This window comes from Mucilaginibacter sp. P4_C11, assembly GCF_056402115.1.
This window is the reverse complement of record NZ_JBFUIA010000005.1, coordinates 1-230,686: the sequence shown is the minus strand read 5'-3', so window position 1 is coordinate 230,686 and position 230,686 is coordinate 1. Positions and strand designations below refer to the sequence as shown.

The following is a 230,686-nucleotide window of genomic DNA, read 5'->3' as shown; positions in this document are numbered from 1 at the left end:
GATGTCAGAATAATAAAAGATAGCATAAATATTTAAATAGCCAATTCTAATCCGTTATTATGTATATGTTTGAAAGTTCAAAAAGAGACCGATCATTTTTTTAGATGCAAGTTCTCATGACGGAAGTGTAAAATGGCTGACGAGAATACTTTTATTATATTGATCCCGTCCCCGCGGGGTCTCTCGGAGAGGACCCAGCGGTTGTACAAAGCCAATCGTAATCCTAAAGTCGCGTTTATGCGTGGCGGCAGGGGCCTCTGCGGTAGACCATTATCGGACTGCGTTAAAATTAGATTAAAAGCCAATCGGTTTCACCCAATCTGTATCTACCCAAAAATCGCGGTAATCGGTTATCTCTACAAACTCAAGCGGTTTTTCGAAGTAGTAGAATGCAGCGCTACTGTGCAGGTAATCTGTAAAATCGGCACATAAATTCCACTTGCCGCTTACAGGGTTGTGGTGAATGTAATCTATTTTCTGATACAAAAAGGCTGTAGTAAAAATTGGCTTTGCATCAAACGAAGGCTCAAATGCTTTGTGCAGTTGCCCTTTCGCTTTTTCGCGGTCTGTACAACCGGAAGAAAGTTGGTTAAGGACAATGATGTTATTTGCTGAGGTCAGCCTGGCCACAAGCTCGTAAGCCATAAAACGTTTGCCGTTGCTCATAACCTTGTTAAGATTGACTCCCGCATCAGGTGTTCGCAGGATGATATGCATATGGTTGGGCATTATCACAAAGGCATGGGGTTTTATCTGGTATTTGTCGGCAATGAGTTTAATCCATTTGTATATTATATCGTACGACTGTGTGATTTCAAACAGTGGTATCCAATTGAAGCAGGTAAATGAAATAAACCAGGTGTCGTGCTCCTGTTCGTGTTTAGTTCTGACGGCCATACGTAAATATACGAACATTTGGGAACCTCAGGGTCCTCTACCGAGAGACCCTGAGGGGACAGAATTTTCACCTCCACCGGTGTGTCCTCGCATGCAAACCACGTTTTTTTGTTGTAAACCCTAACTCCCAATTCCCCCATCCCCTGTTAGCGATTGAAACGGATACCGGCCTGCGCCTAATGCCATGTGTGCGTATGAGTGTAAAGCGCGGGCCGCAGGCAACGGCCGGAAAAGAATCAAGAGTCAAGAATTAAGAACCAAGACAGGACTGCCTGGCTGTTAGGTACGTAAGGGTGCAATAATTCCCTTCGTTTTTAGATGGTAAAAAGTTCATTAATAGATGTTTCCTTCGTCAGCATGACAAGTCATATTTTCGAGGTGTGTAGGTCTGCCAACCTTGAGCCTGTCGAAGGGTCGCGCAGCGAGGCCTTTGCCCGCTATGGTTCGACAAGCTCACCATGACAGCCCTTTTTACGATTTAATTTCCTATTGCCCCGCCTTCTTCAAACTATCCTCTTTAGCCTTCTTCGCTTTGTCCTTAAAAAAACCTTTCAGGAAAAAGTTGTGTTGGGCGGCTTCCAGGTCGTCGTTTAGTTTTATGGAGCTTTGCTGCAGGTTATCAAGGGTGGTTTGTACTTTTACGGCCGCCTTGGGGTCGTTTAGCAGTACGCCGAGGGCGTTGTCGGTGCGGTTCAGTTTGTCGCTGGCCTTGTTCAGGTTGTTGGTGAGGGTGCTGGCGTTGTTGGCGGCTTGTTGCAGCTGGTTTACGGCCAGGCGGATGTGGTTAAAGGTGGCGGTATCGGTCAGCATTTTATCTGCTAAACCGCCTTTGGTGTTTAGCTTATTGCTAAATGCGTTTAGCTGGCCCGCCATTAGCGCAGCGCTTTGGGTGGCCATTTGCAGGTTTTTCATGGCGGCGCGAAGTTGCAGGGCCATGGTATTATCGGCCATGAGCGCGCCAACGGTACCTTTGCCCTGTAAAATTTGGTGGCTAAGGGTTTTAAAGTCGCTGGTTATGGCCAGCAGGTTTTGGTTGTTATCCTGCAGGGTTTTCAGGATATCATCTGTCGAGAGTAGTTTTTCGGCCTGTAGTACGTCGCCATCCTGTACTTCGGGGGCCTGCGGGCTGCCGCCGTCAATCACGATGATCTTGTTGCCTATCAATCCGTCGCTGCTTATTTTGGCCTGCGCGTTGCGGTGGATGTATTGCTGGGTAGCCTGGTCTACACTCATGGATACCCGCACCTGCGATGGCCCTTCAAAGCGCACGGCGCTGATGGTGCCCACCTTTACGCCCGAAAACCAAACGTTGTTGCCCTTTTTAAGCCCGGCCACATCGCCGAAGACCGAACTGAGGTGAATGTTTTTTACAAACGCTTTTTGCTGGCCGCCAAGCGTGAAGATGCCAAGGATGAACAGTATAAGACCGAGGCCCAGGAACAGGCCTACGATGATTGCTCTTTTATTTTCTGATGCGTCCATAATAATGGTATAATGTCTTTTTTTGTTATTGGATAAAGTTATAGTCGTAAAATGGTTTAACGCGACTGTCGTTGGTATCAAATACCTCGTCGAAACTGCCGGTGCGCTGAAACTGACCATCTAAGAGCATAGCAATACGGTCGCCGGTTTGTTTGGCGCAGGTTAAATCATGTGTAATAATGATAGATGAAGTGTTGAAGCGTTGCTGTACCTCGTTAATCAGGTCGTTAATTTCGATGCAGGTAATAGGGTCGAGGCCGGCGGTTGGCTCATCGTACAGCATAATTTCGGGGTTCAGGATAAGCGTGCGGGCAATACCAATGCGCTTGCGCTGCCCACCCGAAAGCTCGGATGGCATTTGGTTAATGGTTTGCGACAGGCCAACGGCATCAAGTACGGTTTCAACCGCGGTGTCAATTTCCTGGCGGCTAATGCCCTTGCGGTTGCGCACTAGCGGGAATTCAAGGTTTTTGCGCACGGTCATGCTATCATACAACGCACTGTTCTGGAACGAGAAACCGATGCGGATGCGCAGCTCCTGCAATTCCTTTTCGCTGATGTTGGCATAGTTGTGGCCCAAAACGGTAATCTCGCCTTTATCGGGCGTGAGCAAACCGGATATAATTTTTATTAATACAGATTTGCCGGTACCCGAGCGGCCCAATACCACCAGGTTTTCGCCCTGGTACAGGTCCAGGTCGATACCGCGGAGTACGTGGTAATCTTCAAAGGCTTTTTCGAGCCCCCGGATGGTGATAACAGGGTTGTTATGGTCGGCCTTTACAATTTTCTTTTCCATGCTAAATCGATTAACGGAACCAGCTGGTTATCTGTACAATAATTACTTCTTCAATAAACACCAGGAACATGGCGGTAACTACCGCGCCATTGGCGGCTTTGCCCACGCCCTCGGTACCTTTGCTGCTGTTATAGCCCTGGTAGCAGCCCACAATGCCTATGGTAAAGCCAAATACAACGGATTTGATGAGCGAGGCCACAAAATCGGTATAAGTTAAGGGATCAAAAAACTCCTGTATAAAGGTGGTCCAGGTGGTGCCCTCGTTTTGGGCCACGTTTAAATAGCCGCCAAACATGGCAATAAAGCCGGTGTAGGTAGATAGGATGGGGATGGTAAGCGTGGTGGCCAGTACCCGGGTACACACCAGGTATTTAAAAGGCTTGGTGCCCGATACCTCCATGGCATCAATTTGCTCGGTTACCCGCATGGAGCCCAGCTCGGCCCCAATGCCCGAGCCTACCTTGCCCGACGCAATAAGCGCCGTTACCAGTGGTGCCAGCGCCCGCATAATGGCTATAGATACCAGCGAGGGAAGCCACGATGTAGCCCCAAACTGCGATAACGAGGGGCGCGATTGCTTGGTAAATATAAGCCCCACAATAAAGCCTGTTACGGTAATAAGGGTAAAGGAGCGCACGCCAACTTCATAACACTGGCGCATAACCTCTTTAAACTCAAAAGGGGGCATAAAGGCCTCCCTGAAGAAGCGCAGGATAAACTGGTTTATGCGGTACAGGCTTATCAGGAAGTCGGTAATGCTTTGCTTAAACTTGTTTACCCTTTTGCGTATGGTAGGTTTGGTGCTTTGTGCGGTATCCATTAATTATGTAATGTTTTGATCCATCTTTGTTTATATCGTGTTCTACAACAAATATCCGGTAATTGTTTTGATAGTTGTGCGTATTGAGTTTTGAGTGTTGAGTTCTGAGTCTTGTGTTTTAAGTCCGAAGTTTTGAGTCAAAGGTTCTAAGTCCTGAACAATTATCAAAACACTGCAAGTTTCGGGCGCGAGACTTCGGAGTTAAAACCTTGAATTTAAAACTTCGGACTCAAAACTCAGAACTCAAGACTTCGGACTTAAAACTCAGTGCTAAACAAACTGACCCAAAAGGTTAAAAGTTAAAAAATTAACCCGGTTGCAAACCTAAAAGTTAAAATTTATACCATTGTAAGGTAGGCTTAAAAAAAGCGTTATTTTTTTGTAATTTTTTGTAGCTTTTGTAGCAACTAATTACGCATTTGTATGAATTAATGAAACATTTGTAAGTGGTTTTTGATGCATGGCGGGCCATTTAATCTGGTTTTTGAGTTGATTTGTTAACCGGTAACAAACTTTTGTTGCTGCCCCGGCTGGCGTAAATCCCCGCCAAATAAGGACTAAAAACTTATAAAAATGTAAAATATTTGATATGTTGATGTTAAATATGTATCATTGAACGCCTTTTTATAACCGGTTCAAATTATGATCACCAATAATGTAATGCGCGAGATTACGCCGCTAACCCCCAGCGATTGTTTTACCATTTTTTCGAGGGTTAAAAAGAAGTTTGATTTTCCGCTGCATTACCATGATGAGTATGAGTTAAACCTGATTATCAATGCCAAAGGCGCCAAGCGCGTTGTAGGCGGCCATATTGAGATGATAGACGAGCTGGAGCTGGCGCTGATAGGCCCCAACCTGTACCATGCCTGGTTTACCCACCAATGCCAAAGCGAGGAGATTACCGAGGTAACCATCCAGTTTCATAAGGATTTGTTTGATGAAAAATTGCTGAAACGCAACCAGTTAAGTTTTGTGAAAAGTATGCTGGAGCGTTCGCAGCGTGGAATTATATTTTCGCCCGAAACCATTATAGCTCTACGCGACCGGATCCAGGGCCTTGATAAAAAAAGCGGCTTTGATTCGGTGCTGGAGCTGATGTCGATACTGCATGATCTGTCTATCTCGCGCAATATGAAGATGTTATCTGATCCCAGCTTTGCCAACGATAAATTTTATTACAACAGCCGCCGTATTGAAAAGGTGTTTGAGCACATGAACGTAAACTACAACAAGCAGGTAACCCTTGCCGAGGTAGCCAAAATAGCCAATATGCCCGAGGCATCGTTCAGCAGGTTTATAAAAAAACGCACCGGTAAAACCTTCATTGACAGCCTGAACGAGATTCGCCTGGGCCACGCCTCCCGCATGCTGATAGATTCGACAGCCACCGTGGCCGAGATTGCTTACAAATGCGGGTTCAACAATATCTCCAACTTTAACCGCATTTTTAAACGCAAAAAGCTGTGCATCCCCAAAGAGTTCAGGGAAACTTATACCGGGAACAGGGTGTTTATTTGATTTGAGGATTAACTCCGTTGAGGGCTTCACCGTTTGAGGATTTGAAAATGTCCTGAAAGTCACTTGGATAGAATTTGTAATTTTGGTATATTTGTCTATATCCTAAGGTGATTCTTCTTCGCCGGTTTGTCGTAACCCTTTTTGAAAAACAACATTTGCGCTGTCATAGCACAGATTACTCGGTGTTTCTGTCTTGGTACAGGTGTGATTAAATGTTGTTATTATCGATAAGTAAAAGATTAGGTTAAAAAAGTATTATAAAAATAGCTTTTATAAACCCACTTTTGAATACACCAATTATGATCAGGATTTACAGGATTTTAGAATTTGCAGAATTTCAAAAAGCGGATTAATATTTCAGATGGTCCGGAATTCTGAAATCTTCAAATTTTCAAATCCTCAAATTTTCAAATTAGAAAAATGAAGCTACACTTAGTAGATATCGCCATCATCGTTCTGTACCTGCTGAGCACCATTTTTATTGGGTTATGGTACCGTAAAAAAGCCCGCGAAAACAAGGAAAGCTACATGCTTGGCGGTAAGTCGCTGCCCTGGTACAAGCTGGGTTTAAGCGATGCCTCGGATATGTTTGATATCAGCGGCACCATGTGGATGGTAAGCCTGTGCTTTGTATACGGCATGAAAAGCATCTGGATCCCCTGGCTGTGGCCCGTATTTAACCAGGTATTTTTGATGATGTACCTGTCGCGCTGGCTGCGCCGCTCCAACGCTGCAACCGGTGCTGAATGGCTGGCCACCCGCTTTGGTAAAACGGGCACCTGGGTTGGCGCTTCACACATGGTAGTTATTGCTTTTGCTTTGTTAAGCTGCTTCGGCTTCCTGGCTTACGGGTTCATCGGGCTGGGTAAATTCATCGAGATATTTATTCCCTGGGACCTGGTGAAAAGCTATGTGCCGTTTAACGTTGCCCCACAATATGTGCCGCATGTTTATGGTATTATATTCACGTTGTTTGCCATGTTTTATTCCATTTTAGGCGGAATGCACAGTATCGTTTTGGGCGACATGGTTAAGTATGGCGTGATGACAGTTGCCTGTATCTGGATAGGGTTCATCGCTGCCCATAAACTGGCCGATCATAGCCTTAATGTACCAGATGGTTGGTTTAGTCCGTTTTTTGGCACCCACTTGAACATGAACTGGTCGGGTATTATTACCGAGGTAAACAAAAAGATAAAAGACGATGGCTACTCGCTGTTCGGGTTGTTTTTTATGATGATGACCTTTAAGGGCTTTTTCGCGGCCCTGGCGGGGCCTGCACCCAATTATGATATGCAGAAGATCCTGTCAACCCGCTCGCCCGAAGATGCCAGTAAAATGAGCGGCTTTGTTAACATTGTTTTGCTGCCCATCAGGTATTCGCTTATTGTAAGCCTCACCATTTTAGGTTTAATCTACTATCACCAAATGAACCTGAAGGATGCCACCGGCGACATCGATTTTGAACGGATATTACCGGCAGTTATCAATAATTTTTTACCCGTTGGCCTTGTAGGCTTGTTGCTGGCCGGTTTATTAGGCGCCTTTATGAGCACCTTTAGTGGTACCATGAACGCGGCCCAGGCTTATATTGTTAATGATATATACCTCAAGTACGTTAACCCTGCAGCATCCAACAAAAATATCATCACCATGAATTACCTGGTGGGCATCATTGTGGTAGCTATTGGGGTTATCCTTGGCTTTTTTGCACATAACGTAAATACTGTGCTGCAATGGATCGTTTCAGCATTATATGGCGGCTATGTGGCATCAAATGTATTGAAGTGGCATTGGTGGCGCTTTAATGCCGGCGGCTTTTTCTGGGGAATGCTTTCGGGCATTTTGTCGGCAATGGTTTTCTCGTTGTACGTCTCAAATAACGAGTTGTTGTACTGGTTTCCGGTATTGTTCCTTATCTCGCTGGTTGGCTCGGTTATAGGATCGCTTGCAACAGAGCCTACAGATATTGGGGTGTTAAAAGCCTTCTATAGCAATGTACGCCCATGGGGTTTTTGGGAGCCGGTAAAAAAACTGGTAATGGCAGATGATGAAAGTTTTGCACCCAACAAAAACTTTAAGCTTAACATGTTCAACGTAGTTATAGGTACAATCACCCAACTATGCCTCACCATATTGCCCATGTACCTCATCCTCAACCAAAAGTTGCCTTTGGCAGTTACCATAGGCTTACTGGCAATTACGATGCTGATACTGAAAAAAACCTGGTGGAATAAACTAAAAGAATATTGATAAACTAACCCCTATGACCCCTGAATTTAAACAAAGGCTGGCCCTGCTACAACAGGAGCAGCAACAACTCATAAACAAGCCAAACCAGGTAGCCGGTACCGGCAATGGTATTTTTAACCGCTATAAAAACCCGGTGCTTACCGCTGCACATACCCCCATTAACTGGCGGTATGATTTGAATCCCGAAACCAATCCGTACCTGATGGAGCGCTTTGGCATTAACGCCGCTTTTAATGCCGGGGCTATTAAATTCAATAACAAATACCTGATGGTAGTTAGGGTAGAGGGGGTAGACCGCAAATCGTTTTTCGCCGTAGCCGAAAGTCCTGATGGCATCAGCAATTTTACCTTTTGGGATTACCCCATCAACCTGCCGCAAACCCAGGAGCTAGATACCAATGTGTATGATATGCGCCTTACCCTGCACCAGGATGGCTACATATATGGCTTGTTTTGTACCGAAAGACGCGACCCGGCAGCTCCCCCCTATGATCAATCTATGGCCATAGCGGCCTGCGGTATAGCCCGTACAAAGGATATGGTGAAATGGGAGCGCCTGCCCGATTTGAAAACCAATTCGCCCCAGCAACGTAATGTGGTATTGCACCCCGAGTTTGTGGATGGCAAATATGCCCTGTATACCCGCCCGCAGGATGGTTTTATCAGCGCGGGTACCGGTGGCGGCATCGGCTTTGGCTTAGCCGAAACCATGGAAAATGCCGTAATTGACCAGGAAACCATCATCGATAATAAAAACTACCATACCGTTTACGAAGCCAAAAACGGGCAAGGCCCCACACCAATTAAGACCGATAGGGGCTGGCTGCACCTTGCCCATGGTGTGCGCAACACGGCTGCCGGCCTGCGTTATGTACTGTATATGTTTATGACCGATTTAGATGACCTGACCAAAGTTTTGCACAAACCAGGAGGTTATTTTTTGGCACCCGAGGGCGGGGAGCGTATTGGCGATGTATCAAACGTAGTTTTTTGCAACGGTTGGATTGCCGATGAAGATGGTTCGGTGTATATTTACTATGCATCGTCAGATACCCGCATGCATGTTGCTACCACTACGGTTAATAAGTTGATTGACTACGTGGTGAATACACCAGCAGATGGCTTTAAGTCGTCAACTTCGGTAGATGCGATTTATGGGATTATTGATAGGAATAAGGAGATCGCTTAGAAACCTGGGCTTTAGCCTCAGTAACTTAGTGGTAGATTACAATCGATGAAAATGCATATATACAGGGAAGGCCCCGAAATACTATTGCCTATTCTCCAGGCCGAGCTCATCGCCGAGTTGGATAACATTATTGCCTACTGGCAAAAATATACGCCCGACGAAACTCACGGCGGTTTTTTAGGCCAAATAGATAACGACAATAATGCTACTCCCGATGCACCTAAAGGCTCTGTATTAAACGCAAGGATACTATGGAGCTTTTCGGCCGCTTATAACCAGCAACCCAATGATGCAGCGTTGCAAATGGCGCACCGGGCTTATGAGTACATCTGCCGGTATTTTATTGATCCGGAATTTGGTGGGGTATACTGGTCTGTTGACTATCGGGGCGAAAAACTGGATACCAGAAAACAGGTTTATGCCAGCGCCTTTACCATTTACGCGCTGAGTGAATACTATAAGGCCTCGGGCTTAAAGGAAGCCAGGGATCTGGCTATCAGCTTATATCATTTATTGGTTGATAAAAGCTATGATGCTGACAAAACGGGCTATATGGAAGCCTTTACCCGCGACTGGCAGCCCATTGGCGACTTGCGACTGAGCGCTAAGGATGCCAACGAAAAAAAGACCATGAACACCCATTTGCATGTATTGGAAGCTTATACCAACCTATACCGCATTTGGCCGGATAAGAAGCTGAGGATTCAAATACAAACCTTGATAGGCAATTTTTTCGATCATTTTATTGACCCGAAAACCAATCACCTGGTATTGTTTTTTGATGAAGACTGGAACCGTAAATCAGACACTGTATCATACGGGCATGATATTGAGGCCACTTGGCTTTTGCTGGAAGCTGCCGAGATAATAAATGACATTGTATGGGAAGAGGATATTGAAGAAATGTGCATACAGGTGGCCGATGCCACTATAGCCGGTTTAGATACAGACGGCGGCTTATGGTATGAATATGAACCAACCGAAGGTCACCTTGTCAAAGAAAAACATTGGTGGGTGCAGGCCGAAGCGATGGTAGGTTTTTTTAACGCCTGGCAAATAAGCCGCGATCAAAAATATCTCGATATAGTTGTAAAAAACTGGACTTTTGTAAAAGATAAAATCCTCGATCGTGAAAAAGGCGAATGGTTTTGGGGGATAAAAGCCGACGGCAGTATAATGCCCGGCGAAGATAAAGTTGGCCTGTGGAAGTGCCCCTATCACAATAGCCGGGCTTGTATAGAGCTTATTAAACGAGTTAACCATAGTACCATCATATGAAAATATATAAACAATTAACGGCTGTTGTACTGCTAAGTATTGGAGCTTACGGAAATGCGATAGCCCAAACTACAGATGCCGCGGCCCCTGTCGCGATAGCAAAAGATGCCTCGGCAAATAAGGCCGGTAATTTGGCGCCAACGCCCCCTATGGGCTGGAATACGTGGAACACTTTCCAGACCAATATTGACGAACCCTTGCTGAAAGGCATGGTTGATGCCTATGTATCAACGGGCATGCGCGACGCAGGCTATAAATATTTTGTACTGGATGATGGCTGGATGACCATGGAACGCGATAAAAATGGCGACCTGGTGGCCGACCCTAAAAAATTCCCTAACGGAATGAAGGCCTTTGCCGATTATGTACACTCCAAGGGGCTTAAGTTTGGTATTTACAACTGTGCAGGCAGCAAAACCTGCGCGGGTTATCCCGGCAGCCGCGGGCATGAATACCAGGATGCCCGTTTATACGCATCCTACGGCGTCGATTTTTTAAAGTACGACTGGTGTAATACCGATAGCCTGAATGCACGTGAAGCTTATATCACGATGAGCCAGGCGCTAAAAGCATCGGGCCGGGAAATTACCTTTAGTCTTTGCGAATGGGGCAACCACCAGCCATGGCTCTGGGCAGGCGGCGTGGGCGAGCTTTACCGCACCACCGGCGATATTACCGCCAGTTTTGATAAAGACAAGCACAACGCCACCTGGACAGCGCTTAGTGTTATGTCAATAGTTGATAAACAACCCGCCATTGCCAAATATAATGGCCCCAACCACTGGAATGACCCCGATATGCTGGAAGTAGGCAACGGTATGAGTTTTAACGAGGATAAAGCACATTTCTCGCTTTGGTGTATGCTGGCCGCCCCCTTGGCCGCCGGTAACGATCTGCGGAAAATGTCCCCTCAGACACAGTCAATCCTGACTAATAAAGCAGCCATAGCTATTGACCAGGATGCATTGGGTATTGCTGCATCGCGCATTTACCAGGCCGATAGTTTAGAGGTTTGGGCAAAGCCGCTGGCTAATAATGAGGTTGCCGTTTGTTTTTTAAACAGATCGACATCTGTAAAACAGGTGACCTACAACTGGAACGATCATGCTGTAAAGAACGAGGCCAATCATATCGATATAGATTTTACAAAAGCATCATACAAGTTGCACGATATCTGGGCGAATAAGGATCTGGCCAATACTAAAAAGGAATTTAAGCAAACCTTAGCAGGACATAGTGTAATTGTGGTGAGGCTGGCGAAGTTGTAGATGTGCAGATTTCAGATTATAGATGTGCAGATCAATGTGTGAACAGGGATTGGCATATCGTACGCCTGCAATATGCCACGAGCCAACTGGATTGTAATAGCCGTTAGAATAAGGTTGCCCCGTAGTGTTACATCCCAGACTTTTATCCCTGGTGTTGGTTGACTTTGCTATAACGGGGAATAGGAAATACAGAGTTATCGGGGTATACGTTTACCCTTAAGATGGTTTTTTATAACAAAACAATGCTTTATCTTTGACTATGCCTGAAGATAAACCGCCTGTCACCGGAAAATATATTGACCCTTTAGTTGACTTTGCTTTTAAGAAGATATTTGGCAGTGAGCCTAATAAAGATTTGCTGATCGCTTTTTTAAATGAAGTGTTCAGGGGGCGCAAGCATATTGTCGACTTGGTTTATAACAAAAATGAGCACCCCGGGGATTTAAGGGATGAAGGGTCAGCCATATTCGATTTGCTCTGTACAGGAGATAAGGGCGAACGTTTTATAATAGAAATACAACGGGGCAGACAAGGCTACTTTAAAGAGAGGGCATTGTTTTATACCAGCCGGCTCATAAGCGACCAGGCGCCCAAAGGAAAGCGCAGCGAATGGGCTTATAACCTTACGGAGGTGTACCTGGTTGCCTTGCTGGAAGATTTTACCCTGGCAGCAAGCCCTACACATGAATATCTGCATGATATTTGCCTGTGTAACAGGCATACGGGTGAAATATTTTACGATAAATTAGGCTACACTTATATTGAATTGATTAATTTTGTAAAGACGGAGGCCGAACTGGAAACCGATCTTGACAGATGGCTGTATGTTTTAAAGCACCTTAGCCAAATGAATAAGATCCCGGCTTACCTGCGGAAACCCATATTTGAAAAATTATTCAGTATTGCAGAATATACTAATCTGACAAAGGAGGAAAAAGCGATGTACGATAGCAGCTTAAAATACAAATGGGATAATAAAAACGTGTTGGATTATGCCGTGAATGAAGGTATAGCTCAAGGCATAGCACAAGGTATAGAAAAAGGTAAACTTGAAGAAGCTATAGCCATTGCACGTGAACTTAAAAAAGAAGGCTTAGCCATTGAATTTATTGCAAAAACCACTAAACTTTCTATCGAAGAAATAGAAAAACTCTAACGTGCTATCTAAATAGTTGCTCAAATACAAGTGAGGTGTAAGGGAAATTAAGTGCCAATCTTGTAGAAACCATAAATCGTGTTAAGATCTACGATCTCTTCAACACAATTACGCCCAGGATACCCGCTAATAACGAAGCCAGTAAAATGCCATATTTAGCCTGATCAACCATCTCAGCATGGCTAAATGCCAGGCCCGATATAAAAAGCGACATGGTAAAACCAACACCGGCCAGTAACGCTACGCCAGTTATTTGTTTCCAGGTGGAGTTTGCAGGGAGTTGGGCGCCAAACTTTACCATGAGCCAGGTGGCCGATAGTACGCCTATGAATTTGCCTGCTACCAGGCCAATCATCACACCCAGGCTTACGGGGTTTAGTAACGACGAAAAAAAATCTGCCCCGATAATGATACCCGCGTTTGCCAGCGCGAACAGTGGCATCACCACAAAAGCTACCCAGGGGTGCAGCCCATACTCTACTTTTTGCAGTGGGGTTTCGGCATCGGTAGTCATTTTCTTTATTTTTTCAATGGTATGATGTTGTTCGGGCGTGGTAAGGGTGCTGTTATTGGGGATCTGCGCCTCAAAATCAAACAAAAGCTTGCGCAGGCTTTCGGCATAGTTTTTCTCGTTGATGCGGGTTCGCGCGGGGATGGTAAAGGCAACTAATACACCAGCAATAGTAGCATGTACTCCCGAAAGTAAAAAGGCTACCCATACCGCAAAACCTATCACCAGGTAAAATATAATACTGCGAATGCCCAGTTTATTACCAATGAGCAGTATCGTTAACAGGCATACGCCAATGGTTAAAGGCGCAAAATCAATATGCGAACTGTAAAAAATGGCTATCACCAGTACGGCACCCAAATCATCGGCCACTGCCAAAGCAGATAAAAACACTTTTACAGATGATGGGATGTGCTTGCCTGCAATAGACAATAATGCCAGTGCGAAGGCTATATCAGTAGCCATAGGGATGCCCCAGCCATGTTCGGATGCTGTGCCTTTATTGATGAAAAAGTATATCAGGGCGGGCACTACCATTCCGCCCAAAGCGGCTACCATGGGCAGGGAAGCTTTTTTTATAGTTGATAACTCGCCTGCCATAAACTCGCGTTTCAACTCCAGGCCAATCACAAAAAAGAACACGGCCATCAGCCCATCATTAATCCACAAGTGCAGCGGGTGATTAAGTGCGTGATTGCCAAAGCCCAATGATACTTTAATATCCCAAAGCTGATGGTACGAATGTGCAAACGGCGAGTTCACCCATATTATAGCTGCCAAAACACCTATAAAAAGCACAATACCGCTGGTATGCTCCTGGTGTATGAACTTACTTGCCGGCTCGGTAATTTTGTCAATGGGTAGTTTTGCTCTCATTTAGTTTTACAGTATCAAGTAGTTAGTATCAAGTATCAAGACTTTGATGAAGTGTAATGTTAGAAATAATCGCTCCGAACCTATTTTTCGGCAACCCATATGTTAAGGAAGACACGTGTTGCTAATCTATCCTGCGGTGTCGAAGCAATTTAAAAGTATAATCCCCAGTATCTTATAAAAAAGTCTTGATACTTGATACTAACTACTTGATACTCTCTTTCACGGTTTCCAAACATTATTACTCTTATCCGAATCTACATCGTAAGTAGTACCTAATGTTATTTGCTTAATAACGCCTTTGGCTACAAAGTTAAGCGTTGTTGTTTTGTTTCCCTTTGCCCAGGCAGCTATGCTGGTTCCCACTGGCTGTTTGCTGCCATCGGTATACAATATGGTTAAGTGTACCGGCACCGCCTTGTTCCCGATGCTGGTAATGGTAACCGTATATTTTTTTGCTACATGCGCTACTTTGCTAATGGCCAGGTCGGGGATGCCGTTATCAAAGAACCAGTTTTTCCAAAACCAGTTCATGTTAATACCCGCACCGGTGTTCATGCAATTAAAAAAATCATAAGGCATGGGGTGTTTACCATGCCAAAGGTTAATATAGTTGTGCAGTGCTTTGGTAAAAAGTGCATCGCCAAGCATTTCCTTTATGTACAGATAGCCAAAGCCCGGTTTAGGGTAATTGTCGGTAAAGCCTGCAATGCCTGTAAGCGCAGGGGTAAGCGTCATGATAGGTACATCCTGTTCGCTGCCTGCCGAGTTTTCGACGGCTGTGATGCCATACAGATCGGTTATTTTAGGATCAATATCAGGGCTGATAAGCCATTCGCCAATGGTGGCCCAGCCTTCATCCATAAAAGCGTACTTGGTTTCGTTTATACCCATGTAAAAGGGGAACATGGTATGGAAAATCTCATGGTCGGTTAATTCTATCGCGTCTTCGCTATTTTCCAGCGGGTTGTCATTCACCATCATAGGGTATTCCATTTGGGCAAGGCCGTCAAAAACGGTTTCGTGCGGGTAGGGGAAAGGCCATTTGGGGAATTTATAGCTCATGCTCTCTACCGTTTTGCGGGCGTAATCTACCACCGCGTAATAATCCTTATGTGCCGGGTTAAATACGGCATCTACGCGGGTACGCCTTTGGGTTTTAGGATCAACCACCAGGCTGCTTGCTTTCCATAGGTAATGGTTGCTGGTGGCAAAAGCCAGGTCGGTAACGCTGTCGGCTTCAAATTTCCAGGTGTTGGTAGCGTTCCTTTTGGTGATATCGCCTGCAGCTACATCAGCTTCGGTAACAATATCCGTTACCTTATCGGCGCTGGCTGCAGCGGCTATCAGTTTTACATATTTGGGGTTGTAAACTTCATTCGCATTTTTAAGGTTACCGGTAGCCCAAACCTGGTAATCGCCGGGAACTGTAATTTCGGCATTAAAGTGGCAAAAATCGTTGTAAAACTCCTGCGAACCGGTGTATGGAAACTCGTTCCAGCCATCTATATCATCATAAACAGCCACCCTTGGAAAAAAATAAGCAATAAAGAAAGCACCGGGATCAACCTGCCCGCCGCGGATGTGCGAAGTTTTGTTGAGAATAAAAGAGTAAGTAATATCTAAATGTACTTTTTGTTTTGGGCTGATAGGTTTAACCCTTAACGATATATTGGTAGCATTAACGCGACGTTTGGTACTATCAACAGGCTGATCATCCAAAGTGATCGATTTTATTTTAACGCCATCACTTACATCATTTGGCGAAATAGCAGCATCCCGCGGTGCTCCTTTTTGGTACACATTGGGATATAGCTTGAAACCGAGTTTTTTAAGTGTGTCGGGACTGTTATTGATATAATCGATGCCAACCGTGCCGCTAACTTCCAGGCTTTTAGGGTCGAAGTTTACTTTTATGTTGTAATCGGCTGTGTTTTGCCAGTAATTTTTGCCGGGTGCGCCGCCCCGGGTACGTGTACCTTTGGTATATGTTTTTTGCAGCGTAGTGTTTATGGGTAAAGTTACTTGTGCCGATGCCATTGCGCTACCGAGAAGCAAAGTAACCGGAAGTAATTTTTTGAGGTTGATCATGAAGGTAGTTTATATCTATATTTGACGTAAATATAATAAACAGGAATATAAACCGGTTGGCGTAGTAGCTTTAACGTATAAATATCAGATAACTTAAAACTATTTGCGCCCGTTTAAGTAGTACCAATTATAATAAACACATGACCGCAGAAAAAATGATTATCATAACAGGGAAGCAATACCTGGCGCTAAAACAAAGTTTGGAGAGCGGCGAAGGCCTTACCTATAATATAGGGACCGATAAGCACCCCGAAATAGTAAAAATCACCAACATGTACATGGATACCGATCCTGATTTTACGCGCAACTCGGGCCAGTTTGCCAAAATGAGCGAAAGCTTGAATGTGCAGGTGAAAATGGAGTACGTGGCAGAGTAGCGTGTTTTACGAATTCCTGCAAGCCATAAAACTTGTTTCAAATTTCACAATACTAGTGAGTTGCATTTAGTATTTAATGCGTACGGGGTGCAGAAATAAAATCAGGCATGACTTCGAATAGGAATCTTCCCTAAGACCCAATTCACTAAATCATCAATTCAGTAATTCAATAATTAAAAACTACCAGCCTCCTTTAAATCCCTCTGTCAGCGCGTGTTTATAGCCTTCCAGATCAAACGAATAGAGGTAGGGTGCTTTATGGGCGCCTCCTTTACGGGGCTGTTCTGCCCGGTTAAGGATACCGAAACCCAAAATCCGGCGCTGAAAGTTGCGGCGGTCAAGCTTTTTATCAAGGATGGTTTCGTATAGTTTTTGCAGTTCGGGCATAGTAAACTCCTTTGGCATCAGGTTATAACCAATAGGCTGATAGTTTAATTGCAATCGCAGGGTATCTAAAGCGGTTTTAAATATCAACTCGTGGTCAAGTTCAAGTTTGGGCATATCATCCATATCCCGCCAGCCGCATAATTCCGAAAAACGATCGGCCTGCGGTGTTACCTCAAAAAAATCAACCAGCGCGTAATACCCTATAGTTAAAAAGCGGCCCGAAAACCAGTTTTTCTCGGCTGGCAGCATGCCATCATACATATCATTGTGAACTTTTGACCTGTCGGGATCGCCAAACACGTGAAATTGTTGCAGAAATATCTGGTCGAGACCGGTACGTTCTTTTAATATCCGGTTGGCAGCCATTTCAATAGGTTCGCGCTTAAGCACAAAGCCACCGGGGAGGTACCATTTTTCTTCGCCAATATTTTTTAGCAACAGTACTTTCATTTGGCCTTCGTGAAAGCCAAAAACAACACAATCAATAGAAATATGCTCAAGGTAGTTTTTACGGGCCTCGTCGCTATACTCAATAAGTTCTTCTCTGGTCAACATTTTTGCTATTCTACAAAAATACTTTGATTATTTAATTATAATAATTACAATTGTGTACTTTATACACAATCATTTTGTTGTTGTGTTATAGCCAATTATAAGCGATGATCTTTAATTAATTAGTTTAGTAAGGGCTTAATCACGCTTTTACCTATCCAAATTTGGTTAATCAGTATCCTTACAACGTAAATTTAAAAAATGAACAAATATTTTTCAACTCAACTTATAGCCAGGGTTATTCCGCTTTGCGTAGCGTTGTTACCTTTTAACAAGGTGTTGGCTCAAAACAAAACCGAGGATGCCAAAATGGATGTTTTTGTGAGCGGTTTGATGAAAAAAATGACCCTCGACGAAAAGATAGGACAGTTAAACCTGGTAACCATTGGTGCACCAACCACCGGATCGGTAGTTAATAAAGGTGTAGAGGATAAAATAAAAAAGGGCGCTATTGGCGGCGTTTTTGGAATTTGGGGAGTCGATCATACGAAAGAAGTGCAGGAAGCAGCCGTTAAAAATTCCCGGTTACACATTCCGCTAATTTTTGGGTTGGATGTTATCCACGGCCATCGCACTATTTTCCCAATTCCTTTGGGCATGTCGGCAACGTGGGATCTTGATCTGATCAAACAATCGGCACATATTGCAGCAAAAGAGGCAACCGCCGAAGGCTTAAGCTGGGTGTTTTCGCCCATGGTTGATATAGCGCGCGATGCACGCTGGGGCCGCATATCCGAAGGTGCCGGCGAAGATCCGTGGTACGGCGGGCAGGTGGCAAAGGCTATGGTACAGGGTTACCAGGGCGCCAGCCTGAAAAATGCCGATGCGGTTATGGCCTGCGTAAAGCACTTTGCTTTATACGGCGGTGCCGAAGCAGGCCGCGAGTACAATACTGTTGACATGAGCCGAATTAAAATGTACCAGGATTACCTGCCGCCTTACAAAGCGGCCGTTGATGCGGGTGCAGGTAGCTTCATGAGTTCATTTAATACGGTTGATGGTGTGCCGGCAACGGCTAACCAATGGTTGCTTACCGACTTGTTGCGCAACCAATGGGGCTTTAAGGGCTTTGTAGTATCAGACTATACCGCCGTTAACGAAATGGAAGCCCACGGCCTTGGAAATTTGCAAACGGTATCGGCCCTTGCGTTAAAAGCAGGGCTGGATATGGATATGGTTGGCGAGGGATTTTTAACCACATTGAAAAAATCATTACAGCAAAAAAAGATATCCCAGTTTGAAATTGACCAGGCTTGCCGCCGGGTTTTGGAGGCCAAGTATAAATTGGGTTTGTTTGATAACCCGTACAAATCAATGGATGCTGCGCGCGAAAAAACGGATGTAATGTCTGAGGCGAATCTTTCTGCTGCCAGGGAAATTACCAAACGTTCATTTGTATTGTTAAAGAACGACAAGCAAACCCTGCCGCTTAAAAAAACGGGCAGCATAGCGCTTGTGGGCCCGTTGGCCAATAACCAGCGTGATATGCTTGGCACCTGGATTTTGGCCGGCGAATGGCAAAAATCAATCAGTGTAATGCAAGGGATTAAGAACGTTGTTGGTGATGGTGTAACTATCAATTACGCCAAAGGATCAAACATTACCGAGGACGCCGAATTTATAAAACGCCTTAATTTTGGCCCTGGAATGGTTACTGTTGATCCTAAACCTGCCGATGAACTTTTGAAGGAAGCTATTGATGCCGCTAATAAATCAGATGTGATTGTGGCGGTGGTAGGGGAGTCCCAAAGTATGTCGGGCGAGTCATCCAGCCGGTCGGACATTGATATCCCGGAGCCGCAAAAAAACATGCTGAAGGCGTTGTCTAAATTAGGTAAGCCAATGGTTATTGTGCTGTTTAACGGCCGTCCGCTTACTTTAACCTGGGAAAACGACCATGCAAGCGCTATACTTGATGTTTGGGCACCGGGCACCGAAGCAGGGAACGCCATTGCTGATGTTTTATTTGGCCAGTATAACCCATCGGGAAAAATTACGGCTACCTTTCCGCGCAGCGTTGGGCAGATACCTATATATTATAACCACAAAAACACCGGTCGACCATACAGCAGCGGGCCAACCAAGTTTAAATCAAACTACCTGGATATTTCTAATGATCCGCTTTATCCTTTTGGGTATGGCTTAAGTTACACAACTTTTGGCTACAGCGATGTTAAGTTGAGTAAAGCCACGCTTAAAGGCAACGAAACGCTAACCGCAACTGTTACAGTTACCAATACCGGCAAATATACAGGCGAAGAAGTTGTACAATTGTACATCAGCGACCCTGTTGCAAGTATCAGCCGTTCGGTTAAAGAGTTGAAAAACTTTAAAAAGATCAGCCTGCAGCCGGGCGAAGTTAAAGAGGTAAGTTTTACGATTACACCCGAGCAACTAAAGTTTTACAACAGCCAGCTTAAGTACGATTGGGAACCAGGCAAATTTGTAGTTGAGGTAGGTACAAACTCAAGCGATACCCATTCGGCATCGGTTTGGTGGAACAAATAGCAGCTACAAGTTTTAATATAAATTATAAAAAATAATATATAAGGCTGAAGCTACAGGTAGTTTAGAAAACTAATTCTACCCTATAAAAGGCACTGTGCATTTTTAATGCACGGTGCTTTTTTGCTTAGGGAACGAGTTTTTGATCGATTTTTCCAATGTTTTATAATTCGATAAATGTTGGCAGAACATTTATTATATTATTTATAAATGTTTGTATTACAGTTGTAAGTCGGTAAAATAATAAATGTTGTAGTGACATTATTACAAAATCATGATGATATTTTAACACTAAGCCAGCTTTACTATTGTAACATTCGTATAGCATCATTCCGATAAAAAAAATGAGGTTTAGCCCTTGCAACATTAAACATATACCCATAAAGTGTGGTATCGATTGCATTTTACCAGGGGCGCTGCTATTTTGGCTTTGCAAAATTTATAAACAAGCCCATGGTTTATTAATGATTTATTAATAAAATATTCACAATTTGTAATTTTAACGCCATTTGGGTTCTATAAATAATTAATTTGTAAATCTGCATTTTTCACTTGTGTAAACAATACACTCTCTTTACATTAGTTGCATAGCCAATATAAATTTCTGGAACGCCAGAAACCATACAAATTCTGATAGTATTATAACATAGTTCACGTACACTTAGTTTTTAAGCAGCGTGAAACCAGGGTAACGGGGATAAATTAAATTTGTTACAGGAAGTTCATATATGATAAGACTTTTACATTCCAACATTTTAAAATCTTCAAATTTTACCGGTAAGCATTATGCTGCCAAGCCTCATGATTTTTTTGTTCTCACCAAAAAAATCATAACGAGGCATGTTATAGTTCAACTGCAAACTTAAATAAACACCAAAAACCGCCCAAGATCTTAAATCAAATATATTAATCAACTAAATCTCAATCTCATGTTTAAAAGTTTACTCCTAAAGGGAAGATTCCTTGGCGTGCTACTATGCTGCCTCGTATCTTCATTGGTAGTTACAGCCCAAACAAAGTACAAAGGTAAAGTTATCGGCAGCGATGACAAATTACCGATCATCGGAGCGTCAGTACGCATCCAGGGATCTACTACAGGCGCAGTAACTGATGTTAACGGTGAATTCACCCTTACATTAAGCCCGGGCCAAACGCTTGTGGTTTCGTACATTGGCTATCAAAGCCAGGAAGTTAAAGTTGGTGCAAGCACTACTTTAACTGTTACACTTGTTGCAGGCAGCAATGCACTAAACGAGGTGGTGGTAACGGGTTACGGTTCGCAACGTAAAAAAGACATCACCGGTTCGGTGGCTGTTGTTAACGTTGCCAACTTAAAAACAGTACCAGGCGGCCAGGCAGCAGCATTATTGCAAGGCCAGGCAGCGGGTGTTACCGTAATCAACAACGGTCAGCCAGGTAGCGGAAGCTCGGTGCGTGTACGTGGTATTACATCAACAGGTAACTCCGATCCATTGTATATTATTGATGGTGTGCAAGGCAATTTTAATGATGTTAACGCAAACGACATTGAATCTATCCAGGTACTGAAAGATGCTGGTTCTGCTGCCATCTATGGTGTTCAGGGTTCAAATGGTGTTGTTGTAATCACCACTAAAAAAGGTAAATCAGGCCGCGCTGTTATCAGCTATGATATGTATTACGGAAGCCAAAAACCACTTAAAAATGGCTTTAACCTTGCGGGTACCCAGGAATATGCAGAAGCTCTTCAAAAATCAGTAGGTAGTGTTCAATTCCCAGGTACTTCGGTTACAATTCCTGATTATATTACGCCAACGGCAACAGCATCTGGTGGTGCTAATACCGATCCTGCTACTTATAACATCAATAGTAACCAGATCACCAAAGCCAACAAAACAGGTACCGATTGGTTTCATGAGGTATTTAAATCTGCCCCTCAAACTTTCCACAACATTACGGCAAGCGGCGGTAGCGATAAATCAAGCTATTTGATGTCTGTTAATTACCTTAATCAACAAGGTACTTTGCTTAACACTTACTTAAAACGTTATGCATTGCGTGTTAATACAAATTTTGCTATTGGTGATCACATTCGTGTAGGCGAAAACGCTTATATGTTCTTTAAAAGCAACCCAACAATTGGTAACCAAAACGAGGGTAATGCTATATCATATACTTACCGTGAGCCGCCTATTATCCCGGTGTATGACATTAAAGGCAATTTTGCAGGTACAAAATCAGCGGGTTTAGGTAACTCGTCAAATCCTGTTGCGGTACAAACCCGCGCTAAAGTAAATCAAGGTAATGACTGGCAGATGGCTGGTAACGTGTTTGGAGAAGTAGACTTCCTGAAGCACTTTACTGCCCGCACGCAATTTGGCGGTACTTTTGATAATTACTACTTCCACTCTTTTAACTATACTGCTTACGAAAACGCAGAAGGTAACACTAACCCCAATAACTACACCGAAGGTGCAGGCTACAACAGCACATACTTGTGGACTAATACGTTAAATTATAACCAAAAATTTGGCAAACACGATGTTAAAGTGTTAGTAGGTTCAGAATCAAACAAGGTGTATAATCGTGGTTTACAGGCAGGAAGATCAAATTATAGTGTATCAACCGATCCTAACTATGTGGATTTGGATACTGGTTCGCCGTCTGGTCCAAGTAACCAGAATATCAACATCTATTATAGAACCATTTATTCAGTATTTGGAAAAGTGGACTACGCTTTCAATGACAGGTACCTGTTAAGTGGTACTTTGCGTCGTGATGGTGCTTCTGTATTCTCTTCTGCCCACCGTTATGGTGTGTTCCCGTCGATAACTGCTGGTTGGAGGATTTCGCAAGAATCGTTCATGAAAAATATCAGCTGGTTAAACGATTTAAAATTACGTGGTGGTTGGGGTAAATTAGGATCATTGAACAACGTAAGTATCACCAACATTACTAACCTTTATGCAGCAGGCCCGCAAAACTCTTATTATGATATTACAGGTTCTGGTAACAGTGCTGTGTTAGGTACTTACGCAGCTTCATTAGGTAACACTAACACTACCTGGGAAGAAGATAAAGTAACCAACTTAGGCTTTGATGCAACTTTGTTAAACAATAAATTAGAGATTGGTTTCGAGGTTTACAAAAAAGAAATCAGCGGCTTACTTTTCCAGAACCCAGCTTACAACCCGCTTGGTGGTGCAGCTCCAGCTTATAGCAACTCCGGTAATATCAGCAACAAGGGTTTTGACTTTAATATCACCTACCACGGTAACGTTGGCAGCGATTTTAAATATGACATAACAGGTAATATTACTTCATACAAAAGCCGTGTTGTTGCCTTGCCTCCAGGTTTAAAATATCAGGACAGAAATAGTTCTGGTTCAACCCGTATTGGTAACTTCACCAGGTTACAGCCAGGCCAGCCATTAGGCGAGTTCTTTGGTTATGAGGTTTTAGGTTTATTCAGGGACGCTGCAGATGTAACTGCTTCTCCAACCCAGGAGAGTGCTGCACCGGGTTTCTTCAAATATAAAGATGTAAATGGTGATGGTAAAATAACTTCGGATGACAGAACTTTCTTTGGTAACCCAAATCCGAATTTCACTTATAGCTTTACTTTAAACACCAACTACAAGAATTTTGATTTGAATGCATTCTTCTACGGTTCACAAGGTAACAAAAACATTAACTACATTAAATACTGGACAGATTTTCCACAAGTATTTAAAGGAAACGTTTCTAAAGGAATCATAGCTAATTCATGGACACCAACTAACCAGAATGCTACAATCCCTGTGTTAACTGCCGCTGCAAACTTTAGTAACACAGCTGTATTTAACTCTTACTACATGGAAAGTGGTTCATACCTGAGATTAAAAACTTTAACATTGGGTTATAGTATTCCAGGTGTACAGCTTAAAAAAGTTGGCCTTTCAAGATTGAGAGTGTATGTACAGGCAGTTAACTTGTTTACCATTACTAAATACAAAGGTTTAGATCCTGAAATTCAGCCATCTGCGTTGGGAGATAATAGTAACTTTGGTATCGATTTTGGTAACTACCCAGCTAACCAAAAAACTTATTTATTAGGTGTACAGGCTACATTTTAACAATATTTTAATAGATTAAAATCATGAAAAAATTTCAATTAAAATTAATCATCCCACTGTGTTTGCTGCTGATATGTGCAGTATACGCGTGCCAGAAAAAAGGCTTTTTAGATAAGCCAGCGCTGGGTAGAATTGATCCGGTACTTCTTGCAAATAAGGCGGGTGTCGAAAGCTTATTGATAGGTGCTTATTCAGAATTGGATGGTTACGGCGGTGCCGGTGGTGGTCAATCAGCAGCCCCTTCAAACTGGATGTTTGGAAGTATTACCGGTGGAGATGCCTACAAAGGTTCAGATCCATCAGATGGTGCGGCCGATCAAACTCCGGTAGCAACATTTAACCTGCCCGCTACAAATAGCTTTATAACAGGTAAATTTGCGGCTCTTTACGATGGTGTACAGCGTTCAAATGATGTTTTGCGTGGTATTCCTAACGCAAAGGATCTTACTGCTGATGACATAAAAAGAATAAGTGGCGAAGCCAGGTTTTTAAGAGGCTATTTTTACTTCGAGTTACGTCGTAACTTCTTTATGGTTCCTTATGTAGATGAAACCACTACAAGCGATGCGGTTTATACCACTAAAAACGATAAGGATATTTACCCGATGATTGAAGCTGACTTTAAATTTGCARCCGACAATCTTCCGGAAACTCAGCCTCAAAAAGCCCGTGCAAATAAATATGCTGCAATGGCATACCAGGCAAAGGTTTTTATGGCCGAAGCTAAATATACTTCTGCATTGCCTTTATTGACTACTTTAATGGCAAGCGGCGAAACTGCAAGTGGCGCAAAATACGCTTTGAACGACCACTTCCAGCAAAACTTTAGCCCGGAAGCAGGCCAAAAAAACAGCGCCGAATCAGTATTTGCTGTTCAGGCGTCTGTGAATGATGGATCATTGGGTAATAATAGTAACCAGGGTGATAACCTTAACTTCCCTTACAACGGTGGTCCTGGTGGTTGCTGCGGTTTCTTTAACCCATCGCAATGGCTGGCTAACTCTTACAAAACAGATGCTGTAACCGGTTTACCGCTGTTAGATGATTTCAACTCGGCACCTGCTGTAACTGATGTAACCTACACTGGTACATTAGATCCACGTATTGATGTTACTATGGGCCGTAAAGGTATTCCTTATCTTGACTGGGGTCCACACCCTGGTGATGCATGGATTCGTAACCCAGGGTCTGATGGTCACTTCAGCCCTAAAAAGAACGTGTATTCAAAAAGCGAAGTTGGTACTAACACAAGTACAGAAAATACCTGGACTTCTGCTTTGAGTACTTCGAACAACGTGAATTTAATCCGTTACTCAGATATCCTGTTGTGGGCTGCTGAATGCCAGGTTGAAGCAAACAATCTTCCTGCTGCAATGGCACTTGTTAACCAGGTACGTACCCGTGCCGGCATCAAAAGCGGATGGGTTTATTTGAACTCGCCTTACGATGCTTCAAAATCAATTTATACCGTTCAAACTACGGCGGCAGCTAATTATAAAGTTGGCCTTTACACTGTGTTTGCCGATCAGGCTTATGCACGCAAAGCCGTACGTTTTGAGCGCAAAATTGAGTTAGCTATGGAAGGCCACCGTTTCTTCGACTTACAACGTTGGGGCAGCGCTTACCAGACTGCTGAGATGAATACTTTCTTTGCGAGCGACAAATCAATTGATATTACCCTGAAAGATGCTAAATTCACTCCTAACAAGAGCGAGTACCGCCCAATCCCTCAGGCACAAATTGATATTGCTAACGCAAAGGGCCCAATCATTTTAAAACAAAATCCTGGTTATTAATTTTTGATAACCGGTTCGATTATTCTAATTTAGGTGGAGATAATTGTCTCCACCTTTTTTTATAGCCTACTGTCCAAAATTCATGAAGTATACCTACATATTTATCAGCCTGCTTGTGTCTTTATCAGCTTGTAAAAAGTCGGCGCTTTTTCAACAGATACCCTCGTCGGCATCGGGTATTACTTTTAGTAATACCATTGTTGAAGATGATAAAATAAACCCCCTTACCAAGCTTAACCTTTACAATGGGGGCGGGGTAGGTATAGGAGATTTTAACAACGATGGCTTGCAGGATATTTATTTTGTTGCCAATACACTTTCAAACAGGCTGTATCTTAATAAAGGAGATATGAAGTTTGAGGATGTAACCGCAAAGGCGGGGGTTGGTGGCAAAGGAGGTTGGGGCAGGGGAGTTGCTGTTGTTGATATTAATAACGATGGCCTTGCCGATATTTACGTTTGTAACACCTTGCTCGACGATTCTGTTAAGCGTACTAACTTGCTATACGTAAACCAGGGTGTTGGTAAGGATGGTGTACCCGTTTTTAAAGAAATGGGCAAAGAGTACGGCCTGGATATTAAAGTGCACTCGACCATGGCGTCGTTTTTTGATTATGACAACGATGGCGATCTGGATATGTATGTTACCGTAAATGAAGCTTTAGCCAGCGATAATCAAAGCACTTTTAGACCTACCATAAAAGATGGCAGTCACAAAAGTACAGGCAGGCTTTACCGTAATGATTGGAATGCTGCGCTTAAACATCCTGTATTTACCAATGTATCGAAACAGGCGGGAATAACGATTGAAGGCTACGGGCATGCCACAACTATTGTTGATATAAATAAAGACGGCTGGAAAGATATTTATGTTACCAACGACTTTCTACCGGATAATATACTGTACATCAACAACGGGGATGGTACTTTTACAGACAGATCAAAGGAATATTTTAAGCATACTTCATTTAGTGCCATGGGGCAGGATTTTGAAGATGTTAACAACGATGGGTTGGTTGATGCATTTGAGGTTGATATGAACCCCGAAGATAATTTTCGTAAAAAGATGTTTATGCCGGGCAATAATTACCAGGTATTTCAAAATTTTGACCGCTATAACCAACAATACCAGTATACACGCAATACCTTACAAATAAATAAGGGCCCGCGCCTGGGCCAAAATGATTCAATAGGCGCACCAATTTTTAGCGAAGTCGCTTTTTTAAGTGGCGTTGGCCAAACCGACTGGAGTTGGGGCCCAATGCTTACCGATTTTGATAACGATGGCCTACGCGATCTGATCGTTACTAATGGTTATCCGCGCGATGTAACCGATCATGATTTTATTACTTTCAGGAACCGGGCTTTTGCAATCGCGTCAAACAAACAGATCCTTGATCAGATTCCGATTGTAAAAATACCAAACTATGCATTTAAAAATACCGACGGGTTGCAATTTACCGATGTAACTAAAGAGTGGGGCCTTGGCGCACCATCATTTTCAAACGGGGCGGCTTATGCCGACCTGGATAATGACGGAGCTATGGACATGATTATCAATAACATTGATGACGAAGCCTTTGTTTACAGGAATACAGCCCGTGACAAAAATAAAACCGGCAACAACTATTTACACATACAATTTAAAGGCGGCCCGCAAAACCTTGGCGGTATTGGGGCATTTGCCAATATTTATTACAACCACGGCCAGCAGCAGGTATATGAAAACACGCCGTATCGTGGCTACCTGTCTACCATCCAAAATATAGCCCATTTTGGCTTGGGTAATGTATCCCAGGTAGATTCTGTTGTAATCAGTTGGGACAACGGAAAAAAACAGGTACTAAAAAATGTAACGGCCAACCAAACCCTTAAAGTAAGCATGGCCGATGCAAGGGAGCCTTATTCATTTAAACTTCCTGTCCAAAACACAGGCGCGCTATTCCGCGAGATAACAAAATCGGCCGGCATTACCTATAAGCACCAGGAAAAAGATTATATCGATTTTAACGTTCAAAAATTAATACCTCATAAATTATCGCAATATACCCCTGCAGTGGCAGTTGGCGATGTAGATGGCAATGGTTTTGATGACATGGTAATTGGCGGTACAACTTTATACCCGGCACAATTATTATTGCAGCAAGCCAATGGTAAGTTTATCCAGCGCAATTTGCTGCCACAATCAAAAACAAAGCTCCCTGCTTTAAACCCAATGGATATGGGTTCATATTTGGCCCAGGTAGCGGGTAATAAAGATGAAGGCATACTATTGTTTGATGCCAATGGCGATGGCCATCCTGATTTATATATTGCCAGTGGCGGGTTTGAAACCCAGCCAGGGTCGACCAATTACCAGGATAGGTTTTACCTGAATGATGGCAAGGGGAATTTTATACTACAGCCAGATGCATTGCCCAAAAACCTCACCAGTAAATTGTGTGTAAAGGCGGTTGATTTTGACCATGATGGCAAGCTCGATCTTTTTGTATCTGGCCGTGTTGATCCGTGGAATTATCCTAAACCGGTATCCAGCTTTATTTTGCGTAACGACAGTAAAAATGGTGCTATCAAATTTACCGATGTGTCCGCAGCAGTGGCCCCTGCGTTGAAAAATATCGGACTGGTATGCGATGCTACCTTCACCGATTTTAATAATGACGGCTGGCCCGATTTAATACTTACCGGCGAATGGATGCCTATTACCTTTTTGAAGAATGACAAAGGTGTATTTAAAAACGTCACAAGCAACACAGGAGTAGCCGATAAATTAGGGTGGTGGAATACCATTGCCGCCGGCGATTTTGATCATGATGGTGATATTGACTACATTGTAGGTAATACGGGATTGAATACTTTTTACAAAGCATCAGACCAATACCCTATTTATATAACGGCTAAAGACTTTGATAACAATGATAGCTATGACGCTTTCCCATCTGTGTTTTTAAAAGATCAGGATGGTGTGAAGCGGGAGTTTCCGGCATTTGGGCGCGATGATATTGTAAAGCAGATGATTAGCATGCGTATCAAATTCCAAAATTACCACTCTCTTGCTGTAGCGCCCATGGATTCTGTAATCACCCCAAAAATGCGTGAAGGTGCAATCCGGTTAAAAGTAAACTACCTGCAATCGTGCTATTTGCGCAATGATGGCGGTGGTAAATTCACCATAATACCGTTACCAATTGACGCCCAGCAATCCGAACTTTGCGGCATCACCGTTGATGATTTTGACGGTGACGGTAACCTTGATGTAGCCCTGAGCGGCAATGATTACGGTACCGAGGTTGCAACAGGGCGGTACGATGCATTTAACGGGCTGTTGCTTAAAGGCGATGGTAAAGGAGGTTTTAAGCCTTTAAGTATTTTGCAAAGCGGCTTGTTTATACCTGGCGATGGCAAAGGCCTTGTTAAGTTAAGAAGCGCAAAGGGTAGCTATCTGCTGGCGGCAACACAGAACCGCGATGCACTGAAGTTATTTGAACTTAACCGCAGTGTTAAAACGGTTGCTTTACAACCATTAGACGCTTTTGCGACCATCAAATATAAAAATGGAAAAATGACCAGGCAGGAGTTTTATAATGGAAGTTCTTTCTTGTCGCAGTCAGGCAGATTCTTTAATATTGAAAGCAATATGGCATCAGTAACCATAACTGATAGCTATGGCCACCAACGAACCGTTCAGCTTAATTAATTACTTGTTTATGAGATGTTTTAAAATATTTTTAGCCGTTACATGTTTATTTTTGATTTATAGTTGCGGGCAAAAAAAAACAACGCCCTTGTTAAAAGATGCTGATGTGCTACATAATAACGTTGACCAGTTAACGCAGGTGATTATTTATGATGTCTTTACACCTCCGGTTGCAAGCCGTATTTACGGCTATACCACATTGGCGGCTTACGAAGCTGAGCGTTACGCTGATACCAGTTATAACTCAATAGCAGCCCAGTTAAAAGGCTTTGGCAAACCGCCTAAGCCCAATAAAGATTTTAAATACAATTTTACACTGGCCGCAACCAAAGCTTTTTTTACGGTGGCCCACAAGATCACTTTCTCGGTAGATACGTTGCAAAAATATGAGGATAAGGTTTATGCTATGTACAAGGATAATCTTGATGATTCTACTTATTCCCGCTCAATAGCTTTTGGCGCCCAGGTAGGTAAATTCATCCTGAAACGTGCATCGGTTGATAATTATCCGCAAACCCGTGGCAAACCTCGCTTTTTGGGTAACGATGGCCCTGGTCAATGGCGCCCAACTGCGCCAGATTATCTTGACGGCGTTGAGTTTTGTTGGGGTACTATGCATACATTTGCCGTTGATACTTCAACACAATTTAAATTGCCGCCGCCGCCTGCCTTTAGCGACGACAAAAATAGCCCTTATTTTAAGCAGGTTGTTGAGGTGTATGAATTAAGCAAACACATAACACCCGAGCAAACTACCATTGCCCGTTTTTGGGATGATAACCCCTTTGTAATTCAGCACAACGGGCACATGATGTTTGCCAATAAAAAGATAACACCCGGTGGCCACTGGATTGGCATTACGGCTATCGCCTGTAAACAAACCCATTCCGATGTTATAAAAACCGCGCAGGCTTATGCGCTTACTTCTATTGCCTTATTTGACGCATTTATAAGCGGGTGGCAGGTTAAATACCAAACCAACTACATCAGGCCGGTTACGGTTATTAATGATAAAATTGACCATGATTGGCTGCCCATGCTGCAAACGCCACCGTTTCCTGAATATCCAAGCGGGCATAGCGATATCAGCGCTGCATCGGCGGTGATGCTTACTCACTTATTTGGAGATAATTTTGCTTACCAGGATACCAGCGATTTAAAATATATAGGGATGCAGCGCCATTTTGATTCGTTTTTAAAAGCATCTGACGAAACATCGATAAGCCGTTTTTACGGCGGTATCCACTATCGGAACAGTGTTGACCAGGGGGCTGTGCAAGGCCGACAGGTTGGCGAATACATCTGGAAGAAACTTAAACTTAAAAAATAACGGTACTTAACGCTTTATATGCATTTTAAACCAAAATACCTGGCTACTACTTACCTGCTTTTATTTACAGTTTTATTATCATTTGCTACGTTGATTTATGGTTGCAAACCCAAAACAAATCAGCCTTATAAGTTAACCGGTAATGTAAAGTTAGATGGCGAAAACCTGGTACAATTAAAGTGTACAAGATGCCATGCATTAACACCCATAAATACTTTGCCAAAGGATGTTTGGATAAATCACGTGTTGGTAAGTATGGCGCCTATGCTAAAAATTTCCACCTACGGAGGTCAGTTTTTTAAGCAGGATGCTAAAGACACTACCGGCGCAAGTATACTGGAGTGGCTGGCTATTGTTAATTATTACAAAAAGCTTGCGCCTGATACGCTGTTGCCCGCTAAAAAACCTGCACCGCTGGTTGAAGACTGGGCCGGGTTTACTTTAAAAAAGCCTTCGCCTTTTAATTCAACCAGTTTTACCACCGCCATAAACTATAACACGGCCACCAAAAAGTTGTACAGTGCCGATGCCGTTAACGAAAAATTATATGGTTGGGATAGTAATTTAAAAGCCGATTCGCTGGCATCGCTGCCCTCGGCCGGGGTTGATATTAGTTTTGATAAAGAAGCAGGCAGTAATATAGGTTTTGTATCGGCCATTGGTCGTATGGCACCAATTGATTTCCCTAACGGGAAAATTGTGAAGCTTGATTTTGACGCTAAGGACGTTAACGCCTCCGAAACTTACATAGCATCAGATTTACCCCGACCGGTGCAAACCATTGTAGGCGATTTTAACAAAGATGGCCTGAACGACGTAGTAGTATGCGGGCAGGGCGATAAGAAGGGCGGTGTTTATCTGTTGGTTCAAAATAAGGACAAAACTTATACCCAACAACCTATTTTGAATAAAGCAGGATCGGTACAGGCTTTAAAAGGTGATTTTAATAAGGATGGATGGCCCGATGTGATGGTTTTAACGGGCACAGGCGACGAAGGCCTATGGTTGTTATTAAATGACCACAAAGGCGGATTTACGACGAGAAAACTGCTTACTTTCCCGCCAACGAACAGTTCGACCAGTTTTCAGTTGGTTGATATGGATCACGACGGTAACCTTGACCTGGTTTATACCTGCGGTTATAATTACCATGATTCGCGCATTTTAAAGCCATACCATGGCCTGTATATTTTTACCAACGCGGGTAATTGGAGTTTTAAACAGCAGTATTTTTACCCGATAAATGGGTGTACCAAAGCAATTGCCACTGATTTTGATGGAGATGGCGACGTTGATATTGCAACAATAGCATTTTTTGCAGATATGCAAAATACACCACAGGAGGAGTTTATTTATTTTGAACAAAGTAAGCCCTTTGATTTTAAACCACACGCCGTACCAGTAAGTAAGTACGGCCGCTGGATGTGTATGGAAACAGCCGATTTAAATAACGATGGTAAGCTTGATATTATATTGGGTAATTACGCTGATGGGTTTAAATTCATCCATGGCCTGCAACCGCAATGGGATAGGAATTTGCCGCTGATTGTGCTTGAAAACCATACAAAAAAATAGGGTTTACTATAATAAATTATATAATAAGCGTCTATCTTCAAAGCTTTGAAAACTGCTTCGGAAAAAGGGATAAGTGTAAATGATTAATAAACAAAAGTTTTTTTTCCATTCATTAATCATAGTACTATTTGCTGCGCTCACGCTGTGTGGCGGTTGCAATAGGGATAATGGGCAGGCAGACGATGAAAGGTACATTGAGGAGGGCAAGCAATTGGCTCAAAAACGTTGTTCCACCTGTCACCAGGCACCAGATGCATCTTTGCTTGATAAAGCAACATGGGATAAAGGTATTTTGCCCGCCATGGCGCCTAAGTTTGGTGTAAGGCCCTTTATGGGCGACTACCTGGTATACTCATCCTCGGCCATATCAAACGCCGATTGGCATAAGATTGTAATGTATTACAAAAGCGCGGCGCCCGATAAATTGGTTATCCCTAAACCCAATGCAGTGAAAGATTGGGCTATTTTTAGCTTAAAGCGGCCGGCAAAGGCAGATACTACCGATGGTATGGCCATGACAACCATGGTTACTTTTAACCCCAATGATAAAAGTTTTTATACCGGCGGAGCAGGTGATAAGCTATATAAATGGGATAGCGACCTCAACGCCACAGTTGTGAAAAAATTCCAGTCGCCGGTAGTTGATGCGGACTTTTTTAAAACGGCTGCAAATCCTAATGGCGCTATTATTACCAGTATTGGAGTATTACCCCCTAATGATCAGCTTAAAGGGAAACTGATCAGTCTTAACCTTAACAGTAGGCGGAATAGCAAAGATTCGGTTTTAATCACCGATAGCTTGCCCAGGCCGGTAAAAAGCGCTTACGCAGATTTTAATAAAGACGGTTTGATGGATTATGTATCCTGCGGATTTGGCCACAATAAAGGCGGTTTATTCCTGGTTCAGCAGCAACAGGCTCATCAATTCACAAAAAAAATCATCAGGGCAATACCGGGGCCAAGCCAGCTTTATATTGATGATTACAACCATGACGGCTGGCCCGATATTGTATGCCTGTTTGCCCAGGCTGATGAGGGTGTGTGGTTGTTCCTGAATGACAAAAAAGGAGGGTTTACTACTCAAAATCTACTGCGTTTTCCATCTGTGTATGGATCAAGCAGTTTCCAGTTCATCGATTTTAATAACGATGGTATACCCGACATTTTGTATACCTGTGGCGATAACAATGATTACTCGCCTATATTTAAACCCTATCATGGGGTATATATTTTCACCAACCAGGGCAACTGGAAGTTTAAGCAAACTTATTTTTATCATATCAATGGCTGCTCGAAAGCGATAGCCACAGATTTTGATCATGACGGCGATCTTGACCTGGCCGTTATCGCTTTCTTCCCCGATTTTAAATACCATCCCACTGAAGGTTTTACCTACCATGAACAAGTAAGTCCTGGCAAATTTAAAGTGCACGAGATCCCGGTTAACCCTTATGGCCGCTGGCTTGCAATGGACGTTAACGATATTGATGGCGATGGCAACATGGATATCGTTTTAGGTAATTTTTCGGTAGGTGCAAAAGGGCTTATCAACCAAAAAGATTACAATCCAAACTGGGACATGTATTCTCCAATCACTGTATTGCACAATACCACTAAAAAGAGACCTTGAAAGTTGTATTTGTATCATTTGTATGATAAAATGATAAATAAGTACAATATCATCCTGCCGATTGTTAATTAGTTTTACCGTTGTTATTTATTGCCCAACGGGTGTTTCGATGCCTATTTATTGAATGGCTGGTGGGCATTCCTGTTAAAAAATCATTATGATGAAAAAAACTATTAATGCGGTATTTGGTGTTTTAGCAGCCTGCGTTTTGCCCGCCTTTTTGTCGGCCCAAACGGCCCCCGTAAAGCAGGTTAAACTTGTTAACTTTGATTTGCAATCTTCGGCGTTGATTAACGCCGGCGGTGCCGAGTTGTCAAGTATTCAATACCATTCGCCGGTTTACTGGTTCCCGGTTAAAGTGCCTTCAACCGTGTTAACGGGGTTGGTAGCTAATAAAATATATCCCGATCCTTACCAGGGGTTAAATAATATGCTGATACCGGATGCATCAGATCAGTTTAATAAAGAGTACAACCTGGAGCAATACAGTCATTTACCCAATGATCCTAATCCATGGAAAAAGCCCTACTGGTACCGTACCACATTTAAAGTTTCAGCGGCAGATAAGGGCAAACAATTTCAGTTAATATTTAAGGGCATTAACTACCGTGCAGCAGTGTATTTAAACGGTAAACAAATTGCCGATAGCACCCAAATGGCAGGCATGTTTGCCGAGCACAACCTGGATGTAAGTAAAGCCATCAATGCAGGTGGCGAAAATGCTTTAGCAGTAAAGATATATCCCTTAGACTATGCAGGTTATCCTGCAAAGGAACAGTTAAAAGCCCTTGGCCCATTCTACGAAAATGGAGGCCCTACCGGTGATATTGGCAAAAACGTAACCATGCTTTGCTCTGCCGGCTGGGATTGGATTCCCCCGGTTCGGGATCGTAATATGGGTATCTGGCAGCCGGTTTTTTTGCGTACCACGGGCGCAGTTACTATAGGAAGGCCAAAATTGGTAACCGATTTACCAAACCTGCCCGATACAGGTATTGCTAAGCTGTCTTTAAAACTTACTTTATCAAACAATACATCAGTTGCTAATGCTGGTAAGCTAACCATCAGCATAAGCCCCGAAAACTTTGCGGGTTTGCCGGTGCAGTTTACACAAACGGTTTCCGTTCCTGCAAACTCGGGGAAAGCAGTTGATCTGAACGCAGGCCAGATTAATCAGCTGGTTATTCACCAGCCTAAATTATGGTGGCCCAATGGCTATGGTAAGGCCAACTTATACCGCATTCGCCTGCAATATGCCGATGCTAAAGGTATAAGCGATGATACTACTTTTGTTTTTGGGGTGCGCACGGTATCGTCAAAAGCAGAAAAAGTGAATGGCTTTGTACGGCGGCAATTTTATGTAAATGGAAAGCTGGTACATTTAGTAGGCGGTGCATGGGTACCCGATATGATGGTAAACCGCGATTCAGCCCGGTATGATTACGAGATGCACCTGTGCCGAAATGCCAACGTTAACCTGGTGCGTATTTGGGGCGGTGGAGTTACCGAACCTGATGCGTTTTGGAACGCAGCCGACAAATATGGCCAGATGGTATGGTCGGATTTTTGGATCACCGGCGACACACAGGGCGAGTTTAAAGGTTCGCCGGATTGGCCTTTGGAAGGCAACGTATTTACCAAAAATGTTCAGAGTACTATTTATCGTATCCGCAACCACCCAAGCTTATTAGTTTGGACTGGGGGTAACGAAGGCCATGCCCGTAAGGAATTGTACGATAAAATGCGTAACGATATTATTGAGCTGGATGGCACCCGTCCGTTTATACCAAGTTCATCGGGCTTTGCAAAGCTGCCCGAAGGCTGGAAAGGCTCATGGCCGGACGATATGCCATCGGGTGTATACAGCGGTGGCCCGTATGCCTGGAAAGATCCTAAAGACTATTACAAGCTGGCCAACCTGGCTCATGATTGGGTATTTAAAGACGAAACCGGTTTGCCGTCGCAGCCGCCTTATACCACGCTGCCAAAAATAATTCCCAACCTTACCTGGGACAAAACTTTGCCTTTCCCCTTAAATAATACCTGGGGGTATCATGATGCTGCCACTGGCGCGGGGCAGTACGATAAGTACTACGACGAAATGGTAAAGCGCTATGGCGCACCCAGCAGCATTGTCAACTTTTCGGATAAGATGCAATTTCTGAACTACATTGGCTACCAGGGGATTTTTGAGGCCGATGGCCACAAGTTGAACGAAACCGGCGGTGTTATGCTCTGGAAACTGAACGCTGCGCTCCCCAGTGTTATCTGGCAAATTTATGACTGGTACCTGGAGCCAAACGCGGGCTACTACAGCATGCAAAACGCCTGCGAGCCCGTGCATATCCAATATAACTACGATAATTCGAGCGTGGCTATTATTAACCGCACGCACCATGCAACAGGTAGTTTAATTGCGACAGCCGATGTTTTTGACATCGATAGTAAGCTCATCAAATCTATTAAGTTAGATCATGTTGGTTTGGCTACAAACGGTGTGCAGGAAATTATTCAGCTTAAGGATGTCTTGGCAGGTACACAAGGTGTAAGCTTTGTAATACTTAACCTGAAAACTTCAACCGGCAAAGCGGTGTCGCACAACGCTTACTGGCTATCTGCAACTGACGAATTTAGAACGCTTAACGATATGAAGCATGCACAGGTAAGTGCCAAAATTGTTAAAAGAGAAAAGGGTGCTGTAGAAAGCAAGTGGACCGTTCAGTTCACCAACACCTCAAATAAACTGGCATTCTTTGTACGCCCCCAACTGATGGAAAACGGCGAAGAAATTATGCCAAGCTACTGGACAGGTAACTATTTTACCCTGGCCCCGCATGAAAGCATAACCCTATCGGTAACTGCCCCGGCGGCCAAATTAGGTAACGTAACCCAAACCATATTGCTGGAAGGCTGGAATTTAGATAAGCAAACTATTGCCCTGGCCTCAAAATAATATAAACATTGCTTAAACAAAACCGCCTGGCTTCGAAAAAGCAAGGCGGTTTTATTTTTATATCATTTGCGTATCTGCAATGCGCACATCAAACACCATCTGCACATCTGTAATTTGCACATCTGCATATCAAAGCGAAGGTTCCTGCTGGCTCAAGCAATGGAAGCTGCCCAATCCCCAGATAATATCTGTTGAATCAATGCCCACAATCTCGCGGCCGGGAAAACATTGCTGGATGATTTGCAGTGCTTTATCATCATTTGCCGATCGGTACGTAGGTACTACCACTGCCGAATTAGCGATATAGAAATTAGCATATGACGCCGGCAAACGGGTGTCTTCGTAAATTATCTCATCGGGCATTGGTAACTCAACTACATTAAGTTGTTTACCGTTAAGCAAGCGCATAGTTTTAAGGGCTTCAAGGTTTTCTTGCAGCAGGTGATAGTTATCGTCGTTTTTATTTTCTTCAACAACGGTAACTACGGTATCTTCATTTACAAAACGGGTTATATCGTCAATATGGCCATCCGTATCATCGCCAACAATACCGTCACCCAACCATAAAATTTGTTCGGCCCCGTAAAAATTACGCAGGTAGCCTTCAATCTGATCCTGGTTAAGATGTGGGTTACGGTTTTTGTTAAGCAGGCAGGCGGTGGTTGTTAAAATAGTGCCCTTGCCATTAAAATCGACAGAGCCACCTTCCATCACAATTCCCGGATTAAATACAGGCAAACCAAAATGCTGGCCAATTTTTGTAGGGATTACATCATCCAAATCAAACGGTGGATATTTACCGCCCCAGGCATTATAGCCCCAGTCAACAATGGCTTTTTGCTTGGTATCGGGGTTTATCAAAAATGCCGGCCCATGATCGCGACACCAGGCATCGTTGGTAGCAAATTCAAATAATTCAATTTTGCTCATATCCACCCCAGCATTTTGCAATTGGAAAGCTACAGATGCTTTCATGTTTTCATCAGCCACGTTAATGCGTACCAATTCGCCTTTGGTTAATACTTTGATGAATTCAATGTACGCTGGATAAATTAAATCAATTTTCCCCGGCCATGAAGCCTCTTTGTGAGGCCACGAAAGCCAGGTGGCTGTATGTGGTGCCCATTCGGCAGGAAAGTGAAAACCCAGCTTCGCTGGGAAGTCCGAAAGTCCGAAAGTCCGAAAGTCCGAAAGTTTTGAATTTGAGGTATCGTTATTTATTGACATTGGGTTTATTTAAGAGAATTACGCAAAGCATTTAACATTACAAGTATTTCCTCACATTGTTGGTAGAGTTTGTCAATCTACTTGTAATATTAAATGTCTTTTTTGAGCCGGATACAAACACCCTACAACTTCTATATTTGATCGTAAAGCATAGCCCAGGAATCTGCTGAACTCTAAATTTGATTGGCCGGTTGATCCTTCTGCGATATTCAAAGAAACAGAATCGGCGGCTCTTTTTATTTGCGCAGTTAAAACAAATAACTCGTCTTTTGGGAAAGTTTTGGTCAATGAATGGATATCGGATGATAAATCAACCGATTTTTGCCAAACAATTAGTTTCTCAAATTTAAAACCCATATAAGAATGATACCTGCTAAATAACTCAGAGTTCACTTTCGGACTTTCTGTCTTTTCGACTTCCGGACTAAAATTAGTCCTCGTCTAATAAACGTTTTGTTATCGGCTGATATGAATCAATCCTTCTGTCGCGCAAAAAAGGCCAGTGACTGCGGTAGTAATCAGATTTATCCAAATCCAACTCCTGCACTACAACTTCTTCCTGATCATGTGATGTTTGATGGATAATAGCGCCAAAGGGATTGGCAAAAAACGATCCGCCCCAGAATTTAACGCCGGCTTCTTCGCCTACGCGGTTTATGCTTACAACGTGTATGCCATTGGCAACCGCGTGCGAACGCTGGATGGTTTGCCATGCATTGTATTGTTCAATATTTGTAGCCTCGTCCTGAGTGGTGGCCCAGCCAATGGCCGTTGGATAAAACAGGATATCGGCACCCATCAACGCGGTAATGCGTGCAGCTTCGGGGTACCATTGGTCCCAGCAGATCAACACACCTAAACGGCCGTATTTGGTATTGAAAACTTTGTAACCCAGGTCACCTGGTGTGAAGTAARATTTTTCGTAAAAACCCGGATCGTCGGGTATATGCATTTTACGGTACTTGCCAAGGTAACTGCCATCGGCATCTAATACAGCAGTTGTATTGTGGTAAAGGCCTTGTGCACGCTTCTCAAATAATGATGCAATGATAACCACATTTAACTCAGCAGCAACTTTCGACAATTCGTCAGTTGATGGGCCGGGGATTGCTTCTGCCAGTTTAAAGTTGTCGTAATCTTCTACATCGCAAAAATAAAGCGAGGTAAATAGTTCCTGTAAGCAAACAATCTGCGCGCCTTTGGCAGCCGCTTCCCTTACTTTAACAATAGCCTTTTGCAGGTTCTGCTGCTTATCTGCAGTACAGCTCATTTGCACAATGCCAACTTTTACTTTGTTCATACCTATAAAAATTTGCGCAAAAATAACAATTATGAATTTATGATTGCACCGATTATTATATGATTACACTGATTTGATTTGCAGGTTATATAGGTGTCAGTTTTAACTCGGTTTTTTTTCGCGAAAAGACGCAAAGGCGCTAAGAAAAATAAGGAGTTTGATTTGCATCTTTGGGCGGAAAATAATCTTAGTTTTAAATACCTGTTTTAGGAAATCGATCTTGATTTTTTTGACTAAAGCTTTGCGTTTTACCGTCTTTGCATGACAAAAATATCCCCCTGTTAAACTTTTATCCAAAAAGCTTTAAACTTGATTTTACCGTTAAATAACGTGCCGGTTATATCCAAATAAAAAAATACCATAGCTTTGCATCCAGATGACAGATACCGAAGAAATTATAGACGAAGGCACCGAACATAAAACCTGGAAAGGCAAGCTTTGGGGCGTTGTTAAAGTTATCCTGATTATTGTAGTTACCGGCGGCCTGTTGTATTGGGTTTTTAGCAAAGTGCCATTTGCCAAAATAAAGTACAGGCTGGTACACGCCGAAAGGGCCTGGCTGGCGGCAGCAATTCTTTGCTATTTCGGTTCGATGTTATTTTCGGCATGGCGGTTATTGAGTTTTTTTAAGTCGATAGGCTTAAAGCTCGATTATCGCTTTAACTTACGCCTGTACTTTTTAGGGTTATGCTATAACGTGCTGTTGCCGGGTGGTATAGGTGGCGATGGATATAAAATTTACCTGCTGCATAAAAATTATAAGTTGCCCACCAAAAAAGTTTTCTGGGCTATTTTGTTCGACAGGTTAAGCGGCTTTTGGGCCATAGGGGTTATCACCGTTGCGCTTATTATTTTAATACCGCATATAAGCGTGCAAATAGGGTTAAAAATTCCGCTTGGTTTATTGATAGGCGGCTCCATAATATATTATATAGTGGTACGCAAGTTTTTTAAAGATTACACGCATAACTTTTTTACGGCGCACTTAAAGGCTATCGGGGTACAATCCATGCAATTGCTGTGTATAGTATGCCTGCTGCTTGCGCAGGATTTTACCGGTAAATTTGCACCTTACCTGCTTTCGTTCCTCATTTCTGCGTTGGCATCCATCATTCCGTTTAGCTTAGGTGGCGGCGGCGTACGCGACGCCATTTTTGTGAACCTGGCCAAACCATTTCATCTTGCCGAAGATATGGCGGTTTATTTGAGTTTTACTTTCTACCTCATATCTATCGTAGTGGCCTTATTGGGTGTATATTACGTTTTTCGTACCGATAAACTGCAGGCTGGTTTGCCTGATATTGAAGAAAAATAGACAGGTTTATTAAACCTTATTTCCTAATTTTACGTTCTGTTATAAACCGTACCCAACGTACATGAGCCATTTTAATGATTTTAATAATCCGCAGGTTGCGGCATTGCCCGGTCATTTAAAACAATTTATAGTCGACCAACATTACGAGCATTATACGCCTATTGACCACGCGGTTTGGCGCTATGTAATGCGGCAAAATTATAGCTATCTTAAAGATGTAGCCTACTATCCATATATCCCCGGTTTAACCAAAGCCGGGCTAACAATTGAGCGGATACCCAACTTGCAGGAAATGAACGATGCCCTGGCTAAAATAGGCTGGGGGGCGGTTACTGTTGATGGCTTTATACCGCCGGCCGCCTTCATGGAGTACCAGGCCTGCAGGGTGTTGGTTATTGCTGCCGATATCCGGCAGTCGCGACATATTGAATATACGCCAGCACCTGATATTATTCACGAATCTGCAGGGCATGCGCCAATTATTGCCGATAAAGACTATCACGAGTATTTGAGCTATTTTGGGTCGATAGGGGCAAAAGCGATGTTTTCGGCACAGGACTTTGAACTTTATGAAGCCATAAGAGCTTTATCAATATTAAAGGAAATGCCCGATGCCGACCCCGAACAGATCAAAAAGGCTGAAGAATTGTTGGCCCGCCGGCAGGAAAATATGGGCGAACCTTCAGAAATGGCACTGCTTAGCCGCCTACATTGGTGGACGGTAGAATATGGACTGATAGGCACACTTGAAAATCCGAAAATATATGGGGCGGGCCTGCTATCGTCAATAGGCGAAAGTGCCAGCTGTATGATGGCCGGCGTAAAGAAGCTTTGGTATACCATTGATGCCGTGAATTATAGTTATGATATTACCAAAACACAGCCGCAGCTTTTTGTAACGCCGACATTTCAAAACCTGATAGATGTGCTGGAGGAATTTGCCAATACCATGGCCTTCCGCAGAGGGGGGGCATATGGTTTGGGTAAGGCTGTTGAAAGCAAAAATACCTGTACCGTAGTTTATAGCTCGGGCCTACAGGTTTCGGGCACGGTTGCCGAGTTTAAGGTGGATAAAGATGGCCAGCCCTGTTTTATTAAAACCGCCGGGCCTACAGCTTTGGCTGTAAATAACAAGCAGCTTAAGGGTCATGGCAAAAGCTATCATCATAACGGCTTTAGCTCGCCTGTTGGCAGGCTGAAAAACCTTGGCCCGATTGAAGATTTGAATGCAACGCAATTGGAAAATACCGGCATCAGTATAAACCAAAATGCGGTGCTGAATTTTGAAAGTGGTATTACGGTGAAAGGGATAGTAAAAAGCATCCTGGAAAATGAAGGCAAAACGTGTCTCATTACTTTTACAGACTGTACGGTAACCGACCACGGCGATACGGTACTGTTCGACCCATCATGGGGTGTTTATGATATGGCTGTTGGCCAAAATGTAACCTCGGTATTTTGCGGCGCCGCCGATAAAGAAGCCTTTGAGGAGGCTGTTTATAAATCAAAAACAGCAACCCATCACGTGGAATACGATTTTAAAAACAAGGAACTGCACAAGCTGTACAAACAAGTTAGGGATTGCCGCCAAAAACAAGGCGATTATGGTTTTTTAGGTAACGTTTGGCTCAAACTACAAAAAGACCATCATGACGACTGGCTTTGTGCACTTGAAATACTGGAACTTTTGGAACATGAGGATATTGAGCCACTGTTGGCATCAGACATCCGTAATTTCCTGCAACAAAAAGCAAAAGATCAGCCCGAACTAAAAAAACTGATTGACGATGGTTTTTACCTGATAGCGCACCCGGTTGAGCAAAAATTGGTATTTTAACAGAATGTTGTTCATTTTAGAGGATGGCAAAGCTGATTGTAAGGGTTGATAATGATGCCGTAGAATCTTTAAAAGTGGTTTTGCAAAATATTTCATACGTGAGAGAAGTTGTCATTGAAGAGATTGCGCTTAATGATTCCATCAATCGGTATGAAAAAATAAAGACCATTTTAAATAAAGCAAGAGGGAAAAAGCTTTTTGCCGATATTAAAGATCCGGTTGAGTGGCAGAGAAATATAAGAGGAGAGTAGGATCGTAGCTTTTAGATAGACGTTTTAACTACCTCATTGCGACTAACGACCAGCCTGGCTGGAAAAATAGTAATGACACGCTGGGTTTAGGACTCAACAACAGCCATGTCATTGCGAGCGTAGCGCGGCAATCGCGAACTGTGCACGTCCAGTATGTTTAGTTCGCGATTGCTTCGTACCTCGTAATGACATAAATTACATTGAAAATACACTTACAGTCAGTGATTTACAAGTGCGTTATTATGCGGGATGAAGCAATCCTCAAAAAGCAAACTCGATTTGCAAGTCGGGAGATTTCTTTGTTCCTTGCAATGACCTCTATCTAAATATATTGGGGCTAACGTATGAACATTATTATAACAGGAGCCAGCAGCGGCGTAGGATTTGAAGCTGTAATTGAACTGATACTATCCGGTAATCATAAAGTGATAGCCCTGGCGCGCTCGCAGGACAAACTGGAACGTTTACTAGAGATTGCCAATGGCCTTAACCCTGATTGCCAGTTGTATGCCCTCACATTTGATATTGTACACGATGATTACGAAGGCCTGCTTCAGTTTATTGAGACCAACTTTGATAACCGGGTTGATATTTTAATTAACAACGCTGGTGTACTTATTAATAAGCCCTTTGCAGAACTGCAGGAAACTGACTTTGTAGAAATGCTGCAAAGTAACTTTATAGGGCATGTGCGCATTATCCAGGCTTTATTGCCATTGGTGCAGGGTGGCGGGCATATTGTAAATATTGGCAGTATGGGCGGTTATCAGGGCAGCGCTAAGTTTCCGGGGTTGGCGGCATATTCGGCAAGTAAATCGGCATTGCACACTCTAACGGAGTGTTTGGCCCAGGAATTGGCCAGCCAGGATATTAAAGTGAATTGCCTGGCATTAGGATCGGCACAAACCGAAATGCTTGAAAAAGCTTTTCCTGGTTATGAGTCGCCGGTACTGGCATTTGAAATGGGAAAATACGTGGCCGATTTTGCGCTTACCGGGCATCGTTTTTTTAATGGCAAAGTTTTGCCCGTTGCTGTAAGCACTCCTTAAATTAATATTTGGTTATTGTAAATATTTTATAACTTAGATATAGTCAAATATGCCATAATAGCCCGCTATGGATAAAAGATTCATATCCTTTTTTACCCACTCAAAAGATATATTTTTTGTAATGGATATGAGTGGTGTAATATTACATACCAACCCATCCTTCCGGCAATTATTTAACTATACCGAGGCCGAACTGCTCGGAATAAATATTGCCGATATTTGCCACCCGGCCGATAAGGAACGCAAAGAAGAATCAGTTGGCAAGTTAGTTGCAGATAAACAACTGATAGGATATCAGAGCCGCGTTAAAGCTAAGGATGGATGTTACTATAGCGTAACATGGTCTATCTTACTGAATGACGATGGTCTTATTTATTCAACTGGCAACGCGGTGATTGGCGTTCCTGCCAAATCTGGCGCCACAAGTGATGATATTGTGCAACATACCATTCAAAGCCTTACCGAGGGTTTCATAGTACTTGATACCGGGTGGAATGTTTTAGCCTTCAATCCTGCCTTCCAGGCGATGACCAATCTGGATGAAAGCCAGATAAGGTCATCTCGCTTTACATACATCAAAAGCCTGGGTTTAACACCCAGGGTAATAGATGAGTTACAACGATCATTGGCCAGCGAACAAGCAATACAGGTACAGTATCTGAATACATTTTGTAATTCGTGGTTACGAATGAATGTATACCCATATCACAACAGATTAGCTGTTTTTATCAGGGATATCACCGAAATAATGATTCAGCAATGGGTTTTAACGCTGGAAAAGAAGGTGTTAGAATTAAATACCACCTCGAGGTATACCCTTGCTCAAACCGCCAACGAACTGTTAATGGGAATTGAGGGTATTTTTCCTGAAATGATTTGCTCGGTTTTGGAGGTTGATGACGTGGAAGATAGATTACATAACCTTGCCGCCCCACAATTACCTAAAAATTATTGTGATGCAATCGAAAATCTTTCGGTGGGACCAAATGTTGGCTCATGTGGTACGGCGGTTTTTCACCGCAGCCAGGTTATTGTGAGCGATATTGAAAACGATCCCCTTTGGGCCGACTATGCCGGATTAGCTAAACAATTTGGATTAAAAGCGTGTTGGTCTACCCCGGTTATCAGTTCAAAAGGGTCAAAGGTTTTGGCGGTGTTTGGTATTTATTATAACACTGTGCGCGAGCCTAAGGATAGTGAACTACAGTTGATTGGACGTACGGTAAATATTTTGCGGGTTTTGATAGAAAGTAAGAGAAACGAAGAAAATATACTTGACCAGAACAACAGGCTGCAATCCATCGCCAACATTAGCTCGCACGAACTCAGGCGACCGGTAGCTACCATCCTCGGCCTGGTAAATTTGTTCGACAAGGATGATATGGAAAATCCTTTGAATAAAGAAATAGTTGCCCACCTTGACACCACAGCCCGTGAACTGGATGGGGTGATACACAATATTGTCGAAAAAACCGTTTATATGCGGGTTAACGAAACAGAGATGTATGGCGAGGAAGTGAAGGGTGGAAGGTAAACCATATCAAATGTTCTACAGGAAAATAATTACCCAAAATACACTGCAAGAACATTTAGCCGAAGCCACGGTTAGTTTGCTTAGCATCGCCAGCGATTTGGCGTGGAATACTATATCTGATAATTGTTTGTATATCATTAGTAACCTTAAAGAACAGGACGAAGAATTTGGCGTGCGAAGAAAGCTTGAAAAAGCCAGGTCCGAAAAGCTGGCGCCGCAATACTTAGCTGATATAATGCCTCAAATGTTAAAGTTGTATCCTGACCTTTATGATATTAACCTGTTTGTTTATAAAGCTTCAAACGAACGTACTATAATTGAAATTGGGTATTATCCTAAAAGTGCTTTGGATGAGGATTACAGAAAAACGATTGAAAATAATCCACCAATGCTTCATAGTAAAGTTTCGCATCCTTTTTATTATCATTTTAATGGAAAAAAAAAGTTCGACATCAACTGGCAAAACAACTCACTTTCCTATAAAATAAATTCCTTTTGGGCTAAGTTTAAATATAGGTTTTACAGAGCCATTGGCCGGGATCGCTATGCTATCTTGACAAAATAACCTTAAAACGGTTCGTCTGTACAACTAATAACTTTAAGAAAATAATGAGTGGTTTGGATTTCAGACTATTGGAATAGTAAACCAAAAAGTACTTCCCTTCCCTGGTTCACTGTCAACACCTATCTGCCCTTCATGTTTTTTAATAATTTCGGCGCTGATGTATAATCCTAAGCCTAATCCACCTGTTTGAAAGCCAGCTGTTTCAACTCTGTAATAGCGTTCAAAAATGCGTTTTACTTCGTCGGGGTGTATGCCGGGCCCTTTATCTGTTACGCTAACCCTGGCCATATTGTTTATTTTTTCAATCGAAACAATAATATCCTTCGACCGCGGAGCGTATTTTACAGCGTTGTTTATAAAGTTTACCAATACCTGGTCTATCTGGTGCTCGTCGGCAAATACCTCCAGTTCAAGATCGCCGGTTACTATTATCTTATATTCTTCTGCCAGCCTTATTTCACTGCTGCCAGCACTTACTATTTTTGAAAGTAAAAAAGTTGATTTGGTTAGTTGCAGGCGGTCCTGGTTTATCCTGCTCAGGTTCAACAGGTCTTCAACCAGTGCTGTTATTTTATGCATGCTCCTGCTTGATTGAGCTATCAGTTTAGGCAGCATGGGCGAAGTGAGGTCATTAACCAACCGCTCCAATAATTGCAATGAACCTTTTAGGCTGGTCATGGGTGTTTTAAGTTCATGACTGGCAATGCTTATAAAATCGTCTTTTTGCTGTTGCAATTCTTTAAGCTGGTTTATCTCGGTAGCGGTACCAATCCACATTTCTGTTTCGCCTTCTTCGTTTTTAACCGGAACCATCCTGGTTAAATGCCAGCGAAATTCACCATCGGCGCCCTTAATCCTGTTTTCGATACCACCATCAATACTCAAGCCCAATTGTATATCCCTGAATTTGTTAAGGGCTGCTTCCACATCGTCGGGATGCAGCGCGGCCTTCCAGCCATATCCTTTACTGGCGGCAAAATCAAGGCCGGTATAGTCGTACCATCTTTTGTTAAAAAAAGTTGCCTCAGCGTTATTATCAACGGTCCATGCCATTTGCGATATGGTTTCAAACATGGTCCTAAATCGGGTTTCACTGTCGGCCAAAGCTTTGGTGCGCTTTAAAATGCGGTCTTCCAATTCGGTATTGAGCAGTTGCAAGCTTTCGCGCGATTGCTCCAACAGTTCATTTGATGTGTACAACTGTTCGTTTGTAACGGCAAGTTCTTCGTTGGTACAGGCCAGTTCTTCGTTTACTGCGCGCAATTCTTCATTAAAGTTTTGTAATTCATTATTGGCGTTGGCAAGTTCTTCGGCCATCTCCAATTCTTTTTTCCTTGATGCTGCAAGGGCCAGTTTGTTCAACTCCTGTTCAGTTACATTTTTGGCAATACTTAGCAGGTATGCTACCTTACCTTCGCTATCAAAAATGGGCGTAATTTCGGTTTGCGCCCAACCCTGAACTGTAGCCCCCCCGGGGACAGGAATTTCGAAATAGAGCAGTGGGAGCTTAACGTATTTTTTTTGTTCTACGGCTTCAATGAGCCCGTTTTTTAACAGGTTTAGTTGTTCTTCGCTGTTTTTGTCCCATGGTTTAAAAACATCAAAGGTATCCTTGCCAATCATTTGATCTGCGGTCATCGAAGTTGCCTTTATCCGCGCCTCATTCATGGCTATTATGGTAAACCGGGGTATGTTGGGCTCAATAATAGTCATGGGGAAACCAATCTGATTAAATACAGTTTCAAACATGTAGGCTTGTCCGGGATCCATATGGGTAGATATAATTGGACTCAAATATACTATTCAAAACCCAAAGCCGCTTATATGCCCTGCCTAAAACATGGAATCGTTTTTTTGAACGTTCGCAAATGCCAGTGAAGCCGCGGGAAAGCTTTTAATATCGGTGAGTTTTATTTCGCACAAAGCCGCAGAGGCGCAACGTGACTTGATTGTTTTTTGCGCGTCGACAATTCCGGCGCGAAAAACTAATAAACAATCATCAGTTATAATCAGCCAATACCAGCAAACAAAGCCGTGCTTTCTGGTCAGGCTGATTATTGATATTGTAAACATGATTAAATAACGTCGTGTTACTTTTCRTCGTCTTTATTTACAGGCGCCACAAACCAACGGCCCGAAACCCTTTTTACTTCCTTTGCTTTCTCTTCCTCAATACTTGCATCCAAGGCTTTGGGTTCTTCGGCATGCGGGGGATGGTTTGCGGTTTTTGCTCTTCAGCTTTTTGTGCCAATTTTCAAAAAGTCGTTTACCACAACCTCAGATACATAGCGTTTAACACCGTCTTTATCTACATAGTTGCGGTTGGCCAGTTTACCTTCAATGGCTACTTCATCGCCCTTTTTTAGCAGGTCTTCGGCAAGTTTGGCTGCTGTATTCCAAAATACCAGGTTGTGCCAGGTGGTATCGGTTATTTTTTCGCCTTTGTCATTTTTATAACTTTCGTTGGTAGCAAGCGACACGCGCACCATTTTTTTGTTGCTGTCAAAAACTTTTACTTCGGGATCCATACCTAAGTTGCCTACAAGGCGTACACTGTTTCTTAATGTGTTCATCGTTTTATTTTTTAATGTTACTGTTTGTTTTGATAACGATACAAAGGTGCAGCTACCCCGAAAAATTAACCGGATAATAACCGTTTACAGTCGATAGTATCCATTTGTAAGCGTTTGCAAACGGATAAATAATTGCCTAACTTTATCATATGAACCAGGAAAGAAACTGTTTGGATTGCGGCGAACCCCTGCACGGCCGGGCCGATAAAAAATTCTGTAACGACTTATGCCGAAACAATTACAACAACCAGCTCAATAGCAATAGCTATAACATGGTGCGCAATATCAACAACATATTACGCCGCAACCGCCGGGTACTGGAAGAACTAAACCCAACCGGAAAAACCAAAACTACCCGCAAAAAAATGGCGGCAAAGGGTTTCGATTTTGACCATATCACCAGCATCTACCAAACCAAAACAGGATCGACTTATATGTTTTGTTACGAGTACGGATATTTGCTGCTGGATGGGGATGAGGTTTTGTTGGTGAAGCGGGAGGAGAGTTGATGTGCTAACAATTTGAGAATTTGAAGATTGTTTTTGCCTGAACCGGAATCGCTTTATTAATTCTGTTCATTCTTTAATTCTGTAAATTCTGATTCAGACAATGTGCAGAATTATCTGAACCGGGATTCGTCGGATTTATCGGATTTTTTTTGGATTTTGATTGTGTCTATTTTAAAATCTGTGGAATTCGATAAATCTGCTTAATCCCGTTCAGACAAAAATCATCAATTAAAAAAAACCGAAACCCCAATTCCGAAATCCGAAATCAAAACCGCCATCCAAAAATCTCAAATCTCATATCTCACATCTCATATCAAAATCCTATCTTTGCCCATGCAAGAAAAAATCCTCATTCTTGACTTTGGCTCGCAATTCACCCAACTTATAGCGCGCCGTGTCAGGGAGCTCAATATTTACTGTGAGATCCACCCCTTCAATCATTATCCCGAAATTGACAGCAGCGTAAAAGGTATTATCCTTTCCGGTAGTCCGTATTCTGTGCGGCAGGAGGATGCGCCACGTTTTGATTTTGAGCAATTTCATAACACCCGGCCAATTTTGGGAGTTTGTTACGGGGCGCAGTACGTGGCGCATTTTCACGGTGGCGAGGTATTGGCATCAAGCACCCGCGAATACGGCCGTGCTAATTTAGATTACGTTAACCGCGAAAATCCGCTGTTTAAAAATATCCCCGAGAATTCGCAGGTTTGGATGTCGCATGCGGATACCATCGCACGCATTGCTAATAATTTTGAAGTTATTGCCAGTACCGATACGGTAAAGGTTGCAGCTTACCAGGTAACCGGTACCCAAACTTACGGCATCCAGTTTCACCCCGAAGTAACCCACAGTATTGATGGCAAACAATTGCTGCAAAACTTTTTGGTTGATATTTGCGGCTGTCACCAGGATTGGACACCAGATTCGTTCATTGAAACTACCATTGCCGCTTTGAAAGAGAAACTGGGCGATGATAAAGTAGTTTTAGGCTTATCAGGCGGTGTTGATTCGTCTGTTGCGGCTGTATTGCTGCACCATGCTATTGGTGCCAACCTGCACTGTATTTTTGTTGATAACGGCCTGTTGCGCAAAGGCGAGTATGAGCAGGTGCTCGATTCGTATAAGCACATGGGCTTAAATATAAAAGGCATTGACGCCAAAGCCCGTTTTTACGATGCGCTGGCCGGTTTAAGCGATCCTGAAAAGAAACGTAAGGCTATCGGTCGTGTTTTCATCGAGGTATTTGACGATGCCGCGCACGAGGTACAAGATGTAAAATGGCTTGGCCAGGGTACCATTTACCCGGATATCATCGAGTCGGTTTCTGTTAAGGGACCATCGGCTACCATTAAGTCTCACCATAACGTTGGCGGACTGCCCGATTTTATGAAGCTAAAGGTAGTTGAACCTTTAAACACCCTGTTTAAAGACGAAGTTAGGCGTGTTGGCAAAGCATTGGGCATCGATCCAAATATTTTAGGCAGGCACCCTTTTCCTGGTCCGGGCCTGGCTATCAGGATACTGGGCGATGTTACGCCAGAAAAAGTTGCTATATTACAGGAGGCCGATGCGATTTATATCAACAATTTACGCAGTTACGGTGTTTACGATAAAGTTTGGCAGGCAGGCGCTATATTTTTACCGGTACAATCGGTAGGAGTAATGGGCGATGAGCGTACTTACGAGAACGTAATTTGCCTGCGTGCTGTTGAGTCGTTGGATGGAATGACCGCCGATTGGTGCCATTTACCGTACGATTTACTGGCCAAGATCAGTAACGAGATCATTAACAACGTAAAAGGAATTAACCGGGTAGTATATGATATCAGTTCGAAACCACCTGCTACAATTGAGTGGGAATAAATGGTTACTGTTTTTTATAACGGCATTGGTACTGGCTGCATGTTCGCCAAAATTGCAGCCGGTAGCGCCTGTTAAAAAACCAACTGACACAGAAGCCGAAAAGCCAAAGATTGCCGAAAAGCCGCCTGTGAAACCGGCGGCTTTCAGGCCTTTAACCATAGCTATGGTATTGCCGCTGGGTTTAGATCATCTGAAACCCGGTGCCAGGTATACTTCGCCCGGCCTAACCAAGGCCAATATGAGCGTGGAGTATTACCAGGGCTTTAAACTTGCCCTGGATTCGCTTACAGCCAGCGGAGCCAATTTCAAGCTCCGGCTGTACGATTCAAAAGACGAGGGCGCGCAGGCGCATAGCCTCGGTTTTAACCCCATCATCAAAAACAGCGACCTGATTGTGGGCCCGGTTTTTCCGGACGGGATGAAGATATTTACTGCGGTGCTTAATACAAAGTCGCCCATTGTTTCACCGCTTTCGCCTGCATCTCCGGCAACCATCAATAGCAATAATTTAATTACGGTAATGCCTCCCTTAGAGTATCATGGCTGGGGCGCCGCGCAGTATATTAACGATAAATTAAAGCCTAAGAAGATTTTCATCCTGCGGTCGGGCTTTAGCCAGGAGCAGGATTATGTGCGGGGCTTTAAAAATGCCACGGATAGCCTGAGCAATAAAAAGATTAAGGTTATTATTGTTACTATTTCAAAAGGCCAGTTAGGAGGGTTGATACCTCAACTGTCAAAAAAAGAACAAAACATATTTGTGGTAGCCGCTACCGACCAGGCATTTTTATCGGTTACCTTAAAATCGCTGGATACTTTAAACAGGCATTATCCGGTAACCCTGTTTGGGCACCCAAGCTGGGAGAAGTTTAGCTTTTTAAAAATAGATATTTTGCAACGGTTGAAAACTCACATTACATCTGCTGATCAAATTGATTATAAATCAGACGCCAATATGGAATTTGTGAGGGTTTACCACCGTGTTTATCATGTAGAGCCTACTGATTTTGCCATTAAAGGCTTTGATGAGGGTATGTACTTTGGCCGCCAATTGATTGATAATAACTTTGCAGCATTGGACAAAGCCGACTATACAGGCCTGCACAATCAGTTCCGCTTTATTAAAAAAAATGGAATGGGCTGGGTAAATACGCATGTAAATGTGTTAATGTATGCTAACTTTGAGCTTAAACAGGTAGAATGAAGGCTATAAACCAGCTTAAAACGTTTCAGCGCATAATAGGGGAGTACCCGGTTGATACGCCCTTAAGTAAATTTTTACCAGGCTTTTACAGGCAAAACAAGCAAATGGGATCAACCGACCGGCGCGTGGCCAGTCGCTTGGTATACAGCTATTTTCGCCTGGGGCAGGCACTGCCTAATTTAGCTACTGACGAACGATTGATAGTTGCCGAATTTTTGTGCAATACCCAAAGCAATTCATTTTTACTACATTTTAAGCCCGACTGGGCTGCTTGCATTAATTTTGCCATTGATGATAAGCTTACCTTAGTAAAAACAGCCTACCCTGCGTTTAAACTGGAAGATGTTTTCCCCTGGGCATCTCAGATATCTGCCGGGATTGATAAAGATGCATTCCTGAGATCATTTTTTTGCCAGCCCGATTTATTTATCCGGGTACGCAATGGGTACGACCACCTGGTTAAAGCCGAACTAAATAAAGCCGGAGTTGTGTTTAAAGATGAAGGTAACGGCTGTTACGCTTTGCCTAACGGAACCAGGCTCGAAACCATCTTCCCTAAACAAAACTGGTTCGAGGTACAGGATCTTTCCTCGCAGCAAACTGGCGATTTTTTCAGGCCCCAGCGCTGGGATAGCTGGTGGGATGCTTGCGCGGCATCGGGCGGTAAGTCGTTATTACTGCACGAGGACGAACCCAACATTAAACTGGTAGTGTCAGATATCCGCGAATCGGTTTTGGCTAACTTGGATGAACGCTTCCAGTTAGCCGGACTAACCAAGTATCAAAAAAAGGTGCTCGACCTTACCACCAACATTGATCAAACCCTGCACGATTACGAGTTTGACGGCATTATCCTTGATGCCCCCTGCAGCGGCTCGGGCACCTGGGGCCGTACGCCCGAGATGATAGCCCAGTTTATGCCAGCCAAAATTGAGTTTTTTCAGCGCCTGCAAAAAGGCATAGCCCAAAACGTGGTTAAATACCTTAAACCCGGCAAGCCGCTCATTTACATCACCTGCTCGGCTTTTAAAGGCGAGAATGAGGATGTGGTTGATTACCTGGTGGAAGAATTAGGATTAAAGCTGGAAGAAAGCAAGGTGTTGAAGGGGTATGAGCATAAGGCGGATACGATGTTTGTAGCGAGGCTTTTAGCAATTTGAAAATTTGAGGGTTTGAAAATTTGAAGATGCCAGATCATCCTTAACCTGGTAGCATTTTAAGTTGAAGCGCAATTTTGCTTTTTCATTTTCAAATTAACTCATTTTCAAATTAAAGGTGTGTATTCGCCCTAAACAATTTAATTGCTATCGCCAGCAATATTATCCCGAATGATTTACGCAGTATACTCAACCCAACCGGCCCCAAAAGCTTCTCTATCCACTTTACATTTTTTAGCACCAGGTAAACCACAATGGTGTTTAGTACAATGCCTACAATAATGTTTTGGGTTTGATATTGAGATTTTAAAGATAACAACGTGGTCATGGTGCCAGCGCCTGCTATCAGCGGGAATGCGATGGGTACTATAGATGCGGACAGCGGCACTTCTTCCTTAAAAAAGTCGACTCCTAATACCATTTCCATGGCGATGATAAATATCACCAGCGAGCCTGCTATAGCGAATGACGAGATATCCAGCCCGATGATAGCCAGTAGCTCATCACCCACAAATAAAAATACCACCATTAATACCAGCACTGCTATACTTGCTTTTTCCGATTCGATGTGCCCTACGCGCTGGCGTACCTGGATAATTACGGGTATAGCGCCCAGTATATCAATAATGGCAAACAGGATCATCGTAACAGATAATATCTCCCTGAAAATTAATGGGCGCATGGCTTTAGGGTTTTATGTTTTTGACTTTAACCGGAAACTGAACAAAGTTGCAATTAAAGCTCCGGTATAAAAAAGAACTTAATAAAAAAGGTTCTGAAATTTCAGAACCTTTTTTGTTTGTATGGATATTGCTATCAGTTATTCAACAAATTTAGGGTTGATGGGGTCAATTGCTCCTTCAACTTTTCCGTGCCTTACATGCGAGCGTTTGATGCTGTAGCCAAAGTAAATAACGAAACCGATGAGTAACCAAACAATTAGCCTTGCCCAGTTTTCCCAACCTTCAGAAGCGATCATACCTAAACAAATTAAAGCACCAAGCGGGCAAACAATAAAATAAATAGGTGTTTTAAACGGACGAACCAGGTGAGGATCGGTATTACGTAAAATCATGATACCAAAACAAACCAGTACAAACGCAAATAAGGTACCTATACTTACCATGTCGCCTACAATCCTGTCAGGAATAAAACCAGCAAACAGGGATACAAAACCAAAAAATAACCACTGCGATTTGTAGGGTGTTTGAAATTTAGGGTGTAGCTTAGAAAATATTTTAGGGATTAAACCATCTGTACTCATGGTGTAGAATACACGAGTTTGCCCCATTAACATCACCAGGATAACCGATGAGAAGCCTGCAAGGATAGAAACGGTTACCAAATTGGCCAGCCAGTGATAGCTTGGGCCCATTGCCGCTTTAATTGCGTAAGTAACAGAAGCTTCTTTACCTTGTATCAGGAATTCTTTGTACGATACCAGACCGGTTAATACGTGCGAGAACAGGATATAAAGCGCAGTACAGATAACCAATGATATCAGGATACCTTTTGGCATATCTTTTTGTGGGTTTTTAGCTTCCTGGGCCGCGGTAGATACTGCATCAAAACCGATGAAGGCGAAGAATACCACACTTGCGCCGCGTAATACGCCAAGCCAGCCGTGGTTAAATGTATCTGCGTAATCAACTATGCCCGTGCTCACTTTAACAGTTCCTGCATCGGCAGGGATCATATATGGTGTGTGTAATGCAGGGTTAATGTAGTGCCAGCCTAAGCCAATGATCATCAGTACAATTGCAACTTTAATTACAACGATGATGTTGTTTACTACAGCTGATTCTGCCGTGCCCTTAATTAACAATAAAGTTAACAGGAACAGGATAAGGATAGCCGGGAGGTTAACAATACCCCGTGTGCCCAATTCTGCGGCATACATGCCCGTAGTAGTATTGGATGTTTCAAAGAAGGAGTGCGCCCACTGATAGGGGATGTGTATATCGAAAAAGGTATGTAAAAACTCGTTAAAGTACTGCGACCAGCCGATAGATACTGTGGCAGCTCCCAAAGCGTACTCCAATACCAAATCCCAGCCAATAATCCAGGCGATGAACTCGCCCATGGTGGCGTAAGAATAAGTGTAGGCCGAACCGGCGATAGGGATCATACTGGCAAATTCTGCATAGCACAAACCAGCCAGCGCGCAACCCGAGGCTGCAATAAGGAATGAAATTGTAACAGCCGGACCGGCGTGTTCGCCCGCTGCTGCCGCCGTTCGCACAAAAATACCGGCGCCAATAATTGCGCCAATACCCAGGGCGATAAGCGAGCCAACGCCTAACGTTCTTTTCAGCGTTTTCTCGGTTGCCGCCGAGGCAGCCATCAATTGCGCAATAGGTTTTTTAATAAATAACTTCATGTTTAAATTAGTAAGATCAGTCGTAAAAAAATTAAAAATTCACATTTCCCCAAACGTACTTAAATTTATTGAAAAGTTAAAGGGCAGAATGTAACAATGGGTGCGAATTAATATTCCAAATTATAGTTTGAAAATGAAGTGTTTACAACGCAACTTAAAGCAGGCGCCATAGCTATTGTTACAATATTGCCGGGAAACAAACGCAGCATTGTACTATCAGAGGCTGTTTACTCAAAGTTACCCAGCTTTTTTAACGCTTTTAAGCTATATACTTTAGTTTCGGCTGTTTGCATAGTATCTACCAGCATATTATTATCATACAAGTATTTTTTTTCTTTAGCCAATACGGTGTCCCCTTTTAATATGCAATCAATATAGCAGGTTTCGTCATCATAAGTACCTAAGTTGATGCTGAAGTTTGCCGAATCGGTAAGGTAGGCGGTGGTATTGGTTTCAAATAAGCCGGTGCGGTAAATCTGGAGATATAAGTTGCTGTCTTTGGCGATGGTGTATTTTAGCCTGTTTGGGCTTTTGCCGTTTTTGCAGGAAGCGAGTAATAAAAATACCAGGAGAAGTTTAAATAGCCTTTTCATCTTCAGATAATTGCTCAGGCTAATAACGGCTCAATTATTTGTAACATATTATTACTGGTAATTTCTACACCATCATATAGTTCTATTATGATAAAGTTATGTATTGTGAGATATTGGATCAATAAATTCAGTTCGGTAAGTACTGTTTTCTTGTCTGAAAAGCCGCGATGAACATTAACGGCCAGGGCGTCGTCATCAAAGCCTAACTCTCTCGGGACAGGGAAAACCTGGACAATGCTGAGGCCCATGTCGCTAACATCACTGGCTATTTTGACCCAATCGGCCTTTTTGCTTTTCGCTAATATATTTATTACGGCCATACTAAATTAAAAAGTCGATAGATACCTGGTTGGTTATATTGGCTTTGTTCAGTAATCGCAATATTTCGCTTTTAAGGCTTTGGGTTTTGGTGACAATAATACCCTGACCCCTGAAATCAAATGACAGCAAAATATTAACCTTTGCCGGCGAGTTTAATGAACACCATACCGTACGCCCCACTACATACTGAATCACATGCTCAACTTTGGCAGGGGTACCGACATCGACGTTGAAAACCATGACCACTTTATTCTCCGCTTCTTTATAGCCTTCAACGGTAATGGGCGGCCAGTCAAATTTATATGCTGATATATTATCTGTCATTTTTAGCTAAGATAAATTTTTTCAAGGAAATCCAGGGAGCAAAAAAATCATTCTGTTAATTCTTTAATCCGGCTAATTCTAATTCAGGCAAAGTGTTAGGGATAGCAGTGAATACCGGCCAATGTGGCTAAGGTTTGTGCAGTATAAGTGGAGAGCCAGGCCGCAGGCAACACCATGGGGAGTATTATCAAGTAGTAATGCAAATCAAGGGTTAAAAATAAGATAAATGAAAGCAGCGGCGATTTCTTCGTTGTATAACTTGTAGATATGTAAATAGATAGCGATTAGTTTGAGCGTTTTAGTCTTGGGGATAATTCTTAAAGTTCGATGTGCTAATCTTCTTTAAAGCGCTGGTTTTAAATACTTTAAATAAACCTATAAATAAACAACTTATAATCAGGTGCTTAGTCGATAGAGTTTTCAACGCCTTTCGACCCTTGATTCGCATGACTATGTTTTAATTATGTATGGCCTTTTTAAAACACGACTTTTTGAAAGCCCTTAGCTTATTCATAACTTAGCGGGCTCAGACACTTCGCATTAAAAATGACCATTAACGATTTAAACTCACTAAACCAGGTTGCCGAATTTCACAGCACCTTTAAGCACCCAATTGTAGCATCCCCGGCAATCCCATCAAAACAGCGCAGTCAGCTGCGTATTGAACTGTTGGCCGAAGAATTAAAGGAGTTGCAACAGGCTGTTGATGACAACAACCTGATTGAAGTTGCCGATGCCCTTTGCGATTTACAATATGTATTGGCCGGCGCGGTATTGGAATTTGGCCTTGCCGAAAAGTTTAAGGAGTTGTTTGACGAGGTACACCGCTCCAATATGAGCAAAGCCTGCAAAACGGTAGAAGAAGCCAACCAAACTATTGAGCACTACCGCAATACTGCCGGTACCGAATCGCATTATAAAGAAATTGACGGCCTGTTTTTAGTTTACCGCACGGCCGATAATAAAACGCTTAAATCAATCAATTACTCGCCTGCAAGTTTGGGAGCGATAATAGGCTAAAAGCAGAAAGTTTAAAGCCAAAAGCAATTAATTAATCGAATATTAAAATAAATATTTTGCCAGAACCAACACCAGATAAGCCCGAAGTAAAAGAAACCATGCACCCGCGTAACGCGCACCGTATGGGTTATGATTTTAAAGCGCTTATAAAGGCGATGCCTAAGTTACGTGCCTTTGTTACCGTAAATAAATACGAGAACGAAACCATCAATTTCTCTGATCCCGAAGCTGTAAAGTTGCTTAACAGGGCTTTGCTCAAACATCATTACCGGGTTGAGTACTGGGATATCCCCGAGGGCTACCTCTGTCCACCTATACCGGGCCGGGCAGATTATATTCATTACGCTGCCGATTTGTTAGCCACCGCTAATGATGGCGTAGTGCGTAAAGGAAAAAAAGTACGCGTACTTGATATTGGTGTAGGCGCCAATTGTGTTTATCCTATCATTGGTCACCAGGAATATGGCTGGAGCTTTATCGGGGTTGATATTGATGAGGAGGCCCTGGCATCGGCACAAAAAATAATAGACCAGAGTAAGGAATTAAAAGCCGCTATTGAACTGCGCCTGCAAAAACACAAAGCAGATATTTTTACATTCGCTATAAAACCGGGCGAGCTGTTTGACCTTACACTATGTAACCCGCCATTCCATGCATCTATCAGGGAAGCTGCCGAAGGATCCAAACGCAAATGGAATAACCTTGGCCTTAAAACAGGCAGGGAAGAACCCGTGTTGAACTTTGGCGGTCAGAATATGGAGTTATGGTATCCCGGTGGCGAGGCTGCGTTTTTAAAACAAATGGCTACCCAAAGTACCCGTGTTGCCAAACAATGCCTGTGGTTTACCACCCTGGTATCAAAAAAAGAGAACTTGCGTATTTTGTATAACGCCCTGCAAAAAGCCGGCGCAGTTGAGATACAAACCATCAATATGTCGCAAGGCCAAAAGGCCAGTCGCATAATGGCCTGGACTTACTTTACCCCAGAAGAGCAAAAGGAGTGGGTGAAGAAATAGTTCATTGGTACTGTCTTTTGGTTCATTAGTTGAATCGTTCATTATAGTTCACTTGTTTATTGGTTTTTCCTGACGGTTCGTTCTGTAAAGTACAGCGGGCGAAAGACCTACGACGTTTTAAAAACTTAAGTCTGGGATTCCACTATAGCAAAGGGATATTACGACAGATATTTTAATAAGGCAGGCATTTAGCTTGCCTTTTTTTATTTTTATGCCATCCTCATACAAATTTGGCGATAAAAAGCAGGTAACTTTAAACATCGTTAACCATGCTTAAACCGTGAAAATATTCCTGCTTACTTTACTCATCTGTTTTGCTTTTGGAGGCAGCCACGCCCAAAGCACAAAGGTGGCGGCGCATAAGAAGGTAGTTCCAATATCACAGCGACACATTTACGAATCTGTTGAAGAAATGCCAATGCCAGCAGGCGGATTAGATAAACTTATTGGCGCCATTGCCAGGAACCTGCATTATCCCGATAGCTGTGAAACACCCGGCGGAAGGATAATTATCAACTTTGTTGTCGAGGCAGACGGAACAATTGATAACGAAACCGTTGTAAGAGATCCCTGCGGTAAAGATCATTTACTTTCGAGCAGATTGTTTGATATAGTCAAAAAAACAAAGTGGACACCTGGCAAGATGAATGGCAAATTTGTAGCTACAAGATATCATCTCCCGATATGCCTCATGCCAAGCTATCGGTAGATGATTAATTTCTCCTCAATTCAGCTTATTTTCTGATATTGCACCATAACGTAAAACGTACAACGTAATACGTATCACTTATAATATGCTATTTCTATTTTCACTTACATGGGGTTCGGTTTCGGGATGGTGGGTGCCCGCCTGTTTGCTGTTAGGAATTGTATATGCCTGGCTGCTTTACCGGCAACCGGTAAACCTTGGTAAATATTTCAGGTATGGGCTGTCGGTTATCCGAATGGTGGTGGTGTTTTTTATCGCGATGCTGCTGGTATCTCCATTGGTTAAATCCATCAAATACGATCCTCAGAAACCGTTGGTATTGATAGCGCAGGATAATTCATCATCCGTAAATACATTTAAAGCTCCGGGTTTTAATGCCGGTAAACTGATGACTGATCTTGCAAAACTTAAAGAACAGCTGGGCGATAAATACGATGTGCAGGAGTTTAATTTTGATAAAGACCTGAACAATGGTCTATCCAATAAATTCAACGGTAGGCAAACCGATTTAGCAAATGCCCTGCACCAGCTAAACAACAAATTTGTTAACCAAAACATTGGCGCACTGGTTTTAGCCACCGATGGTTTATACAACCAGGGTAACGATCCGCAATACGAGGCCAAAAACATCAAGACGAGTATTTATACAATTGCCCTTGGCGATACGGTAGCCAAACACGACCTGTTGATTGGCAATGTAAACTATAATAAAACCGCCTTTTTAGGTAACGATTTTGAGGTAGAGGTATTAACTGCCGCCTACCAAAGCAAAGGCGAAAACATCCATTTAACCGTTGCCGAAGATGGCAAACAGGTTTTTTCGCAAACTATCCCGGTAACCGGTCCCGATTTTAAAAAGCTTGTGCCTGTTAAGTTAACCGCCGATAAAAAAGGCGTTCGTAAATTTACCATCAGAATAGCACCGGTTAAAAACGAACTTTCAACCCAGAATAACACCGAAGTTATTTATGTAGATGTTTTGGATGCCCGCCAAAAGGTGTTGGTGCTTTACCAAAGCGCGCACCCAGATATCACCGTCATCAAACAAGCCATCGAGACAAATAAAAATTACGAGGTAAAAACAGCGCTACTGGCCGATATGAGCGGCATTAAATTGCCCGATTACAGCCTTATCGTATTATATCAAATTAGTGCAAGTACCCTTGCGCCGGTGAAAAAAATCGTCGCCCAAAGCAAAACCCCGGTTTGGTATATTTTAGGCTCACAAAGCGACCTGCCTGCATTTAATGCCGAGCAAAGCGTGGTAAAAATAAGCGCCGGCCGTAGTGAAACGCAGGAAGTTTATGCCTTGCCCGAAGCTGGTTTTGCCGCTTTTACTCTGTCCGACTCGTCGCGTAAAAAAATCAGCAATTTGCCGCCATTACTGGCCCCGTTTGGTAGCTACGGAACGGCTGCAGGCACCACCATTTTATTAAAGCAAAAAATTGGCGCCATCGGTACAAGCTACCCCTTATTGGCTTTTGGCGATGAAGGGGGCCACCGCACGGCGGTTTTAACAGGTGAAGGAATCTGGCGCTGGCAGCTATCCGAGTTTCAAAACTTTGGCAACCGTAATGCAACAGATGAGTTGCTGAGCCAAACAGTACAGTATTTAACGGCCAATACCAACCGCCAGCGCTTCCGTGTTTACCTGGCTCGTAATGTGTTTGACGAGGGCGAAAACGTAATCCTGAACGCCGAGTTATACAATGACGCGCTTGAATTGATTAACACCCCCGATGTAAAAAACGACCTGAAAAGCAGCACAGGCAAAAACTACAGCTTCCTTTTCAGCCGCAGCGGCCCCAGTTACCAATTAGATGCCGGAACCTTACCTGTTGGCGAGTATAGCTATACCGCATCAACCCAAAACGGAAAAAGCCAGTTTAAGGCAGCGGGGCAGCTTACCGTTAAAGCGTTAAACCTGGAAACCCGCCAAAGCGCAGCAAATCATCAGTTGTTAAAAGCACTTGCCCAACAAAGCGGCGGGCAAATGTTGGGACCTGACCAGATCGGCCAACTTGCAGAGATGATCCGCAAAAACGACAATATCAAAACCGTAGTGTATGAAGATAAACACTATAGTGACATCATTGATGTAAAATGGTTGTTTGTACTAATCCTGCTGCTGCTAAGTACCGAATGGTTTTTGAGAAAACGGGAAGGGGAAATATGAGTCAAGAGGTTAGAGTCAAGAATCAAGATAGAAAAATATAAGGGTAAACGCCACTAATGTCATCTTTCGAAACTATTCCGTTAAATATATCAGATAAGCACAAACTGTTAGGGTTAGATCATTTGAGGGCCCTGGCTATTACCTACGTTTTATTGTTCCATTACCAGATTTTTGCACACCCGGATTGGGTGAACAAAGTGGGCAGTTTCGGCTGGACAGGTGTCGACCTGTTTTTTGTTTTAAGCGGTTTTTTGATAGCAGGACAGCTTTTTGGTACTGTTGCAAAAGGGAACGCCATTTCAATGCGGGAGTTTTTTGCCAAACGCTTTTTCAGGATCATCCCGCCTTACCTGTTAATATTGGGCTTGTATGCAGTTTTTCCGGTTTTACGCGAGCGGGAGCAAATGGCGCCGCTTTGGAAATACCTCACTTTTACGTTTAATTTCGGATTAGATTATCGTTACACCGGCACATTTACCCACTCCTGGTCGTTATGTGTTGAGGAGCAATTTTACCTGGCGCTGCCACTAATGTTCTGGTTGTTTGGCTATTTTAAGGGTGGGCAGAAAGCCATATACCTACTCGCCGCTTTATTTTTGGCGGGTTTCGCTATCCGTTATTTCAACTGGCATTACTTTGTTGAGCTAGCATCAACCTCCGATCATTTCGGGGCTTATTTTAACAAATACATCTACTATTCAACTATAAACCGGTTGGATGGCTTGCTGGTTGGGGTAAGTATTGCAGGATTGTACACCTTTTATCCAACTGTTAAATCAGCAATAAATAAATATGCTAACATGGTTATGTTGGCAGGGGTATTGGTTTTAATTGCGGCATATTTTGTTTGCACGCCACAGGCTGCCTTTAGTACCGCTATTTGGGGGTACCCTTTAATTGCTTTAGGATACGGGCTGATAGTGGCGGCCATAGTTTGCCCCGGAAATTTTTTATACCATGTCAAATCTAAAGTAACATCACAAATTGCTACCCTTTCTTACGGCATATATCTTAGCCATAAATTGATCATACACGCCACCCAGGCCCTTTTGGAGAAGGCTGGAGTGGATAAAAATGGCAACCTGATGATGTTGTGTTGCTTTTGCGCATGTGTTGCCGGGGCTTTGATATTGAGATACTCGGTTGAAAAACCATCAATGATATTGCGGGATAGGGTATTGCTGAGATGGAAACGCAGCAAAAAGCAAGGGAGCGTGCGAGTCCCTAACGAGGGGAGTTTTTAGATGTATTGTTTGCATCATATTTGTTTATCCAATCCTGCTGCCCCGGCCGTGATTAAGCGAATTGCCATCGCAATTTCACATTTATATTAACCCCAAGGCAAATGACCTTGTACTGACAAGCAAAATAAATAAGCCTTATAGCTTTGATGTAACGGATCCTGTAACCCGTAACAGCATGAAAAAAAAATTGACCTTGCTACTTTTGTTGGTTGTGAATTTTGCCTTTGCAAACCCCGACGGTAGTTGGACCCTTGATAAAAACGACGATGGTATTAAAGTTTATACCCGCAACGTTGCTGCTTCAAAAGTTAAAGCTATCAAAGTAGAGTGCAGCCTGGATGCCACCCCATCACAATTGGTGGCGGTTTTAATGGATATCAGCAATGGCGACGGCTGGGTATACCATACTGCTTCCAGCTATGTTATCAAGCAAGTATCGCCGTCTGAGTTATATTATTATTCGCTGGTAAATGTGCCCTGGCCGGTTCATAACCGCGATTTTATTGCCCACATAAAAGTTACGCAAGACCCGGTTACCAAAGTAATAACTGTAGATGCGCCCTGCATAGCCGATATGGTGCCCCGCAAGGCCAATACCGTACGGATAGAAGAATCAACAGGGAAATGGATTATCACCCCAACCGGCGATGGCAAGGTGAAAATAGAGTACACCCTGCATGCCGATCCCGGAGGCAATATCCCCTCGTGGCTGGTAAATATGTTTGTAACGCAAGGCCCCATAGAAAGCTTCAAAAAGCTGAAGCTGCAACTACAAAAGCCAGCCTACAAAAATGTGAAGCTGGCTTATATAGTTGATTAGCCCCCCAGCCCCCTGAAGGGGGAGTTTACGGACAAAGGAGCAAAGACTTTGAGACAAAGGATAAGAATCTTTTGTCTCAAATCTCATATCTAATTTTTATGCACCCCGTACCCCAAACCCAGCACGAGGGTTAAAAATACCCCGTTTGGTTTGCTGTCGGGGCCGGTTGTAAGTTTGTGGTCGTCTACTTTCCAATCGCTGTTGTTGGCGGCAATGTAATAGCCGGCGCGGATACCTATCGGGATGGTACGATCGACGGTTACACAATCCATTTGTTTTGATTTGAGGTGTATCACGTAGTCAAAGCCACCGCCAAGCTCGATGCCAAAGGTATGCTGGTTAAGCGTTTTGCTTGACGAGCTTTGGGTAATCTCCTGCCCAAAATCGGTAGTGCCGTTAATATTGGCATTGTCTTTCACCTTCAGAAACGAGTTTTGGAAATTAAGGCCCAGAGTGGGGTAAAAACGATAAGCTGTGTTGGTAGATAGGTTGTACCCTGCCCCAATCTGGATTTGTCCTCTGAAAATAGACACCTTTACATCATTAGCCGTTACCGACTCGGGCGCTGTTCCACCAATGCCCAGCGTTGTAATAAAGCGGTTATTATACATCCTGGTCATGGATAGGTTAAACCAGGTGCTGTTATTGGCCAGCAGCGGGAACCCTTTTGGGGCTAAATAGGCATTAATATCACGTACGTTGTTTTTGCGGTACTCGGCTTGCAGTTCAATGCCGCCGGTCATGTCTTTATGCCAGCTGCCTTGTGTCCAGTTTTTAGTTTTTACGGTATCGGCGTTTTGCGCCTTCGCCAGAGTAGGGGCAAGGCAAATGGTAACTAACAGTAGTTGTACTGTTTTAGTAAATATCTTTTTCATAGTTTCAGTATTTTCAATACAAACGTTGTTTTTACATAAATAGTTCTTGCCGGGCAAAAAACTTAACCGAAGTTTAAATTTGTTGAACTGTCGGATGTTTGTACTATTATACTTATAGCCCTATCATATCTTCGAAAAAAAATCTTGCTACTTACTATTAGCTACTTGCTACTATCTTCAAATACCCTTATTGTTTTCAAATACCTGCTATCATAATACGGGCTGAAAGGTGTTTCGGTAACGCCCTTAGCTTTGCCCGAGGTGGAATGGATAAACACCACAGGTTGGCCGGGTTTTACAATTAAAATACCCATATGGCCAGGCACACGGTCGGTACTATCGGTACCGGTAAACAACACAAGGTCGCCCGTTTTGGCCTGGCTTAACAGAATCTGGTTGTGCATATGGTCAAAATCCATTGATCGGCGGGGCACCGCTATCTTAAAATGATTAAATACGTAAGTAATAAAGCCCGAACAATCAAACCCCTGCGCCGGATCGGTAGAGGCATACAGGTAGGGGACACCCCGAAGGCTTTGAGCAAAAGCAACCAGGCTATCGGCGTTTGTGCCTGCTGTGTTTATCCTGGTAACAAATTCCGCGCTATCCGGGGCCGGCGGCGGCAGCGTATCCCGGCGCAGCAGCGTTTGCCCGTTAATTACCACCGCCTCGCGGCCGCAGCCACTGCAACCGCTAAATGTCAATAAGATAAGGAGATACAGAGGGATGGAATACATATACAGTATACATGAGTGGGGCGCAAATGTTTTTGGCAATAAAGGGTTAGTGCAGGTAAGTTAATAGCAAGAATCGGCGCAGTTTGAGATTATTATTTAATTGTTTCGGTTTTGCCGCCTGATTCCAAAATGTACCGCTTTAATATTTTAATAGTACCAACATATTATTAAAAATAAATATGCTTGGTTGTATTGATAAAGTATTTACATATATTAACTTTAACCAATAATAAACCAAACATCTTGTCGTATGAAAACAATTAGAATACTGCTGTTGGCAGTACTGCTGCCTTTTGTTGCCAGCGCGCAAACAGAGCACTCCCAAAAACACAAACACGTAGCCGGTTCGGTAAGAGAACATCAAAAAAATGACAGCCTTGTACGCGGTGTTTCGTACAGCGTTTTTGTAGCCTCAGTTGCCGATTTTGCCGACACTACCAAAAAAACGCTTGCTAAAACTGCCTGGCAACTATGGAAGCACGAAAAATGGGCTGAATTGGAACAGTTTTTCAGCACAAACAACCTTAATGGCGGCTGGCCTCCAAACCGCGGCGCCCTTTCGTTAAAAATGATTACGCTGCAGGCCGGCCTGTTGGTTGATAGGTACGGAGGTTATTACGATGCCGATAGCGTTTTCCAGGACAAGGGAACCTTTGTATCATTTGTAGGTGTTCCGTTCCCGCAACGCGCTCTGCCCGATAAAACCTTACAATCACCCTACAGGGTTTATAAAATTGTAAAACCCATCGACAGTGTCAAACGCGGACAAATTATCCCCTGGTTTAATAAACCCGGTTTAGGTATTCAGTTTGAATTGCCTTATAATATCAACGATCTGAAAAAAGGCGGGTATATTGCCGAACAAAAAGATAAAGAACGCCCCAAATGATAACCAATTACAAAAAGGCAAAGTTGCTCATATTTGACGGCCCCGAACAGGATATACTGCACAGCTCATTTGATTTGAGCCCTGAAACCGCCCTGGGCGTAGCCATTAAACTGAATGACTTTGCCAATAATACATTTGAAGACCTGCAAGGAATTATCAGTAGCCCCGACTTTGAATTCATAGTAAAATCCGGGGCTTTTGTTACTGATGGCGGCTTCCTGAATTTATATAAGGGCAGCAATAACCTAAGGCTGTATTACCATAAAAAGGGTAACACCATAATTGTTTTTGCCTACGGCGAGTTTCAACCCGGCCGTTATATGCTTTACCTGGAGGGTTTTTGGACAATAGCTTAGCTGTGCACATAAAGGTCGAGCCTCAAACAAAACATCATTAAGGAATCTATAGGTTGGCTTCAATTCTTTAATTGATCTGGTAGCCAAAAAAAATCTTGATACCTGATACTTGCGACTTGATACTATTTGTAAAATAGCCAACCTGTTTTTTGCGTAACAATTAACAGGTCGGCTATCTGCGGTTCAACCGCGTAAGGCTTACAAAAGGACAGATAATTTGTAGTGGAAACCACTAAAGTTGTTAACCATGCAGCCTTTTACGGCGCCTTGGTTTAAAACTGAATGGTAAGCGTTGGATCCCACCAAAAGTAGCCGAATAATACCGGCTCTGCCTGGTCCCTCGTGTGGCGGTAAAGTGCAAAACTGATACTGTAATTTTCTGTTCCGCTTTTAAGGATGGTTGCGCTGTTAAACCAGTAATTCTGTAACGAAAATGTAATGGGGAATGTAGTCCTGTCGGTTGGTAAAATGCCTGTTCTGGCAAAAACATTAAAATCAACTGCACTGAATACATCATCGCTGCTGTCATATCTTGCAATTTTGTAAATGGCTACGGCGGTGTCAAAGTTGCCATTTTCAGATACTGCGTACCAACGGACAACATCGCCGGTAATGGCTTTTACGTTAAGGTCTGCCGTTCCTTCAGATTGTGGAGTAAATACATTGCCCCTGGTGGCTACCATGTACATATAATTATGCGCCAGGCCGGTTGGGCTATCTGCATTAGTGCTTGGCGCAGGGTTATCGGCTATAATAGCTTCTGTGTCGATAACTATCTGGATATACACGATTTCATTGGAATCGCTTGCTGGTGAAATTGCCATAAGTAGTAAAATTTAAAAGTTAAATAAATGGTCTCTACTCTTTAAAAGGATTTTCGAGTTAACTCCTGCTCCTGGGGCGTATGACCGAAGCTTCTTAACCGGTATCGTATGCCCTTATTGCGATACAAATATTGCCCTGAAACAGAAATTAGGGAAGAGTAGAAATACCGAAAAAAATAAATAAGTATTTATACGTAGAAATTAGGCGTTTGCGAAAAAAATGTATATTATTATATTAATTATTAAAACAATATACTTAACTTAACCTTAGTTAATTTGACCAGCCTTTAAAGTCGTTAACTGTTAAGCTACGCATCGCAAACCTTGTAAATCAATTTATTATGAAACAACAACCCTTTGGCAATTTTACCAGATTGCTTCACCCTGTACTTATTTTTTGTGTATTTTTATTTGTAACAGCCTGTAAGCCACCGGCGGGCGGGGCCATTAAATTTGCCTCGTTAAAATATACTTCGGGGCAGGTTACCCATTGGCTCGACTCGGCCAAAACCAACAACTTCGTTTTTCAGTTTTATACGCCCGCTGCTGAGAGCGAAAAGCGGCCTTACCAGCTTATCTCATACATTATTGATACAGCCGGAAATTATTTAAATGCAGCCAGCCCCGATACCTTATCATTGGCAAAAGATAGTTTAACTACGCTAAATGGTAAAGCCATATTGGGTAACTCCTATATTTCCAAAAAAACTATCCTCAATATGTTAAAAGATTCGGGTGGGAAAAAACGGGATTTTGATTATCTTCTCCTTACCCCTATAATACTGCCTGCCAATCAGCATGTGGTGTACCAGGTTCAAATTATTAAAGGAGAGGTTGTTTTAAAATGCGGCACCGGCGATGTAAATTCAAACCCTTCGCCACCTGCCACTATGCAATAAAAACATATAAAGGCTGTGCAAAATATTCTTAAAAACGTTCTCGATTGGTCGGAGGTTTGGGCATTGCTCATACCTTTGACTTTTCTTTACATCCGCAAAAAACAACCGGCCTTTAATAGGCCCGTAGTGATATATGTTTGGATAGCGCTGATACTAAATATTGCTATCGACCTGACCTGGAAATTCAGAACGAAGCTGTCCGTTCAATTTCAGTCGAATAATTATTTGTATAATATCCATTCCATAGTAAGGTTTGTGTTGTTCAGTTCCTATTTTATCCGGCTTAAGCAACCGTTTCTTACCACGACAAAAAAGGTTATTCAACTTGTTTTTGCAGTGTTTGTAATTATAAATTTTAGCGTTTATCAGCATTTTTTTGACTATTGGCATTTTAGTAGCCTGTTGTTATCGGTTGAGGCGGCACTGCTGTTGTTTTATTGTATTCAATATTATTTATTCAGGATAAGCGACGACGAAGAAATAAGCAAAAAACAGCCCGATTTATGGATTGTTACCGGCCTGGGGATTTATGTTGCTGTAAATTTTTTCATATTTCTGTTATATAACAAGCTCACGGTGCATTTGCAAAATTTTGCGGTAAGCTTATGGAATATCCATAATATCACCTTTATCATCTTCTGTGTTTTTATAGCCAAAGCCTTTTATGAGTCAGAATTATAAAGAAATAAAGCTTTTTTTGTTTATGGGGATAGCAGTGATGCTTTTTCTGTTTGCGAGTGTTTTATTGATTTTTATATTTTTTCAGCGAAAGAAATTTCAGTACCAAAAAAACATTCAAAATTTACGCGAAAATCAGCAAAACCAGTTAATTGAAGCCGCGGTGCGCAGCGAGGAAGCCGTACGGCACCGCATTGCCGAGGACTTGCATGACGAGGTTGGCGCTATATTATCCTCATCAAAACTGCATTTCCAGGGGATAAAAATTAACGTTTTTGACGAAAAAAACAACGAGCTTTATGAAAAAGCTAAAGAGTTACTTGACGAAGCCATTAAACAGGTAAGGGATATCTCGCATAACCTTCACTCGGGGATATTGAAAGAATTGGGCCTGAATACCGCAATCCAGCACTTTGCCGAAAAGATAATCCATAACAGCAATATAATACAGGTTACAACTGCGCTGGCCGACTCATATACCGCCCCAACAACAGAAAATGATATCAGTATTTACAGGATATTTCAGGAGCTTGTAAATAACATCATCAAATACGCCGACGCCAAAACGCTGCATATCAGTTCAGTTTATGAAGATCATGCATTAAGCTTAACCATTTTTCATGATGGTAATGGGCTTACCCAAAAACAGTATGAGGAGTTACGCTTTAAAAAAAACGGACTTGGTTTAAAGAACATACAAAGCCGCATAATTTTGATAAAGGGCCACCTCTCATTTTCGCAGATAGCCGCGGGGTATTGCATTGACATATATGTGAAAGACAACGTAAATTCCTGAAGCAATAACAACATTGGCAAATATTTTACCCGATACATTATTTTAATGAATACAAGCTATGAAGCCCAATAAAATAAAAATAGCGATAGCCGACGACTATACTATATTCAGAGACGGTTTAAAAGTTGGCCTGGCCCAGCACAATGATTTTGAAGTGATTATGGAAGCCAGCAATGGCCAGGAACTGATTGAAGGGATGGAAAAAGAGCTGCCGGATGTTATTATCATGGATTTAAAAATGCCGGTAATGGATGGTATAGAAGCTACCAAACTGGTAAAAAAAAGATTTGGATCGGTTAAAATTTTGGTGGTAACCATGTATGATGATGATAAATTTATTATCCATTTAATGGAGATTGGGGCAAACGGGTATTTATTAAAAAATGCCGACTCGGACGAGATTGGTAAGGCAATTTATGCCGTGCATGAAAATGGTTATTATTTTAACGACATAGTAAGCAAGGCCCTCCTGAAAAAATTAGTAATAAAGGGTAACCTGAAGCCATCATTTAATCAAAACATTGAATTTACCGAACGTGAGCAGGAGGTTTTAAAACTGATATGTGAAGAAAAAACAGCCAACGAAATGGGTAAGCAACTTTTCCTTAGCCCACGCTCGATAGAGGGCATCAGGATAAGGCTGATTGAAAAGGTAGGCGTTCGCAATACCGCCGGTCTGGTAATGTTCGCGGTAAAAAACGGGATAATATAGATGCACTTATACTGAACTATAATGTAAAAAATAACGCTACTGCCGCGGCACCCATAATCACAAATGTTGACCATAACAGGGTTTTAGATAACCAGCCGCTTTTGTACACACCCATAATTTGTTCGCTGGCGGCGATGTTTACGATGAGGAACAGTAAAGGAACAGCTGCCACGCCATTTATCACCGCGGTATATACCAGGGCCTTCACCGGATCTATCCCCACAAAATTTATAGCCAGCCCCACCAGCGTAGCAACGGTAATAACGCCATAAAAGCCATAAGCTTTGCGGAATTTCAGGTTCAGGCTGGCACTCCAGTCAAAAGCCTCGGCTACAGCGTAAGCGGCCGAACCTGATAACACCGGTACAGCCAATAAGCCAAGCCCAATGATACCTATAGAAAAAATAAGCTTGGCCAGGAAGCCCGCATGCGGAAACGAGTGTACCAAAGGTTCCAGCGCTTTTGCCGCGTCGGCTGCATTTTTAATATCTGTTACCCCGCTGTTGTGTAAAACCGTAGCCGCCACCAGCAAAATGCACCAGGTGGTAAACTCCGAAACGATCATACCGAAGGTATTATCTTTACGCATGGCATGAATGTGCGGCCAGCCAATCCTGGGTTTGCCGTTGCGTACCAGCCCTTTGGCTTGTTCTTCCTCAACCTCCTGCGAGGCTTCCCAAAAAAACATGTAAGGTGTAATGGTGGTTCCGAATACCCCGGTAATGATAAACAAAAAGGCAAAGCTAAACTCAAAATGCGGCACCAGGCTTGCCCGCAACACTGTTGCCCAGGGCTGATGAACAATAAACACCGTTATAGGATAGGCCAGCAGTGTAAGGGCCAGCCATTTCAATATCCTGGAATACAGCTTATAAGTGGTAAAAATTTCCAGCAGTAAAATGCCCGTAGTAAACAACAGGGTTAAGATGATAAACGGAATAGGTATCAGCAATTGAGCAGCTGCGGCCATGGCGCCAATATCGGCACCGATATTAATAGTATTGGCCACCACTACCAGGCCCACAACTGCGTATAATACCTTGCGACTGTAATGTTCTTTCACAACCGCAGCTATGCCTTTGCCGGTAACCAGCCCAATACGTGCACAGGCCTCCTGAACGGCGGTCATAAAGGGCAGCATATAAAGGGCCGTCCACAATTGGCCATAACCAAATTGAGCACCCGTTTGGGAATAAGTTGCTATGCCCGACGGATCGTCGTCTGCCGCGCCGGTAGTTAAACCTGGCCCAAGCAGGCTTAACCATTTCAGAATTTTTCGTTTACGAAACTTGGGTTTGGGGTTGACAGACATACCTGGTAGACGTTGAAATAAATAAGAGCAATAAGGTACGATATAAAGATTAAATTTCTTTCATGCTAAATAGCTTAACCATCGAATAACCGACGGTTTAGTCGCGAACTTTACCCCGCATGCTGAATGGAACCTGATTAGGCCCAAATTTCGTTTGATGCGGTAAGAATGATAGGCATACCGTTAGTTACCATAATGGTGTGCTCATGCTGGGCAACATACCCGCCGCGGTTCCCTATCAAAGTCCAGCCATCTTCCTGCTGATCTGCATAGCTGGAGTGCGTAGCAATAAAAGTTTCAATGGCTACAATCGAATTTTTTTTGAAACGGGCGGTGTTATACTTATCATAACAGTTCAGTATATCATGAGGTTCTTCATGTAAGCTTCGCCCTACACCGTGCCCTGCAAGGTTCTTGATCACTTTATAACCAACTTGTTTGGCCTGCATTTCAATCAGCTTGCCTATATCCGCAATTTTTACACCACCTCTAATCTCACTGATAGCCTTTTTTAAAATTTGTTTGGAAACGTCAACCAGGGGTTGCAGCCGGTTTAAATCGCGGCCAAGTATAAATGAGCCGCCATTATCGGCCCAGAAACCGTTTAGCTCGGCAGACACATCGATATTGACCAGGTCGCCCTCATTCAAAATCCTGGCCTCGGTTGGAATACCATGCGCCACCTCGTTGTTCACACTAATGCAGGTCCAACCCGGAAAACCATAGGTTAGCTTTGGTGCCGACTTAGCACCCATTTGATTCAGGATATTACCCCCAAACTCGTCCAGCTCTTTGGTCGACATACCCGGCACGGCATGCTCACGCATCTGTTTTAACGTTTCGGCAACAGCATTGCTCACCTGTTTCATTCCAAATAATTCTTCCTCAGATGTGATTGACATGGTATTCTTTTTTTGCTCAAATATAGGGGTTTTACGGTAGGTAAGGGTTAATGCTGTCACCAACGAGCCAAGGATAGTTGAAGGGAAGACGGCGTTATGTAATATTAAATTTTTTTTGCATGCCGGTATTTGTTAATGAAAACACACAACAAAGTGCGGCAGGGGATTCTAACATGGGCGAAAGTTGAGAAAGTGCGGTATGCAAACGTATTCCGGCATCCCATTCCCAATTGACACCATCCCCAAAGTCCTGATACTGCTAGTTACTTTTCTCCAGCGGTTTACGATGCCAGTAGTTGGCCAGTAATGATCCGGTGACGTTCATCAGTGGACCAAATACCGCGGGGGCCAGGCCTACCGTCGCGATTTTCCCCATCGCTTTTGCCAGCCCCGAAGCCAGGCCGGCATTTTGCATGCCCACTTCTATGGCCATGGTACGGCAATCGCGTTCGGGCATTTTAAATAACCGGCCCGCCCAGTAGCCCAGAGTATAACCCAATAAATTGTGAATAAGCACCAGCAACACCAGCATAGCGCCAATATTTAATAAACTGTTACGCCCGGCCGCAGTAATAATTACGATAATAAAAGCGATACCAAACATTGATATCAATGGCATCAGCGTTTCCAGCCACGCGGCCCTTTTAAGCAGGTATTTATTAAAAAGAATGCCTGCGGCGATGGGTAAAACCACAATTTTTGTAATATCCCACATCATGCCAGGCGTATCTATTTTAATAAAAGCGCCGCCAAGCAGTTTCATAAGCAGTGGTGTAAAAAACGGTGCCAGCATGGTAGATACCGCGGTTATGGTAACAGACAATGCCAGGTTGGCCTTTGCCAGGTACGAGATAACGTTGGAGGCCGTTCCGTTTGGCGAACAGCCCACGAGGATTAAGCCTGCGGCAATCTCAGGCGGAAAGCCGCTTAGTTTGGCCAGCGTGAAGCCCAGCAGCGGCATAATCAAAAAATGACTGCCAACACCTATGAATACTCCTTTGGGCATTTTAATAACCCCTGCAAAATCTTTAATACCCATAGATGTGCCCATCCCGAACATAATAAGCTGCAGTAGGGGCGTAATAAGCCCCGACAGCTTAAAACCTTTTACTTCAACAAAATATTGCGGATAGTATAATGCCGCGGTAACTGCCGCGAAAATGATAAGCGTAAAGGCGAGGCCCTTTAATAGCTCCCATCCGCGGCATGCTATAGATAGCATGATAAACAATGCGATGATAAACGGGCCGGCATGAGCAATGCCATCCCGGTAAATTTGCCAGGCTACCGCGAGCGCACAAAGCACGGCAATGCCCGCAATGAGTTTGTAGATAACGATATTTTTCAACTGTTTAAATTTAGTGTTATGTTAATCGAGTAACGACGGATAGTCTTTACTCGAATGGCTTAAGCTCTAAGTTAAAAAGATTAAATCTAACTTTTTACTTAAGACTTAGTACTGCTAACTTGGCATTAGGTTATAATTTGGTTACCAGGTGCGCTTTTCCATAAAGGCATCTAATTGCGCCCTGGTCATTTTTATTTTACCCGGATTTTGATTAAGCCATTTCATGAACGCATCCTTCACCTGGCTGGTCCACTGGCTGTCAATTTCGCCGGTTGCAAACCTGCCCGATTTAAGCATGGCATGTCCAAACTCGTCGCGCAGGGCAATGAATTCGGCAGTAGCCACCACTTTTTCGGCCAAATGCGCCGGAATAAAAAGCACGCCTTCTTTTTCGGAGATAACCAAATCTCCGGGCAGCACTACAGCGCGGCCTATGCGTATGGGCGTGTTAAGCCCCATTAATACCATTTCTTCAAGGTACGATGGATCAAAGTCGCGTACAAAAGCATTAAAGCCATGTATTTCTTTAAGGCCCTGCAAGTCGCGCGCCGAACCATCAAAAATAACACCGTTACCCGATTTGCTGAAAATGGAGTTACCCAGGTTATCGCCAATAAGCGTGCCCCCTTTAACTTTGCCAAAGCCATCGGCAACATACACATCGCTTTTGGTTAAGGTTTCTATCGGCCAGGCATTGGTATTGCCTTTTCGCCCCTGTTTATTGCCCCGGTCTTTTATGTTTTTTTCTATATCGGGGCGGCTTGGCATAAACATGGCTGTTACGGCCCGGCCAACAACTGGCAAGGTATCGTTAACCAGTTTCCACCCACCTTCAAACTGGTTATTATAACCTTCGTTTTTTAATACCGTCCAGGCTTCTTCAATACCTATTTTTTTTGCTCGTTCTATAATATCATCCGGAATTTTGGGCCGTCCATCGGCAAAGCGCTCGCCTTTCCACTCCGATGTGTAAAACACCAGTTCGTCTCTTGAAATGGTTTGCGCCCGGGCGTTGCTGTAACAGCCTATGCCGACAAAAAGCCCCAGGATTAAAAGTTTACAGTATCTCATAACTTTTATTAAAACAGGATAATATTAATTAATGATTTTCGGTTATTAGCACGGTTTGCGGATTTTTGGTATTAATTTTAGGCTGATATATTGGCGATGCTATCCCGTTAAGGTCATAAACTATTTTACCCGCCCTGATAGTGAGTTCGCAAACAAATTTTTTGCTGGCCTCCATCTTGTAACCCGTATAATCAAACAAACCGAATTTGCCATCAACAATACTTAAAATAGCTACATCGGCGCCCGAGCCTACCGATAAATTCCCCAATTCCTCGTGTTTTATCTCCTTCGCCGGGTTTGATGTACATGCCTGTATCACATCGTGAAGGGGCATGCCCATAGCCAAAAATTTGGTCATACAGGTAAGCATATCCTTCATGGCATCATTCATGCTGCCCACATGTAAATCGGTGCTGATGGAGTTCGGGAAAAACCCCTCTTTGGCGGCGGGCAGCGCCTGCGAATACGCAAAGCTGATATTGCCGTAGCCCACGTCAAAAGCAATCCCCCGTTTCCGGGCTTCGTATACAAAAGGTTTTACTTTTTTAGTCGCCGGGTCAACAATAGGTTCGCGGTCATTAAACTGGCCGAAGCAATGGGTGAAAATGTCGCCTGGCCTAAGGTGTTTCAAAAATAATTCTTCAATGGGTAGTGGCGGGATGCTGCCGCCAAAATCAATCATCACGGGTATTCCTCTTGCAGCTGTACCGGCCTCTACCGCACGGTCGGCAGGTGTCCAGTCATGACCTTCGTAATGGGCCAGTTTGATGCCTACAATGATATCTTTATATCTCCGGGCAACCAGGGCAGTCATCCGCGGATCCATATCATTCAGGTCTTGTTCGTAATCGCCGCGCATGCCTTCGCCAACAATGTTTAAAAACGCCAGCACCCTTGTCCTGGAATTATCAATAGTTTGCGTTTTAAAGGTCGGAAATGTTCGCCAGCCCGAGCTGCCTGCATCAACAACAGTAGTTACACCATTCCTGAAAGTAAATCCATCGGGTGCCAGGCCCAGGTTCCCGTTTTCGTATTGATGATCGGGCTGGGTACCGCCAAAATTATGGGTATGGATGTCAATTAATCCGGGCACTACATACATGCCCTTGGCCTCAATCACATCTGCCGCTTGTTTGGCGTCGATATTTTTGGATATCAGCGCTATTTTATTGTTGTTGATAGCAATATCCATGATGGCGTCGATATCATTTTTAGGATCAATCACGTGGCCATCCTTAATCACAATATCGTACGACTGCGCCATTACCGCCGTGCTTAATACGCTTAACAGCACCAATAATAAGAAGTAGGTTTTTTGCATTTTGGGTTAAGTATTTAAATCATAATAAAGTATTGCAGGTTTAATTTTTGACAGGCAGATGTATGTTGGGCGGATAATTTTATCAGATGGCTTGCTGCAAAATGGACTTTACTTTTGTAGCTACAATATCAACCTGGTCTGGCCGCAAAAGCACCACGCCGATAGTAAGGCGATTGCCTTGGCCATTGGCTACTATACTTGGCGTGCCATTTTTTAAGGCGATTACCACCTGTTGGGGTGTAATTTTAATTTTGCTGTTGTCCCAGGTAACATTAAGGCTTGGGTAGGCATTAGCCGGGCCGGGGTCAACTACTGTTTCGGTTTTAACGCTGTGCAGGGTTTCCAACTGCGTGCCGATGTATTTGGTGCGCTGCATCCAGTCTCCCCACTCTTTTTTATGGTCCCGTTCAAGGTAGGCTTTCAGTGCGGCGTACATGGCAAACATTTCTTCTTTGTTTACTTTCATAGGCCGGCCAATGGGCGCCTCATTAGGGCTGTGGTTAAGGCGGGCGGCTGTAATAAGGTCTTTACGGCCGAAAAGCAAGCCTGCGCTCTGCGGCCCGCGTATCATTTTGCCACCCGAAAAGGTCACGAGGTCGAAACCGATTTTCTGAAACTTAAACAGGTTTTCAACAGGCGGCACATCTGCCGCGGCATCCAAAAAGGTTGGTATGTTGTGCCGTTTGGCGATAGCCACAAAATCGGCGTGCGTAATACTGCTTTTTTCGGCGGCGTTAAAAAACAGGGCCATTACCGTTTTATCATTAACAGCTTTCTCCATTTCGTCCGGGCCTTCAACCTCAATAATTTTGGCGCCGGTGGTGGTTACGGCCTGGTCAAACAGGTACCTGTGCGTTTTTTGCATAATTACCTCGGGCCGCGGCCCTGGCAGGTTAGGCAACAGCTTTATTTTTTCATGATCGGTACCGGTTATGGCAGCCGCAGTACCCAGTAATATGGCACATGCCGCTCCCGATGTAACCATTGCCGACTCTACATGCAGCATTTCGGCAATTTTCGCCCCAACTTTATCCTGTAACTCGTACATGTTGGCAAAATCGTGCGATGTTGAATTGATGGCCTCCAACACTTCCGGCAACATCAGCGAACCGGATAAAAAAGTCATGGTTACGGATGCGTTTATCACCGGTGTAACACCAAGCTCTTTAAACAGATCGCGCACCGGCTTTTTTGCCGGGGAGGAGGGGAGCGTAACGGCTGCCTTGCTAACCAGGCTGCCGGTTAGGGGTAATAGGGTAAGGCCCTTGAGTATGTCTCTGCGTTTCATTTTTTGATTATTATATGTAAGCGATACAATCCATCTCAACAAGCGAGTTGCCCGGCACACCACCCTTAGCTACCGCAACGGTGGTACGTACCGGCGGATTTTTGTCAAAGCGGCCTTTGTAAACCTCGTTCATGCCCTGGTAGTCGGCAATATCATTCAGAAACACGGTTACTTTGAGTACTTTTTCCATCGATGAGCCGGCTTTTATGAGTTCTTTTTCCAGCTCTTTAAGTACAATTTCGGTATGGGCTTTAATCTCGAAGGGCTCAACGTGGGCGCCTTTTCCGGCTATAAAAACCATGTTGCCCAGTTTGGTTGAGCCCGAAAACAAGGGCACATCCTGAAACGATGTTACATTGTTAGCTACCTTTTCATCGGCGGGCGCGGCTATGGCGTCTTTGCTTAATCCGAATACGGATATGCCCACTGCCGAGGCCAGTATCCTTTTTAAAACAGATCTTCTTTTTTCCATGTTATTTTTATTTTGTGTAATGAGGTGTATGTTGTTTTAGTTATTGTTAGCGCGATTTATTTGTGGTTGCCACCATCCAGCCAAATCCCATAAATAAAAACAAAGCCGCCGCACCGGTAAGCTTCAATAAACGCGGGCCAAAATAACGCGAAGCAGCAGCCGAAGCCTTCCCTGTGCCTTTGGTATTATTCATGCAAACAATAAATTTTATGTACTAATCCGGATATACAACGCCTGCTATCAGATAAAACCTGACAATCATCAAGGGGAGTGGCGATTGCCTGGCTTGCATCTGATTATATATTTCCTATTACACATGACTACCGGTAGTTTATCCCTCCGAAAGGTTGAAATATTTACGCGCTGCCCGGTTTTTAGTTAAACAGAAGGGCTTTGGAGATATTGAATTAATATTTTGAAAATAAGAAACTTGTTGTATGTTTGTACTATATGTATAGTACAATAGTATTTTAACATGATTAAATTTAAATTAGACCCTAAAACGGGTACCCCGTTTTACCGACAGATAATTGACCAGATCACGTTTGGCATAGCTGCGGGAAACCTGAAAACAGGCGAACAATTACCCACTGTGCGTTCGTTGGCTGTGGATTTAAAGGTAAACCTGAATACGGTGGCCAAAGCTTACAAAGAGCTGGAAATTCAGGATATTTTAGAAACGCAGCAGGGTACAGGCACATTTATAAGCGAAATAAGGATCCAGATAACTGAAAAGGAGCGAAGCGCCAAATTAAAAGAGATCTGTAACGAATTTTCGTCCATTGCATTCAGCTATGGTTTTTCGACAGACGACATTATTAATCAACTTAAAAAACAATAATATGATAAGTAGTAAAAAGAATACCAAGTTGGGCGTTAACCCAATTGCAGCCGTGATATTTGTTGTGTTAACAGCGGGCGCTATTGGTTTGTATTATTTGGAATGCATTAACGCTTTAACCTTGGGGCTGTTGCTGATAGCTTCGTTGTTTTTGGCCAACTCGGTGCATATAGCCGATCAGTGGGAAAAAGCTATTGTTTTACGCATGGGTAAATATACCGGGCTACGTGGCCCGGGCTTATTTTTCACCATTCCACTGGTTGACAAAATAGATAATTATATTGATCAGCGGGTTAGGGTTACCGAGTTTAAAGCCGAGCAAACGCTTACCAAAGATACCGTGCCCGTAAATGTTGATGCCGTAGTGTACTGGACGGTATGGGACGTTGAAAAGGCCGCGCTTGAAGTGCAGGACTACGAGGTGGCTATTGCCTACATAGCGCAAACAGGATTAAGAGATGTAATAGGAAAACATGAATTGGCCGAGCTGTTGCAGGAGCGCGATAAGGTGACGGATTTACTGCAAAGAATACTGGATGAGCATACCAACCCCTGGGGCATAACCTGCCAGAATGTGGGCATCAAAGATATTGTTATCCCTCAGCTATTAGCCGATGCCATGAGCAAGGAAGCCCAGGCCGAAAGAGAACGCAGGGCAAGGGTAATACTGGGCACTGCCGAAGTTGAGATTGCCGAAAAATTTGCGGTGGCAAGTGAACAATATATCAATAACCCGGTGGCCTTACACCTAAGGGGGATGAACATGTTATTTGAGGGCCTGAAAGAAAAAGGATCGATGGTTATAGTGCCAAGTTCGGCATTGGATTCCATGAACCTGGGCGCAATGGGCGGATTGATCTCCTTAGCAAAATCAAACGAACCCAAGCAGGACGTGTAAACTTTCATAAAACTCAATGTTCAGTTAATTCCATAGCTATTACTAATGCAGGCTGGGGGGAGTTTGGGGTTTTGTGCTTTACATGCGGTATTGTGAGTTGTATGCGGGCGCATAGATTTGGGGCCAGCAACTAAGGTTTTGTATTTTTTTCAATTCTATCAATAACTCATTAACCAAATTGTATCTTTAACTATCTAAACTTTATATATGAAACAGGCTGTAAAAATATTTGTAGAAAAATACCTCAACGCTATTAGTGAAAATAATGCAGCTATATTTGCCGGTGCAGGGCTATCGGTACCCGCCGGCTTTGTAAATTGGAAGGAATTACTGAGAAAGATAGCCGAAGAACTGGAGCTTGATATAGATAAGGAGGATGATCTTATTTCAATAGCTCAATATTATGTGAACCAGGCAGGCGGGCAGGGGGCTATTAATCAGACAATTGTAAATGCGTTTAGCAAGGGCGTGGCGCTTACGCCAAATCTGAAATTGTTGGCGAAATTGCCAATAGGCTATTATTGGACAACAAATTATGATGATTTAATAGAACGGGCTTTAGGCGATGCCAATAAATCGGCCGACGTAAAGCTTACGCCCGAAAATTTGGCTATAACGTTGCCGAAAAGGGACGCTATTGTATATAAAATGCATGGCGACAAGAGCCTGCCTGATAAAGCCGTACTTACCAAAGGACATTATGAGGACTACAACGTAACGAGGCAGCTTTTTACTACAGCATTGCAGGGCGATTTAGTTTCGAAAACATTTTTATTTATAGGTTTTAGCTTTGAAGATCCTAACCTGAGTTATATATTGAGCAGGATCAGGATTTTACTCGGGAATAACCAACGTGATCATTATTGTTTTTTTAAACAACCGCAACTTTCAGATTATAAAAAAAAGCTTGGGGAGATAGAAGGCGAAAAGGCCTGGGCATATGACTGTTTAAAATTAAACTACAAGGTGAGGGACCTTACAAGATATTCAATAAAAGCGTTGTTAATTGATGATTATGCCGAAATTACAGACACGCTTACCCTGCTAAATAAAAAACTTAAACGGAAAAAGATTTTTATTTCCGGTGCTGTGGCCAACTATGGAACTTGGGGAAAAGACAGAACAGATAGATTCGTATTCGATTTATCGTATAAAATTGCAGCAAGTAATTACAAAATTATATCTGGTTTCGGCTTAGGTATCGGAGATACGGTAATAAATGGGGCACTCACATACTTGTATACCACCAAATACCAGCACCTTGATGAGGTAATTGCTATGGTTCCCTTTCCCCGGTTTGCACCAGATGGAGTAGATATTAAAGAATTAAAGCAAAAGCACCGGGAGGAGCTCACCGCACAATCGGGTATTAGTATATTCATATTCGGCAATAAATATATTGATGGTGTATTGACCGAATCTCCTGGCATGATGATAGAATTTGATGCGGCATGGGAACATGATAAAAACAGGTCGGTGCCCATACCTATTGGTGCAACCGGGAATGCTGCAAAAATAATATGGGATATCGTAAATGCCGATCCAACGACATATGGTTATGATACCCCGGAACTGCTTGCTTTGTTACAAAAGCTAAATGACGAGACTGCTACCAGTTTACAGCTGATTGATACGGTAATGGCTGTAATAGGGTTACTTCAATAATTCAACGCAATCATTAAAACAGGTTGAAACGGAGTTTGTAAAAAAGAGCATCTTGGCCGAGGAAACCGAACCATATTTAAAAGTGTTGCCTTACACTTTACTACGCCCTTGTTGGTGTTCCCGACCGGAGGGGTGTTTTTTACGCAGCCGCCTGCCTGTTGTATTTGTGCTTATAATCGGCGGGCGACAAACCGGTGAACTTTTTAAACACCGCCCTGAAAGCCTTAACATCATTATAGCCTACCTGGTACATTATCTCGTTTACATTTTTTGATGAGTTTTCCAGCTGCTTTTTAGCGGCTTCTACCTTCACCCGCTGAATGTATTCGGATGGGGTGTTGTTGGTGGCTTTTTTAAAACGGCGTTCAAAATGGCGGCGGCCGATGGCAAACTGGTCGGCCAGGCCATCTACAGAAAGTTTCGCGGTGTAATTATGCTCAATAAATTCCTGTGCAAGCTTAATGGGTTCGTCCTCATGCTTTTTTTGCCCGTTAAACATAACAAATGGCGACTGGCTTTTCCTGTCAATCTCGATAGCGAAAAACTTAGCCGCCATAATGGCCAGTTCCCTGCCGGTATATTTTTCAATAATGTGCAGCAACAGGTTCCAGTAAGAGCTGGCGCCGCCGCTTGAGTAAAGGCCGTCAATTTCGGTAATGATGGTACCATCGGTCATGGCCACTTCCGGGAACATGGCCCTGAACTCGTTGCCCGACATCCAATGGGTAGAGCATGATTTTCCGTTAAGCAACCCGGTAGATGCCAGCAGGAAAGCGCCAAGACAAAGTGAAGCCACCTCGGCACCATTTTTATATTGGTTGATAATCCAGGGCACAAAATCCTTGTTCAGCTCAACCATGGCCCTCATATCGCCCGATAGCGCCGGGATAACCACCAGGTCGGTTTTTTTAAGGTCGCTTATCAGCACATCCGTATTAACCGCGAAAGCGCCGTTGTTGAGCGGTACCTGGGCGGTTAAGCCCACTAATTGAACCTCAAACGCGGGCTGTTTACCGGCGCTAACCAAAAATTGATTAATGGCGGTGAACATATACCGCGGATCGACGATTGCAGACGGGACGGCCTCATAGGGCACCAGTATCGAAATGTGTTTCATGTTGATCAAATCTAAGCAATCAAAAAATAAAAAGTCGCATTTACACCCTGCAGATGTCAAATACGTGCAGTACTTATTTGTTTACGCCACACTACCTTTGAATTAACAAAATCACCAACAAAAAATATCATTATGGAAACCACAGTATCACCCACTACGGCGGCCACGCCTTCAAAATCATCATTGTTAACCGGGCGTATCATCAGCGTTATCTGCATTTTATTCCTGCTGTTTGATGCTATCGCCAAAATCATGAAAGAAAGCCACTCGGTAAAAGGTACCATTTTTTTGGGCTACGGCGAAAATATGGTACAGGTAATAGGTACCATACTGCTGGTTTGCACCGTCATCTACATCATTCCGCGTACTGCTGTTTTGGGCGCTATTTTAATTACCGGCTACCTGGGTGGCGCAGTAGCTATCATGATAAGGGTTGGCCAGCCCGCCTATTTCCCTATAGTTTTTGCCATACTGGTATGGCTAAGCCTTTACCTGCGCGATGGAAAAGTAAAAAGCCTGTTCAACTTTGGCGGTAAGTGGTAAATCGGGGAACCAGCTTTAAAATAATTCGGGCAAAGACGCAAAGAAAATGATGCAAAGAAAAATAAGGAGTTGCTTTGCGACTTAGCGTGCTGGCGCGAAAAAATCAAAAAGCGCTTTCCCTGATCATATATGGCCTGTAAATAATAATTATAATAAAAAATGAGGCGGTTGGTGGCATCGGTAAATGTAACTTTAGATGGCTTTATGGCCGGGCCCGATGGCAGCCTTGACTGGCATTTTAAATACTGGGACAGCCAGCTGTGCGAAAGCCTGTGCCGGCAACTGGCCCGGGCAGATACCATTTTATTAGGTGCCCGCACCTATGAAGCCTTCGCCAACTACTGGCCCGCAAAAGCCAACGACCTGCTGATGGCCAAAGAAGATATTGTAATGGCCGAACTGATGAACCGGCATACCAAAGCGGTAGTATCCAAATCAATCCACCTTACTCCCTGGTGCAATACCATCCTGCTAAAAGGAAAGCTAAAAAAAGAGATAGACCGGTTAAAAGCCCAGCCGGGCCGGGATATCATAGTTTTGGGGAGCGGACAGCTGGTATCATCACTCATGAAGCTAAACCTGGTGGATAGGTACGAACTTTGGGTGCACCCGGTGGTAATTTCTACCGGGAAACGTTTATTCCCCACCCTTAGCCATAATTTACCAATGCGGTTAACCAACACGCAGGTATTTTCGTCGGGCATTGTGCGTTTGAGCTATGCTTATGAAAAAGCGTGTAAGCAGATGCCTGTTGTTGGTTTGTCGGCATAAAACTTATTATTTGTATGCAAATCCGGGATGTGCAATTGCATCAGGGTTTGGTATATTTATAAGGGATAAATACCGCTGTTCGATTTCCTGGCTCGATCTACCGGGACATGTAGTCTGCAGACCACACGCATAGTTTTGTGCGGTCGGGTATGGCATTTAATACCGACTTATTAAATTCATTACTATAGACCTAATCGTTCGAAGTGTTCGAACAGGGTAGGGAGCACAACAAGTGTCAAGTCGAAATTAAGATGGCGTTACGTAAACCTTAAAGCTTTTTACACCATTTGGCGCAAGTCTTGTGGGTGGGCAAAGAGGGCAAAGGCTGACTTGTGACTTGAAGGATACCATGACTTACAACGACACCCGGATGCTTAAAACGTCTGGGTGTTTGATATTCATTGATACCCTTTATCGGGTAATAGCGTTGCTTTTATAACGAACATTATTTATAATTAAAGCATGAGCGCCAAATATAAATTTGCCAATCCTGAAGGGATTTACTTTGTAACGTTTGCCGTTGTGGAATGGGTAGATGTATTTACGCGTCAGGTTTACCGGGATATTTTAATAGAAAGCTTTAGGCATTGCATCAGGGAAAAAGGATTGGCCATCCACGGTTATGTGATTATGAGTAACCACGTTCATTTAATTATAAGCAGTAAAGGGATACAAAGTTTACCCGTAATTATGCGGGACATGAAAAAGTTTTCTTCGGTTAAAATCATCCAGGAAATAATTGGCAATCGGTCAGAAAGCAGGCGAAATTGGATGCTTCGGATATTTTCAGATGCAGGTAAAGCAAACGGGAACAACACTCACTATCAATTTTGGGAACAGGAGAACCATCCAATTGAATTACACCCGAATTCAAATCTTTTTTCACAAAAATTGGAATATATTCACCAAAACCCCGTTAAAGCAGGTTTGGTTGCCGAAGCCGCAGACTATCTTTACAGCAGCGCCAGTAATTACCAGGAGAAAGGCGGCATACTAATGGAGGTTGAATGTTATAACTAATGACGGGCATTTACTAAGGAAGTCACAAGTCACCCTTCGCACCTCCAGCCCGCAAGACTTGCGCCAAAGAGGGGGAGCTGGGGGGAACACCAACAAGGGCGAAAAATTATTGAGGGGATTTTAAATCATTTCTCATTATATTGCAGAACAGATACTTAACACCTAACGTCATCACTGAAATGGAAAAAAAAGAGAATAACTCAAAGCTTGAAGCAGTCGCTACAATAATAAAGGCATCGATGTGGCCCGTAACTATTCTTATTTTTTACATCCTTTTTTCGGGTGATCTTCATAAATGTCTCGCAGTAGTTCCGACGCTTTTATCTAATTCAAAAACTATTTCAATCTCCGGTTTGAAAATTGAGGTAAATGAGAAGCTTAAAATTGAGGCTACACGACCGGTCAAAGAAATATTGAAGCGTATGAGTCCGGATGGAATAGATAAAATATTGGAACTATCGCCCACATCTTCACAACTATTAAAAGAATCCGAATTGACGGATTCCGTTAGGAACCGGTATTACGAACTTTATCGTTTAAATCTTGTAACAAAATCGCCAATAACGTTGACACCGGAAGGAAACAACATCGAGTTACAACTTAATGACAAGGGCAAAGATGTCAGGAAGTTTTTAGTGTCACTGATCGGCGATTTGGTTGACAGGTAATAGTAATTCTTTAATTCAAGCGTATCAATGCCTTTGTGCGGCCCCCAATGATGTTTTGTCAAAATCAATTGTCTTTATAATAATCCCCAGCATAAATATCGGCTGAAAACTGCGCGAATAGGTGCCCGAAAACAAGAAGCCAAATTGGTTTGACAAAGGCAGTATTACCGTCGACTCGAGGCTGAAAATTTTGGCTTTCTTCTCCCCAAAAACAGTTTTATATGCGTTTGCGTCAAATATGCCATAATTTGCAGACACGCCAAATGTCATTGCACCACCTTGCTTAAAAGTAAATCCCTCTAATTCCAAACCAAGGGTATTTTTCCATTGGCTTATTGATGTATGGGTAGTGTCGCCAGTTTTTTGGAAGGAGTTTAGTTGATATAGTGTAAATCCGTAAACTCTAAACGCTAATTCGTTGTCGACGCCGAATTGGAATTCACGCGTACCTCCGATTCCAACACTTAGTCCGTTATTGGACTGTGCCAATTTGCTTAAATCTGTTTTTGTCACCTGTGTGCTAACAGTGTTCATAAAGTTTGCTATATTTCCGACAATGGCCCACTCGGTCTTGGAATATTTGTGAGACATTGGGTTTATAATCACGGTCGCTCCTCCTACTATATTGTCTGTTCCTCCCTTTGAATTGACATTATAACCAATCGAAGCCCCCATGCTCGCGCCGGACCAGTAGCTTTTATTAGAAACAGCATTCACCACTAAATAATTAATACCTGAATCATCTTGTTCAAGCGCTATAAGCATCGGTTGGTCAGGCTTGTCGATTTTTTGCGTTATGCTTTTATACCCAATAAAGTCAACTTTAACCAAATCTCCGGCTATTACTTTAAGCACGAAACGACCCTTGTCATCAGTCAGCGTGCCATAGCGCTTGTTAACGACAGATATTGATGCCCCTTGCAACGGAGTGCTGCCCTTTTTTTCAACAACTACACCCTTAATAAGAAGTGAGTCCACTTGAGAAAACACGTTTTGAGGATTTAATAGATAAATCCATAATAGGATTGATAAAGCTTTTTTCATGATGTAAGGATTTCGGTGACTAAATATACATCTTTACATCAATTATTTAATAAATAGATTAATATTGACCCTCTTATTTTAAGGGATTTAAATAACTACTCGCTAAATATATTGAGAGCGTTATCAAATAAGTTTAAACGAAAGGATATCTACGCCCTTGTTGATGTTCCCGACCGCACTTTGTTGGAGTTGTCTCCAATAAACTCGTGGACCTTTACTGCGTCGTAATAGCCAAAGCCCCTGCACCCGGTTTTATCGTTTATCAATCGCTGGGTTATCAACTAAAAGGAATTGACACACGGCTTACGTTTTAACGAGCGGGCGGCCGGGAACGAATTGTTGGAGACAACTCCAACAACGGCGGAGGATACAAAAATAAGAATCACATTACAGATTTATGACAAATTGACATTCTTGGAGTTTGGATTATAAATTGAGTGGTCATGTTTGCCTTCAGAATAGTCTGGAGTGGTGTACTGTTTAAGTGGCTTGACCTAAGGTGCGTATACAAATATGCTGCCAACCCTGCCAGATTACCTGTCATGGTTTCCGAACAATCCTGTAGTTGCAGAGATGCAATAACTAACAGGGCAAGGATTATGTGTTTAAGAGCTATCATAACATTATTATTGTTTAAAAAGTCCTCGCGGTGAAAGCCGTATGTCTGAGCGGAAGTGAAACATATTCTGCAAGGTCCCGGAGAAGTAAGTAACCTCAGTCGGTTACCCAAGCTTGGGAGGGTCGGTTCTGAACGTGTCAGGCCGATCTAAAATGCCACAATAACAGCTTTGCTGTGTCTTGATTGGCTAATGAGTGGATTAAGGTTTGTAGAGGAGAATACCCTCAAATGATTCGAGGCGGTCATTGGCCAAGCAATGGGTAACATTGTGCATTAGCCAGGAGGTATAAGGCTGAATAATCGCTTCCTGGCTAATGTCCCATTAAAATATGAAGACTGAAACCTTATATAATGATGATTTGTGGCAACGGTTTAAGGATAAATTCGGTCTGACAACCGCGTCCTTCAAATTAAAAAAATATCCCCAATTTGATCCTTATTTCGACTTCTTCAACCTTAGTGAACAAATCAGGACTAAGGTTGCTGACCCGTCCTTAAAAACCATCTTTTCCCATCCTTTTTTGCCCTTTGTTAAGATCTTGACAAAAACTCCAAGATACCGTTATCAGGAGGATAAGTCGTCTTACGATTTGGAAACCAAGATCAGACCTATTTCATTTGCCTCCCATTTTGATTCTTATATTTATGCCTTTTATGCATTTGCACTAACCGAAAAATACCAGGAGTATATCAGGGATAAAAAATTCAGTGAATGTGTATTGGCTTACCGAACGGACCTAAACGGATCATGTAATATTCAGTTTGCCAAAGAAGCTTTCAACAGGGTTAAAGAACACCTAAATAGTACAGGAAGCTGTACGGCTATTGCATTGGATATTACCGGATATTTTGACAATATTGACCACTATTTATTGAAAGCTAAATGGTGCAAGATTCTAAAATTATCTGAACTTCCAATTGATCAATATAAAGTATATCGGTCGCTCACCCAATATGCATATATAAATTACACCAGCTTCTTAAAACACTTTAAAATTGATTTAGAGCTCAAAAGAAAAGAAGGTGTAAAATGGCAATCGCTGTTGGATCTAATGGATGATAGCATTGCAGGCAAGGCATTATACGAAAAGTTTAATTTTTTAAGGGCTCAAAATCTGATTGTTACCAATCAGCCTAAAATTAACAATAAAACTAAAGAGAAGGAATTTCGGGGCATTCCACAAGGCTCATCAATGAGTGCTGTGCTTTCAAATATTTACCTGATAGATTTTGATGAGTACATATTTCGACTCAGTAAAAAGTACGGATTCACTTATCGGCGTTACTGCGACGACCTTCTGATTATTTGTAAATCCTCAGATTATTCCGATGTAAGCAAGCTGGTGCTTGATGAGATCGAAAAATATAAACTGGTAATTCAACCCCAAAAAGCAGAGATTATAAACTTCCATAAAAACAGCAAAGGCAAAGTCAGGGGTTTTAATTATAAAAAAATCAATAAAGATAAAGCAATCTTAACCCCAGCGAGCGAGTCCAATTATTATAAGTCATTGCAATATTTAGGCTTTGAATTTAACGGACAGGATATTTATATACGGCCAGGAAGTCTATCTAAATATTTTCAAAAGATGAACAGGCGAATTGTTAAGACAATTATGATGTCTTATAGTTCAAAATCCAAATCATCATTTATTCAAAAAAAGCAACTTTATGAAAAGTATTCTCATTTAGGAAAAAGAAACTTTCTCAGCTATGCTCAAGACGCAGCTAAGAAAATATATAAAAAATCAAACGGAATACTCAGGGAGGGTATGGATTCCATAGCAATTAGGAAACAACTATCCAGGCATTTCCGTCTTTTAGAACAAGAGATTACAAAGACAAGTGAGCAGCGTTTTATACAAAAGGAAACGTCAAACGCATTTAGAAAGATGAAAAACAAAAGATTAAAAAAGAACGAACTAAAGTTTTAATTAATTTGAACAAGGCTGTAATAATATTAAGCTATTTACCATTCTTCCCGCCACTCTTCCGTTACATTTCCATCATAAAACTCTAAGCATTTCCCCCCGCTGGTGCACGCGTGTCGCGTGTTCCCGACTGACAGGTAAACTCTATGCTAAACCGAATTAGCAAATTCACGGTTCGTGATAAGTAGACCCACTGACAGGTAAATACCATGCTAAACCGAATTAGCAAGAATAAGTCTATTGGAAAGTAAATTCCGTGCTAAACCGAATTAGCACCCAATACAGAATCCGGGTTACCGCAAGCACTTCTTGCTGCCGCAGGCCTCCAGGCCCCCAATGCTAGCGCACGCGTGCCGCGTGTGCCCCGCATGCAAATCACGATGTCGTTGTAAAGCACAAAAGCCATCTGTACCGCAATTTCGCGTTAGTGATGGCAGTGGATACCGGCCCGGCGCCTAAGGCCTGTGCCGTATGAACGTACAGCACGGCCCGCAGGGAACGCCAAAATTAGATTTGAGATGTGAGATATGAGATTTGAGACAAGAACGCCATGAAGAAGAATCAAGAGTTAAGAATCAAGAGTTAAGACAGGAGAAAAAGTATCAAGTAGTTAGTATCAGGTATCAAGATTTTTTGAGGTAGGAAAACTTATCAATCATCCTCCAATCACAAAGTCCGGATGTTCACCGGTTCCAAAGTCCAACTACCCTCTGGTCTGAAGGTCAGTCGGTCTGCCAATCCCAAAGCCGCCCTTACCCCTTCAAATAATGCAACCCCACGCATCCCGATTTAAAAACTTTGGAATCCACCAGTTTCCAGTTTAGCTTTTCCGGCAGCGGGAAGTCTTCCATCAACTTTTTTCCTTCGCCAATAATTACCGGGTGAATTACAATATGAATTTCATCAACCAGGCCAAGCGCCATGAGTTGCGAACGCAGGCTTACGCCGGCGATGGAGATTTTTTTGCCGGGCTGCTGTTTCAGTTTTCGGATTTCGGCTTCCAGGTTGTCGCGCACAATGCGTGTATTACCTTCCACGCTTTGGAGGGTGCGCGAAAAAACAATTTTATCAATGTCGACAACCGTTTGCGCAAACGCATTGCCCGCTGCCGCGCCCGACTGGGTTTTGGCCACCTCGGTCCAATACGGAACCATCAAATCGTACATTTTACGTCCGTATACCACCAGGTCTACGTCGTGTGCCAGGTCGGCAAAATATTGGTGAATTTCTTCATCGCCATTAAATTTGGTGTGTTCGTAACAGCCATCTATACTGATATTGATGCCAAAAGTTACAGTTCTCATAGGGTTGGTTTTGGTATTAATTTTTGTTGACCGGTTTTGCTAAATAAATATCAAAAATAAAATACGGCATTCATAGCGGTGAGGGCCAGGTGCGACAAATAAATGGCGTTTAAGTCAGGAGTCTGAAGCCTTTAGTCGGAAGTCTGATTTTTCAGGACTTAAGACTCAAGGCTCCCCCCGGTGCATAGTTGATAAGCGATTTAGTTGAAAGACAAAATTTATACAAAACTTAAAAAACTTCCCCGCCGCTTGGGGGCTGAGCCCTGCCGGCAGCATCTTACTATTATAAACCAATTGAAAAACAATACCATAAGCCGGGCAGCCGGGCGCCTTTAGCGTTTGCAGCAGCCGGGGTAACCAACATTCGTGATTTTTTTTAGGACGGCAGTTTTTTACAGGCTGGGCGGGAGCGTGGCGTATAGGGCATGGCGGAGAAGACTCACCCGGCCCCGATATATCGGGGCCACCCTCTGTCTTCACCTGCGGTGGAAAGAGGGCTTGAACGCGGCATATAAACCCGGAAAGACGCGCTTGAAAGCTGGCCAAACCCGGTATGCTAAATGCATTCAGCACTTCAAGCCCCTCTTTCCGGCGAAGCCGAAGAGAGGGTGGCCAGCGCAGCGTAGCCGGGTGAGTCTTGGCAATTTCAAGGGGTTTTTAATAATGCAACAAACAGGGGGCAGGCTTTATATAAACCAATTAAACGAAATCAATTTCTATGAAAATTATGAAAAACAATGTTAAACAAACCGGCGGCGCATTGGGTGTGCTGCGTGCTTTTAAATTGATGGGTCGGGCCGCGTATGGCCTGCTGCTGTCGGCGATGGGCTGTATGGCGGTGGCTTCGGGCTGTAAAAAGGAGGGGCAGCTGGCGGCTGGGTCGCCGGCGGCTTCGGCAGCGGTGGCCGGTCGTAAGCTGGTAACCAATGCAACCCTGCCCACCCGTGCCGAAGCGCTGGTGGCCATGCAGGTGTACAACAATACTTTTTACAACCAGTACGGCACTTACGGCCCCAGCTTTAAGGCCTACTACTGGAAAGACCAGAACCACACCACCCGCATGGACTTTTGGACGCAGGCCGAGGCTATCGAAACCCTCATTGACGCTTACAATATAAACCCGAACGTGGATTTGAAGAACAAAATTAGCTACCTGTACAACGGTATGCGCGATGGTTACGGCCTTACCTGGGAAAGCAACATTTATAATGATGATATTATTTGGGGCAGCCTGATGTGCGTGCGCGCCTATGCCATTACCAATGATGGCGGCATGCTGGATATGGCCAAAAACAACTTCGCCATTGTATGGAACCGCGCCTATGATACCGCCCTGGGCGGCGGCCTGTGGTGGACTACCGCCAAGCAAACCAAAAACGCCTGCGTAAACGCCCCGGCCATCATCTGCGCCATGAAATTGTACGCTGCCACTGGTGATGCCAGCTACCAAACCAAGGCCAAGCTGCTGATGGATTGGATGGTGGCCACCCTGTACACCAGCAGCGGCGAAGTTAAGGGCGCCATAAACGCGGCCGGCACCATTACCGAAGGCAGCCGCTCGTACACGCAAGGCACGTTCATAGGCGCCTGCGATGCCCTGCGCCTGCAATACCCCGCCGTAAACTACGCCGCCATGGCCAACAACGTAATGAACTACAGCAAAAACAACATGTGCCAAACCCCCGGAGGCATTTTGCTGGACGAGTATGATACGGCCGATACCCAGGGCTTTAAAGGCATATTTGCCCGCTGGGCCTGTATTTATGTGCATTCGGCCGGGTTGCAAAGTACTTATGGCAACTGGCTGGATGCCAACGCCACGCAGGCATGGTCGATACGTAATAGTAGCGGACTCATGTGGGGCAAATGGGCCACCCGCACCCCCGACGGTACCATCCTGAACGCTTTTGAAACCACCCCCGGCGTAGCCATGGTGAACGGTATTTACTGGTACCGCTAAATTAATTTAGCCTGCCCTGTTTGTTTTATAATTTTTTGTTTGATGATGCTTTTGATGCTCCGAAAGGCTATATGCCCTTGAATCAGAATTTTTGGTTGCAAGTAATTGTCTGAATCAGAATTTGCGGAATTTGAGAATTTTATGGTGCAGATAATTGTCTGAACCGGAATTTATTGAATTAAGGAATTAGCAGAATTTTTAGCTGCAAATTTCATTACAGAAAAAACACCTTGCGATCCCAAAAGTGTCAGCAGAGGGAGCTTCGGGTGAAAACGGCCAAAACGATGGTGGGTTGTGCTGTGGCAGGGCATAGGAAGTTTTGCCGGCAGGGGATGGCATGTGCGGGCAAAGCACGGGGGCAAATAATTCTGGCCCAGGTTTTGGCCGTTTTGCAGCGCAGAGGCTTTGAGCGTAAAGAAGCATTTCTGCTGACGGCGGTTTTGGTTCCTTTTGACAAGACAAAAGGAACTAGGCCCTCCCGCGGCCATGAGCGGGCCGATGTCGTAGTTTCTACAAAATAATGTTGTTCCCCAAAAACGATTTAGTCGATTAAAACAAAATATGGTAATACCCGTAAACCGGCATGGCATATAAGATCCCTCTTTCGCACCCACACACAATCACCACAGCCCTATCGGGATGACAAGTTTCGTTTTCACGATAGTTGCCAACCACCCGCACCGGCAACAGACCTCACACCTCCGATCCCTACTTCACCAACTCCTTCAATTCCTCCGCACTTACCGTCAATTGCCCAGCCTTTGGCAACCTGCGGGTCAATTCCCGCCAGTTGGCATCTTTGGCGTAAATTTTTTGCAGCATGGGGGCAGCCTCTTTTACGTGCTTGTTATTGGCCAGTGTAATGGCGTGCCAGTATTGCATCTCCAGGTTAGTGGGGAACATGCGCTCGGCGGCGGTGTATTCGGCCATGGCCTGGGGCATATTGTTTTTCTCCACCAGCAGGTCGCCATTGTTCATGTGTTCGTAGGCGCGTTCCAGTTTCAGCAGGCGGTCAAGCTCGGGAATGGGGTTGGGGTTATCATCAACCCGCAGGTCAATCAGTTTATCATTCCAGCTCTCCTTAACCGCCGTACCCGCTACCACAATAATGGCCGCCGACTGACGCCCGCGAATATCGCCGCCTGCGGCCTGCGCGGCTTTAAGGCAGGCCAGCACCCGCTCGGCAAGCGGCAGTTTGGTGTTGGTTAAAAAGGCGTGTTCCATGGCGGCGCAAACTTTGTCGGTAAGCATCATATTGCTCTGTACCGAGTAGTTGGCGCCGTGGCGGTCGGTAGCGTAGGCAATACATTTGCTGCCGGTGTATACAGCCGTTTGGCCTTTGGTATCCAGGAACGCCACCTGGCGTACGTCGCGGCCGGGGTCTTGCTTAATCAGCTGGTCAAGCGCTTGCCGGGGCGTTTTGCCCCCCTGCATCAGCCAAAGCCCCTGCGGCCCGTACGATTTTTTAATAAACGACTGCGTGGCTACCACCCCCACACCCGATTTACCCCAGATAACCGAGGTGCCCACACTAAACCAATGACTTTGCACGGCAGCCGCCATTTGCCCGGTAGCCGGGTCGCGCGCCACGATAGAGAAGGTATGCGCCAACGGTTCGGTAGCCTTATAAACCTGCTGCCCAAAAGCCGGCACAGTAAACAATAACAAAATCGGAAAAAGTTTTTTCATGAGTGGGATAGTATAAATCCGAAGCTACGGATTTTGAGATGAAGCAACAAATACTTCCCGGACTTCCCCGACTTCCCCTAGTTAATTTAATCGCCTTAATATTTGTATCAAAAAATGTATAATTCTTTCATTGCTGATATTAAAAAGCCAGCCTTTTTTATATTTTTTGTCTTAATTCTTGACGCTTAAATGCCGGTTATTTCCCGGTATTCCAATATCATTAAGTCCAGTTTAAAAAAAACAGAAAACCGAACACCTGCAAAAAAGGGAGAACCTGTACAGGCCCTCCCTCAAATCAAAACTATTAAATCAAAATGTGTTATACTTCGGGCCCGGCAGGCTTATCAAAATGGAAAGGCTGTTTGGGCTGGGTAAAAATATGTTCTTCGGTGTGTTTGCGTGGTTTAACTACCATCCAGGCGCCAAAGGCCATAATAGCCAGTGGCCATACTATGCGGTCGGCATCGGGGATGTTTTCGTCGAGCAAAAAGGCAACGCCAATCAGGGTAACAATTATCCATGATGGTTTCCTGAAATTATATTTGGCACCCATATAAGTACCCCAGGCAATCATCCACATTGGCCAGCTAAACAGCCAGTCGGGTATAAAAAACAAATCGAATTGGTTTATCAGTAAAAGGCTGCCAGCTACTAATAAAATTGCCCCTGCGGCTACTTTGCTGTTGTTTGGGGTGTTCAGGGTGTTTATATCGTTGTTCATCGTCGTAAGTTTTAAATTATACCCTAAAAGTACTGCGCTATATAAGGCACAGCAAGGCAATATTGGCGAACAGGGTATAACAACCCGGTAAGCAAGTATATTTTGTCGGTGAATGGGGCTACCGTTTTCGCCGGAAATTTTGACAAACAAATGCCGCATAGTATCATTACAATAATTACATTGCCCTACCATAATAACACCATGGAAGATACCGATATATTGATCATAGGCGCAGGTGCGGCGGGTTTAATGGCTGCGCGTACGCTGGCAAAAGCCGGTAAAAAAGTTACCGTACTGGAGGCCCGCGACCGTATTGGCGGCCGCATTCACACACTCGAAAATGCATCGGGCCAACAACCGCTTGAATTGGGTGCCGAGTTCATACACGGCGATTTGCCGCTCACAAAATCGTTATTGGACCAGGCAGGCATTGCCTATGAACACGCCGGCGCATCCATGTGGCGGTACGAGGATGGCGAGTTTAAACAGAACGAATCTTTTGTTGAACATTGGGACGCCTTCCTTAATAAACTGGGCGAATTAGAGCAGGATATGAGCATCAACTGTTTCCTGCTTCGCGAATTTAAAGGCGAAAAATACCGGCGTTTAAGGGAGTCGGTACGCCAGTTTGTATCCGGATATGACAACGCCGACCCCAAAAAAGCAAGTTCGTTTTCGCTACGCCGCGAATGGCAATCTGAAGACGATGGCGCACAATACCGGGTAGGAGGTGGTTATATCAATTTGGTCCGTTTTTTAGCCGGAGAGATAGTTGCTGCCGGTGGGCAGATACAACTAAACGCGGTAGTAAAGAAAATATCTTGGCAACAACATTGCGTAAAAGTGGTTAGCAGCGTTGGGTGTACGCATTCGGCAAAACAATTAATTGTGGCTTTACCGCTTGGCGTTCTGCAGGTTAACGCAGGCGATTCCGGGGCGATCAGTTTTATTCCCGAGATTCCTGACTATCTCAAAGCTATCAACGCCTTAGGCTTTGGGGCGGTGATAAAAATCCTGCTGGAGTTTGATGAAGCTTTTTGGGAAGACAAGCAAACCGAAATACTGGCCGGTAAAAGCCTCAGTAACATGGGCTATTTATTTAGCACCGAGGAAATCCCCACCTGGTGGACACAGGCACCCCGGCATACCAATATGCTAACCGGCTGGATAGGCGGCCCCGAAGCTGCCGAAARAGCGGATACCCATAACACCGAAATAATAAAGCAAAGCCTGCAATCATTAGCCATTATTTTTAACCGCGATGAGCAACAACTCAATCAAAAGCTTCTTAACTACCACATAGTAAACTGGACGGCCGACGAATTTTCCCGCGGCTCTTACGCTTATGATACGGTAGAAGCCAACCAGGCACGCCATGTTTTGAGCGGACCGATCCAGGATACTATTTTTTTCGCTGGCGAATATTTGTACAACGGCACCGCCATGGGTACTGTTGAAGCTGCACTTGATAGCGGGTTACGCGCCGCTGAGCGGATTAAACAGCTATAGAAAAGACCTTTTTTTTAACTTTTAAGCAGCCTATATTTAATATTTTTAATTAGGGATACGATATTAACTAAATCTTTCGTTATTGGCGGATAAGTACCTTATCCAATGTCCAGATTATTCCTGACCCTACTATTTTCCTATTTTATTGTTTTAAACCCGCGGCCCAAATTGCCGGATAGCAAACGGGCCGGTGCCGTGCGTGCTACCGTATGGCCCCCATTGCAAAGAGAATTGAACGATAAGGGTTTTAAAGGGGAAGCCCCCATTTACATCCGTATTTTTAAAGACCAGGATGCGCTGGAAGTTTGGAAAAAGGCAGGCAATAAATATAAGTTGTTTAAAACTTATGAAATTTGTTACTACTCTGGCAACCTGGGCACCAAAACCAAAAAAGGCGATAATAAAAGCCCCGAAGGCTTTTACACCATCCAACCCAAACAGCTTAACCCGGTGAGTAATTACTACCTGGCTATTAATGTAGGCTACCCAAACAAGGTTGAACAGTTAAAAGGTTACACCGGCGATGCTATTATGATACATGGGCATTGTGCATCTATTGGTTGCTACGCCATGACCGATGCGCGGATTGAAGAAATTTATACCTTGGTTTACAAAGCTTTTGAGGCGGGCCAGCAAAAAATAAACCTGGATATATTTCCATTCAGAATGGATAAAGCGCACATGGATTTTTACAGCCACCAATCCTATATGGCTTTCTGGAAAACGTTAAAGCCCGGATATGAAAAGTTTGAAAAAACACGCCTTCCGGTTAACTATTTTATCAAAGGGAAGGACTATGCTTTTTGAAGATTGAAAAACAAATAAGTTCATCAATAATGATTTTGGCAAAGAAGGTTTTTCAACCCCTTATTCGGCTTATCAATAATTATTAAAATTTCCATACAACAAATCAATTTTATTATAAATTTGGAACGCGGATAGTGCCTGATAGCAGGCCGCAGCCAATTATACTTTTTTGACCTGTTTTACAATATGAAGAAAACTTTACTTTTTGCCTTATGCAGCCTTGCGCTTGCGTTGGGCGCATCGGCGCAAATGCCTGCTTTAGAGCGCGTTGAGCCTATGTCATGGTGGGTGGGCATGAGCAACCCTAACCTGCAATTAATAGTACATGGCAATAACATTGCAGGCCGTAATGTGGTACTTAATTACCCTGGCGTAAAGCTAAAAGCAGTACATAAAGTTGAAAACTCCAATTATTTATTCCTCGATCTGCAGCTTTTTTCATCGGTAGTTCCGGGAACGTTCCCGATAAAATTTACAAAGGCCGGTCAAAAGGACCTGGTTTATCAATATACGCTTAATAAACGCGACAAATCTGCCGGTCGCATACAGGGCGTAACCAACAAGGATTTGATATACCTTATCATGCCCGATCGTTTCAGCAACGGTGATGAAAGCAACGATTTTTTTGACAATATGCGCGAGAAAGGCGTTCACCGCGATTCGATGTATAGCCGCCACGGCGGTGATATCCAGGGAGTGATGAACCACCTTGATTATTTAAAAGCCTTAGGCGTTACTGCTATCTGGATGACCCCCGAAATTGAGAACGACGAGCCGCATGCATCATACCATGGCTATGCAGTTACCGACTATTATAAAATAGACCCCCGCTATGGCACCAACGAGCTTTACAAAAAATTTGTTGAGAAATGCCACAGCATGGGCCTGAAGGTAATTAAAGACCTGGTGCACAACCACGCCGGTACCGAAGGCTATACCATTTTGGATATGCCCATGAAAAGTTGGGTACACCAGTGGCCAAAATACACCAAATCAAACTTTAGGGATGCCGCGGTGATGGATCCGCATGCCTCGCCAATGGATAAGAAACTGATGGCCGATGGATGGTTTGATCATCGGATGGCAGATATGAACCAGAATAATACTTACGTACAAAACTACCTTACCCAAAACCATATTTGGTGGGTGGAGTATGCTGGTATCGATGGCTTCCGCTTAGATACTTACCCGTATAACGATCCGGCATATATGGCCAAATGGGCGCAGGATGTTAAGGCCGAATTTCCGAAGCTTTCCATTTTTGGCGAAACGCTGGTATGGTCGGCGGCAAACCAGGCATTTTTCACCCAGGGTAATACGGTTAACCGTGGTATGGATACCCACTTGCCAGGCGTAACCGATGGCGTATTAAAAGATGCCATTTATGAAGCGCTGAACGGCAATGACGGGTGGACGGATGGCGTTGGTCGCCTTTATTCGGTCATAGCGCAAGACTTTTTATACCAGGATGCTACCCGCAACACCATATTTATGGATAACCATGATATGAGCCGCCTGCTATCTATGGTTAAAGAAGATTTTACCAAATACAAATCGGCCATGGCCATGTTGTTGACCATGCGTGGCGTTCCCCAGTTATATTATGGCGACGAGATCCTGATGAAAAACTATAGCGATCCGGATGGATTGGTACGCGAGGATTTTGCCGGTGGCTGGAAAGGCGATAAAGAGAACAAGTTTACCGCCGACGGCCGCAGCAAAAAAGAAAACGAGGCCTTTAACTATGTAAGCAAGCTGGCCAACTACCGCAAAGGCACAACCGCCCTGCAAACCGGTAAAATGATGCAGTTTGTACCCGAAAAAGGGATTTATGTATACTTCAGGTACAATGCTGCCAAAACGGTAATGATTATTTTCAACAGCAGCGATAAGGATCAAACTACAACAACAGACCGGTATTTTGAACGAATTGGCGATGCCAAAAAAGCCCGTAACGTGATAACCGACGAGCCCGTTGACCTGGCCCAGGTGAACATACCTGGCAAAACTGCTTTGGTGCTCGAAATATTACCCGGCGGTACTCATTAAAAATTATATCTTAGTGGCTTTGAGCCGCGTATCTAAAAAGTTACAATGAACAATATTAAAGCATGTATTTTCGATCTGGATGGTGTAATTGTTGATACAGCCGTTTATCACTATAAAGCCTGGAAAAGATTGGCCAACTCATTAGGGTTCGATTTTACAGAGCACCAGAACGAACAACTCAAAGGCGTAAGCAGAGTACGTTCGCTCGAGCTTATTTTAGGCTGGGGAGGCGTAACCAAAACTGCCGAGGAGCAGGAGGTTTTAGCCACCCAGAAAAATACCTGGTACATGGAAATGGTTAACCAGATGAAACCCGATGAAATACTGCCCGGAGCAAAGGAGTTTGTAGAAGTCTGCCGCAAAGCAGGTATCAAAATAGCCTTAGGCTCGGCCAGTAAAAACTCGATGACCATCCTCAACAAAATTGGCATTACCAATCTTTTCGATGCGGTAATTGATGGTAACAAAGTAAGTAAAGCCAAACCCGATCCGGAAGTATTTTTGGAAGGGGCCAAAGCACTAAGTGTCGAACCCGAAGAATGTGTAGTATTTGAAGATGCCATTGCCGGGGTAGAGGCAGCTAAAGCCGGCGGTATGAAGGTAGTTGGCATAGGCCAGCCCGGCGTACTGGATGCCGATTTGGTAATCAGCGGGTTAGATAAAATGACGTTAGATAAATTATTTAAATTATAAAGTTTCACCCAACCCTCTCCAAAGGAGAGGGCTTTAAAAGATTCTTGAAGCCCCTCTCCTTTGGAGAGGGGTTTGGGGTGAGGCTAAACGGTTAGTTAAAATGAAAAATTATATTAAAGTTGATGAGTGGAAGATAATTGAAGAAGGCTTTGACGCACATCATCACCAGGTATCTGAGAGCATATTTAGTTTGGGTAATGGCCGCATGGGGCAGCGGGCCAACTTTGAGGAGGCATACAGCGGCGAAACGCTGCTGGGCAACTATGTTGCCGGGGTTTACTATCCCGATAAAACCCGTGTAGGCTGGTGGAAAAATGGCTACCCGGAATACTTTGCCAAAGTGCTAAATGCCGCTAACTGGACAATTATTGATATAGTTTTAGATGGCGAACAACTGGATTTGGCCAAATGCGAGGTCACCGGCTTCCGCCGTGAATTGAACATGAAGGAAGGCTATCTGAAACGTACCTTTACAGCCAAAACCGCATCTGGCAAAGAGGTATCTGTTGAAGCCTGCCGCTTTTGCAGCATGGTTGATGATGAAACTGCAGCTATCAAATATTCGGTTACTCCATTAAACTTTAGCGGTACCATCACTATTACCCCAGCCATTGATGGCGATGTGGTGAACAAGGATTCCAACTACGACGAGAAGTTTTGGGACGAATTGGGCAAAGCCAATGAGCCTGATGGTGGTTACATTGTAATGCGTACCAAAAAAACCGGCTTTGAAGTAGCTACCGGCATGAAGTTCAGTATTTCGCAAAATGGCGAAACTATCCACCCAAAAACAGAAGCGATATCGAAAGAAAAATACATAGCATCAAAAATTGAATTACAGGCACAACAGGGCCAAAGCATCAGCATTATTAAATACGTTGCTAACCTGTCGTCGCAAAATCATAAACCCGAAGACCTGGTTGCCTCGTTGACAGCTACTTTAGATCGCATTAGCGCTAAAGGCTTTGATACCATGCTTGCCGAGCAGGCTGCTGCCTGGGCCGAAAAATGGAAACACAATGATATCATCATCGAAGGTGATGAATCGGCTCAGCAAGCTATCCGCTTTAATATTTTTCAGCTTAACCAAACTTATACCGGCGAAGACGATCGCCTGAACATAGGCCCCAAAGGTTTTACCGGCGAAAAATACGGAGGCTCAACCTATTGGGACACCGAGGCTTATTGTGTGCCGTTTTACCTGGCCACCGCACCGCAAAAAGTTACCCGCAACCTGTTGCTTTACCGCTATAAACAATTAGGAAAGGCTATCGAGAATGCCGCCTTATTAGGTTTTAAAAACGGCGCCGCATTGTACCCCATGGTTACTATGGATGGTACCGAATGCCATAACGAGTGGGAGATCACTTTTGAAGAGATTCATCGTAACGGCGCTATTGCCTATGCTATTTTTAACTACGTGCGTTATACCGCCGATGAAGCATACCTGGCCGATTATGGCTTTGAAGTGCTGATAGCGATAGCCAGGTTCTGGTCGCAAAGGGTAAGCTGGTCGCAGGATAAACAACAATATGTAATGCTGGGTGTAACCGGGCCAAACGAGTACGAGAATAACGTAAACAATAACTGGTATACCAGCATGCTGGCCGTTTGGTGTATGAAGTATACCATGGAAGTTGCCGGAAAAATTAAAATTGCCGATAACGCTAAATACGATGCCTTGGCGACGAGGATCGGCCTGGATGAAGCTACAGAGTTTAGCCGTTTTGGCCATATTGTCGAAAATATGTACCTGGGTCATGATGATAAACAAGGCATATTTTTACAGCAGGACGGTTACCTGGATAAAGAACAGATATTAGTAAAAGACCTGCCGGCTACAGACCGCCCGTTGAACCAGAAATGGAGCTGGGACAGGATATTACGCTCCTGCTACATTAAACAGGCCGACGTATTGCAGGGTATTTACTTTTTTGAAGATGATTACGATATAGATACCATCCGCAGAAACTTTGATTACTATGAGCCACGCACGGTGCATGAGTCGTCATTATCGCCATGTGTACACGCTATTTTAGCAGCCAAATTGGGTGATGAAGCGCGCGCATATGAATTTTACCTGCGCACTGCCCGTTTGGATTTGGACGATTACAATAACGATACCGAAGATGGCTGCCACATCACCTCGATGGCCGGCACATGGATGGCTGTTGTGGAAGGCTTTGGCGGTATGCGCGTGAGGGATGGCAAACTGCTGTTTCAACCGTTTATTCCCGAAAAATGGGCATCTTTTTCATTTCATATCGGTTTCCGTGGCGCATTGCTAAACATCAAAGTAAGCAAGGAAGGCGTGCAGATCAAAAACCTGTCGGATGTGGCAACCACGGTATTTGTTTATGGTAAAGATCAGCTGGTAAATGCCAACGACGAATTATTGGTAGAGGCATAATGAAAAACTTAGCGTTGATAATTATCATGATTGGCTTTTTAACAGGAGGTTGTTTCCTGTTAAACCAGTTTTTGCAATTATCAATCGAGAATATCATCGCTATAATTTTAATTGTGCTGTTATCAATTGCGATACCATCGGCAACAGGCTTCCTGGTTATGTATTTAATTGAGCGTAAGAAAATATGTAATACGCACAAGGCTATATTATTCCCCTGGATTTTTTTGCCAATCCCCGTTGTTATATTGGCCATTTTAAGACTAAACATTTTTAGCAACCCCATAGTTGAGTTGCCTTTAATATTGGTGTTTTTAAGTGCAGGCGGCCTTTTAGCACGCCGGTGGAGGCTAAACAAAATGTCTGTATGAAAATAAAGTTTATCCCTGTTTTGGCAGCCTTGTTTATCTTTAACACAGGATATGCACAAAAACATCAACCCAAAAAAACAAAAATGGAACAAACCGCAGCCAATCATAAGCTGATCATATACCAACTATTGCCACGGCTTTTTGGCAATACCAAAACGCTGAACAAAACCAATGGCTCAATTGAAGAGAATGGCGTTGGCAAGCTGAACGATATTAATGATAAAGCCTTGCAAGAGATAAAAAAAATGGGCTTTACCTATGTTTGGTATACCGGTGTAATGGAGCATGCCACCATGACCGATTATTCGGCTTTTGGCATTAAGGCCGATGATCCGGATATTGTGAAGGGCAGGGCTGGTTCGCCTTATGCCATAAAAGATTATTATGATATCGACCCCGATTTAGCTGTAGATGTAAAAAATCGAATTGGTGAGTATGAAGACTTAATTAAACGTACCCATGGCAATGGGCTAAAAGTATTGATGGACCTGGTACCTAACCACGTGGCCCGTACTTATGCATCGGATGTAAAACCGGCCGGCGTACGCGATTTTGGTCAGGATGATGATAAAAGCAAAGGCTTTAGCCCGCAAAACGATTTTTACTACATGCCAGGGCAACCATTTACGGTTCCCGCCGGGTATAATCCGGGTGGAGATGAATTTAAAAGTCCGCTGAAAGACGGCAAATTCGACGAAAACCCGGCTAAGGCAACCGGTAATGACGTTTTCAGCGCGTCACCATCTATCAATGATTGGTTCGAGACGATGAAGCTAAATTATGGTGTTGATTACATGGATCATCGCCGCGGCCATTTCGACCCGATACCGCCGCTTTGGAACAAGGTTTATGATATTTTAAAATACTGGACTGCCAAAGGTGTCGACGGTTTTCGCTGCGATATGGTAGAAATGGTACCCATCGAATTCTGGGCCTGGGTGATCCCGAAAATGAAAGCCGAACATCCTGGTATCGTTTTCATCGGCGAAGCCTATGATAAAGGCAAATACAGCGATTATATATTTAAAGGACATTTTGATTACCTGTACGATAAGGTTGGCCTTTATGATACCATCAGAAATTTAACCCGCAACGATTACCACACCAATACCTGGGGCATCAACGCCGTGTGGAACCACGATAGCAAAGGTATAGACGAACATATGCTGCGCTTTATGGAAAACCATGACGAGCAACGTATTGCATCGCCTGATTTTGCCGGCAATGCGTGGCTGGCCGTGCCGGGTATGATTATAACAGCAACGCTAAACACCGGGCCGGTAATGATCTATTTTGGCCAGGAAGTTGGCGAACCTGGTACAGGTAGTGAAGGCTTTAGCGGTAACGATGGCCGCAGTTCGATATTTGACTATTGGGGTGTACCCGAACACCAGAAATGGCTTAACGGCGGTGCTTATGATGGCAGTAAATTATCTGGCGATCAAAAAAAACTGCGCGGCTTTTATAGTACCCTGCTTAATGCCGTGCACAACAGCGAAGCCATTAAAACAGGCGCTTTTTATGAACTGATGATGGCCAATGAACATCAGCCGGGTTTTGATACTAAAATGTACATATACCTGCGTTATACCAATAATCAGCGTATATTAGTGATAACCAATTTTAACCGGGATGCCCGCAAATTAAGCGTAAAACTTCCGGATGACCTGTTACATAAACTAAATATAAACGGCAAGCAACAATTTACCGATCTGCTAACCGGCAGCAAGTTCGGCACCAGTGATATTAAAAATGGTGTTCAAGTAACTGTAGGGGCCAGTAGCGGGTTGATGCTGGAGTTCTGAACCGGAATTCATCGAATTACGGAATTAACAGAATGGAAAACTTGTCGGCAGTGTTGAACACTTGTAGAATTACGAAGTCATAGAAACTTGTAAGTCCGGCCTGTACAATTGCTGCCGCTATGTGAGGTGTTTAAGCTCGCGTTGTTTGCTCTGCAATTCTGAAAATTCCTTAATTCGATGAATTCCGGTTCAGACAACACCATCCAAGACCAATGAATTAATGAACCAGTGAACCAATGAACCAAAAAAGATGAATAAAGTATTACAAAAGCCAAGATTAAGTTTCTGGCAAATCTGGAACATGAGCTTTGGCTTTTTGGGTATCCAGTTTGGCTTCGCGCTGCAAACCGGGTATGCAAGCCGCATATTGCAAACCTTTGGCGCCGATGTGGGTAATTTGTCGTTTTTTTGGTTGGCAGCCCCACTTACCGGGATGATCATTCAGCCAATTATCGGCCATTATAGTGATCGTACCTGGAACCGTTTGGGCCGTCGTCGCCCTTATTTTTTAACCGGGGCTTTGTTGTCTGGTTTAGCGCTTTGCTTTTTGCCCAACTCATCCGGGCTGGCATTTTTAATACCGCCGATAATTGTTGGTGCCGGTATGCTGATGCTGATGGATGCATCATTTAACGTTGCTATGGAGCCCTTCAGGGCATTGGTTGCCGATAACCTGCCCGATAGTCAGCATACAGCCGGCTTTTCGATGCAGACTTGTTTGATAGGCGTGGGTGCCATCATAGGTTCGGTATTGCCATCTATTTTAACCAATTGGTTTAAAGTAAAATCGGATGCTGCCCCTGGTATTGTACCTAATAATCTGCTTTACTCGTTTTACGCAGGTGGCTTAATCCTGATAGGTTGTATACTATGGACTGTGGTAAAAACCAAAGAATATCCCCCCGAAGAATACGCCAAATTTCATGAGCCGGATATAGAAACCACCAAACGAAGCGGCTTTATGGAGTTTATAAACGATTTGGTGCACATGCCAAAAACCATGAAGCAATTAGGTGTAGTGCAATTTTTCTCGTGGTTTGCGCTATTTTCTATGTGGGTTTGGACAACTCCTGCCATCGCCACACACGTTTATCACCTGGCCGATAACGATACTACCTCAAAATCGTTTAATGATGCCAGCAGTTGGGTAGGCATTATGTTTGGTGTTTATAACGGCGTATCGGCATTATACGCCTTGTCGCTACCATTTATTGTAAAAAAACTAAGCCGTAAGGCAACGCATGCTTTTTCATTGGCAATGGGCGGGCTGGGCTTAATATCAATATTCTTTATTCAAAACCACTACCTTTTGTTGCTGCCTATGGTAGGTATAGGTTTGGCCTGGGGCAGCATACTGGCTATGCCTTATGCCATATTATCAAGCTCGATACCCGCCAAAAAAATCGGGATTTACATGGGCTTGTTTAACTTTTTTATCACATTCCCACAAATAGTAAGCAGCCTTACCAGCAGCCTTATTATCAAACATTTGTTTAACAGCGAGTCGATTTACGGTTTAATCATGGGCGGGGTATTTATGTTTATCGCATCTATATCGGTGTTTTTTGTACAAGATGGTAAGAGAATTCAAATAATAGAGGCTTCCAATTGAAGAAAACGTTAAAAACAAACACGCTTAATGATTTTTCCTCAAATCAAATGTTGTATATTGCGTAGTAAGTACACATTATACATATTTGCAGAAACCCCGTTAAATAATTTGAATGGAAAGTAACAAACCCAATCCGGAAGAGCTAACCAGTAAGATAGTTGAAATTAAAAACTTGCTGGAAGAAGAAGAGGAAGAGGAGTTTCATCACCTTAATAATCCCGCCGATGGCATAAAACCCATCATCAAAAAATACCTTGGCGTGCCAAACCATGCCGACCAGATAGGCAACAAATTTTACTTTACCGATGGCGATGCCAAAGTAGAAGTTGTTGTTGTTACCGACGACATTATTCGTGTAAGATTGGCGCCCCACAGCGTTTTCCTTGAAGAATTCTCATACGCCGTTCCTAAGCTGGAGCATAAAGCCGCAGCCTTCACCCTTTACGAGGATGATAACGAGTTTCGTGTAGCAACTAAATCGATAAATTGCCATATCCGTAAAAAGGATTTCTTTATTTCGTTTTCTGATAGCAATAACCACGTAACCAGTTCAGATGCCGTGCCTATGCACTGGGAAGAGAACGTACAGTTTGGCGGTTATTACGTGTTTTGTACCAAAACCTGCGCTAAAGACGAAAGCTTTTTTGGCCTTGGCGATAAGCCTACCGAGCTTAACCTGCGCGGCAAAAGGCTGAAGAACTGGAACACCGACGCCTACTCTTTTGCCTGGAATCAGGATCCGCTTTATCGCAGCATCCCTTTTTATATCAGCGTAAATGAAGGCATAGCACACGGTATATTTTTTGATAATACGTTTAAAGCACAGTTTGATTTTGGCGCCGAAGATAAAACCAAAACCAGTTTTTGGGCTGATGGCGGCGAATTGCAGTACTATTATATCCACGGCCCGCACATGATGGATGTAGTAAAAAGCTACCACATTTTAACCGGAACGCACCCTATGCCGCCACTTTGGGCACTGGGTTATCACCAGTGCCGCTGGAGTTATTATCCCGAAGCCAAGGTGCGTAAAATTGCCAAAGGCTTCCGCGAAAACAAAATTCCTTGCGATGGTATCTATTTAGATATCGACTATATGGACGGCTACCGCTGCTTTACCTGGAACCGGAAATACTTTCCAGATCCGAAGAAGATGATTAGCGAACTGGCTGCAGATGGCTTTAAAACGGTGGTGATAATTGACCCGGGCATCCGCGTTGACGATAATTACTGGGTATTTAAAGAAGGTAAAGAGAAAAGATATTTTTGCCGCCGCAGCGACGATTACTTTATGGAAGGCCACGTATGGCCGGGCCGTTGCCAGTTTCCTGATTTTACCAATCCCGAAGTACGCGAATGGTGGGGAGGCTTGTTTGATGAGCTGGTAGAAATGGGCGTGGCCGGTGTTTGGAATGACATGAACGAACCTGCCGTGTTTGGAGCAGGTACCTTCCCCGATGATGTCCGTCATCAATATGATGGGCACCGTGGGTCGCATCGTAAGGCGCACAACGTTTATGGCATGCAAATGGTACGCTCCACCTACGAAGGCCTGCGTAAAATCATGAAAAATAAACGCCCTTTTACCATTACCCGGGCGGGCTATTCGGGCGTACAGCGTTACTCATCCGTATGGACGGGCGATAACGTAGCCTCATGGGAGCACCTTAAATTAGGTAATATTCAATGCCAGCGCCTGTCGGTATCGGGCATCCCTTTTTGCGGTACAGATATAGGTGGTTTTAGCGGCGAGCCTGACGGCGAGCTGTTTACCCGCTGGATACAGTTAGGTACTTTTTCGCCGTTTATGCGGGCGCACTCGGCAGGCGATACCAAAGAGCGTGAACCATGGAGCTTTGGTGAGCCGTTTACCGAAATCAACCGTAAGTTTATCGAACTGCGTTACAGGCTTATCCCTTATTTATACTCTACTTTTTGGGAGCACCATCGCTACGGATTCCCTATTTTAAGGCCTGTGGTAATGCATGAGCAGGATGTGTTGTTAAACCACTTCCGCCAGGATGAATTTACTTATGGCGATAAAATTTTGGTTTGCCCGGTAATGGAGCCAGGCCAGATTAAACGTAACGTGTACCTGCCAAAAGGTAAATGGTTTAATTACTGGACGTTTGAAGTGCTGGATGGCGGTAAAGAAGTAACCGTTGACACGCCTTTGCAAACCATGCCGCTGTTTGTAAAAGCCGGATCGGTAATACCCGAATACCCGGTAATGCAATACATAGGCGAAAAAGAAATTGAAGAAGTTAAACTGAACATTTACTATACCGATTACGAAGTAAACTCCTTCTTGTTTGAAGATTATGGCGAAACTTTTGCCTACGAGCAGGATATTTACCTCGAGAAAAAATTTGTGGTAAATGGTAATTCAAAAAAACTAACCATAGGCCAAAGCATGGAAGGGCTGTATACCCCACGCTATGAGGGCTACCACTTTAACGTTATAGGCTTACCTTTTAAGCCGCACAAAATAGTGGTCGACGGTAAAACTGTAACCGATTTCATCCTCAACGATGACGGCACCATGGAGTTTAAATACAGTAAAAAGTTTAAGCAGATAGAAATCTCAAAATAACGAGTTTAAAGCCGCCCCAAAAAGGCGGCTTTTTTGTGCTTTATGCAAAACAGCACTTTTCAATACCCGGTTACAGTCTTATTTCTTGATTCTTGGCTCTTGACTCTATTTCAAAAATAAATCCCTTAAATCCCGCATAATGTCATAATCCTGTTATATTTGATTTATATAAACCAAACTCAATCCTGTAATTTGGGTTATCCTTACAAATCCTGACAGGTATCTATATCATGGCCAAAAAAACAAAGACAACCGACACCCCTATACCGGAAGAAAAGCCTGTAAAAGAAAAAAAAGTAGTTAAAGCTACAACACCTAAGGTTGAGCCCGATGCTGTTGCAGCTACCGCCAAAAAGGCTGTAAAAGCCAAAACAGCATCAGCCGAAAAAACAAGCACGCCCAAGCCCAAAACGGTTAAAGCAAAAGTTGCCGAAGCTGTTCAGGCTACGTCCCCTGTAATATTAAAAGCAGTTGAACCCTATAGCCGCTTTACCGATTTTGATATCAGCTTATTTAAATCGGGTAAGCACTTTAAGTTGTATGAAAAGTTTGGCTCGCATGTGGTGGAGTTTCAGGGCGTGGTGGGTACCTACTTTGCGGTTTGGGCGCCAAACGCGCAGTATGTATCGGTGATAGCAAATTTTAACGGCTGGAACCGCGGTTCGCACAGTTTAAATGCCCGTTGGGATTCGTCGGGCATATGGGAGGGTTTTATCCCGAATATTGGCGTGGGCGAAACCTATAAATATTACATCAAATCATCAACCGGCGAAGACCTGGAAAAGGCCGATCCGTTTGCCCTGCGCTGGGAAGTACCGCCAAGCACGGCATCTATAGTTGTTGATACCTTTTACCAATGGACCGATGGCGACTGGATGGCCAACCGCCATGAGCATAACGCGCTTGATAAACCCTACAGTGTTTACGAAGTGCACCTGGGCTCATGGGCCCGCAGCCCCGAAAGCCCCGACCAGTTTTTAACTTATACCGAGCTGGCACACAAGCTGGTGCCCTACGTTAAAGAAATGGGCTTTACGCATGTAGAGTTTATGCCTATAATGGAGCACCCGTATTACCCAAGCTGGGGCTACCAAATTTCGGGCTACTTTGCTGCGGCTTCCCGTTATGGTTCGCCGCAGGAACTGATGTTCCTTATCGAGGAGTTTCACAAAGCCGGCATCGGGGTAATATTGGATTGGGTACCATCGCATTTCCCGGGCGATATTCACGCCTTGTATAAATTTGATGGTACACACCTGTACGAGCATGAAGATATGCGCAAAGGCTTCCACCCCGATTGGAAATCGTATATATTTAACTATGGCCGTAACGAGGTTAGGGCATTCCTGATCAGTAACGCCCTGTTTTGGCTGGATAGGTACCATGCCGATGGTTTACGGGTAGATGCCGTAGCATCCATGCTTTACCTTGATTACTCGCGCAAGCATGGCGAGTGGGAGGCAAACATTTATGGTGGCAACGAAAACCTGGAAGCTATCTCGTTCCTGAAAGAGTTTAACGAGGCCGTTTACAGCCATTTCCCATCAACTCAAACCATTGCCGAAGAGTCTACCTCGTTTACGGGTGTTAGCCGCCCGGTTTATTTGGGTGGCTTAGGTTTTGGGATGAAATGGATGATGGGCTGGATGCACGATACCATCGATTATTTCCATGAAGACCCTATCCACCGTAAGTATCATCATAACGAGATCACCTTTAGCACCATATACGCCTTTACCGAAAACTTTATGCTGCCTTTCTCGCACGATGAGGTAGTATACGGCAAAGGTAGTATGCTGCGCAAAATGCCCGGCGATGAGTGGCAGCAATTTGCCAACCTGCGCCTCATGTATAGCTATATGTTTACGCACCCCGGCACCAAACTATTATTTATGGGTGCCGAGTTTGGCCAGGGCGATGAGTGGAACTACAGCCAATCGTTACCATGGCATGTAATGCAATACCCTAACCACCAGGGCATGGCGGCAACTGTAAAAGCACTTAACCAGTTGTATAAAGATGAGCCAGCACTGTACGAAAAAGCCTTTGATTTTACCGGCTTTGAGTGGGTAGACGGTGGCAACGCCAACGACTCGATACTGGTTTACGGCCGCATGGGCCATAGCCGTGCCGACGACCTCGTAATTATCCTGAACATGACCCCGGTACCGCGCTATAACTACCGCATTGGCGTACCCGCAGGCGGCAAATGGCAGGAGATATTTAACTCAGATGCCCAAAACCTTTGGGGCAGCGGCATCATTAATTATCACCCGGTAACTGCCGACGCCGAAAAATGGCATGGCAAGGATAATTCCATCAGCATTACCATACCACCTTTGGCAGCCACCGTATTTAAAAAAATACCCGATGCCCCTGCCAAATATGAACTAAAGCGATAAATAACATCAAATCGCTATAAATATATTCAACCATTTATTAAGCTTTTGCGTTTAATAAATGGTTGAATATTCATATTAATACATTTACCTGCCCATGAATCCCAAATTCCGTAACCTTTTTATTATAGGTGGCTCTGTAGCCCTGGTGTTGCTAATTATACAGGTATTCATGACCTACCCCGATATTAACGCCGTAAACATATTATTAAACGCCTTGCCCGCCCTGGTACTTTATTACCTGGCCTATAAAACCTACCACGAGCATAAAGATGGCGAACTGATGTAAATTGAAGATAGTTACATTGCTTTTGGTTTTAATAATCTTTAATTTTGAATATGGATGCATTGATCGTATATCCCGAAAATAAAGAACAATTGGCGGCCATGAAGGCAGTTATGAAAGCGATGAAAATTACCTTTGAACAAAAGAGCGAGGTTTACCCCGATTATGTTGTACAAGGCGTAAATGAATCTTTGAAACAAGCCAAAGAAGGGAAGTTAACGCCCTATACCGGAGTAAGAGATATGCTTGGCCTTTCATGAGCCTTAAAGTTTATTATACCCAACCAGCTAAAGAAACGCTGTTTGTATTATACACATCTATTCAAATCTATAACCCTTTTGTTTTTTTGGGACACCCGGCAAGAGCCCTTCTTTACCCATTTACCCGAATAATATGCTTAACCTCTTTGTTTTTGGTGCTATAGCCCTGGTGATGTTATTATTTGGCTACCAGATAAAATATAAAAAGAAAGCCAGCCTGATATCCGGGTTCGACGAAAACCTGGTGGGCGATGTTAACGGCCTGTGCAACTGGGTAGGCAACCTTATGCTCATCAACGCCGCCATAGCCCTGCTCACCGGCATCGGCATGACCTACCTGCCCGCTCAAATGAACTTCATCCTGATATTTTTTGTCGTTGGCATCCTGGCAACCTCCGTTTTTGCCATTGCCGGCAAGCGCAGGTTTGGGCGGCAGTAATCAGGGCATTGCCTGCGGCCCGCGCTATTCGTTCATACTGCACAGGCATTAGCCACCGGGCCGGTATCCACTGCTATCGCTAATGCTTTAAATTGGTTTGGTAACCTTCCTGTCCGTCCGCAAAGTGTAGTGAGGTATTAACGGACAAATCCGGACAAGGCAACACCGCTCGCCACGCGGTCAATCACCAGAAAAATTTTAATAATTTCCAATTGTTAAGCTCAAAATTATTTATTAGCTTGCAGTACAACCAGTTAACCTTTATGAAACGGATATTTTTTGCCTGCCTGCTGATGGCGGCCCTTTTTGTTGATGCCCAAACTGCTACAGTAACACTCTCCAATAAATTTGAGTTAAAAGACCGCGGCCTTGGCGACGCTACCGGAAGTACCTGCCGCCTGGGCAATTTTTTTTATTGCATGCAGTACGATTATAAAAGCGTGCAATTTGCCATATATCCACGGCTAAACGATAAAAAATACAACATTAGCCTTTACCGCTATACGGCCGATATGAATGAGGTTGCCAAAGCCGCGCTGAACAAAGGAAAAAAGGAATTTGGCCCGTTTGCGCCTCAAGCCATTATATTGAACAATAAATTACTGCTGTTTTATTACCATGCACAGGATGATGGGTCGGTAAAATTGTTAGTAACAACGTTAGAGCCCGAAACCCTAACCGAAACCGGGGTGAAAGAGTTGTACACCATGCATGTAAAAAATGTAAGCAGTTTTGAAACAGACGGAGTTATTGCGCATAACCAGCTAAGCCTGGTATTGTCGCCCAATCAAAAAGAATTGATGGTAACACAGTCGGGTAATACCAACGAGATTTTTACCTGTATCATTAATGATAATAACGCGGTGGTTAAACCCGCCGTTACCATCATTAAAAACAATATCCAGGATATGGCCATACAAAACGGGTTTTTGGACAACCAGGAGAATAAATGCCTTAGCTACACCTACACTATCAATAAATTATACAAGCGCGGTGTGCTGGTGTTAAACAATAAGGGTGCCGAGGCATTCATGGATTTCAACACCGGATCAAAGGAGTGGGAATCCAATAAATTGTCGTTTCACCTGTCAAATGATAATGCTACCCTGTATGTATATGCCAACTATTATGGCGATTATTTGGACGAGGGCGTATTGCTGAGCACCTTAAACCTGCAACAGCTTACGTACGGCCCTGTTCAGTTTTTTGCATACGCCGATGATATTAAGGAAAAGCTATATAAAATGGGTTTCGGCGTTAAAGGTAAAGATACCTATACTGTTAAACGTGTTGATTATGCCTGTACAGAACTGGACGACGGAACGCTTGCGCTAACAGGATACCCCTCGGTTACATCATCAAGTATGCGCATGAAGCCAACCATCATGAATACAAATACGCTGCCGGCAAGCGGTACAAATCATACAACACAGTATCAAACTGTCGATATTGCTATCGCCGGCCCTATTATTAATGTGTTTTTAAAGGGAGGGCAAAGTAAATTTGGCTTGTTATACCGCAAACAGCCCGATACCGAAACATCGGGCTACATACCTATTGCTTATAAAAACAAGCTGGTTTGTATTTATTGCGATAGTAAAAAGAACCTGGAACGCGGGCCGGATGAGAAGGTAAAAGGGAAGGAACAACCATCGGATATGGTGCTGGTAAAAGCCGTTGTAGCAGCCGACGGTACCGTAATAAGCCGCGAACAAATAGCCGATACGCCCTTTGGCTCAAACTATTATTACCTTGATTATAACAAGCAGCTCACAAACACATCGTACCTGATCCCTATTGGGCGGCTACGGCTAAACATGGCCAGATATTATACCCAAATTGTACAATGGGCCAATGTGGAGGTGAAATAGGATAGCTGCCGGTTTCTGGTAGTGGGGCTATTAAATGGGCGTGCGTTTGGCAAAACAATGGTTTAGCGTGTTATAAATTTACGCCGCACTTCCTAACTTTACGCGGTTTATATAAACTTTGCGGTAATAAGCCCATCAATCCAAAAATTAACGTGCCATGAATACGCTATCTGAATTTAAATCATCGTTAAACTTACACCAACCCGGCCCCGATTTATCTGTGCAGTTAAAAAGCCTTTGGTATGATGGCAAAGGCGATTGGCACCTGGCGCATGCACAGGTCGACCAGCTGAATGATAAGGCATCGGCATGGGTGCATGCCTATTTGCACCGTAAAGAAGGCGACACCTGGAATGCCGACTACTGGTACAACAGGGCAGGGCAAACACGGCCCAAGGTATCATTGGACGAGGAATGGGAGCAACTGGTGCAGCATTTTCTTTAGCTGCATACCATCGGTATTCAGAAGAAACAAAAAAGCAGCGGAATGTGCGATTCCTTCCCTGGGGAAGCTACCGTGTACCCACATCTTTTTAGTTAAATAAAAATGTCATTTCGAACGAGCCAGAGGTGGAATTGAGCGGGCGGGGCGAGGAGAAATCTTTAACGCCCTTGATTTCGAAAAGATTATTGTGATGAAGGGCCTCTAAGATTTTTCGCTACGCTCGAGCGATAGTTTCGCCCCAGCAGCAAATCATTTCCCCTTTTGAATTAAAATCCGTCCGTCCGTCCGGTTGTGCCACTCATGAATTTTATAAAGCGGACGGGGTGCCCATCATCCACCACTAAACTAATTCCCCTTCTTCCGGTATGCAATAATGCGGCCGGTAAATTCGGCTATTTTTTGCTGGCCTTTTTGCAGGGCTTCAAGGGGGTCGCGCAGGTCAATGTTAAACAGCAGCTTTTCGTACTCAATATATTCGTTTTTGTCTTTTTCAATAAACTCCTCGGGGGTGTACCACACTTTGGCCACACGGTCAAAAATCCAAAGGCGCATGGTTTTGGCATGTTGGGCAAACTCATGGTAGTTTTTACGCATTTGCGGGTCTTGTAGCTTTTTACGCTCTTCCAGGGCGGCGCGGTCGCGCTGGCGCTGGTAATTTTCCTGCTTTTGGTTATAACTATTATCGTGTGCCATATTGCAAAATTGCTAAAAATATTAGTATATTTGTAGTGTGTGTTGGTAAATAATGCACCACCTTTTTTTGCCCCAATCTTCGGGCTTAGTACGCAGGCATGGCCGGTACGCCAAAATCAAACAACAAGCAACAAACAATTAAATTTTTATACACATGAGCACACTTAAATTAGCCCACATGGGCGTAAGCAGTTTAAACGGTATAGGTACCGAAATTAACTTTGGCTGCGACGACTACCTGTTAGATTACGACTTTATTGTAGTAAGCGCCGCCGAAATACACGAAAGCGCCGGTTTTTTACTGGAAGACATGGATGCCGATCCTAACCGCGCGCTGGCCTTTTTAACCAAACGGCAGCAGGATTTAAAAGATTTTTACCACTACGGCGGCACGCTGGTGTTACTGCTTGATGAAGAGCCCATTTGCCAGCCCATGGAGTACATACCCGAGTTTGGTTACGGCAAACTGATAGATGTGCTGAGCACCCGCCCTGCAAAAATTAACTACATTATACAACACGGCACCAACGTGCAGCACCACCCCATAGCCAGCCCCCTTGCCCATACGGTAGACGTTTATTTTAAGGCCATCCTGAACCATAGCGGCACCAATACCCTGCTGCGCACCCAACGCACCAAACAGCCCGTAAGCTACCATTGCCGGGTAGATAAAGGCTTCTTTTTAACCCTGCCCGACATTGCTTTTAAAAACCCCGACAACCCCGACGCCCCCGCCGAAGTACTGGCCCAAATCATCAGCATTTGCCAAACCCTTAAACAACCCCAATTGCAGTTAGCATAAACAACACAAAGGCCGCGGTTAATGCGGCCTTTTTGCGTTGTAAGGTGTCCGTCCGTCCGGTTGTGTTGGTGTGTGGTTGGGTTGGCGGACGGGGGGTTTTAATGGTGCCGATCTCCACATGTCATTGCGAGTGATAAAATCCGGATGTTAAATAAGGAATGACGTATATCGCATGTCGGCGAGTCGACTCACCCCGACGACCCCGATAACTATCGGGGCGTCTGCCGCTCTCTCCGACTGCGTCGCATAGAGGGGCAATAAAACAAAAATTGGGCTTCACCCTCTTTGCGGCGTAAGCCGGAGAGAGGGTTGGCCAGCGTAGCGTAGCCGGGGTGAGTCGTAGCCAGCGTTCAAAGCCAATGGTTTTATAAAACCGAACATGTTATGGGTTATGCATGGCGTATACTTAGCATGAGTAACCACATTCTTTAGCGCAGGTCTTGTGCCGGGGCAGGTGCAGTAGCTGACCTGTGTTCTCGATTTGAATGGCTTCCTAAAATCACAAGTGATCTTCCCGCATGCAGCCGCACAACACTTGCGCCAAGGGGGGGGCAGGTCTTGTGCTGGGGTAGGTGTCGTGGCTGACCTGTGCTTTCCATTTGAATGGTTTACAAAAGTCACAAGTGATCCTCCCGCATGCAACCGCACAACACTTGCGCCAAGGGAGCAGGTCTTGTGCCGGGGCAGGTGCAGTAGCTGACCTGTGTTCTCGATTTGAATGGCTTCCTAAAATCACAAGTGATCTTCCCGCATGCAGCCGCACAACACTTGCGCCAAGGGGGGGCTTATCCCAATATTCTTTAGCGCAGGTCTTGGGCTGGGGTAGGTGCCGTGGCTGACCTGTGCCTACGATTTGAATTACTTACAAATGTCACAAGTGATCCTCCCGCGTGCAGCCGCACAACACTTGCGCTAAAGGGGGTGGGGGGATGTCACAACTTGTTACTTTGAAGACATTATTTGTTCAAAAAGTTGGTCGGTAGATATTTGATTTGAATCTTTTAAATGTCTAGCAACTTTGTTGCTAATCTCTAATGCTCCGGCACGACCTGATAATCCAACAAAACTTCCTTTATTACTCCAATCCCAACTCTTTCCTGACGAGATTATTGATAAAATACTTTCTGCATCGAATTTATTATTCATCAAAGCACGGTCAATAACCTGTGATCCCAAAAAACAAATTCCCCAAAGGCCTGCGCCCCTTAGCATGATATATTCTTTGGGATTTGCCCAAGCTGTCGGATGCCATAATTTTACACTTGAAAAAAAGTTCTTTATAACCTTATATTGCGCTTCGGCATCAGTTAATCTAGGCAATTGCGTGGATCTGGACAACATATATTGTATTCCAGTTCGGAGTCCTCGAAGTGGGATATCCACCCCAACTGGCTTTTTCCCGCCTTCGTAAACTTTACCAAACAAAGGACTTGAGGTGTCAGAATTTAATTTCTGAGCGATAAATAAATCCGGATTTCTCCGTTTTAACTCTTCTTCAGCAGTTAATCTGACTTCAATTCCATCTAAGTGGCTGGTATTCATTGGCTTCTGATTTTTATTGATATCTTTGAACAGCTGAATTTCTTCGTCCCTGTTCAAATCATAAGCTATACAAAATGACACTAGTCTTTCGATCTTGAAGTAACCTTTTTCTATACCGTCTCCAAAATGTAACCGGTGATTTCCGTCAACCCGGGAGATAATGACGTCGTTATTGTTTCCTAGCTTTGTTCTATCAATTTCTAATATTCCAACGTCAGGAAAATCATCTGACATTGGAATATACGTCAAAGCGTTATTGTTGCGGCAACATAAAAATAATTCTGGCCAAAAACCCAATTCCTTATTTTTCACATACTCATAGGCTTCTTTAGCGTGCTTTGGACTTAGATCTCTTTGGGTTCCTCTAGGATTACTTTTTTGATCATAAATATCCGCTTTCGATATTTCAGCTAATGTACAAAGCTGCTCATATCCTCTGTAAACACTAACTCCTAAAACCCTACCTCTTATAACGGGACATTTTATTAAATTATCCTCGTTGTCGTTTTTTTCTTTTGCCATGTTATCTACTTGAAATAGTTAATGTTATATCTAATCCCTTAGTTTGTTCTGTTTTTTCATTGATTGCTTCTAAGACTACACATATAGTTACTAAAAGACATTGTAACTCGTGGACATTAGATGTGAATACATCGTTAAAAAATCTTTTTTTTGTTAGATGAAATGACGCCCGGTGTACTAAATGCTTTTTGAATTCTAATAAATGTTCTCTAGCCGGAGATCTTTTAATATCAAATTCTATACTATGAGCACACAAGTTTCTAACCTTTCTAACTTGATCCAAAAGCTTAGACAAACTTTCATCAATTATACCTAATCTATAACAAATTTTTATTCTCGATGAAAAAGTCGAAAGAGGATTGTCTCCTTTCAATAAATCGTCTTCGCCTTTAGGACTTAGAAAGTATTTTGATAGGATCAAGAGCAATAGATGTTCAATTTTAGACGCTCCGACAATTATTATAGGGCGTTCCATCTTCTCACCTAAGAAATCTTCAACGAATGAATCAAATTCATCTGTTTTCATGTTATAAAATGTTATTTGTTTAACTGAACAGTTCCATAATACTTATAGTGTTACCTTACCTTTACATTGCTTGTGATATTGTAAGTCCATTAACAAGTAATAATGTCTTTAATACTCTTTGTTGTTGTGGTCCTAAATGATCCGTTCCTAAACTAAAAGAAGTATTATTCATTATAGTAATCGTAAAGTCGTGACCTGGAAAAGATTCTTTAAGCATGGGAAACAAATCTTCTATTACTTTTTTGGGATTTTTATCATTAGTTTCAATTAATAACATTTTATTTCTTTCGGATGGATGTTTTTGGTAAGAATTTCCGTCATTTAAACCGTCCGTTGATTTCATTTGATTTAGCAAAAATCTTTCTAAGCGATCAAATCTTTCAAGGAGATATTTACTGGGATCCTCAGGAGTAGTTACCTTTTTTAAAATTTGACTCTCTTTAATACTATCGTAAATTGGATTGGTAACTTCCGTGTTGGCAATTGCTTTATCAAGAAACTTTTTTAGTGCAACTTTTGCCAGTTCTACTCCAAAAAGGTTGTCCTCATAGAATATACACCTTTGATCTACGAGGTCAAAAGGAAGTTTTGTTCCCTTTTCGGCCATAATAATCACAGGCTTTTTAACAGCATGCCTCACGGCGAGTTCATACATTACATTTGGATTTAAACCTGTTAAGTTAGCAACCACCAATTCATCCTCATAAAGTCGGATTATAATCTGTTTGTTAATCGATCCGGGAGAAGATATATCACTTGCTGCAATTGGTTTGTAATTAAATTCCTCAAGTACAGGTTTCATAACAGCATTAATCAAACCAAACGCTTTTTGGTTGATTTCAGAGCCTGGTTCACCTATTGGCGTAACAATAAAACAGCTTTTAAGTAAGTTTTCCTCAGAATTATTAGGTGTTTTGGATTCCGTTTTAGGTTTTTCGCTCATAATTAAGGTCTAAGATTTTAAAGATAATAAGAAAATAAATATCAATGACATAAATATCCGTCCGTCCGCTCACCCATCCCCACCATCCCGCGGACACTTCCGGACAGAATCATTTTTTTTAAAGAATATTCTTTATTTTAAAGAATTATTTGTATTATTGTGGTGAATATAAATCTCCGCGGGTGAGTCAGCCCGAAAGCTCTTAAAACATCGTCTGTCCGCTTTTGTCCGCAACTGTACCAGGACACCCAGCCGGACGGACACCCAAACAACCATCGCCCTACAGGCCGTATCCCCGATGAGGGGGTAGCCAAAGCCCTTTACTTAAATAATAGGCTAAAGGAGAAGTATTTTAAAAAAATCCCGGTCGGGATTTTTGGTTGATTGGGTGAGTGGTAAAATGATAGCCAAAAATAAAAAACTGTCCTTCGTACCTATCTATGTTTTCTTTTCGAGGTGCGTCGGCCTGTCACCCTGAGCCTGTCGAAGGGGCGCGCGGAGAGGCCTTTGCCCGCTATGCTTCGACAGGCTCAGCATGACAGCCCATTTTATGATGTCGTTCCCCTTCAGCATCCGCGAATTTTATACCTCAGGATGACAAGCAGGGACTACCGGCAAATTACCCCGCCAACCACCAATGAACTAATGAACAAATAAACTAATAACAAAAAAATGAACCACGAACTAATGAACAACCAAAACAGTATGCAAATTAACGCGGCCTTGCTGGCGCAGGAGAGTTTGCAGCAATTGCAACAACAGCAATTGCCCGAGAATAACGACGATGTATTAATGGTGCGCCGTGTAAACCATTGGATGGAGCAGGCCAGCAGCAGGCCGGTGCCTTTAATGCTTTTCGGCAAATTTTGGCACCAGGGCGAGGTGTGCATTTTATTTGCCGATAGCAACCTGGGCAAAAGCATTGTTGCCGTACAAATAGCCGATGGCATAAGCCGGGGTACCGGCGATACGCCTTTTGAGGTAGAGGCAGCTGCCCAACCCGTTTTATACTGCGATTTTGAGCTTACAGATAAGCAGTTTGAAGCCCGCTACAGTGCCGATTATGCCGAGCATTACCAGTTTAACAGCAACTTTTACCGGGCCGAGCTTAACCCCGATATTGATTTGCCCGAGGGTTTTGAGGATTTCGACAGTTATTTGATCTACTCGCTGGAGCGGTCGGTACTGCAAACGGGGGCAAGGGTTTTAATTATTGATAACCTTACCTACCTGCGCAGCGAAACCGAAAAAGCGCAGGATGCATCGCCATTGATGAAGCAATTGAAAAGCCTTAAAAACAAGTACGACCTGAGCATCCTGGTACTGGCCCACACCCCCAAGCGCGACCTTACGCAAGCCATTACCCGCAACGATTTACAGGGCAGTAAAATGCTCATGAACTTTTGCGACAGTGCCTTTACCATTGGCGAAAGCAAAGCCGATGTTAACCTGCGCTACCTGAAACAAATTAAACAGCGCAATACCGAGCAGGTTTATGGCGAGGCCAACGTTTGCCTGTGCCAGATAACCAAGCCCCACAACTTTTTACAGTACGAGTTTGTAGCCTACGGCAGAGAGTGGGAGCAGCTTACCAAACCCAACGATGGCAAGCAAAACAGGCTGGCCGAACTGGCGTTAAGCTACAAAGAACAGGGCTATAGCTTACGCGATATTGGCAAAGAGATGGGCATATCGCACCAAAAGGCAGATAGGCTGCTGAAGATAGCGCAGGGAAAATAGAGTCAGGAATCAAGACAAAAAAGCACAAGCTACTGCTAATCGATTGTTCCGTCCGTCCGCACCGGGGTGTGAGACACTCCCGGACGGACGGACAGAACACTTAGCGTTAACAATCAAGAACCAAGAGTCACGAATCAAGACAAAAACACCTTCGGGAATTTACCCTGCAAAAAACTATGTCATTGCGAGCGCAGCGCGGCAACACCGTGGCCCTGCATGGCCGCCTTGCATGGCCACGGGATTGCTTCGTACCTTATAATGACATAATTGTAAGTTGTTGATTATCAGAGTTGTTTTTTTTAATGTAGAGACGCAATACTTTGCGTCTCCCCCCCAGGACATTCAAAATTTACAGGCTCAATTTGCATGTGTGATTTGCATGTGGGAGACGCAATACTTTGCGTCTCCCCCCAGGACATTCAAAATTTACAGGCTCAATTTGCATTTGTGATTTGCATGCGGGAGACGCAAAATGTTGCGTCTCTACAAAATCCCCGTTTATAATTATGTCATTACTGTTTTTTCAAGCATAGGCTGGTGGATACTCGCAATGACAAAGGGGCTATGAACCCCATTTACCCGCCCTTCCACCAATGAACTAATGAACCAGTGAACCAATGAACCAACCAATGAAATACAAATTACAACCTTACGCGGGCACGCAATCGCGCTACCGTTGCCCCGGCTGCAATCATCACACTAAAAGCTTTGTGCGCTATATTGATACCCAAACAGGCCAGCAACTGCCACCGCACATAGGCCGCTGCGGCCGGGTTGATAAATGCGGGTATCACGTTAAGCCGGGTGGGCAGTTTGCGGAGAATCAGTTTGCAGCAGGCAGCGGGCAGTTTGCAGGCAGTTCAAAAAAAAGCTTAGGCCAACTGCCAGCTGCTAACCGGAAACTGCCAACTGAAGCCGACTACTTCATTAACCCCGATTATGTACGCCTAACCCTTACCGCTTATAAGCAAAACAACTTTGTGCAGTACCTTATAATTCGCCTTGGCAGGGAAACCACCCAGCAGCTGATAAAGCGTTATCACATTGGCACACATGGGCACTGGCCGGGTGCTACGGTATTTTGGCAGTACGATAAGGATAACTGGGTACGCACCGGCAAAATAATGCTGTACAATGCAGATACGGGCAAACGGGTTAAAGAGCCCTTTAACCACATTACCTGGGCGCACACGGTAATTGCCAAACAACTGCAAGCCCTTGGCCAGCCCGAATATTTTGAACTTAAACAATGCCTTTTTGGCGAACACCTGCTTGCCGCCGAACCGGGCAAACCTGTAGGCATAGTTGAGAGCGAGAAAACGGCCATTATAGCCAGCGCCATTTTACCGCAGTTTATTTGGCTGGCCTGCGGCAGTCTGCAAGGCTTAAACGCAGCCAAATGCGGCGTGCTCAAAGGCCGTAGTGTAATGCTTTTCCCCGATGTAAATGCCTACGACAAATGGCGGCTAAAGGCGCAGGAACTAAACCGGGCTATGCCCGATACCATGTTCATGGTATCGGAAGTGCTGGAGCGTATGGCCACCGTGGCCGACAGGATGAACGGGGTGGATATTGGGGATGTGGTTCATTAGTTTATTGGTTCATTTTTTTGTTCACTGGTTTATTAGTTCATTGGTGGATGGTGGGGAAGGCCGTCCGCTTTTTTTGGGGGGATGGTGGCACCACCGGACGGACGGACACCTTGCAGCGTAGCAATAGGGATGGAAATGGATACCGGCCAATGTGGCTAAGGCCTGTGCAGTATGAATGTACAGCCCGGGCCGCAGGCATTGCCATTTTTAGTAGTAAGTAGTAAGTAGTAAGTAGCAAGTAGTAAGTAGTAAGTAGTAAGATTTTTATTGGCATTAGCCGGGCCTTTGTGTTTAATAAGAGAAAAAAAGCGTGGGCATGTGCGGATCCCCTCTTGAGAGGGGCGGAGGGGTGTGTTATACGCGCGCAATGAAACGCTGGCAAACACACCCCTGCCACGGCTCAATCTATCGCGCCCCCTCTCGAGAGGGGAATAAAGAAATCTTACTACTTGATACTTACTACTTGATACTTACTACTTACTACTTACTACTTACTACTTACTACTTATACTATGAACCACAAAGCCCCGGCTAATGCCAGGGCTTTGTTAGTTTAAATTAATGTTGGGAAAGGGAAATTAGAATTTACCTAATTCCCCCGTTATCTGTATTCTTACACCGTTGGAATGTCTCCGAACGAACGACTATGCCTATAGTTTATAACTACAGTAATATTAGCTTTTTAGAGCAACCCAAACCTAACTATAGCATCTGGCTTTTATTTAAGGACCCCTGCAATAAGGATTGAAAATGGATACTAGCCAATGTAGCTAAGGCCTGTGCAGTGTGAATGTACGGCCCGGGCCGCAGGCATTGTGCAACAAAGTCGAAAGGATTTGCAACGTAAGCTAAAGCTTTTTGCTGCTGTAGGCTTTTAATTTGTAAAGTTCATTTCAGCCTGCCGGGGTTCCCTAATGCCCGTTGGTGCAGGGTGTTATCTATCTACCTTATAAATATCAACATGAAAAACGTAAGTTATTTTTTATCTGTTTGCCTTGTGGCTTGTGCCCTGGTGTTTTGGTGTGGCTGTAAAAAAACCACCAATGGCCCGCCGCCGCCAACTACCGGCACTTTTAGTTTCGCGTATGCCGAGTATACCGGTATAGGTAATGCTGGTAACCATTATTATCCGCGGCCGGTATCCATCCGTTTTAACGGGGATAGCAGCATGTCTGTTTTTTCGTTTATTGTATTAAACGGCCAGTATTCAACAGTAAAGGGTAAAGTAAGCCATGTGGCTGTTAATGCGCAGGGGCAAACCGAGGTAACGGTTGTTTATGATTTCCCTGCCAAAGAGCAGCAGTTTAACGGTCCGCAAACGTATTTCATCTCGGCAGATAAGGCTACGATGACGGGCGGGGCGTTTCCGTTATACGAAATTGTGGGCAGTTTAAAATTGTTTCCGGCTAAGGCGCCCGGCATAGCAGGCAACTGGAATACGCCTAACGGGTACTACCCCGATGTGGCGGGCATGTCTTTTGGCGCCGATAGTACCACTACTTACCAGTACAATGGCAAAACGCTTACCTACGGTGGCGATCCGACTAAGGCAATCCATATTAAATATAGCCAGAATGGCGGGCGCGTAAATTTCTCTGGTGTAAATGTATCGCAGAACGACCTTCTTCTTCAATATTATGGGGTGCTCACCGCCGATGGCAACAACATGTACCTGGATAGTTATCAGTTTAGCGATGCCCGCCTGCCATCTATTTATGGCGGCAGCCAGGTATACGGCACCATAGGCGTTACGCCAAGCATGAAAAGGCAGTAGCATTGGTTAAAAAATGGTGTGTTGAAAAGGGCGTTGTCATGCTGAGTGGTAAAATTTCGCGAAATTCTGAAGGAGGAATGACATCATAAAAAGGGATGTCATGGTGAGCCCGTCGAACCATAGCGGGCAAAGGCCTCTCCAGGCGACCCTTCGACAGGCTGAGGGTGACAGGCCAGCGCACTTCGAAAAGAAAACATGTCATGGTGAGCCCGTCGAAGCATAGCGGACAAAGGCCTCTCCACGCGACCCTTCGACAGGCTCAGGGTGACAGGCCCACACACCTCGAAAATAGAACATGTCATGGTGAGCCCGTCGAACCATAGCGGACAAAGGCCTCGCCACGCGACCCTTCGACAGGCTCAGGGTGACAGGCCAGCGCACCTCGAAAATAAAACACGTCATGGGTAGGGGCGAAGTAACCGAGGACTATGCAAGTTGGCTCTGCACAGTTCGCGGTTACCGGCTGCGCCCGCAATAATGTGTTTTTAAACCACAAAGCCCCGGCTAATGCCAGGGCTTTTGTTAGTTTAAATTAATGTTGGGAAAAGGGAAATTAGAATTTACCTAATTCCTGAACAAGGTCGATCAGTTTGTTTGAGTAACCCCACTCGTTATCGTACCATGATACCACTTTAACAAAGTTATCATTAAGGCCGATACCTGCTTTTGCATCAAAAATTGATGTACGTGCATCGCCTTTAAAGTCTTCAGATACTACTTCATCTTCGGTGTAACCTAAAATGCCTTTTAATTCGCCTTCAGATGCTGCTTTCATAGCTGCTTTGATGGCTTCGTATGAAGCACCTTTTTTCAAACGTACGGTTAAATCAACAACAGATACGTCGGCAACTGGTACGCGTAATGACATACCGGTTAATTTACCTTTTAACTGAGGTAACACCAAACCAACTGCTTTAGCAGCACCGGTTGATGAAGGGATGATGTTTTGGTAAGCACCACGGCCACCTCTCCAGTCTTTAGCACTTGGGCCATCAACTGTTTTCTGAGTAGCTGTAACAGCGTGTACAGTGGTCATTAAGCCTTCTTCGATACCAAAGTTATCATCCAATACTTTAGCAATAGGTGCTAAACAGTTGGTAGTACATGAAGCGTTTGAAACGATGTTTTGATCGGCTTTCAGTTGTTTATGGTTAACACCCATTACAAAGGTAGGGGTATCGTCTTTTGCGGGTGCGCTCATTACTACTTTTTTAGCACCTGCATCAATATGTTTTTGAGCAGTTTCCTGTGTTAAAAACAAGCCTGTTGATTCGATGATCACTTCAGCGCCTATTTCGCCCCATTTAAGGTTAGCAGGATCTTTTTCGGCAGTAACGCGGATGGTTTTACCGTTTACAACCAAATGACCGCCTTCAACAGCAATAGTGCCTTTGAATGGTCCGTGAGTTGAATCGTATTTTAACATGTAAGCCATGTAATCTGGCTCAACCAGGTCATTAATACCAACAACTTCAATGTCGGATCTTTCAATTGCGGCCCTGAATGCCAGGCGGCCAATACGGCCGAAACCGTTAATTCCTATTTTCATGATTTTTTAATTTTTATTTGAATAGTAGGTTAATAAATTATTTATGGGTTCTTTTATAATGTTGGTTATCTGCAAATTGGCTTCGGCAGCGCTTTCATACAAAAGTTCCTGAAAATTGGCAGCAACCGTACCCACAAAATGAATGGAGGACTCGGGATGTTGCTGATGTAAAGGTACTAAATATGTAGAAATTAGGCTGCTAAATCCTTTTTTTATGACGCTTTGAAGATGATGATCGGTTCGGTTTTCCAGGTAAAAATCGGCAAACGAACTCAGGAATAAGGCCGGTTGTTTTTGGCGGTAAACCTTCTCTAAAAGCGTTTTGCGGTCGGCATCGTATTTATGTATAAACTTTTTGCGGATGCCTGCCGGCAGGGTTTCGTTCATGAAACCTTTAATAAGCTGCCTGCCCAGCCAGTTGCTGCTACCCTCGTCGGCCAGTATATAGCCCATGCCGTAATTGTTGGGGGCAACTTTTTTACCATCGTAATAAGCCGCGTTTGAGCCGCTGCCGCAAATGCTTACAATACCGGGCGAGTTTTTACAGCAGGCAATAGCCGCTGCGGTGATATCATGATCAACCGTTACCTTACCGAACTTAAAAAAGGCCGATAGGGCGTTGTACACAACTGTCTTACGTTCATCTGACGATGCACCGGCGCCAAAAAAGTAAATGCGTTTTATCTCTTCGGCGTGGTGAATTAGGTTGATGTTTTTATTGAGGAGCTGCAGGATATGCTTTTCGTCGTTAAAGTAGGGGTTGATGCCATTAGTTTTAAAGGAAGCAATAGTTCTTCCTTTATCGGCCAGGCGCCAATGTGCAAAATACGAACCGCTATAAACTACTGCAATCATTAATTATATTGATAATATATCAACCATTTGTAAAAGGTCTGCTTCCAGCTTAAACTCATGGTGGTTAAGCGCTTCTTCTAAACTGGTTAGCAAAATGTGATTGGCCTGCAAACCTACCATTTTTTGCGTTTCGCCGGCTATCAAAGCGTTAACTGCTGCAAAGCCCAAACGGCTACCCAAAATCCTGTCGAAACTGGATGGGCTGCCCCCTCTTTGCAAGTGGCCTAATATAGTTACTTTAATGTCGTAGTTTTTAACTTCTTTTTGTACCGCTTTTGCCACATCATACACGCCGCCGTTCTTATCGCCTTCGGCCACAATTACAATGCTTGATGACTTTTTATTCATGTGACCAGTTTTGAGGTTCTCGATCAGATCCTCTATAGCCGTTTGTTTTTCGGGCAGCAAAATGGCCTCGGCGCCACATGAAATGCCTGCACGCAGGGCAATAGCGCCCGAATCGCGGCCCATTACTTCGATGAAGAAAAGGCGGTCATGCGCATCGGCCGTATCGCGAATTTTGTCGATAGCTTCAATAACAGTGTTAGTAGCGGTATCAAAACCCAGCGTATAGGTTGAGCCGCACAGGTCGTTATCAATAGTACCGGGAACACCCATTACGGCGATATCAGGGTATTTTTTTGAAAAACGCAGGGCGCCGGTAAAGGTGCCATCGCCGCCAATTACTACCAGGGCATCAATGCCGTGTTCTTTTAAATGCTTGTAAGCAGTGGCCATACCTTCATCTTCTTTAAATGGCAGGCAGCGGGCGGTTTTTAAAATGGTGCCCCCTAAATTCAGTATGTTACTTACCGACCGCTTGTTCATATCGTACATGTCGTTTTCGATAAGTCCTTTATAACCCTGGCGTACACCTACAACCTCAAGGCCATTATATAGTGCTGTACGAACAACGGCGCGGATACAGGGGTTCATGCCCGGTGCATCGCCACCCGAAGTTAAAACAGCAATTTTTGAAATTTTCTGCATTTTTACACTACTAAATTTGTGCTACGAAGATACAGTGTGTAAATTACACCATTAAATTTATTTGTTTTTTTTTAGATTAGAAATTAACGTCATATATTTAAACTGTAAACTAAATCCCGATAACTATTTTGGAACTAATGCTGCCTAAGTTTGATTCCGTATTCTCTATTGATTGCGTGATTTTTGGTTTTGAAGCCGGCGAACTTAAGATTTTACTGATTGAGCGTAACGAAGAACCATATAAAGATTGGTTTGCACTCCCGGGCTACATTGTTGAGCAGGACGAAAGCATAGACGATGCCGCCGAGCGGATATTGTATGAGCTTACCGGCTTGCGCGATTTGCACATGCAGCAATTTCATACCTTTGGCGAGGTGAACAGGCACCCCCAGGGACGTGTAATTACAGTAGCCTACTATGCGCTTATACGCATTAATGGCCAAAAGGAGCTACGCCCGGTAACCCAGTTTGCCAAAAAAGCCATCTGGCACCCGGTAAACGATTTACCAAAGCTGGCCTTTGACCACAGCGAGATCTTTAATACAGGCTTTAACAAAATACGTCGCAGGCTGCACTATCAGCCTATAGCGTTTGAACTACTGCCCGAGAAATTTACGCTTACCCAGCTACAATCTTTGTACGAAGCAGTACTCAACAAAAAACTGGATAAACGTAACTTCCGCAAAAAAATGCTCAGCTACGGTTTCCTGAAAGAACTGGACGAGAAGCAAAAAGGAGTATCGTATCGTGCCGCCAAACTATACAAGTTTGATAAACGTAAGTACGGGAAGATTTTTCAGGGCGAAATGAGCCTCGGATAGGAAAGAAGAGTCAAGAGATTAGAATCAAGAGTTAAGATAGCTGCACCTGGCAGCGTAGTATGAGAAAGCGGGAACTTAGTTTCCGCTTTTTTTGCGTTAATGCAGTACTCATTAAATATAAAAGGGCTGAAAATTTTCATTTTCAACCCTTTTTCTTCAGTCTTGATTCTTGACTCTTAATTCTTGACTCTGCTTACAAAGAGCTCGGCGATAACTCCAAATGGTATTTAACCAGGTTATCTATAGGCGAGCGGATGATGTTGCCTACAACCATCCCGTTTTCGGTAACAACCTCTTCCAATACGTTACGGAAGTTGTAGCCTACAGAGCCTATGCAGTTGAAGGTGTATTTTTGATAATCGGGGTAGTGGGTAACCAGGTTACGGAAAAAATCTTCGAACGAGGTACGTACTAAATTGCGTGAGTATTCAATATGCACATTGTTGTCATAAACAAACTTGCTGAAGCTTGCACAAAAACGATTGGCGCGTGGCTGGGTATAAACCTGCTCGTTAATATCATCGGGCGTAAGTTTAAAAGTTTCCCAGAACAGGTTGCGCACAGGCTCGGGCATGTAACCGCGTAAATAATCGGTTAACAGTTTTTTGCCAATGTAGCATCCGCTGCCTTCATCGCCCAGGATATAAGCGCCCGAATCAATGTTTTGTACCACATCTTTACCATCGTAAATACAGGTATTGGTACCCGTACCCAAAATAGCCGCAAAACCTTCGGTATTGCCTAACAGGGCACGTGCCGCCGCAAGTAAATCATGACCAATGTTCACCTTTGATTTGGTGAAAACCGCTTCCATAGCAACCTTTACAAGGTTACGCATATCATCTGTTGAGCAACCTGCACCGTAGTAATTAACTTCGGTTATCTCGTTTTTATCAAGGTCGGTAGGCAAACTCTCGTTTAACGATTGGATGATGTACTCGGTACTTGAAAAATAGGGGTTATATCCCTCAGTGTTGAAATACACTTTTTTACCTTCTTCGGTAACCAGACACCAGTTTGTTTTAGTTGAGCCACCGTCAGCAATTATGATCATAAATAAAGTTTTATTAGAAAAATTGGGTTAAAAGTATGATTAACTTATTGTAAAAAAAACACTCTGTAACCTAAATCATAAAAATTGCCATTTTCACGCCAATTACACTTTCTTTTTACACAAAATCTAACGTTAATGGTCTAAAGTATCATTATTAATAACACATTTTAACTACGCCCGGTATTATAATAAATGTAAAATTAACATGTAATTGAGGTTTAGGCCATTACGGTTAGTTTTTTTTGCAATTGTACGTAATGTTAAATTATTTAACAACCCCTAATAAAAATACTTGCATATAATTACACTAAGGCAATTTGTACTACATAAAAGATAGTGAGTTTTTTGAAGGGATATGGACAGCTTTTATTGCCGGATAATGCTGCTTTAACCAGCCCGCCATAAACTCCGATCCCGGTTCTTCGCTGGCTATATGGCCCAGTACTATCAGGGCCAGGTTATCGCCTTTAGCCTGCGCGTCACGAACATATTCGGCAGTTTCCCATTCCTGTATTTCGCCAACTATTAATACATCGGGTTTTACTTTGCCGGCTTCGGTTATGTGCCGTCGGCCGCCTGCCGCGCCTGGTATAAATAATACCTTCTGGCAGCTTTGCGCGGGGTTGCCAATGTAGCGCACTTTGTTAATAGTTAGTTTGTTTTTAAGATAATCAATTAGCGCAGCTAAGTTGGTGGGGGGCAGCACCAGTACATTCCCTAAATCCGGCCGGTAATAGGCACCCCAGTTTAGCTGGGTTAACACGCCCAGGCCTACACCATCGGGTTTAAGGCTGTGGATGTAATCGTGGTTGCGCCACACGGCAATGTTGTTGTCTTTAAGCAGTTTGGCCTTGTATTGGTAAACATCGTCATTAGCCAGCCAGTCGGTTTCATCGGCATGGTTATAAAAAGTAGGCTCGTGGGCTATAATGAAATTGGCGTTTAACGCGATGGCTTGTTTTATCACATCAATGGTGGCAAACATGGTAGTAATAATGCCCGTAACTTTAATATCCAAACTGCCCGATTTTAAAGTATCAACTGTTTTGGGGAACGGAGCCCCGGGAATCTGGCTGATAAATTTATCGATGATCTGCCCAACGGTAACATCCTCTTTAATATCAAAAAAACCGGCAGCACTGCCAACAAATGGTGTGCTTAGCAATGCCGAAGCTACTGCAACTTTGCCAACGTTGAAAATAAATTTACGGCGGCTATGGTCCTCATTTAAAGGGAAAAATTCTTTTGTTGTATTCATGATGGTATTGCTGGGATTGATCAAATATAGATAATAGGGGTTGAAATGAGTAGCGTATTTGATTTACATTTAAAGATTCATGTTATCTTCGTGAAAGAAACACCAATGAACAGGAATGCAATCGAAATACTGCCTGGTTGGATATTAACTTATGATGAGGTGTCTAATAGCGTTTTTAGATTTGTAGCCACAGATGGATCAGGAAGACAGGTAGGAACGACAGATGCTGATTTTGAACGCGGACTTAATACCTGCAGGGAATATGCACTCGATATTGAAAAACAAATTAAGGCATAATTAAACCCCATGCCCTTTACCTTCGCCCACCCAGCCATAATTTTAACCTTAAAACATCTGCCTAAACGCTGCTACTCCTTAACCGGTTTAATAGCCGGTAGCATGACGCCCGATTTTGAATATTTTATCAGGATGCAGGTAAAAAGTAATTACAGTCATACTTTACCCGGTTTGTTTTGGTTTGATGTGCCCTTGGGTATGGTGCTTAGTTACGTTTACCTGTTGCTGGTAAGGGATGAGTTTATTGATAACTTGCCCCGGTTCCTTAACAGCCGCTTTGCGAAGTATCAACACCTGCCTTTAAATATTTCGTTATTATCTGTCGCCGTCGTGGTGTGTTCGGTTTTTATTGGGTCGGCCTCGCATCTTTTTTGGGATGGCTTTACTCATCCTCATGGATATTTTGTGCAATATTTTCCGGCACTTGCAACAACGATAAGTCTTGGGACGCATCGGGTGTTTATTTATAAAATACTACAGCACAGCAGTACACTCATTGGGTTTGCCGCCATCGCTGCAGTTATTATGCCGATGCCTAAAAAGCGAGTTGTCAGAACACATCCAATCGCTAAATATTGGGCAATAGTAGTGCTAACTATGGCATTAATAACCGTCGCAAGATTATCAACGGGCCTTAAATTACATCAAATTGGGAATTTATTGGTAACTGCTATTGCGGGAGGGTTAATCGGGTTAATCGTTGCTTCGCTTAATTTAATTAAAAATAACAAAGTTAACGGAAGGTAACATTTCTGTTAATTTTATAATCGCGGTGTCCTAATTTCAATCCGGTGTTGCAAAATAAACTTATGTGCCCTATATTTGCCACCTCATAAGGTAAGTGTTTCTACACTTATTAATTGTGATAAGGTTTAGGTTTAAAGCCCCAAGCAGCGAGTGCGAGGGGCTTTTATTTTGGCTGTTAAATAATTAATAACCACAGGCAAAAAAAAATTATAACCTTTACAATCTATTTGCGTAATAACAATAAAATACTAATTAAGATGGACTTTGTTATTACCTTTGGAGCAATATTGCTCTCGCTTTGTTTATTGTTGATAGTAGGAATTCTATTCTTTGGCAGTTTAAAATACATTAAAAAGCAATACTATCCCAACTGGAAATTTCCCGATGRTGTAAACGCACGATTTACCGAATACCTATACAAAAGGATCGTAAAAAGAACAGTTCGTTAATCAAATCACAAATTTGTGGTTGATAATTCAGCATAATTTTGCATATTTGCACCGCGAAAAACACGATGGCATGATACCTTGCCACAAAGTCGTTGATTTTACCGATGGTCCTATAGCTCAGCTGGATAGAGCAACAGATTTCTAATCTGTAGGTCTTTGGTTCGAATCCAAATGGGATCACAGTATAAAAGCAGGCCGAATTGGCTTGCTTTTTTTATATAGACCAAAACCGAATCCTATGCCCTCGTTTTTTGTTAAGTACCGAAAAATCTCCCTCGCTGCAAGTATCTATATGTTTTTGTACTTCCTGTATGAGGTCTATGACGGAATTGAAAGTATAACTTCAACCGACAAAACCTATAAGGCTGAAGGCATTGGGACATTAATTAACGCTTGTTTTTGTTTATTTGTAGCAGCGGCAATTTTTATTTCCGTTCGGAAAGCGAACAAAAAGGTTAAGGAAGAAAACCCTGCGGTTAATTAAAAAAGGCGGTCTCACTTTTGTTTTGCCTTGTTTTGCTCGCAAAAACGATCTGCCCCCCCCTTTTACCCCACATGTAAAATGAATCTGGGAGTGAAGTGCTTTTACACCTATTTTTATCGTTATGAATACCATCTTAACCAGTGGCCAACAAAAGCTTGTCGATTTTATGAGCGATATATCCGAAAAGGCGTATTGCGCAGGTTGGATGATGAATTTGGAATATGTTTTATGGGGTGCCCTGATGAACGGAGAGCGGCTATATGGACTTTACTTTATAACACAGGCCAATATTGATGAGCTTACCCGTTTAGCAAAACAAAGCAATTGTTGGATTTATTTTGATAACAATACCGAAGAAACAGCAATATCATTTGAACAATGGTCCCGAATTTTTAACGATAATGTTTGCGCAAATCCAAAGCTAATAAAGCGATAGCATCTGTTTTATTGTTTTAAGTATTATACCTTGGGTTCTGTGTATTTAATGTCGCTATTTATATTATTCCGGCAGTTTTCATAATTCAACAACCTAAATCAAAATTTATCGTAGAAGCCTGTAGTTAAAAACCCCTACGTTAAATCTATTTTAAAGAATGATGAATAAGCCTAATACTGCTGTCCTGGTCATTGATGATGAGGAATTAGTTCGGGATAATATTGAAGATATATTGATGCCCAATTATAATGATGAAGAGCAGGAAAATATCGATCAGGCATTTAATATTCTTTTTGACGTTCCGAAGCCCTTATTAGGAACCCGTACCCGGGGCCTGCCGGAGTTTACTGTTGCCAAAGCACCCAACGGGATGGAAGGCGTTAAGCTGGTAAAAAAAGCCGTTGAAAACGGTACGCCATATGCCGTTATATTTTTGGATATGCGTATGCCGGGATGGAGTGGCCTGGAAACTGCCATGGAGATCCGGAAATATGATGTAAAGGCCGAAATTATTTTCATTACCGCTTTTAGCGACCGATCTATTGATGAAATTGTTGAACAGGCTGGGCAAAACGTAGGATATCATTGCAAACCTTACGCGCCCGAAGAAATTATTCAGCTGGCTACAAAAGCCGTAACCGATTATAATAAACTCAGGAATCTTGAAAAACTGATAGAATCTATTTCTTCTATCGGCTTAAACAAGATGCAGCTGACATCATTGTTGAAGAACATTCTTGACCAGTTGGCAGGCTCGTTAGACACCGACCTGGCCCTGATAGGCAAACTGGATGATGATTTTGCTTACGAAAAAATAATTTCGATAGGTGCTATAGAAGAGAAAATAAACCTGCAGGAGCTAATTGCACGGGTAAAAAGCATAGATATAGAAAAGGACGAGGTAATACAGGTAGATGAGCTTGTTTTGGCCCGCCTGGATACTTATTCGGTATTTGCGGTTCTTAAAAAACAGGAAAGGCTTAAAACCGAAAAAATGTATATGCTAAAACTTTTTGTGCAAAATGCCGCCCAGGCTATCAGAAATGCCGAGTTAAATGAAAAGCTGATACAAAAAGAAAAATTATCGGCCGTAGGGCAGGTAATTGGCATGGTGATGCATGACCTGCGCACGCCTATTAAAAATATAAAATTGATGACAGAGATGATGCGTGAGGATGGCCTTGAAAGCGACCTGATTGATTTGATTGATAAATCGGCCGAACAGGCATCATTAATATTTGATGATTTTTTAGATTTTATAAAAAACACCCCTGTTAAAAAAATACCTGTTAACATAAATAAAATTTCATGGGACGCGGTAAAGCAGGTAGAGATAAGGGATGGTGCAGCTGATATTATTATAAATGTTAATGTACCAGACCCCTTATTTGTAGATGGTGACGAGAGTAAATTGCGCAGAACGTTAAGTAACCTGGTAAACAACGCTGTGGATGCGCTTCATGATCATAAAACTCCTAACGCCACGCTCAATATCAGTGCAGAAATGCAGGATGGTGCGGTGATTATACGTGTAGCGGATAATGGCCCCGGTATCCCCGATGAAATAGCGGGTACCCTTTTTGAGCCATTTGTTACCCGGCAAAAGAAAAACGGAACCGGCTTGGGCCTTGCCATTGTAAAGCAGTTTATAACTGCGCACGGCGGCAATATTACCGTGAAAAACGATCAGGGTGCCACGTTTTCGATAAGCTTGCCATTATAGTACCATAACAATATATTAAGATGATTGATATTGCATTGAACGATAGCCAGCCGGTTGTTAATGCTTCCAATTCGCCGGAAGTTATTGAAGAGCTTACAAAAACAATTGAAACCTACCGGGAGTTGATGTTGGCATCTGATATAGGCGCCTGGGAATATTTTACCGAAACGGGTTTTCTGAATTGTAATGAAGAGTACTTTTTATTGTTGGGCAGGTCAATTAATGAATTTGATACTAAGGGCAAAGGTAATTTAAATGAGACCTGGACTAATCTGCTTCATCCTGAAGACAGGGAAAAAGCAACTGCCCGGTTTGAAGAATATTTAAATAATCCAACCGAAAAAATATACGAGAATTTTTTCAGGATGGCCCATGCCGATGGTAGTTGGGTGTGGATCTGGTCGCGCGGCCGCTATGTAAATAATAGGCAAGGGAGTAGCGCAAAACGGGTAATAGGAACCCATACCGATGTAACGGCATCAAAAAAAGTAGAGGAACAATTGCAGCTTGAAAAAATACTGCTGCGAACACTTATTGATAATTTGCCCGACACTATTTATATAAAAGATGCTAACGGCCGAAAGATAATAGCCAATGTTGCCGATGTAGCAACCATTGGTGCAAAATCAGAAGCTGATGTAATTGGCAAAACCGATCTTGAGCTATTTAATAATGATATTGGGTTACGCGGTTATCATGATGATTTAAATGTGATTCAGGAGGGTAAAGCGATCGTAAACAAAGAAGAATTATTTTTTGACACGGAAGGCAATAAACACTGGCTGCTGACATCAAAAGTACCCGTACGTAATGAAATGGGGCAGGTTGAACGTATATTGGGCATTGGGCACAACATTACCGAGCGCAAGAAAAATGAAGAAGCCTTGAATAAGCTTAACGAGGAACTAAACCTTCAATCGGAAGAGCTGCGCAGCCAGGCTGCAGATTTAAAACTTGCAAACGCGCAGCTGATATCACAAAAGGAGCAGGAGTTAGAAAAAGCGATAGCCCAGGGTAAATTTGAAATTGCATCAGAAGTATTACATGATATTGGCAATGCGCTGGTGGGTTTTGGATCGTACCTTAACCGGATTAACCGGGTGATGGAGCGGTATAATATCGATACCATTAAAAACCTGGCTTTATTTATAAAAGGGCAGCAAAGCGCACTTGAACAGGCAATTGGCGCCGATAAAGCAAAGGCCCTGGTATCCCTTACAGATAGTATCCACAAATCACAGGCCGAAAACAAAAGTGAGATTTCAACGGCGGTTACCGAGCTGTTGAATATCCTTTCCCACATCCAGGATATTTTAAGTATCCAACGCCAGTTTGTTAAAGGGCATGGTGGCTCGCAAGACCGTAAAATGGTAAACCTGTTAAATATTATTGACGATTGTAAGGCAATGCTTTTGGCATCTGCCGATAAAAAAGGCATCCAGTTAAAGGTAGCAATTGCGCCGGGCGAATATGTTTTAAAAGGCGACCATACCAAATTAATGCAGGTTATTTTAAACGTGCTGAAAAACAGCATTGAAGCTATTGACCTTGAAAAGATCGAAAAAACAATCGAGATCAATTTAAGCGCCGCTAATGACTTTTTCGAACTCAGGATGGCCGACAATGGTAAAGGTTTTGATGCCGAAACAGGGAGTAAATTTTTCAAAAGAGGGTTTACAACCAAAGAAAGCGGAACCGGACTGGGCTTATATAATTGTAAATCGATTATTGATAGTCACGATGGCTCATTTCAAATACAAAGCGATGGCCCCAACCTTGGTGCAGTTACAACAATAAAACTGCCTTGCAATAGCGTGGTTATACAGGATAAGGCAGCTTTATAGTGCCACAATAATCATGAACTGATGTTAATTGTATATTGACGGATAGTCTTTAGCCGGAAGTCTTAAGTTCTGAGTCAAAAAAATAAAGCTAACTTTTGACTCAAGACTTAGTACTGTTAACTTACCCTTAATTTAAAAGCTTATTTATAGCCTGTACCAGCTTATCGATGTCAAAAGGCTTGGGGATATAAATATCGTAGTTGAAATTGGCTAATGAAATGGCCTGCCGGTGATAAGCCGAAATAAGTATAACGGGGATATGGTTAGTTTCCCTGGTGCTTTTAAAGCTCAAAACCAGTTGCCAAAGTCCCTTCAATAACCGCATCGCTAATTTGCTTAATCTCCAGCTTTTCAAAAGCAAGCTCGGCATTTATGCCGCCAATTTGTGCATTGGTATTGGTCCTTTCAGCTATTGCGGATACTCTTTTTCCTTTCCATATTTTAAATGAATGATGTCGGCCCAGGTCGTTTTCTTTGTCGTCTTTGATTTCTTCGGGTGCTCCATAAGCTTTTTCAAAAGCTTTATTGATGAATTGACATTGATCGTCAGTTACCATATAAATTTGAATACCTACAACAATGCCATTTTCTTCAATTAAAAAAAGTCCATCGATGTTTTTTTTAAGCTTTATGGCTTTATATTTTACCTGATAATTATGCGGGGCTAATTTATCAGGTGAGCGCAATATAGTTTGATATTTTGCCAGGCTATCCCCCAGCTTAAATTGCAGAAAGCCGTTTTTTATATCCAAATTATCGATGTTCTGCGCGTTGCAAACCACGGGCGCCAGAAATAAAAGAAGGAAAAATAGTTTATTCATACACCATATTGAAGGGGTAATAAATATACTTATTATTTAAAAACATCAAAGTTTCTTAGTTGTATTTTTACTACGTTTAAACATATTTATTTTTTGAATTACCCCTAATTTAAAAGCTTATTTATAGCTTGTACCAGTTTATCGATGTCAAAAGGCTTGGGGATATAAATATCGTAGTTGAAATTGGCCAATGAGATGGCCTGGCGGTGATAAGCCGAAATAAGTATAACGGGGATATGGTTAGTTTCCCTGGTGCTTTTAATGGTTTGGCATATTTTACCACCATTCATACCGGGGAGCATATAGTCGGTTAGCACAAGGTCGGGTTTGTAGGTTTTGATAGACTCAATAATGTCATCAGTATGGGTTAAACCCGTGACCGCAAAATTATTGTAAACCAAAACATTTTCAATTGTACTTAAAATGTCGGTATCATCCTCAATTACCAAAATGCTTTTCAACATGGATAAAGAAGTTTAGTTTCGTTAAATGTTAATATTACGGTGCTGAAGCCTTAGGCAACTTCAAAAATGGCTTCGGCTTTTTGCCTGTTCATTGGTTTAGATATAAAATCAAACACCAAAGGATTCATGCGCGACCGGTTAATATCTTTAATTGATATCGACGAAGATAGAAGATATATTTTACTTTGCTTAAGCGGATCGATATTTAATCGTCTGAATTCCTCCAAAAAATCCCAACCATCCATAACCGGCATCGTCAAGTCTAAAAATATATAATCAGGGAAAAGATGAGGTGCCGTATTGCTGATATGCATTAGTTTGGCAATAGCGCTTGGGGCATCGCTGCAGGCATCAATCCTTGAATTTGACATTACCCTCCTGACCACTTTTTCAAAAATAATATTATCAATCTCGCCGTCATCTATCACCAGGATATTGGAGGCCATGTTTTTTTGATCCATTGAAATTAACCTAATATTTGCGAAAATGTTTACTAAGGAAAAAGTTTCCTTTTGGTTTTAACTGTTTTAATTATAGGGGGAATAAAAACAGGGCTATGCAAAAGCTAATTTAGTTATTTAAGATCAAAATAAAAAAAACAGTTATTGTTAAAATACCCCGTTTTTTAACGGGGTATGCAATAGGTGTTTTAACGGGGTGTGCAATACCCGGTGCCACATTTGCGCTGCCCGCTTATATCCTGTTGTTGGTTTTGCAAATACCCGTCTGGGTAAACGCCTAATCGTTTGGCTGCCTGTTTAGGCTTATCCCATCTAAACTATTCTCATTTTCCATTTTATTTCTTGTGGTGGTGTGGAGATATCAGTCTTTAATTAAGCTAAGATATGTTAACTAATGTAAGTATAATGAGGAATTAGCTTTATTTGTTTAATAAAATTAGGTAAGACTAATTATTTTTATTTGATTTGTATTTAAAATAAAAATTGATCTGAATGCAAATAAAAATATTATACCTCTTTTTAATACTCTTAATGCCGTCAATAAACGTTTTGGCCCAGGCTGGGGCTTTAAAAGGCCGCCTAACAACCGGCAGCGAGCCCCTGGCCTATGGTTCCGTTACTATAACAGGTACAACTATAGGTACTACCGCCAACCAAAAAGGTTATTATCAATTACAAAACATAGCTCCTGGTAACTATGAAGTGTCTTTTTCGGCAATTGGGTATCTCCCCGAAAAATTAAGGGTAACTATTACCAAACAACAAACCGTTATTTTAAACAGCAACCTGAAAGAGAGTTATTCGAAACTGAACGAAGTGGTTATAACAGGCGTATCGCGGGCTACCGAGCTACGGCGTAACCCGGTGCCTATTGCTGTGATGACAAAAAAGGAGATGAACCTGAATGTGAACAACAATATTATTGATGCCATAGTAAAGGGAGTACCCGGCGTAAGCGCCGTTACCACAGGGCCTAATATCTCTAAGCCTTTTATAAGGGGACTGGGTTATAACCGGGTATTAACTTTATACGATGGCATCAGGCAGGAAGGGCAGCAGTGGGGGGACGAACATGGTATTGAGATAGATCAGTATGGCATTGGCAGGGCCGAAGTAATTAAAGGCCCGGCCAGCTTAACCTACGGATCGGATGCCATTGCCGGTGTTATTAACCTCATCCCCGCTATTCCTAACGGGGCAGATAGCCTATTGAAAGGCGATTACGTTGCCGATTATCATACCAACAACGGCATGATTGGCTCTTCACTTGGCCTGGCTTACAAAAATAAAAGCTGGCAATATACCTTTAGGGCTACAGCCAAGGCAGCACATGATTACCGCGATAAAATTGATGGGTTGGTCTACAACACAGGTTTCAGGGAGTACAATTTATCGGGTATGGTTAGGGTTGATAAAAAATGGGGCTACTCGCAAATAGCAGCAACGGTATATGACAACCGGCAGGAAATACCTGATGGCAGTCGCGATTCGCTTACGCGGCAGTTTACCAAGCAGGTAAACGAACTGGCTGCGGATAATATCAAAAACAGGCCTTTGGTTAGCAGTAATGAATTAAACTCATATACCATAGCTCCGCTTCATCAGCGCATTCAGCATTACCGCATTTATACCCACAACCAGGTAAAACTGACTGATGGTAGCAGCCTTGATGCCACGCTTGGGCTGCAGCAAAGCATCCGCAGGGAATATAATCATCCTACTTTAGCGCAGCAGGCCGGTTTGTTCGTAGTACTTAATACCCTTAATTACGATTTGAAATATAATTTGCCCGCATTTGCCGGCATTGAAAGTACTGTGGGCATTAACGGTATGTACCAGGCCAACCGCAGCAAGGCCGCTACCGATTTTCCGATACCCGATTACAACCTGTTTGATGCCGGGGCTTTTATCTTTGGCAAAAAAAGTTTTGGTAAGCTCGATGTTTCGGGAGGCATAAGGTATGATAACCGCCACATCAGCTGGAATGATTTTTATGTTGGGCCTAATGCGGCCAACGGTTTTGAACAGCAGGTTAAACTGCCCGATACGGCGGGTGCTCATCTCCAGTTCCCGGCGTTTAAGCATGTTTACAAAGGTTTTTCGGGCAGTTTGGGACTTACTTACAACATTAACGAAAGGCTGCTGCTTAAAGCCAATGTTGGCAGGGGTTACAGGGCGCCCAACATTACCGAAATTGGCTCCAACGGCCTTGACCCGGGCGCACATATTGTTTACCTGGGCGACAGGAGTTTTAATCCCGAATTTAGCCTGCAGGAAGACCTGGGTATAATTGCTTACCTGAAGGATGCCGACCTTATTGCCGAGTTTTTTAACAACCAGATTGATAATTATATATACCAGGCTAAGCTAACCGATGCCGCCGGCAACCCGGTAATAATTGTTCCGGGTAATAGTACCTATCAATACCAGCAATCAAAGGCCCGGCTTTATGGTGCTGAGTTTACGGTTAACCTGCATCCGCAGAAACTGAAGTGGCTGGCATTTAATAATAGTGTAGCGTATGTTACGGGCATTAATCAAAATCAGCAGCTTATCCAAAAGTCAAACGGGGCGGCAAAGTATCTGCCTTTTATCCCCCCGCTGCACCTACGCAGCGAGGTAAAGATCACCCTGCAGCAAGCTTACGGGGTGTTTTCAAAAATATGGTTTAAAACAGAGGCGGATGCTTATGCCGCTCAAAACCGGTTTTATGCCCTCGATAATACCGAAACAGCCACGCCCGGCTATACGCTTATTAACATTGGTATGGGTACAACAATAAAGCGGAGGTCGGAAAAAACCTTTTGCGAAGTTTTTTTCCAGGTAGATAATTTGTTTGACACGGCCTATCAATCCAACCTGAACAGGCTAAAGTATTTTGAATATTATACGGCTTCGCCTAATGGCCGGCTGGGTATTTATAACATTGGCCGCAATGTGAGTTTCAAGGTGATATTTCCGTTTTGAGGAAATGGCAGATTGTTATTTAACCACCTTCAACCTTACTGATGATTTTTCAACATCTTTAAGGCTGAGGCGAAGGAAATAACCGCATTGGCTTGCTGTTTCGCACATTTCCACATCATCTATCACGTAGGTCCAGTCGCCATTTTTAAAGGTATATGTCCAGCCGCCCTGGGTGCCTTGTGCTTCTGCAACACCATTGGTTAGTACCAGGTCGGGTTTTGACGAGGTAGGGTGGCCCTGGCTCCAGGATACATACCTCAGTTTTTGGCCAACCCTGTCAATACGGATCAGTAGTTTGGGCGATTGTAATACCAATATATTCTCGTCCCAATGGCTTACGGTTGGATATATTTTGCTTTGAATTTGTTTTGTCTGCAGGTTTTTCAGGTCGGTTTCCCGCTTGGAGCTATAATTAATAGCTTGTATCTTACCATCACTGTTTAACCATATATCGCCATCAAATGCGCCGCCAACCAGGCCATAGCCGCCGTGGTGATCAAATACATCACTATCGGCAAATAGGGCTATTTTTTTCTTAAAAGCATCATCAAACAAAATAGGGAAATATGCCACAAATTCGTTAGCGCTGGTGATGTCTTTTAGCGGGTTTTGCCGTATTAAGGGATAGGCCACCAATTTTGATAGTTCCTGCGCTTTATTGGCCTTTATCAACTTAAATATTTCCTTATATCTTTTTATAATTGAAGCTGGTGCCTGGGCTTGTGTATTGGAGATGATAAATAAAAACAAGGCGAAAAAGATGATATTTTTCATGGGTTTAAAGCAAATTAATACCGTTAAGAACGGTATTTAAATATACATCTGTATCTTTAATTGACAAAGGCTATTTAACATTCAATCAGGAGGGATGAAAAATTCTGACATTACCAATCCGCTTTTCCGGGAGGCTGTGGAAGCTATTGAAACCGGCGATATTGGATTATTAACCGCTTTGATAACCGAAAACCACCATTTGGTACAAGATAAACTTGACCTTCCCGAACCCGGCTATTTCCAAAACCCGTACCTGCTTTGGTTTGTGGCCGATAATCCAATCCGCAATGGCAAACTGCCGGCAAATATTGTGGATGTTACGCAGCTATTCATTGGCTACATAAAAGAGTTTGCTGCCGGTACCATGCAACAACAGCTTGATTATGCCCTTGGCCTGGTAGCAACCGGGAGGATCCCCTGGGAATGTGGCGTACAGATAGCCTTGATGGATGTGCTGATTGATGCCGGCGCAACACCAGGCGGTGGTTTGGGTGCATTGGCGCATGGCAATTTTGATGCCGCCGCCCATTTAATTGTGCGCGGCGGCCAGCTTACACTGGCAGCAGCCATCGGGCTGGATAGAATGGACGATGTAATCCGTTTTACTTCCGGGGCAGACAAGGCCGAATTATTAGTAGCATTAACCGTTGCCGGTTTTTACGGCAAGCCGCAAATGATAACCTACCTGCTAAACCTCGGTGCCGACCCGAATGGCTACCCGGAGAATAACGCGGGTTTCCACAGTCATGCTACTCCCTTGCACCAGGCTATATATTCCGGCTCATTGGAGTGCGTAAAACTATTGGTCGAGGCCGGGGCGCGGCTGGATATGCCCGACAAGATATATAACGGTACACCCCTCGGCTGGGCTTTACACATGGAAAATGACGAAAGCCTGAACGATGAAGCGCGGAAGAATTTTGCGGAAATAGCGGCGTATTTAAAAAGGTAGGCTCACCCCAATTCCCGTATCACTAAAAAAACGGTGTCATTTCGAACGAACATGGTGGATTGTGTGCAGGTGGGGTGAGGAGAAATCTTGAACGCCCTGCATTCCGATATGCTGGTTTGGAAGCAGGGCGTTCAAGATTTTTCGCTACACTCAAGAGATAGTTTCTCTTTCGCGCTCCCGCTCTTTGCCTTCCCTTGCTCAATCGAAATGACAATTTTCTTTCAAAAAAGATGTGCGCATACGGTAGCTCCCAGGGGAGGTTTATAGGGTGCTAGTCTATTTTGTAGCTAAATTCTACCAACAGCACAACTTTTTGCTCTATCTTTATGGCACCTGATCATCTATATTTTTATGCCCATCCCAATAAAAAAAATACTCGTTAAAACGCTTAAAATTACCGGCATTACCCTGGTGAGCCTGTTGATATTAATGTTTTTACTGCCATACTTGTTTCCGCAAACTATTACCAATAAAATAAAACAATGGGCGGGCAGCAGTATCAATGGTAAGCTCAATTTTTCGGGTACAAGCCTGTCTTTCTTTAAAAAATTCCCGGCGCTTACACTTACGTTGAACGATTTTTCGCTCAATGGTAGTGCCCCTTTTCAGAATGATACATTGGTAGCCGCAAAAGAAATTTCGCTGGCTATTGACCTTTCCTCGGTATTTAAAAGTAAAATCAACATTAACCGCGTTTACCTGAGCAAAGCCACAATCAATATCCAGGTAGATAGCGCCGGGCATGCCAACTATAATGTGTACAAGGCCAAGCCCGCCCAACCGGCGCAGGCAGTGGATACTGCAAGCGCATCATTAGGTATTGAGCAGATACTGATTGAAAAAAGCCACCTGGTGTATAACGATAAATCGATGCCATTGCTGGTTGATGCCCGCGATTTTAACTACCAGGGCAGGGGCGACCTGAGCAAAGATGTGTTTGACCTGTACACCCACACCGAGATAGGTTCGATAGATTTTAGCTACGGTGGCCAAACCTATATCTACCATAAAAAAGTAAATGCCGATTTGGTTACCAGCATCAACACCAAATCGCTTGCTTTTGTATTTCAAAAAAACGACCTCATGATTAATGCGTTGCCGGTTGATTTTAAAGGCAGGTTTGAATTTTTGAAAGATGGTTACGGTATGGATTTCAGGATAAAATCTGATCAGCAGGATCTGAGCGATATTTTTACCGCCCTGCCTGCCCAATATGCCAAGTGGACCGATGATACCGAACTGAATGGTAACGGGAAGATTACGATGTCGCTTGTTGGCAAGTACATTGCCGCCACCAAACAAATGCCTGATCTTGATTTCAGTATGAAGATCCGCGATGGTTATATCGCCAATAAAAAAACACCCGAGCCGGTAAAAAACCTATACCTGAACATGGAGGCTAAAGTTCCGGGTTGTAATCCCGATAGCCTGAACCTGAATATCGACTCGGTGTATTTTAATATTGGCAAGGATTACTTTGGATCGGTTATTAAAGTGAAGGGTGTTAAATCGCCGCAGATCTTCGCCAAAATAAATACCGAGATTGACCTGGAGAAATGGAACAAGGCCTTTGGAGTAAAGGCTTTTGATGTAAAAGGCCGCTACTCGTTGCACATGGTAGCCGAAGGTAAATACGCCACCGGGATCAGGAAAACAGGCATCAGGCATCATATTGATACCGTGATTACCAGTATCCCTAAGTTTACGCTGCATTCTGCTTTCCGGGATGGCTACTTTAAATATGCCAAACTGCCCGAGGCCATGAAAAACGTAAGTTTTAACCTTGATGCCAACTGCCCCGACCAAAACCCGGCCCATGCCGCCATGGCCATGACCAACCTGAATATTAACGCGCTGAACAACTATATTAAAGGTTATTTAAAACTAAGCAATACCGCAGGTGCCTTAATTGATGCCGACCTGAAGGCGAAATTTGATCTGGCCGATATTAAAAAGTTTTACCCGGTTGATAGCATTGGTTTGCGTGGCAATCTGGATGCCGACGTACAAACCAAAGGGAGGTATATCCCGGCCAAAAGAATATTCCCGGTTACCAACGTGCAGATTGATTTGCATGGCGGTTACATTCAAACCAAATATTACCCGCACCCGGTTGAAAACCTGGAGATAAGCACAGCTATCAGCAACAGCACCGGGTCATTAAAAGGTTTGATGGTTAATATCAAGCCGGTATCCCTCACCTTCGAGGGACAGCCTTTCATGCTGAAAGCCAACCTAAAAAACTTTGATAACCTGGATTATAGCATCAAATCGCACGGATCGTTGGATATTGGTAAAATTTACAAGGTGTTTGCCATGGCAGGATACAATGTAAAAGGGCTTATCACCACCAACCTGTCCCTTAAAGGTAAACAAAGCGACGCCACAGCCGGCCGGTATGATCAATTGGCCAACTCGGGCACCATGAAGGTGAAAGACTTGATTTTAACATCCGAGTTGTTCCCAAAACCATTCCTCATTAAAACAGGCTTGTTTAGTTTTAACCAGGATAAAATGAAATTCGATCAGTTTACCGCTAATTACGGTAAATCGGTTATTGTGCTTAACGGCGCGTTATCCAATGTGATAGATTATGCTGTGAAACCCAATTCGCCGTTGAAAGGCGAATTTAATTTAAGCAGCGGGCTTATCATTGCCGATGATTTTACGGCTTTTGCCAGTGGCCCGTCAACCCCGAAAGCGGCTAAATCAGGCGTTATCCTCGTACCCGCCAACCTCGATCTTAGCTTTACCGCCGATGTTAAAAAAGTAAAATACAATGGCCTTGATATTAATGACGCCAAAGGGCAAATGAGCGTAAGCAAGGGCCAGATAGTTTTAAAACAAACAGGTTTTACCATGATAGGTGCGCCTGTGGTAATGGACGCCACCTATGGCAGCATCAGCCCGCAAAAAGCTTATTTTGATTATCATATTGATGCCAAAGATTTTGACATTAAAAGGGCTTATAAAGAGGTAAAGTTGTTTCATGACATGGCCACATCTGCTGCAAGTGCCGAGGGTATTGTATCGTTGGATTATAAACTAAGTGGCAAGCTTAACGGCGACATGAAACCCATTTATCCATCGCTGAAGGGCGGGGGAGTGCTTTCGGTTAAAAAGGTAAAGGTAAAAGGCTTTAAACTATTTAGCGCCGTAGGTAAAACAACCGGGCGCGATAGCCTGGGGGGCAAAAACGATGTAAGCAAGGTTGATATTAAAACTATCATAGCCAACAATATCATCACCATTCAGCGTACAAAAATGAGGATGGCCGGCTTCCGCCCAAGATTTGAGGGGCAGGTAAGTTTTGATGGCAAGCTGAACCTGCAATTCCGTCTTGGCCTGCCACCGCTGGGTATCTTTGGTATTCCCATGACCATTACCGGTACACAGGAAAAACCCATAGTTAAACTGGGCAAGGGTAAAAAAGAAGACGAATTAAAGGAGACGCCGGAAGGAGAGTAGGGAAAGCAATATGCTGATAAAAAAAATATTTGTTTTTGTGGTGACTACGATGTTAAATCTGGTGCTGTTTTTTATGCTCCAGATCATAGGTCAATTTGCCCGCTTTTTTATTTATGGCGAAAGCGCATCAGCCGATAAATATACCATTTGGGTTTCATTGGCATTTGTAATTATTCATATGGCTATTTTGATGGCCTTGCTTTGGAGACGGATTATTATAAAATCAACGGCGCTTTATATCGTAACTACGGTATCGGTTATTGCAATGTTCATTTATATGAATTTTACGTTGGGCAGATAGCTAATCCTATCGTATTAAACCCATTAGCTTCAGCACACCCTTCCCTTAATATCGGTTATGATAATATGCCAATCATCAGGGACGTCCCTAAATAAATCTTCTCTAATAAAAAGATCGCCAAGTGGGATGTTGTTAACCGGCAGGCCACCATAAAATTGATGTTGATTTGCTGACATGAATGTATAAATATACCAACCATATTAATTTAAACCGACAGGTTTTTGCCAACATGCTTTTTTTAGTGTTTTGGGCCGGTTTAAACCGAATTACGAAAAAGATAGCCGCAGGGATTAAAAAAGAAAAATATTATTTGCGTAACTCATAAGTTACATATATGTTTGTGTAACTCATAGGTTACATGTTATGCAAAGAGATTTAGTTATTAAATGGTATTTCGCCCACCCGGCAGAAAAAGTTTGGCGCTATTTGACCGATGCCGACCTGGTTAGCCAATGGTTGATGAAAAATGATTTTAAGCCGGTGGTTGGTCACAAATTTCAGTTTCACAGCAAACCATTACCTAAAATGGGCTGGGACGGTATTGTTTACTGCGAAGTACTGGAGATAATACCCCACCAAAAACTGGTTTACAATTGGAAAGGCGGACCCAGGCCCGGGGTAATTGAATTAGATACTGTACTTACCTGGACGTTAAGCGCCGACGGCGATGGTACCAGGCTGGTTTTGGAACATAGCGGTTTCAAAGGCTTCAAGAATATGATATCGAGCTTGTTTATGGAACGTGGCTGGAAGAAAGGAATCCCAAGGCGGTTGGCTAAATTACTAAACGATACAAAATGAGAGCGATAACAAACCCTTTTGAAGCCATTGCCGACAGCAACCGGCGGGCTATTTTAATGCTGCTATCACATGACAAGCAATCCATAAATACCATTGCGGGTAATTTTGATATCAGCCGGCCCGCGGTTTCAAAACATATAAAGGTGCTGTATGATGCCGGCCTGATAGTAATTACAGATAGCGGCCGTGAGCGCTATTGCGAATTGAAGGCAGATGGCTTTGAAGAAGTAAAACAATGGATTGAATACTTTGATCGTTTCTGGAAACAGAAATTAAACAACCTCGAAAATCTTTTAAACCAACGCTAAATAATATGAAAGCAATTGAAATTATCTCTATCCCGGTAACCAACCAGCAGGCAGCAAAGACATTTTACCAAAAACTGGGTTTCGAAGTTATTGTTGAAGCTCCTTTTGGGCCTAATGGTTCGCAATGGATCCAGATGGGATACCCAAACTCGGCTGTTTCTATCACCCTGGTAAACTGGTTTCCGGAAATGCCGGCAGGTAGCGTGCGCGGCTTTGTTATTAAAACCGACGATCTGGACGCCGACATTGCCGACCTTACCGCCAAAGGCATCCAATTAGGCAAGGTTGACGAAACGCCCTGGGGTAAATTCCTGGGTATTAAAGATCCGGATGGCAACGTGATGAGCTTGCATGGGGATTGAATTGATGTGCAGATGAAAGAATTATTTGAGGATTTGAAAATTGTCGGAATCGTGATAACCCTTTAGTCTGCTTAATCCAGGTTCAGACAAAATTCTGCTAATTCTCAAATCCTGCAAACGCTGATTTCAAATAATTCCCCGATATTTACCGGCATTGTAACAGCAAGCTAATGAATGATATGGCATCATTCCCGAAGATTTATTTGTATAGGCGTATTGTGCATGCCAAGCTTTTTATTGATGGCCATTATCACGAGGCTATTAACCTGGATGATATTGCCGATGAAGCTTTTTTCTCGAAGTTTCACTTTATCCGGCTGTTTAAAACCACTTATGGCAAAACCCCGCACCAGTACCTGATAGCGGTGAGGGTTGAGCAGGCCCGCCTGCTTTTACAGAAAGGCGCATCTGTAACCGGAGCTTGTTATGCTGTAGGTTTTGATAGTGTTACTTCTTTTTCGGCTTTGTTTAAAAAGATAATCCTCTTGTCGCCATCGGTATACCAGCAGCGGGAACTTCAAAGAGCCGCTGATATGGTGAAGGCACCGCTGAAATTTATCCCCAATTGTTTTGCGCAAGAAAATGGCTGGGTTTAAAACAGCAATTTTGGATAGGTGAAGACCGTTGCTAATATTCATATTTGATGCAAATAAACAATTGGCACCATGATCACAAAAATGAACCATGTTAGCATATTTGTTCTGGACCAGGACAGTGCTTATGATTTTTACGTTAATAAACTGGGCTTTAAGGTGCATACCGATGCATCCATGGGGCCGGGAATGCGCTGGCTTACCGTATGCCCGCCGGAACAGCCGGAACTGGAAATCTCGCTCATGGCCATTGCCGAAGGAATGATGTTTAAAAAGGATGCCGCCCAACAAATGCGCAACCTGGTAAGCCAGGGCACCTTTGGCTTTGGCGTATTTGAATGTAACGACCTGGTGGCAACTTACGAGGAGTTGAAAGCAAAAGGTGTTGAGTTTAAAAAAGAACCTACCAAAGAGTTTTACGGCTTTGAGGCACTGTTTAAAGACGACTCGGGCAACTGGTTTTCCTTAGGCGAAAAGCAAAAATAAAGGGATAGTGTTAAGTCAATAGTACAAAGTCGTAAGCCAAAAGGTGGATTTTTTCTTTTTTGACTTGGAACTTAAGACTTTTGACTTAAAGCTGTCCGTCAATTCATCGTTGACACTACATTAATAATACCTGCTGCAGATAACCTGTATCATGATGATGGCCGAATATACCGGGAATAATAAAACAACCGGTAACACGATTGCTTTTAACCGCGCGAAGGTGTTATTTACAGGATAACCACATAAAGCCAGTGCGATAAAAGGAAAAATAGGAATGAGGTACCGGCCCTGCATACCGCCGAGGGTTGGCGATTCGAGGGCTGTCCAGGTAACATATTGGGCCGATATAACCGCGACGATGGTGAGGATACCGCAAACCAGCAAAGCTATCCTGAGCCTGGTGCTGCCTTTGAAGCCCAGGCTGACCATGATACCCAAAACGAGGCAGATGTATGCATTGCGGTAATAAATATCGGGTAACTGCATATCGAGCCAGGCCAGTACGCCTACAAACATACGGGCTACGTTTTGTAATGCCGTTTTATCAAAATCAAAAAACATGCCCATGAACCTGAATGGGTGGTGCAAAATGTACAATACCTGTAATTTTGAGTTCAGTCTCATTTCGGCTGGTGCAAACTTGATCATGAAACTGCCGTGATTGATGATGAGCCAAAGCACCAATACCGCAAAAGGGACAATAATGCCAGCCGCCTTTTGTTTTGGGCTAAGGTTTAAAAACAGGAATAAAAAAGCGAAGATGATGTAAGGCGGCTTGGCAATGCCGATGATAGCTACCAGGATAACCATAGTGTACAGTTTCCATTTGGGCCGATGGCTATCGCCAAAGGCGAAATCGTCCATAAACCCAACGAGTAAAAAAGAACAGCTGATTAAAACAGCGTCCTGGCTTACCGAAGCGAATAATGATACCGTCATCGGGAAAAGTAGCACGATGAATAATAAAATATTACTTTGCCTGGCCAGCATCAGGGCAAAAAAGCATAGCGTTACGCACAGTAAACCATTCAATATCCTGGAAAGGTACAGTGTATTCAGGATGCTTAAATGAAGCAGCTTACCCACCCCAATACCCAGGGCCTGCATTAAATAAACAACCGGCGGATAAATGGCCGTATTGCCAAAATTGAAATATATGGTGCCGGCGTGCCACTGTAAGTTTTTGGCGCTATCTGTTTTTAACGCCGCCACTTTTATATTGCCGTTGCGTGCAAGGGGGCTATAAATATGATCGAGCTGGTAAATGCCCTTATCAACCATGAAGCCGCCCCTGTCTGGGTAAACAATAGCTGGGTCTTTGGATATGGAATCGGCGGCGGTAATGGGGTGCGCCTTGTCGTACACAAAAGTGGGGACCAATTCAAGCCTTGAAACCTGTTCGGCGCGGGCAAAATGGTTGGGCTCGTCGGGACTTTGAAAAGCCGGGGTTATTATGGCAATAATAACCACCAACGGCACGGCATACAAAAGATATAGGTAATGCAGGCGCAACCGAAGGCTATTGTAAAAAGTATTGAAAGTAAACATAGGCGTCAGCACAAATCAATAACGAAGCTAAGGATTATGCGCGAAGAAAAGCCAGGGTACTTAACATACTATCCTTTTAGACACCCGGCTTTAAGCTTTAAGCCTTTTGCCTTAGGCTTTTTCGCATTATACCCATTGATCTACAATATTCCTTAAATCGCCGGCGTTAAGGGGTTTTACAATAAAGTCAGATACCTGTTCCATGGCTTTGGCGCGTTTAAAGTCGTCTTCGTCAATTGACGAACTTACAATATAAATCAGTATTTTTTTGCCAAGGCGGGGCACCAGCTTTATAAATTCATCCAAAAACTGCCAGCCGTCAAGTACCGGCATGTTTAAATCAAGCAGGATCATATCCGGCAGATTGCTGATAAGTTCAAGGCAATTGTGAAAGAAATCGATTGCGACCTGGCCGTTATGAAAAAAAATGGTTTTTTCGGCAACTTCCGCTTTGGCAATAATGCGTTTGATGGTAAAAGTGTAGATATCATCATCATCTATCACACAAAGAGTATTAATTTTTTTCATTAAAGGTTATTTTAAATGTGCTGCCGCTATTGGGTTTGCTTGTTACGGTTATTTGCCCGCCTTGCGAGTCGACCTGGGTTTTGGTTAAAAACAAACCAACGCCATGTGAGTCTTTGCGGTCATGAAAAGTTTTATAAAGGCCAAAAATCTTTTTTTCGTGTAGCTTCAGGTCAATGCCGATGCCGTTATCGGTACATTCTAAAACGGTGTCCCCGTTTTCGTCCTTGTATGTTTTTAATAAAACCCTCGGCTCGATGCCCGGCTTACGGTATTTTATTGCATTACTTAACAGGTTCATCAGGATACTTTCCAAATAAATTTTAGGGAAAATAACCTCTTCAACCTCAAACTGCTGCGTAACTACCGCGTGGTTTGCGGCTACGTCCGACTCGATAATTCCCAGAATTTTAGTGGTTATTTCCTTAAAGTTTATCCGCTCGGCTTCTATGATCTCGTCTTTAATTTTAATGGCGTATGATAAATCTTCGAGTGTGGTATTCAAGCCTTCCGAAATCTTTCTAATCTTCTGAAATAGCTCGCCATTCTCTTCATCCAACGTGCTTTCATCAACTAATGACGATACCAGCGAAATATTACTGGCATGGTTACGGATGTTATGGGACAGGATGTGGGTAAAGTTTTTGAGCTGCTGGTTGTTTTTGGTAACCATTTCTACCGTTTTGTTTAACGACAGTTCATTCAGTTTGTATTTATCAATATCCATAAATACACCTCTTAATTTGGTGGGCTTGCTACGCTCATCGTATAACATCTCGCCGCGGGCGCGCACCCAGACCAGGTTGTTTTTGGCCGTTATCAGCTGCACTTCCAGATCATAACCCGTGCCTGTATCCCGGCACTCGTTTAATGMCTGGGTCATTATCGTCAAATACGGTTCGGCGTAAAACCGGCTGAAATCATAAAAAGTGGGGTCATAATCAAAGGGCAGTTCATGGATATCAAAAATGGTTTTTGACCAAGTTACTTTATTAGTGAGTAAATCCATTTCCCAGCCGCCAAATTTACCCATTCGGCCGGCCTCCAGTAACAGGAACTCGCTGGCAGCCAGCTTTTCTTCGGCAATTTTACGCTCATTTATTTCTTTTTGCAGTTCGTTTACAGACCGTAACGAAAGCACCGTGGGCATTATCCGGTATAGCGCATATACCGTTGTTACCGATACAATACCGGTAAGTAACCTCAACAGCGCGCTCAGGCGATATGCCGGCCACCAAAAAATGCCGGCATCAATAAAATGGGTAATGCCGCATAAAACAATAAAAACAACAAACAACCAAAGTATTTTTGGAAAGGGTACATCCTTACGCTTGGTGAGCAGGACGATAAGCAACAGCGGGATTGCAAAATAAGATACTGCTATGAGCAGGTCTGAAAAAATATACAGCCAGCCATGGAATTCGCTCCATGTGCCGCAATGCCATCGGGCGGGCCAGTTGCTGGTGTCAAATATACCAGAAAAAAAATCCCTTACCTGTTGGTAAAGTCCTGCCTTGGCAATTGCTGCTTGTTGCACGTTGCCGCATCGGGCACCACAAGCGCTATTCGCTTTTGATGCTAATGAGTCTGGTTTAATCAATGTAAATTATCAGTTTTCGCAACCGACAATTTACATTTTTTATTTTAACTTACAATAGTTAAATTGAATTTAACTATTTGTTAATCAAGTTAATAAATTTTCTATTTGTGAATATGAAACACCAAATTGCAGTAAAAATAACCGTCGTATTTACAGGTTTATTTTACAGGGGCGCTTTCCTTTTTGCTTGCTGGCGACTTAGGAGCGGCTGTTTTGGTAGCTGTTTTGGCAACTTTAGCAACAGGCGCCGGAGATGCGGCTTCTTTAACTATTGGTAAAGCGGCTTCTTTAACTTCAACAACAATTCCTTTGGTTTTTTTGGTTGGCGCTGCTGGTTCGTCTTTTTTGTCGCTTATTTTTGCTGCAATTGCTTTGGCCAAATTTTTAGAAGCTTTTTCAATTGCCTTGGTCAGGCCTTTTAATTCTGGCTCAAATTCGCTCACGATGGTTTTTAACTGAGCCGTAAATTTATCGTTTAATTGTTTTTTAAGAGCCTTACGAGCTTCTTTGGCTACAGATTTTATTTTTTTATCTTTCATATGTTGGGGGATGGAAAAAATTCAGGTTGACGCAAGAATTTGATTTCGGCACAAAGGTACGTTAACTAAATGCTATTTTAATATTATGTTTATGTTAACACCGTTGCTTAATGTTAAGTGATTGTTAATTGTGTTGGTTGGTACTATTCTGATTGTTAATTGGTTGCGTTTGAATAACTGGTATTTAAAACAGGCTTATTACCTTATTTACTTAGCAACGGCTTAATACTCCTTTTGCCGGCGATAAATGGGCATTCCAAAAAAGTGCAATCGCGTTGTTAATGAGCCTTTAAACGGCCTTAATCCGGTGCTTTATCCTATTAATTGTATTAAAAAAACAACTTGTTGAAACTTGTACCTATATTTCGTGATGAAAATACACTGATGGAAAAAAGAGGCTCAGACATTTACCTTACTGCCAAAAAAATATGGGGCACTGCCATTAAAACCGACGCTGTTCACGTAGAAGAGTTGAAGATTGAAATTGAGTTTCATAAACGGCTGTTAAGTGTTTTTCAGCCGGGCCGGCATTACTACATGGTATTTAATGTTTACCATATGGAACTGGAGTTTATAAGCCCCGAGATAGCCGATGTGCTGGGTTTTGCACCTGAAGAAGTGAACGCTATGTTTTTTTTAGACAGGATACACCCGGATGATAAACCCTGGTTTCTGGGTTTTGAAGGCCGGTCGACGGAGTTTTTGACTAAATTACCATTGGCAAAAAGAGGCAGCTACAAATACATGCACGATTATAGGATTAAAGCTAAAAACAACAACTATATCCGTTTGCTGCACCAAATAATACCCATAGAGTACGACGAAAATAGCTATTACCGAAGCCTTGTACTGCATACAGATATCTCGCACATTAAACCCGAAGGCAAGCCTTGCTTTTCAATCATTGGCCTGGATGGGCAGCCATCCTATTACAATATACAGGATACTGTAACATTCACCCACTCGTCTGATCTATTTACAAAACGGGAGAAGCAAATTTTAAAACACATTGTAGAAGGCCGGAACAGTAAGGATATCGCTGCCGAATTATACATCAGCATCCACACCGTTAATACCCACCGGAAAAATATTCTAAGTAAAGCAGGTGTAAAAACCCCCCTGGATTTGCTGAGGAAAGTAATAAGCGAAGGGTGGGTGTAGCTTATAGCAATCCTTTTAATCTTTGATAGTGGCCATTAGCTTGCAGCTCCGGGCGTTGTATTTACAGTCTTTTTTCAAATATTTCAATGCTTTTTTGGGGTCTTTTTCTACGCCGGTACCGTTTAAATAATACTGGGCCAAAAGATAGAAGTCGTCGCCAAATTGGTATTTGCTGGCGTCGACTGATTTTTGCAGCCAATAGGCGCTTCTTTCATAATTTGGGTGTTCTGCAGTTTTACCGTAGTAATACCTGGCGATATAAGAATAATTTCCGGATAGCTCTTCTTTTTGAGTTTTGCAATTTCCTATTTCTGCAAACCATTTTTCGGCTTCGGGCAAATTGTTCCGTTTAAGATATTGATAACCAATATCCATTTTTGCATATGCTCCACAATTCAACGGATTAGGTCCGGGCAGGGCTACAGCCCTGGAAATTAACTGGGTAAATAGCGCACTGCTTTTTTCAATAGTTTCACCATCTAAATATAAAAATGCCAGGCTTGTTAAAATGCGGTAATTTTGCGATTCCTGTAGTTTTTTTAATGCCTGTTCGCCCTCGGCTGTATTCTTTTCAACCCCATGGCCACCCTCCAGTTTAATTTTGGCAACTGATAGCTCAAGGCTCTCTTTCATCTCTCCGTTCGCAAATTCCAAACTCTTTTGAAACCAGGACAACGCCTCTTTATAGCTATTTTGCATTTTATCTTTTTCGGTTACATATGAATACCCAATGGAAGCGCTTGCAAGATATTTACTGAATTTATCGTCATTATCAACAACGTCAAAGGCCGCCTTATAGGTCTCAATTGCTTCCGGTATATTTTTATCGGTACCTAATTCATTGCTTCGAAGCAAATTTCCTATTTTCATTAACCAGTTACTCTTCAAATTATTACTTTTCGCATTGCTTACAGCAAGCATCGCATAATGTATGGCTTGCTTTAAATCAACAACTGCTATCTCACCCTGGCTGTAAGCATAAAAAAGCTGTTCGCAGGCCGAAAAGTAATTCTTCGCGGCAGATTGTTTATACAGCACTATCGCTTGGTCATAATTAGCATTAATTACGTGTTCGGTTCTCGCCATATCGTATTCCTGTTTACCGGGATTATTCTGGTAATCTTCCTGCACTTTCTTTGCTTCTTCCTGCCGTTGCTGCGCATACGCCACCTCCCGTTCCCGTTTTTGCCGTTTAAGATCACTGATCAGGCCAGAAATGCCTTCAACCAAGGGCTGAGCTGCATTTACCACCGCAACGGCAGTTTGAACCTTAGCCTGGCTTTTTTCCAGGCTCACTGTTTTATTATAATAATCCTGGGCTGTCGCACGCTGCTGTGTGGTAACCGATAGACCAACCGCATTATTAAACTGAGTTTTTGCCTCTGTATAATTGCCCGAGTTATGCGCCTGTACGCCAGCGTTTATGGCATTTACGTATTGCTGTTGTCTGTTGACATTTTCCTGGTTTGGCCTTTGCGCTTCTTGCTGCACGCGTTGGGCATCTGCGGCTTTTTGTTGCTGGTTGGTGGTTGATGCAGACGATGTACTGCTTGTATTCCCACATAAAGCCGGTGTATTAGGCACTCCGTTATCACAATCTGCGTAGCATTTATACCCTTTATTTTGAACGCCGTTTGAATTGATGGAGCAACGATCGTTAGGGTCAAAACACACCTTCGAAAATCCTATATAAATAATCGTATTGGAAGGATGTAAAGCCCAGGTTTTTTCTGTCCCGCCGGCATTTATGCTTACCCTGCCATCCAACGACGAATTTTGAATATCATAGTTGAATGAAACTTTTATGCCATAATTGTTTTTGATTTCAATATCCCAGGTGTATTTTTTTGCCGATTCGTTATAATCCCGTACTTTGCTCCGGCTTTGTAAGCCTTTAAAACAAGGATTTTGTACCCACGGCCCCCAATTGTAGGTGAGTTTTTGCTGCCCGAATAAAAGCGTAAGGTGAAAGGATAAAGCGAAGAGGAGTAAGGTTTTTTTCATAATAACACTGGCATTAATTAGTGAGCAGGTTTGTTTAAATAATGAGTTAAAAATGAAAGTGTGGAATTTAAAATTCCCCTTCTACTCCTTTAAAAGATCCTTTAAATAAGTGCAGTAAAATTCCTGGTCTCTTTCTTTGCCAATGGCGCAGGCTTTCTCCATCCATTCTATTGCTTTGGCTTTATCTTTTGGCACGCCATTGCCATTTTTATACAAGTCTGATAGGCTGCGCATGCAGGCAGGCGATGATTTCGACGCGCCAAGCTCATATAGTTCCCTGGCTTTTTTAGGGTCGCTCTTAACCCCTTTACCATATTGGTAAATTATCCCCAACGTTGCATAGGCATCCATATAGCCGTGGTCAATTGATTTTTGCGCCCATTCCATAGCCTTCGCATCGTCCTCCTGGATACCATCGCCATCAAACATGTATACCGATGCAATGTTACACATGGATACGCTGTCGCCCATTTCGCTTGCTCTCATATAAAAAGAGAGCGCTTTGGGTTTATCACGCAGAATGCCTCTTCCGGTACTATATAAATCTCCTTTTTGCCGTAAATTCACCACTATTTTATCGCTTTTTGCAAGTGTTGCACGCGCGCTTAATTCGGCCCTGGCCATGTAATACTTTATCCCTTTATAATTGGGCGACAAATATCCTTTTACATAAATGTTACTGAACACTTCGTTTTTTTCAAGTTGATAAAGGGGGTAATAAAACTTGCCGCCTTGTTTGAAATAATGTTCGGAATTAGCCACTAACAGTTTATGCAGATCGGAGTTTTCTAATGCCTGTTCAGCTACATCATTATCTGCCGTAATGGCAATCAGTTTATTCATTTTATAATGGTCAACCTGATCTGGCATATTTACGGCCTTCAATGTATAAAAGGAGTGTATAATTGCTACGGTTAAGTTTTTGTAATACAGGCGTATATATTTGCCCTGGGTACTTAAGTTGTATCCCGAAACACTATCGAGCTTAAAATTCAAATGTTCAACCTCCATTGCTAAAAAATCACAATAGGCTTCAAAGTTGCGGGCATCCGTTAAAGTATTGGTGCTCTCAATCGTTTTTCTTTCGTCGATCGCGACTTGCTTTTGTTCTTCTGCCACCTTTCGGCTGGGCGAGATACCTGTGATTTTCAAACCTTCCAAATTATTGCTGATAACAGCCAATTGTTTAATCAATTTGGTCTTTCTCTGGTAATCAAAACTGATGGTATTCTTATAGTCATAGCTGGCTGACCCTGCCCGACTAATAAAAATAGATAGCGGGTAAGACACAAAACCACCATTATCATTCATAGAGATGAATACGGTACCATTGTCCATAATTTTTTGGGATGCCAGCGTGTACCCTAAGTCCGAAAACATATCGATAACGTTCTGCACATAATTCAATGGGTTTTCGGCATTCACAATAGCTAACAAAGCCTGGCCGTCTTCATAGGATAACGCCTCTTTTTTCGCTCGTTTCCTGCTGCTTAAAGCAGTTATCAGATCTACTGTGGCAGCCGATACCTGGTTCAATCCTTGCTGAAGTTGTTGTTGCTTTTGCGCGTTCTGCTGTTGCTTTAATAATAGCTGTTGGCGTTGCGCCTCTGCATTTCGGTTTGCCGCTTCCTGGTTTTGGCGTTGCATGTCCTGCTGTATTCTTTGGGCATCGGCAGCTTGTTGCCTTTTTTGTGCATCTACAGCAGCGACATTATTAGCTTTTTGTTGTTGGGTTTGATTATACGTTGTCCCGTTTGTTGTAGAAGTGGATGCACTGTTCGTCGTTTTCGCCTTGTCACAATTTTGAACGCAAAACTTTACGCCATTGCTGCCACAGCTATAAGTTGGTAGTGTCCAGTCGTCTTTCTCGCTCTCCTTGTAAGCAGTAACTCTATAATTAAAAAAGTTATCGGTATTAAACTCCGGCGCAACCTTGGCGTAGCTACTTTCGTGTGTGCGCTCCCCTTTTGCATCTACACTGAAGGCTCCATCCATCAACCGTTCATTATTTCTGCCAACGTGCGCTTCAAAACTAAAATGAATATTTTGCGATCCGGTATTTTTAAACCTGAATTGGTACGAATATGAGTTGATAGATTCAATGTAGCCCAAACAGCGGAATGAAATATAAAGGTTGGTAAAACATGGCGCACTTTTCCATGCCGACCAGTTGGATGCCCCACTTCCATTTTTTTGGGCTAGTAAAGTGCTTATCTGTAAAAAGATAAGGAGTAATAGAAGTAAAGTTTTTTTCATGATATGCAGGTTTGGATAAGGATTAAATAACTGATTACGAATTATTTTGCAATTATTCGATATACATCTATATTGGCAAATACCGCGGGCAAATCCATTTTCACGCCGTTTTTGTAAACTATGTTATGTTGTCTTGTGGATCTATCGCCTAAGCACACATATTCATCGGTTCCGTTATAGGTTGCAGATACCAAATAACGATGCTCAGTATCTAAGGCAACATTACCTGCCTTACATTGTAAATAACCAACATCATTAAATATCCGTGTAGATACGGTGTATGAATCGTCGCCATTTTCGCATCTTAGGAATGAAAAGGCAGTAGTCACATCAAAATAGTTTGAGCTAAAGCTCCCGTTGTTATGATACAACCTATAAGTGCCATTGCTATCTTTAGTTACAAACACCAGTTGCCCGTTTACAGTGATTGGGTGTTGATACGCGTAGTAGGTATAATAATCTGTAGGGTAAACAAACTTGCCATTTTTCCAAAGCATATTCCTGGAGGGGGCGTAAGCTATATTTCCAATTCGGCTATCGCCGGCTATGTAAATATCACCCTTGTATTTACCGATTGACGATATGCTGAATATAAAATCCGCATCGCTCCAATTATCAAAATCTAAAGGCATTTTCTCGCCATTTTTCCAATAAGCTATCCGGCTGTATAGATGTATATCAGGGGTATAGTAATATTCATAACCACCGGTGTATACGTCATTACCATCTATATAATAGCACAATACGTGATAGTACATAGTAGATGTTGGTGTAGATATAGGCGTGCCGTTTTTAAATACAGATGCTGCATCATAGTCGACGATGTCGCCGTTCTCATCTAACGTAGCGGTCATACCTGGGTTAGTGGCCGATATTTTTTTATCGTTTAAATATAGCCCATCGCTTGTAAAGTAATACACTTTGGCATTATCAGCTGGCTTGCCATCATTTTTACCGTCGGCGGTGGTTTCTTTTTTGCACGAAATAAAAAGGGCAATAATGGTGATAACGAATAATAGTTTTTTCGGTGTGCAGGTTCGCCCTAATTCTTTCATGATAACGCAGGTTGCTGATAATGATCAGGTTTGTTGAACAATAAAATTACGGAAAGGGGTTGCAGTAAAAAATACCTATGGGTAGGTATTTTTTACTGCGGGAGAAAGCGATATCAATGTGTTAAATCTTCTATTTTTTGAAAGCGCTCAGGTTATTCATAACTTAGCAGGCTCAGATACTTTGCATTAAAAATGACCATTAATCCAAAAAATCTGAAGAATCCCGGTTCAGAAAAAATTCTGTCATTTCTTTAATTCTGAAAATTCCGGACAGTTATTCTGTTAATTCTTTAATCCTGTAAATTCTGATTCCAACAAAAAAAGCCACCCTCAACAGGTGGCTTTCCATAAATTTCCTAAAAAGTAATTACCCTTTTTTATCAACTTTAGTTACAGGCGATGCATAAGCCTGAACAATAATTTGTTTTTTAACCTCGTGTTTCATAGCTGTTGGTGCTACGTGGTTCGCATTCAAATGCGGTGCAATAACCAGCGAAACTATCGACATCAGTTTGATCAGGATGTTCATCGACGGGCCTGAAGTATCTTTAAACGGATCGCCTACGGTATCGCCGGTTACTGACGCTTTATGTGGTTCTGATTTTTTGTAGTACATCTCACCGTTGATAAGGCAGCCTTTTTCGAATGATTTTTTGGCGTTATCCCATGCGCCACCGGCGTTGCTCTGGAAAATACCCATCAATACACCCGATACGGTTACACCAGCCAATAACCCGCCCAGCACTTCGGGGCCAAAGGCAAAACCGATAATGATAGGGGTGATTAGCGCAATTAACCCAGGGGCAACCATCTCGCGGATGGATGCTTTGGTGGAGATTGCCACGCATTTTTCGTATTCGGGTTTGGCCTTGTACTCCATAATACCCGGAATTTCGCGGAACTGGCGGCGAACCTCTTCAACCATGGCCATGGCAGCACGGCCTACAGCCGAGATACACAATGCCGAGAAGATGAAAGGGATCATACCACCCACAAATAAACCGGCCAAAACATCGGCCTTGTAAATATCAATATGCTCGATACCCGCAACACCCACAAAGGCTGCAAATAAAGCCAGTGAGGTTAACGCGGCCGACGCAATGGCAAAACCCTTGCCGGTAGCTGCAGTAGTGTTACCTACAGCATCCAGATTGTCTGTACGGTGGCGCACTTCTTCGGGCAGGCGGCTCATTTCGGCAATACCACCGGCGTTATCGGCAATTGGTCCAAAGGCGTCAATAGCTAATTGCATAGCTGTTGTTGCCATCATACCGGCAGCAGCAATAGCCACCCCGTATAAACCCGCAAAATGGTACGAGCCATAAATGCCCGACGCTAAAACCAGGATGGGTAACACCGTTGATTCCATACCTACAGATAAACCACCGATGATGTTGGTAGCATGCCCTGTTGACGATTGACGGATGATGCTTAATACCGGGCGTTTGCCCATAGCGGTATAGTATTCGGTAATGATAGACATTAAAGTACCTACAACCAAACCTACCACTATCGACATAAATACGCCGTTTTTGGTAAATGGAATTATGCCAGCTTTTACTACGCCGTTAACTTCATCGCGTACCATGTGAAACTCGCCTTCGGGTAACATCCATTGTACGACAAAATAAGTGGCTATTGCGGTTAATATAATAGATGCCCAGTTGCCTATGTTTAAAGCTTTTTGTACGCTATCGGTTTCGCTTTTAATTTTCACCATTGCTGCACCAACTATCGAAAATATTAAACCTAAACCTGCTATAACCATTGGCAACAGGATAGGGGCAATGCCTCCAAAAGCATCATGTGACACAATCTCGCGGCCCAGCACCATAGTAGCCAGCATAGTCGCCACGTACGATCCGAATAAATCGGCGCCCATACCGGCAACGTCGCCTACGTTATCGCCTACGTTATCGGCAATGGTGGCAGGGTTACGCACGTCATCTTCGGGGATGCCGGCTTCCACTTTGCCCACAAGGTCGGCGCCCACGTCGGCTGCTTTAGTATAAATTCCACCACCCACACGGGCAAAAAGCGCTATCGATTCGGCACCTAACGAGAAGCCAGCCAATACATCCAGCGCTTTGGCCATCGCCTCGCCGTTTACGGTGCTGCCGGCAACATTAACTACATAAAACTGGTAAAACAATATAAACAGCGAACCCAAACCAATAATGGCTAACCCGGCAACGCCAAGGCCCATTACAGTACCACCTGTAAACGATACTTTTAATGCCTGCGCTAAACTGGTACGCGCGGCCTGCGTGGTACGCACGTTGGCTTTGGTTGCAATGCGCATGCCCAGGTAACCGGCAAAGGCCGATAAAAACGCTCCGATAATGAATGACACGGCAATAACCGGGCTTGATGTGGCCACGGTAGTACCACTCCAGGCCAGTAGCAGGGCCGCTACGGCAACAAAGCCGCCGAGTACTTTCCACTCGGCGCGTAAAAAGGCCATTGCGCCATCGGCAATGTAGCCGGCCAGCGTAACCATGTCGCCATCGCCTGCATCTTGTTTGGTAACCCAGGCGGCTTTAACAGCCATAACGGCAATACCGATGAGCCCAAACACCGGAATTAAGTAAATTAAGTAAGTGTTCAAAAAATCCATAGTAACAAATTTGGTTTATTAAAGTAAGTTTTGCCAAGTCTGAAGTCTAAAGTCGCAATTCAAAAGTCTTTTTTTACTTTTTTTCTTTAATTCTTAAGACTACTGACTTAAGACTAACGACTTAATACTACACTGACTATAGCAGGGTGTAATTGGTGGTTGCAAAATAGTAAATTTATTTTCTTTACAATAGCCTGTCAATATTAAAGTTTTTGAATAGTTTAGGGGTTTAAACCCTTTTTTAATTTATGGCAAAAGATTCCGGACAACCAAAAATGAAACATGAGCTTGGCCTGCTTGATGGCACCATGCTGGTAGCAGGCTCAATGATAGGCTCAGGTATATTTATAGTTGCTGCCGACATTGTACGTAATGTAGGCTCAGCAGGTTGGCTTATAGCCATTTGGCTTATAACCGGTTTCATGACATTGACAGCAGCATTAAGCTACGGCGAGCTGAGCGGAATGTACCCTAAAGCAGGCGGACAATATGTTTACCTGAAAGAAGCGTACAATAAACTTATAGCGTTTTTGTATGGCTGGAGTTTTTTCGCGGTGATACAAACCGGCACTATAGCTGCAGTTGGCGTGGCTTTTTCAAAATTTACGGCGTATTTGATACATCCGGTAAGTGAGGATCATATTTTATTCCCACATAATTACTATTTAAAATTAGGCGAGGCTAAGCCCACTTTCAGTTTAAGTGCAGCACAAGTGGTATCAATAGCGGTTATTATATTACTAACGTATATCAATACCCGTGGTGTAAAAAGCGGCAAATGGATTCAAACTACTTTTACTTTAACCAAACTGTTAAGCTTATTCGGACTCATTATTTTTGGTTTTGTTGCCTTAAAGCCCGAAGTATGGCATGCCAACTGGAGTAATGCCTGGGATTTGCATAACCTGAACAAGGATGGAAGCTTTACAAAATTGGGCCTCGGCGCAGCTTTAGGGGCAGTAGCTTCGGCCATGGTAGGGTCAATATTCAGCAGCGATTCATGGAACAACGTAACCTTTATTGCCGGCGAAATGCGCAACCCTAAACGTGATGTGGCGTTAAGCTTATTTTTTGGTACCATGATAGTTACCGTTATTTACGTTGCAGCCAATATAGTTTATACAGGTGTATTGCCGCTGCACGAAATTGCGACCGCCGAAAAGGACAGGGTGGCTGTAACTGCATCGAATGTTATTTTTGGCGACATAGGCACCAAGATAATTGCTGTTATGATCATGATATCAACTTTTGGCTGCAATAATGGTTTAATTATGGCCGGTGCGCGTGTATATTATACCATGGCAAAAGATGGCTTGTTTTTTAAGAGGACAGGCGAACTAAATAAATTTGCCGTGCCCGAGTTTGGTTTATGGATACAAGCCGCACTGGCATCTGTACTTTGCTTAAGCGGCAGGTATGGCGATTTGCTGGATATGATCTCCCTGGTAGTTGTAATTTTTTATGTGCTTACCATTATCGGCATCTACATTTTACGGGTGAAAAAGCCTGGGTTAGAAAGGCCATACAAAGCTTTTGGCTACCCGGTATTGCCAGCCATTTACATTTTGATGGGAATTGCATTTTGTATTTTATTGTTAGTTTATAAACGCGACTACGCGTTATTTGGCCTGGGTATAGTGTTGATAGGTATCCCGATATATTATATTACCAAGGGGAACGTTAAGGAGCAGGATGAAGCGGTTATTGATAGTTAGTTTATTTATTTTAAGCGGGCAGGCTTATGCCCAGGACCTGCAATCAAGATTATCAGCTGCATTTAACAGGTTACAGGCCGATAGCCAGTGCCGTTATGCATCGCTTTCGCTCACTGTTTTGGATGCCAAAACCGGCGAACAGGTATTTGCCGCCAGCCCCAACATGGGGCTGGCTACGGCATCAACCCTAAAAACTATTACCAGTATTACAGCCTTTAACGTTTTGGGTGCCGATTTCAGGTACCAGACGCAATTGGGCTACAACGGCGAGATTGCTGCCGACGGCACGCTCAATGGCGATATCATTATCAAAGGTGCCGGCGACCCAACCCTGGGCAGCTGGCGGTACGAGCAAACCAAAGAAGCACATGTGCTGGCCTTAATGGCTGACGCCCTTAAAACTGCAGGCATCAAAAAAATAAACGGGCGCATTATTGGTGATGACAGCGTATTTGGCACCCAATCTATCCCCGAAGGGTGGATATGGCAGGATATTGGCAACTACTATGGCGCCGGAACATCGGGCCTTTGCTGGCGCGAAAACCAGTTTGATATTAAATTGCGCACTGGCGCTGTGGGCAATCCTATTGGCGTTTCGTACACTGTGCCCAATGTATCGTACCTTACTTTTAAAAGCGAATTGGTTAATGGCCCGGCAGGCAGCGGCGACAATGCCTACGCTTTTTTGCCTGTTGGCAGTAAAGTAATGTACCTGCGCGGCAGCTACGCTATTGATAAAGATAAAAAAAGCATCTCGGCAGCCACGCCCGATGCCGCTTATGATGCAGCTTTGCGTTTGTCGGATACGTTGAAGAAATTAGGAATTGGAGTGGGCTTCGATCCCGAATCTGTTGCCACATTAACGGCAAAAGGATTAAAGGCGCCTTTGATTACCAAAAATCTGGCTGCTATTTCATCGCCGCCGCTGAGCCGGATCATTTACTGGCTCAATCAAAAAAGTATTAACCTGTATGCCGAGCAATTGCTTAAAACCATAGCCTGGAAACAGGGCCGTAAACCTACCACTGCAAACGGGGTAGAAGAAGTACAGAAATTTTGGCAGGCCCGCGGTATCGATGCGAATAGCATGAACACCTACGATGGCAGCGGCCTCTCGTCCGGCGATAGGGTAAGCACAAATACCATGGCCCGCATCCTGCAATCGGCCAAAAAGGAAAGCTGGTTTCCTGATTTTTACGAAAGCCTGCCCGTATACAACGATATGAAAATGAAAAGCGGCACCATTAACAGCGTGCTTTGCTATGCGGGCTACCAAACCCACAACGGCCGCGAACTTTGCTTTTCTATCATGGTTAATAACTTCAGCGGATCAAGCAGGGGGATAAAAGAAAAAATGTTCAGGGTGTTGGATGTGTTGAAGTAGGAGCCCCCTAACCCACTGAATGGGGATTTAACCGTTGTAAATGTTTGTATTATGCCAATCAATATAGGATGGATTTGGCTTATCCATATCTCTGTTGGGCAAATATAAAAGGCCATTTCCATGGAATTTATAGTACTCTTTGCCGTTGTCAAACTCTTCTTTTATTTTTTTACTTACTTCGACTTTTAAATCTTTAGTTATAGTTACATACCCACTGTCGAATAATTTATGAATGTCCGATCTTAAAAGTAATCCGTTTGATATCACGTTTGGCCCTTCCAAGGAATACGATTGAATATGCGCAGCTTCAAGTACTGGTAAAGTCCTTTCGCCGGTGATTGTACATCTTCTTGTGTATGCATCTGTTACCAAAACCCTAAATGCGCCTTGCCCTAATCGTACCTTCGCTAAAACTGGATTCCCGTATCTCGCGGCCGGCTCCATCAACCATTGGTTATTAGTCTCATAAGTATTTGGCAAATATCGGCTAAGACGTTCTTCAACTATGGTCCATAAGTTTTGGCCGATAAATTCATCTGTTGAATAGCTTTTACCTTGAACAATGCTATTGGCCCAATTTTCGGGGATAGGAATCCAATCGGCTTGCTTAAAGAAAATAGGGTTTGTAAGCACGATACAGCCAATAGTGGGATTGAGATTTGATTTGTCATTTCGGTAATTAAAGATCATTGATTGAAAATCTTTAAAACTTGACGTTCCATTTCTTTCATGAAAAGTATCCCAAGCCACAGAAAGAGGTAGGAACGTGTGGCTCGAGAAAAAGCCAATACCTCCTATAACATTCAAAGGTTTTTTCAATTTAAATAGAAACGGCGAACCTGATAATAAGGCTTTAAATTCTTGTTTGCCTCCAGGTTGCCAGAAATTTACGTCTTCAGGATTAATTTGGCTTAAATTTTTAAACCAATTATTATCGGTTACACCCAAATAAAATTTCACGGTTGAATGTACGAGAAATTATATAAGTTTGATTATTAAATCTATAATAATAACCATGCGTAAATCCGCCTTATTTATTATTCTACCCTTCGTTACTCTTTTATCGTGCAAACCTAAAACCAACCCTGCCGATGCCGTAAAAAGCATCCAATTCAAATTTACAGAACTTGGGCGCGAAACCCAGTTCAGGATTACCTGTGATAAATTTGATTACTATTTTCCGCAGGGTAAGGTTAAGAATTTTACCAGAACAGCGGGTATTGACAGCGTGATGAAGCTGTTTACCGGCTTAAAGCTGGCTGGTGAAGGCATTCAGCCCGATGTAAGGGGAAAGATTTATATCACCCATGCCAGCCATGCGGTAGATACGCTCTGCGTAGGCGTAAAAGCTCTGGATTATAAGGGGACTACTTACGAAACACCACAAGAGTTATTGGTGTTGATACAGAAATAAGGAAAAAAAATATGTCATTGCGAGCGTAGCGCGGCAATCTCTTAGTCTACAGGGCGAACATGTATAGCTACGAGATTGTTTCGTTCCTCGCAATGACATAGAGGAGAATTATCGCTTATGCGTAAGTAACATTTAAAGTAAATGGCACGCTTAACGCTTTTGATATAATGCAATTTGCCTTTGCATCTTCGGCAATGGCTTTAAATTTAGCTTCGTCTACACCATCAATTGCCGTTGCTTTTAATTCTAAATGAATACCGGTGATGCTTAGGGCTTGCATATCAAGATCAAGAATGGCGTCGGTTGTAAGGTCGCCGGGAGTAAAGCCGGCCTGGGTTAAAGCAGCACCAACAGCCATAGTGAAACAGCCTGCATGAGCGGCGGCAATCAGTTCTTCGGGGTTGGTGCCAATACCATCGGCAAAGCGGGTTTTAAAAGAGTATTGGGTTTTGTTAAGCACGGTGCTTTGAGTGGTAATTTCTCCGCTGCCGGCCTGTAAAGTGCCGTTCCAATGGGCGTTTGCTGTACGTTTCATAGTTATGTGTTATTTATTGTTTATGGTTGTGTGTCTTAACTCTTGATTCTTGTCTCTTGATTCTTCTTCAAACTACCATTTAGCCCGCGCGTACTGGGCAGGCCATTCTACTTCATGACCCAGCTCATGTGCGGCACGTAGTGCAAAATGCGGGTCGCGCAGCATTTCGCGGGCCATAAATATAACGTCGGCTTCGCCTTCCTGTATAATTTCATCGGCCTGGTGTGGTTTGGTTATTAAACCTACTGCTCCGGTAAGTATACCGCTTTCTTTTTTTACTTTCTCTGCAAATTCAACCTGATAACCTGGTTTTAACGCTATTTTAACACCAGCAATGTTGCCGCCCGTCGAGCAGTCAATAAGGTCGATCCCTTTGTTTTTTAATATTTTGGCAAGTGCTACCGAGTCATCGGCTGTCCAGGCGCCTTCCGTCCATTCAGTTGCCGATATGCGTACAAACAGCGGGTTTTCTGCTGGCCAAACTTTCTGTACGCTTTCAATTACTTCCAGTAAAAAACGGACCCTGTTCTCGAACGATCCTCCGTACTCATCCGTACGTTTATTACTTGCCGGCGATAAAAACTCGTGCAGTAAATAACCGTGTGCGCCATGCAGTTCAATCACGTCAAAACCAGCGGTCAAGGCCCTGGCAGCGGCAGCCTTAAAATCTGCTTTAATTTTTTCGATGCCGGCTTTGTCCAACTCTAAAGGCGCCTCTTCACTGTCGGTAAATGCGATAGCGCTTGGTGCGTATGCTTTCCATCCGTTAGGTTCATCAGATGGTACTTGTTTGCCGCCCAGCCATGGTTGCAGGTGGCTTGCCTTGCGGCCGGCATGCGCCAGTTGTGTGCCCGCATAAGCGCCATTGGCGTGCAAAAAATCGGTAATCTGTTTCAATTTGGTGATGTGCTCATCCTTATAAAGGCCAAGATCTGCGGATGAAATGCGGCCTTCGGGCGATACTGCGGTGGCTTCGGTAATAATTAAAGCTGCACCGCCAACAGCCATGCCACCCAGGTGTACCAGGTGCCAGTCATTAGCGAAACCGTCTTCGCTGGAATATTCGCACATGGGCGATACCACGATGCGGTTTTTAAGTTCGATGTTTTTTATTTTAAGCGGTGAGAATAGATGGGGCATATGTTTTTATTTGGTACAAATATGGTAAGTAACATTGATTGTAACCACACTGTTTTGTAAAATAGATATAAGCTGAAAGCCGAAGGCCTAAAGCAGAAAGCAAATTGCAGGAAAAAAGCTTTTAACACCGTGACCTGGTTTTATACTTTTCCTTCGCACGTAAATTCTTTAGCTTTGAAAATCATCGCAATTTGTTCAATCAGTAATGGATAACAAAAATTATATAGAGCTAAAAGTTGCCGACGGAAGTTCGATGGCCGCTTACACAGCTTTTCCTGGAATTAATACCGCAGGATCGCCTGCTATTATTGTATTGCAGGAAGCTTTTGGCGTTAATAACCATATCCGCAATGTTGCCGACCGGTTTGCAACCGCGGGCTATGTTGCCGTTGCTCCTGAGCTTTTTCATCGTACAGCGCCAAAAGGTTTTGCCGGTGACTATGCCGATTTTAGTACGGTAACACCACACACATCAAAACTAACTAACGATGGTTTTAAAGCCGACCTGGAAGCTGTTTGGGGATGGCTAAATACGCAAACCAATGTAGATATAAGCCGGGTATATGCCATTGGTTATTGTATGGGCGGTCGGGTTGCTTTTATAGCCAATGCCTTATTGCCCCTAAAAGCAGCTGTATCCTATTATGGCGGCGGGCTTGATAAGGTTGCACATATGGCGGCCAACCTGCATGGCAAACACTTGTTTATTTGGGGTGGCAAGGATGTGCATATTAAGGATGACAACATCAATGCTGTTATAGGTGCAGTTGAAGCTGCGGGCAAGGATTACATCAACGTAAAAATATCTTATGCCGACCACGGCTTTAATTGCAACGAGCGGTCAAGTTATCATGAAGCTGCATCTAAAGAGGCCTGGGCTTTAGTTATGACTTTTTTGGGAGGGGCTTAAATAGCGGGTTGTTCATGCTGTAGTTTCTTCTTCCTCCTCGTCCTCGTAGCTTTCATCTTCCAAATCCAGCCGGCAAATCCAAACACCCAATAACAAAGGGAGTAAAAATGGCAGCAGCATGGCCGATAACTCAAAGGGCGAATAAGCGTTTTTAGCCGCCAATGCTCCAATAAATACCAAAATAATAACAATTCCCAGGGCAGCCGACACCCGCTGCTTAAATGCAATTACGGTTGAACTCCTGGTCATTCGTGGGATAATAAAAGTAAGCAGCGCGCCCAAGGGGCAGGTAAGCACAATTAGCACCCCAACCGATAATGGATACTCTTTAATAAAGGCGATAGATAGGATACTCCCGGAGTGAAAGAAAAACTGGCTGACAAGGATTTGCAGCACAGGTGCAATGATCACCATAGTTAACCACACCTTAAAACTGTAAAATTGCGCCGGATCCATAGGCTGTTATTGTTAAAGAAGTAAATATAAAAGATATCGGCTTTCAAACAAGGGATGCGCTCTATGTGGCAAAAAAAATTGGGAAACAATGCTTAAGTTTGAAATGTTAAGGCTGATTTATGTACTCACCCTGTTAAACAATTGATAATTTGACTACATATACAACCCTGATTATCTTAAGCGGACTGGTGATTTTTTCCTACCTCTTCGATTTGATAGCCGGCAAAACCAAAATCCCTTCGGTTATTTTATTGCTGATGCTTGGCATCGCGATACATTTTGCTGTTGACTATTTTGGAGTGAAAATGATCAATTTTAAGGTGATTTTGCCTACGCTTGGCACGTTGGGCCTTATACTGATTGTATTTGAGGGGGCGCTGGAACTGCGGTACAACAACGATAAAAATGCCATCATCAAAAAAGCATTCTTTTCGGCATTTACGATTTTACTGGTTAGCGCATTTGTCATTACGTTTATCATCAGGTATTTAACCGGGCAAAGCTTTTATCTGTGCTTTGTAAATGCCATACCTTATTGCGTGGTCAGTTCGGCAGTGGCTATTCCTTCGGCATCCAATCTTGGTAAAAATAAAAAGGAGTTTATTATTTATGAGTCTTCTTTTTCGGATATCCTTACCGTGGTGCTGTTCAACTTTATAGTGCGTAACCAGCAAATTGATGTGGTATCGTTTATAAAACTTGGCGGCGAACTTACAGGCATTATTATAGCAGCCATTATATCCTGCCTGCTGTTGCTTTACCTTATTGGCCGATTAACGCATCACATTAAATCGTTCCTTATTATTGCCTTGCTTATATTGGTTTATTCGGTAGGGCAGTCGTTTCATTTATCGGCATTGATAATTGTACTGGCGCTGGGGTTGTTCCTGAACAATGCCAATCAAATCAGTTTTCCGTGGTTCAGAAAACTGTTTATCTATCCAACCTTTCAACACGATATCAAACAGCTTTTCCAGCTTTCGGCCGAAAGCGCTTTTTTGATGCGCACGTTCTTTTTCATAGTTTTTGGTTATACCATGGATATTTATGAATTGCAGGATATTACCTTATTGTTAACCGGCGGTGCAATATTGGTGTCCATTTACCTGGTCCGTTTTTTATATATCAAATTCATATCCAAAACCGACCTGATGCCCGAGTTAGTAATAGTACCCCGCGGGCTAATCAGCGTGTTGCTGTATTATAACCTGCCAGATAATTTGAAGATACCGCAGGTTGGTACGGGGCTGCTGTTTATTGTAGTATTGGGTACAAGCCTGATATTGAGTTTGGGATTATTTGCGACGAGGAGGAACCTGAATCAGAATTTACAGGATTAAAGAATTTGCAGAATAAACTATGCATACATTCTGTTCATTTTAAAATTCTGTAAATTCTGATTCAGACTTTAGCAAGTTCCGGGTTTTACCACACCCGCTATCGGCCTACATTTGTTTATAAATAACAAATAAGATGATGAACACACAGGAAAATATCAATTACGATCGTATTGCCGAGGCGATAAATTATATAAAACTCAACTTTAAAAACCAGCCAAATTTAGATGAAGTTGCCGAAAAGGTTAACCTCAGCCCCTTCCATTTTCAGCGTTTGTTTACAGATTGGGTGGGCATAAGCCCTAAAAAGTTTTTACAATACTTAAGCCTTGAATATGCCAAAGGTATTTTAAAAGATAAGCAGGCAACCTTGTTTGATACCGCCTATGAAACAGGCCTGTCGGGCACCGGGCGTTTACATGATCTGTTTATCAACATTGAAGGCATGACACCGGCCGAATATAAAAACGGAGGCAGGGAGCTGAGCATTAACTACAGTTTTGCCGAAAGTCCGTTTGGTAATATCATTGTGGCATCTACCGCCAAAGGCATTTGTTATATGGCTTTTGCCGACGATCATGCCGACGCTTTAGGTCAGCTTAAACAGCATTTTCCTAATGCTGCCTATACCCAGGTAGTTGATATGATGCAACAGGATGTTTTGCATATTTTTAAAAAAGACTGGTCGCAATTGCCGGCAATAAAATTGCATTTAAAGGGCAGCAGTTTTCAGTTAAAGGTGTGGGATGCCTTGCTTAAAATACCAATGGGGGGCTTATGCAGCTATGGCGATGTTTCGCAAAAAATACAATTGCCAAATGCCAGCCGGGCAGTAGGCAGCGCCATAGGAGCTAATCCGGTTGCGTTTTTGATCCCTTGTCACCGGGTCATCCGGTCAACAGGCGAATCTGGTCAATACCATTGGGGGGCAACCCGTAAATCGGCAATGATAGGCTGGGAGGCAGCAATAGTTAATCAATCTGTATCAATATAAAAGGTGATGGAAATTAAAGAACGAATTACCCGTTTAAACTGGGGCGATATCAAGACAGATATGGATGCCCGTGGGTATGCTGTAGTGAAAAATGTATTAACTGCCGATGAATGCGCCGGCCTGGCTAGTCAATATGTAGATGACGACCTTTATCGCAAAACCGTTGTGATGGAGCGCCATCATTACGGCAGGGGCGAGTACAAGTATTTCAAATACCCATTGCCGGTAATTATTCAGCAATTGCGGGAAAGTGTTTACCCGCAATTGGTCCCCATAGCCAATAACTGGATGGAATTGCTAAATAAGCCAACGCGTTTTGCCGATACTTTAGATGAATTGCTTCAGCATTGCCATCAGCATGAACAGTTGCGCCCAACCCCGTTAATTTTACAATATGCCAAAGGCGGGTATAACGCTATGCACCAGGATTTGTATGGCGAAGTATTCTTCCCTATCCAATCGGTTTTTATTTTAGATGAGCCCGGGGTTGACTATGAGGGCGGCGAATTTATTTTGCTGGAGCAAAAACCGCGCGAACAATCAAGGGCAATGGTGTTAAAACCCGGTAAGGGCGATATGGTATTATTTACAACCAGTTACCGCCCGGCAAAAGGCAGCAAAGGCTACCACCGGGTTAATATGAAACACGGCATAGCCGAGATTACAAGCGGCCGGCGACACAGCATGGGAATTATTTTTCATGATGCCAAATGATGGTTGCAACCCGGGATTTGAGGTAAATTGACGCTTTAAAACGCCTGCGATTGCAATTGATTTGTCAGGATAAACGCATCTGATTGGGTTAACATAACTTAACACATTTCAGATAAAATATTTATAAGTTATTAATAATCAATATTTTATATTTTATCATGGTTAACACTAAACTGATTGCGCAATTTAGGCGCATCCAAATACTTGTGCCAGGTGTTGGCCAATACAAGTCACTTGGATACTTCCATCATTTAGCGGGGACCAGCCAATAAAAATAAGGTATCGTTTTATGCTTATATTTTCCGGGCGATATAAGCTTATTCCCTTAGCTATTATTAAATAACAGCTTATCGCCGTTAACTATTTAGATGCGTTTGCCTGATTGATTTATGCCATAATTTACATCAATAGTTAATTTTTGCTAAATTTATCGCAATTCTATGTTAACCCCCTTTCAGGATGGCAGAAAAGGTAGCTATAAGCGATGTGCAATTGATCGACTGGTTAAAGTCGGGCGATGAAAGTGCGTTGAGCGCTATCTACAAAAAATACTGGCAGCAATTGTTCTTATCGGCTTATAATGTTTTAAAAGATAAGCAGGCCTGCGAAGATGTTATCCAGGAGCTGTTCATTAAGATTTGGAATAGCAGGGATAATATCGAAATAGCCGTATCATTAAAAGCATACCTGTATGCGTCCATCCGTTATGAAGTTTACAGGCAAATTCGTGTCGGGGTTGCAACAAGCGATGTGTTTGATGCCCTTGCGAACCGTTTGCAAAGCCCTGCCACTCATGAAAATTTAGAATACAAAGAGCTGGTTTCACAGGTAAATTCGGTAGTTGAAACGCTACCCGAAAAATGCCGCGAAGTTTACAAACTTAGCCGCGAAGAGTACCTAACCCACAAGCAAATTGCCTCAAGGCTCAATATATCTACCAAAACAGTGGAAAATCATTTGACCAAAGCGCTTAAGCAATTGCGTACTTCGCTGGGGACGTTGTTTTTGTTGTAGATGGGGTTACATGTCTTTTCTTGACAGATCTGTGCTTCTTCAACACCAATTTAGAGGCGTAGCCTCGGCCAATCTTGTAGCCACGGGTTTTAACCCGTGGAAAAAAATGAAGAGAACGATTGAGAACCGTAGCCTCGGGACATATTTTCAATGCGTATATATCGTTTGAACAAACTGAACATGCTTGCATTACACTAATATGGGCCGTGCCCATGGCACTCTTGTTGTCCTCTGGCAAATCAACCACGGGTTGACACCCATGGCTACAATATGTTTCGGGCCGATGGCCCTTTTTTGCCTGAAAACAAATTTACTTATCAGGCCGCAATCTTCCCAAATTTTATTTTCTTCCCACGTAGGGGATACCCCTGTATTTATACTCTCCTTATAAAAACCAGGTTGTGCAAAAACAGGAATTTCAACAATTGATAGATAAATACCTTAACGGGCAGGCTACTGCCGATGAGGTGCAACTGTTAATGGAATTGTTTGACAATGCCCAAACCAATAATGATTGGGACGACCACACGCTTGGCGTAAAGCACGAGCTGGAAGATAAAATGCTGCAGCGTTTGCAATCGGCTGTGCAGCAATCGTCGGCAAAGCATCAGTCAAAAGTGTTCAAAATCTTTGCTTTCAGGAAAGTAGCTGCTGCGGTAATCGGCCTTATGGTCGTTAGCGGCGGAGTGTATTATTGCATGCAGCATGTTGCAAAAGATAACATTGCGGCAAAAAACAAAACGGTGGTTAAGCATGATGCCGACCCCGGTAAAAATCAAGCAGTCCTAACCTTAGATAACGGCGAAAAAGTGGTGCTCGATTCTGCAAGAATCGGCACCCTTGCCCAAAAAGGCAACATCAGCATTAAAAAAACCAAAGATGGGCAACTGGTTTACCAGGCCAACGGGAGTAACACCTCACTGGTAAATGGCTCTGTAGCTTATAATACCATTAGCACACCACGCGGAGGCCAATACCAGGTTATATTGCCCGATGGCAGCATAGTTTGGCTCAACGCGGCGTCATCGCTAAAATTCCCCACTGCATTTACCGGCAACCAACGCCATGTTGAATTAACCGGCGAGGCCTATTTTGAAGTGGCTAAAAATCCGTCGAAACCATTCGCGGTAAATGTCGGCGCACTTAATGTAAAAGTACTGGGTACCCATTTTAATATTAATGCTTACGCCGACGAGGATAACGTCAAAACAACTTTACTCGAGGGATCAGTACAGTTAACCAGTGGCAATAGCCATAATTTGCTCAAACCAGATGAACAGGGTATAGTTAAAGGCAACAATATCCGGGTTGTTGAAGTAGATGCCGAAAGGGCCGTAGCCTGGAAAAACGGTTTTTTTGATTTTAACCGGGCCAGTATCAGGGATATCATGAAGCAATTATCGCGATGGTATAACATCGAGGTGGTTTACAACGGCAAAGTATCCGACGATGAATTTATGGGCAGGATTGAACGAAATGTGAAGCTATCGCAGGTGCTGCACGTTTTGGAGCTTAGCCATGTGCATTTTAAAGTTGAAGATAAAAAGATAACAGTATCACCTTAACCATATCCGTTTTAACATTAACCTTAAAAAAACATCTACCTATGAAAAAAAGCATACATCTCCATTAACACCCTACAACTACCTTACCCATGAAAAATGCCGGGAGTACTGCAATACTCCCGGCTTAAAATGCATGGGCTAAGCTTTTACTGAGTTTCCTTAACAGACACATTCACCCAAAACACGACGAAGTTATGCAATTAAACTTTAGGGGTAAAGTATTTTATGTACCCCAAACATCAAACTCCAAACTGTTTTTGACAATGAAGTTAACGGTTATCCTGATTATGATTGGCTGTTTACAGCTTAACGCCAAAAGCTACTCGCAAACTATAACGTTAAGCGCAAACAATACTGCTATTGATAAAGTATTTACCGCCATTGAAAAGCAAAGCGGTTTTTATTTTTTTTACAAATACAATGAAATTAAGCAGGCCAAACCCGTTACGCTTTCCTTAAAAAATGCCACGCTTGAACAAGCTTTACGCGAGTGTTTTAAAGACGAGCCCTTTACCTACACCATTGACAACAAAACCATTATTGTAAATAAAAAGGAAGAGCAGGCGGTTTTGCCCGATAAAATAACGGTTACCGGGCAGGTGCTTGATAATACCAAACAACCATTACCTGGTGTAAGCATCACCATTAAAGGTTCAAATACCGGTGTAATAAGCGGGGCCGACGGTAAATACAGCATCCAGGTTGATGATAACGCGGTGCTGGTTTTCAGGTTTGTAGGATTTAAAACCAGGGAAGAGCCTGTTAGCAAACGGGCGGTTATCAATGTATCCCTTGATGAAGATAATCAGCAAATGAGCGAGGTGGTAGTAGTGGGATATGGTAACCAGGAACGTAAAAACGTTACCGGCGCTGTTGGAACCGTAAAAATGGCCAATATTAAAGAGATAAAAGCTGCCAGCCTTGATCTGAAACTGGCAGGGCAACTGGCCGGTGTTACCGTTAACCAGGTTACAGGTACGCCGGGTGGTGGTGTGGCGGTTAATATTCGCGGCGCCGGTTCAGTAGGTGCCGGCGATAACCCACTGTACGTGGTAGATGGCTTTCCGCTCTCGCCGGGTTTTGATCAATATTCGAATCCGCTGAGCACCATTAACCCGGATGATATTGAAAATATAAGCGTGCTTAAAGATGCTGCTTCAACCGCCATATATGGTTCGCGTGGTGCAAACGGGGTTATCCTGATAACCACTAAGCGGGCAAAAAAAGGAGAATCGTCTGTTACGGTAAATACTTCAACCGGTTTGCAATCGGTATTGCCCAAAAGCAAACTTAAAATGATGACTGCGGCCGAATTTGCCCAATGGCGCACAGAAGCTATCCAGGATGCCAACGCGGTTAACGGTACAAATAACCCCATACCCGATGCGTATAAGAACCCTCAGTCGCTTGGCAAAGGCACCGATTGGTTTGATGCTGTAACCCGTGTTGCACCAATGCAAAATTACGATGTTACCATAGCTAACGGTACCGAAAAAGTACGGTCGTTGTTTTCATTGGGCTACTTTGATCAGCAGGGTACCGTGCTGAATACAGCTTTTAAACGCTACTCGTTAAAGGCAACAATTGATGCGGATATAGCTAAGGGCTTAACCGTAGGCTTAAATATAGCCCCAACTTATAGTTTCAGGAATTTACAGGAAACAGACGGACACTTTCTTTCGGCGGCCTTAAGCCAGGCTTACCTGGAAAGCCCGCTTGTGCCGGTGAAACAACCAGATGGATCGTATACCAACGTTATTGGCTCGCCTGGTACTTTTCAAAATAATAACCCCGTAAGCTCGCTTGTAAATACTACCAACAAGCGTAACGAATTCAGGGCCCTTGCCAACACTTATATTGATTATGAAGTAATTAAAGGACTAAACATAAAATCGACATTCGGGGTCGATTATCAAACCAAATCACAGGATTATTACAGGCCATCATACCTGGGCGGGTTCAACGTTCCAAACCGCGATGGTAACCAGCAAAAAGCAGTAGCCTCATTCACTTCGCAAAATGTTTTTAACTGGCTTAACGAAAATAGCATTAACTACAAAAAAACCTGGGGCAGCCATACGTTAACCGTATTGGCCGATTACTCCATACAACAGGAAAACTCACATGATCGTTTTACTTTCGGCACAGGTTTTCCTGATGATGCCATACGGTCTGTTGCGAATGCAACCATAATTACTGCTGATGCAGGCGATGCCGAGTGGCGTTTACAATCGTTAATTGGGCGGGTAAATTATGCATACAAAGATAAATACCTGTTAAGCGGGTCTATTCGCCGCGATGGTTCATCAAGGTTTGCGCCCGGGCATCGATGGGGTACCTTCCCCTCGGTATCAGGCGGATGGCGCATCTCCGACGAATCTTTCTTTCCTAAAATAGCCGCGGTTGAACAAGTTAAGTTTACCGCAAGCTATGGCCTTGCAGGTAATAACGACGTAGGTAATTATGATTATATCCCCGTTGTTGATGTAGCCAATTATACATTTGGTGGCGGCCTCGCACCAGGAGCCTCAATAACCGACCAGATTGGCAATACCGAGCTTGGGTGGGAAACCACCAAACAGCTGGATATAGGCATGGACGTATCGCTGCTAAAAGGCCGCATTTACTTAATTGCCGAATATTATAACCGTTATACCCAACGGATGCTGCAGTATATCCCAATTCCTATTGTATCGGGCTATGGTTACGCTTTATCAAACGTGGGTAATGTACGTAACCGGGGATGGGAGTTTACGTTAACTACAAAAAACATAGTAGAACGTAACTTTAACTGGTCAACTGATTTTAACATCTCATTTAACCGCAATAAGGTGCTTGATTTAGGCCCCACACCATACATCTACGATGCGCCTAAAAACGATAACCCAACAAGTATTACCAAAGTGGGCTTGCCTTTAGGCCAGTTTTACGGGTATATTTTTGAAGGGATATTTCAAAACCAGGCCGAACTTGACAAATATCCGCATTTTGACGGTGAACAGGTTGGCAACATCAGGTACAAGGATATCAATAACGACGGCGTAATTGACGGCAACGATCAAACCAATATAGGCAACCCCTGGCCCAAATTTACATTTGGCTTTAGCAATCATTTTTCATACAAAAAGTTTGATCTGAATATCATTACGGCGGGTTCGGTTGGCGGGCATGTATTTGATATGTACAAGCAGTTTACCACCAATTTAGATGGGGTTTTTAATGTCGAGGAGTCGGTAATTCACCGCTGGCGCTCGGCAAGCAATCCAGGAGCTGGAATATTGCCAACCACCGTTTCAAACACCAATCTTGCGCGTGATTATTACCCATCTTACTGGGTCGAAAGTAACTCGTACCTGGCGGTTAAAAACATTGATTTTGGATACAATTTTAAAACAAAGTTCACCAGGAATTTCAGGGTGTATTTCAGTGCCCAAAATGCCATACTGCTAACCGGCTATAAGGGTGGTAACCCCGAGGTAGGCATAGATGGGCAGCAGGGTAACCGGTCGCTTTCGCCCAACGTAAATTTTACGGGCTACCCTGTTTCGGCAATTTACACCTTGGGATGTAACGTAACATTTTAATTGAAATGAGTATTCAAACGAATGATGGTGAAACCATAACAATCGAAATCATGAAAAAATACATATACATTTTCCTGGTACTTATCGCATGTGGTATGTGGGGGTGTAAAAAAGATTATCTTAACCTTCAGCCTGCCGATACTCAAAACACAACCAACTTTTTTAAAACACAGGCACAGTTTGTTCAGGCGGTTAACGGGGCTTACGCACCATTACAGGGCCTGTATAATGGCAGTTTTTGGGCAATGGGCGAAATGCGGTCTGATAATACATCGTACGAGTTTGACCCCTATGATCGCTCTGGTACTAACAAAGAAGAAATAGACGAGTTTAGGGAGTTGAACAATAATGATATGGTAGGTGCCTTTTTCAGCGCCAGCTATACAGGTATTGGCCGCTGCAACGCTATTTTGGCCAGGCTGCCGGCCGTTAAACTGGATGCTGCCGTTGCAGATACCATTGCCGGGCAAGCCAGTTTTTTACGCGCTTTTAACTATTTTAACCTGGTGCGTATGTTTGGCCGGGTGCCACTGGTACTTAACGAGGTAGCATCGGTAAGCGAGGCTTACAAGGTAGCAACCAAGGCCGAAGTTGCCGCTGTTTACGCTGCTATTATTGCCGATGCACAGGTTGCGGTTGCCAAATTACCCGTAGCTTATGCCGGCGCAGCAAATAAAGGCCGGGTAACCAAGGGGACTGCCGAAACCATGCTTGCCGAAGTGTATATGACCCAGAAAAAGTTTGACCTGGCTATACCGCTATTGCGCAATATTATCGCATCAAACGCCTATAGTTTGAACGCCGATTATGCCGACAATTTTGATATTACCAAAGAGAACGGCCCCGAGTCCGTTTTCGAGATACAATACATTGAAGGTTCCAACGGGTTGGGCAGCGATTTTGTGGATACGTTTATACCCTGGGATTATTATGACTCGGATGTAAGCGGTTTTGAGATAGCCAACGGCGCGCAAAACGGCTGGAATATCCCAACACAAGATCTGGTTAACGCATACGAGGATGGCGATAACCGCAAAGATGCTTCGTTAATTGAATTTACGTCTGACGAGTATGGTGTGGATTTGCCATTTATTAAAAAGTTTGCAACCACCAGCGCTGTGCAGGGTGTAACCGGCAAAAACTTCCCGGTATACCGTTACGCTGACGTTTACCTGATGCTGGCCGAGTGCCTTAACGAGCAGGGCTTTGCAGGTGGCGGCGATGCCTTTAAATATTTAAACCTGGTACGCGAACGCGCCGGCCTGGCAGCTAAATCTGTTGGGAATGATGATCCTGCATTAAATGTTTCGGGGCAGGATGGTTTTCGTACTGCTATAGCGCATGAAAGGCAGGTTGAACTTGCATTTGAAAACCACCGCTGGTTTGACCTTTTACGTACAGGTAAGGCAGTTGCCGTGATGACCGCCCATGGCGCCCGCGAAAAGGCGTTTAAAAAACCTTACTGGAATGTTAACTCAGCTGCATACTCAAATATCCGCCTGCTTTTTCAATACCCATTAACCGAAGGCACCCTGGAGCATTAGCCCCCTGGGCTTACCGGCCCCGCGAAACTTTTGCGGGGCCATTTTCGTTTACTGATAGATATTGCAATTACCACATCATTTTTACTTGTTTTATAGCTAAATATGTACGGTACTTAAAACAAAAATCGTTCTAAAGCTATATTTAATGCATGAATTATATTCAACAGGTAAGCGTGCTCAAAAAAGGATGCTTCAGTATCGTTTTATTATTTTCTGTTTCCCTAAGCTGTTTCTGCCAGGTTAAGCCATTACCACCACCCATCACGGTTGATAACCTTATTTGTGAGTATAAAACCAACCCCATATCGGTTGCCGTTGCTAATCCCCGTTTGAGCTGGAAACTGGTATGCCCGGAGCGCGGTATTCAGCAAACATCCTACGAAATAAGAGTTGGAAGTAATGCAGTGTCGTTAACTAAGGGCAAGGATATCATTTGGGGTACTGGTCGTATTTATTCAGATCAATCTATCCAGATTTATTATGGCGGGCCGATGCTTGCTTCGCGCCAAAAAGTTTATTGGCAGGTTAGGGTATGGGATAATAAAAACAGGGTAACCCCCTGGTGCATGGTTAACTTTTGGAAAATGGGTTTGCTAAACCCTGCCGACTGGTCGGCCAAATGGATCCAGGATACCTATGTGTCTGATACCACCGGTGGGCCGGCGCCAATGTTCCGTAAAAGTTTTAAATTAGATAAAAAAGTGCGTGCTGCACATTTATACATTACGGCGCATGGCGTTTTTGAAGCGCAAATAAATGGCAAGCGCGTCGGCAACGATTATTTTGCACCCGGCTGGACAAGTTATAACAAACGCATCCAGTACAATGTATATGACGTTACTTCCAGTATCCAAAAAGGTGATAATGCTATAGGAGTAACCATAGGCGATGGCTGGTACAGGGGTTATACTTATAACCGTAAAAAAAATGTATACGGTAAAAAACTGGCCCTGCTTTGCCAGTTGGAGTTAGTTTATACCAACGGTAAACGCGAAATAATTAATTCAGATAAAAGCTGGAAAGTGGCTTATGGCCCAATACGCTCGTCGTCTTTTTTTGATGGTGAGGTTTATGATGCCCGCAAAGAAAAAATTGGCTGGACCAGTCCCCTTTATAAGGAGATGGGTTGGGACACGGTTAAAACCGATTCGACCATTAAAGATAACTTGATTGCCACAGCAGGTCCCACCGTAAAAAAACACGAAAAGTTTTTACCCCTAAAGGTATTTACCACACCGGCAGGCGAACGGGTTGTTGATTTTGGCCAAAACCTGGTAGGCTGGGTGCAGTTTAAACTGAAAGCAAAGGCAGGCGATACCATAAAACTTTACCATGCCGAAGTGTTGGATCAGAAAGGGAACTTTTACACCAAAAACCTGCGCACAGCCAAACAAGAAATTACCTATGTTTTTAAAGATGACAGCCTTGCCACTTTCGAACCTCATTTTACTTTCCAGGGCTTCAGGTTTTTAAAAGTGGTAGGTTATACCGGTCCGCTGGATTCAACAAATTTAGCTGCTTATGCCGTTTACTCGGATATGGCGCAAACGGGCAAATTTTCTACCTCAAACCCTTTGGTTAACCAGTTACAGCACAATATTCAGTGGGGGCAAAAAGGAAACTTTATTGATGTGCCTACCGATTGCCCGCAGCGCGATGAACGCATGGGTTGGACGGGGGATGCACAAGCCTTTTGCCGTACTGCCACTTTTAATATGGATGTGGCAGGCTTTTATACCAAATGGCTAAAAGATTTAACCGCCGATCAGCATAAAGACGGGGCTGTGCCTTACGTGATACCCAATATGCTGGATAGTGCATCGTCAGCCGCATCCGGCTGGAGCGATGTGGCCACCATAGCCCCCTGGAATATTTACCTGGCTTATAACGACAAGCAGGTGTTGCAGCAGCAGTACGAAAGCATGAAGGCCTGGGTGGGCTACATTCAGCTACACAGCCGCAATTACCTGTGGGATACAGGCAACCACTTTGGCGACTGGCTGTTTTATGCCGGTACCAATTACGAAGATGGCGCCGCGCTAACCGACAAAAACCTGATAGCGCAGGCATTTTATGCCCATTCAACCCAATTGCTCATCAATGCAGCCAAAATATTGGGCAAAAGCGATGATGTTCAAAAATATTCGCAACTGTTATATAATATCAAAAAAGCGTTTAACAGCGAGTATGTAACGCCCAATGGACGCATGATTTCGGGTACGCAAACATCCTACGTGCTGGCATTGAATTTTGATTTACTGCCCGAGAACCTGAGGGTATCGGCAGCAAAAAGGCTGGTAAAAAATATTGACGATTATGATGAGCATATCACCACCGGGTTTTTAGGTACGCCCTATATTTGCCACGTTTTAAGCCGTTTTGGGTTTACCGATATCGCTTACGATCTGCTGATGAAAGAGTCCTACCCATCGTGGTTATACCCGGTTAAAAACGGTGCCACCACAATTTGGGAGCGTTGGGATGGCATTAAACCCGATGGAACTTTTGAAGACCCCGAAATGAACTCCTTTAACCATTACGCCTACGGTGCCATAGGCGATTGGATGTACCGGGTAATTGCCGGCATTAATACAGATGAGGCTGATCCGGGGTTCCACAAAATTATTATTGCGCCAAAGCCGGGCGGTAAATTAACCAGCGCGCAGGCCGAACTGGAAACCCTGTACGGCAAAATAAAATCGGCATGGAGTATTGATAATGGCATATTTACCCTCGATATTGTAGTGCCGCCAAATACTACGGCGCATGTTATTTTGCCATCGGTAACAGATCAGATCACCGAAAGTGGCCTGGATTTTAATACCGAAGAAGAGATAACCGAAATTAAAAAAGTTGGTAATGATGAACAGATGAATGTAGTTTCGGGTACGTATCATTTTGTATATACGCTTAAGGCCCCGGGGAAAAAGATCTGATAGCCGGGTGATTTATGGAAATAATAAAAACATGGCAAATACAATAGTTGGCGATAAGGGCACCAGCACCAGCAGGCCACGACTACTTTCGCTCGATTTTTTTCGTGGCTTTACCGTTGCGGCTATGATCCTGGTAAATGATCCCGGCGATTGGGGGCATATTTACTGGCCGCTGGAACACTCTAAATGGAATGGCTGCACCCCAACCGACCTGGTGTTTCCCTTCTTTCTTTTTATGGTTGGGGTATCCATCGTTTACGCCATGCAGGGAAAAAAGGCCGATGAAGCAAACCATAGCAAGGTTATCCTTTCTATCCTGCGCCGTACATTAATCATCGTTGCATTAGGTGTTTGCCTGCCCCTGATCAGTGATTTCCAGTTTGCCCATCTTCGTTTCCCCGGCGTATTGCAGCGCATAGGAGTGGTATTTGGTATTACCGCCATTATGTATTTGAAAACAAATACCCGTACGCAAATTATTATTGCGGTAGGCTGTTTAATAGGTTATTATTTAATCATGACCTTTGTGCCGGTTCCCGGCGTAGCTCATCCCAACCTGGAAAAGGAAACCAATTTGGGTGCTTATATTGATAGGATAGTTTTTACCACCAATCACCTTTGGCAGGCCTCTAAAACATGGGACCCTGAAGGGCTGTTGGGCACTATACCTGCTATTGGTACCTGTTTGTTAGGCATATTTACAGGCACCTGGCTTAAGAGTGACCGGCTTAAAAACGGCAACGAAATTTTTAAACTTACTGGTGCGGGCGTGCTGCTGGTGATACTTGGCTTAGTATGGAACACGTTTTTCCCTATCAATAAACAATTGTGGACAAGCTCGTTTGTGCTGTTTACTGCCGGGTTGGCTATTATTATCCTATCGTTATCGTACTGGCTTATTGATATAAAAGGCTATAAGAAAATCCTGCCGCCATTCCTTGCCTTTGGCCGGAACGCCATAGCTGCTTATGTTTTAGCCGATGTAATCCCGGAGATACTATCCATTATCCCGGTTACGGACAACGGGCATAAAACAAATATCTGGTCGTACATGTACTTTCACCTCCTTACGCCCAATTTTTCGCCAGAGAATGCGTCGCTGATATCGGCCATACTTACGGTTATCATTATATTTATCCCTGTTTGGATATTGTACGTCCAAAAAATCACCGTAAAAATTTAAGTCTCCCCCTATATTACATGAACAACATCAGCATAAAATATTTAACCGCTATTTTCATAGGTACCTGCATCAGTTTACAGGTAAAGGCGCAGCTACACATTATACCGCAGCCTTTGCACTTAACCGAACAAAAAAGCAGCTTTATTTTAAGCAGTAAAGCAGTTATCGGGGTTGATAAAGAAAGCGAGGCTGTGGGTAAATACCTGCAAACCTACCTTGCTACGTATTATAAGCTGAATTTGAAGCTTAAAGTTTATCCTAAAGTTCCGGCCGCTACAACTATCCAATTGGTAACCACAGCAACCAATAAACAAGGTGCTTATAACCTGGAGGTAAAACCCCGCACGGTAAAAATATCGGGTAACGGCGCCGGCGTGTTTTACGGGGTACAGTCATTAATTCAATTATTACCGGGGCGGGCCGTTGCTCCTTTAAAATTAACGGCATGCAGTATTGCCGATGAACCCCGCTTTCAGTGGCGTGGTTTAAGTTTGGATGTAAGCCGCCATTTTTTTACGGTTGATGAGGTTAAGAGGTATATTGACGTGATGGCCCATTACAAGCTAAATGTATTTCACTGGCATTTAACGGATGATGAAGGTTGGCGCATCCAGATTAATAAGTACCCAAAACTGACCGAAGTTGGTGCCAGGATCACCTATTATGAAAAACAGGGAAAATTTCGGAAACTGGATAATTTGATAGATGGTGGTGGCAGAGACGGATTTTATACCCAGGCTGAAATAAAAGACGTGGTGAAATACGCGCAGGACAGGTTTGTAACCATTCTGCCCGAAATTGAAATGCCCGGCCACAGCGAGGCTGCTATATTTGCTTATCCCGAATTAGGCTGCCAGGATTCAACCGGTGCCAAACATCGTGTGCGCATGCTGGATCCGGGCGAGTATACTTTTACCTTTATGGAGAATGTGCTTACCGAAGTGATGGCACTGTTCCCAAATCAATACATTCACATTGGCGGCGATGAAGCCGAGATGGAGGCCTGGCTGAAAAGCCCAACGGCCGTAGCGCTGATGAAAAAGGAGGGCCTGAAAAGTGAGAAGGAGGTACAAAGTTATTTTATTAAACGAATAGAAAAATTCCTGCTCTCCAAAAATAAAAGACTCATTGGCTGGGACGAGATATTGCAGGGTGGCCTGGCCGAATCGGCCACGGTAATGAGCTGGCAGGGTGAGGCGGGCGGTATAGCCGCGGCAAAAATGCACCACCATGTGGTGATGACACCGCTGCCTTATATGTATTTTGATGCACCGCAGGCCGCCGAGGATTTGGAACCGGTGGGATGGAACCCAACGGTAACCTGGCAAATGGTGTACAACTACGAACCCATGTCTAAAGAGCTTAACGCCGAAGAGGCCAAATACATTTTAGGTGCCCAGGGCAATATCTGGGCCGAAAAAGTGCCCGCTGCAACACACCTGCAGTACATGGTTTACCCGCGTGCTTTAGCTGTAGCCGAACTCACCTGGTCGGCAGCGGAAAATAAAGACATAGATAGATTTGCCTATAAGATGAAGCAGCAATACGGCTACTTCAAACTCTGGAACTGGAATGCCCGCCTGCCCGATATTGTGGGTATGGATAACATTGTAACCAACAGCAACCAGTTTGGCCTGGTGCTTAAATATCCGCTGTTGGGCGCGCAGGTACGTTATTCGCTTAACGGCAAAATGCCCGATAGCACCGCTAAACCACAATCGTTCCCGTTAAAAATCAATACCATGCTGCAGGATACATTCAGCATTAAAACCTATACCACCTGGACACTAAATAAGCAACATATTTTGCAGGAAGCGATGATCAGGCATGTGGATATTAAGCCCGTGGTTATTGACCAGGCGGCATTTACTCCCGGCTTCAGCTACCGGCTGATTAAAAGCAAGGAATACAATATTGATAAAGTAGATACCACTCAGGTGGTGACAACTGCTATCATTAATTCAGCAACGCCCATGGTGCTGCCGGTAACAGACGGTAACCTGACCTGGGTAAAAGTAAACGGCTTTATCCGGATTACTGCCGACGGTGATTACCAGTTTACTTCGGGCTTTTTGGTTAGCCCGGCGCTGTTTATCAATGGCGAGCAGATCATATACCGGGGCAAGGATAAGTACGCGCAGCCGCAAAAAGGAATGCTTCACCTTAAAAAAGGTGCCTATGCTATTAGCGGCCATTATATTGCCGATAACACCAACCGTAACGAGGATTTGCTGATTATCAAAGCTGCCGATGGTGAGGTGATAGATCCTCAGGTTTATATGTTCCATCAATAAACGTTTGATATGAGGTTATCCTGGTGCCCGAAAGTTACGTTGTTGCTATTTTACCTTGTTGCGGGTCGTATAGCCTATGCCCAAACATATGGTAAATACGTAAACCCTTTTATAGGCACATCGGCAACCGGGCATACATTTCCGGGTGCTACTGTTCCTTTCGGATTGGTGCAGCTAAGCCCTGAGACCGGTAACTTTGGCTGGAATTATTGTTCGGGTTACCGTTATGAAGATAGCGTGATAACCGGTTTTGCCCATACCCATTTAAGCGGCACCGGCGGTGTTGATTTGGGCGATGTATTGTTTTTCCCATTCCAGGGAAATGAACCCATAAAATTCGAGAGCAAATTCTCGCACCAAACAGAAAAAGCATCCCCAGGGTACTATGAGGTTGTTTTAGGCGATCACAACATCAAAGCGCAGCTCACCGCTGCGGCTCATGCTGGTTTGCATCGTTATACGTTCAGCAAACCTGGCAAGTCGCATTTGCTTATTGACCTGCAAAGCGGCCTGGTTGAGGATGCCGAACAATTGAAAGAGCATGTATCTGAAGGTAGCATTACCATCAACAGCAAAAACAACATCAGCGGGTATGCCAATACCAGCCAATGGGTTGAGAAGAAGGTGTTTTTTACCGCTACGTTCGGCAAAGCCTTTACCGGCTATCATTTTATTGATGGCGACGCCCATCGCCGATTGGTTGTTGATTTTGACACCCAGCCCGGCGAAACAATTGAAGCCAGGGTTGCCATATCTACAGTGAGCATCGATGGAGCCCGTAAAAATCTTGCTGCCGAAACGGGCAATAAAACCTTTGCACAGGTTAAAGCCGAGGTGGCCAAAGTTTGGGAAAACTATTTTTCCCGGTTGAAGGCCGAGGGGGGAGACGAGCAGAAAATAGCCTTTTACACCAGTATTTACCATGCCCTTATCCAACCCAATAATATTGCAGATGTAGATGGCAAATACCGCGGAGCTGATGGCTTAGTGCATCAGTCTGCCGATAAGGTTTATTATTCCACCTTGTCATTATGGGATACCTACCGGGCCGCTCATCCACTGTATACACTCATCTGTCCTGATAAAGACGGGCAGATGGTTGAGACGATGCTGCAACACTTTAACGTAGCTAAATTATTGCCTGTATGGACATTGTTTGGCAAAGAAAGCTACGCTATGATAGGCAATCATGCCATCCCGGTTATTGTGGATGCCAGCCTGAAAGGGATTAAGGGCTTTGATAAGGAACAGGCATTTGCGGCCATTAAAGCTACGCTTACCACCAATAAAAACCCTAAATACAATTGGGATTTGTACATGAAGTATGGCTACCTGCCGTCTGAATTGGTAAAGCGCGAGGCGGTATCGCGTACCTTAGAGGCTGCTTATGACGATTGGTGTGCGGCCCGGTTAGCCAAATTGCTTAACAAAACATCAGATTACAATTACTTCAGTAAACGGTCTTCCTTCTACAAAAACCTGTTTGATAAATCAACCAACCTGATGCGGGGCAAACTGGCCGATGGTAACTGGGTACAGCCCTTTGCCAACCTGGATAGCGGGCAACTGGCCATTGGCGGCGACTATACCGAAGGCAACGCCTGGCAGTACACCTGGCAGGTACAGCAAGACGTTCCGGAATTAATAAAATTGATGGGAGGCAGGCGGGCGTTCCTAACCAAACTCGATTCGTTGTTTAGTATGGATTCCAAAGTGTTTGGCAAGGCCTCAACGCTGGATGTTACCGGGTTGATAGGACAGTACGCGCATGGCAATGAGCCCAATCACCATATTGCTTATTTATACACGCTTGCCGGCGATGCTGCTAAAACGCAACGTTTGGTAAGGCAAATTGCTGATCAGTTTTACCAAAACAAACCCGACGGCCTATCCGGGAATGATGATTGCGGGCAAATGTCGGCATGGTATATTTTTACAGCCATGGGCTTTTACCCGGTTAACCCGGCCGATGGTAAATATGTGTTTGGTGCACCCCAGTTAAGTAAGGTTAGTCTGGCATTACCCGCTAATAAAAGTTTTGTTATCGAGGCTAAAAACTTATCGACAGCCAACAAGTATGTACAAAGTATCAGTTTGAATGGTAAGCCTTATCTGAAGAATTATATCAGCCATAAAGATATTTTGAAAGGAGGCAGGCTGGTTTTTCTGATGGGGGATAAGGGAAGCGAGACCTTAAAAAAATAAAGGACTGCACTGTCAGGGCAAACGCTTTTAATTGGGTTAACATAACTTAACACATTTCAGATAAAATATTTATAAGTTTTTAATAATCAATATGTTATATTTTATCATGGTTAACGCTAAATTGGTGTATTGCGCAATTTAGGCGCTCCAATATTGGTGCCCATTGTTGGCGATACAGCTGCCGAAGGTACCAGGTGCTTTTTACCAGGATCAGGCAAATGTATCAGAGCCGCTCAAATGCTGCCTACATTGATATCCCAGGATATTTTCCAAATTCACGCTTTTTACAATTTTCCACTCTTTCAATTCATCTATAAAGTCGGGCTTATCAAGTCCGGAATTTATGGCTGCCTGGGTATAGAACGCCGACTTTGCAGGATGATTTGGTGCACATCCGTTAAAAAGATATCCAAAGGCATCCTGGCGAATAATAGCTTTTGCTAATCCTATACAATCGTCCAGGTGAATGAGGTTAACAGGCGCATTCCCGTTCGGAATATTTTTTTTACCGGCAAAGAAACGTCCGGGATTTCGGCCGGGGCCAATTAATCCCGCGAAGCGGACAATGGTTGTTTTAAATGCCGGGTCATTTTTGAACAGGTTTTCGGCTTCCAGCAGAATTTTGCCCGATTCTGTATCAGGTAGCGGAGGGGTGCGCTCATCTACTTCGCAATTTAAATCGGCATATACCGCCGTTGAACTTATGAATACCACTTTTTTTACATGGTGAAGCCTAATTGCGCTTAGTATACGCCGTATTTTAGGAATAAACTCGGCGCCGGCGCCCGACCGGGCTTTTGGCGGTATCGCGATAAAAAGCACTTCGCAATCAAAGAAATCAGCGTTATATGCTTCGCCATCTGCAGAGAAATTGACCAGGTATGGCTCAATTCCTTCATTAGCCAGCAAAGCTATTTTTTGCTCCGATGTTGTTGATCCTTTTACCCTTATCCCATCGCTGATAAGTGCTTTGGCTAATGCCAGGCCGTACCAGCCGCAGCCTAATATACTGATGGTGTTTTTGTGCTGAAATGCAGCTGTACTCTCCAATTTTAATGCTTTGTGGCAAAGGTAATTAAATATTTCAGGGTGTTTAACAACATAAATATCTGCATTGGGTTTAAACTTTTTGCCGGGGCTAATCGTTATTAGAGTATGAAGAAAGAAATTTTGGCAACTTCTGTAGTATTAGGTTTGGGTTTGGCTGCTTCGGCCCTGGTGCTGCACGCCCATGAAAAACCTTTGGAAACTGTAAATTACGTCGACCTGAAAAAATACCTGGGCACCTGGTTCGAGATAGCCGCATTTCCGCAGCCGTTTGAAAAAGGATGTTCATGTACATCGGCAACCTACGGCCTGGCCAGGGATGGCAGTATCATTGTTAAAAACAGGTGCATTAAAGGAACCGAGCTTAAAGTAACAGAGGGCCGTGCAACGGTGACAGATAAAGGAGTTAACTCCAAACTGTCGGTGCAATTCTTCTGGCCTTTTAAAGGCAAGTACTGGATAATCGATTTAGCAAAAGATTATAGTTACGCCGTGGTTGGCCACCCAAACCGTAAATTTTTATGGATTTTGAGCCGAAGGCCTACGCTGGACGATCAAACTTATAACCAGTTGCTGGTGCGGGCCGCAAACAAAGGTTTTGATATTCGCCAACTGGTAAAAACCGAGCAAATCGGAGATTTGTCGGGAATTTAACAATTGATTTTATAGCTCATGAAAGGCTTTATCAGCAATGATAAGGCCTTTCATGCTTTTAAGTTTATTGAATTGTATGATGATGCAGGTAATAAAATATTAAACAAAAATTAACTTAATCATAATGTTTTAATAATCTGCCTAAGTAAAACATACAGTTTGCATATCTTTTAAATAAACATTTCATAACTATTTTGATATTTGCCGCAATTTTGATACTTTTCCATAAATTTTTTAACTCAAACTTGCCTTAAAATTCCTAAACCGATAATATGAGGAAATTTTACCTTGTCATAACCTGCCTGATTTTATTTATTGCCAAAAATAGCTTTGCGCAGGCCCCGGCCATTAGTTACAGTGGCGCTGTTAAATTTACGGTAGGAAAAACAGCAACCCTTGCTGCTCCCAAAAATACCGGTGGCGCAATACCCGCAGAAATTTATTCGAAAGTTAGTACACTGGCCGGCAGCGGATTCTATGGCTATAAAGACACCCTGGCCAAATATGCCCGTTTTGAAAACCCGGTTAGCGTTGCCCTTGATAGTAAGGGAAATATGTATGTTGCCGATGCCAACTTAAACATGATCAGGAAGATATCGGCTAAAGGCGTGGTAAGTACATTTGCGGGCAATCCAAAAAAAGGCGCAAAAAATGGACAGGATACAGCTGCGCGATTTAATTATCCTACAGGGGTAACGGTGGATAAAAATGATAACGTGTACGTTGCTGATTTTAGCAATAACATGATCAGGAAGATAACACCGGCCGGGTTGGTAAGTACATTTGCGGGTAATGTTAACGACGGTAATAAAAACGGTAACGGAACTGCTGCAAGCTTTAACCACCCGTACAGCCTGGTTTATGACGCTAAATCGGGCAACATAATTGTTGCTGATACTTATAATAACATGATCAGGTGGATAACACCTTCGGGCGATGTTAGCACAATTGCTGGTACAGGAGCCCCGGGGCGTATTGATGGCTTTGGTTCAAAAGCAACTTTTAGAATACCATATAGTGTTGCTGTAGATAAAAACGGGATAGCCTACGTGGCCGACCAGGGAAATAATTGCATCAGGCAGGTGTATACAGCATCTAACGGCCCTGGTTTTGTGAATACCTTTACTGATACCACTTATATATCGCCATATGGCATCACTGTTGATAATTTAAACCGTGTATATCTTTCGACTGTGGAGGCTTACAGTATTATACAGTTTGATAAGGCAGGCAAACAAATTGGGCCGCTTCCATTTTCGGGCGGATCATACAAAACTTTTAATGATGCTACCGATACTTTAAGCAGCTACAGGGGCAGCATGGGTTTAACGTTTGATGGTAAAAATAACCTGTTGGTTGCCGACCAGGGTAATGACAGGATCAGAAAAGTTGCAGTTAACGGTTATACTGTAAGCCCGCGTTTACCATTGGGCCTTAGTATTGACAGTACGGGTGTAATTAGTGGTATACCTTTATCTATATCGCCTGCTAAAGATTATACTGTTACTGCATATAACGGCTCTGGTTCGTCAAGTGCAAAGGTGAATATTACGGTAGGCATCGGCTCGCAAACTATTACGTTTAATAAGCTGCAGGCTGTTACCTACGGTGCTGTTGATTATAGCCCGCTTGCCACAAGCACCGATACCGTGATCAAGATACGTTACAGCAGCAGTGATACAACCGTGGCAACCATTGTTAAAGATAAAATACACATTAAGGCTGCGGGTACAACTACCATAACGGCCAACCAGGATGGCAATGTTAACTATACGGCTGCTGTACCTGTTAGCCAGCCCTTAACAGTTAATAAAGCGGTTTTAACGGTTACTGCCGATGACAAAATAAAAACCATCCTGAAAGATAATCCGGCTTTAACGGTTGGTTATAAGGGATTTGTTTATGGGCAGGATACCACTGTAATTATTACCAGGCCTGTAATTAGTACCACGGCAACCAAAAATTCGGCAGCGGGGACTTACCCCATAACGGCGACAGGGGCCAGTGCAAAAAATTACACATTCAATTATGTGGCCGGTAAGCTGATTGTGGCACCCGTGCCTGTAATTACGGCCACTGGGTCAACAACTATTGTTAAGGGTGGTAGTGTTACGCTGTCGGCTTCGCCATCAACCGGTTATACCTACCAATGGGCGGTTGACGGGAAGGAGATAACCGGCGCAACAACTAATTCCTATGTCGCTACCAAAACAGGGGCTTATACGGTTGCCATCACTGCAAATAATTACACTACTTATTCCTTATATATCAGTGTTTTAACACAGTTGCAGCTACCGCCCAATAATTTCAACATCAGCGTTGTAAGTGCAACCTGTAAGGGAAGTAACAATGGGCTCATCCACATAGCGGCATTGCAAAAGCTTAAATATAACGCGGCATTAACAGGAAACGGGCTGAACAAATCTTACTCCTTTACCGATTCATTAACGGTGAACAACCTGTCGCCGGGCGAGTACAGTATCTGTTTTTCGGTTGACGGCGAAATTTTCAGCCAGTGCTTCCAGGTAAAGGTTACCGAGCCTAAGGATCTGTCGGTTTACTCAACCGTCGATCCAAAGCTTAATAATTTGAACTTGCAACTGGATGGCGGTACATCGTTTAAGATAGTATTAAACAGCGTAACGTATAATACTACACAAAATGAGATTAGCCTTCCGCTATCTGCCGGTTACAATAAACTCAGCATAACAACAGATAACCTATGCCAGGGCGTAATTGAAAAAGTTATTATAGTTGCCGATAAGGTTGTACCATTCCCCAATCCGTTTCAAAATGTACTTAATGTTAATATTGGTAATCAAACCATTAGTAACGTGGGGGTTAACGTGATTAATACCATGAGCGGCAAAACCGTGTTGAATAACAAATACACCAATCAATCGGGAGTAATGCAGCTTGATATGTCGGCCCTGCCAAATGGGGTGTATTACCTTAATTTAAACCTGGATAACAATAAATCCGGCTATAAAATTGTAAAAAAATGATGAAGCGTATTTTAAGTGTAGTAGCAATATTGGTTATCGTATCGTGCGGAAAAAAAGCGCCCGCGCCTGCGCCGGGCATAGCAACTTTATCTGCGCCGCTAAAAGATCAGCCATGCCTTACAGGTACAGTACTATCTGCCACAGAAAGCTCGGTTTCTTTTTCATGGAACGCATCTTCAAATACAAACCAGTACGATTTAACGATAACAAACCTTTTAACTAAAGCGGCAACAACACAAACCACGTCAGCAACAAGTGCAACGGTAAAATTGCTCCGCAATACTCCTTATTCGTGGTACATCGATTCTAAATCAAATAAATCATCGGTTGTAACCAAAAGTGATACCTGGAAATTTTACAACGCCGGGCCAGGAGTTGTAACTTATGCACCCTTTCCTGCAGAAATTACAGCACCTGCATTTGGCGCCGTTTTAAGCGCTGGTACAACCAAAGTAAACCTTACGTGGAAAGGAAGCTCGGTAAGTTCAAACATTGTAGCTTACGACGTGTATTTTGGTCCATCGGGCAACCCTGATTTGTTCAGGAACCATATTACAGATACTTTTGTTAATGATGTAACGGTAGGAGCAAATACCACTTATTACTGGCGTGTAGTTACCATAGATGCCAACGGCAATATCTCCGATTCAGGAACATATAATTTCTTTGTTCAGAAATAACATACCGGGAAACGAGAGCTTAGAGGTAGTCTGAATTCGGTATTAAAGTTTTCATACATGTAATGATGGGACGATGATGTTTATCGCATGGCGGCTACGACTCACCCGGTCGAGGCTACGCCCGACCACCCTCTCTTCACCTGCGGTGGAAAGAGGGTTTTTGAAGGTAATTATTTTATAATCAGCTATTTGTAAATATAAATTCCAAGACCCTCTTTGCGGCGTAGCCGGAGAGAGGGTGGCGGGCGTAGCCTCGCCGGGTGAGTCGTAGCCGGCGTTCAACCAAATGATTATATAAATCCCAAAACGTGATGGGGGCATGAACCAAGGACAGTTTTTTTATTTATAAACAAATTCTGCAAATGAAAAAGCCGCCTGCATTTATAAATGCAGGCGGCTTTTTTACTATATCATCAACTTTTTAAAACGCGTAACCCAATGTCAGGAATGCGTTATTGTTGGTCTTTTTCAAATCGGCTCCGGGGCTGCCTGTACCTATTTCATATGGATAAACTGTTTGGTTGCCGCTTAAGTGCGCATAGGTGGCATCAACGTAATAGCTACCAAAGCGTACTCCAATACCACCGCTTACGGTTTTAATATCGCTGCCGTTAGTTTTCAACGGACTGCCCTGTATGCCGTAACCGCCACGCAGGTAAAACATGCTGTTAAGGCGTGCTTCGGCGCCGATGTGCGCGTTTATAGTTGAGCGGTAAAGGGCTTTTATGTTGCCGTTGTCAAAATCGGCGCTATAACTGTCGTTACTGCTGATGTGGGTTGTTGTGTAGTCAATATAATCTACATCGCCGGATATGAAACCGTATTTGCCTATAAAAATGGCTGCGCCGCCTGTTAATTTTAACGGGGTGCGCATATTATAGGATAATGGATACTCTACAGGGCCGTTTTTAAAGCTGCTGTTATTGGCAAAGTTTGTATTCAGGCCTTCAGAGTAGGAGTCGTCAATGGTGTAATAGGTAGGCGAGGTAAAGGTAAAGCCTAAACGCAGCGCGTTAACGGGTTTGTAAATTACCCCCAGCTTAACATTGGCGCCAGAGCCTTTGGTAACCTGGTCCTGTATAAAATTGGAGTTAAAGCCAACATTTGTGCCCACGTTATTAACTAATATATTGGCTGTACCTGTTTCATTAAACACGTTATAAGAGTTGTAGCGGATGTCGGAAAAAGAAACGCCTAATCCAAAATATAGCTTGTTGCTGTAGTTTGCGCCAAATGCCAGGTTAACTTCCGATTGCCCGCCTGTGCGGATGGTATTGCTTAATTGATTTACGGTGCCAAATGCATTTCTGCGATACTCGCTGCCGCCGCCGGTTGTGGCATAGCTATCTATCAGGTTTTGCTGATACGCCCAGTCATCCAACCCGCCATCGCTTACCTGCCCATTGGCGTTGGCAATGCCTGCGTAATAGTCGCCTATGGAGTTAGTTGGGTTTTTGCCGCCATAAGTAATGTTTTCATAAAAATTGTTGGTACGGCTATAAGCTGCACCGTAGTTGATGCTTAGCCACCCTTTGGTTTTGTCACGGCCTTTTGGCGTGCTCAGCCGCTGGTAAATTACAACCGAGGCGTTGCTGAAATTCAGGTTGCTTTTGCTATCAGTATTAAACTGGCCAAGGTAGGTTGAATTTACTTTCGACCCATCAAACTCCGGAGTAATGCTTGCCTCGGAGTGTGTAAAAAAGCCAAGCCCGGCGGGGTTGCCGCTTATCGAGCTTAAATCGCCCCCAATGGCTGTACCCGCGTTGCCTATCCCCTTGATGCGCGATGTTGAACCGGTTTGAAAGGTGCTGAAGCGAATAGCATCCTGCGAATATTGCGCAAAACTATCTTTAGTAATTGCTACTATAGCAATCACACTAAGTAAATATTTAATCTTCATAGATTTAAGCTGATAAAATTATGGTCTAACTGGTCTGCCGCCACCACCGCCGCCGCCACTGTTACCGCCGCCGCCACCTGAACTTGAAGATGATGACGATGGAGCAGGCGAAGGTGACGAACGTTCAACACTTTGGGTTTGCGGCCGGGTATCTTGCTGCCTTACAGGGCGCGAATCGCGCGAGTAACTGGTATTGCTATTGTTTGAATTGCCGCGGGTAATGGTACCATCGGTTGTTCTGTTTGCGCGGCCGCCTGGTATATAACCAATACCGGTACGCGTAGGCGAGCCTGCACCTACCGGGCGGGCAGTACGGGTAAACGAACTTGGCGTGTAACCACGGCCGCTAAACGGACTGCCGGTACCGCGTACAGGGCGCGGCGTACCGGATGAAGCATAGCCACCACGGCCATAACCGCCGCCGTATCCATAACCGCCGCCATAAAGGCCACCGTAGCCATAACCGCCACCGAAACCGCCGTAACCATAACCGTAGGGGTAGCCATATCCTAAACCAAGGCCCCAGCTACTGCCATAGCCGTAACCATAGCCAACGCCCCATCCGCCGTAAGCATAAGGCGAGTAGCCATAACCATAAGGGCCATAATTAAAGCCTAAGCTAAAACCACCATTGTAATAGGGGTTGCTGTAGCCGTAATATAAATTATCATAATAACTAAACGGAGAGTAATAACTGAAACGGTTTATACGCGACGAATAATCATCATAGTAAAAATAATCGTCGTCATCTTCCTGCTGCACCTGTTGGTTATCAGCGTCAGTTTGGTTGTAAACAGGCTGCACGGCATAAATAGGCTCATCTCCTGCTTTCGCATTCGAAAAGTATACATCGTCGTTACTTACAGTGGTAGCGAGTTTTTGAGTGGAGCAGGAACTCAGTGCCAGGGCGCTGATGAGAAAAATTCCTATTGCAATATTCCGTTTCATATGCAGGTTTGTAAAAGTTCGGGTTCGAATAAGTTTTAAATTTATAAATTTGGGCGCAATATACAATAATTGCAAAGTCAAAAATTCTATTCCAATCAATATGAGCAAAGGTGTTATCAGTAAAGACGAAGATTATTCGCAATGGTTTAACGACTTAGTAATTAAATCTGACATGGCCGAATATTCGCCGGTTAGGGGCTGCATGATCATTAAACCGTACGGCTATTCTATATGGGAAAAAATACAGGCCGTGCTTGACGGCATGTTTAAAGATACCGGGCATAGCAATGCCTATTTTCCGCTGTTAATACCCAAATCCTTTTTCAGCAAAGAGGCCAGCCACGTTGATGGTTTTGCCAAGGAGTGCGCTGTTGTTACCCACTACCGCCTTAAAAACGATGGTAATGGCAATATTATAGTTGATGAGGATGCCAAACTGGAAGAAGAGCTGATCATTCGCCCAACATCAGAAACCATTATCTGGAATACGTATAAAGGCTGGATCCAGTCATACCGCGATTTGCCTATCCTGGTTAACCAATGGGCCAACGTAATGCGCTGGGAAATGCGTACCCGTTTGTTTTTGCGTACCAGCGAGTTTTTATGGCAGGAAGGCCACACCGCCCATGCTACAGCCGAGGAAGCCATAGCTGAAACCGAGCAAATGCTGAACGTATATGCCGATTTTGCCGAAAACTGGATGGCACTGCCAGTAGTAAAAGGCCGCAAAACAGCTAACGAGCGTTTTGCAGGGGCTTTAGATACTTATTGTATTGAGGCTTTAATGCAGGATGGTAAAGCCTTACAGGCAGGTACATCGCACTTTTTGGGGCAGAATTTTGCCAAAGCCTTTGATGTAAAGTTCACCAATAAAGAAAATAAGATAGAACATGTTTGGGCAACCTCATGGGGCGTATCAACGCGCTTGATAGGCGCTTTAATTATGGCCCACAGCGACGATGCCGGCCTGGTATTGCCGCCAAAACTGGCGCCTATACAAGTTGTGGTTGTGCCTATTTACAAGCACCAGGAAGAGCTGGACAATATATCGGCTTATGTAGATTCTTTAAAGAAAGAACTAAAGGCCAAAGGTATTTCTGTGAAGTTTGATAACCGCGATACCCACCGCCCGGGAGCAAAATTTGCCGAGTACGAGTTGAAGGGCGTACCATTGCGTGTAGCCATTGGAAGCCGCGATATGACAAACGGAACCGTTGAACTGGCCCGCCGCGATACCAAAACCAAGAATACCGTTAACCAGGAAGGTTTGGCCCAACATATTGAGGCTTTATTAGATGAAATTCAGAACAACATCTATAAAAAAGCTTTTGATTTCCGTGCCGAAAACATGACCGAGGTTGATACCTACGAGGAGTTTAAACGCATGCTGGATGAACAACCAGGGTTTATAAGCGCCCACTGGGACGGAACCCCGGAGACCGAGCAAAAGATAAAAGAGGAAACTAAAGCGACAATCCGTTGCATACCTTTGGATAATAAGCAGGAAGAAGGTAAGTGCATTTTGACAGGTAAACCGTCTACGCAGAGGGTTCTGTTTGCACGGGCTTATTAGCCCCCCAGCCCCCTGAAGGGGGAGTTTTTGATTTGCGGCTTTATGGGTAATCAAAAATAACTGGCTTAAATTTATAATCCTTCCCTAAAGGATAAAATACCAAACCGGCTTCCTCTTAGGGAAGGAAGCACATCAAAAAATCCCCCTTCAGGGGGTTAGGGGGCTTATGAAATTCGCAACTAAAGCAATACACGCAGGGCAGGAGCCCGATCCAACTACCGGTGCTATCATGACGCCGATATACCAAACATCTACCTATTGGCAAAAATCGCCGGGAGATAATAAGGGATATGAATACTCGCGTGGTACAAACCCAACCCGTAAAGCGCTTGAGGGCTGTTTGGCTGCATTGGAAAATGCCGAGTTTGGTTTGGCTTTTTCAAGCGGAATGGGCGCCACAGACGCCGTAATGAAACTATTACAGCCCGGCGATGAGGTGATTACCGGAAACGACCTGTATGGTGGTTCGTACCGGATTTTTACCAAAATATATGCTCACTACGGCATCAAGTTCCATTTCCTGGATTTATCAGATCCTGAAATTGTTGCCGAGTACACTAACTCATACACTAAACTGGTTTGGATAGAGACACCTACCAACCCAACCATGCAAATCGTAGATATTGAGGCCATAGGCAAAATTACCAAAGAGAAAAATTTGCTGTTTGTGGTAGATAATACTTTTGCATCGCCATACCTGCAAAACCCTATCGACCTTGGGGCCGACCTGGTAATGCACTCGGTAACCAAATACATTGGTGGCCATAGTGATGTTGTAATGGGCGCCCTGATGACGAACGACGAGGATCTGTACAAAAGACTTTGGTTTATTTACAACGCTTGTGGTGCCACACCTGGCCCAATGGACAGTTTCCTGGTGCTTAGGGGCATTAAAACCCTGCACCTGCGCATGAAGGCGCATTGCGAAAACGGTCGCTTAGTAGCCGAGTTCCTGAAAATACACCCCAAAGTAGAGAAAATTTACTGGCCGGGCTTTACCGATCATCCAAATCACGAAGTTGCCAAAAAGCAGATGCGCGATTTTGGCGGCATGATCTCTATCGTATTGAAAGATGCCGACCTGCAGGAGACCTTCCGCATTGCATCCTCATTCAAAGTATTTGCCCTTGCCGAATCATTAGGCGGTGTAGAGTCCCTGATTAACCACCCCGTAAGCATGACCCACGGGTCTATCCCCAAAGCCGAACGCGAAAAAGCCGGCGTGGTAGATAACCTGCTGCGTTTAAGCGTAGGCGTAGAGGATATTGAAGACTTGCTGGAAGATTTGAAACAAGCGCTTTCTTAGTAGCAAGTAGTTAGTATCAAGTATCAAGATTTTTGAATGGATAGCTGGATTCAGAAAGTTATATCGAAATGGAAGTCGGAGGGAGTTAAATTGGGCTCTCCGGCTGCCATTTCTGACATAGAAAAAATTGAGTCAATTTTAAACTTTAAGTTTCCTGACGAGTTTAAGGAATTCTATCAAATCTGCAATGGCTTTATGGGCTTACATTGGCAGGAACACATGTTTACATTGTGGCCTTTGGAAATGATAATTGAGGAACACAATACTTACCAAAATAAAAATTTTATATGGTTTTGTGATTTTCTTTTAGCAAGCCACTTTATTGGGTTTAATAAAAACAGACCTGGCATTTTTAAGGAATATGGCAATGTAGAAGATGGTGAGCAGATTGCCAGTTCATTTGAGGAAATTGTAATGATGATAAATTCCAATGCCGACGCTATCTATTAATATGTTTAAAGATGCTAATCAAAAACTCCCCCTTCAGGGGGCTGGGGGGCTTCAGGCTTTTTTGGAATCCAAAGTTGCCCAATACAACCGCCCGGAGTTTATTGAGAACGATCCTATCGTAATACCGCACCTGTTCAGTAAAAAGCAGGATATCGAGATCATGGGTTTTTGGGCAGCTACCCTGGCCTGGGGGCAGCGGGTTACCATCATTAAAAAGTGTAAAGAACTTATTACGTTGATGGATGGGGCACCCTATGATTTTATCATCAACCACGAAGAACCAGATCTTAAGAAGCTGCTGAGCTTTAAGCACCGCACTTTTAACGATATCGATACATTGTACTTCATCAGCTTTTTCAGGTATCATTATGAAAATTTTGATTCGCTTGAGGACGCATTTATGCCCCCTAACCCCCTAAAGGGGGAACAACGGGCGGCTAACAAAAAAACTCCCCCTTTAGGGGGTTGGGGGGCTGAAGATCATCTCAATCAATTCCGAAGTTATTTCTTTTCCTTACCCGATTATCCGCATCGCACCAAAAAACACGTATCCTCTCCATCACAAAAATCAACCTGTAAACGGTTGAATATGTTTTTGCGCTGGATGGTTCGAAAAGATCATAACGGCGTTGATTTTGGCATCTGGAACCGGATCAAACCTGCCGACCTGATTTGTCCCCTCGATCTGCATGTAGACAGGGTTTCCCGCAAACTACTGCTCATCACCCGCAAACAAACCGACTGGCAAACTGCCCTTGAACTAACAGAACGCCTTAAACAATTTGATCCGCTCGATCCGGTAAAGTATGATTTTGCCCTGTTTGGTTTGGGCATTGAGGAACGGTGGGGCGTGCAGTTTTAGGCCCCCATTTTAATTCGCTGCCTTTTTGATCCCAAAATCTATTAAGGTTATCTCGTCGCTTCTTATCTTTCTGCCTTTCAATTCCTCATAAAAACCAATGATGTCGCTTTTTTTGATGCCTGATTTACTGAGCGCATATGCCCATTTTATAACTGCAATTTCCCGGTTGGTAGCATAAATGTTATCTTTTGTACTTGCACCCGTTTGAATCCTTTGGCCATCATATTCATGTCCTTTTATAGGCGTCCAAAAATCAAACCTGCCACCATCTTTTGATTCGGCTAAAATTTTGCTTTTAACGTCTGCAGTAATAGTTGCAGAAGTATCTGTGTCATTTGTTTGGGCAAAAGCCGTTGTTATGGTTGTTAAAAGACCAATGGTAACGATTGTTTTCAGGAGGTGTTTAAATATCACCTTTTTATGGAGGTTACTCATGCTTTTTTATTTTAAAAATACAAAGTTAAATACAATATAACGGTTGAGGTAGTGCGATTTTATTGATTAACTGATTTTAATTTCTTGCTATCATTCTGATAAAGCCTATCAAAATGATAGGTTTTTCGATTTTTATAAATTCATATATTTTCCATTCAATTATCTGTAATACAGATTTTTAGTTTTTCTAATCGCCCTGTAGGCATATGTTTTGAATACGAGGGTTCGTTATTAAAAACAGTTTATGGTGATAGTATTTCTTTGTTGCCGCGGTCAATATTCAATGTGGCTGCAAAAAAATCCCTGGCAACAGTATTGTCACCTTTTCAATCCCCTAATTTTTTTATTTATTAAATGAACTCACACGTTAAGCACCTCACATTTGCGGGCATGATTGTTACGCTCGGTATCATTTTTGGCGATATCGGTACCTCCCCGCTATATGTATTTCAAACCCTGCTGGTCGAAGGCGGGAAAGTAAACCAGGAACTTGTTTTAGGGGCCATCTCCTGTATTTTTTGGACACTAACCCTGCAAACAACTTTTAAATACATTCTCATAACATTGCAGGCCGATAATAAGGGCGAAGGCGGTATTTTTTCTCTTTACGCGTTGGTTAGGCGCTACGGTAAATGGTTAGCTATTCCGGCTATTATCGGCGCCGGTACGTTACTTGCAGATGGTATTATTACTCCGCCTATCTCTGTTACATCGGCTATCGAAGGATTAAACCTGGTTCCCTATTTTTCGACTATTATTGTTCCCGGCAATAACCTTATTTTACTGATTGTAATTTTGATCATGGTACTGCTTTTCTTTTTTCAGCAGTTTGGAACTAAGGTTGTTGGCGCAGCCTTTGGTCCGGTAATGCTCATGTGGTTCATGATGCTGGGTTTATTGGGTACTATGCAGGTAATGCACTATCCCAGCATATTTAAGGCGTTGAGCCCGTATTATGGCGCACATTTGTTGATGACCCATCCTAAAGGTTTTTGGTTGTTAGGTGCCGTATTTTTATGTACTACCGGTGCCGAAGCCTTATATTCAGACCTGGGCCATTGCGGTCGTAAAAACATCCAGATCAGTTGGATTTTTGTAAAGACTACATTGGTACTTAACTATCTTGGGCAGGGTGCCTGGGTATTATCTCAGGCTCCAGGAAAAGACTTTACAGGCGTAAACCCTTTCTTTGAGATTGTTCCTCACCAGTTCCTTATCCCAAGTATTGCGTTAGCAACACTTGCTACCATTATTGCCAGTCAGGCCCTCATCAGCGGCTCGTTTACATTGATTAGCGAGGCCGTAAGCATGAACTTTTGGCCACGTATAACTATCAAATATCCATCAAACATTCGGGGGCAAATTTATATACCGAGTGTTAACTGGATACTTTGCGTTGGCTGTATCCTGGTGTCACTTTATTTTCGCACATCGGCAGCTATGACTAACGCCTATGGCTTTAGTATTACCATAGCTATGCTTAGTACTACTATTTTGATGTATTACTTTATGCGCTATGTGAAACATTGGCCAGTGTGGTTGGTAACCATCATCCTGTGCGTATTTTTAACGGTTGAGTTCTCCTTCTTTTTAACCAATGCAGTTAAAATATTAAAACGTTTATTCTTTGTAGGTTTTGAGGTTGGGTTGATATTTACCATGTACGTTTGGTTTAGGGCGAGGAAGATTAATAACCGTTTCCTGCATTTTGTAGATATTAAAGAAAAATTACCCCTGTTAAATGCGCTTAGTGCCGATACTACCGTAAATAAATACGCTACGCATTTAATCTATCTGACCAAGGCCAATAACAGCAAACAGATAGAAGAAAAGATTATTTACTCTATCATGAGCCGCCGCCCTAAACGTGCCGATATTTATTGGTTTGTGCATATTGAGCGTACAGACGAGCCTTATACTATGGAGTACAGTGTTGACCATATTGAGCCGGGTAAGGTTATCCGTATCGAATATCGTTTAGGATTCAGGATTCAGCCGCGGGTTAATGTGCTGTTCCGCAACGTGGTAGAGGATATGGTTAAACGTAAGGAAATTGATATTACCAGTAAATACGCGTCGCTTAAAGAATACAATATCCCTGCCGATTTCAGGTTTGTAATTATGGAAAAATTCCTGAGCTACAATAACCTGTTTAGTGTGAGCGAAGGATTTATATTGAACAGCTACTTCGCCATTAAAAAACTGGCCCAGTCAGAAGCCAAAGCTTTTGGGTTAGATACCAGCGAAACCCGGATTGAAAAAATACCGTTGGTAGTTAAGCCGGTGAGTAATTTGCATTTGAAAAGGGTGGAGCCGGTATAGGTTAGATGAGTGGTTGATTAGGTGAATGGTTGGTTAAGTTGATTAGGTGAGTGGTTGAATAAGTGAATGGTTGATTAAGTTGATTAGGTGAGTGGTTGAATAAGTGAATGGTTGATTAAGTTGATTAGGTGAGTGGTTGATTAAGTTCAATCAAATTTAACCGCTCACCCAATCAACCACTTTTATGCTTTTGAACAGATTGAGATATAATTGTAGCGATTATCCAACATATTAAGATTGATAGCGTCGAGTGTATTATATTTGCGATACTTACGCTAAACCAATCATGACCACAAAAAAAATAATCCCGATTTTGTTTGCACTGATTTTTGGTGTGATGAACCTTTATGCGCAACACGTAAAACCTGTTTTTAAGCGCTTGGTTTGGTCCTCTTACGAACCTGCATCGGATAATTTCCAAAAGATCAATATTGTTGATCTTTTGGAAATTAATGCAGATGGTTTAGTGCATTTAATGACAAAATATAAAGGTATCGGTGATACTACTTACCATTTATCTGCGGAATTAGTGAATAAACTAAATGCTGTTTTTGATGGTAATAAAAAATTAACGACATATATGACAATTAATAAGTTGCCAGAAGGTTCGCATTTTGCGGGTGCACTTCAATATTTATATTACATAAATGCTGCAGGCAAAAAAGATGAGTTAATATTCATCCCCAGCTTTATGGATAGTAGTTTTTATAAGCTATTGAATGATATATATAACTCGCCTTCTATATACAACCCGAAAGTTGATATTATACATAATCCGGGCTTGGCGACGCAAATACTTAAGTTCCACAAGGCTTGTTCCTGTGCTCCCAAAATTGAACAGCCACCTGCGATAATGGAGTTTACACCGGCTAATTGATTTAGCCTACGCTTCTTCCTTAAAATAAACCTTGTAAAAGTTCATCGCTTTATCGTCGTCAAAGCCTTTTTCGATGAGTTGTTTATCGCCGTGGATATAAATGTGGAAATTTTTATCCAGCTTTAAAACACTTTTATAATCGCGGGCTTGTTTTTTGACTGCATTACCGGATATCTCGAACGTGTTGCCAATTGGACTGTCAAATTCCTGTTCGTACTGGTTTTTGAAGGTTTTGAACGATTCAATGGCTTCCGGGTTGCCTATTACCTCGTTGCCAAACTCGTCCATATCAAAGGTTTCCTTTTCTTTAAAGTACTTCATCGACCGGTTAAGCAGGTCTATTTTGTCGGCCTTGCTCATTTCAAACTGATCGTCGAGTTTTTGGGTAACAAAGTTTTTGTAAATTCCCAGGGTATTGTTGGTTTGGTTAAAGCTATCATTACGGATTTTGAGCTGTAAAAAATCGTCTTTCCAGTACACGGCTGCATCCTGGCCGCCGTTGGTTTTATCAACCACCACCACTTTATAACCGTTTTCTTTTTCGATATTGAAGATGAGCACGCCTTTATCCAACTTGTTAATGTTAATGGCATCCTGCTCATAATCAACCTGGAAACCGCCTTTATCCGGGTAAACTTTCAGGTAGGTTTCTTTATTTTCCGATTTAAAAATGCCAATGGTATCCAGTGGGTTACCTTCAATTTGTACGCTGTTAAAGTAAACCACGTACAGCTCGCCGCCTTTAATATTGGGGTGGGTGGTAACCTTAAACAGGTGTTTGGCAATTTTTTCTGATGCTTCGTGAAATTTTTCCTGATCCTCAAACACCTGGGTGGCAAAGTTATGCAGCTCGTTAAGCGCAAGGTCGCCACTGCTATGTGTCAGGTGATAAACTTCGTTAACCTTTTCAAAAGGTTTTAAAAAATACTGCATCAGCACGTTAGGAATAATCTCATCCTTCAATTCCAGCGGACTATCCGACAAGGCGTACAACTCATCCTGCAAAGGATTACCAACATGATGTACCGAAATAGTATCGAGCGAAGCTTCAAAAAATGTTACCATAATTACGCGAAGTTAAGGTTTTTAGTCATTGGGGCATTTGCTACGCGTCATTAAGTCATTGAAAAGTAGTTCATGGCCTTTGGTTCATAGTTCAAGGGATTTTGTTTTACTTTTGTGTCCGAACCGGAATTCATCGAATTTTTAGAATTGCGCAAATTTTAAAATTCTGTCAATTCCTTAATTCTACAAATTCCGGTTCAGATAAAGCTATGGACACTCACAACTCACAACTCATAACCCACAACTCCGAAGATACCATCGTTGCCCTTGCCACCCCAAACGGGATTGGCGCTATCGCGGTTATCCGCCTTTCGGGGCTGAATGCCATAGCTATTGCCAACAGTGTGTGGAAGGGTAAAGATTTAACCAAACAGGCCTCACATACCATCCACTTCGGCCATATTGTTGACGGCGATTTGGTGCTGGATGAGGTTTTGGCTTCGCTATTTGTGGCCCCGCGATCATATACGCGTGAGAATGTTGTCGAGATCAGTTGCCATGCCTCGGGCTATATCATTGAATCTATCATAAAGCTATTCATTAAAAAAGGAGCACGGTCAGCCAAGCCAGGCGAGTTTACCCTCAGGGCTTTCCTGAACGGGCAGCTCGATTTATCGCAAGCCGAAGCCGTTGCCGATTTGATAGCCTCGAATTCCAAAGCATCACAACAGGTAGCTTTACAGCAATTGCGTGGTGGCTTTAGTACCCAGCTACAGGCCCTGCGCGAGCAACTGGTAAATTTTGCATCACTAATTGAACTGGAACTTGATTTTGCCGAAGAGGATGTAGAGTTTGCCAACCGCGACCAGCTGAAAAACCTCGTCCATGAGATCACCAAAATAGTAGGCAGGTTAATCCAGTCGTTCGAACTGGGCAATGCCATCAAGAACGGCGTTAACACGGTTATAGCCGGACGGCCCAACGCGGGTAAGTCCACGCTATTGAATGCCCTCCTGAACGAGGAAAGGGCCATCGTGAGTCATATCCCGGGTACCACCCGCGATACTATTGAAGAGGTACTGAACATCCAGGGCATCAATTTCCGGCTGATAGATACCGCAGGCATCCGCGAGGCAACTGATGCTATTGAGCAGATAGGGGTGCAGCGCACGATGGAGAAAATAAGCCAGTCGGCCCTGTTGGTTTATGTGTTTGATGCTGCCGAAATTACTACCGAAGAATTGAACAGCGACATTGAAAGCCTGCAAAAGCCAGGAATTTCCATGCTGCTGGTAGCCAATAAAGCCGATTTGCTTACCGAAGCCCAGATAGCGGCTTTGCCACATGCCGACAAACTGACCATTATATCTGCTAAAGAAAAGCAGCATATCGATGAGTTGAAACAACGCATCTATTCCTCATCAATTAAAGATCAGCTAAGCGGCGATGAAACCATGGTAACCAACATCCGCCACCTGGAAGCCCTTCAAAAAACCGAAGAAGCGCTCATTCGTGTATTGGGTGGGATAGACGGCAGCATTACCTCCGATTTTTTGTCGATGGATATTAAACAGGCATTACATTATTTAGGCGAGATTACCGGTGTGGTCACTACGGATGATTTGCTGGAGAATATATTTAGTAAGTTTTGTATCGGCAAATAGGCTTGCCAAATACCCTAAAACTCTGTAAACTTACGACAAGTAAATTTCTCATTGTTAATAAGTTATGTTAATTCTTCTTGTCCAAATCCTTGGATAATTGCCCCTGTTTTTCCGACTTTTGTTACTCAGATGTTACTCAAAATTTTAGTTTTTGATTTCATCGGAAATGTGGATGAATTAAGTCGCTTCGGGCACTTAACTACTCTTACATAACCTTAATCACCTTTAAGGGAGATCTGACCGGTTACTTCATTACCACTACCTTATTGGGCAGTTCCCCCGGCTAACTGATCCGCATTGTTAGCTTGCAATACACGCATGAGCCGTAAGAACAATGTAGAGCAACCCTATCCAATCTGGCTTATTGGTTGGCTTTGGCAGCCCTGCCAGTTTTTCGGCCGCCTTCTCTCGCCATTTTGGTTTTACGCCAGGTAACACTGTGGTGGTCTGATCTGTAAAAGTTATCTATAGATGTTTAATAAATTTCTTATTGGGTAAATAGGGAACAAATTCGAAAGAATTTGCAATGAATTCGAAAGTTTTTTTTGTGTTTCTTCTTTTTATTTGCCTTAAAAGAAATTAGTTATTCACAAAACATTTTACCAATGGAATTAAACTCAAATGCTGCTTTAAGCCGCGAAAACAAATTAGAAACTACAAGGACCGCTAAAGTTTATACGCTAAGTGGCCCGTCTACAGAACTATTATTACCCGGTAGCGGAGTAGTAATTGTAGCCAATGGTGATTCAGCTTTTTATGATCAGTTAGAACAAGCCATTGCTTCAACAGATACTGAAAAGATAAACGATTTGGCTTATGAAAACAAATTGGAAGTTAATAAGCTAACTAAGCTGTCTGATGATCAAGCATTAGCTGCTTTACAAACTGCTCCTTTTATTGTCGACCTGAACTACGGAACCAAAACAATTGCGATAAATTTATTTACTGTTAAAGGTGTAGCGTTTACCAAGGTGCTTTTTGCTTTTTCAGGTGGGCAATTTGACGCGGATAATTTTAAGTACACTGTTTACTCAGATGATGAGTTAAAAGTTGAACCAAAAGTTATGGTTGTTCTCCATCAGCCACAGTTATCTGAATTAGAAAAGCAAGCTGTTGACATCCCAATGGATAGGTCGTCCATGAAGTTTGGAAAAGTAGGCGGTGATGATGTTGTATTCGCGACTCCTGCAATAGTAACTGTTGGCATAACACCTGGTATCTTGGTTGCCGGTGTTGCTACTATTATAGGACGTCGCTGTCTTAAATGGTATCAGGAACAAACAACAACCGAGATACCAGCTGCTACATTTAAAAGCGCAAATCCAACCGTTAAAGAACTTGTTGCGGCTCGTCAGGAAATTATATCACGTACAGCAAAAATTTAATCCTTTGTGATGAATGAAATTCCGGGTATTTTATTAGGGTTTGTTTTAGCCTTGTATTTTATTATATCTATAATGAAATATTTACCTTTTGCCCAAAAATGGATAGATAGGACAGACAAGCTTACACTCGTTCCAACATGGACGTTTTTTGCCCCCGAACCTAATGGCACAGATTTTTACCTTTTTTTCAGGGTGTTTTCAGACGACTTTCAATCTCCCTGGCGATTAGCTGAATTTGGCAAAAAAAGAGCATGGTACAGTTTTATATGGAACCCGAACAGGCGGCACAGAAAAGCTTTTTTTGATCTTTGCCAGTTGATCTTGACACAACCTGGCGAATCTGGGGAAGAAATGTTGTTCGGAGTGCCTTATTTACTGATATTAAACCATGTAAATAATTTGTGCGGGAGAGAGTTGGGGGAACTTGTTCAATTTACCATTGCCAGGAAGGTACCATCGCAATCGGACAAGCTTTCCCATGTTTTCATTTCAAACACACATCAGTTATCGTAATGTTTATAGGCTTTGATAAACTTATTGGTATTACTGAAGGCGGCGCAGTTATGTTGACCACAATCTGCGTCGCCTTTACCATAGTATTCATGAGTGTAGAATATTTGTATCTGATTTACAAACGGCGGTTTAGTAGAGATACGTTTTTTTCGTGGGAAATTTCTGGCGCAGGCGAAGGATGGTTATACTCGGGATGGCGCGCCAGGATTTTAAATTGCATTTTCGACGGCAACAAATTTACATCGATAATTATTTTACGGTTGTTACTTGCTGTATTGGTTATGATTATTAGCGAAAACCGTTTATTAATAAGCGGCTGCCTTTTTATGCTTTTTTTTATATCATGCTTACTCAACTTAAGACACACACATGGGCGGGATGGGGCGGATGAGGTTATATTGATAGCATTGTTAGGCTTGGCATCGTACTATGTTATTGACAAAACATCAATTTTACGATGGGTTGGGCCGGGTTTTATTGTAGCGCAACTTACGCTATCTTATTTCATATCGGGTATATATAAACTAAAATCAGGTACCTGGAGGAATGGCAGCGCGGTTAACAAAGTAATAGCGACGGTTATATATGGCAAACCCGAAATGCAGTTTGTTTTAAAATATAAACCGACCGCATTATTTTTATGCTGGCTGATCATAATTTGGGAGTGCACTTTCCCAATGTTATTTTTGTTCCCACAGCCCGTATGTTTTATATGGTTGGGCTTAGGAGTTCTGTTTCACTTATCTATGGCAGTCATTATGGGATTAAATACCTTCATGTTTGCATTTTTATCAGCATACCCTTTATTTTTTTTTCTACTTTCAAAAATTCGTTTTCCAATATAGTTGGTTTCATCGCTTAAGATGCCAGTCCGTATCAATTACGGAATAGTGTAGAATTAATTTTTACGCAAAAATCTGTATTGCTATAACGTTATATAAGTATAATAGCAAATGGAAGTAGCTTTTACTAAGTATAACCAACTTATAAATAGGGTATTGTAGGGCTTATGCTTATTGTTTTAAAACAAAACGCTAAATGGTTTTGCAATATTGTCCTGTGAATTAATCAACCTGCAACAAATCGTATCAACATTTCGTCAAATCGTATCAATTTGAACTGTGGCGAAAAGTTACTTCATTTTTTTCCTATTTTTATTTCACAATTATAATAATACAATACCGGCTTAAAGTAATTAAAAATTAACGGCCTGTATTTAACTAACATTTACCAAATTATGAATACAAAACAAAATGCTATTATGGCCATGGTGGCTATGGTCAATTATTGCTGCCGGCTACCGGCGATCAGTCCCAAAACAATTTGTAATAATCTAAAATGTTAGGATTTAGTCCTGGATATTTATTCCTGCCTGCCTGCAATTAACTCAGTAAATACTTAAACTAAAATCTATGCTCACAAACCTTACTCAACATCACTCTTCCTGGCAAATGCCTCAGATGCTTAAGCAGCATACTGTCTTCGTGAAGGTGTAATCCTTTACAAAATCAATTTTTATATCCATTAATCAAATTATCCATTAATTATGCGATACTTATGGCTGTGCTTTGTAGTTTTTTCAGCAATTACTACAAATGCACTTACTTGCTTAGCTAAAGATAATAGGGGAGAGAGCAGCAAAATCAACTATATTGTGTTTAACAATGACACCACAGTTCGTCGCGATACAACTGTAAAAGACTCGTTGTTAAAGGATAGTGCCAACTTTATAAAAAAGCGTACTATTTATAACGTTTTTGCAGATAGCGTTACTAAAAAACCTTTTGAATTATCCTTATTTCCGGCAGTTTCATTACAACAACTTTTAAAAGGGAAATTCGCCGGGCTATATGTTCAGGAGCCTTCGGGCGAGCCCGGTTCTGTACAAAACATGTTTATCAGGGGCGCGCCAATGCCCTTGTTGTCGCAAAGGGAAGTTTATCAATCACAGCCGCTTGTGGTACTTGATGGTATTCCGATAATAACCGAACACCCGTTTGCATTTGATATTCAGCAATATGAGTTTAACAGGCCCGGCCCTGCTACTAACATATTTGCCGGTATTGATATGAACAATATTGCGTCGATAGAAGTACTGAAGGATTTGGCGGCTACTGCGGTTTATGGCCCAAGGGCTGTAAACGGAGTAATTGTTTTATCTTCAAAAACGCCTGGCGCCTCAAGAAGCATCACTTTCGATTCGTATATCGGATTGGCGCAACGGCCGCAGGTAACAACCATAAACGGTAAGTACGAAAACGCTTTCAGACAAAGGTTTTACGACCAGTATACTACCAACGGCCGATATTCTGATGATGAAAATTACCCTATTTATTTAAGCGATTCGCTTAACAATGTATATAGCGGAAAAGCCGACTGGAGCGATCTTTACTACCGTAACGCTTTAGTTTATGGTATCAACTTCGGCATTTCGGGAGGTACAAACCGGGCGAATTTTCGCTTTTCTTTAGGCGATATGAAAAATGAAGGGGTTGCTGACGGAACAGCGCTAAATCGGTATAGCGCCATGTTTAACATCAATATGAAACCCGTAAAGTGGCTGTTGTTTTCAACTATGGTAAATGCTAACAGGTTGGACCGTACCCGTAATAAAAATTTACGCGACAGGTTTGCGCAGATCAATTACTTCCCGGACCTGAGCGCCCCCCTACCACCCAATAAAGATTATTATGCCAACTATCTTAAAGAGTATCAAAAAGGCTTTGACAATAACAAAACCAACATTATTGACGGGTACGCAAGGATTGGCGTTGAATTTGGAAAATTCAATTTCAGTACCACTTTTGGTGTAGATTATAATGAAGGTTATCGTGATGTGTTTTATGCCCGTACACTTTTACAGGGTAATAGCTATGCATCAAACTATTTTGGCTTTAACCAAAGATTAATGTTGGATAATAAAGCAACATATTCTTTTAACCTAAACAAAGTAAATGATTTTCAACTGGAGGTAGGGCAATCAACCCAATGGAACATTTATAAATACAGCAATGCGTATGCATATAAAGGTGTAAACGATTTTATCAAAATAAACCTGTTAAACTCCGATCCCAACGATCCTAATTATTTAACTCCCGTTGCTTTTCCACGTGAATTAACCTACCGCTTTTTGGATAAAACCAGGGACAACCTGGTATCGTTTTATGGCAAAGTAGATTACACACTAAAAGAAAAGTACCTGTTATCAGTTACGTTACGCGCTGATGGTTCTTCAAATGCTCAGCCAACAAGCCGTTGGTTTTATTCGCCTGTAGTTTCTGCCGCATGGAATATTAAAAAAGAAATGCTGAAGGATAACAGCACTATTAATGACCTTTTATTGCGTGTTAGCGCAGGTCGGTTAGGGCGATTGAATGCATATGATAATTATGCACAGGGCCCGCAGTATACTGCATCGGTAGGCTATACCGGCAACTTAACCGTACCTGGTTACAATGCATTTGGTGTATTAACCAGGCCATACTCCACCGGGTGGATTGGCTACGGCATCCCATGGTCGTATTCAGATCAGCTTAATCTTGGCGTAGATGCCGGTTTACTTAACAACCGTTTACACTTATCTGTTGATTGGTACAATAAAGAAGAAAAGAATCAGCTCATTGGCATGCCTGCCTTTGCCGAATACGGTTATAAGCAATCTATAGAAAGTGGGATGGCTGTAAATAACAGCGGTATAGATGTTTCGATAGCAGCCAATATAATCAATCATAAAAACTTTGGCTGGTCATCATCTTTAAACCTTAACCACAATACCAATAAATTAAAAGCGCTCCCACGGGGCTTAAATGAAATTATAATTGGTGACAAGCTTTTAAAGGTGGGCCAGCCGGTTGATCAATACTGGCTTTTAGTGAACGATGGTATTTATACTTCAAATGACCAGGTACCGGTGGTTAACGGGCAACCCACTAAGTATAACGGAATTCCATTGCAGGCCGGCGATCCTAAATGGCGCGATTTGAATGGCGATAATGCTATTGATAACAACGACAAAATATTAACAGGCCATTCGTTGCCCAAAATATCGGGTGGTTTTGATAATAATTTCAGATACGGTAACTGGAGCTTAAACCTCAATTTTTATTTCAACCTGGGCAGAAACCTGATTAACCAGGAAATGGCCAACCGGTTTGATTTTATTAACAGGGAAGGCAATAGCGATGTTAACTCTGTTAAAGAGATCACTTATTGGGAAAAACGCGGAGATTACAGTAAGTACCCTTTGTATAATCCATGGAGCACGGTAATTCCGTACCGTGTTGATCAGAATTTATTTCTTGAAAATGCTTCATTCCTGAAATTGAGGACGGTGTTAGTTGGGTACGACCTTACCAAAACACTGCGCAAAAAAAGCATAAACGTAACCCGGTTTTATGTGTATGCATCAGTAAATAATGTATTTACAATCACTCCTTACACCGGCCAGGACCCCGAGCTGGTAAACTATAACGGGTATGATACAGGCTACGGACTGCCAATACCAAGAACGTACACATTAGGAGTGAAAATGGAATTATAACATGGAAAAACGAATTACAAAAATGAAAAAGATATTATATATCACGCTTCTGTTTTTTGTGGCCTTAACCGGTTGTAATAAAACATTGGATATAAATTCTGTAAGGGTGGTTGCCGAAGTGAATATGTGGAATAAGTTGGAAGATACCCGTGCCGGCTTGCTTGGAGTTTACGCGCTTACCCGTGCCGCATTAGCTGATAACGACAGCCATTGGTTGTATGGAGATGTTCGGACAGGCGAGTTTATCAGCCCAAACAGGCCCGATCTTAAGGCCATTGCCGGTAATAAACTAAATGCATCCTACCCAACCGTGGACGCTTTATCCGATTGGACCAGGTTTTATGCCATCGTGAATGCAGCCAATATTTTCCTGGAACGCGTTGGCGATGTAAAAGCGGCAGATAAGCGCTATACAGAAAACAATATGATTGTTGATGTTGCCCAGGCCCGTTTCCTCAGAGCCTTCGCTTACTTCTACATGGTTAGGATATGGGGCGATGTACCGTTTATTATCACATCTCACGATGGCAAGTTTGAAAACAAAGCCCGTGAAAATCAAGGTAAGATATTAGTTTGGGCTCAGCAGGAAATGCTAACAGCCGCAGCCGATTTACCATTTATTTATAGTGGCGGCGATGTTCAGCAACCCGGTAACTATTACAATGAGGATGGAACCAGGTGGGGTGGTGCTTTAGCAACAAAAAATACGGCTTATGCTGTTTTGGCTCATTTGGCGGCCTGGCAAGGCAATTATACCGATGTTGCCACCTATACCAAATTTGTTGAAGATAACTATGGCAAAAGTGGCATAGGCTTCCAGAATACCGAAGACCTGACCAAATCAAACGGATTCTTTTTTAATAAAAACACCAGTCAGATGTTTGGTTTCAACTCCGATTGGGGGCATATTGATGGATCTGGAACTGGCCATATAGAGGAGTTGACCCTGGCCGAACCTGTTTTAAATAAAAAGGTTCCTGATATCTATATGCCTAAGGACACCATTTTAAAAATATTTAATCAGCCAAATGACGAACGCTTTAGCGTTGATACACTTGGGCTGCCACGGTCCGAAAGATATTTTACCAATATAAATGGTAAGTACCCCATTTTCAGTAAGATAAAAGTTATACAGGGAGGTACCACCGACCCTACTTTCAGGTATTTCACCAGTGCGTTGATTTTTACCAGGCTTGAAGATATTGTTTTGTTACGTGCCGAAGCATTAGCTGTTTTAGGTGATCAAAACGGTGCTATAGGCGAGTTGATAAACGTAATGACAAGGCGTGGGATAACCACTATAACCATCAATAGCGGCGAGTTGGTTGACTTGATATTTGAAGAGCGGCATCGCGAATTACTGGGCGAGGGGCAACGATGGTACGATTTGGTAAGGTATAATAAAATCAAGCAAAATAATCCCGCTTTTTTAAACCTTATAAACTCCCAGGGAATTTATTGGCCGATATCCCGTAAGCTTATTTCACAAAACAACTTATTAACTCAAAATCCATTTTGGAAATAATCAGACCATATATGAAAAACTTTGAAAAATATATGAGTGCCTTAAAGCTATCAGTAGTTATGGCACTGTTGCTGTCTGCCTGTAAAAAAGATGGGGGATACCATAGCACCGCAACCAACAGCCCCGTGTTTGCCGGTAATACTTATGAATATTTAAAAAGCAAACCGGGTGTTTACGATTCGCTGATAGCAGTGATTGACAGAATGGGCTTAAAGCAAACCTTAACCGATAGTAATATAACCCTGTTTGCTGTTACAAATCCCAGCTTTCAACTGGCAATCAATAACCTGAATACCTTAAGAAGACAAGGGGATAAAGACCCGCTTTTTCTTTCGAACATTGATGGTGTACAGCTGGATACCATGGCATCGTACTATATTATGAGAGGGAGGCGCACTACCGATTCATTAACCTTACAGGATGGGCTTGATTTGTCAAGCGTGCGGTTTGGTTATCCAATGCATGGTAAAGTTACACGGGCATCCTCATCAGGTTTGGTAGATGGTGGCCCGCAGGTAATTGAATTCAGCAATACCAAAAAGAGCAAATTTATCCGCTTTTGGTCAACAACCACAACAGGATCTAATAACATCATTACCAAAAATGGGGTAGTACATGTGGTAAGTGCCGACCATATTTTCGGGTTTGATGAGTTTGTTCCCCGGCTCACATTTATCCCGCCGCCACCAAACCTAATATCATTAATTGGAGGTAAGCTATCTGTATTAAGAGATAATGATGGTGGACCTGATAATGGCGAAGGATCGAAAAAAGTTATTGACGGAGATGACCATACCAAATTCCTGGCAGAGCTACAAGGCAGGTTATGGATCAAATTTGAGCTGAATACACCGGCAGTATCGGGCGTATACACGCTTACTTCGGCAAACGATGCGCCCGAAAGAGACCCGAGAGCATGGACTTATGAGGGCTCAAATGACGGACAAACCTGGGTTGAACTGGACAGGCGCAGCAATTTCTTTTTTGAAGAACGGTACCAGACAAAAGTTTTCAGCTGCCCCAATACAGTAGCTTATAAATTTTACCGCATTGACATTACCGAACTCAGGGACGGCGGACTTTTCCAGTTAGCTGAATGGTCAATTAATAAGGCTAAATAAGTGATGAAAATTCAAGGAATTAATACAATTAACCATAAACAGATGCGAACATATTTTAAAAAAGAGTTCATTTTCTTCTTGTTTGCTATTGCTGTATTAAGCAGTTGTAAAAAGATATTTAATCTGCCAAATGATAAGGAATATTTAAGCTCAAATGTAAATTACAGCAATAAGATATTTGAACCAATTATTGGGCGCACTACGGTGATAGGAGGCTTTAACGGCGATAATTCAACACAGCCCATAAAGTTTGAAATTGTTAACGCCCGCTTTGGCGATGGCCGGCCGGTAACAGATCTTTTTCAGAAAAAATCAACTTACGTTTGGACAGCCCCTTATAACGGCCTGGAAAAAAGTTTGGCCGAAATTGAAGCCAAAAGAAAATTGCAGGAACATCCATTATTTGAAGTACTCCCATCCGGCGAATTCATTTTATGGGCATCGTCAACCAATGAACTAATTGCTCCGAGGCCGGCAGATAGTACAAATTTTCCGCAGGATACCCGTTTTTTTGATCTGAAGATCACCAACACGGGCGGCCATACCATTATCCGCGATTTCCAGATAAGGCCTTTCCGGGAGCGCCCTTATGAACCATCTGACGATTTTAATATTTACTCAGGCGGCCCGGCCCCGCACCCAAAAACACCTTATAACCCGTTAAGCCGGAATTATATAAGGCCGTTTTTAAATAATGTTATTGGGGCTACTACCGATATACCACTTGAAAGTAACGACGATAAAAAAGACGTGGTGGTCTATATCCGCCCATTTACAGGTGGTACGGGGAATTCGCTCAGGTTTAAATTTTTAAATAAAGACTCGGTAGAGATGAACCCTGCTTTTTTTAATGAAACAGTATGGGATAAGATAGTGCACGGGTTTAACTTTCAAAAAACACTTACATACGCGCAGTATGATGTGGCTTACCCAATTCCTTTAGTTGAAATACCTACTATATATGCTCCCGGGGGTACCCGTGATCATGCCGAATTCAGGTATTCAAGAATTGGTTTTGGTGGTGTTAGGGTAGTGGCAAGTTTCGGGATCGATTTTGCCATATACAGAAAAGGAGACTGGGAAATAGTTTTCCATTTCCGAAAGGATAATCCAAAGTTCGAAAACGAATAATAGCATTTAAAGCCACTGAAATGAGAAAACATATACTATTTTACGTAGTACTAATAGTTTGCATAATCTGCAGTGCAGATATATATGCGCAAACAAAAAATATAACGGTTTCTGGTAAGGTACTTGATAAGCCCGAAAACAAGGTGCTGGTGGGGGTAAATATCGCTATAGATAAAAAGGGAATAGGCCAAACCGATGCCAGTGGAAGGTTTTCCATTACGGTGCCGGTCAACTCTGTAGTTTCATTCTCATTTATTGGGTTTGTTACGCAAAAGTTAAAAGTTGAAGAAAACCAGAAAGACGTTATCATCACATTAAGCGAAGACAAAAAAGGGCTTAATGAAATAGTTATTGTGGGTTATCAAAACCGCAGTAAAGAAACCACTACAGGCGCTTCGGCAATTATTACCAATAAGGATATCGCCGATATCCCGGTATCAAGTTTTGAACAGTTACTGCAAGGTAAGGTTGCCGGCTTAAACATTCAGAACAATACGGGTGCGCCGGGCTTCAGGGGCTCGGTACAGGTGCGCGGCTTATCAACCCTTAGTGTTAGCGGCAGCGGTAACGAATCGTTTTTACAGCCAACATCTCCGCTGTACATTATCGACGGGGTTCCGTTAGATGCCGATAAGGCGGCTGAGTTTGGTTTCCAAACCCAGGGCCCCGGGGTTAGCCCATTGTCTTTGATTCCGGTAGAAGACATCCAGAGTATCCAGATCATGAAAGATGCCCAGGCAACGTCTCTTTATGGTTCAAGAGGTGCCTATGGTGTAATTATCATTACCACCAAACGCGGCAATTCAAAGGTGCCAAGGGTGCGTTATACCACTAACTTTTTTGTTAACGCGCCGCCAAAACTGCGCGAAACATTAGGGGGTAACGATGAGCGCCGTGCAAAAATTCAGCAAATATTATCAAATGCCACAACGGTTGATGAATTAAGAAAAATAGGATTAACAGGCTTCTTGGCCGATAGTTTGAACGCTTATTGGAATAACTCAACCAACTGGCAGTCTATATTTTATGCAACTACCTATAACCAAAGCCATAACCTGGCTTTAGATGGCGGCGATCAGAAATTCAACTACAAGGCAAACGTTGGCTACTACTCAGAAAAAGGGGTAATAAAAAACACCGGATTTGACAGGTATAACCTGAACATGAACATGGAGTTTAAACCAAACGACAAGTTTAGGTTTTTCGGATCCTTATTTGGCTCGGTAGGCAGCCAGGCTAAAGGCGATGGCCTGGGGCTGTTGCAGCAAGGCGTTGCTACAAACGGCCAGGCATCAACGTTATTGCCACCGCCGTCGTTCTACCTGTCGTCAGACGGTGTTACATCGGCGTTGAAAACGCTCAACAGCAACAGTTCAAGAAACATACGGGCCAACGTAGACGGCCGGTACGAGTTTATCCCCGGGCTTGCTTTATCATCAAGCATCAGTTATGATTATACCTCCGATGCCGAATCGACATTTACGCCGGCTGCGGCCAATTCCCAGTTTGCACAGGTATATGATTTTGAGGGGCGAAACTACACCTTGTATAACCGTAACGCCATTACTTATGCTAAAACATTAGGTAGCAACCATAATATATTTGTTAACTTATTTAATGAAATATATAAACAGGGTGGTCAAAGTGGCATCATCAGGCAAGAGCGTACGCCCAACGATCAGCTCCAGGGACCGGTAGGTTACGATTCGTATTACTCGCGTGGAGGTGGTGTGCTTTCAAATTACAAAAATGCCACCATCGCTTCTTTTGCGGGTGCGGTAAGTTATGATTTTCAGCGCAAATACGTTGTTGAGCTTTCATACCGGTTAGATGGCACGTCATCAAACGGATTAGAAAACCCATACTCCAAAAACCCATCGGTGGGCTTAAAATGGAATTATAGTAAAGAAAACTGGTTTAAAGACCTGTCCTGGCTTAATTATGGAGGTATAAGGCTAACCTGGGGCCAAAATATTGTGCCTACCGGTAGCTTGCAAAGTATTTACGGTATCTACAACCTGAATGGTAACTTTAACAATAACCCAACTATTGGTATAAATTATGATTTTATACCCAATCCTACATTAAAACCAACTACCACTACACAATACAATTTAGGATTTGATATCGGGCTGTTTCAAAGCCGGGTCGATTTAAACTTTGATACCTATTATAAAAAGGTTGATAATTTATTGTTTGATAGGTTTTTATCAAACACTACCGGCTTTAACCGCCGGGTGAGCAATGACGTAGCTATTGCCGATTATGGTTATGAGTTAACACTTACGGTAAGGCCGGTAATTTCAAAAGATTTTAACTGGAGTATCTCGATGAACGGCGCCATCAACCGTGATGTTTTATTAAAGCTACCTGCCGAGTATAATGGTCAGTATATTAAGTTTGATAACAGCCCTTATTTGCAGCACATTGTTTTCAGGGTAGGTCAAAATACGCTGTCAAACTATTTACACATCAACCAGGGTGTATATGCAACAGATGCCGATGTACCTGTAAACCCTGCAACCGGAAAAAAATACTCGTCAAACGGGGTGCCGTTTAAAGCAGGCGACCCTATTTTTAAAGATGTTAACGGCGATTATATATTAGATGACAGAGATTATGAAATAACCGGTAATTCGCAGCCTTTGGTAACCGGCGGTATATCAACAAACATCATCTACAAAAACTTTGGCCTTAATATTTACGCAACATTTACCGCCAAAAGAACTGTTCTGAATAATGCATTAGCCGACCGTTTGGCCATATCCCGTAATCCTTATGATTTATTGGCTGTTGTGCCATTAAGTAATATGGATATCTGGAGGAAGCCCGGCGATCATACGGTTTACCCAAATCCTTATTCGTTTTCCACCTATAACCAGATACAGCCTTTAAGGCCCGATCAAACATTATGGGCCGAGGATGGATCGTATTTTAAAATAAATAACGTAACGCTGTCGTACTCGTTTGATCGCAAACTAATCCGCAAGATTGGTTTTAACAACCTTAGGGTATATTTCTCAACCAATAATCTTACTACGTTTTCAAGCTATAAAGGGCCAAACCCCGAGAACGTAACAACGCTGGGGCGGGATATTTCCAGCGGATACCCTGTACCGCGTACCTATAATATTGGTTTAAACTTAGAACTCAACACAAGTAAATAAAACTTAAAATCATGAAAAAAAGTATTTTATACATTTTAGTAATTACAGGAAGTTTCTGTTTACCTGCCTGTAAAAAGTTTTTGAACATTCAGCCTATTGATAAGTTAACGGGTAACAATTTTTACCGGTCAAAAGAGGATGTTGTTGCCAATATATATGACCTTTCGCGACTGTTTTTCGGGAAGATCAACGAAACTCATTTCATAGGCGCTACCGGCGAATACCGCTCTGGCGAGGTAATGCACGAAGCACAATCAGACCAGGGCCCGGCCCGCGAGTATGTTGAAGTATTGGGCAGAAACGATTTGCTGGGTCTTATCAACGGTAACCCGCCATGGAACTTTTACAATTTTTATAAGATAACCAACTGGACGGGTTATTACCAGGTTGTACAGGGAGCCAATATCCTGATATCGAAACTGGACGAAGGCATACCCGGAGTATCCTCCACCGAGAAAAACCAATTTAAAGGCGAAGCGGCTTTTATACGGTCGCTGGCTTATTTCTTTATGGTACGGCTTTATGGTGATGTGCCTTATTATACCGATGCTTTTCATTCCACTTCGTTACCCCGTGAAAACATGGTTTCGGTTTTAAATAAATGCATTGCCGACCTGAAAATATATAAAGACAACATGCCCTGGACTTATTCGGACCCTGCCCTAAAAGGAGTACGGGCAAGCAGGGGCAGTATCATAGCGCTGATGATGAATATGAATATGTGGAATGCCGGTTTTGATAAGGCAAATGCCACTAAGTATTACCAGGAAACTGTTGACCTGGGGCAGGAGCTTATTAAAAGCAACGCGTACAGGTTATTGCCAATTGCAGAGTGGGCCACGGTTATTAAAGGACGATCGGACGAAAGCCTGTTTGAATTTTATCGAAGCGTTAACTATGGTGATGCAAACTTAAATATAGCGCCCATTGGAGATATGTTTTTGCATTATCCCTACAAACGACCAGAGTATACACACAGGATAAGCTTTGCTTATTTCCGCGGAGAATATATGCAAAAACTATATCCCGGAACAGCAGATAAACGGGCTACCATATGGTTTAATGAAGACATATATGCCGATAACGGAAAGTTTATGATGTTAAAATTCGCTCAGAATGCCTTTGCAACAGGCGAAGAAGATAGTAACCCCGATAATACTTTTATGATTTTTAGGTATGCCGGCGAAATTTTACTATGTGCAGAAGCAATGGCCGAACTGGGGCAGGATAATGAAGCCATAGCACTGGTTAACAAGGTTAGGAACAGGGCCGAAGCTTCGCAATATTCCGGCTCTGGTGGCCAGGATCTGAAGGATTTTATCTTTTTAGAAAGATCTCGCGAATTGATGGGCGAAGGGCATCATTATTTCGACCTGGTACGTACCCGCAGGATACTTAGCAGCGAGTGGTCATACAATGTATTAACCTTAGATAAATTTAACAGGGGCGCCTGGACATGGCCTATCAGCAGCGATGCATTAACCAATAACCCTTTCATGACACTAAATGCCTATTGGGTAAACGGTGGTAATTAAAACATAGTTAAAAGAATAATGATAACAATTATGAGAAATATAATTATTGTTTGTGCTGGTTTATTATTGGTACTTACCGGGTGTAAACGGGATGAATACTACAGGGATGGAGGCAAAGCTAATGCCGATTATCCCGGAGACATGTTTCAGTATTTACAGGCAAAAGCGGCCCCGTTTGATACCATTGCGCAAATTGTGAAGTTGGCAGGGCTTGAGAACACTTTTCACCAGACTGATTTTACCTTTTTTGCCCCTGACGATGATGTTATAAAAAGAACTATCGGCAATGCCAAAACTTCGGGCTCGTTAAACCAGTTTCTGTTTGATGTAGGGCGCGATACAGTGAAAAGGTTAGCAGATATCGATTCGTTAATATGGCGTAAATACCTGCAACGCTACATGTTTAAAGGCATCAACCGGCTTAAAGATTACCCGCAGATTGACTTGGATCTTCAGAATCAATACCCCGGCGCATTGTATTATTCATACAGTGGCGACGTATCCAACATCGGGGTTATTTATGGCGATGCAAACAAGGTTAGATACATAGGGCCGCGCAGTCTCATCATCAGCTATGTGCTTGATATAAACAATGCCGAAAACGCGGTTTTCCGAACATACATATCGTCATCAGATATTAAACCAAAAAATGGGGTGGTGCATACGTTGCAGTATAACGGGGCATACTTTGGGTTCGATAGAAACGATTTCTTCACTGATGTTTATAATACAGGGCTTCATTCATCCAATTAAAATATTTGCGTTGATGTTTGATCAATAACGAATTGACATATGAAAAAAATCAGATACATAATAATATTTGCCATGGCAGCCTTAGTTATACAAAGCTGCAAGAAGACTAAGGAGACCTTTGAAGCCCCCTATGGCGATGGCAAGCCACCGTTGGGCGTTTCCCTTAGCCGCGATGCGTTACCCAGCCCAACATCGGGCGCAGTAGGTGCCGAAATTACTTTTAAAGCAACCGGATTGCTGCCTTATAAGGATAAACTGAAATTTATGTTTAACGGCGAGGAAGGGCAAATTACCGAGGTTACGGCAGCGGGCATTAAAGTAAAAGTTCCGCCGTTTGGAAGCAGTGGTATCACTTCTATAGCTATAGATGATCAGCTGGTGTTGGGGCCGTTGTTTAAGGTAAACGGACTTATTAACATCGATCCTTCCTTCAGGGCTACGTTGGGTGCAAACAATTTTGTGAGTCAGATATTTCCATTGGCCGATGGCAGAAATCTGGTAATAGGCCGGTTTACCAATTATGATAACAAGGGAATCATTACCCCGCTTAACCGGATTGTAAGAACATCATCCGATGGCGAGTTTGACCGTACCTTCAGGACGGGTAAGGCTGCCAACGGAGCTTTAGCCAGGGTTATGCAGATAAACTCGAAGTTTATTATTGCGGGCGGCTTTAGCGGATATAATCAACGGACAGATAATATTAGTAACATAACAAGTTTGGGCGTCGACGGCAGTGTTGATACTATAGGTTTAAAAGTATACCGGAGGCCTACACAAAAAGATACCTCGAGGGATACCACCAAGTATTTTCCAAAATTTAATGGCGGTACAAACGAGTTTATAAACAGGGTGTATAACCATCAAAATAAGATACTGGCAACCGGAAACTTCAGGTACTATGTACACCGCACCTATAAAAAACCCAATCACGACTTTACAAAAGATACGGTAATTGTGGATAGTACCGAGATAAGGCAAGTGCTGCGCTTTAACCTGGATGGCTCATTAGATAAAACGTTCCGTTTTAATGTGGCTGCCAATAAAGGCCTGCCGGCGGCAAACGGCCCCATAGATTCATATATGCATACAGATGCCGCACTGGCAGAGAAACTTGTGGTTTTTGGAAGCTTTACAACGTTTGACCAAACCCCGGCAGGGCGTGTTGTAAGGTTAAATGCCGATGGTGGAATCGATAACACATTTAAAGCAGGCTTGGGGGCCGATAACAGCATCTCATCATTAACCTATAACACCGTTACAAAAAAATATCTCATTACCGGGGTGTTCAGAACATATAACGGTAAACCTGTAATAAGTATGGCATTACTAAACCAGGACGGTAGCCTTGATGAGTCATTTGCGCCAAAAGTATTTGAGGGCGGCTACCCGGCCTTTGCAAGGCAGCTGGATGACGGCTTAATAGTAGTTAGCGGCGGTTTTAAAAAATATAATAAGGTAACGCGCAACGGATTCATGGTACTTAACTCCAAAGGCGACCTTGCAGGTAATTATAACACTACTGGTCCGTTTTCGGGTGGTCTGTCAGATATAATTGAAACAAAATCAGCCGATGGAAAAAGGGCGTTATACCTGATAGGTGGGTTCGACAGGTTTGATAACCAGCCGGTAAATAACATTATACGGGTAACCATTGAATAAATTAAAAAAGAAATTATAACTATAAAAAGATGGGGCAGAAGAAAAAATACCAGGGAATAGTGTTTGGAATAATGTGTTCCATACTGGCCATTGCGGTAATATCCTGTAATAAAGATTTTTTAAAGGCGTTGCCTGATAAAAATTATAGCGATACCACCAGCGTATCATACGGCCAACGCAAAGTATTGTATTTGATTGTTGATGGGGCAAGAGGTGCATCTGTAAACAGTGCTAATGTGCCTAATATTAAAGCCTTATTGCCAAATTCCATTTACAGCTGGGTAGCATTAAGCGATCCTGATTCAACCAGGGATGTTAGCAATTGGGCCAACATGTTAACTGGGGTAAAAAAAGAAAAGCACCTGGTTTTAAACGATAATTTAACCGGGGCGAATTTGGCCAACTACCCGGTTGTGCTTCAAAGAATAAAGGACGAAAAACCTACCGCCAAAATGGTAGCGTTTTCGTCTTCTGCAATCTTTAAAAATAATTTCACCAAAGGGACTGCGGTAAGCGAGTTATTTGATACAGATGAGCAGATTAAAACAGCTGTTGTAAACAATATCAACACCGATACCGCAAGCCTGATTTTGGGGCATTTTAATGATATAGACGAGGCAGGGGCCAAATACGGTTATGATAACTCGGCACCCCAATATAAGGCTGCTATTGAAAAGTTTGATGGCTATGTAGGTACTATAATGGATGCACTCAAAAAACGGAAGAATTATCAGAATGAAGAATGGCTGGTAGTTATAGCATCAAGCGGTGGTGGCAAGTTTACCATACCGGCAAATCAAAACGACAACACGGTTTTTAGCAACACAGCGGCAAATACCTTTACTATCTATTACAGTTCAAGGTACAAGCAACGCGTAATTGGAAAACCGTTTACCGGAAACCGTTATTTAGGTAAAACAGTGAGGTTGTACGGCGAATCGGTAAGGGCAGAAATTGATACGGCAGATGTGTTTAATCTTGGTGATACTACCAAATTTACAATTGAGCTAAAGGTTAAAAAAAATGAGGATAAGTTTTTTTGGCCAAGCATATTGGGTAAAAGACACGAGTGGTCAAGTGGGCACCCAAGTGTAGGCTGGGTTATTTACCTGGAAGACGCCTATTGGTATTTTGAAATGAGAGGTACAAAAGATGGTGATTACAGGCAATGCAGGGGAGCTGATTTGCAGAAAGGCAGATGGCATAACCTATCTGTTAAATGCGAGATCCGTGCAGGTAAACGCTTTATCAGAACGTATACCGACGGTAATTTTAATAACGAAATGGAAATTACGGGGTCGGGAAGCCTTGATAATAATGACCCGTTGAAATTGGGCTTTTTAAATGGTAACGGGCATGGTACACCAAATGTATATGTAAGCGATATCAGGTTTTTTAAAGTGGATGTACCAGATGCCGTAATTGGCAATTACGCTTGCGAAACGTCTATTTCAGAAGGACACCCTTATTACAGTTTTCTTGCGGCCTACTGGCCAGGAACCGATGGACAGGGCGACAAATTGAAAGATGTTGGCCCGCAGGCCCGTGATTTTCAATTAAAGGGAGATTATAAGTGGGAAGATTTTAACGACCTGATATGCCCGCCGCCGGCCGAAGCACTTGCAGTATTTGTGCCGCAAACAACAGATATACCTGCACAAATAATAAACTGGTTCAGGATTCCTAACAGGCAAAGCTGGGGCCTTGATGGCAGAGTTTGGTTAGATCAGTAAAATTAATACACAATAAATTAATTGATGATGAAAAATTATATATACAGTATACTGCTTGGGATAACCCTTGTAACTGTTTCTTGTAAGCATAATAACCTTGACGACGTAGGTTTAATTAAAAATAATGCCGTAAGTATTTCTGGTGATGGTGTTGTTGTTGCGGGGGTAACAAAGGATAACGAAACAGTAAAAGTTCCGTTTAAAATATCGCTGTCTGCGGCGGCAACTAAAGCGTTCCAGGTAGGTATCACCCTTAATAGCGATACCGTTAATCAATTAATAGCTAATGGCACTTTAAAAAATACGGTAGTACTACCTAACGGCGCTATTGATTATCCAAGTGTAATTAATGTATCCTATGGTGCCGATACCGCTACAGGAGTTGCAACAGTAAGGCTTACAACACTTGAGGCTAATTATGGTAAAGACGTAGCATTTGCTTTTAAACTTACCGATCCCGGAAAAGGCAACGTGGTTAAAGCGTCTAAATCAAATATCATGGTTGTGCTTAATACCAAACAGCTGATAGCCGAAAAAGATATCCATTACCTGTCAATTGTAAATGGTGGCACAATTATGAGTGTTGATTATAAGAAGAATTACACTACTTCTCCTGCCGGCATTACTATACCATTAATTGTCAACCTGTCTGGTCAGGCTGGTACTGCATTTAATGTACACGTAAAGCTAAATACAGATACCATTAACAAGCTTGTGAGCAGCAAAGTATTACCGGCTAATGCCATCAACTTAAGCCCGGCCAATTTTACTATAGATACTTTAATCCGGGTAAATTCCAATTCAAATACGGCTCAAATACGTTTACAGATAGGGTGGCCGGTTTTTGATGCCAATATTGTTGCAAACAAAAAATTTGCATTTGCAATAAGCCTAAGCGCACCAACAAGGCATATTTTACACCCAACAAGCAGCAAAATAATTGTTTTGGTGGAGCCCACGGTTAATCTCGACAACAATTCATACATAACCGGCAATGGCACCGGCCTAAAAGCCGAATATTTTTCGAACAATCAGCAACTCGATTTTGATGGCAGGGCACCATCCCTGGTAAGGATAGACGAAACTATTGATTTTGGCGGCGATTGGTTACCCTCATCCATTGTTAGCAACGATAATTATTCATCCAGATGGACCGGTGAGTTTTTAGCCCCGGTTCGTGGCGAGTATATTTTTTATCAAACACGTTGGGACGACGGTGCCAGGTTGTTTATTGACGGTAAAGCGGTTATCGACGATTTTACCACCCAGTGGGATCTGCCAAGCAGATTTGCCAAAGTGACTCTCGAACGTGGAAAGCGATACAAGATAGAAGCAGACCATCGTGAAAATGTTGGCGGCCAACAGGCCAGGCTTGAATATGAAGTGCCGTCGGCAGGCATCAACGGAAGGCGAATTGTACCCAAAAGCCAATTATTTCCGGCACAATAATCATTTATAACGATTAATAAAAAGGCAAATGAAAAAGTTATTTAGCATAATATCAGCACTTATACTCATAGTAATGATGTCGGTAGGATGTAAAAAGGATAAACCGGTAGATACTACCGTAGTTGAAGAACCTGTGCCATTAACAGGTTTTACGGCGGCGAAGGCCGATAGTGTTGATTTTTTGAAATATCAGTTTACCAACACCTCAACCAATTACAAAGAGTTATTATGGCAATTTGGAGATGACAGCACTTCTGTAGAAAAGTCGCCGCTGCACAAATATGCATTTGAGGGCATATACCACGTAGTACTTACATCAAGAAACTCGCAGGGGCTTTCGTCGAGCCGGGAAATAATATTGAATGTAGCCGATCCTAATTTTGACAGAACAAAGGTTGGTGAAAGCTATTTTGCTACTATTGGCGGTACGTTTACTGTTTCGCGCGATAACGGAGGTGGTCCTAATTCAAACGAGGGCTCTTTAAAAGTGGTTGACGGCGATCCGAATTCAAAGTTTTTCCAATCGGGTTTTTCCGGCGACCTGGTGATGAAGTATGAGCTTAAAACTCCTGCCCTTGCAGGAGCGTACACTTTGGTAAGCGGTAATGATTCGCCCGATCGGGATCCTAAAACGTGGATATTACAGGGCTCCGAAGATGGGATAAAGTGGATAAACTTACATTCGCGCACAGGCGAGTTGTTTTCTGGCCGTGCCCAGCGTAAATTATATCATTTCAATAACAATGTACCCTACAAATTTTACAGGTTAAGCATTAAGGCAAATAACGGCAGTCGCGATTTTCAAATGGCCGAATGGACAGTAAATAAAAAGCAACCCTAATCCATAATATTTATGGGCACGTTTTAGGGACGCTGAACTTATGATTGCATTAAGCTAAATAAAGTATAGATCGCGATTTAAAAAACGGAGAATGTTTTGAGTTGCAAGACATTAAAAAGTGTCACTCCGTTTGCAGG

184 protein-coding genes and 1 tRNA gene (1 of these 185 cut by a window edge) are annotated in these 230,686 nt (G+C 43.1%); 121 read left to right on the top strand and 64 right to left on the bottom strand.

What is annotated here, in order from left to right; genetic code table 11:
* A protein-coding gene (locus AC1DU2_RS06820; protein WP_477383475.1) for a hypothetical protein crosses the window boundary here: on the top strand, nucleotides 1–36 show its 3' portion. The gene continues 474 nt to the left of window position 1, outside the view; 36 of the gene's 510 nt are visible here — the last part of the coding sequence; its start codon lies off the left edge, out of view; the stop codon is at nucleotides 34–36.
* Between the two features lie 258 nt (nucleotides 37–294).
* On the opposite strand, the gene AC1DU2_RS06815 is transcribed toward AC1DU2_RS06820, so the two are convergent.
* The 4 genes from AC1DU2_RS06815 to AC1DU2_RS06800 form a co-directional block, all read right to left on the bottom strand.
* Nucleotides 295–897, bottom strand: coding sequence for a transposase (locus AC1DU2_RS06815; RefSeq protein ID WP_477383474.1), 603 nt, complete (start codon nucleotides 895–897; stop codon nucleotides 295–297).
* 486 nt (nucleotides 898–1,383) lie between these two features.
* On the bottom strand, nucleotides 1,384–2,379 hold the full coding sequence (locus tag AC1DU2_RS06810) for an MlaD family protein (RefSeq protein ID WP_477368411.1): 996 nt from the start codon (nucleotides 2,377–2,379) through the stop codon (nucleotides 1,384–1,386).
* A gap of 25 nt (nucleotides 2,380–2,404) precedes the next feature.
* The gene (locus AC1DU2_RS06805) at nucleotides 2,405–3,178 is read right to left on the bottom strand and encodes an ABC transporter ATP-binding protein (protein ID WP_477383473.1); all 774 of its coding nucleotides are present in this window, start codon (nucleotides 3,176–3,178) and stop codon (nucleotides 2,405–2,407) included.
* Between the two features lie 10 nt (nucleotides 3,179–3,188).
* Nucleotides 3,189–3,998 (bottom strand): MlaE family ABC transporter permease, encoded by an 810-nt coding sequence (locus tag AC1DU2_RS06800; protein ID WP_477368417.1) that lies wholly within the window; start codon nucleotides 3,996–3,998, stop codon nucleotides 3,189–3,191.
* Nucleotides 3,999–4,640: 642 nt separating this feature from the next.
* On the opposite strand from AC1DU2_RS06800, the gene AC1DU2_RS06795 reads away from it, so the two are divergent.
* The 6 genes from AC1DU2_RS06795 to AC1DU2_RS06770 all read left to right on the top strand — a co-directional run bounded on the left by AC1DU2_RS06795 (nucleotide 4,641) and on the right by AC1DU2_RS06770 (nucleotide 12,663).
* Nucleotides 4,641–5,519, top strand: a complete 879-nt coding sequence (locus AC1DU2_RS06795) for an AraC family transcriptional regulator (protein WP_477383472.1) — start codon at nucleotides 4,641–4,643, stop codon at nucleotides 5,517–5,519.
* A 420-nt stretch (nucleotides 5,520–5,939) separates the two neighbouring features.
* Nucleotides 5,940–7,772 carry a sodium:solute symporter family protein gene (locus tag AC1DU2_RS06790; protein WP_477368423.1) on the top strand — a complete coding sequence of 611 codons (1,833 nt, stop codon included), beginning with the start codon at nucleotides 5,940–5,942 and terminating at the stop codon, nucleotides 7,770–7,772.
* Between the two features lie 13 nt (nucleotides 7,773–7,785).
* Complete coding sequence (locus AC1DU2_RS06785; RefSeq protein ID WP_477383471.1) at nucleotides 7,786–8,961, top strand: glycoside hydrolase family 130 protein; 1,176 nt, start codon at nucleotides 7,786–7,788, stop codon at nucleotides 8,959–8,961.
* 51 nt (nucleotides 8,962–9,012) lie between these two features.
* Complete coding sequence (locus tag AC1DU2_RS06780; protein ID WP_477383470.1) at nucleotides 9,013–10,239, top strand: AGE family epimerase/isomerase; 1,227 nt, start codon at nucleotides 9,013–9,015, stop codon at nucleotides 10,237–10,239.
* The gene (locus AC1DU2_RS06775; RefSeq protein WP_477383469.1) at nucleotides 10,236–11,507 is read left to right on the top strand and encodes a glycoside hydrolase family 27 protein; all 1,272 of its coding nucleotides are present in this window, start codon (nucleotides 10,236–10,238) and stop codon (nucleotides 11,505–11,507) included. Before AC1DU2_RS06780 ends, AC1DU2_RS06775 begins: the two co-directional genes overlap by 4 nt.
* Before the next feature lie 259 nt (nucleotides 11,508–11,766).
* Nucleotides 11,767–12,663 carry an Rpn family recombination-promoting nuclease/putative transposase gene (locus AC1DU2_RS06770; RefSeq protein ID WP_477383468.1) on the top strand — a complete coding sequence of 299 codons (897 nt, stop codon included), beginning with the start codon at nucleotides 11,767–11,769 and terminating at the stop codon, nucleotides 12,661–12,663.
* Between the two features lie 88 nt (nucleotides 12,664–12,751).
* Here AC1DU2_RS06770 and nhaA read toward each other — a convergent pair whose 3' ends face one another.
* Nucleotides 12,752–14,050 carry a Na+/H+ antiporter NhaA gene (nhaA, locus tag AC1DU2_RS06765; RefSeq protein WP_477383467.1) on the bottom strand — a complete coding sequence of 433 codons (1,299 nt, stop codon included), beginning with the start codon at nucleotides 14,048–14,050 and terminating at the stop codon, nucleotides 12,752–12,754.
* Nucleotides 14,051–14,269: 219 nt separating this feature from the next.
* On the bottom strand, nucleotides 14,270–16,138 hold the full coding sequence (locus AC1DU2_RS06760; protein WP_477383466.1) for a M1 family metallopeptidase: 1,869 nt from the start codon (nucleotides 16,136–16,138) through the stop codon (nucleotides 14,270–14,272).
* Nucleotides 16,139–16,278: 140 nt separating this feature from the next.
* Between AC1DU2_RS06760 and AC1DU2_RS06755 the strand changes: the two genes are divergently transcribed.
* Nucleotides 16,279–16,515, top strand: a complete 237-nt coding sequence (locus tag AC1DU2_RS06755; RefSeq protein WP_477368674.1) for a hypothetical protein — start codon at nucleotides 16,279–16,281, stop codon at nucleotides 16,513–16,515.
* Between the two features lie 180 nt (nucleotides 16,516–16,695).
* Here the strand turns inward: AC1DU2_RS06755 and AC1DU2_RS06750 are convergent, their stop codons facing one another.
* The gene (locus AC1DU2_RS06750) at nucleotides 16,696–17,457 is read right to left on the bottom strand and encodes an NUDIX hydrolase (RefSeq protein WP_477367870.1); all 762 of its coding nucleotides are present in this window, start codon (nucleotides 17,455–17,457) and stop codon (nucleotides 16,696–16,698) included.
* A 198-nt stretch (nucleotides 17,458–17,655) separates the two neighbouring features.
* Here AC1DU2_RS06750 and bglX point away from each other — a divergent pair, with 198 nt between their 5' ends.
* The 8 genes from bglX to AC1DU2_RS06710 all read left to right on the top strand — a co-directional run bounded on the left by bglX (nucleotide 17,656) and on the right by AC1DU2_RS06710 (nucleotide 37,034).
* Nucleotides 17,656–19,962, top strand: a complete 2,307-nt coding sequence (gene bglX / locus AC1DU2_RS06745) for a beta-glucosidase BglX (RefSeq protein WP_477383465.1) — start codon at nucleotides 17,656–17,658, stop codon at nucleotides 19,960–19,962.
* 926 nt (nucleotides 19,963–20,888) lie between these two features.
* Nucleotides 20,889–24,053: a SusC/RagA family TonB-linked outer membrane protein gene (locus tag AC1DU2_RS06740; RefSeq protein WP_477367876.1), complete on the top strand. Its 3,165-nt coding sequence runs from the start codon at nucleotides 20,889–20,891 to the stop codon at nucleotides 24,051–24,053.
* A gap of 23 nt (nucleotides 24,054–24,076) precedes the next feature.
* Entirely contained in the window at nucleotides 24,077–25,849 is a 1,773-nt protein-coding gene (locus AC1DU2_RS06735; protein WP_477383464.1) for a RagB/SusD family nutrient uptake outer membrane protein, read from the top strand.
* A gap of 82 nt (nucleotides 25,850–25,931) precedes the next feature.
* A complete protein-coding gene (locus AC1DU2_RS06730) occupies nucleotides 25,932–29,546 on the top strand; it encodes a VCBS repeat-containing protein (RefSeq protein WP_477383463.1) in 3,615 nt (1,204 codons plus the stop codon).
* 106 nt (nucleotides 29,547–29,652) lie between these two features.
* The gene (locus AC1DU2_RS06725) at nucleotides 29,653–30,876 is read left to right on the top strand and encodes a vanadium-dependent haloperoxidase (protein WP_477383462.1); all 1,224 of its coding nucleotides are present in this window, start codon (nucleotides 29,653–29,655) and stop codon (nucleotides 30,874–30,876) included.
* 18 nt (nucleotides 30,877–30,894) lie between these two features.
* Nucleotides 30,895–32,451 (top strand): FG-GAP repeat domain-containing protein, encoded by a 1,557-nt coding sequence (locus AC1DU2_RS06720; RefSeq protein ID WP_477383461.1) that lies wholly within the window; start codon nucleotides 30,895–30,897, stop codon nucleotides 32,449–32,451.
* Nucleotides 32,452–32,530: 79 nt separating this feature from the next.
* Complete coding sequence (locus tag AC1DU2_RS06715) at nucleotides 32,531–34,081, top strand: FG-GAP repeat domain-containing protein (RefSeq protein WP_477383460.1); 1,551 nt, start codon at nucleotides 32,531–32,533, stop codon at nucleotides 34,079–34,081.
* Nucleotides 34,082–34,238: 157 nt separating this feature from the next.
* Nucleotides 34,239–37,034: a glycoside hydrolase family 2 protein gene (locus AC1DU2_RS06710; RefSeq protein WP_477383459.1), complete on the top strand. Its 2,796-nt coding sequence runs from the start codon at nucleotides 34,239–34,241 to the stop codon at nucleotides 37,032–37,034.
* 129 nt (nucleotides 37,035–37,163) lie between these two features.
* Here AC1DU2_RS06710 and AC1DU2_RS06705 read toward each other — a convergent pair whose 3' ends face one another.
* The 3 genes from AC1DU2_RS06705 to AC1DU2_RS06695 all read right to left on the bottom strand — a co-directional run bounded on the left by AC1DU2_RS06705 (nucleotide 37,164) and on the right by AC1DU2_RS06695 (nucleotide 39,561).
* Nucleotides 37,164–38,261, bottom strand: coding sequence for an agmatine deiminase family protein (locus AC1DU2_RS06705; RefSeq protein WP_477383458.1), 1,098 nt, complete (start codon nucleotides 38,259–38,261; stop codon nucleotides 37,164–37,166).
* A 72-nt stretch (nucleotides 38,262–38,333) separates the two neighbouring features.
* Nucleotides 38,334–38,618 carry a four helix bundle protein gene (locus AC1DU2_RS06700; RefSeq protein ID WP_477383457.1) on the bottom strand — a complete coding sequence of 95 codons (285 nt, stop codon included), beginning with the start codon at nucleotides 38,616–38,618 and terminating at the stop codon, nucleotides 38,334–38,336.
* Between the two features lie 73 nt (nucleotides 38,619–38,691).
* Complete coding sequence (locus AC1DU2_RS06695; RefSeq protein ID WP_477383456.1) at nucleotides 38,692–39,561, bottom strand: carbon-nitrogen hydrolase; 870 nt, start codon at nucleotides 39,559–39,561, stop codon at nucleotides 38,692–38,694.
* 376 nt (nucleotides 39,562–39,937) lie between these two features.
* On the opposite strand from AC1DU2_RS06695, the gene AC1DU2_RS06690 reads away from it, so the two are divergent.
* From AC1DU2_RS06690 to AC1DU2_RS06665, 6 genes are all read left to right on the top strand, one after another.
* Entirely contained in the window at nucleotides 39,938–40,876 is a 939-nt protein-coding gene (locus AC1DU2_RS06690) for a lysylphosphatidylglycerol synthase transmembrane domain-containing protein (protein ID WP_477383455.1), read from the top strand.
* Between the two features lie 61 nt (nucleotides 40,877–40,937).
* On the top strand, nucleotides 40,938–42,713 hold the full coding sequence (locus AC1DU2_RS06685) for an aromatic amino acid hydroxylase (protein WP_477383454.1): 1,776 nt from the start codon (nucleotides 40,938–40,940) through the stop codon (nucleotides 42,711–42,713).
* Between the two features lie 23 nt (nucleotides 42,714–42,736).
* Complete coding sequence (locus tag AC1DU2_RS06680; protein ID WP_477383453.1) at nucleotides 42,737–42,964, top strand: hypothetical protein; 228 nt, start codon at nucleotides 42,737–42,739, stop codon at nucleotides 42,962–42,964.
* Nucleotides 42,965–43,308: 344 nt separating this feature from the next.
* Complete coding sequence (locus AC1DU2_RS06675) at nucleotides 43,309–44,013, top strand: SDR family NAD(P)-dependent oxidoreductase (protein ID WP_477383452.1); 705 nt, start codon at nucleotides 43,309–43,311, stop codon at nucleotides 44,011–44,013.
* A gap of 67 nt (nucleotides 44,014–44,080) precedes the next feature.
* Nucleotides 44,081–45,547: a PAS domain S-box protein gene (locus AC1DU2_RS06670; protein ID WP_477383451.1), complete on the top strand. Its 1,467-nt coding sequence runs from the start codon at nucleotides 44,081–44,083 to the stop codon at nucleotides 45,545–45,547.
* On the top strand, nucleotides 45,537–46,112 hold the full coding sequence (locus tag AC1DU2_RS06665) for a hypothetical protein (RefSeq protein WP_477383450.1): 576 nt from the start codon (nucleotides 45,537–45,539) through the stop codon (nucleotides 46,110–46,112). The genes AC1DU2_RS06670 and AC1DU2_RS06665 overlap by 11 nt, the downstream gene beginning before the upstream one ends.
* Nucleotides 46,113–46,172: 60 nt before the next feature.
* On the opposite strand, the gene AC1DU2_RS06660 is transcribed toward AC1DU2_RS06665, so the two are convergent.
* Complete coding sequence (locus tag AC1DU2_RS06660) at nucleotides 46,173–47,882, bottom strand: ATP-binding protein (RefSeq protein WP_477363545.1); 1,710 nt, start codon at nucleotides 47,880–47,882, stop codon at nucleotides 46,173–46,175.
* Nucleotides 47,883–48,346: 464 nt separating this feature from the next.
* Nucleotides 48,347–48,685 (bottom strand): single-stranded DNA-binding protein, encoded by a 339-nt coding sequence (locus tag AC1DU2_RS06655; RefSeq protein ID WP_477363542.1) that lies wholly within the window; start codon nucleotides 48,683–48,685, stop codon nucleotides 48,347–48,349.
* 149 nt (nucleotides 48,686–48,834) lie between these two features.
* Here AC1DU2_RS06655 and AC1DU2_RS06650 point away from each other — a divergent pair, with 149 nt between their 5' ends.
* The 4 genes from AC1DU2_RS06650 (at nucleotide 48,835) to AC1DU2_RS06635 (ending at nucleotide 53,421) form a co-directional block, all read left to right on the top strand.
* Nucleotides 48,835–49,194 (top strand): hypothetical protein, encoded by a 360-nt coding sequence (locus AC1DU2_RS06650; protein ID WP_477363540.1) that lies wholly within the window; start codon nucleotides 48,835–48,837, stop codon nucleotides 49,192–49,194.
* A gap of 333 nt (nucleotides 49,195–49,527) precedes the next feature.
* The gene (gene guaA, locus AC1DU2_RS06645; RefSeq protein WP_477363536.1) at nucleotides 49,528–51,057 is read left to right on the top strand and encodes a glutamine-hydrolyzing GMP synthase; all 1,530 of its coding nucleotides are present in this window, start codon (nucleotides 49,528–49,530) and stop codon (nucleotides 51,055–51,057) included.
* Complete coding sequence (locus tag AC1DU2_RS06640; protein WP_477383449.1) at nucleotides 51,014–52,261, top strand: ABC transporter substrate-binding protein; 1,248 nt, start codon at nucleotides 51,014–51,016, stop codon at nucleotides 52,259–52,261. The genes guaA and AC1DU2_RS06640 overlap by 44 nt, the downstream gene beginning before the upstream one ends.
* Nucleotides 52,258–53,421, top strand: coding sequence for an RsmB/NOP family class I SAM-dependent RNA methyltransferase (locus AC1DU2_RS06635; protein ID WP_477383448.1), 1,164 nt, complete (start codon nucleotides 52,258–52,260; stop codon nucleotides 53,419–53,421). Before AC1DU2_RS06640 ends, AC1DU2_RS06635 begins: the two co-directional genes overlap by 4 nt.
* Before the next feature lie 109 nt (nucleotides 53,422–53,530).
* On the opposite strand, the gene AC1DU2_RS06630 is transcribed toward AC1DU2_RS06635, so the two are convergent.
* The 5 genes from AC1DU2_RS06630 to AC1DU2_RS06610 all read right to left on the bottom strand — a co-directional run bounded on the left by AC1DU2_RS06630 (nucleotide 53,531) and on the right by AC1DU2_RS06610 (nucleotide 57,036).
* On the bottom strand, nucleotides 53,531–54,100 hold the full coding sequence (locus AC1DU2_RS06630) for a MarC family protein (protein WP_477363527.1): 570 nt from the start codon (nucleotides 54,098–54,100) through the stop codon (nucleotides 53,531–53,533).
* 138 nt (nucleotides 54,101–54,238) lie between these two features.
* Complete coding sequence (locus AC1DU2_RS06625) at nucleotides 54,239–55,798, bottom strand: amino acid permease (protein WP_477363523.1); 1,560 nt, start codon at nucleotides 55,796–55,798, stop codon at nucleotides 54,239–54,241.
* A gap of 227 nt (nucleotides 55,799–56,025) precedes the next feature.
* Nucleotides 56,026–56,391, bottom strand: a complete 366-nt coding sequence (locus AC1DU2_RS06620; protein ID WP_477383447.1) for a hypothetical protein — start codon at nucleotides 56,389–56,391, stop codon at nucleotides 56,026–56,028.
* A 14-nt stretch (nucleotides 56,392–56,405) separates the two neighbouring features.
* Nucleotides 56,406–56,711: a hypothetical protein gene (locus tag AC1DU2_RS06615; protein ID WP_477383446.1), complete on the bottom strand. Its 306-nt coding sequence runs from the start codon at nucleotides 56,709–56,711 to the stop codon at nucleotides 56,406–56,408.
* A 1-nt stretch (nucleotide 56,712) separates the two neighbouring features.
* On the bottom strand, nucleotides 56,713–57,036 hold the full coding sequence (locus AC1DU2_RS06610; RefSeq protein ID WP_477383445.1) for a hypothetical protein: 324 nt from the start codon (nucleotides 57,034–57,036) through the stop codon (nucleotides 56,713–56,715).
* Nucleotides 57,037–57,582: 546 nt separating this feature from the next.
* On the opposite strand from AC1DU2_RS06610, the gene AC1DU2_RS06605 reads away from it, so the two are divergent.
* The 6 genes from AC1DU2_RS06605 to AC1DU2_RS06580 all read left to right on the top strand — a co-directional run bounded on the left by AC1DU2_RS06605 (nucleotide 57,583) and on the right by AC1DU2_RS06580 (nucleotide 64,021).
* Nucleotides 57,583–58,056, top strand: coding sequence for a pyrophosphohydrolase domain-containing protein (locus AC1DU2_RS06605; RefSeq protein WP_477363510.1), 474 nt, complete (start codon nucleotides 57,583–57,585; stop codon nucleotides 58,054–58,056).
* A gap of 56 nt (nucleotides 58,057–58,112) precedes the next feature.
* Complete coding sequence (gene rlmF, locus AC1DU2_RS06600; RefSeq protein WP_477383444.1) at nucleotides 58,113–59,072, top strand: 23S rRNA (adenine(1618)-N(6))-methyltransferase RlmF; 960 nt, start codon at nucleotides 58,113–58,115, stop codon at nucleotides 59,070–59,072.
* Between the two features lie 280 nt (nucleotides 59,073–59,352).
* Nucleotides 59,353–59,781, top strand: a complete 429-nt coding sequence (locus AC1DU2_RS06595; protein WP_477383443.1) for an energy transducer TonB — start codon at nucleotides 59,353–59,355, stop codon at nucleotides 59,779–59,781.
* Nucleotides 59,782–59,866: 85 nt separating this feature from the next.
* Entirely contained in the window at nucleotides 59,867–61,957 is a 2,091-nt protein-coding gene (locus AC1DU2_RS06590) for a hypothetical protein (protein WP_477383442.1), read from the top strand.
* Nucleotides 61,958–62,013: 56 nt separating this feature from the next.
* Nucleotides 62,014–63,201 carry an acyltransferase family protein gene (locus AC1DU2_RS06585; protein ID WP_477383441.1) on the top strand — a complete coding sequence of 396 codons (1,188 nt, stop codon included), beginning with the start codon at nucleotides 62,014–62,016 and terminating at the stop codon, nucleotides 63,199–63,201.
* 175 nt (nucleotides 63,202–63,376) lie between these two features.
* Nucleotides 63,377–64,021 (top strand): START domain-containing protein, encoded by a 645-nt coding sequence (locus AC1DU2_RS06580; protein WP_477383440.1) that lies wholly within the window; start codon nucleotides 63,377–63,379, stop codon nucleotides 64,019–64,021.
* A gap of 89 nt (nucleotides 64,022–64,110) precedes the next feature.
* On the opposite strand, the gene AC1DU2_RS06575 is transcribed toward AC1DU2_RS06580, so the two are convergent.
* Together AC1DU2_RS06575 and AC1DU2_RS06570 are read right to left on the bottom strand one after the other, a co-directional pair.
* Nucleotides 64,111–64,896, bottom strand: coding sequence for a hypothetical protein (locus AC1DU2_RS06575; protein WP_477383439.1), 786 nt, complete (start codon nucleotides 64,894–64,896; stop codon nucleotides 64,111–64,113).
* 161 nt (nucleotides 64,897–65,057) lie between these two features.
* Nucleotides 65,058–65,633 (bottom strand): C40 family peptidase, encoded by a 576-nt coding sequence (locus AC1DU2_RS06570; protein WP_477383438.1) that lies wholly within the window; start codon nucleotides 65,631–65,633, stop codon nucleotides 65,058–65,060.
* Nucleotides 65,634–65,883: 250 nt separating this feature from the next.
* Here AC1DU2_RS06570 and AC1DU2_RS06565 point away from each other — a divergent pair, with 250 nt between their 5' ends.
* Both AC1DU2_RS06565 and AC1DU2_RS06560 read left to right on the top strand, forming a co-directional pair.
* Nucleotides 65,884–66,522 (top strand): TNT domain-containing protein, encoded by a 639-nt coding sequence (locus AC1DU2_RS06565; RefSeq protein WP_477363489.1) that lies wholly within the window; start codon nucleotides 65,884–65,886, stop codon nucleotides 66,520–66,522.
* Complete coding sequence (locus AC1DU2_RS06560) at nucleotides 66,519–66,878, top strand: hypothetical protein (RefSeq protein WP_477383437.1); 360 nt, start codon at nucleotides 66,519–66,521, stop codon at nucleotides 66,876–66,878. Before AC1DU2_RS06565 ends, AC1DU2_RS06560 begins: the two co-directional genes overlap by 4 nt.
* Nucleotides 66,879–67,150: 272 nt before the next feature.
* Here AC1DU2_RS06560 and AC1DU2_RS06555 read toward each other — a convergent pair whose 3' ends face one another.
* Nucleotides 67,151–67,702 (bottom strand): inclusion body family protein, encoded by a 552-nt coding sequence (locus AC1DU2_RS06555; protein WP_477363483.1) that lies wholly within the window; start codon nucleotides 67,700–67,702, stop codon nucleotides 67,151–67,153.
* Nucleotides 67,703–68,043: 341 nt separating this feature from the next.
* Between AC1DU2_RS06555 and AC1DU2_RS06550 the strand changes: the two genes are divergently transcribed.
* The 4 genes from AC1DU2_RS06550 to AC1DU2_RS06535 are packed head-to-tail and all read left to right on the top strand — an operon-like array spanning nucleotide 68,044 to nucleotide 70,787.
* Nucleotides 68,044–68,601, top strand: a complete 558-nt coding sequence (locus tag AC1DU2_RS06550; RefSeq protein ID WP_477383436.1) for a hypothetical protein — start codon at nucleotides 68,044–68,046, stop codon at nucleotides 68,599–68,601.
* Between the two features lie 15 nt (nucleotides 68,602–68,616).
* A complete protein-coding gene (locus AC1DU2_RS06545) occupies nucleotides 68,617–69,282 on the top strand; it encodes a hypothetical protein (RefSeq protein WP_477383435.1) in 666 nt (221 codons plus the stop codon).
* Complete coding sequence (locus AC1DU2_RS06540; protein ID WP_477363474.1) at nucleotides 69,266–70,075, top strand: sensor histidine kinase; 810 nt, start codon at nucleotides 69,266–69,268, stop codon at nucleotides 70,073–70,075. The genes AC1DU2_RS06545 and AC1DU2_RS06540 overlap by 17 nt, the downstream gene beginning before the upstream one ends.
* 58 nt (nucleotides 70,076–70,133) lie before the next feature.
* On the top strand, nucleotides 70,134–70,787 hold the full coding sequence (locus tag AC1DU2_RS06535) for a response regulator (RefSeq protein ID WP_477363471.1): 654 nt from the start codon (nucleotides 70,134–70,136) through the stop codon (nucleotides 70,785–70,787).
* 16 nt (nucleotides 70,788–70,803) lie between these two features.
* Here AC1DU2_RS06535 and AC1DU2_RS06530 read toward each other — a convergent pair whose 3' ends face one another.
* The 8 genes from AC1DU2_RS06530 to AC1DU2_RS06495 form a co-directional block, all read right to left on the bottom strand.
* On the bottom strand, nucleotides 70,804–72,099 hold the full coding sequence (locus AC1DU2_RS06530) for an NRAMP family divalent metal transporter (protein ID WP_477363468.1): 1,296 nt from the start codon (nucleotides 72,097–72,099) through the stop codon (nucleotides 70,804–70,806).
* Nucleotides 72,100–72,236: 137 nt separating this feature from the next.
* Entirely contained in the window at nucleotides 72,237–73,001 is a 765-nt protein-coding gene (gene map / locus AC1DU2_RS06525; protein ID WP_477383434.1) for a type I methionyl aminopeptidase, read from the bottom strand.
* 259 nt (nucleotides 73,002–73,260) lie between these two features.
* Nucleotides 73,261–74,349 (bottom strand): bile acid:sodium symporter family protein, encoded by a 1,089-nt coding sequence (locus AC1DU2_RS06520; RefSeq protein ID WP_477383433.1) that lies wholly within the window; start codon nucleotides 74,347–74,349, stop codon nucleotides 73,261–73,263.
* Nucleotides 74,350–74,490: 141 nt separating this feature from the next.
* Nucleotides 74,491–75,420 (bottom strand): RraA family protein, encoded by a 930-nt coding sequence (locus AC1DU2_RS06515; protein WP_477383432.1) that lies wholly within the window; start codon nucleotides 75,418–75,420, stop codon nucleotides 74,491–74,493.
* A gap of 28 nt (nucleotides 75,421–75,448) precedes the next feature.
* Nucleotides 75,449–76,741 carry an amidohydrolase/deacetylase family metallohydrolase gene (locus tag AC1DU2_RS06510; protein WP_477383431.1) on the bottom strand — a complete coding sequence of 431 codons (1,293 nt, stop codon included), beginning with the start codon at nucleotides 76,739–76,741 and terminating at the stop codon, nucleotides 75,449–75,451.
* Between the two features lie 82 nt (nucleotides 76,742–76,823).
* Nucleotides 76,824–78,029, bottom strand: a complete 1,206-nt coding sequence (locus AC1DU2_RS06505) for an aminotransferase class V-fold PLP-dependent enzyme (protein ID WP_477383430.1) — start codon at nucleotides 78,027–78,029, stop codon at nucleotides 76,824–76,826.
* Nucleotides 78,030–78,039: 10 nt separating this feature from the next.
* Nucleotides 78,040–78,501: a RidA family protein gene (locus AC1DU2_RS06500; RefSeq protein WP_477383429.1), complete on the bottom strand. Its 462-nt coding sequence runs from the start codon at nucleotides 78,499–78,501 to the stop codon at nucleotides 78,040–78,042.
* Nucleotides 78,502–78,547: 46 nt separating this feature from the next.
* Complete coding sequence (locus AC1DU2_RS06495; RefSeq protein WP_477383428.1) at nucleotides 78,548–78,694, bottom strand: hypothetical protein; 147 nt, start codon at nucleotides 78,692–78,694, stop codon at nucleotides 78,548–78,550.
* Nucleotides 78,695–78,976: 282 nt separating this feature from the next.
* On the opposite strand from AC1DU2_RS06495, the gene AC1DU2_RS06490 reads away from it, so the two are divergent.
* The 3 genes from AC1DU2_RS06490 to AC1DU2_RS06480 all read left to right on the top strand — a co-directional run bounded on the left by AC1DU2_RS06490 (nucleotide 78,977) and on the right by AC1DU2_RS06480 (nucleotide 81,905).
* Nucleotides 78,977–79,342: a GntR family transcriptional regulator gene (locus AC1DU2_RS06490; protein ID WP_090643767.1), complete on the top strand. Its 366-nt coding sequence runs from the start codon at nucleotides 78,977–78,979 to the stop codon at nucleotides 79,340–79,342.
* Nucleotide 79,343: 1 nt separating this feature from the next.
* Nucleotides 79,344–80,240 carry a slipin family protein gene (locus AC1DU2_RS06485; protein WP_477363408.1) on the top strand — a complete coding sequence of 299 codons (897 nt, stop codon included), beginning with the start codon at nucleotides 79,344–79,346 and terminating at the stop codon, nucleotides 80,238–80,240.
* Between the two features lie 207 nt (nucleotides 80,241–80,447).
* Complete coding sequence (locus AC1DU2_RS06480) at nucleotides 80,448–81,905, top strand: SIR2 family protein (protein ID WP_477383427.1); 1,458 nt, start codon at nucleotides 80,448–80,450, stop codon at nucleotides 81,903–81,905.
* Between the two features lie 139 nt (nucleotides 81,906–82,044).
* On the opposite strand, the gene AC1DU2_RS06475 is transcribed toward AC1DU2_RS06480, so the two are convergent.
* A complete protein-coding gene (locus AC1DU2_RS06475; protein ID WP_477383426.1) occupies nucleotides 82,045–83,022 on the bottom strand; it encodes a GlxA family transcriptional regulator in 978 nt (325 codons plus the stop codon).
* Nucleotides 83,023–83,154: 132 nt separating this feature from the next.
* On the opposite strand from AC1DU2_RS06475, the gene AC1DU2_RS06470 reads away from it, so the two are divergent.
* The 4 genes from AC1DU2_RS06470 (at nucleotide 83,155) to AC1DU2_RS06455 (ending at nucleotide 86,024) form a co-directional block, all read left to right on the top strand.
* Nucleotides 83,155–83,565 carry a DoxX family protein gene (locus tag AC1DU2_RS06470; RefSeq protein WP_477383425.1) on the top strand — a complete coding sequence of 137 codons (411 nt, stop codon included), beginning with the start codon at nucleotides 83,155–83,157 and terminating at the stop codon, nucleotides 83,563–83,565.
* A gap of 159 nt (nucleotides 83,566–83,724) precedes the next feature.
* Nucleotides 83,725–84,336 carry a dihydrofolate reductase family protein gene (locus AC1DU2_RS06465; protein ID WP_477383424.1) on the top strand — a complete coding sequence of 204 codons (612 nt, stop codon included), beginning with the start codon at nucleotides 83,725–83,727 and terminating at the stop codon, nucleotides 84,334–84,336.
* A gap of 462 nt (nucleotides 84,337–84,798) precedes the next feature.
* Complete coding sequence (locus AC1DU2_RS06460) at nucleotides 84,799–85,356, top strand: REP-associated tyrosine transposase (RefSeq protein ID WP_477383423.1); 558 nt, start codon at nucleotides 84,799–84,801, stop codon at nucleotides 85,354–85,356.
* A 179-nt stretch (nucleotides 85,357–85,535) separates the two neighbouring features.
* Complete coding sequence (locus tag AC1DU2_RS06455; protein WP_477383422.1) at nucleotides 85,536–86,024, top strand: hypothetical protein; 489 nt, start codon at nucleotides 85,536–85,538, stop codon at nucleotides 86,022–86,024.
* Between the two features lie 24 nt (nucleotides 86,025–86,048).
* Here AC1DU2_RS06455 and AC1DU2_RS06450 read toward each other — a convergent pair whose 3' ends face one another.
* Nucleotides 86,049–87,068: a carboxypeptidase-like regulatory domain-containing protein gene (locus AC1DU2_RS06450; RefSeq protein ID WP_477383421.1), complete on the bottom strand. Its 1,020-nt coding sequence runs from the start codon at nucleotides 87,066–87,068 to the stop codon at nucleotides 86,049–86,051.
* A 948-nt stretch (nucleotides 87,069–88,016) separates the two neighbouring features.
* Here AC1DU2_RS06450 and AC1DU2_RS06445 point away from each other — a divergent pair.
* The gene (locus AC1DU2_RS06445) at nucleotides 88,017–89,621 is read left to right on the top strand and encodes a reverse transcriptase domain-containing protein (protein WP_477383420.1); all 1,605 of its coding nucleotides are present in this window, start codon (nucleotides 88,017–88,019) and stop codon (nucleotides 89,619–89,621) included.
* Nucleotides 89,622–90,370: 749 nt separating this feature from the next.
* On the opposite strand, the gene AC1DU2_RS06440 is transcribed toward AC1DU2_RS06445, so the two are convergent.
* Nucleotides 90,371–90,922, bottom strand: a complete 552-nt coding sequence (locus AC1DU2_RS06440; RefSeq protein WP_477383419.1) for a dihydrofolate reductase family protein — start codon at nucleotides 90,920–90,922, stop codon at nucleotides 90,371–90,373.
* Between the two features lie 727 nt (nucleotides 90,923–91,649).
* On the opposite strand from AC1DU2_RS06440, the gene AC1DU2_RS06435 reads away from it, so the two are divergent.
* Complete coding sequence (locus tag AC1DU2_RS06435; RefSeq protein ID WP_477383418.1) at nucleotides 91,650–92,882, top strand: glycoside hydrolase family 76 protein; 1,233 nt, start codon at nucleotides 91,650–91,652, stop codon at nucleotides 92,880–92,882.
* A 708-nt stretch (nucleotides 92,883–93,590) separates the two neighbouring features.
* Here the strand turns inward: AC1DU2_RS06435 and AC1DU2_RS06430 are convergent.
* Both AC1DU2_RS06430 and AC1DU2_RS06425 read right to left on the bottom strand, forming a co-directional pair.
* Entirely contained in the window at nucleotides 93,591–94,571 is a 981-nt protein-coding gene (locus AC1DU2_RS06430) for a DUF1028 domain-containing protein (RefSeq protein ID WP_477363381.1), read from the bottom strand.
* Between the two features lie 319 nt (nucleotides 94,572–94,890).
* Nucleotides 94,891–95,292 carry a LiaF transmembrane domain-containing protein gene (locus AC1DU2_RS06425; protein ID WP_477383417.1) on the bottom strand — a complete coding sequence of 134 codons (402 nt, stop codon included), beginning with the start codon at nucleotides 95,290–95,292 and terminating at the stop codon, nucleotides 94,891–94,893.
* 201 nt (nucleotides 95,293–95,493) lie between these two features.
* Between AC1DU2_RS06425 and AC1DU2_RS06420 the strand changes: the two genes are divergently transcribed.
* From AC1DU2_RS06420 to AC1DU2_RS06350, 15 genes are all read left to right on the top strand, one after another.
* Nucleotides 95,494–96,801, top strand: coding sequence for a flavin monoamine oxidase family protein (locus AC1DU2_RS06420; protein ID WP_477383416.1), 1,308 nt, complete (start codon nucleotides 95,494–95,496; stop codon nucleotides 96,799–96,801).
* A gap of 105 nt (nucleotides 96,802–96,906) precedes the next feature.
* Nucleotides 96,907–97,608, top strand: coding sequence for a L,D-transpeptidase family protein (locus AC1DU2_RS06415; RefSeq protein ID WP_477363372.1), 702 nt, complete (start codon nucleotides 96,907–96,909; stop codon nucleotides 97,606–97,608).
* A 186-nt stretch (nucleotides 97,609–97,794) separates the two neighbouring features.
* Nucleotides 97,795–99,657, top strand: a complete 1,863-nt coding sequence (locus AC1DU2_RS06410; RefSeq protein WP_477383415.1) for an alpha-amylase family glycosyl hydrolase — start codon at nucleotides 97,795–97,797, stop codon at nucleotides 99,655–99,657.
* Nucleotides 99,658–99,702: 45 nt separating this feature from the next.
* Nucleotides 99,703–100,350: a beta-phosphoglucomutase gene (gene pgmB / locus AC1DU2_RS06405; protein WP_477363366.1), complete on the top strand. Its 648-nt coding sequence runs from the start codon at nucleotides 99,703–99,705 to the stop codon at nucleotides 100,348–100,350.
* 100 nt (nucleotides 100,351–100,450) lie between these two features.
* A complete protein-coding gene (locus AC1DU2_RS06400) occupies nucleotides 100,451–102,760 on the top strand; it encodes a glycoside hydrolase family 65 protein (RefSeq protein WP_477383414.1) in 2,310 nt (769 codons plus the stop codon).
* Nucleotides 102,760–103,128, top strand: coding sequence for a hypothetical protein (locus AC1DU2_RS06395; RefSeq protein WP_477383413.1), 369 nt, complete (start codon nucleotides 102,760–102,762; stop codon nucleotides 103,126–103,128). Before AC1DU2_RS06400 ends, AC1DU2_RS06395 begins: the two co-directional genes overlap by 1 nt.
* Before the next feature lie 83 nt (nucleotides 103,129–103,211).
* Nucleotides 103,212–104,933 (top strand): alpha-amylase family glycosyl hydrolase, encoded by a 1,722-nt coding sequence (locus tag AC1DU2_RS06390; RefSeq protein WP_477383412.1) that lies wholly within the window; start codon nucleotides 103,212–103,214, stop codon nucleotides 104,931–104,933.
* 250 nt (nucleotides 104,934–105,183) lie between these two features.
* On the top strand, nucleotides 105,184–106,545 hold the full coding sequence (locus AC1DU2_RS06385) for an MFS transporter (protein WP_477363354.1): 1,362 nt from the start codon (nucleotides 105,184–105,186) through the stop codon (nucleotides 106,543–106,545).
* Between the two features lie 112 nt (nucleotides 106,546–106,657).
* Complete coding sequence (locus tag AC1DU2_RS06380) at nucleotides 106,658–109,138, top strand: glycoside hydrolase family 31 protein (RefSeq protein ID WP_477383411.1); 2,481 nt, start codon at nucleotides 106,658–106,660, stop codon at nucleotides 109,136–109,138.
* A 230-nt stretch (nucleotides 109,139–109,368) separates the two neighbouring features.
* Nucleotides 109,369–111,540 carry a 1,4-alpha-glucan branching protein GlgB gene (gene glgB, locus AC1DU2_RS06375; protein WP_477383410.1) on the top strand — a complete coding sequence of 724 codons (2,172 nt, stop codon included), beginning with the start codon at nucleotides 109,369–109,371 and terminating at the stop codon, nucleotides 111,538–111,540.
* A gap of 94 nt (nucleotides 111,541–111,634) precedes the next feature.
* Entirely contained in the window at nucleotides 111,635–111,826 is a 192-nt protein-coding gene (locus AC1DU2_RS06370) for a hypothetical protein (RefSeq protein ID WP_090644396.1), read from the top strand.
* A 50-nt stretch (nucleotides 111,827–111,876) separates the two neighbouring features.
* The gene (locus tag AC1DU2_RS06365; protein WP_477383409.1) at nucleotides 111,877–112,083 is read left to right on the top strand and encodes a DUF2683 family protein; all 207 of its coding nucleotides are present in this window, start codon (nucleotides 111,877–111,879) and stop codon (nucleotides 112,081–112,083) included.
* Between the two features lie 133 nt (nucleotides 112,084–112,216).
* A complete protein-coding gene (locus AC1DU2_RS06360) occupies nucleotides 112,217–112,522 on the top strand; it encodes a DUF3784 domain-containing protein (protein WP_477361181.1) in 306 nt (101 codons plus the stop codon).
* 263 nt (nucleotides 112,523–112,785) lie between these two features.
* Nucleotides 112,786–114,393 carry a hypothetical protein gene (locus AC1DU2_RS06355; protein ID WP_477383408.1) on the top strand — a complete coding sequence of 536 codons (1,608 nt, stop codon included), beginning with the start codon at nucleotides 112,786–112,788 and terminating at the stop codon, nucleotides 114,391–114,393.
* A gap of 157 nt (nucleotides 114,394–114,550) precedes the next feature.
* Nucleotides 114,551–114,838, top strand: a complete 288-nt coding sequence (locus tag AC1DU2_RS06350) for a hypothetical protein (protein WP_477383407.1) — start codon at nucleotides 114,551–114,553, stop codon at nucleotides 114,836–114,838.
* A gap of 345 nt (nucleotides 114,839–115,183) precedes the next feature.
* On the opposite strand, the gene AC1DU2_RS06345 is transcribed toward AC1DU2_RS06350, so the two are convergent.
* Nucleotides 115,184–115,531 carry a hypothetical protein gene (locus AC1DU2_RS06345; RefSeq protein WP_477383406.1) on the bottom strand — a complete coding sequence of 116 codons (348 nt, stop codon included), beginning with the start codon at nucleotides 115,529–115,531 and terminating at the stop codon, nucleotides 115,184–115,186.
* 154 nt (nucleotides 115,532–115,685) lie between these two features.
* On the opposite strand from AC1DU2_RS06345, the gene AC1DU2_RS06340 reads away from it, so the two are divergent.
* Nucleotides 115,686–116,333 (top strand): hypothetical protein, encoded by a 648-nt coding sequence (locus tag AC1DU2_RS06340; protein ID WP_477383405.1) that lies wholly within the window; start codon nucleotides 115,686–115,688, stop codon nucleotides 116,331–116,333.
* A gap of 942 nt (nucleotides 116,334–117,275) precedes the next feature.
* Here the strand turns inward: AC1DU2_RS06340 and AC1DU2_RS06335 are convergent.
* The 3 genes from AC1DU2_RS06335 to AC1DU2_RS06325 form a co-directional block, all read right to left on the bottom strand.
* Nucleotides 117,276–118,397, bottom strand: coding sequence for a DGQHR domain-containing protein (locus AC1DU2_RS06335; protein ID WP_477383403.1), 1,122 nt, complete (start codon nucleotides 118,395–118,397; stop codon nucleotides 117,276–117,278).
* 1 nt (nucleotide 118,398) lies between these two features.
* On the bottom strand, nucleotides 118,399–118,923 hold the full coding sequence (locus tag AC1DU2_RS06330) for a hypothetical protein (RefSeq protein ID WP_477383401.1): 525 nt from the start codon (nucleotides 118,921–118,923) through the stop codon (nucleotides 118,399–118,401).
* Between the two features lie 61 nt (nucleotides 118,924–118,984).
* Nucleotides 118,985–119,866, bottom strand: coding sequence for a hypothetical protein (locus AC1DU2_RS06325; protein ID WP_477383399.1), 882 nt, complete (start codon nucleotides 119,864–119,866; stop codon nucleotides 118,985–118,987).
* Between the two features lie 672 nt (nucleotides 119,867–120,538).
* Between AC1DU2_RS06325 and AC1DU2_RS06320 the strand changes: the two genes are divergently transcribed.
* The 3 genes from AC1DU2_RS06320 (at nucleotide 120,539) to AC1DU2_RS06310 (ending at nucleotide 124,972) form a co-directional block, all read left to right on the top strand.
* Nucleotides 120,539–121,606 carry an AAA family ATPase gene (locus AC1DU2_RS06320; RefSeq protein ID WP_477383398.1) on the top strand — a complete coding sequence of 356 codons (1,068 nt, stop codon included), beginning with the start codon at nucleotides 120,539–120,541 and terminating at the stop codon, nucleotides 121,604–121,606.
* 629 nt (nucleotides 121,607–122,235) lie between these two features.
* On the top strand, nucleotides 122,236–123,198 hold the full coding sequence (locus tag AC1DU2_RS06315) for a DUF6371 domain-containing protein (RefSeq protein WP_477383396.1): 963 nt from the start codon (nucleotides 122,236–122,238) through the stop codon (nucleotides 123,196–123,198).
* Nucleotides 123,199–124,159: 961 nt separating this feature from the next.
* Nucleotides 124,160–124,972: a hypothetical protein gene (locus tag AC1DU2_RS06310; protein WP_477383394.1), complete on the top strand. Its 813-nt coding sequence runs from the start codon at nucleotides 124,160–124,162 to the stop codon at nucleotides 124,970–124,972.
* A 553-nt stretch (nucleotides 124,973–125,525) separates the two neighbouring features.
* On the opposite strand, the gene gap is transcribed toward AC1DU2_RS06310, so the two are convergent.
* The 3 genes from gap to pfkA are packed head-to-tail and all read right to left on the bottom strand — an operon-like array spanning nucleotide 125,526 to nucleotide 128,366.
* Nucleotides 125,526–126,521 (bottom strand): type I glyceraldehyde-3-phosphate dehydrogenase, encoded by a 996-nt coding sequence (gene gap, locus AC1DU2_RS06305; RefSeq protein ID WP_477367039.1) that lies wholly within the window; start codon nucleotides 126,519–126,521, stop codon nucleotides 125,526–125,528.
* Nucleotides 126,522–126,527: 6 nt separating this feature from the next.
* Nucleotides 126,528–127,376, bottom strand: coding sequence for a hypothetical protein (locus tag AC1DU2_RS06300; protein ID WP_477383392.1), 849 nt, complete (start codon nucleotides 127,374–127,376; stop codon nucleotides 126,528–126,530).
* 3 nt (nucleotides 127,377–127,379) lie between these two features.
* Nucleotides 127,380–128,366: a 6-phosphofructokinase gene (gene pfkA, locus AC1DU2_RS06295; protein WP_477383390.1), complete on the bottom strand. Its 987-nt coding sequence runs from the start codon at nucleotides 128,364–128,366 to the stop codon at nucleotides 127,380–127,382.
* A gap of 128 nt (nucleotides 128,367–128,494) precedes the next feature.
* Here pfkA and AC1DU2_RS06290 point away from each other — a divergent pair, with 128 nt between their 5' ends.
* Nucleotides 128,495–129,187 (top strand): NUDIX hydrolase, encoded by a 693-nt coding sequence (locus AC1DU2_RS06290; RefSeq protein ID WP_369829634.1) that lies wholly within the window; start codon nucleotides 128,495–128,497, stop codon nucleotides 129,185–129,187.
* Nucleotides 129,188–129,380: 193 nt separating this feature from the next.
* On the opposite strand, the gene AC1DU2_RS06285 is transcribed toward AC1DU2_RS06290, so the two are convergent.
* Together AC1DU2_RS06285 and AC1DU2_RS06280 are read right to left on the bottom strand one after the other, a co-directional pair.
* Nucleotides 129,381–130,241, bottom strand: coding sequence for an N-acetylglucosamine kinase (locus tag AC1DU2_RS06285; RefSeq protein ID WP_477367045.1), 861 nt, complete (start codon nucleotides 130,239–130,241; stop codon nucleotides 129,381–129,383).
* Between the two features lie 322 nt (nucleotides 130,242–130,563).
* Nucleotides 130,564–131,499: a Nif3-like dinuclear metal center hexameric protein gene (locus tag AC1DU2_RS06280; protein WP_477383388.1), complete on the bottom strand. Its 936-nt coding sequence runs from the start codon at nucleotides 131,497–131,499 to the stop codon at nucleotides 130,564–130,566.
* Between the two features lie 45 nt (nucleotides 131,500–131,544).
* On the opposite strand from AC1DU2_RS06280, the gene AC1DU2_RS06275 reads away from it, so the two are divergent.
* The 6 genes from AC1DU2_RS06275 to AC1DU2_RS06250 all read left to right on the top strand — a co-directional run bounded on the left by AC1DU2_RS06275 (nucleotide 131,545) and on the right by AC1DU2_RS06250 (nucleotide 137,479).
* Nucleotides 131,545–131,796: a hypothetical protein gene (locus AC1DU2_RS06275; protein ID WP_477367051.1), complete on the top strand. Its 252-nt coding sequence runs from the start codon at nucleotides 131,545–131,547 to the stop codon at nucleotides 131,794–131,796.
* 9 nt (nucleotides 131,797–131,805) lie between these two features.
* Entirely contained in the window at nucleotides 131,806–132,543 is a 738-nt protein-coding gene (locus tag AC1DU2_RS06270) for a DUF4184 family protein (RefSeq protein ID WP_477367054.1), read from the top strand.
* A 555-nt stretch (nucleotides 132,544–133,098) separates the two neighbouring features.
* Nucleotides 133,099–133,172, top strand: a tRNA-Arg gene (locus AC1DU2_RS06265).
* 425 nt (nucleotides 133,173–133,597) lie between these two features.
* On the top strand, nucleotides 133,598–133,912 hold the full coding sequence (locus AC1DU2_RS06260; protein ID WP_477367057.1) for a hypothetical protein: 315 nt from the start codon (nucleotides 133,598–133,600) through the stop codon (nucleotides 133,910–133,912).
* A gap of 157 nt (nucleotides 133,913–134,069) precedes the next feature.
* The gene (locus AC1DU2_RS06255; RefSeq protein WP_477383386.1) at nucleotides 134,070–135,635 is read left to right on the top strand and encodes an ATP-binding protein; all 1,566 of its coding nucleotides are present in this window, start codon (nucleotides 134,070–134,072) and stop codon (nucleotides 135,633–135,635) included.
* A gap of 20 nt (nucleotides 135,636–135,655) precedes the next feature.
* Nucleotides 135,656–137,479 (top strand): PAS domain S-box protein, encoded by a 1,824-nt coding sequence (locus AC1DU2_RS06250; protein ID WP_477367063.1) that lies wholly within the window; start codon nucleotides 135,656–135,658, stop codon nucleotides 137,477–137,479.
* A 127-nt stretch (nucleotides 137,480–137,606) separates the two neighbouring features.
* On the opposite strand, the gene AC1DU2_RS06245 is transcribed toward AC1DU2_RS06250, so the two are convergent.
* The 4 genes from AC1DU2_RS06245 to AC1DU2_RS06230 form a co-directional block, all read right to left on the bottom strand.
* A complete protein-coding gene (locus AC1DU2_RS06245; RefSeq protein ID WP_477367066.1) occupies nucleotides 137,607–137,771 on the bottom strand; it encodes a hypothetical protein in 165 nt (54 codons plus the stop codon).
* Nucleotides 137,761–138,300: a hypothetical protein gene (locus AC1DU2_RS06240; protein ID WP_477367069.1), complete on the bottom strand. Its 540-nt coding sequence runs from the start codon at nucleotides 138,298–138,300 to the stop codon at nucleotides 137,761–137,763. Before AC1DU2_RS06240 ends, AC1DU2_RS06245 begins: the two co-directional genes overlap by 11 nt.
* A gap of 104 nt (nucleotides 138,301–138,404) precedes the next feature.
* Complete coding sequence (locus AC1DU2_RS06235) at nucleotides 138,405–138,764, bottom strand: response regulator (protein ID WP_477383384.1); 360 nt, start codon at nucleotides 138,762–138,764, stop codon at nucleotides 138,405–138,407.
* Between the two features lie 50 nt (nucleotides 138,765–138,814).
* Nucleotides 138,815–139,225, bottom strand: a complete 411-nt coding sequence (locus AC1DU2_RS06230; protein ID WP_477367075.1) for a response regulator — start codon at nucleotides 139,223–139,225, stop codon at nucleotides 138,815–138,817.
* A 531-nt stretch (nucleotides 139,226–139,756) separates the two neighbouring features.
* On the opposite strand from AC1DU2_RS06230, the gene AC1DU2_RS06225 reads away from it, so the two are divergent.
* Nucleotides 139,757–142,192 (top strand): TonB-dependent receptor, encoded by a 2,436-nt coding sequence (locus tag AC1DU2_RS06225; protein WP_477383382.1) that lies wholly within the window; start codon nucleotides 139,757–139,759, stop codon nucleotides 142,190–142,192.
* A gap of 15 nt (nucleotides 142,193–142,207) precedes the next feature.
* Here AC1DU2_RS06225 and AC1DU2_RS06220 read toward each other — a convergent pair whose 3' ends face one another.
* Entirely contained in the window at nucleotides 142,208–142,966 is a 759-nt protein-coding gene (locus tag AC1DU2_RS06220; RefSeq protein WP_477383380.1) for a hypothetical protein, read from the bottom strand.
* 94 nt (nucleotides 142,967–143,060) lie between these two features.
* Between AC1DU2_RS06220 and AC1DU2_RS06215 the strand changes: the two genes are divergently transcribed.
* The 8 genes from AC1DU2_RS06215 to AC1DU2_RS06180 all read left to right on the top strand — a co-directional run bounded on the left by AC1DU2_RS06215 (nucleotide 143,061) and on the right by AC1DU2_RS06180 (nucleotide 150,237).
* A complete protein-coding gene (locus AC1DU2_RS06215; protein ID WP_477383378.1) occupies nucleotides 143,061–143,918 on the top strand; it encodes an ankyrin repeat domain-containing protein in 858 nt (285 codons plus the stop codon).
* Nucleotides 143,919–144,269: 351 nt separating this feature from the next.
* Nucleotides 144,270–147,386 (top strand): AsmA family protein, encoded by a 3,117-nt coding sequence (locus AC1DU2_RS06210; RefSeq protein WP_477383377.1) that lies wholly within the window; start codon nucleotides 144,270–144,272, stop codon nucleotides 147,384–147,386.
* A 10-nt stretch (nucleotides 147,387–147,396) separates the two neighbouring features.
* Entirely contained in the window at nucleotides 147,397–147,687 is a 291-nt protein-coding gene (locus AC1DU2_RS06205) for a hypothetical protein (protein ID WP_477383376.1), read from the top strand.
* A 363-nt stretch (nucleotides 147,688–148,050) separates the two neighbouring features.
* Entirely contained in the window at nucleotides 148,051–148,488 is a 438-nt protein-coding gene (locus AC1DU2_RS06200) for an SRPBCC family protein (RefSeq protein ID WP_477367094.1), read from the top strand.
* Nucleotides 148,485–148,796, top strand: coding sequence for an ArsR/SmtB family transcription factor (locus tag AC1DU2_RS06195; RefSeq protein ID WP_477383374.1), 312 nt, complete (start codon nucleotides 148,485–148,487; stop codon nucleotides 148,794–148,796). The genes AC1DU2_RS06200 and AC1DU2_RS06195 overlap by 4 nt, the downstream gene beginning before the upstream one ends.
* A gap of 5 nt (nucleotides 148,797–148,801) precedes the next feature.
* Nucleotides 148,802–149,158 (top strand): VOC family protein, encoded by a 357-nt coding sequence (locus AC1DU2_RS06190; RefSeq protein WP_477367100.1) that lies wholly within the window; start codon nucleotides 148,802–148,804, stop codon nucleotides 149,156–149,158.
* A gap of 170 nt (nucleotides 149,159–149,328) precedes the next feature.
* Nucleotides 149,329–149,754: a helix-turn-helix domain-containing protein gene (locus tag AC1DU2_RS06185; RefSeq protein ID WP_477367103.1), complete on the top strand. Its 426-nt coding sequence runs from the start codon at nucleotides 149,329–149,331 to the stop codon at nucleotides 149,752–149,754.
* A gap of 69 nt (nucleotides 149,755–149,823) precedes the next feature.
* Nucleotides 149,824–150,237, top strand: coding sequence for a VOC family protein (locus AC1DU2_RS06180; protein WP_147056794.1), 414 nt, complete (start codon nucleotides 149,824–149,826; stop codon nucleotides 150,235–150,237).
* Nucleotides 150,238–150,357: 120 nt separating this feature from the next.
* Here the strand turns inward: AC1DU2_RS06180 and AC1DU2_RS06175 are convergent, their stop codons facing one another.
* From AC1DU2_RS06175 to AC1DU2_RS06160, 4 genes are all read right to left on the bottom strand, one after another.
* Complete coding sequence (locus tag AC1DU2_RS06175; RefSeq protein WP_477383372.1) at nucleotides 150,358–151,785, bottom strand: DUF2142 domain-containing protein; 1,428 nt, start codon at nucleotides 151,783–151,785, stop codon at nucleotides 150,358–150,360.
* A gap of 126 nt (nucleotides 151,786–151,911) precedes the next feature.
* On the bottom strand, nucleotides 151,912–152,313 hold the full coding sequence (locus tag AC1DU2_RS06170) for a response regulator (RefSeq protein ID WP_477367109.1): 402 nt from the start codon (nucleotides 152,311–152,313) through the stop codon (nucleotides 151,912–151,914).
* A complete protein-coding gene (locus AC1DU2_RS06165; protein ID WP_477383370.1) occupies nucleotides 152,300–153,910 on the bottom strand; it encodes a sensor histidine kinase in 1,611 nt (536 codons plus the stop codon). Before AC1DU2_RS06165 ends, AC1DU2_RS06170 begins: the two co-directional genes overlap by 14 nt.
* 158 nt (nucleotides 153,911–154,068) lie before the next feature.
* Nucleotides 154,069–154,449 carry a hypothetical protein gene (locus AC1DU2_RS06160; RefSeq protein ID WP_477383368.1) on the bottom strand — a complete coding sequence of 127 codons (381 nt, stop codon included), beginning with the start codon at nucleotides 154,447–154,449 and terminating at the stop codon, nucleotides 154,069–154,071.
* A gap of 345 nt (nucleotides 154,450–154,794) precedes the next feature.
* Between AC1DU2_RS06160 and AC1DU2_RS06155 the strand changes: the two genes are divergently transcribed.
* Nucleotides 154,795–155,610, top strand: coding sequence for a LuxR C-terminal-related transcriptional regulator (locus AC1DU2_RS06155; protein ID WP_477367117.1), 816 nt, complete (start codon nucleotides 154,795–154,797; stop codon nucleotides 155,608–155,610).
* 15 nt (nucleotides 155,611–155,625) lie between these two features.
* On the opposite strand, the gene AC1DU2_RS06150 is transcribed toward AC1DU2_RS06155, so the two are convergent.
* The 4 genes from AC1DU2_RS06150 to AC1DU2_RS06135 form a co-directional block, all read right to left on the bottom strand.
* On the bottom strand, nucleotides 155,626–157,614 hold the full coding sequence (locus AC1DU2_RS06150; protein WP_477383366.1) for a tetratricopeptide repeat protein: 1,989 nt from the start codon (nucleotides 157,612–157,614) through the stop codon (nucleotides 155,626–155,628).
* Nucleotides 157,615–157,695: 81 nt separating this feature from the next.
* Entirely contained in the window at nucleotides 157,696–159,870 is a 2,175-nt protein-coding gene (locus AC1DU2_RS06145; protein WP_477383364.1) for a tetratricopeptide repeat protein, read from the bottom strand.
* A gap of 41 nt (nucleotides 159,871–159,911) precedes the next feature.
* Nucleotides 159,912–160,925, bottom strand: coding sequence for a hypothetical protein (locus AC1DU2_RS06140; protein WP_477383362.1), 1,014 nt, complete (start codon nucleotides 160,923–160,925; stop codon nucleotides 159,912–159,914).
* A gap of 367 nt (nucleotides 160,926–161,292) precedes the next feature.
* On the bottom strand, nucleotides 161,293–163,542 hold the full coding sequence (locus AC1DU2_RS06135) for a sodium-translocating pyrophosphatase (protein WP_477383360.1): 2,250 nt from the start codon (nucleotides 163,540–163,542) through the stop codon (nucleotides 161,293–161,295).
* 248 nt (nucleotides 163,543–163,790) lie between these two features.
* Between AC1DU2_RS06135 and AC1DU2_RS06130 the strand changes: the two genes are divergently transcribed.
* Together AC1DU2_RS06130 and dacB are read left to right on the top strand one after the other, a co-directional pair.
* Complete coding sequence (locus AC1DU2_RS06130; protein WP_477383359.1) at nucleotides 163,791–165,257, top strand: APC family permease; 1,467 nt, start codon at nucleotides 163,791–163,793, stop codon at nucleotides 165,255–165,257.
* Nucleotides 165,235–166,641, top strand: coding sequence for a D-alanyl-D-alanine carboxypeptidase/D-alanyl-D-alanine endopeptidase (gene dacB, locus AC1DU2_RS06125; RefSeq protein ID WP_477383358.1), 1,407 nt, complete (start codon nucleotides 165,235–165,237; stop codon nucleotides 166,639–166,641). The genes AC1DU2_RS06130 and dacB overlap by 23 nt, the downstream gene beginning before the upstream one ends.
* Nucleotides 166,642–166,668: 27 nt before the next feature.
* On the opposite strand, the gene AC1DU2_RS06120 is transcribed toward dacB, so the two are convergent.
* A complete protein-coding gene (locus AC1DU2_RS06120) occupies nucleotides 166,669–167,601 on the bottom strand; it encodes an HNH endonuclease (protein WP_477383357.1) in 933 nt (310 codons plus the stop codon).
* Between the two features lie 55 nt (nucleotides 167,602–167,656).
* Here AC1DU2_RS06120 and AC1DU2_RS06115 point away from each other — a divergent pair, with 55 nt between their 5' ends.
* Nucleotides 167,657–168,055 carry a hypothetical protein gene (locus AC1DU2_RS06115; protein ID WP_477383356.1) on the top strand — a complete coding sequence of 133 codons (399 nt, stop codon included), beginning with the start codon at nucleotides 167,657–167,659 and terminating at the stop codon, nucleotides 168,053–168,055.
* 115 nt (nucleotides 168,056–168,170) lie between these two features.
* On the opposite strand, the gene AC1DU2_RS06110 is transcribed toward AC1DU2_RS06115, so the two are convergent.
* Entirely contained in the window at nucleotides 168,171–168,590 is a 420-nt protein-coding gene (locus tag AC1DU2_RS06110) for an OsmC family protein (protein WP_259090564.1), read from the bottom strand.
* A gap of 72 nt (nucleotides 168,591–168,662) precedes the next feature.
* Complete coding sequence (gene namA, locus AC1DU2_RS06105; RefSeq protein WP_477383355.1) at nucleotides 168,663–169,730, bottom strand: NADPH dehydrogenase NamA; 1,068 nt, start codon at nucleotides 169,728–169,730, stop codon at nucleotides 168,663–168,665.
* Nucleotides 169,731–169,935: 205 nt separating this feature from the next.
* Here namA and AC1DU2_RS06100 point away from each other — a divergent pair, with 205 nt between their 5' ends.
* Complete coding sequence (locus AC1DU2_RS06100; RefSeq protein WP_477383353.1) at nucleotides 169,936–170,640, top strand: dienelactone hydrolase family protein; 705 nt, start codon at nucleotides 169,936–169,938, stop codon at nucleotides 170,638–170,640.
* Between the two features lie 12 nt (nucleotides 170,641–170,652).
* On the opposite strand, the gene AC1DU2_RS06095 is transcribed toward AC1DU2_RS06100, so the two are convergent.
* Complete coding sequence (locus AC1DU2_RS06095) at nucleotides 170,653–171,096, bottom strand: hypothetical protein (protein WP_477383352.1); 444 nt, start codon at nucleotides 171,094–171,096, stop codon at nucleotides 170,653–170,655.
* A 149-nt stretch (nucleotides 171,097–171,245) separates the two neighbouring features.
* On the opposite strand from AC1DU2_RS06095, the gene AC1DU2_RS06090 reads away from it, so the two are divergent.
* The 11 genes from AC1DU2_RS06090 (at nucleotide 171,246) to AC1DU2_RS06040 (ending at nucleotide 190,466) form a co-directional block, all read left to right on the top strand.
* Complete coding sequence (locus tag AC1DU2_RS06090; RefSeq protein ID WP_477383351.1) at nucleotides 171,246–172,436, top strand: cation:proton antiporter domain-containing protein; 1,191 nt, start codon at nucleotides 171,246–171,248, stop codon at nucleotides 172,434–172,436.
* 136 nt (nucleotides 172,437–172,572) lie between these two features.
* Complete coding sequence (locus tag AC1DU2_RS06085) at nucleotides 172,573–173,427, top strand: bifunctional helix-turn-helix domain-containing protein/methylated-DNA--[protein]-cysteine S-methyltransferase (protein WP_477383498.1); 855 nt, start codon at nucleotides 172,573–172,575, stop codon at nucleotides 173,425–173,427.
* A gap of 6 nt (nucleotides 173,428–173,433) precedes the next feature.
* A complete protein-coding gene (locus AC1DU2_RS06080; protein ID WP_477383350.1) occupies nucleotides 173,434–174,141 on the top strand; it encodes a 2OG-Fe(II) oxygenase in 708 nt (235 codons plus the stop codon).
* 459 nt (nucleotides 174,142–174,600) lie between these two features.
* Complete coding sequence (locus AC1DU2_RS06075) at nucleotides 174,601–175,155, top strand: RNA polymerase sigma-70 factor (protein ID WP_477366412.1); 555 nt, start codon at nucleotides 174,601–174,603, stop codon at nucleotides 175,153–175,155.
* 401 nt (nucleotides 175,156–175,556) lie between these two features.
* Nucleotides 175,557–176,720: a FecR family protein gene (locus AC1DU2_RS06070; RefSeq protein ID WP_477366409.1), complete on the top strand. Its 1,164-nt coding sequence runs from the start codon at nucleotides 175,557–175,559 to the stop codon at nucleotides 176,718–176,720.
* A gap of 194 nt (nucleotides 176,721–176,914) precedes the next feature.
* Nucleotides 176,915–180,304, top strand: a complete 3,390-nt coding sequence (locus AC1DU2_RS06065) for a TonB-dependent receptor (RefSeq protein ID WP_477383349.1) — start codon at nucleotides 176,915–176,917, stop codon at nucleotides 180,302–180,304.
* Between the two features lie 50 nt (nucleotides 180,305–180,354).
* Nucleotides 180,355–181,848, top strand: coding sequence for a RagB/SusD family nutrient uptake outer membrane protein (locus AC1DU2_RS06060; RefSeq protein ID WP_477383347.1), 1,494 nt, complete (start codon nucleotides 180,355–180,357; stop codon nucleotides 181,846–181,848).
* Nucleotides 181,849–181,997: 149 nt separating this feature from the next.
* Complete coding sequence (locus AC1DU2_RS06055; protein ID WP_477383346.1) at nucleotides 181,998–184,784, top strand: family 78 glycoside hydrolase catalytic domain; 2,787 nt, start codon at nucleotides 181,998–182,000, stop codon at nucleotides 184,782–184,784.
* 31 nt (nucleotides 184,785–184,815) lie between these two features.
* Nucleotides 184,816–185,967: an acyltransferase family protein gene (locus AC1DU2_RS06050; RefSeq protein WP_477383344.1), complete on the top strand. Its 1,152-nt coding sequence runs from the start codon at nucleotides 184,816–184,818 to the stop codon at nucleotides 185,965–185,967.
* 17 nt (nucleotides 185,968–185,984) lie between these two features.
* The gene (locus AC1DU2_RS06045; protein WP_477383342.1) at nucleotides 185,985–188,261 is read left to right on the top strand and encodes a beta-N-acetylhexosaminidase; all 2,277 of its coding nucleotides are present in this window, start codon (nucleotides 185,985–185,987) and stop codon (nucleotides 188,259–188,261) included.
* Nucleotides 188,262–188,270: 9 nt separating this feature from the next.
* Nucleotides 188,271–190,466 carry a GH92 family glycosyl hydrolase gene (locus AC1DU2_RS06040; RefSeq protein WP_477383341.1) on the top strand — a complete coding sequence of 732 codons (2,196 nt, stop codon included), beginning with the start codon at nucleotides 188,271–188,273 and terminating at the stop codon, nucleotides 190,464–190,466.
* A gap of 210 nt (nucleotides 190,467–190,676) precedes the next feature.
* Here AC1DU2_RS06040 and AC1DU2_RS06035 read toward each other — a convergent pair whose 3' ends face one another.
* Nucleotides 190,677–191,516, bottom strand: coding sequence for an SDR family oxidoreductase (locus tag AC1DU2_RS06035; RefSeq protein ID WP_477383340.1), 840 nt, complete (start codon nucleotides 191,514–191,516; stop codon nucleotides 190,677–190,679).
* A gap of 105 nt (nucleotides 191,517–191,621) precedes the next feature.
* Here AC1DU2_RS06035 and AC1DU2_RS06030 point away from each other — a divergent pair, with 105 nt between their 5' ends.
* The 3 genes from AC1DU2_RS06030 to AC1DU2_RS06020 all read left to right on the top strand — a co-directional run bounded on the left by AC1DU2_RS06030 (nucleotide 191,622) and on the right by AC1DU2_RS06020 (nucleotide 195,852).
* Nucleotides 191,622–192,167 carry a lipocalin family protein gene (locus AC1DU2_RS06030; RefSeq protein ID WP_477366384.1) on the top strand — a complete coding sequence of 182 codons (546 nt, stop codon included), beginning with the start codon at nucleotides 191,622–191,624 and terminating at the stop codon, nucleotides 192,165–192,167.
* Between the two features lie 272 nt (nucleotides 192,168–192,439).
* Nucleotides 192,440–195,172, top strand: a complete 2,733-nt coding sequence (locus AC1DU2_RS06025; protein ID WP_477383338.1) for an MBG domain-containing protein — start codon at nucleotides 192,440–192,442, stop codon at nucleotides 195,170–195,172.
* Complete coding sequence (locus AC1DU2_RS06020) at nucleotides 195,169–195,852, top strand: hypothetical protein (RefSeq protein ID WP_477383337.1); 684 nt, start codon at nucleotides 195,169–195,171, stop codon at nucleotides 195,850–195,852. Before AC1DU2_RS06025 ends, AC1DU2_RS06020 begins: the two co-directional genes overlap by 4 nt.
* 421 nt (nucleotides 195,853–196,273) lie before the next feature.
* Here the strand turns inward: AC1DU2_RS06020 and AC1DU2_RS06015 are convergent, their stop codons facing one another.
* Both AC1DU2_RS06015 and AC1DU2_RS06010 read right to left on the bottom strand, forming a co-directional pair.
* Nucleotides 196,274–197,752 carry an OmpP1/FadL family transporter gene (locus AC1DU2_RS06015; RefSeq protein ID WP_477383336.1) on the bottom strand — a complete coding sequence of 493 codons (1,479 nt, stop codon included), beginning with the start codon at nucleotides 197,750–197,752 and terminating at the stop codon, nucleotides 196,274–196,276.
* Nucleotides 197,753–197,770: 18 nt separating this feature from the next.
* Nucleotides 197,771–198,700, bottom strand: coding sequence for a hypothetical protein (locus AC1DU2_RS06010; RefSeq protein ID WP_477383335.1), 930 nt, complete (start codon nucleotides 198,698–198,700; stop codon nucleotides 197,771–197,773).
* Nucleotides 198,701–198,800: 100 nt separating this feature from the next.
* On the opposite strand from AC1DU2_RS06010, the gene proS reads away from it, so the two are divergent.
* From proS to AC1DU2_RS05990, 4 genes are all read left to right on the top strand, one after another.
* Nucleotides 198,801–200,273, top strand: a complete 1,473-nt coding sequence (gene proS / locus AC1DU2_RS06005) for a proline--tRNA ligase (RefSeq protein ID WP_477383334.1) — start codon at nucleotides 198,801–198,803, stop codon at nucleotides 200,271–200,273.
* A 166-nt stretch (nucleotides 200,274–200,439) separates the two neighbouring features.
* Complete coding sequence (locus AC1DU2_RS06000; protein WP_477383333.1) at nucleotides 200,440–201,579, top strand: cystathionine gamma-synthase; 1,140 nt, start codon at nucleotides 200,440–200,442, stop codon at nucleotides 201,577–201,579.
* A 36-nt stretch (nucleotides 201,580–201,615) separates the two neighbouring features.
* Nucleotides 201,616–202,029, top strand: coding sequence for an SMI1/KNR4 family protein (locus AC1DU2_RS05995; protein ID WP_477383332.1), 414 nt, complete (start codon nucleotides 201,616–201,618; stop codon nucleotides 202,027–202,029).
* A gap of 1 nt (nucleotide 202,030) precedes the next feature.
* Nucleotides 202,031–202,891, top strand: a complete 861-nt coding sequence (locus AC1DU2_RS05990) for a TIGR02757 family protein (RefSeq protein ID WP_477383497.1) — start codon at nucleotides 202,031–202,033, stop codon at nucleotides 202,889–202,891.
* Between the two features lie 9 nt (nucleotides 202,892–202,900).
* On the opposite strand, the gene AC1DU2_RS05985 is transcribed toward AC1DU2_RS05990, so the two are convergent.
* On the bottom strand, nucleotides 202,901–203,326 hold the full coding sequence (locus AC1DU2_RS05985; protein WP_477365121.1) for a hypothetical protein: 426 nt from the start codon (nucleotides 203,324–203,326) through the stop codon (nucleotides 202,901–202,903).
* 354 nt (nucleotides 203,327–203,680) lie between these two features.
* Between AC1DU2_RS05985 and AC1DU2_RS05980 the strand changes: the two genes are divergently transcribed.
* A complete protein-coding gene (locus AC1DU2_RS05980) occupies nucleotides 203,681–205,648 on the top strand; it encodes a KUP/HAK/KT family potassium transporter (protein ID WP_477383330.1) in 1,968 nt (655 codons plus the stop codon).
* A 286-nt stretch (nucleotides 205,649–205,934) separates the two neighbouring features.
* Nucleotides 205,935–206,525, top strand: coding sequence for a hypothetical protein (locus AC1DU2_RS05975; protein WP_477383329.1), 591 nt, complete (start codon nucleotides 205,935–205,937; stop codon nucleotides 206,523–206,525).
* A 6-nt stretch (nucleotides 206,526–206,531) separates the two neighbouring features.
* Here the strand turns inward: AC1DU2_RS05975 and AC1DU2_RS05970 are convergent, their stop codons facing one another.
* On the bottom strand, nucleotides 206,532–207,590 hold the full coding sequence (locus AC1DU2_RS05970; protein ID WP_477383327.1) for a nucleoid-associated protein: 1,059 nt from the start codon (nucleotides 207,588–207,590) through the stop codon (nucleotides 206,532–206,534).
* 209 nt (nucleotides 207,591–207,799) lie between these two features.
* Between AC1DU2_RS05970 and mnmE the strand changes: the two genes are divergently transcribed.
* From mnmE to AC1DU2_RS05900, 14 genes are all read left to right on the top strand, one after another.
* Complete coding sequence (gene mnmE, locus AC1DU2_RS05965) at nucleotides 207,800–209,194, top strand: tRNA uridine-5-carboxymethylaminomethyl(34) synthesis GTPase MnmE (protein WP_477383326.1); 1,395 nt, start codon at nucleotides 207,800–207,802, stop codon at nucleotides 209,192–209,194.
* A 605-nt stretch (nucleotides 209,195–209,799) separates the two neighbouring features.
* Nucleotides 209,800–210,579, top strand: a complete 780-nt coding sequence (locus AC1DU2_RS05960; protein ID WP_477383324.1) for a hypothetical protein — start codon at nucleotides 209,800–209,802, stop codon at nucleotides 210,577–210,579.
* Between the two features lie 72 nt (nucleotides 210,580–210,651).
* Complete coding sequence (locus tag AC1DU2_RS05955) at nucleotides 210,652–211,092, top strand: hypothetical protein (RefSeq protein WP_477365103.1); 441 nt, start codon at nucleotides 210,652–210,654, stop codon at nucleotides 211,090–211,092.
* A 1,654-nt stretch (nucleotides 211,093–212,746) separates the two neighbouring features.
* Nucleotides 212,747–215,632: a SusC/RagA family TonB-linked outer membrane protein gene (locus tag AC1DU2_RS05950; RefSeq protein WP_477383322.1), complete on the top strand. Its 2,886-nt coding sequence runs from the start codon at nucleotides 212,747–212,749 to the stop codon at nucleotides 215,630–215,632.
* 22 nt (nucleotides 215,633–215,654) lie between these two features.
* Complete coding sequence (locus AC1DU2_RS05945) at nucleotides 215,655–217,157, top strand: RagB/SusD family nutrient uptake outer membrane protein (RefSeq protein ID WP_477383320.1); 1,503 nt, start codon at nucleotides 215,655–215,657, stop codon at nucleotides 217,155–217,157.
* Between the two features lie 11 nt (nucleotides 217,158–217,168).
* Complete coding sequence (locus AC1DU2_RS05940; protein ID WP_477383319.1) at nucleotides 217,169–218,278, top strand: ATP/GTP-binding protein; 1,110 nt, start codon at nucleotides 217,169–217,171, stop codon at nucleotides 218,276–218,278.
* Between the two features lie 42 nt (nucleotides 218,279–218,320).
* Nucleotides 218,321–219,409, top strand: coding sequence for a DUF5007 domain-containing protein (locus tag AC1DU2_RS05935; RefSeq protein ID WP_477383317.1), 1,089 nt, complete (start codon nucleotides 218,321–218,323; stop codon nucleotides 219,407–219,409).
* Between the two features lie 20 nt (nucleotides 219,410–219,429).
* Entirely contained in the window at nucleotides 219,430–222,576 is a 3,147-nt protein-coding gene (locus AC1DU2_RS05930) for a SusC/RagA family TonB-linked outer membrane protein (RefSeq protein ID WP_477383316.1), read from the top strand.
* A gap of 11 nt (nucleotides 222,577–222,587) precedes the next feature.
* On the top strand, nucleotides 222,588–224,111 hold the full coding sequence (locus AC1DU2_RS05925) for a RagB/SusD family nutrient uptake outer membrane protein (protein WP_477365082.1): 1,524 nt from the start codon (nucleotides 222,588–222,590) through the stop codon (nucleotides 224,109–224,111).
* Nucleotides 224,112–224,141: 30 nt separating this feature from the next.
* Complete coding sequence (locus tag AC1DU2_RS05920) at nucleotides 224,142–224,864, top strand: hypothetical protein (RefSeq protein ID WP_477365079.1); 723 nt, start codon at nucleotides 224,142–224,144, stop codon at nucleotides 224,862–224,864.
* Nucleotides 224,865–224,903: 39 nt separating this feature from the next.
* Nucleotides 224,904–226,526, top strand: a complete 1,623-nt coding sequence (locus AC1DU2_RS05915) for a DUF5008 domain-containing protein (protein WP_477383314.1) — start codon at nucleotides 224,904–224,906, stop codon at nucleotides 226,524–226,526.
* A 29-nt stretch (nucleotides 226,527–226,555) separates the two neighbouring features.
* Nucleotides 226,556–228,259, top strand: a complete 1,704-nt coding sequence (locus AC1DU2_RS05910) for an alkaline phosphatase family protein (RefSeq protein WP_477383312.1) — start codon at nucleotides 226,556–226,558, stop codon at nucleotides 228,257–228,259.
* A 24-nt stretch (nucleotides 228,260–228,283) separates the two neighbouring features.
* Nucleotides 228,284–229,708, top strand: coding sequence for a PA14 domain-containing protein (locus AC1DU2_RS05905; RefSeq protein WP_477383311.1), 1,425 nt, complete (start codon nucleotides 228,284–228,286; stop codon nucleotides 229,706–229,708).
* A gap of 28 nt (nucleotides 229,709–229,736) precedes the next feature.
* Nucleotides 229,737–230,549, top strand: a complete 813-nt coding sequence (locus tag AC1DU2_RS05900) for a PKD domain-containing protein (RefSeq protein ID WP_477365067.1) — start codon at nucleotides 229,737–229,739, stop codon at nucleotides 230,547–230,549.
* Nucleotides 230,550–230,686: the final 137 nt, after the last annotated feature.

What these genes read in the sequence shown, in the direction of transcription:
- AC1DU2_RS06815 (WP_477383474.1), bottom strand. Translation starts at nt 897, where the DNA reads ATGGCCGTCAGAACTAAACACGAACAGGAGCACGACACCTGGTTTATT.
- AC1DU2_RS06810 (WP_477368411.1), bottom strand. Translation starts at nt 2,379, where the DNA reads ATGGACGCATCAGAAAATAAAAGAGCAATCATCGTAGGCCTGTTCCTG.
- AC1DU2_RS06805 (WP_477383473.1), bottom strand. Translation starts at nt 3,178, where the DNA reads ATGGAAAAGAAAATTGTAAAGGCCGACCATAACAACCCTGTTATCACC.
- AC1DU2_RS06800 (WP_477368417.1), bottom strand. Translation starts at nt 3,998, where the DNA reads ATGGATACCGCACAAAGCACCAAACCTACCATACGCAAAAGGGTAAAC.
- AC1DU2_RS06795 (WP_477383472.1), top strand. Translation starts at nt 4,641, where the DNA reads ATGATCACCAATAATGTAATGCGCGAGATTACGCCGCTAACCCCCAGC.
- AC1DU2_RS06790 (WP_477368423.1), top strand. Translation starts at nt 5,940, where the DNA reads ATGAAGCTACACTTAGTAGATATCGCCATCATCGTTCTGTACCTGCTG.
- AC1DU2_RS06785 (WP_477383471.1), top strand. Translation starts at nt 7,786, where the DNA reads ATGACCCCTGAATTTAAACAAAGGCTGGCCCTGCTACAACAGGAGCAG.
- AC1DU2_RS06780 (WP_477383470.1), top strand. Translation starts at nt 9,013, where the DNA reads ATGCATATATACAGGGAAGGCCCCGAAATACTATTGCCTATTCTCCAG.
- AC1DU2_RS06775 (WP_477383469.1), top strand. Translation starts at nt 10,236, where the DNA reads ATGAAAATATATAAACAATTAACGGCTGTTGTACTGCTAAGTATTGGA.
- AC1DU2_RS06770 (WP_477383468.1), top strand. Translation starts at nt 11,767, where the DNA reads ATGCCTGAAGATAAACCGCCTGTCACCGGAAAATATATTGACCCTTTA.
- nhaA (WP_477383467.1), bottom strand. Translation starts at nt 14,050, where the DNA reads ATGAGAGCAAAACTACCCATTGACAAAATTACCGAGCCGGCAAGTAAG.
- AC1DU2_RS06760 (WP_477383466.1), bottom strand. Translation starts at nt 16,138, where the DNA reads ATGATCAACCTCAAAAAATTACTTCCGGTTACTTTGCTTCTCGGTAGC.
- AC1DU2_RS06755 (WP_477368674.1), top strand. Translation starts at nt 16,279, where the DNA reads ATGACCGCAGAAAAAATGATTATCATAACAGGGAAGCAATACCTGGCG.
- AC1DU2_RS06750 (WP_477367870.1), bottom strand. Translation starts at nt 17,457, where the DNA reads ATGTTGACCAGAGAAGAACTTATTGAGTATAGCGACGAGGCCCGTAAA.
- bglX (WP_477383465.1), top strand. Translation starts at nt 17,656, where the DNA reads ATGAACAAATATTTTTCAACTCAACTTATAGCCAGGGTTATTCCGCTT.
- AC1DU2_RS06740 (WP_477367876.1), top strand. Translation starts at nt 20,889, where the DNA reads ATGTTTAAAAGTTTACTCCTAAAGGGAAGATTCCTTGGCGTGCTACTA.
- AC1DU2_RS06730 (WP_477383463.1), top strand. Translation starts at nt 25,932, where the DNA reads ATGAAGTATACCTACATATTTATCAGCCTGCTTGTGTCTTTATCAGCT.
- AC1DU2_RS06720 (WP_477383461.1), top strand. Translation starts at nt 30,895, where the DNA reads ATGCATTTTAAACCAAAATACCTGGCTACTACTTACCTGCTTTTATTT.
- AC1DU2_RS06715 (WP_477383460.1), top strand. Translation starts at nt 32,531, where the DNA reads ATGATTAATAAACAAAAGTTTTTTTTCCATTCATTAATCATAGTACTA.
- AC1DU2_RS06710 (WP_477383459.1), top strand. Translation starts at nt 34,239, where the DNA reads ATGATGAAAAAAACTATTAATGCGGTATTTGGTGTTTTAGCAGCCTGC.
- AC1DU2_RS06705 (WP_477383458.1), bottom strand. Translation starts at nt 38,261, where the DNA reads ATGTCAATAAATAACGATACCTCAAATTCAAAACTTTCGGACTTTCGG.
- AC1DU2_RS06700 (WP_477383457.1), bottom strand. Translation starts at nt 38,618, where the DNA reads ATGGGTTTTAAATTTGAGAAACTAATTGTTTGGCAAAAATCGGTTGAT.
- AC1DU2_RS06690 (WP_477383455.1), top strand. Translation starts at nt 39,938, where the DNA reads ATGACAGATACCGAAGAAATTATAGACGAAGGCACCGAACATAAAACC.
- AC1DU2_RS06685 (WP_477383454.1), top strand. Translation starts at nt 40,938, where the DNA reads ATGAGCCATTTTAATGATTTTAATAATCCGCAGGTTGCGGCATTGCCC.
- AC1DU2_RS06680 (WP_477383453.1), top strand. Translation starts at nt 42,737, where the DNA reads ATGGCAAAGCTGATTGTAAGGGTTGATAATGATGCCGTAGAATCTTTA.
- AC1DU2_RS06675 (WP_477383452.1), top strand. Translation starts at nt 43,309, where the DNA reads ATGAACATTATTATAACAGGAGCCAGCAGCGGCGTAGGATTTGAAGCT.
- AC1DU2_RS06670 (WP_477383451.1), top strand. Translation starts at nt 44,081, where the DNA reads ATGGATAAAAGATTCATATCCTTTTTTACCCACTCAAAAGATATATTT.
- AC1DU2_RS06660 (WP_477363545.1), bottom strand. Translation starts at nt 47,882, where the DNA reads ATGGATCCCGGACAAGCCTACATGTTTGAAACTGTATTTAATCAGATT.
- AC1DU2_RS06655 (WP_477363542.1), bottom strand. Translation starts at nt 48,685, where the DNA reads ATGAACACATTAAGAAACAGTGTACGCCTTGTAGGCAACTTAGGTATG.
- AC1DU2_RS06650 (WP_477363540.1), top strand. Translation starts at nt 48,835, where the DNA reads ATGAACCAGGAAAGAAACTGTTTGGATTGCGGCGAACCCCTGCACGGC.
- guaA (WP_477363536.1), top strand. Translation starts at nt 49,528, where the DNA reads ATGCAAGAAAAAATCCTCATTCTTGACTTTGGCTCGCAATTCACCCAA.
- AC1DU2_RS06640 (WP_477383449.1), top strand. Translation starts at nt 51,014, where the DNA reads ATGATATCAGTTCGAAACCACCTGCTACAATTGAGTGGGAATAAATGG.
- AC1DU2_RS06635 (WP_477383448.1), top strand. Translation starts at nt 52,258, where the DNA reads ATGAAGGCTATAAACCAGCTTAAAACGTTTCAGCGCATAATAGGGGAG.
- AC1DU2_RS06630 (WP_477363527.1), bottom strand. Translation starts at nt 54,100, where the DNA reads ATGCGCCCATTAATTTTCAGGGAGATATTATCTGTTACGATGATCCTG.
- AC1DU2_RS06625 (WP_477363523.1), bottom strand. Translation starts at nt 55,798, where the DNA reads ATGAAGTTATTTATTAAAAAACCTATTGCGCAATTGATGGCTGCCTCG.
- AC1DU2_RS06620 (WP_477383447.1), bottom strand. Translation starts at nt 56,391, where the DNA reads ATGAAAAGGCTATTTAAACTTCTCCTGGTATTTTTATTACTCGCTTCC.
- AC1DU2_RS06615 (WP_477383446.1), bottom strand. Translation starts at nt 56,711, where the DNA reads ATGGCCGTAATAAATATATTAGCGAAAAGCAAAAAGGCCGATTGGGTC.
- AC1DU2_RS06610 (WP_477383445.1), bottom strand. Translation starts at nt 57,036, where the DNA reads ATGACAGATAATATATCAGCATATAAATTTGACTGGCCGCCCATTACC.
- AC1DU2_RS06605 (WP_477363510.1), top strand. Translation starts at nt 57,583, where the DNA reads ATGACCATTAACGATTTAAACTCACTAAACCAGGTTGCCGAATTTCAC.
- AC1DU2_RS06590 (WP_477383442.1), top strand. Translation starts at nt 59,867, where the DNA reads ATGCTATTTCTATTTTCACTTACATGGGGTTCGGTTTCGGGATGGTGG.
- AC1DU2_RS06585 (WP_477383441.1), top strand. Translation starts at nt 62,014, where the DNA reads ATGTCATCTTTCGAAACTATTCCGTTAAATATATCAGATAAGCACAAA.
- AC1DU2_RS06580 (WP_477383440.1), top strand. Translation starts at nt 63,377, where the DNA reads ATGAAAAAAAAATTGACCTTGCTACTTTTGTTGGTTGTGAATTTTGCC.
- AC1DU2_RS06575 (WP_477383439.1), bottom strand. Translation starts at nt 64,896, where the DNA reads ATGAAAAAGATATTTACTAAAACAGTACAACTACTGTTAGTTACCATT.
- AC1DU2_RS06570 (WP_477383438.1), bottom strand. Translation starts at nt 65,633, where the DNA reads ATGTATTCCATCCCTCTGTATCTCCTTATCTTATTGACATTTAGCGGT.
- AC1DU2_RS06565 (WP_477363489.1), top strand. Translation starts at nt 65,884, where the DNA reads ATGAAAACAATTAGAATACTGCTGTTGGCAGTACTGCTGCCTTTTGTT.
- AC1DU2_RS06560 (WP_477383437.1), top strand. Translation starts at nt 66,519, where the DNA reads ATGATAACCAATTACAAAAAGGCAAAGTTGCTCATATTTGACGGCCCC.
- AC1DU2_RS06555 (WP_477363483.1), bottom strand. Translation starts at nt 67,702, where the DNA reads ATGGCAATTTCACCAGCAAGCGATTCCAATGAAATCGTGTATATCCAG.
- AC1DU2_RS06550 (WP_477383436.1), top strand. Translation starts at nt 68,044, where the DNA reads ATGAAACAACAACCCTTTGGCAATTTTACCAGATTGCTTCACCCTGTA.
- AC1DU2_RS06540 (WP_477363474.1), top strand. Translation starts at nt 69,266, where the DNA reads ATGAGTCAGAATTATAAAGAAATAAAGCTTTTTTTGTTTATGGGGATA.
- AC1DU2_RS06535 (WP_477363471.1), top strand. Translation starts at nt 70,134, where the DNA reads ATGAAGCCCAATAAAATAAAAATAGCGATAGCCGACGACTATACTATA.
- AC1DU2_RS06530 (WP_477363468.1), bottom strand. Translation starts at nt 72,099, where the DNA reads ATGTCTGTCAACCCCAAACCCAAGTTTCGTAAACGAAAAATTCTGAAA.
- map (WP_477383434.1), bottom strand. Translation starts at nt 73,001, where the DNA reads ATGTCAATCACATCTGAGGAAGAATTATTTGGAATGAAACAGGTGAGC.
- AC1DU2_RS06515 (WP_477383432.1), bottom strand. Translation starts at nt 75,420, where the DNA reads ATGAGATACTGTAAACTTTTAATCCTGGGGCTTTTTGTCGGCATAGGC.
- AC1DU2_RS06510 (WP_477383431.1), bottom strand. Translation starts at nt 76,741, where the DNA reads ATGCAAAAAACCTACTTCTTATTATTGGTGCTGTTAAGCGTATTAAGC.
- AC1DU2_RS06505 (WP_477383430.1), bottom strand. Translation starts at nt 78,029, where the DNA reads ATGAAACGCAGAGACATACTCAAGGGCCTTACCCTATTACCCCTAACC.
- AC1DU2_RS06500 (WP_477383429.1), bottom strand. Translation starts at nt 78,501, where the DNA reads ATGGAAAAAAGAAGATCTGTTTTAAAAAGGATACTGGCCTCGGCAGTG.
- AC1DU2_RS06495 (WP_477383428.1), bottom strand. Translation starts at nt 78,694, where the DNA reads ATGAATAATACCAAAGGCACAGGGAAGGCTTCGGCTGCTGCTTCGCGT.
- AC1DU2_RS06490 (WP_090643767.1), top strand. Translation starts at nt 78,977, where the DNA reads ATGATTAAATTTAAATTAGACCCTAAAACGGGTACCCCGTTTTACCGA.
- AC1DU2_RS06485 (WP_477363408.1), top strand. Translation starts at nt 79,344, where the DNA reads ATGATAAGTAGTAAAAAGAATACCAAGTTGGGCGTTAACCCAATTGCA.
- AC1DU2_RS06480 (WP_477383427.1), top strand. Translation starts at nt 80,448, where the DNA reads ATGAAACAGGCTGTAAAAATATTTGTAGAAAAATACCTCAACGCTATT.
- AC1DU2_RS06475 (WP_477383426.1), bottom strand. Translation starts at nt 83,022, where the DNA reads ATGAAACACATTTCGATACTGGTGCCCTATGAGGCCGTCCCGTCTGCA.
- AC1DU2_RS06470 (WP_477383425.1), top strand. Translation starts at nt 83,155, where the DNA reads ATGGAAACCACAGTATCACCCACTACGGCGGCCACGCCTTCAAAATCA.
- AC1DU2_RS06465 (WP_477383424.1), top strand. Translation starts at nt 83,725, where the DNA reads ATGAGGCGGTTGGTGGCATCGGTAAATGTAACTTTAGATGGCTTTATG.
- AC1DU2_RS06460 (WP_477383423.1), top strand. Translation starts at nt 84,799, where the DNA reads ATGAGCGCCAAATATAAATTTGCCAATCCTGAAGGGATTTACTTTGTA.
- AC1DU2_RS06455 (WP_477383422.1), top strand. Translation starts at nt 85,536, where the DNA reads ATGGAAAAAAAAGAGAATAACTCAAAGCTTGAAGCAGTCGCTACAATA.
- AC1DU2_RS06450 (WP_477383421.1), bottom strand. Translation starts at nt 87,068, where the DNA reads ATGAAAAAAGCTTTATCAATCCTATTATGGATTTATCTATTAAATCCT.
- AC1DU2_RS06445 (WP_477383420.1), top strand. Translation starts at nt 88,017, where the DNA reads ATGAAGACTGAAACCTTATATAATGATGATTTGTGGCAACGGTTTAAG.
- AC1DU2_RS06440 (WP_477383419.1), bottom strand. Translation starts at nt 90,922, where the DNA reads ATGAGAACTGTAACTTTTGGCATCAATATCAGTATAGATGGCTGTTAC.
- AC1DU2_RS06435 (WP_477383418.1), top strand. Translation starts at nt 91,650, where the DNA reads ATGAAAAACAATGTTAAACAAACCGGCGGCGCATTGGGTGTGCTGCGT.
- AC1DU2_RS06430 (WP_477363381.1), bottom strand. Translation starts at nt 94,571, where the DNA reads ATGAAAAAACTTTTTCCGATTTTGTTATTGTTTACTGTGCCGGCTTTT.
- AC1DU2_RS06425 (WP_477383417.1), bottom strand. Translation starts at nt 95,292, where the DNA reads ATGAACAACGATATAAACACCCTGAACACCCCAAACAACAGCAAAGTA.
- AC1DU2_RS06415 (WP_477363372.1), top strand. Translation starts at nt 96,907, where the DNA reads ATGTCCAGATTATTCCTGACCCTACTATTTTCCTATTTTATTGTTTTA.
- AC1DU2_RS06410 (WP_477383415.1), top strand. Translation starts at nt 97,795, where the DNA reads ATGAAGAAAACTTTACTTTTTGCCTTATGCAGCCTTGCGCTTGCGTTG.
- pgmB (WP_477363366.1), top strand. Translation starts at nt 99,703, where the DNA reads ATGAACAATATTAAAGCATGTATTTTCGATCTGGATGGTGTAATTGTT.
- AC1DU2_RS06400 (WP_477383414.1), top strand. Translation starts at nt 100,451, where the DNA reads ATGAAAAATTATATTAAAGTTGATGAGTGGAAGATAATTGAAGAAGGC.
- AC1DU2_RS06395 (WP_477383413.1), top strand. Translation starts at nt 102,760, where the DNA reads ATGAAAAACTTAGCGTTGATAATTATCATGATTGGCTTTTTAACAGGA.
- AC1DU2_RS06390 (WP_477383412.1), top strand. Translation starts at nt 103,212, where the DNA reads ATGGAACAAACCGCAGCCAATCATAAGCTGATCATATACCAACTATTG.
- AC1DU2_RS06385 (WP_477363354.1), top strand. Translation starts at nt 105,184, where the DNA reads ATGAATAAAGTATTACAAAAGCCAAGATTAAGTTTCTGGCAAATCTGG.
- AC1DU2_RS06380 (WP_477383411.1), top strand. Translation starts at nt 106,658, where the DNA reads ATGGAAAGTAACAAACCCAATCCGGAAGAGCTAACCAGTAAGATAGTT.
- glgB (WP_477383410.1), top strand. Translation starts at nt 109,369, where the DNA reads ATGGCCAAAAAAACAAAGACAACCGACACCCCTATACCGGAAGAAAAG.
- AC1DU2_RS06370 (WP_090644396.1), top strand. Translation starts at nt 111,635, where the DNA reads ATGAATCCCAAATTCCGTAACCTTTTTATTATAGGTGGCTCTGTAGCC.
- AC1DU2_RS06365 (WP_477383409.1), top strand. Translation starts at nt 111,877, where the DNA reads ATGGATGCATTGATCGTATATCCCGAAAATAAAGAACAATTGGCGGCC.
- AC1DU2_RS06360 (WP_477361181.1), top strand. Translation starts at nt 112,217, where the DNA reads ATGCTTAACCTCTTTGTTTTTGGTGCTATAGCCCTGGTGATGTTATTA.
- AC1DU2_RS06355 (WP_477383408.1), top strand. Translation starts at nt 112,786, where the DNA reads ATGAAACGGATATTTTTTGCCTGCCTGCTGATGGCGGCCCTTTTTGTT.
- AC1DU2_RS06350 (WP_477383407.1), top strand. Translation starts at nt 114,551, where the DNA reads ATGAATACGCTATCTGAATTTAAATCATCGTTAAACTTACACCAACCC.
- AC1DU2_RS06345 (WP_477383406.1), bottom strand. Translation starts at nt 115,531, where the DNA reads ATGGCACACGATAATAGTTATAACCAAAAGCAGGAAAATTACCAGCGC.
- AC1DU2_RS06340 (WP_477383405.1), top strand. Translation starts at nt 115,686, where the DNA reads ATGAGCACACTTAAATTAGCCCACATGGGCGTAAGCAGTTTAAACGGT.
- AC1DU2_RS06335 (WP_477383403.1), bottom strand. Translation starts at nt 118,397, where the DNA reads ATGGCAAAAGAAAAAAACGACAACGAGGATAATTTAATAAAATGTCCC.
- AC1DU2_RS06330 (WP_477383401.1), bottom strand. Translation starts at nt 118,923, where the DNA reads ATGAAAACAGATGAATTTGATTCATTCGTTGAAGATTTCTTAGGTGAG.
- AC1DU2_RS06325 (WP_477383399.1), bottom strand. Translation starts at nt 119,866, where the DNA reads ATGAGCGAAAAACCTAAAACGGAATCCAAAACACCTAATAATTCTGAG.
- AC1DU2_RS06320 (WP_477383398.1), top strand. Translation starts at nt 120,539, where the DNA reads ATGAACCACGAACTAATGAACAACCAAAACAGTATGCAAATTAACGCG.
- AC1DU2_RS06315 (WP_477383396.1), top strand. Translation starts at nt 122,236, where the DNA reads ATGAAATACAAATTACAACCTTACGCGGGCACGCAATCGCGCTACCGT.
- AC1DU2_RS06310 (WP_477383394.1), top strand. Translation starts at nt 124,160, where the DNA reads ATGAAAAACGTAAGTTATTTTTTATCTGTTTGCCTTGTGGCTTGTGCC.
- gap (WP_477367039.1), bottom strand. Translation starts at nt 126,521, where the DNA reads ATGAAAATAGGAATTAACGGTTTCGGCCGTATTGGCCGCCTGGCATTC.
- AC1DU2_RS06300 (WP_477383392.1), bottom strand. Translation starts at nt 127,376, where the DNA reads ATGATTGCAGTAGTTTATAGCGGTTCGTATTTTGCACATTGGCGCCTG.
- pfkA (WP_477383390.1), bottom strand. Translation starts at nt 128,366, where the DNA reads ATGCAGAAAATTTCAAAAATTGCTGTTTTAACTTCGGGTGGCGATGCA.
- AC1DU2_RS06285 (WP_477367045.1), bottom strand. Translation starts at nt 130,241, where the DNA reads ATGATCATAATTGCTGACGGTGGCTCAACTAAAACAAACTGGTGTCTG.
- AC1DU2_RS06280 (WP_477383388.1), bottom strand. Translation starts at nt 131,499, where the DNA reads ATGAATACAACAAAAGAATTTTTCCCTTTAAATGAGGACCATAGCCGC.
- AC1DU2_RS06275 (WP_477367051.1), top strand. Translation starts at nt 131,545, where the DNA reads ATGAGTAGCGTATTTGATTTACATTTAAAGATTCATGTTATCTTCGTG.
- AC1DU2_RS06270 (WP_477367054.1), top strand. Translation starts at nt 131,806, where the DNA reads ATGCCCTTTACCTTCGCCCACCCAGCCATAATTTTAACCTTAAAACAT.
- AC1DU2_RS06260 (WP_477367057.1), top strand. Translation starts at nt 133,598, where the DNA reads ATGAATACCATCTTAACCAGTGGCCAACAAAAGCTTGTCGATTTTATG.
- AC1DU2_RS06255 (WP_477383386.1), top strand. Translation starts at nt 134,070, where the DNA reads ATGATGAATAAGCCTAATACTGCTGTCCTGGTCATTGATGATGAGGAA.
- AC1DU2_RS06250 (WP_477367063.1), top strand. Translation starts at nt 135,656, where the DNA reads ATGATTGATATTGCATTGAACGATAGCCAGCCGGTTGTTAATGCTTCC.
- AC1DU2_RS06240 (WP_477367069.1), bottom strand. Translation starts at nt 138,300, where the DNA reads ATGAATAAACTATTTTTCCTTCTTTTATTTCTGGCGCCCGTGGTTTGC.
- AC1DU2_RS06235 (WP_477383384.1), bottom strand. Translation starts at nt 138,764, where the DNA reads ATGTTGAAAAGCATTTTGGTAATTGAGGATGATACCGACATTTTAAGT.
- AC1DU2_RS06230 (WP_477367075.1), bottom strand. Translation starts at nt 139,225, where the DNA reads ATGGATCAAAAAAACATGGCCTCCAATATCCTGGTGATAGATGACGGC.
- AC1DU2_RS06225 (WP_477383382.1), top strand. Translation starts at nt 139,757, where the DNA reads ATGCCGTCAATAAACGTTTTGGCCCAGGCTGGGGCTTTAAAAGGCCGC.
- AC1DU2_RS06220 (WP_477383380.1), bottom strand. Translation starts at nt 142,966, where the DNA reads ATGAAAAATATCATCTTTTTCGCCTTGTTTTTATTTATCATCTCCAAT.
- AC1DU2_RS06215 (WP_477383378.1), top strand. Translation starts at nt 143,061, where the DNA reads ATGAAAAATTCTGACATTACCAATCCGCTTTTCCGGGAGGCTGTGGAA.
- AC1DU2_RS06210 (WP_477383377.1), top strand. Translation starts at nt 144,270, where the DNA reads ATGCCCATCCCAATAAAAAAAATACTCGTTAAAACGCTTAAAATTACC.
- AC1DU2_RS06205 (WP_477383376.1), top strand. Translation starts at nt 147,397, where the DNA reads ATGCTGATAAAAAAAATATTTGTTTTTGTGGTGACTACGATGTTAAAT.
- AC1DU2_RS06200 (WP_477367094.1), top strand. Translation starts at nt 148,051, where the DNA reads ATGCAAAGAGATTTAGTTATTAAATGGTATTTCGCCCACCCGGCAGAA.
- AC1DU2_RS06195 (WP_477383374.1), top strand. Translation starts at nt 148,485, where the DNA reads ATGAGAGCGATAACAAACCCTTTTGAAGCCATTGCCGACAGCAACCGG.
- AC1DU2_RS06190 (WP_477367100.1), top strand. Translation starts at nt 148,802, where the DNA reads ATGAAAGCAATTGAAATTATCTCTATCCCGGTAACCAACCAGCAGGCA.
- AC1DU2_RS06185 (WP_477367103.1), top strand. Translation starts at nt 149,329, where the DNA reads ATGAATGATATGGCATCATTCCCGAAGATTTATTTGTATAGGCGTATT.
- AC1DU2_RS06180 (WP_147056794.1), top strand. Translation starts at nt 149,824, where the DNA reads ATGATCACAAAAATGAACCATGTTAGCATATTTGTTCTGGACCAGGAC.
- AC1DU2_RS06175 (WP_477383372.1), bottom strand. Translation starts at nt 151,785, where the DNA reads ATGTTTACTTTCAATACTTTTTACAATAGCCTTCGGTTGCGCCTGCAT.
- AC1DU2_RS06170 (WP_477367109.1), bottom strand. Translation starts at nt 152,313, where the DNA reads ATGAAAAAAATTAATACTCTTTGTGTGATAGATGATGATGATATCTAC.
- AC1DU2_RS06160 (WP_477383368.1), bottom strand. Translation starts at nt 154,449, where the DNA reads ATGAAAGATAAAAAAATAAAATCTGTAGCCAAAGAAGCTCGTAAGGCT.
- AC1DU2_RS06150 (WP_477383366.1), bottom strand. Translation starts at nt 157,614, where the DNA reads ATGAAAAAAACCTTACTCCTCTTCGCTTTATCCTTTCACCTTACGCTT.
- AC1DU2_RS06145 (WP_477383364.1), bottom strand. Translation starts at nt 159,870, where the DNA reads ATGAAAAAAACTTTACTTCTATTACTCCTTATCTTTTTACAGATAAGC.
- AC1DU2_RS06140 (WP_477383362.1), bottom strand. Translation starts at nt 160,925, where the DNA reads ATGAAAGAATTAGGGCGAACCTGCACACCGAAAAAACTATTATTCGTT.
- AC1DU2_RS06135 (WP_477383360.1), bottom strand. Translation starts at nt 163,542, where the DNA reads ATGGATTTTTTGAACACTTACTTAATTTACTTAATTCCGGTGTTTGGG.
- AC1DU2_RS06130 (WP_477383359.1), top strand. Translation starts at nt 163,791, where the DNA reads ATGGCAAAAGATTCCGGACAACCAAAAATGAAACATGAGCTTGGCCTG.
- dacB (WP_477383358.1), top strand. Translation starts at nt 165,235, where the DNA reads ATGAAGCGGTTATTGATAGTTAGTTTATTTATTTTAAGCGGGCAGGCT.
- AC1DU2_RS06115 (WP_477383356.1), top strand. Translation starts at nt 167,657, where the DNA reads ATGCGTAAATCCGCCTTATTTATTATTCTACCCTTCGTTACTCTTTTA.
- AC1DU2_RS06110 (WP_259090564.1), bottom strand. Translation starts at nt 168,590, where the DNA reads ATGAAACGTACAGCAAACGCCCATTGGAACGGCACTTTACAGGCCGGC.
- namA (WP_477383355.1), bottom strand. Translation starts at nt 169,730, where the DNA reads ATGCCCCATCTATTCTCACCGCTTAAAATAAAAAACATCGAACTTAAA.
- AC1DU2_RS06100 (WP_477383353.1), top strand. Translation starts at nt 169,936, where the DNA reads ATGGATAACAAAAATTATATAGAGCTAAAAGTTGCCGACGGAAGTTCG.
- AC1DU2_RS06095 (WP_477383352.1), bottom strand. Translation starts at nt 171,096, where the DNA reads ATGGATCCGGCGCAATTTTACAGTTTTAAGGTGTGGTTAACTATGGTG.
- AC1DU2_RS06085 (WP_477383498.1), top strand. Translation starts at nt 172,573, where the DNA reads ATGAACACACAGGAAAATATCAATTACGATCGTATTGCCGAGGCGATA.
- AC1DU2_RS06080 (WP_477383350.1), top strand. Translation starts at nt 173,434, where the DNA reads ATGGAAATTAAAGAACGAATTACCCGTTTAAACTGGGGCGATATCAAG.
- AC1DU2_RS06075 (WP_477366412.1), top strand. Translation starts at nt 174,601, where the DNA reads ATGGCAGAAAAGGTAGCTATAAGCGATGTGCAATTGATCGACTGGTTA.
- AC1DU2_RS06065 (WP_477383349.1), top strand. Translation starts at nt 176,915, where the DNA reads ATGCAATTAAACTTTAGGGGTAAAGTATTTTATGTACCCCAAACATCA.
- AC1DU2_RS06060 (WP_477383347.1), top strand. Translation starts at nt 180,355, where the DNA reads ATGAAAAAATACATATACATTTTCCTGGTACTTATCGCATGTGGTATG.
- AC1DU2_RS06055 (WP_477383346.1), top strand. Translation starts at nt 181,998, where the DNA reads ATGAATTATATTCAACAGGTAAGCGTGCTCAAAAAAGGATGCTTCAGT.
- AC1DU2_RS06050 (WP_477383344.1), top strand. Translation starts at nt 184,816, where the DNA reads ATGGCAAATACAATAGTTGGCGATAAGGGCACCAGCACCAGCAGGCCA.
- AC1DU2_RS06045 (WP_477383342.1), top strand. Translation starts at nt 185,985, where the DNA reads ATGAACAACATCAGCATAAAATATTTAACCGCTATTTTCATAGGTACC.
- AC1DU2_RS06040 (WP_477383341.1), top strand. Translation starts at nt 188,271, where the DNA reads ATGAGGTTATCCTGGTGCCCGAAAGTTACGTTGTTGCTATTTTACCTT.
- AC1DU2_RS06030 (WP_477366384.1), top strand. Translation starts at nt 191,622, where the DNA reads ATGAAGAAAGAAATTTTGGCAACTTCTGTAGTATTAGGTTTGGGTTTG.
- AC1DU2_RS06025 (WP_477383338.1), top strand. Translation starts at nt 192,440, where the DNA reads ATGAGGAAATTTTACCTTGTCATAACCTGCCTGATTTTATTTATTGCC.
- AC1DU2_RS06020 (WP_477383337.1), top strand. Translation starts at nt 195,169, where the DNA reads ATGATGAAGCGTATTTTAAGTGTAGTAGCAATATTGGTTATCGTATCG.
- AC1DU2_RS06015 (WP_477383336.1), bottom strand. Translation starts at nt 197,752, where the DNA reads ATGAAGATTAAATATTTACTTAGTGTGATTGCTATAGTAGCAATTACT.
- AC1DU2_RS06010 (WP_477383335.1), bottom strand. Translation starts at nt 198,700, where the DNA reads ATGAAACGGAATATTGCAATAGGAATTTTTCTCATCAGCGCCCTGGCA.
- proS (WP_477383334.1), top strand. Translation starts at nt 198,801, where the DNA reads ATGAGCAAAGGTGTTATCAGTAAAGACGAAGATTATTCGCAATGGTTT.
- AC1DU2_RS06000 (WP_477383333.1), top strand. Translation starts at nt 200,440, where the DNA reads ATGAAATTCGCAACTAAAGCAATACACGCAGGGCAGGAGCCCGATCCA.
- AC1DU2_RS05995 (WP_477383332.1), top strand. Translation starts at nt 201,616, where the DNA reads ATGGATAGCTGGATTCAGAAAGTTATATCGAAATGGAAGTCGGAGGGA.
- AC1DU2_RS05990 (WP_477383497.1), top strand. Translation starts at nt 202,031, where the DNA reads ATGTTTAAAGATGCTAATCAAAAACTCCCCCTTCAGGGGGCTGGGGGG.
- AC1DU2_RS05985 (WP_477365121.1), bottom strand. Translation starts at nt 203,326, where the DNA reads ATGAGTAACCTCCATAAAAAGGTGATATTTAAACACCTCCTGAAAACA.
- AC1DU2_RS05980 (WP_477383330.1), top strand. Translation starts at nt 203,681, where the DNA reads ATGAACTCACACGTTAAGCACCTCACATTTGCGGGCATGATTGTTACG.
- AC1DU2_RS05975 (WP_477383329.1), top strand. Translation starts at nt 205,935, where the DNA reads ATGACCACAAAAAAAATAATCCCGATTTTGTTTGCACTGATTTTTGGT.
- AC1DU2_RS05970 (WP_477383327.1), bottom strand. Translation starts at nt 207,590, where the DNA reads ATGGTAACATTTTTTGAAGCTTCGCTCGATACTATTTCGGTACATCAT.
- mnmE (WP_477383326.1), top strand. Translation starts at nt 207,800, where the DNA reads ATGGACACTCACAACTCACAACTCATAACCCACAACTCCGAAGATACC.
- AC1DU2_RS05960 (WP_477383324.1), top strand. Translation starts at nt 209,800, where the DNA reads ATGGAATTAAACTCAAATGCTGCTTTAAGCCGCGAAAACAAATTAGAA.
- AC1DU2_RS05955 (WP_477365103.1), top strand. Translation starts at nt 210,652, where the DNA reads ATGAAATATTTACCTTTTGCCCAAAAATGGATAGATAGGACAGACAAG.
- AC1DU2_RS05945 (WP_477383320.1), top strand. Translation starts at nt 215,655, where the DNA reads ATGAAAAAGATATTATATATCACGCTTCTGTTTTTTGTGGCCTTAACC.
- AC1DU2_RS05940 (WP_477383319.1), top strand. Translation starts at nt 217,169, where the DNA reads ATGAAAAACTTTGAAAAATATATGAGTGCCTTAAAGCTATCAGTAGTT.
- AC1DU2_RS05935 (WP_477383317.1), top strand. Translation starts at nt 218,321, where the DNA reads ATGCGAACATATTTTAAAAAAGAGTTCATTTTCTTCTTGTTTGCTATT.
- AC1DU2_RS05930 (WP_477383316.1), top strand. Translation starts at nt 219,430, where the DNA reads ATGAGAAAACATATACTATTTTACGTAGTACTAATAGTTTGCATAATC.
- AC1DU2_RS05925 (WP_477365082.1), top strand. Translation starts at nt 222,588, where the DNA reads ATGAAAAAAAGTATTTTATACATTTTAGTAATTACAGGAAGTTTCTGT.
- AC1DU2_RS05920 (WP_477365079.1), top strand. Translation starts at nt 224,142, where the DNA reads ATGAGAAATATAATTATTGTTTGTGCTGGTTTATTATTGGTACTTACC.
- AC1DU2_RS05915 (WP_477383314.1), top strand. Translation starts at nt 224,904, where the DNA reads ATGAAAAAAATCAGATACATAATAATATTTGCCATGGCAGCCTTAGTT.
- AC1DU2_RS05910 (WP_477383312.1), top strand. Translation starts at nt 226,556, where the DNA reads ATGGGGCAGAAGAAAAAATACCAGGGAATAGTGTTTGGAATAATGTGT.
- AC1DU2_RS05905 (WP_477383311.1), top strand. Translation starts at nt 228,284, where the DNA reads ATGATGAAAAATTATATATACAGTATACTGCTTGGGATAACCCTTGTA.
- AC1DU2_RS05900 (WP_477365067.1), top strand. Translation starts at nt 229,737, where the DNA reads ATGAAAAAGTTATTTAGCATAATATCAGCACTTATACTCATAGTAATG.